Genomic DNA, 223,072 nt, shown 5'->3' on the forward strand with positions numbered 1-223,072 from the left:
AACCGGCGTCGGGTACGCTTCTCAAGGCGCGGGTCGGTGACAACTTCGTTGGAATCAGACATCTCTTCGCTCCGTAAGCGCCCTGAATGTTACAGATAAAACCGATCAGGTACTGTTGGGAGGGATGTTGACACACAGGGGGGCCGCGTCCGACAAGGTCACTGTCTGGCGGCGTTGATCCAGGGTGTTATCAGATCGGGATTGTCGTCGACCCAGTCGCGGGCGATGGATTTGGGGTCGCGGCCTTCGCGGGCGTAGGCGTTGATCCACTCGCTCTGGGTCGATGATGGGATCTGGAAACTTTTCAAAAATGCCGTGACTGAAGGTTGGTCTTCCGGTAGCCCCTCTCTCGCCAGCGTGTAGACGCGGGCGCGGCCTTCGCCGCCCCAGTGTTTCAGCGGGTCGGCCAGGTAGCGGATGTCGTGGGCGATGTTCATCCAGTGTGGGCGCCAGGCGCAGATGACGATGGCTTCGCCGCGGCGCTGTGATCGCGCAAGTTCGGCGAGCATGGCTTCGGTACTGCTGGCCAGCACGCGCCAGTCGCCGAGTTCGTAGAGATTGTCTTTGACGGCCGCTTCGGCTACGCGATTGGAGCCGCTGCCCGGCTCGATGCAGTGAATCGTTCGGTCGAAGCGGGATGCATGCTGATTCAGATCGCCGATGGACTCTATTCCTTCGGCGTAAAGGCTTGCCGGCACGGCCAGGCCGGTTTCGGGACCCGTGAGGTTTTCTCCGAGGATGACGATCTTGCCGCGCTCGACCAACGGCATGAACGCCTCGTCCTGTCCCGGCAGCCAGGCCGATACGTTGATATCGAGCCGGCCTTCGGCCATTTCCTGAAAGATCAGCGGCGCGGCCGCAGAAGTTGTTTCGACTTCGAATCCCGCCCGCCCGAGGATTTCCGCAACCACCGCGCTCTTCACGACCGCGCCCTGCCAGGGAGGAACGCCGATTCGGATCACGGGGTCAGTTGATGGCGAAGCCGCCGCCAGGGCCGCAAGAAAAATGAAAACAAACACCAGATATTTCATCGCCGGCTCCTGTTCGCCTCTCTTTGAGACTATTCTAGAGGGGATGACGATCAGCCTTCGTAGCTGAGCCGGAAATTGACCGCGCTCATGGAAGGCCATCAGCAAAGCGCATTATTCTTCTGTCAGGAGGCTTTAGTAATGTCCACTGCCAACGAGCTGCTTGATGCGGTGCTGCGCTATTTGCAGCCGGCCGGCGACTCTCTGCGGGAGCTTGCCCGGCGAGCGGATATTCCACCGGAGCAGCTAGCCACAGCGCCGCAGGAGCTGTCGCCGCTTCAGATTGCGCAGTTATGGCAGCTGGTCCAGGCGCGCCTGGGCGCGTCGGCGGCATTCACTCACAAGGTGCGCAGTCTCATTCACCAGCGGCTTGAGTCCGGCCGCGCTCGGGTGACCGTCATTGCCGCCGAGCTCAACATGAGCCGGCAAACGCTGTACAAAAGACTCAAGCTGGAAAACCAGACGTTTGCCGCCCTGCTCGACCAGGTGCGGCGCGAGTCGGCAATGGTCTATCTGGGAAACCCCGAGCATAGCCTGACGGATGTGGCCCAGCGGCTCGGCTTTTCCGAGCTCAGCGCCTTCAGCCGCGCGTTCAAGCGCTGGGTGGGGCAGTCGCCGGCGCACTATCGGGCTGGCCGTCCGAGCTTTTCCTGAAAACCAGCGTCGCGTTGGTGCCGCCAAACCCGAAGCTGTTGCTCATCACCAGCGGCAGGTCGACATCGTCCTGGCGCTCGCGCACAAGCGGATAGCCTTCGGCCTGTGGATCAAGGTTGTCGATATTGGCTGATGGCGTGATGAAACCGTTCTGCTGCATCAACAGGCTATAGATAGCTTCGTGCACACCTGCCGCGCCCAGTGAATGCCCGGTAAGCGGCTTGGTTGATCCCATTGGGGGCATATCGTCGCCAAAGACCCGGGCAATGGCTTCCAGCTCGACAATGTCGCCGGCCGGCGTACTGGTGCCGTGGGTGTTGATGTAGCCCACTGGCTCTTCGAGCCCGTGCAGCGCCATTTGCATGCAGCGCGTTGCGCCCTCGCCGCTGGGCTGCACCATGTCGGCACCGTCGGACGTGGCGCCGAAGCCGACCAGCTCGCCGAGTATCGGTGCGCCGCGACGACGGGCATGCTCGAGCTCTTCCAGCGCCAGGATTCCGGCACCGCCGGAAATGACAAATCCATCGCGGTCTGCGTCATAGGTGCGCGAGGCTTTTTCCGGCGTGTCGTTATAGCGCGTTGACAAGGCGCCCATGGCGTCGAACAACATGCTCAGGCTCCAGTGCAGGTCCTCGCCGCCACCGGCAAACATCACATCCTGGCGGCCAAGGGCGACCAGGTCTGCCGCGTGACCGATGGCATGAGCGCTGGTGGCACAAGCCGAGGTGATGCCGTAGTTGACGCCGCGAATACCGAACGCGGTGCTCAGCGAGGCATTGATCGCGCTGCTCATCGTGCGGGGGACCCGAAACGGCCCGACCCGGCGGATGCCGCGCTCGCGGTGGGTGTCGACCGCGTCCATCAGTTCCACGCTGGAATTGCCGCCGGCGCCGGCCACCAGGCCGGTGCGTTCGCTGCGCACCACGTCCTCACTCAGCCCGGATTGCGCAATGGCTTCACGCATGGCCAGCCAGGCATAGCCTGAGGCCGGACACATGAAACGCCTGTGTTTGCGCTCGATCAGCGCGTCCAGATCCAGATCGACCATGCCGCACACGTGGCTGCGCAGCCCGGCGTCGCGCGCCTGTTCGCTGAAGGCCAGCCCCGAGGTCGACAAACGCAGCGAACGTTCGACCGCCTCCAGGCCTACGCCCAGGCTGGAGACAATGCCCATGCCGGTAACCACGACTCTTCTCATGCCGCGCTGCTCCCGAAGTTGTCCATGGAGGTGAACAGGCACACCTTCAGGTTGCGCGCGGTGTAAATCTCGTTACCGTCAACCACCACACGCCCATCTGCGACGGCCATATCCAATCCGCGGCGGATAACACGTCGGATATCAAGGTGATAGCTCACCAGCCGGTTATCAGGCAATACCTGGCCGAAAAACTTGACCTCGCCTACGCCCAGGGCCCGCCCGCGGCCACTGCCGCCGTTCCAGGCCAGAAAAAAGCCCACCAGCTGCCACAAGGCATCCAGCCCCAGGCAGCCGGGCATGACCGGATCTTCCTTGAAGTGGCAGTCAAAAAACCACAGATCGGGATGAACATCGAGCTCGGCCACCACCTCGCCCCGGCCGTAGGCGCCGCCATGATCGTTGATGCTCGTAATGCGATCGAACATCAGCATCTGATCTACCGGCAGCCGCATGTCGCCGGCAAACAACTTGCCGTGACCACAGGCCTCCAGCGCGGCTTTGTCGTATTTTTCGGGGCGGTTCATGCGCAGCTCTCGGGCGTAAAGGGCCGCTACTATATCCATTCTCCCGAGCTGGCGCTTGACCCTGCGTCTACCCGGCCTGGCCCGGCGCGATCCGGTGTGGCCATGTCATCTCTGGCCGCCCTGCTCTTCGAGCAGCTCTTTCTGCCTTTCGGCCGCATCAAGCACCTGGCCTTCAACTTCTCTGGCACGATCAAGCGATTGCTCGTATCCCGTTTTGACCCGCTCTGCTGCGTTATTTTCGCTGCTATTCGGCGGGGTCGATGGGTCGCTGCAGGCGCAGCATATCGTCGTGATGAGTATGGCGGCGGCAAGTTTATGCATGGCTCGATCCTCTTGATTCTCTGTTTCGATCCTTATGGCATCGCGCGGCGGTTTTCACCCCGCGAGCGCTGACACAAGGACATGGCGGCATATACCTTGCCCTTATTATCAGGGGCTTACGCGCTCAACTTGCCCGGCAACCTTACCTTCGACGATCAGTTCAATGCGGCTGTCTATGCGGAGATTGCCGCCAACCGACGAGCCGGCCGAGATTTCGACGACGGGCAGTTTTCCATCATAGTCCTTGGGCAGGATCAGGACGATATTTCCGTCGACCGCGCTGTCTTGCAGTACGCGGATACTGCCGGCCTCCGGCCCGGTTGAATTACCAAGGAAACTAAAAAGCCCGTCATCGTTGCCGTCTCCGGTTGCGGTCAAGTCAATGGTCAGATCCGCGCCGGAGCGGCTCTCGTTATCCAGGGTAATGTCGCCGGCCAGCGTCTGGATGCCCTGCTCTGCCGTCGCGCCGTCGAGCAGGACATCGCCGCTGCGCGTGGTGATGCGACCGGTAACCCGGCTACCGGAGGAAAGGGAAATATCGCCGTTTCGCGTCTGGATGGTCCCGTCAATGACGGCATCGGAACCGGCGTTGATGCTGCCATTGCGCGAATCCAGAGAACCGGTCTGACTCGAGGGGCCGATACGAACATTGCCATTTCGCGTCTGGATCTCGCCGGCCGTTGTGTTGTCGCCGAGCATGATTTGTCCGTTGCGGGACTCGATGCGGCCATAGCTGCCGCCATTGCCCAGCTCGATGGCGCCGTTGCGCGTACTGACGTTGCCCGCCGTTACGCCGCGACCGGTTTCGACTTGACCATTGCGGCTGGCTATCGAGCCCGACACGCTGGCGCCCTCTGCGATGCGGATGGAACCGTTTCGGGTAGCGAGATCGCCATCGTGGCTGGCGTTGGCACTGATCGAGACCTGGTCTTCGGCCAGTGCGCCGGTCGCGCAGGTCAGGAGCAGGATCGCGGCTGCTTTGAAGATGATTCGGATTTGATATGACATGTCCACGCCTCTCGATTGTCTGGTGCCTCCTATTTCACCACGCCAGCGTGCTCAACGCACGTGCGACGGTCACGGTCGCCGGCTGGCATGAGCCACGCTGTCCGCCGCCCGGCGCAGGCGCTTCAATGGCGGGATGAGCCCGTACTTGATGAGATAAAAGACCTGCCCGCGGAGTGTCGGCGCGCAGGCGACGAACCAGTCGCGGGTCCGGCTCTGGTCTGTCCACCGCTGTTTGAACGCATCTTCATCGCCGAGCAGGTCGATTTCGACGATGCCTTCCCGCATGTAGTGCTGCAGCATCCGCCCCAGAAGAACCTGCCCCGGCGAATCATCGGCATACGCTTGAAGATAACCGGATTTCAGCGAATAGAGTCGCCGGTCGAACTCGAGTGAATAGTCGAAAGCAATGGGCTTTTCGTCCAGCGTGAGAAAGTGCAGGCGAAGCGCGTGCTGGCATGCCATGCGACAAGCCAGGTCGATGTAGAAGCCGCGCACGCTCTCGATCGACCGGATGGCCGTTCCAGCCCGGCCCTTCCAGCCGTCGCCTTCGATCCGAAAGCCCGTCCGGGCGGCCGCCCGGACTTCCGTCGAGTCGGTCACAACTATCAGTTCCAGCTGCCCGCGCCCGGCAAGACGGCGGTCCTTGCGGCGAATCTCCTTTCTGAAGTTCCGTGATCGCGACGCCAGGTAGTCCGGCCAGCTGGTTCCAGCGTCGATATAAGGGGACGCCCCGGCGCGCCAGAGTGCCGCGCGGCAGCCACTGCCACGAGCGGCTTCCAGCAGAGGCGCAAGCGTGCGCGATTCCGAGGCCACGTCGGCAATCTCGAACACGTCCCAGGGCCGAACAGCCCGTGCGATGTGCTGCCAGATGGCCTCGATCACGCCGCTGGCGTTGCGTGCGATCAGCAGGTCCGTCCGAGGTGAGTGTGCGTTTGTCAGGCTGGCCAGGCACCGGACCGGCAGGCCGTAGCGGCGTTCCCGGCTCAGCATCAGCGCGGCTGCCCCGACCAGACAGCTCCCTTGCCATGCCGTGATTATGCGGAGTTCTCGATCGCCTCCGAAGGCTTGCCACCAGGCTGCAATCCACTCGGGCTGCGCAAAGGGCGTGGCGCATCCGGCTGACGCCGCCAGCGCGCGCCACTCGGACTGGAGCGCCAACAGCTCGCAGATCCCTTCGAGCTCGCGAACGCGGATTCCTGATCCGGTGGTCCGGGCTGGCGTGCCGGCGCCTGGTGCCGTCCGGTCCGCGGCCCTTGGAGGACCGCCGGAACGCTGCTTGAAAAGCTCAATCGCAGCCATACGGGCGATAGCACTCGCAGGCCGCCGCTTCCAGGCCGGCCCGGTCGAGAATGCGAATCTCACCGCGGCGATACTGGATCAGGCCATGTAGCTGCAGGTGCGTGGCTGCGTTGGTCACCCCGCTGCGGCGGACGCCGAGCAACTGTGAGAGGGTCTTTTGTGTGAGCAGGATCGGAGAGTCATCATGCCGATCTTCGATCTCGAGCAAGCAGCGCGCCAGGCGTTCTTCCAGCAAGTGAAATCGGGCACACAGTGAGGAGCGAGCAATAGTCTGGAGTAGGCCTCTAACGTAAACTTGCAAATCGTTACGCCAGCCGTCCATCTCACCGACACGCTGACGAAACAAATCGACATCGATAGCCAGCACCTCCGATGCTTCAAGTGCAAACGCATGCAGCAGGAATTCGCTGGCGCCGAGCAAGGACTCCCAGCCGATCATGCTTTCAGTGCCCGCCAGAGCAACTTGCACAGCGGAGCCTTCGCCGCCGGATACCATAATGGAGGCATAGCCCGAAATCGGAAAATAAACTTGGCGGATATGCTCCCCACTGTGCACGATGACGGTCTCCGCCGTGAAACTTGACGGGTGGCTTGAAGCAATGATTCTGGCCAGTTCTTCAGTCGACAGCCCGCCCAGCAAGGCATTACTACGGATGACGCCAGCCGGGCCGTGGCCCGCTCCAACAGCAGAAATGTCGGCCGCGGCGGGGCTCATCACTCAGGCAGGAGACGCTGAGTCTCACATTTGACGGTTCGGTAACACTCACAGCAAACCTGCTCAAGCCCGGCATGATCAAGCATCTGGATCCGCCCGCGCCGATACTCGATCAGGCCGGCCTTTTGAAGCCGCCCTGCTGCCTCGGTGACACCTTCCCGCCGAACCCCCAGGCTATGCGCAATCTGCTCCTGGGTCAGCTCAAGACAGTTGTGCGGCAGATGATCGCAGGCATACAGCAACCAGCGAGCCAGCTGCTGGTGAATCGTGTGATACCGATTACAGGTAGCCGATTGGCTGATCTGTGTCATCAAAACCTGCGTATAACGAAGCAACAGCGCGCGAAAACTCTCGCTACGATTGGCCTCTTCACGCAACACGGACGCCTTCAGGCAAAATGCCTTACCGGCGATCTGCACCGCAGCATGGGCCGGCATGGAGTCTGTCCGGGTAAAAATCGACATTCCCAGAAGGCCGTCGTTTCCCACAACCGCGGTTTCGCAGCTGTGGCCGTCCTCAAGGAACATGACGATGGACACGATCGAGTCGATTGGAAAATAGGCAAAGCGCTGAATAGCGCAGGTGTCATAGATGATTTGCCCACGTTGCCATTCCACCAGTTTCAGATGGGGCCAGATGCGCAGGCGATCTGTTGGGGTCAAGTTCCTGAGAATGCGATTCACGGCCGGATCAGGCTCTCCGGCCAGGCGTGGCTGAGGCTGAGGCCGCGCGCGGTGTGCCTGAATTTCTGCAATGGATATTCTCATGCTTCCAATCCCCTTGGTGAGTGCGCTTGATTGTCAGCGGCGCTACTGGCATGAATCAGTCGGCACCGCACGATACTGGACCCGAATTCCCTGAGTGATCGCAACCTGAGAAATGACCACTGGCGAATGGGCACCGTCTCCAGCCAGGCGAGAGCCAACGGGCTTTGCTCGACCAGCCGTTCAAATTCGGAAATGAGAATCTGGTTGAGGCCGCCTTCGACCTCCGAGAATCGCTGCGCGCCATCGGAACGGAACTGCGCCCGCCAGCGGATCAGCGCGCGCTCTGAAAAGATCAGGTGCGCCCAGGGAAAAACCGAAAAGAGATGGCCCCCGAAAGGGTGAAGCCAGGTGGGGCCAAACGACACCATGACCTCGCCGTCGGGCTTGAGCCGATCACTCATTATCTTCAGAATTGCGCCTGGATTACCGAAATGCTCGAAGGCGTCGATACTGACAATGACGTCTGCGCGCTCTTCGGTGGTTTGAGCAAAGCGGCAGCGATCGGCTACGCCCAGCGTCCGGGCTCTGTTTCTGGCCCGCTCGAGCATCTTCGGCTGGATGTCCAGCCCGATGACGCGACAGTCGGGCACGCGCCGGGCGAGCGCAACCGCCTCCAGCCCATCGCCGCATCCAAAGTCGATGATGGTCTTGCCGCTCAGGTTGTTCAGGAACTGCGGCCCGAAATAGCGCTCCAGTTTGCCGTCTTCCAGCGCGCCATCTGAGCTTGCAGCGTCAATATCAGCGGATTTTCTTGGAGCAGGCGCAATGATCCTCAGAATGCTGAAACCCAGCGCTCCACCGATCATGCCTTTTCTAGTTCTCAGGACCCGCGCATCCAACTTCATTCTCCTTAAGCACGTGGCGTTAAAGAGTAGATTGAGTCTGAAAATATACAGCAATCTGTGCGGTGTGTCACACTATATTTAATTTTATTTGAACGTGCCCAGGCGCACAGATAGGGCAGAGATACTCGATAACCATAGCCTGACACTCATGCACCAAGTCATCAGGAGGGGTACATGGCGAAGGTCCTGGATACGCCCATGAAAGAGGCCGAACGATCGGGATGGACTCCGGCCGATCGGCAGATGGCGTTTTCACCAGTCCTGGCCACCCGCCGTCAGATGCGCCTGGGTTTGATCGGCCGACTGCTGCGCCAGCAAAGCCTGCGGGTTTTTCTACTCCTCGCAGTCGTAGAGGTGGGCATGCTCCTCATGGCTCCGCTGGTGGCGACCGAGATCCGGTTCCATGCCGATCCGGGCTCACGCGCATTTGCACTTCAGGAAATGCCGTTGACCAGCAGCGTATTTGCCGGCGTCGTCTGGCTGACCATGATCGCGCTGGGCCTGTATCAGCGCCACAGTAATGAACTCAGTGGTGTGGCCATCGGCATGCTGACCCGCCTGGTCCTGGCCATGGCGGCCGGATCCCTGGCGCTGATCGTGTTGTATTTCGCTGTGCCGGGGCTGGAGGTCGGCCGCGGCATCCTCGCCCTGTCGATCCTGATTGCCTTCTTGCTACTGTTGGCATCCCGCCTGGGCTTTGTACGCCTGTTCCGCGGCAACGGTTTTCGGCGCCGGGTTCTGTTACTTGGTTCCGGCAGCTGCGCCAGCGACTTTCTGGCGCGCTCGCGCGAACGCGGCATGTTCAGCCGAATCAATATCGTTGCCCACCTTCCGGCGCCCAGGGTTCGTCACGCGGACTTCGAAGAGCGTTCTCCGGATCACGGTCCCCCTTCCCTGCTTGACCTGGCATTCGAACGCCAGATCGACGACATCGTGGTCGCCAGCGACGACCTGCGCAATCGGGTGTCAATGGATGAGCTGATGAGCTGTCGACTGGCAGGCATCAGCGTCTTGCGCTTTGATACCTTCTGCGAACGCGAAACCGGGCGCGTCATGCTGGAAAGCCTGCTGCCGTCCTGGTTCGTTTTTACGGGGCACTTCGATCGATCCGTCATGCGGCGTTTCAGCCGGCGCGCTTTCGACCTGGTGGCGGCGCTGGGCGTCATCACTCTGGCCTGGCCGATCATGCTTTTGGTTGCCGCGGCGGTCTGGCTCGAATCCGGCGGTCGCGAAGGCGTTCTCTACCGCCAGCAGAGAGTAGGAGAAGGCGACAGCGAATTCACCCTGTACAAGTTTCGCAGTATGCGCAGCGATGCCGAAAGCGACGGCATTGCCCGCTGGGCAACCAGCGATGATGTTCGCATCACCCGGGTGGGCCGCATCATCCGCAAGCTGAGGCTCGACGAGCTGCCGCAGATCTGGAATGTTCTGCGTGGCGAGATGAGCATGATTGGACCGCGACCAGAGCGTCCACAAATCGTGAACCAGCTCAAGCGCGAGATTCCCTACTACGGACTGCGCCACAGCGTTACGCCCGGGCTGACCGGCTGGGCCCAGCTGCGCTATCCCTACGGTGCCTCGGTCGAAGACGCCGCTGAGAAACTCCGCTATGACCTCTACTACATCAAGGAACAGAGTCTTCTGTTCGACCTCCAGATCCTCCTGGAGACCGTTGAAGTGGTCCTGTTCAGGCGCGGCAGCCGATGAGGAGGGACGTTTGATGAAACGAATTCCAACCATACTGGTCACCGGCGGTGCTGGCTATATCGGCTCTCACGTTGTCGCGCTGTTGGCCGAGCAAGGCAGGCGCATCGTCGTTCTGGACGACCTGAGCACCGGGCATCGCAGGGCCGTCCTGGGCGGACGCCTGGTGATCGGAGATATTGGCAACGTCCGGCTCTTGCGAGCCCTGTTTCGTGAATATTATTTCGAGGCGGTATTTCACTTTGCCGCCAGAACGGTAGTTCCCGAGTCCGTGGCCCTGCCGCTGGAATACTACGACACCAACTCGGCGCGAGCGCGCACGCTGATGGCCACCTGCCTGGCTGCAGGCGTGAAGCACTTCATATTTTCATCAACTGCAGCCGTCTATGGCGAACCATCCGGCGGCGTCGCCAGCGAAGATATGCCAACTGCCCCAATGAGCCCTTATGGCCGCTCAAAATTGGTAACCGAGTGGATGCTCCAGGACGCCTGCCATGCCGGAAGCATGCGCTACATGATATTGCGCTACTTCAACGTTGCCGGCTGTGACAGCGCGGGGCGCATCGGCCAAGACACACCCGAAGCAACGCACCTGGTCAAGGCGGCCTGCCAGCACGCGGCCGGGAAACTGCCTTCTCTGAGCATTTTTGGCACTGACTATGGCACGCCGGACGGAACCTGCATTCGGGATTTCATCCACGTAGAAGATCTTGCCAAAGCACATTTGCTAGCCCTTTCGTATCTGCAACATGGCGGTGAATCGCTGATTGCCAACTGCGGCTATGGCCATGGTTACAGCGTGCGTGAGGTCATTGAGACGGTTCGGCGAGTCAGCGGTCGTAAACTCGAGATTCTGGAGGCTGCACGGCGGCCGGGAGACATGCCCGTGGTGATTGCGCAAAATGGTGTCATCAAGAGCCGGCTCGGATGGCAGCCGGAACAGGACGATATCGAGGCAATCGTTCGATCTGCCTGGAACTGGGAACGGCGCCCGGCCATGAAAGCATTGGCAAACCGGCCCGGGCTGACCAGCAGCGTGCAATAGGACACCAGAATAATGCTGACAACCCGCATTCCTTCGAAGCGAAAGCAACCGGTGTTGCCATGAGTTCGGTCAGGGGGCACGAGCATTCTGAAACCGTAGACGCCGCCGGGACCCGGCCAAAGCACCGCTGCGGCCGGCTGTCTTCACGCCTGGAGCAGGTTCGCCAGGCCTTGACTGCAACATCGCTGACTGCACCACTGCGCCGTTCCTGGGCCGGGCTTGGAACCTGCCTGATGTATCACCGAATCGTTGCCGATGAAGCAGCGCCCCGCAGCAAGTTCTCCCCCAATCGGGAGCTTATGGTTAAGGCCAGCGACTTTGATCGCCAGATGGCATTTGTCTCTCGCCACTACAACTGCCTTGCGCTGCCCGAAGCGGTGCGTCTGCTGCAGCAAGGCAAGCTCCCAAGGCGAACTGTCGTCGTTACGTTTGACGACGGCTATCTCGATAATCTGACCCTGGCCCTGCCCATCCTGCGTGCGCACGGTGTGCCGGCAACGGTGTATATTGCGACGGGAATCATTGATCACTCGGCGCATCTGTGGTGGTACGAGCTCGAAAGGATTATTCGTGATGCCGACTCCCTGCAGATAGAGTGGGAGGGCAAACACTGGCTCGAAAGAATCGAAGGTCATTCTGAAAAACACGACTGTTACCAGCGCTTCAACAGCCAACTCAAGCGCATGGCCCCCTCCGAACAGATAAAATTTCTGGCGATGATCAGCGATCATGCGATCCGACATCAGAACCTCGAAAGTCAGGTCTTGAGCCGCGATGACGTTCGCCAGCTGGCCGATGACCCCCTGATCACCATCGGTGCGCATACCCATGGCCATTTGGTGCTAAGCAGTCTGCCTAGGCCTCAGCTGCGGCATGAGCTCGACGCCTCCCGACGAACGCTGGAGTCGTGGATTGACCGACCCGTCAGGCACCTGGCTTACCCTTTCGGCGGCCCTCACCAGGCCGGCTTCCGGGAGTTTCGCATGGCCGCAAAAACAGGGTTCGAATCCGCGACCACAACACGCCTGGGACATCTGCAACGCTTCCACGCGCGGCACCGATTCGCTCTACCCAGAATTGCCGTAGGATTCGACGACAACTTGACGCGTTTTCGCTGGAAGCTCAGCGGACTCGAGTGCATGATCCGGCGTCCATTGGCCCGCGTGTTGATCTGACGTCACCCCTTGCTTTGGTGTCTCCAGTTTGTCGATGAAGTGTGCAGCGGCCAGGAGCCGAGGGGCGACAACAACCGGTTTGTCGTCGGATGAAAGGTCCGCTCCCGGCTCCTGACCGCTGCGCATTTCGGTACACAGGCGCAGCTGGTTTCAGCGGATTCTCACTGTACGCTGCCGAACACTGCGCCGGCTCTCACGCTTTAACCTTGATCGCGTGAAATCGGCCTCTCAAGTTATTAATTTTACTGCTGTTTTAGGTCTGGAAGTTTCAACTCAGCATTGAAATACTCTTGCATCGTCACCGGTACTTGTCCGGTGGAAAATCATTCTCGTTGCAAGAGGAAATCATGATTGATACCCATCGTAGACCTTCAGGGGGTCGCGGGTTGGTACTTGCCCTACTTATCGCAGTGGCGAGTCCCGCCGTGCTGGCGGAAACATACTTCGTTCGTACCGATGGGGGGAATGCAGAACAGTGCACAGGCTTGTCGGATGCTCCCTATCCCGGCACGGGCACCAAGCAGGCATGCGCCTGGAGCCATCCGTTCGTGGCCCTGCCGCCCGGTGGAACACCTCATATTGCCGGCGGTGACACGCTGTTGATAGGCAGCGGCAGCTACCGTATGGGCTATGGTGCTCCGGCCACGGAAAGCTGCGCACTAAGCTGGTCCTGGGACTGTTTCATGCCGCCAATTCCCAGCGGACCTGCACCTGATCAGCCCACGCGCATTTTGGGTCAGGGTCACGATCAGGGCTGCACCGCAGCGCCAGAATTGTGGGGCACTGAACGCGCGGGCACGATTCTCAATCTGGAAGGCAGCTCCAACGTCGAACTCGCCTGTCTCGAAGTTACCGACCGCGCGAGCTGCGTCGAGTTTCACTGCCACAATGGCCAGTGCGACGGCGAGGTGGCCGCCTGCAACCGCTCATCACCCCCCTGGGGCGACTGGGCCTCGACCGGCGTAAGCGCCAGTGACTCCAGCAGCGTGGTAATGCGTGACGTCAACATTCATGGCCTGGCTAACCGGGGGGTGCACGCAGGCCGACTGACTGACTGGACCATGGATCGGGTCCGCATCAATGCCAACGGCTGGGCCGGCTGGGATGGCGATATCGGCAGCGACAGCAGCAATGCGGGCACCCTGCTCTTTGTCGATTCTGAAATTGCCTGGAATGGCTGCGTCGAGGACTGGAAAAGCGGCGACAAGTTCGGCTGCTGGGCCCAGGGTGGCGGTGGCTATGGCGACGGGATCGGTCTGGGCGAATCGGGCGGCGATTGGATATTCGAAAACGTCGAAGTTCACCATAACACCTCCGACGGCATCGACCTGCTCTACCTGCGCGATGACGGGCAGGCGACCGTGCGGCGCTCGTTGATCGACAGCAATGCCGGCAACCAGGTCAAGGTTTCCAGGAGCGCTGTCATCGAAAACTCCGTGATCATCGGCAACTGTTCGTACTTTTCCGACCACCCGAACATGCACGCCGGCGACGTCTGTCGCGCCCTGGGCGATACCGTCTACGTCGGATTCAATAACGGATCTCGTACCGATCTGATCAACAACACTATTGTCGGTGAGGGTAACTGCATCATCAGCGGGGGCGGCGGCAGTGCTCAATCCGTACTTTCGGTAGCCAACAACCTGATCATCGGCAATCCCTATTGGCACTCGCAGAGCCAGGACAGCTGCCTCTACTATTCAGGTTCCAGCGAGCAGGTCGTCTGGAAAAACAATTCCATTCACGGAGTGCGTCATGGTGCCTGCCCGGGTGACAGCCAATGCAGCGGTCAACCCGGTATCAAAAACGATTCGCTCACCGATTTTGATCCGCAGCCGATAGAAGGCAGCCCGCTGATCGCGGCTGCCAACGCCTCAATGGCACCGGACAACGACTTCAGCAATCTGCCGCGCGGCGTTAACGGCGGACCGGATATCGGCGCCATCGAATATGGGGCTGAGCCTACGCCGGAACCGCCCCTAGCCGACTTCAGCGCAAACTGTGAAGGCCTTGATTGCAGTCTTGCCGCAGAGGTCCGTTCCGGTACCGATTACGAATATCAGTGGGCTTTCGGAGATGGTTCGATTGGCGCTGGTCCTTTGGTGAGCCATCGATTCCCGCAGCCGGGCAGCTATGAAATAACGCTGACCGTGAGCGACGCGCATGATCAGAGTGACTCCGTGACTCATACCGTAGCCGTTTCCGCTTCCAGCAGCGACGATATTTCGCTTGTAGCCAAGCCCGTCAAACGGCGCGACGGAACCCGCTTCACTCGACTGCGCTGGCAAGGAATCGCCTCACGTGCCACGGATATCTATCGCAACGGCAAGTTGATTGCAGCCACTTTCAGCTATCAACTCTACGCTGATCGACTGGATAACAACACATCCGGACAGATCGTGTATCGCGTCTGCCAACACGGCAGCCAAAGCTGTTCACAGACCGTGACTGTTCATTTCTAGTCGACCAGTAACAACAGAGCGACAGATCAAGCTACGGCCTGCCTCCACCGGGGGCAGGCTGGCCCCTGAGCCGCGCAGCAGCGCCAGGCGAGAAACCCGCAAACTGCATTGTACGGCCCCGGAAACTGTGCCACACATCACGCAAACATGGCCAGAGCGCGACTCGCTCCACTCACATCGAACACAAACTCAACGATGAAACCATGGTTTGTCAACACCCCCGATGAAATACTTTTAGCACCGCATGATCAGGCGCTTACCAGCGCTTTGTGAATACCCGCGCGGTGAGGATTACCCGCCCGTTCCCGAACGAGAAACTAACGATGACACCGAACCACAGATCTTTCAGGGGGATTTGCTGGACGTTCGTCCTGTTGATGATGCTGCTTTTTGCGTCAACAAGCTGGGCGAAAACTTACTACGTGCGCACCGATGGCGGATCAGCCAGTCAGTGCAACGGGCTTGGCAACAGCGCTTATCCCGGCAGCGGGAGCAATCGCAACTGCGCCTGGAAACATCCTTTCATAGCGCTACCGCCGGCAGGCGGATCGCGCATCGATGGCGGCGATACGCTGATTATCGGAAGCGGCAGTTATCGCATCGGTCTGGGCGCACCCGGCTCGAGCAGCTGCAGCGCTGGATGGCCCTGGAATTGTGTCATGCCAGCCATTCCCAGCGGTCCGTCCGCTTCGCAAAAAACCCGTATTCTGGGGGCCGGGCACAACAACGGCTGCTCCAATCCACCGGAATTGTGGGGAACCGAGCGCGCCAAACACATACTCAGCCTTGAAGGCAGCTCGAACGTCGAAGTCGCCTGCCTGGAAGTAACCGATCACGAGAGCTGCATCGAGTTTCACTGCCACAACGGCCGATGCAGTGGTGAAGTGGACGCCTGCAATAGAGAGTCCCCGCCGTTCGGCGACTGGGCCGGAACCGGCCTTACGGCGAGCGATTCAAGGAACGTCGTGCTGCGTGATCTGAATATTCACGGCATGGCCAACCGCGGAGTCATGGCTGGCGGGCTGCACAACTGGACCATGCAGCGCGTGAAAATCATCGCCAACGGCTGGGCCGGCTGGGACGGGGACATCGGCAGCGGCAGCTCCAACTCGGGCACGATCCGGTTCGTTGATTCTGAAATCTCATGGAATGGCTGCGCCGAACGCTGGCCCGGCGGACAGAAGTTTGGCTGCTGGGCGCAGGAAGGGGGCGGTTACGGCGATGGCCTGGGCACGGCAGAGACCGGTGGGCACTGGATCTTCGAACGCAGCCGGGTTCGTTTTAATACCTCGGACGGCATCGATCTGCTCTATCTTGCTGGCAACGGCCGAGTGACCGTCAAACAGACCCTGGTAGACAGCAATGCCGGCAACCAGATCAAGGTTGCCAACAGCTCCCTGATCGAGAACTCGGTCATCGTGGGCAACTGCGGCTTTTTCCGTGATGATGGCAACATGCTATCCGGCGATCACTGCCGCGCCCTGGGAGATGCCGTTTTTGTGGGCCTTGAACCTGGCGCAGGTACAGACTTGATCAATAACACTATCATCGGTCAGGGCAACTGTGTAATCAGCGGCGGCGGTGGCACCTCCAGCTCGCGCATCCGCTTCATCAACAACCTCGTGATCGCCACACCCTACTGGCACAATCCCGACCAGCAGAGCTGCCTGTACTATTCAGGCGCCTCGGAACAGCTGGTGTGGGATAACAACTTTATCCATAACGCGCGCCATGGTGCCTGCCCTGGCAACAGCCTGTGCCGCGGCTCGCCCGGTGTTCGCAATGCCTCAATCACGCAATTTGACGGTAACCCGCTGAAAGCCAGCCCTCTGATCAATGCTGCGAATTCGGACTTGGCGCCGGCCCACGATTACTTCGGCGTGACACGTGGCGTCAGCGGCGGCCCCGACATCGGGGCCATCGAGCGGGTTGGCCCGCCGGAACCATCAGATCGAATCTTTGGCGACCGTTTTCGCTAACGCTTGATGCCGAGAAGCTGCTTGACCCGCTGTTTGCCGGTCTTTATTCCGGCATCCAGACGGCAGGCGCGCCGGCCACCGCCGCGACGACGATAGAAGCGCCAGCGCGAGAGCCGGCGCTCACCATCGACCCAGTCTGACTTGTAGGCCTCCGGCCCACGCAGAAAGTCGTAGCGACGCAGGCCCAGGCGGATCGCATCGGCAAAGGTTTCACCGATCAACACCAGGCCGGCGCTGCGGCGCCGCCAGGCCGGATCCATACCCGACTGATAGTAGTAAAAGGTGTCGTTGGCAATCAGCGCGTAGACGCTGGCGATCGCCTGGCCGTCAACTCGAAGCGTGTAGAAACGCACCTGGCCGCGCTGTGCCAGGCGATCGGTCACCTCGGTATGAAAAGCGCGCGCAGGCTCATCGGGAATGCCGGCCGAACCGCCTGAGCGGGCCCAACGCAGATCGTGCAGGCGGAAGAACTCGCGGCGAGCGTCGACCAGCCCGGAACCGGTAGCGCAGTTATCAATGCAAAAACCGGGCTGACGCTCCAGCCAGCGCCGCCGACGCCGGTAGTTGCTCTCGCGCTGCGTTCGTGCCAGAAAGTCATCAAAGGTTTCAGCAGGCGCCAGCGCGGTGCCAGGGCAGACCCACTGCTGCAGCGACTCGCCGATGAAATCCGGACCAAGAGCGGCAGCAAGTTGTCTGGCAGTATCGGATTCGGTGTCCATATCGCGCCACTCGATCACATCCCAGGCATCCCCACGGGCCCTGAGCCAGCGACCAGCAGCCGCCGTGACCGCCGGGCGCCACTCGAGCGCAGCGATAACGTCGAGATAATCACTGCCAACCAGCTCGTCGGCCAAAAAGGCAAGACGGCGCACGGGCATCAGGCCAATGCGGGTCTTCTCCAGACTCAACGGCACGATGCCTCGTATCTCGCCGCCCCCATCCCTTGCCACCAGCAGCCACAGTGCCCTGCCCTGCGCCAGCCTGTGCCACCAGGCCGCCTGCCACTCCCAGGTGTTGAACGGATCGAGATCACCGGTGCTCATAAGCCGCTGCCAGTCGTCCTTGAGGCTGGCAAGCCCGGCCGTCGTCGTCAGGCGCTCAATGGCAAGCGGACTGCAGTTCGGTTCAACACAGGGCATGGGTCGCTCGCTGGTTGCCTGCGGCCTGCCCGGTGTCGATCAGCGCCTGGCGCAGCCGCACGGCCACTTCGCTTGGCTGCTCGGCAAGCAGGCTGAAGCGACCGGAATGATGGTTGGAAGCGCTGTGGAGCGCGCGCAGTCGAACGCCCCAAACCGACAGGCGCCGGGCAACCAGCGGCAGCACGCCGATCAGGTGCCCGTCGCCGGCGGGCACGATCATGATCTGCAGCGAAGACGAGCCGGCAAAGTGCCTCAGCCAGCCGGCAATGAACTCATGGCGGTAGAAAACCTGGTCGCCAACGCGTGCCGCCAGCTCGTTCCACTCATGGCGCAGGCCGATGAAGTCGCGCCATGAGCTGACAACCCGGACGGCGGCAGCGTCTGCCGCTGAAGTTCGGAGAGGGCGCCCGATCAGCGGCGTGTACACGGTCTTTTCCCCGACTGTGTGCCTGGCCGCACCAAGCGCCAGGGCTTGACTGTGCAAGACTGGTTTCCGGTCTCGCCAACAGGTCTGCTCATGCCCGTTTCCGCCGCCTGGCTGAAAGACTGGAAAGTCATCACCACCCACTCTGGCTCTGCCGTGCTGGCAGTGATCCTGTCGGCCGCAGCCGTTGCCCTTGTCCCTGACAGCGCCTGGTCGGCCACCTACTTCGTGCGCCCCGACGGCGGCAGCGCCAGGCAATGCAACGGCCGGTTCGATCGCGCCCGGGAGAACGACAGCAACTGTGCCTGGGCCCATCCTTTCTTCGCTCTGCCGCCGGGTGGCGAGCCGCGCCTGGCCGGCGGCGACACTCTGGTGATCGGCGCCGGAGATTACCGCATGGGCATCGGTGCGCCGGGCAGTGAACGCTGCAATCCGGCCTACAGTTGGGACTGCCATATGCCGCCGCTGCCTGCAGGCACGGCCGAGCAGCCCACGCGCGTGCTTGGTGCCGGGCACGATGCCGGCTGCCCCGAGGCACCCGAGTTGTGGGGCAGCGAACGCGCGGCAATGATCATCAATCTCGAAGATACCCGCCACGCTCGCCTGGCCTGCCTGGAAATCACTGACCGGTCCGGCTGTATCGAATTTCACTGCCACGGTGGCGGCTGTGAAGGCACGGTCGCTGCCTGCCAGCGTGACCAGCCACCTTTCGGCGACTGGGCTTCGACCGGCCTGTTCGCACAAGGCGCTCGGGATATCATCCTGAGCGACCTGCACGTCCACGGCCTGGCCAACCAGGGCGTACTCGCCGGCGGGCTTTCCGATTGGCGGCTTGAGCGCGTGCGCATCATTGCCAACGGCTGGGCCGGATGGGACGGCGACGTCGGAGAGCACAGCGCCAACAGCGGGCGGCTCGAATTCGAGGACGTGGAGATCGCCTACAACGGCTGTATCCAGACCTGGCCTCAGGGGAAGATCACCGGCTGCTGGGCCCAGGCAAATGGCGGCTACGGCGACGGGCTGGGTACGGCTCAAAGTGGCGGCGAATGGGTGTTCGAGCGCGCGCGAGTCCATTACAACACCTCTGACGGGCTCGACCTGCTCTATCTCGACGAGGACACGCAAGTGCGCATCAATGCCTCGTTGTTCGAGGGCAATGCCGGCAACCAGGTCAAGGTTTCCGGCAGTGCGTTCATCAGCAACTCCGTGATCATCGGCAGCTGCGCGCGGTTTGTGGGCCAGGGTAACTTTGCGCCGTCGGATCACTGCCGCGCCGCCGGCGATGCGGTCTTTCTCGGGCTGGGTGCTGATATCGATTCGGCGCTGATCAACAACACCATCACCGGCGAAGGCAACTGCCTGGTCAGCAGCGCCGGCTCTGCGGGAGGACGTATCCTGATGAGCAATAATCTGTTCGTCGGCCAGCCGGCCCACGGCCAGCCGCGGCAAAGCTGCCTGTTCTACAGTGACCAGGAAGATGTTGACGTAGAGTGGTCCTCCAACCTCGTCAGCCGCGCCTACCACAGCGCCTGCACGCCCGGACAACGCTGCCTTGCAGATCCCGGCATCACCAGCACGACTATCGGCGCATTCGACCCGACGCCGACAGCCGACAGCCCACTTATCGGGCGGGCTCATGCGAACACGCGCGTCGATGCCGATTTCCTTGGCCGCCCGCGATCGTCCGCCGGCCGGGGCGGATCCGTCGGCGCTCTTGAGCCCGCACCGGCCAATACTGCGACAGGCGGGTTTCGCGATCGCGTCGGTTCCGATCAACCGGCGGCCGACTGCGGCTCCTGCAGGCGTTGAAGTCGACGCCCCGCTCCGGCACTCGCTCTCCGCTTGCCGGGGTGAGCTTCTGTGTTCGTTATCGTACCGAGTCAACGGACTCTAACCGGCATGCTGACGGCCGCGGGGATTTCTCGTCCGTATCAGCGCGCGGCGGCAGAATACGCGCCTGGGCGCTGACAACCCGACAGCCGGCGGGAACGTCGGAGACCACCACGGTATTGGCACCGACCACAACATCGTCACCGACATGAACTCGACCGACCACCATCGCCCCGGCACCCAGATAAACCCGATCGCCGATTTCCGGATAGCCGTTGGAGCGGCCGGCGCCGCGCGATCCGATGGTCACACCCTGACCGATCGAACAGTTTTTGCCGAGGTTGCCGTGGACGATGATGCCGCCGAAATGGCCGATGTAGAAGCCGGAGCCAATGCGCGAATTGGTCGAAATGCTGATGCCGAGCAAAACCTGGACAAAAAAGTTGGCAAAGCGGTAGACCAGTTTCAGGGGCAACGCCAACAAGCGCGGCCGCATGCGTCGGGCCAGGCGGCCAAAGCGATAAACGGCAATAGCAATGAAGCCGAACTCGGTAGCCGCCGCCAGGCGCGCCCGCCAGGGGCGGTGCAAACCACTCATGGTGGCCAGATAGCGGTGGTAGTCGGCGCGCAACGCGGCACGTTTTGGGGCAGGTTCGCTCATATCAAAGCCAGAGGGCGCCAGAAGCCATTGAGTTCGGCCAGCTTGCCCGGCAATATGCGCTGCATCTGTGCGCCAGCCGACACAAGCCGGATGCCTCCGGCCGGAACGCGTGCTTCGGGGGCGTTATGGCGCTGACCGAAAACAAACGCTCCGGCCTGCTGGTGCACTACGTCCGCTACCTCGGCGGCAATGTCGTGACAATCGCGGCAGGGTTCGTGTCATTCCCATTCATGACCCGGCTGCTCGACAATCATCAGTTCGGTATTCTCGGTTACTACGAGGCCTGGCTTCTGCTTGTGGCCGGCGTGCTCAAGCTGGGCACTCAACACGCTATTCTTCGCTTTTACCCGCACACCGGCGGGGTCTCGGCGCTGCGCCGATTCACGAGCAACCACATGCTTGTGCCGCTGTCGATGTCGCTGGTTCTTTGGCTGGTCTGTGCGGCGGTCATCTTCCTGTTGATCGACCGTTTTCCCACTGACGAGCAACCGGTGCTACAGGTGTTGATCGTGATGCTGCCGCTGCTGATCTGGTGCAGCTACGTCGAGGCGATCATTTATGCGCTGGAGCGCTCCGATATTCGGGTCTGGGTCAAGGCCCTTTGGCGCTGGAGCGACGTTGCTCTGATCCTTGTCACGATCGCTTTCATCGAGCGCAGCGCCCTGGGCGTATTCAGCGCGCGCTTGTTGGTGATCGTCCTGGTTGCGGCCTGGCTGAGCTGGTGGTTCACGCGCTGGTACCGGGGCCACGCTCGGACTCCGCAGCGCGCGTCGGTCATGGCCGGTCTGGCCTTCGGACTGCCGATGATGCTTACCGAGCTGACCTCCGTGCTCTTTGCGTTTACCGATCGCATTCTGCTGCGCAGCCTGGTAGGCGGCTTTACCGAGGTCGGCATCTATACCATCGGCTTCGGGCTGGCCATGGCGGTAACTGCGGTCATGGGCCAGACGCTCAACGAGGCGTTCACACCGACGGCGATTCGTCTTTATGGCACCAAAGGCGCCGAGTCGATCGTGGCACTCAAGCGCGACATGCTCGAGGTATGGGTGCTTGCCGTGGCTCTGGCCACGGCGCTGCTGTTGTGCGTTGGTCAGGACTTCTTCATCATTCTCGCCGGACAGGACAAGGCAGCCTCCGCGCCCGTATTCGTGGCCATCGCCATGACCCTGGCGTGGTATTCACTGTTCTCCATTGCGCAGTATGGGCTGCTGCTGGAGCGACGCGCTCTACGCTTTTTTCTCATCACTCTGTCAGCGACCGTGCTCAACATCGCGCTCAATATCCCCTTGATCCTTCTGTGGGGCGTGGCCGGCGCCGTGGCCGCCACGATTCTCAGCCATGTTTTCCTGGCGGCGGTTCAGCTGTGGCAATGCCCGGCCGAGCTTCGCTATCTGCCGAACTGGCGGCGGCTGGGGGCTGCCGCGGCATTCGCGCCAGCAATGTATCTCCTGCTCGGTTCGGTAGATTATTTCGGCGCAGAGGATGCTCTGCCACGGCTGGCGGCAGGGTCAGTCGCGATCACCCTGCCGGCACTCGTATGGGCCAGCCTGGATAACAGTCTGCGTTCCGGCATCCGCCGGGTCGTGGCGGCCCGCAGCAGATCGTGAACGCGCTCTACTCGCCGCTTAACCTCGCGCTGGTTTGCGCCGCCGTGGCCGCCCTCGCTTTGCACTCGGCGCGCCGCTGGCTGCTGATCAGTGCGCTTGTCGGGCTTGTGCTCGGCCTGGGTTTGACCACGCCGCTGGGGGCAAACCTGTTGGTCCGGGCCATAGAGTCGCCACAGCCCACAGCGGCGTCTGAAATGCCAACCGCCTGCCCAGGGGCCGGTGCCGTGGTGTTTCTTTCCGGCGGCTTGCGGCGCCCGCCCCATGGCCCACAGGACTTCGGGGCTCTGACGGCAGAAACGCTGGATCGTATCGTCGCGCTGCAGGCGTCGAACCCACCCAGGCAGCTGCCGCTGATTGTTTCCGGAGGCGGGCCCTTCCGTATTCCCGAAGCTGAAATCATCGCAGCCTTGCTGATGCAGATGAATCCCGGCTCACCGCAACCGATCATGGAGAAGGTATCGACCACCACGCGCACCAGCGCGCTGGAAGTCGCCTACCTGCTGCGCCACAAATCACGCCGGATCATCCTGGCCACCAGCGCGCTGCACCTGCCGCGCGCGCGCTGGGCCTTTGAACAGGAGGGCTTCGAGGTCTGCCCCTGGGCGCTGAACAGCCGTTATGTGCCGGTCACCAGCCCAGCCGGTCTTTGGCCGCAGTCAACGTCGCTCGACAAATCGGAGCGCGCCCTTTATGAGCTATTTGGCGGGATCTATTACCGCCTCATCGCACGCGCTGGGCGAGCGTCGGGTGAATAACACCTCGTCATAAACCTCCTGCAGGCGCAGGCCTATCGTGTTCCAGTCGAACCGCTGAACAGCTACGCGGCGTGCCGATCGTCCGAGACGGCGGCGCAGATCGGGGTCATCAAGCAGTCGTTCCACTGCAGCGGCAAATGCTTGTGCCGTATCAGCCAGCAGCACGTTCTCACCTTCAGTCAGGCCGATGCCTTCCACGCCCTTGCTTGTGCTCACGATTGCCTTTCCCAGGGCCATCGCCTCGAGTACTTTGAGGCGGGTGCCGCTGCCGGCGCGCAACGGCACGATGAAAACCGCCGCTTCCCGGACCAGTTCCTTGAGGTCGTCGACGAAACCATGAAACCGAAGCCGGGGGTCTGCTCCAGCCACGAGCTGGCCGTCGTGCCGTCCCACAACATCGACCTGAAGCTCGCCGCGCTGGGTCAGACGCGGCAGAATGTCGCGGGCGAAATACTCCATGCCGTCACGATTGGGAAACCAGCTCATCTGGCCGACAAAAACAAGTGATTCCCGGCCTGGATTATTGCTCTGACGGATGGAAAATTCGCGCGTATCGACGCCGTTGGGTATGACGGCTATTTTTGCTTCCGGCGCCAGTCGCTCGACTTGTGAAGCATCCAGGCCCGAGCAAGCCAGAACCGCAGTGGCTCTCAGGCAGGCCCGCCGTTCAAACGCTTCCAGCCCCAGCAGCTGCAGCCTGTGCAATAGCCGGCTCGACCGGCGCTGTTCCAGTTTCAGCCGCGACCGCAGAAGCCTGGATTCGACATTGTGTTCGTTAAGAATGATCGGCGTCTTTGCAGGTGCTTTCCAAAGCAGGCCGGCGAGCGCGAGCATGTCCAGGTGAATCAGATCAGCGCCTGCCGCCCGGCGTTGAAAGGCACGCTCAAGCGCGGGCGGGCGATAGCGAAGATCAAGCAGCGGGCGACGCGTCAGCAGCCAGCGCATGCCCGTTGTCAGAAGGTGCCGCGGGCCCCGCAGTGCGGGCAGATCGACCAGCTCCCAGTCCGCCAGCAGTCCGGTTACCTCCGGCGGCAGCGAAACCGGATCGTCGGCGCGGCGAAGAGAAAGCAGCGTCACCTGATGCTGCGCCGCGGCGGCGCGCAGCAGGTGCCAGCTGCGCAGCTGATGCCCCTCCCGAGGCGGGAACGGCACGCGCGCGGTCACGAACAGCAGCCGCGCCATCAGTCTTTCCAGAACTGCCCGGCATGCCGCTGGCTGAACCATGCCGGCAACGCCACCAGGGCAGCCACATTGAGCAATAGGAAGCTGCCCGCCACCGTGGCGAGCGGAATGCGGCGAGCCAGGTCGGGAGCCGACATCGCGAAGACGCCTGCGGCATAGGCTATCAGCTGAACCCAGAACAAAAGCTGGACGAGCACGTGGCCATCGCGCACAACGCTCAGCAGAGAAACCAGGAATATTGCTGCCAGAGCCCAGGGTGCGATCAGGCGAAGAAACTTGTGCGAAAACCAAGCGAAGAACACCGGATTGAGCCAGGGGGAAAGCAGCCATGGTGCACAGGCGATCAGCTGCCAGTTACCGCTCAATGTGCGTAGCTTGCGCCGAAATTCGACCGCACTGCCGTTGGCCTCTGGCTCGATTGCCAGGGCATGCTCGACAAAAACCAGATCAAGGCCCTGGCGGGCGATCTGAAGTGGTGTCCAGACATCATCGAGCAGCAGCCCGGCGGGCAAGGGAATAAATTTGGACGTGCGAATCGCGTAGATCGCTCCGCTGGCTCCGTGTGACCAGCCCAGCAGTGCTTCCGCCTTGCGCAGCGCCGTTTCCAGACGCCAGTACAGCCCGGCCGCCTCGCCTTCGGCCAGCGCCAGGCGGCCGGCTGCCAGGCTCACCAGCGGATCGGAGAACGGGGCCGACAGTCGTTGAATCGCCAACGAATCGAATCGCTGCCGGGCATCGGCGAAGACGGTCAACGGAGTGTTGACGGACTGCATCGCCAGGTTGATGGCGGCCGCCTTGCCAGCAGGCATCGGCAAGGACAGCAGGCGAACCCGGTCGTGTCCGATCAATCGCACAGCCTCGCAGGTACCGTCGCTACTCCCGTCGTCGACGACCAGGATCGAAAGTTTTTCGGCGGGAAAATCGCTGGCCAGCAGGTTACGGATTCGGGGACCGATCCGGGACGCTTCATTTCGCGCGGCAATGACGACCGTCACCGCAGGCCCTGACCCCGGGGATCGAATCGAACTCGCGTCCGTTCTGGACCGGGCGAGCAGCAGGGCGAGCGCCGGATAGGCAACAAAAGTCCAGGTCACGAGCACAAGGAGGCAGATCAGCGCCAGCATCATTTTCAACGCACCCAAGCGTTTCGAAGCCAGTCGTACCCGCGGTCACCCAGCAGGCGCTTGGGCCAGCGGAGTGCCGCGTGCCGCGCCCGGATACGCCAGGCTGCTGGGCCGCGCCAGTCGAGCAGCTGCCGAAACTCCTCGAGCGTCACATCACGCGTGATGGCGATGCGCTCGATCAAGCCCCCGGGTCGCGTGGCGCTGTTGTTGCCTGGCTGCGATCCGAACACGGCACGATATCCGCATTGTCGAGCTGCCTCGAGCTCGCGCTGGCCTCCGCGGCCGCCAGGAAGGGAAAGCAAGGACACCTGGCGACCAATCGCCTGCTCCAGGAAATCCCGGCTTTGAGACAGCTCGCACTCCAGCGCAGCCGGCGACAGCGTATTCAAGAAGCGATGGCTGACACCATGGGAGCCGATGCCCATACCCGCACTGGAAAGTTTTCGGAGCCCGCAGGCGCTGATCATGCCCTTCTGGCCAACGTAGTCACTCGTCACGAAGAAAACGGCGCCGAGCCCCGCCGACTGCAGCAGCGGCAGCGCGGTCTCTACCCAACTCACGTCACCATCATCGAAGGTGATGAGCACCGTGTTGCGCTTGCCCGGATGAGATAGCGCAACCCCGGGCTCACCCGCCGCCGGCCGCCAGCCCACCACCCGGCTTTCACGAATCTGCTCCAGCTGCGCGCGAAAGTCGTCGGCCCGCACGCTATAGCGTGGGTCAAAGCGCCCGGGGCCATCGCGATCGGAATACAGCCCGTGATACATCAAAACGATGACGCGGCCGAGAGGCGCGATATAGTCAGGCGTTGCGCTCATAATCTCCCGCCTCGGCCATCTCGGCAAATCTCAGCTGCAAGCCGCGCAAAGCCAGCCCGACATAAAGCCAGTAGTGCGCGATCATCGGGTAATAAGTGAAGCGATCTCCGAAGACATTGCCGATCATCAGCGCAACGAATGCAGCCAGCAAGCCGACGGCGAACCCGTAGTAGAGCGTTCCCGGCACGGCAATTCGAAACGAGCGCCAGCACATGCGCAGAATCTTCAGCAACATGATCAGCAGGATCAGTGCGCCGACCACGCCTTTCTCTACGACCTCGCGCAGAAAAAAATTGTGCGTATCCATCTCCAGGGGATTGATCTCGGCGTGGTGGAAGGTGTGAAAGCCCGTTCCAAGTAGCGGCCGCTTGGCGATCTGTTCGCCGGCGAGATTCCAGAAGGCAAAACGATCGTCGGTACTTTCGTCGCGCTCGCCCTCTTCGAGCGAAATCGTGTCAAAGCGCTCAATGACGGCCTGGGGAAGAAATATGGGCAACAGTAAAGCGGTCAGTATTACCGGGATGATCAGCCTCATTCGGTAGCGCGGAAGCAGTACCAGCAGGAGTGCCGCGGGCAGAACAGCAACGTAGGCCGTTCGTGAATAACTCAGCACCACACCGATGGCAGCCAGAATGGCGCCGGCCAGGCAGAACAGACGCCAGCGGGCGGGTCGCTGCATGCCGACCACCACTCCCATTGCCACCAGGGATGCGGTGACAAAAAATGCGCCCATTTCATTCGCGCCCAGTTCCATGAATGTGCCGTTGATGCGCAGGAAGTCCGTGTAGTGCCAGGCATTGATCGAAGCGCTTTGGTCCCGAACTACATAAATCATGTAGGGAAGCGGAACCAGTGAGGCAAAAAACAGCCGCCGCCATCCAATCCAGTCAAGCACGCTCATTTGCGCCAGAAAAAGAAAGCTGACGGCGATGAATTGATCCTTGAGGTACTCCAGGTGCCCTTCCGGTTCAGCAACGAAAGACACGCCCTTGAACAGCGCGAATGTCCCGAACAGCATGTAGGCCATGACCCAGCCGTTGACGCCACTGCCGCGAACCAGGCCACCCCGGCAATGAAACGCCATCAGCAGCGAGGCGGCAAACATGACGTTGATGAAATTGATTCCCTTACCGGCGCTGGGAATATACTGCAGGTAAATGTTCTGAAGCGGGATCAGAGCGACATACAGGATCAGGATCCAGTTGTCTCGACCGACTCGCTGCTGCTGTAGCGGCGCGGCTACGGAACCCTGGGCAAAGGCGGTCATGCTGAAACCGCCTCGCGATAGATTCCGGCATAGCGCGAGGCCATGTGGTTTCCGGAGTAGTGGCAGTGAATGCGATCACTTGCCTCAAGGAGCGGGCCCGGCGTCCAGGGGAGCACCATAAGCGCCTCGACCAGCGACTGCAGATCATTGGGCGGAACCACTTTACAGCCGCTGATGCCGTCAAGAAGCTCGTGTATGGCGCCAACGTTGCTTGCGATCACGGGGCAGCCGCAGGCCAGCGCCTCAAGTATGGAAATCGGCATACCCTCGCGCAGCGACGGAAGAACGAAAGCATCGAGCGTGGGGTACCAGCCTTCGAGGTTGCCGATGCAGCCGGAGAATTCAACTTGCTCGCCGAGCTGCAGCTGCTCAATCAGCGCTTCCAGTTCCGCCTGCTGCGGCCCCTCGCCCACGATCTGAAGATGCAGTATCAGGTTGCGCTCGCGGCATTCTGCCACTGCCCGAATCAGCAGGCCGAGGTTCTTTTCCGGCGAAAGTCGTGCAGCCGTGCCAATGGAAAGATACTTGTTGCGGTGCGGGTTGCCGACGCCGGACTGCGGCCGATAACGGCTGGTATCGATGCCATTGTTCACGCGTCGAATCAGCGCTGAATCCAGGCCTTGCTCGATCAACTGGTTGACGATCAGGGGTGAGACGGCGCAGACGCGACTGAAATGGCGCAGCATCCTGGCCTCGAGCTTGTGATAAAGCCGCAGGCGCCCTCCCCCCTCCAGCCAGCCGTGCAACGTGGCCACCCGGGCCACCGGAAGGCCGGCCGAGGCCAGCCCGCCGTAAACGACTGATTTGTAGTCGTGGCAGTGCAAAACGACCAGCGCATTCACGCAGCATTCCCGCAACCGTCTCCTTAGCTCGATGATCGCATAGAGATCCAGCGCGCCACGGCACGACAGGGGCTGTGTGGGCAAACCCCGGCGACGAGCTTCCCGTATCAGGTCAACCTCGTCGGCGCCGGCCGGCTGGAAGACCAGCAGCCGTGTATCTGGCTGCAGTGCCAGCTGATGGCGGCAAAGTTCGAGCACAACCTGTTCAGCGCCATACAGGCCCGTGCTGGAGCGCAGATGAATGATCGGAATGCTCATGTTTTCAGCGCGCTGTCGACCGCGCGATAGTAGTCAGTGAATGAATCAATCATGCACGGCAAGGAAAAAGCCACCTCAGCGCGCAAGCGCGCTGCACGGCCCATCTCCCGACCTTGTTCTCGCTGCCCCAGCAGCCGCGACAAGGCATCGGCCAATTCCTCGGGGCAGCGGGGGGCCACGAGATGGCCGGAGACACCGTCCTGGATCAGCTCCGGATTACCGCCGACGCGCGTTGCAACGATCGGCAGCCCGCAAGCCATGGCTTCAAGAATGGCGTTCGAGAGCCCTTCGGTCCATGAAGCCAGCGCAAAAGCGTCAAACAGCGGAAGCAGTTGCTCCATTTGCTGTCCTTCGCCGAAAAACCGGACCCGCTCGGCGACACCCAATCGGTGAACATCGCGTTCAAGCTCTTCGTTCAGCGGGCCACCGCCAACCAGAACCAATTCGGCATCCGGAAAGCGGTCTGCGACTGCAGCAAACCCTTTAATCAGATCGACGTGTCGCTTGACCGGGACGAGGCGGGCGACACAACCAATCAGATAGGCGGTTGGTGACAGCCCGTGATCAAGCCTTCCCGCTTGCCGGGCCACTTTATCCAGGGGACGATAGCGCTCGCAATCGACGCCATTGGGCAAGCAGCGGGTTTTGCCGGGATCGACGCCTTCGCTTCGCTCAAGCTGATCCAGAATGGCCCGCGAAGGCGCGATGAAACGATCGAAGCGGTGGTTGATCAGTAAAAATAACAAACGAAGCGCCGCCCCTTTCTGAAACCCCGTGTCCCTGCGATTACTGATTTTGAGAAGCCGGTTCGGCCCCCGCGGCAGAAAGGCGTTGAGCAAGTCGGCCTTTTCGTGCTGCGACTGGATGATGTCGTATTGCCCTTGCCTGACTCGCCCCAACAGCTCCCACCAGACTTTCCAGGCTCGTGGGGAATAGATCGCGCCGACAGGCCGATGCTCAACCTTCAGGTGACCTTTTGCATAGAGACGAGACGAGCTGTCGGAATCCAGGCCGGGCACCCAATCAAGCTGGATGAGATCAATATGAAACGCCGATGAATCCAGGCGCTCGAGCAAGTGGGAGAGAAACCGTTCGCTGCCGCCACGCTGCGCCAGATCCGTGTCTGTAATCAGCAAGATCCTCATCGGTCCGCCAGAGGCATTGGCTGGCGATTGCGACGGCCGGGCTGTTAGTTGGCGGACGGCTGCTGGTTGGAAGAAGATACCCATGCTTACCTACCCGCCGGCATGAAACGTGAGATAGACGGCCAGAATGTTTTCCCGGCTGTCGTCACCTTCAGCAGAGCTCTCGCGCTGATCTCTGATGACTCCTGCGCGTGCCGACCACCTTGGCGAGAATTGTCGACCGATAAATACGGCAGCGCTATAGTCCGTATCACGACGACGACCAAGATCGAATCGGCGCCGCTCAAACTCGAACGTTGACTGGAAAAACAGCCGCGGCGTCAGCCGCCAGTTTCCGGACAGCCTGGCTCCGAATTCACGATAGCCAAGCTCCGGAGAGAACTCGAAATCGTAGTCGCGCCAGGACGGTATCAACGACCACTCTCCCCGCTGCGTCACCTGCTGCCAGCCCAACTCGATTTCGGTCAGCTCGAATAGTTCAGCGCCCACTGGAAGCCGCGTTGTCGTGGTCAGCGGCAAATCGATGCCATCGATAGCGGTTGCTAACTGCCGCACGCTATCGGACAGCTCGTGGCGGCCGCTGAGCCTCAGATTACTTCGGTCCCGGACTTGCCAGGCGAGCGTGAACCGCAGCAGCGGCGAGGAGCTGGACTCAAGAACGTCGGGGTCGAGCCAGGTGTAGCCTGTTGCTATATCGATTTCGGTGTGGGCCTGGACTGAGTGCAGACGAGCGACTGCATCGATACGTTCGTAGTCATTCTGATCATTGGGCGCATCTCGATAGGCAACGTTTGTGTATTCCACACCAACGGAACCGTTACGGTTGGGAGCGAGGCGGCGAAGCAGGCGGGCCGAGGTGCTGAAACGGTCGCTGTTGAACGCATCGATCTCTTCGGCATAGCTATTGATGAACCGGGCGTCGAACAGCGTTTCCCAGGCCTGGCCGGAACGAAGCCGCCAGGTGGGGCCGGTTGTCAGCACATTGGTTTGCTGGAGGTTGCCGGGTGTATCAACGGCGAACAGATTGATCGGTTCGACACTGGCAACATCCTGCAAGGCCCATGTGAGCGAATCGGGCACCAGATACCAATCGATGGTGGTTGCCAGGTTTGCCCGGAACTCGTCTTCGAAGTCGCCTCCGATCGAGTCGCGATATTCGACGAATCCTGCACCTCTGGCCTGCCAGTTGGGAGAGCTGCGGCCGATGTCCAGAACAAGCCGCGGAATCAGCGCGGTGTCGTCCGGTCCCGGAGGATCGGAACGCCTCCGGTTATCGCTGTACTCAGCTCCCAGCTCGAGATCGAGGCGATAAGGAGGTGCATCTTCAGCGCCAGGCGTCTGCTGGCACAACGCGCCGCTGGCAGCCAACGCCGCTATCAACCCGACAGCAATGCAGCTGGTATGGTGCCGCCGGACTGATGGCCTCGGGCAGCAGGTTCGAATGGCTGCCGCGGGCGTGCTCATGACAGATAACTGAAGGCGACACCGGCAAACCGCTCCGGCGGCAACCTGGCTGCGGCGCGGCGGATCACTTCGGGCCGATGACGGCCCTCGCCCACGGCCAGGATGACCAGGTCTGCATATTCAGCGAGGATGCGCGCATCCGGAGCACCAAGGACCGGAGGCGCATCGATGACAATGTAGCGATCATCGTATCGATAGCGGAGCTCTTTCACTAGCGCCCGCATTCGAACCGAGGCATAGAATTCCATTCCGCGCTGACCGCTTCGGCCGGCCGGAATTAAACGTAGCCGTTCCACACCGCTCGGGTAGATAATCGAGTTCACGTTGTGCATGTCGGTGCCGAACAAGTCGAGCAGGCCCGGAGAACGCTTGGGCAGGTGAAAGTCATCAGCCAGGGCCGGGTGTCGATGATCACACTCAATGAGCAGAGCCGTCCGCTCTTCATCCATAGCAATGGATACCGCCAGATTTCGCGCCAGGCTCCTGGCGCCGCTATCATCGCTGACTCCGGTCACCATGATCACGCGGTTGTGATCATGGCTTCTGGCCAGAACGTTGGTTCGCAGGTCGCGCACTCGGTCGACCTGTTCAGGGTCCTTCATGGACGCGTGAATAAGCCGCCGCTGTTCGAGCACGCGCGCCGGCAGAAGCTTTTCTTCCGACATCTGCGAGATTGTGTGCCGCGCAGGAATCGGCTCGCCGTTATCGATGGCCGAGATGTCAATCCGATTTTCCGTTTTCATGCGTTCACCATGATTCTCAGCCAGGCAGCAACGCCGTAGGCCGTCAGTGTGATTGTCACAAGCAGGACGGCAACCACCACCCGCGTCTTGAGCCGCTGGCGCTCCCGAGGCGTTAAATAGCGCGGTACGGTGCCGAGCAGCGGCAGCTGCGTTGTGCGCTCGATCGCTTCGGGGGAGCGCAGGCGGGGATCGACACGAACGAGCAGCAGCAGGAGCCCGAGCGGCATCGCAATGGCCGCCATCAGACCGCCAGCCGCCATGTGGAGAAATCTCGGTCCCGAGGGCCTGACTGCCTCCACTGCCGGCTCGTGAATGCTGAAGGTCAGCCCACGCCCCATCTCATCTAGCCGCATCGACAGCCGGGCGTTTTCCAGGCGATTAAGCAGATCCTCGTAGATGGTCTTGTTGACGTCATGATCGCGTATCAACTCGGCGTGCTGCAGGTCGGATTGCGCTACCCGCCGGCCGCGCTCGGTCTCGGCATCAAGCAGGCGCTGCGTGGCAGCAATCCTGGAGTCAAGCCCCGCCACAGCGGTGCGAACTTCAGACAGATTGGTATTGACCTCTTGCTGCACCATGCTTTGCTGGAAGCCCGATCCATCAATCTGTGTCTCGCTCCGATTTTCCGAGGACTCCAGCTCGGCCTTGAGATCATCGAGCCGGTAGCGGGCCTGTACGACATCGGGATGGCGCGGCTGTAGCTCGAGCAGGAGCGAGTCCAGCTCGTCCCGGGCAAGGGCGATACGCTGCCGCAGCATTCCCTGGTAAGTCTGCAGGCCGGCTTTGCTGTCCAGGCCTTTGAGCTGGTCCTCAAGCGAGGCCTCTCTCGACATCAGCTCACTACGCTCGATTTGCATTTGCTCTATACCGGATCGTATCTCGGCAATGCGCATGTCGACATCGCTCCCGGTACCTGGCCGGGCATCCAGGCTGGCGTCACGGAAGGCCTTGAGCCGCTTTTCGGAATCTACCAGCATCGCGTGATAAGCCCTTACCTGGCGACCGATGAACTCGTAAGCCTCCCGGCTTTCGCGCTGCTTGGCTTCTGTGCTTTCAGCCATGAACAGGGCAGCGAATCGCTCGACAACGATGCGGGCTCGCGCTGCATCGCTGTCTTGATATTCAATCCGGATAAGATTTTCCCGCGGGGCACCCACCGTCGTGTGCTGCTTTATCTCCTGAGAGATTCTTTCCTGCCGGGCTTGCGAAGGATGTTCCGCGAGCCATCCTCCAGCGAGCAGGATCTCGTCCATCACCTTGCGGCTGAAGATCACTTCCCGGGCGATTCCAGCACGATCGTAGATGCTCGTCGGGACCGCTCGTCCGTCCATGAGCTGTCGAATGATGTTGTCTTCGGCAACCAGAATGGTGGTTGATGAGCGGTACTGTTTTGGCCAGGCACTGGCCACCACCAACGCCGTCAGCGCGATAAATGAAAAAGCGAAGGCAAGAAACAGGAAACGTCGCCGGGTTTCTCGCAGGCTTGCGGGTATGTATTCAGCAAGCGGGAGAGTCTGTGGCGCGTTTGGCAGCTGATTCATAGGCAAAATCCTAGAAGTGACGCTGTGGAACCGTAATCACGTCGCCCGGCATGAGGACATGGTTGGCACTGAGGTCGCCTTGCTCGAGAATGCGGCCCAGCGGCAGTTTGTAACTCTTGATTGAACCGTCATCCATGTGCCGGTGGAGCGCACTGCGATTGGCGGCCGCAAATTCGTTGGGGCCACCGGCCGCCAGCACCGCGTCAAGAACCGTCATGCCCTGACGGTGAGGAAGCGAAACGGGAGTTCTGACGGCTCCGGTAACCCGGATCCGCGACAGGTACTCATGACTGCGAAGCTCAGTGACGATTACCGTGACATGCGGGTCGCGAATATAATCGGAGAGCAGAACCTTTGCGCGTTCGGCCACCTCGCTGGGCTCCAGCCCACCGGCACGTATGTCACCGATCAGCGGAACCGTAATCATCCCGTCCGAACGCACCGGCACGGTGACGCCCAGATCCTCCCGCCGCCATACGCTGACCTGAACAATATCGTCCACACCAATGCGATAGTCCTCGACCGCCATAGTGGAAGTAGACGCGGGCGGAACCGGGTCGGGACGAGGCCCGCTCGCGCAGGCCACGACCAAAAGCGTCGATGCCAGCAACGAAAACAGAAGGAGAACTCGCGTACTGAAATTCGTCATGACCAGTGTTCTCCGGCGGATGCGCATGTTGTGGCCAGCCCGCGAAAGGCTGCCTCGGACAGCCCGGAGGCTGCGATTGCGAATGTAGACGCGTTGGAGGAATCGATCTGTGCGAAAGCGAACATTTTGAGATGTCTATCACGTTTTTTAACGGCATACCGATGCCTGCGCTTGAGGTTTGTGCGAAAACGAACAGAGCGGCTCGCACCGGCTGTTCATGCTCGTGCTGAACAATCGGGAATCGGCGCCGGACTGGCGCAAATTGGTCTTCCGACCACGGCAAACCTACGGACGTCGCGATGAATACAATCCTCAGCCGCAGCATTCGCACCCTGCTTCAACGGGCAAAGTCCATGCTGCGCTCAACGCGCGCGGGCCGCAGCCTGCTCTACGATCTGAATAACCGCGACGAGTTCACGAGCCTGCTGAGTCACGAGCGGATGCTGGCCGATCGAATCCGGGTCGATCGATACCATGAGGCCATCAGTCGTCATGTTCAGCCCGGGCAAACACTGATTGACCTGGGCACGGGAACGGGCATTCTTGCGCTGTTTGCCGCCCAGCAGGGGGCCGAACGCATCTACGCTCTGGATCACTCCGAATTCATCGAGGTAGCGCAGCGAATTGCCCGGCACAACGGCGCTGACCGCATCGAATTTATCCGCTCTAACAGCCGGGAGTTCACGCCACCGGAACCGGTGGATCTGATCATCCACGAACAGATCGGAGATGAGCTGCTGACAGAGAACATGATCGACAACCTGCTGGATCTCAAGCGCCGCTGTCTGAAACCCGGGGGGCGGATCCTGCCGGCGCGTTTCGAGTTGTTTCTGGAGCCCGTTCAGCTCAAGTCGGAGCGCACCATTCCCTATCTCTGGGAACAAACGGTGCACGGCATCGACTTCAGCGTCTTGCGCGAGTGCCCCGAAGCGGATCGTTACCGGCCGCCCGACTATCACTGCTATTTGCTCGAGCCCTCAGCCGTAGATACCCTCCTTTGCAGGCCCGAGCCAATCCTGAGCTTTGATCTCAATCGCATGCAGTCGGCATCTGAGCTTAGGCATGTCGCCAGCGTTTCCCGTGTGACAGACAGGTCGGGAAGAATGGATGGCCTGGCGCTCTACTTCCGGGTAGTGTTTGATGACGAAATTGCATTCGACACTTCACCTCTCGGGCCAGTCACACACTGGCGTTCGAGGCTCTTCCGAACACCGGAGCAACAGCTCGGTAATGGCGACAGCATCAGTATCGACCTGAATGTGGTTGACCCCACGGATGTTCACAGCTGGCTCGTCGAAGTTAAATGCATCAACCCATCAGACGGCCTTTCACCCGCAGGACTGAAGCTAGTTGACGCGGCATCGGTGCGCTGAGAATCAGTCGTTCATCTCTACCTGCAGCAATTCGCCGAAGGTATACGGATTGTTTAGAAGCGTTGGGTCGGGTGAGTAACTCAAGCTCCACTGCTCAGGATTCATTACATCGCGCGCAATGCTCAGGCTCATCAGGTGCCGCGGTCGCTCAGAGCGATTGTCGCCACCGGCGTGCATCAGATCACTGCGGAACAGAATGACGGTTCCCTTTTTCGGAGACGTTCGCACCACTCGGAACGTAGAGTCAAGCAAGTGTCGATTCCTGAAAATCTTCCAGAGCCTGACCGGGTTGAGCATCCCGATGTTGAACTGGTAGGTCCGCCCACTCAGGAATCTAAGGAAGTTCGGCTGATGATCATCTTGCTTGCGTGAAAAGACCCGGTCCCGAAACTCGCCGGGTCGCAAGGGACGGCTTCGGTCGCGGCGCATCTGGCGCAGCATGCGAAAATTGCGCAGCATAATGCGGGCATTGCAGGCCGTGCGAAAGAGTTCCATCAGCTCGAAGGCGCGGCCGCCCATACGGATATTCGCACCGCCAAACTTGTGCGTGCCCGGAACGAACAGCGTACCGCCCTGCTCAGGGGCAATGTCGTCAACCGCCACCATCATGCTCAGCACACAGTCCGGGTCGCGATGGATGTACTGGTGAGAGGAGCCTTTATGGCTTGTCAGCGTCGTGATCTCGAGCAGCGGGCGTGAGCTGCCGCAGTATTCAGAAATAACCCGTTCCAGGCGCTTGCACAGTGATGCCGTGAAGTGAATCGACGCCGGCGTCGACGGCAGGGAGCAGAAATCTCGTCTGCTGTAGCGATTGTCCGTTTCGCTAGCGAACTGACTCATGTGCCGATCAGGATTGTCGACGGTTTGTTTTACAAGCTCGAAACCCACTTCGGCCTCATCCGCTGATAAAGCGGCCTGAATTATTGCAAACCCGTGTCTATCCAGGCACTCGCGCACGACTTTGGCGCAATCGGGCGTCAGCCGGCCACTGGAATCAAGTCGGGCGGTCACCTCGAACTCGGAAGTTCCCTGTGACATTGCAAGGCTTCCCGGCCACAATGCGGATCGGGAATGCTCACGGGCCGGGATCGCCGCTCGGGTTTCTACCATAAAACTCCACTCCTGATCAGATCATGCCGGTTTGGGCTCATGCGGTTGAGCAAGCAGGTGTCCCGCGTTTACCCAACATCCTAGGCTTCGAGAACAGCTCGGCTCAGTGCGCTATCGCACACGTTGCCCATCCCCCTGAACAAGACCAGGTTTGAATATCAATCCGGCCCTCATTGAGGCCCAACCTGGGCTAGACTGGGTATCCATGGACAAGCTGTTCTGGCACGCGCGCTGGCGTCAACGTGAAATCGGGTTTCATCAGCCCGAAGTGCACTGGGCACTGAAAAGTTTCTGGGACCAGTTATCGACCGAGCACGTCAGGCGCGTGCTGGTGCCCTTATGCGGCAAGAGCCTGGATTTGCGCTGGCTGGCGCAGCGAGGGCACGGCGTGGTCGGCGTGGAACTCAGCGGCCGCGCAATCGAAGCCTTCTATCATGAGTGGAGCAAGCCGGCGAAACGTGCCCGCGCGGGCCGTCTGCAGCACTGGCGCGCAGAGAATGTGGAAATCTTCGAAGGAGACTTTTTCGACTTCGAATCCAGCACGCCTTTCGATTGTTTCTATGATCGCGCCGCCCTTGTCGCCTTGCCGATCGATATGCGTACCCGCTACCTGGATCACCTGCGAAGCCAACTGTCGGCACAAGCGACCGGGCTGCTGGTCACATTCGAATACCAGCAGTCGCAAATGAGTGGCCCGCCATTCTCGGTTTCGTCAGGCGAGTTGAGCAGCCACGACAACCTCAGCTTCGAGCTGCTCGAGCGGCGCGACTGTTTGAGCGATCATCCCCGCTTCGCCGACCGTGGCCTCACCGCTTTACAGGAATGCGCCTGGCGCGTGAAGGTGCACTGACCTCGACATCCAGCGTGGCCCATTGTCGTCCGTATCACGTTCGACAGCCGATACAGCGGAGCTCGTCGACAATCCAGGCCCGTCCGTCGGAACTCGCGCTATTATCTACAAAGGCCTGCGTATACTTCGCATTCAAGCCCCTGTCAGTATTACTTTTTCGTCGTGTCATCGAGCTTGTTCATCCGAGTTTTCACTATCCTGATAGCGGCACTCTCCATTACCGCAGCAGTCCGGGGCGGGCAGGCATCAGCCGCTGAGGACTGCATTGCCGCCCGCCAGGCCCGTACGGGTACAGCGCTGAGCGTGTGTCAGAGTACGTTGGCCGCTGCACGAGCGAAGGATGATCACGCTTCCACGCTCGTCGCACTTTTTCAGCTCGCCATCCTCGCTCGCGAGGCGGGCCGCTATGACGAGGCAGAAGCGCGCCACGGCGAGATCCAGCAGATTCCGGGTTTTTCCGGCCAATTGATCAACCAGTACCGGCTTGCCCGCGACCAGGGCATCCTCGCCCATGCTCGGCGAGACAGCGCAAGCGCACTGACCTTCTTTCGCGGTGCCTTGGCGCTGGCGTCCCGGCACGGCGACCGTGCACTGGTTGCCCGCAGTCATAACGATCTTGGCAACGCCTATCGAAGTATCGGCGCGCTCCAGGAAGCGCTTGACGCCTATACGACAAGCTTGGAGATGAAACGGGCACTTGGAGAAACGCAGCTTGGCAGCACGCTCAACAACATCGCCGATCTTCTGACTGACCTGGGTGACCTCGAACGAGCCGAGCATTATTACCAGGAGGCGCTCGAGCACCACCGACGGGCGCAGGCTGACCATCATATTGCACACAGTATGGAAAGCCTGGCTCGACTGCTCGCCAAACAGGGGCGAGCGAAAGAAGCCATGGCGGCGGCAGACGAAGCATATACCGCTTTTCGTACCATGGGACACTCACCCGACGAGGTGCGTGCAGCCACCCAAATGGCAAGCATTGCCAGCCGGCTCGAAGAGCCCCAGATGGTGACACGCTGGCTTGAAGTAGCTCGAGCCACAGCCAGTCTTTCTGATATTGAACTACCACCGCGCTGGAGTGCCCTTCAAGCCAACCAACTGGCGACATCGGGGCAGCTCGACACCGCCCGGCGCCTGCTGGCCAGAGCCCTTGAGAACGGTTCCACCTGGCCAGACAACCAGCACCTGAAGATAATCAAACAGCTGGCCGACCTCAATGCCCAGGCAAATGACCACCAGGCGGCGCTTGACTGGTTGCGCCGTTACAATAGTGAAAGCCTCGCTCGAATCAAGCGTGAGCAGGATCGTGAGCTCAACCGCTACCGGGTACTGTTCGAGGTCACGGAGAAGCAACGAAAAATCGAACAACTGGCTGCTGATAATCGGCTGCAAGAGCTGGCACTTGAGAACCACCGCCACCGTACTGCCCTGATCGCGACCGCCGGAGTCAGCGGGACGGGATCGATACTGCTCGTGGCCATTGCGTGGCACCGGCGACGCAACCGCCGCGAAGCCGAACGGCGCAAGCAGCTGCAGCGCGCAATCGAAAGATATAAGGCCTCCGCCAGCGCGCTGCGTACTTCACACGAACAGCTCCAACAGCTCCTCGACATGGGAAGCGACGCGCTGCTCAGCCTGGATGCCCGGGATCGTATCGTGTTCGCCAACCAGGCCGCTCGCCAATTACTTGAGCTTGACTCTCTGGCAGGTGACGCACCCAGCCTCGACCAGGTATTCGGTCCGGGTACCTGGCAACAGCTTCAGAAATACAGGCGTGATGTAGCCGTCACGACCAGCCGCGGATCAGAGCTGCGCCTGGATCTCGAGCCGCTCAATCTCGAAGAAGAGCTGCAGGTCATCAATATTCGGGCGCCAGAGCAACAGTCACATGCCGCAGAAGAGCTGATTCCGCTGATCAACCGGCACTTTTCACGCATGCAGGCTTTCGGCAGCGTGCTGCAGGCCGTCCTGAAGCAGGGCGGCATCCCGAGGGAGCTCTACCGGCGCTGGAGCTCCATCGACGACGATCTGGAGCTGCTTTTTGGCCAGCTCCAGCCTGTGCAGCAGAACATACGAAGTCAGTTTCGGCGGAGTCTGGTCAACCTGATGGTCAACAGCCTGGATGTCTGGGAGCGCGCGACCGGCCAGACGCGGATCGAGTTGGCTGAAGACAGCGGCATCTGGCGGGTAACGATCGACGAAGGCCGATTGCGCACCCGGGCCATGGATCGCTACCTGAGCCTGACCCAGTTGCCCAAACAGCCGCGCTGGCGTGAGGTGCTACGCACAGCCTATTTCGTGCTGGGAGAGTGCGCCGGGGAGGACGACGGGCAGCTGGAGGCTGGCATTGAAAACGTCAAACGGGATGCAAGAAAGCTGGGGCTGGCCTGAAATGGCGCAGCCCCGCCCCATTCCAATCAGCGAACCGGCATGACCGGCTCGGCTGGCCTGGACTGCTCGCTTTTCGCAGGCTCACAGCGAACACACATGGTCTGCAGGCCCATCGTCGCGCGATAGCGTTCATGATGTCGCTGTTCGTCGTTGAAGGCATCCGGGCCTGTGGTGATATGGACGACTGTGCCATGGTCAGGATGCGTTGCACCTACAAAGCCCACCGCAAAACCGCCACAGTGATTGATGGCCCTTGCGTTCACGGCTCCCCAGTCGTCATCAAACTGGCCGCAGGTTCGCGTCCCGATGCCTCCGGACCTGCTCGCAGTGCAGCTGCTACGACCGCTTTCCCGCTGCACCATTCGGGCCAGTGTCTCACCATCCCAATTGACCTCATCAACGACGACCAAGCGTCCATTCTCGGTACACCAGTCCGGGTGTTCCAGCGGACTATGAGCCCAAGTCGAAGCAGCAAGACCCGCTGACAGCAGCGCGGCCATGGCCAGCAGATGGCGTTTCGTCACACGGTGCATCCAGATTCTCCAAAATTCATGACGGTCTCCAATCCTAGTCCAGACCGGAACGGGGGGCAGCAACAATCCCGGGACGTTTTGGGAACAAACCTGATATTCAATGATAGATCAGATACTTGAGTTGAAAAGTGTAAGCGTCCGAGACCACCCGACTGGCCGCAGCTTCCCGCTTTCATCACCAGTTTGTGCTGGCCGAAGCGACACTCGCGAGGCAATGTAAATCCCGACCGTCGATCTGGCGGCTCCCGGCTCTCGCCGGCGATCAAACTCAAACTAGTGGAAGCCAACATGAAAACTCACAAACATTTTATCTGCGTTCTGCTTACGATTCTCGCCAGTTCGCTGGCCACGGCCGCGCCAATGCCCGGAACAGGCGGCGGCTACTTCGGCTCGGCCTGGTTTACCAATAGCCAGGGCATCCTTGTCGGCCCCCACTCGACTTGGTGGGAATGCAACGAGGCTTTCCAGACTTCACTCGACATACGCGTCAACGACTGGGGCTGGACTGTCAAGTCCATCAGCCCCTGCAGCTACACGCCGCCTTTCAGCGCGGGCCATGTCGGCTATGAAACGGCATATGCCGTGGACAGCAGTGATCCCGGGACCAGCCTGGGACACGTCGAGGCAATCATCAACAAGATCGCCTTGCTGCGTGAGCAGTACCGGATCACGGAATACGAAAACGCGCTTCAGCGCATCAAATAGTCCTTTACCTCGTAATCGGGCCGGCCGAGCTCTCGGCCGGCCCGCCCTCACTGCCAGGTCTTTTTCAAACACCCGATTCCCGCGAGATTATGTTACAGTGCGGCTGCATTCTTGAGGCTGCAATCCCTTGCAGTCGACTTGCATGAATGCCCTCTCGCGGATTGATGGGGTCGAAATGATCCCGGCCAAGGCCTCTCCCCGATTTGTTTCTTTCCCGAAATGTTCGGGAATTTCTTACGCCTTGGCCTCAACAAGGATCAAGATAATGAAGTTCGAATCTCTCGGCCTCAGGGCCGAACTGCTGCGTGCTGTCAGCGAACAGGGCTATACCAGCCCGACGCCCGTTCAGGAAAAAGCCATTCCGCTGGTGCTCGAAGGCCGCGATGTCATGGCCAGCGCCCAGACCGGCACTGGCAAAACCGCTGCCTTCACGCTGCCATTGCTGCATCTGCTGAGTGCCGGTGGCGGCGACCAGCGCAAGCCGCGCGCGCTGATTCTCACGCCCACGCGCGAGCTGGCCGCCCAGGTGCACGAAAACCTCCGCTCCTACAGCCGCCACATCAAGCTACGATCTCTGGAAATTTTCGGGGGCGTCAATATCAACCCCCAGATCAACAAACTCAAGCGCGGTATCGACGTGCTCGTGGCCACGCCCGGCCGCCTGATCGATCATATGCAGCGCGGTACCGTTGATCTGGCGAGTGTCGAGCTCCTGGTGCTCGATGAGGCCGACCGCATGCTTGATATGGGCTTCCGTCCGGCGATCGAGCGTATTGTCAAGGCCGTGCCGGAAAAGCGTCAGACACTCCTTTTTTCCGCCACATTTTCCAGCGAAATCAGTAAGCTGGCGCATAACTATCTCAAACAACCTGCGCGCGTCGAGACCGCCCGGCCCAACTCCACCGTCGAGGCCATCGCCCAGCAGGCCTTCCGCGTGGACCAGAAGCACAAGCGCGAAGTGTTGTCCTTCCTCATCGGTTCCAACAACTGGCAACAGGTGCTGGTTTTCACCCGCACCAAGCACGGCGCCAATCGCCTGGTTCGCCAGCTTGAAACCGATGGCTTGCCGGCGGCTGCCATTCATGGCAACAAGAGCCAGGCTGCCCGCACCCGGGCGCTGAGGGATTTCAAGAAGAACGATATTCGTGTGCTGGTGGCCACCGACATTGCCGCACGTGGAATCGATATCGACGAGCTGCCACATGTGGTCAACTATGACATTCCCAACGTGCCCGAGGACTACGTCCACCGCATCGGCCGCACCGGTCGGGCCGGCCGCGACGGCCTGGCCGTTTCGCTGGTCGCCGGCTCGGAGCACGGCTTGTTCGAAGACATCCGCAAGCTGGTGAAGGTCGACATCCCCACCTTCGGGGTCGAAGGCTATGAGCCCACCGAGCCGCTGTCCAGAGAGGCCGGAAAAATGCCCCCGAGACGTGGCCGCAACAAAGGTGGTCGCGGCCGCGGAGGCGGTGGCAACCGCGGCGGTCGCAATGTCCCCGGTGGGCAAAAGTCAGCGCGCAGCCGAGGCCGAGGCCGCAATCGCGGCCAGCGCTCCCCCACTGCCTGACGCTGATGACATCCCGGCGGGCAACCCGCCGGCGTTCACCACCCGCTGCTTCCATCGCATACCCCGGCACCACGCTGTCGCGCCGCGTCGGCGTGGTGCCGCCAGGGCTTGAAGCCGGGTTCGGGGGCCCGACATTGATGCAGTAGCAGCTACCGCCTTGTCGCAAGAGGAGACTTCTTCGATCCATGGATAAATTTCGTCGCGAACGGGTTCTGAGCATCCATCACTGGAACGACGGCCTGTTCAGCTTCCGCACCACACGGGATAACGGACTGCGTTTCGACAGCGGTCAATTCATCATGCTCGGGATGCCCGTGGACGGCAAGCCCCTGATGCGTGCCTACTCGTTTGCCAGCGCTTCCTGGGAAGAGGAGCTGGAATTTTTCTCGATCAAGGTGCCTGACGGCCCCCTGACTTCGCGTTTGCAGCACCTCGAGATCGGCGACGAAATCCTGCTGTCAAGAAAGCCGACCGGCACGCTGCTGATCAGCGACCTCAAACCAGCCAGCCGCCTCTATCTGCTGGGCACCGGAACCGGCTTGGCGCCCTTTCTTTCGATCATCAAGGATCCGGAAACCTATGAGCGTTTCGACACTGTCGTCGTCGCTCACGGTGTCCGCCATGTTGAAGATCTTGCCTATCGCGAAGCCATTACCCGGGACTTGCCGAACCATCCGATTCTCGGCGAATTGATCGGCGACAAGCTGCGCTACTACCCCGCCGTCACCCGCGAGCCCTTCCGCAATCGTGGCCGGCTGACCTCCCTGCTTGATTCCGGCCAGATGATGCGCGATCTCGATTTGCCGCAGCTGGAACCGACCGAGGATCGCGTCATGCTCTGCGGCAGCATGGCCATGATCAAGGATTTTCGCGAGCTGCTGGATGCGCGTGGCTTCGAGGCCAGCCGATCGGTTGGCGATCCCGGAGACTACGTGTTCGAGCGCGCTTTCGTGGGCTGAGCGGGTTGCTTGCCGCAGGCGCCGGCGTCTCGTCCGCCCGGCGGCTCTGAGGCGCGCATACCCCCGCCCACTCCGTGAAACATCATGGAACCAGACTCATGTTTGACCCCTAACCTGTTGATTAAATAGCAGATGCGGCTCATTCAGGTTCTTTCGAGTTGAACCATATACCCCCAAGGGGTATCCTGCAGGCATGGAGAGTCACCCCGACCACCGCGACCACCTCCGTCGCCTGAACCGCGCTCGCGGGCAGATTGATGGGGTTGTGAAAATGGTCAATGAGAAGCGGTATTGCGTCGATATCCTGACGCAACTGCGCGCAGCGCGCTCTGCACTGCGGGCGGTGGAAGACGGCGTTCTGCGCAGTCATGTTCAGCACTGCATCCAGGACGAGCTGGCCCGCGGTCACATTGAAAGACCCAACGAGCGCATCGACGAGCTGATTGATGTGCTGACACGCTACGGGCGCTGGTAAAAAGCCAGAAACGCTGGAACTGCCCTGCCCCGTTATCAAGACTCAAAAATCTGCGAGGTTTGCCATGAGCGAACACGAGCACGCCCGCCCCAGCGGCGAAGAAGACCGGCAGCCCCACTGCTGCCATTCCAGCCACGAGCACGGCGACGGCCACCAGCCCTCGGGCGAGAAGGCCTACTACTGCCCGATGTGCCCCGGCGTGGAATCGGATGAGCCCGACAGCTGCCCCAAATGCGGCATGGCGCTGGAAAAGGCACAGTCCGGGCCGTCGACAAGAACCGAGTACACCTGCCCGATGCACCCCGAGGTGGTGCGCGACGAGCCCGGCGACTGCCCCGAGTGCGGCATGGCGCTGGAGCCGCGCACCGTCACCGTGGAGGAAGACAATCCCGAGCTCGACGACATGCGCCGGCGCTTCTGGATCAGCGTGCCGCTGACCGCCATCGTGATGTTTCTGGCCATGGGCAAGATGATTCCCGGCCTGGCCGACCTGATTCCGCACAAGCCGGGCATCTGGCTGGAGCTGGTTTTCACCACGCCGGTGGTGCTGTGGGCCGGCTGGCCGTTTCTCCAGCGCGGCTGGATGTCGCTGCGCACCATGAATCTCAACATGTTCACGCTCATCGCCCTGGGCGTGTCGGTGGCGTTCATCTACAGCCTGGTTGCCACCGTGGCCCCGGGGCTCTTCCCGTCGAGCATGGTCGACGAGCACGGCACGGTCGATGTCTACTACGAGGCGGCGGCGGCAATTGTCACCCTGGTGCTGCTCGGGCAGGTGCTGGAGCTGAAAGCGCGCTCGAAGACCAGCCAGGCCATTCGTGCCTTGCTGGGCATGGCGCCGAGTACCGCGCGCCGCATCGACGCCGACGGCAATGAGGAAGACGTGCCGCTCGAGGACGTCCAGATCGGCGATCGCCTGCGGGTGCGCCCGGGCGAGAAGATTCCGGTCGACGGTGAGGTGATCGACGGCCGCTCCAATGTCGACGAGTCGATGATCACCGGCGAGCCGGTCAAGGTCGAAAAATCGGCCGGTGAACGGGTGATTGGCGCGACGGTCAACGACACCGGCTCGCTGGTGATGGAGGCCACGCAGGTCGGCAACGACACCGTGCTCTCGCAGATCGTGCAGATGGTGGCCGAAGCGCAGCGCTCGCGCGCGCCGATCCAGAACCTGGCCGACGTCGTGGCGAAATACTTCGTGCCGGCGGTGGTGCTCTCGGCGGTCGCGGCCTTCATCGTCTGGCTGGCCGTCGGGCCCGAGCCGCGCCTGGCCCATGCCACCGTCAACGCCGTGGCGGTGCTGATCATTGCCTGCCCCTGCGCGCTGGGCCTGGCCACGCCGATGTCGATCATGGTCGCCACCGGCCGCGGCGCCGGCATGGGCGTGCTGTTCCGGGACGCTGAGGCGATCGAGGTGATGCGCAAGGTAGACACCCTGATCGTCGACAAGACCGGCACGCTGACCGAAGGCCGGCCGCAGCTGGCCTCCGTCGAAGCCGTCGATGGCATCGACGAGGACGAGCTGCTCGCCGCCGTCGCCGCGCTCGAGCGCGCCAGCGAACATCCGCTGGCCGAAGCGATTGTCGAAGGCGCGAAAGCGCGCGATATCCAACTGAGCGATGTTGCTGATTTCGAGTCGGTCACTGGTGAAGGCGTCCACGGCAAGGTGGGCGAGAAACAGGTGGCCATGGGCAATCGCAAGCTGATGGACAGCCTGGGTGTCGACGTCGAATCGCTGCTCGACGACGCCGAGTCGATGCGCAGGGAAGGACAGACCGCCATGTTCGCGGCCGTGGATGGCAAAGCCGCCGGCCTGATCAGCGTGGCCGACCCGATCAAGGACACCACGGCCGGCGCCATCGACGCGCTGCACGAAGAAGGCCTGGAGATCGTGATGGTCACCGGCGACAGTGAAACCACGGCGAAGGCGGTGGCGAGAGAACTGGGCATCGATCAGGTCTTTGCCGACGTCGCGCCCAAGGACAAGTCCGACAAGGTGGCCGAGCTGCAGGAAAACGGCCGCACCGTGGCCATGGCCGGCGACGGCATCAACGACGCCCCGGCCCTGGCACGCGCCGATGTGGGCATCGCCATGGGCACCGGCACCGACGTGGCCATGGAGTCGGCCGGCGTCACCCTGGTCAAGGGCGATCTCACCGGCATCGTGCGCGCCCGCCGTCTGTCGCGGGCAACCCTGGCCAATATCCGCCAGAATCTGATTTTCGCCTTCGGCTACAACAGCGTTGGCGTGCCCATCGCCGCCGGCGTACTGTATCCGGCCTTCGGGCTGCTGCTCAGCCCGATGATCGCGGCGGCAGCCATGAGCTTCAGCTCGGTGTCGGTCATCGGCAACGCGCTCAGGCTCAACCGAGTATCGATCTGAGCGTGGCTCCGGTCGCGGGTGCGTTGCCACCGGGCTGGTATTCTTGTCCGACCCCGATGGCAGGAGAGACAGGATGTCGACCACGACCGTGACGCTGCTGCTGATCACCGCGGCGCTGATCGTGCTGCGACTGCTGGCCTGGCAGCTGATCCGGCTGGCCGCACGCGGGCTCGAGTGGCTGGCCGCTGCGCTCGACAGGACCCGGCAGCACCACAGTGTGGCCGGCCTGACTGGCGCGCTCGCACGGCGGTTTCCCAGAACGGCTCGCGTCATCGCCGCGCGCATCACGCGAGCGCGGTTCACCGGCCTGCCGCTGACGCTGATGATCCTGGCGGCGCTGTATGTGCTGGTGCTGATCGGCGGGCTGGTCGAGGAGCTGCTCGAAGCCGAGGAGATGATCCGCTTCGATCAATGGGTGAATCAGAGCCTGGGCGCGCTACGCAGCGATGGGGTTCTGAGCGTCTTTTCGTGGTTGACCGGCCTGGGCGACTCGGTCACGGTCGTGGCCGTGGCGCTTGCCACCACGGGGCTGGTCTGGGCCTATCGACACGCGCATGTGATCGTGCCGCTGTGGACGGTGGTGATCGGCTCGCAGATCACCACCTACGCAGGCAAGTACGCACTCGCGCGCGAGCGCCCCGAGGCCGTTACCGAGATCATCGCCGCCACCCCCTCCTTCCCCAGCGGCCACTCGACCAGCGCCATGGCGGTCTACGGCTTCCTCGCCTATCTCATTGCCAGAGATCTTCCGGCCGCGCGCTTTCGCTTTGAAGTCGGCTTCTGGGCCGCCATGCTGATTGCTCTGATCGGGTTCAGCCGCATGCTTCTCGGCCTGCACTACGCCAGCGACGTCGCGGCCGGCTTTCTGGTCGGCATCCTCTGGCTGCTGATCGGCTTCGCGTTGATGGAGTATCGAACGCGCAACAGGCACGCGCCCTGCCGCGGCCAGGCACCACCATGACGAATGATCATGGTCCCCTGAAGCTACGGCAAAACAGAAAAATCCCGGCGCAATGGCCGGGATCTTTCATTGGCAAGCATCGCAAGCCCGGGATCAGCCACCACTGGTGGCGTCGTCGACTTCGTCCTTGACCTCTTCTGCGGCTTCGTCGATGTTTTCACCGGCTTCTTCGGCCGGGCCCTGCTGCTCACAGCCGGCCAGCACGCCGACCGACAGGGCCAGCAAAAGCGCACACAGGACGTTGAACAGCTTGTTGTCAATCAGCTTTCTCATGGTTCACTCCTTCATTTTATTGAGTTTTTCGGCAATTGCCTCGCGGCTTTCGCCATACTTCTCCTGAATCCGGGCAATCAGTTCGTCAAGATTGCCCTCTGCCTGACTGACCTCGTCATCGGTCAGCTCCCCCCACTCTTGCTTGACACTCGCGGTAAAGCGGTTCCACTTGGCTTTCGCCTGGTACTTTTCCATCGTGCGACCTCTCGTTATCAAGCCACCCTGGCTGATCGATTGACTTGCCAAACGCGCACGATACAGCGCTGACGGCGTCGACGTCCATAACAAAGGTTAAAGACAAAGCGCACAAGCTGACCTACGATCTCAGCTCCTTTTCACAAATAAGAAAGGAATACGACATGCTTACATGGGCTTTGATATTTCTCATCATCGCGATCATCGCCGGGGCTCTCGGCATGAGCGGCGTCGCAGGAACAGCCTCGAGTATTGCCTGGATCCTGTTCGTCGTCGGCCTGATCGTGGCATTGATTTTCTTCATCAGCGGCCGCAAACCGAGAGTCTGACGCGCTGCTGAAAGCGGGGGTCGGCAGCGTTGCCGCCCCCGTTCCGATCTGACCTACGCCAGATAGGCCGGATCGAAACCCGACAGCGCCACCAGCGCATCGAGATTGTCGATGATGACGCGGTTGTGGCAAGTACGCGCCAGCCCCTTGTCCTTGAGTTGCGCCAGCGTCCGGCTGACATGCACGGTGCTGATGCCCAGAGCATCGGCGATCACATTCTGGTTGAGCGGCAGCTCGAATTCATTACCCGACACTTTCAGGCGCGCCTTCATTTCCAGAAGAAAATGCGCCAGCGCCTCGACTGCGGGTCGACGACCGATATTGATGATGCGCTCGGTCAACAAGGCGTTTTCCTGAACCAGCTTGAGGAAAAAGATCCGCGCCAGCCTGGGAGACTGTTCGAAGATTTCGTCAAAATGCTCGACCGGAAAGGGACAGGCGAACACGTCGGTCAGCGCGCTCATTTCCGCCTGGGTATGAGAAAAGCCGATATCGCGCAGGCCCATGATGCCACCGGGGAGGAATATATCCAGAACCTGCCGTTGACCGTTGGCCAGCAGCCGCGTCGCGCAGGCCCACCCTGCCTGCAGAATGAAAAAGTGGTTGGCCTCCCGGCCAGCCTCGCTCAATACGCTGCCGGCCGGAAACGCCTGCGCATCATCTTCCAGCGCGCGCAGGAGGCGAATTTCACTGTCATTCAGATCAGCGTGGCGCCTGAATTGGGCCACGATGCAGCTTTTTTCCGCCAACGATCGGCACTCCGGATCGGTTAGCAGGCATCCTATGTCAGGCGCAGTCATTGCACAAGTGCCCCTGCCCTCTCGCCTCGCTGACCACCACCTGTTGCCGCGGTCCCGGAAAGTCACGGGACCGACCATGCCGACACCGTCTTTACAAGCCCGCGGGCTTTGGCGACACTGAATGCCAGCGTCCACCTGGCCTTGCCGGGCCACCGAGGAGGAAACGAAGCCATGTCAGAGAATCATCCCCAAGCGCAAACCCATCCCGTTCCCGAGGAGATCGCAAAAACCGCCCACGTCGACCAGAAGCGCTTCCAGGAACTCCGCCGCGAGGCCGGCGCGGATCCGGACCGTTTCTGGAATCGGATCGGACAGACGATCGACTGGATCAAGCCCTACTCGCGCATCAGGGACGTCAACTTCGACCTTGACGATCTGCATATCCGCTGGTTTGACGACGGCACGCTCAACGTGGCCGCCAACTGTCTCGACCGTCACCTGGAAACCCGCGGCGACCAGGTTGCGATTCTGTGGGAAGGCGACGAGCCGGGCAACGAAGAAAAGATCACCTATCGCCAGCTCCACGCGCGCGTGTGCCGCTTCGCCAACGTGCTCAAGCGTCAGGGCGTGGGCAAGGGCGATCGCGTCACCCTCTACATGCCGATGATTCCCGATGCCGCCGTGGCCATGCTGGCCTGTGCGCGCATCGGTGCCGTGCACTCGGTGGTCTTTGGCGGCTTTTCGCCCGACGCCGTGGCCAGTCGCATCGTCGACTGCGAGGCCAGCATCGTCATCACCGCCGACGCCGGGCGCCGTGGCGGGCGTACCACCGCGCTGAAGAAGAACGTCGACCGCGCACTCGAGAACAAGGACGCCGCCGAGCGCATCGACACGGTGCTGGTGGTGAGAAATACCGGCGAGGACATCGACTGGCACGAGGGCCGCGATCGCTGGCTGCACGACGAGCTCGAGCACGTCGACGCTGAATGCGAACCCGAGGAAATGGGGGCCGAGGATCCCCTGTTCATTCTCTACACCTCGGGCTCGACCGGCGCGCCCAAGGGCGTGCTTCATACCTCCGGCGGCTACCTGGCCTGGTGCGCCTGGACCCACGAGAGAGTCTTCGACTATCACGACGGCGATATCTACTGGTGCACCGCCGATATCGGCTGGGTGACCGGCCACAGCTACATCGTCTACGGCCCGCTGGCCAACGGCGCAACCACGCTGATGTTCGAGGGCGTGCCCAACTATCCCGACACCAGCCGTTTCTGGCAGGTGGTCGACAAGCATCAGGTCAACATCTTCTATACCGCCCCGACGGCCATTCGCGCGCTGATGCGCGGCGGCGAAGCACCGGTGAAGAAGGCAAGCCGCAAGAGCCTGCGCATTCTCGGCACCGTCGGCGAGCCGATCAACCCGGAAGCCTGGGAGTGGTATCACGAAGTAGTCGGCGAGGGCCGCTGCCCGATCGTCGACACCTGGTGGCAGACCGAAAACGGCGGCATCCTGATCAGCCCGCTGCCGGGCGCCACCGATCTCAAGCCCGGCTCGGCCACCCTGCCCCTGCCCGGCGTCGAGGCGGCCATCGTCGACAACGAGGGCAACGAGCTCGAAGGTGCAGCCGAGGGCATCCTGGTGCTCAACGACAGCTGGCCCGGCCAGATGCGCACCGTTTACGGCGACCACAAGCGCTTCGGCGAAACCTATTTCGCGACTTTCCCCGGCCGCTATTTCACCGGTGATGCGGCGCGCCGCGACGAAGACGGCTATTACTGGATCACCGGTCGCGTCGACGATGTCATCAACGTCTCGGGCCATCGCCTGGGCACGGCCGAAGTGGAGTCAGCGCTGGTGGCGCACGAAGCCGTCGCCGAGGCAGCCGTGGTCGGCTTTCCGCACGACATCAAGGGCCAGGGCGTGTACGCCTACGTCACCCTGATGGCCGGACGCAAGGGCAGCGACGAGCTGGCCGACGAGCTCGTCCAGTGGGTGCGCAACGAGATCGGGCCGATTGCGACGATCGATCACCTGCAGTGGGCGCCCCACCTGCCCAAGACGCGCTCGGGAAAGATCATGCGGCGGATACTGAGAAAGATCGCGGCCGACGAATACGATCAGCTCGGCGACACCTCGACCCTGGCCGACCCGGGTGTGGTCGACGACCTGATCGAGCAGCATCGCCGCGGCTGATCCGGGGCCTGAAGCTCAGCTGCCTGGAAAGCGGAGCCGAGCGGCAACAGCGCACGGCTCCGCTGTCTTGCTGCCAAATCCGGGAGCCACTGAAAACACGGAATACACGGATGACTGCTTGCCCGTCAGGGTCAGCTCCGCTGCTCGAGTCTCCCCACGTTCCGTTCCGTATTTTCCGTGTATTCCGTGGTTACAGGGTCTTGATTCTCATGAACCACCACCAGCCGTCGCCGCGACGGCCGCGCTACGGCTTCAGATACCGCGCGTGATGGCGCAGGTGGTCGTCGATGAAGCTGGCGATGAAGAAATAGGAGTGGTCATAGTCCGGCTGCCGGCGCAGATCGAGTTCGACCCCCGCCGCCTTGCAGGCCGCCTCCAGTGCCTCGGGCCGAAGCTGGCCGTCGTGCAGGAAATTGTCGGCCTCGCCCTGGTCGACCAGCAGTGAATGATCGCTGCCGCGCGTGCGAATCAGCTCGCTGGCGTCCCACTCTTTCCACGCTTCACGGTCGTCGCCCAGATAACCGCTGAAGGCCTTCTGGCCCCAGTCGCACTCCATCGGATTGGCGATCGGCGCAAAGGCCGAGACCGAGCGGTACTGATCGGGTTTGCGCAACGCACAGATCAGCGCGCCGTGGCCGCCCATGGAGTGCCCGGAAATCGCCTGGCGATCGCTGACCGGCAGGCTGCCCGAAACCAGCTGGTGCAGCTCTTCGGTCACGTAGTCGAACATGCGGTAATGACGATCCCAGGGCGCGCGAGTGGCATTGAGGTAAAAACCGGCCCCCGAGCCGAAATCGTAGCTGTCGTCCTCGCCCGGCAGATCAACTCCGCGCGGACTGGTATCCGGGGCGATGATCGCCACGCCCAGCTCGGCGGCCATGCGCTGGGCGCCGGCCTTTTCCATGAAGTTCTGATCGGTGCAGGTCAGCCCGGACAGCCACCACAGCGCAGGCACCGGCGTGGTTTCGGCCGCCGGTGGCAGATAGGCGCCAAAGATCATGTCGCAATCAAGCACCTCGGAGCGATGTTTGAAACGCTTGTGCCAGCCGCCGAAACTGCGGTTGGCGGCCAGTTCTTCCAGCTGATAATTCATGTCTTCACTCAACTCAGTAATGCAGAACGGTACGAATGCTCTTGCCGGCATCGAGCAACTCGAAGGCCTCGTTGATTCTGGCAAAAGGCATTTCGTGGGTGATGAACTCGTCGATCTTGATCTCGCCATCCATGTAGCGCTGGACATAGCCGGGCAACTCGCTGCGGCCCTTGACGCCGCCGAAAGCCGAGCCGCGCCACACCCGGCCGGTAACGAGCTGGAACGGCCGGGTCGAGATTTCCTCGCCGGCACCGGCCACGCCGATAATGACCGACTCGCCCCAGCCCTTGTGGCAGCACTCCAGCGCCTGGCGCATGACGTTGACGTTGCCGATGCACTCGAACGAGTAATCGACGCCGCCGTCGGTCAGGTCGACGATGACCTCCTGGATGGTGTCATCGTGGTCTTTGGGGTTGACGAAATCGGTGGCTCCGAACTGACCTGCCAGATCGAACTTGTCGGCGTTGATGTCGATGGCGATGATGCGCTCGGCGCCGGCCATGACCGCGCCCTGGATGACTGCCAGGCCGATCGCGCCAAGGCCGAAGACGGCCACCGTCGAACCGGGCTCGACTTTCGCAGTGTTGAGCACGGCACCAATGCCGGTGGTCACGCCACAGCCGAGCAGGCAGATCTTGTCCAGCGGCGCCTCCTTCGAGACCTTTGCCAGCGAGACTTCGGGCACGACCGTGAATTGACTGAACGTCGAAGTGCCCATGTAGTGATGCAGCTTGTCGCTGCCGAGTGAAAAGCGCGAGCTGCCGTCGGGCATCACGCCCTGCCCTTGCGTGGCGCGCACCGCCTGGCACAGATTGGTCTTGCCCGAGCGGCAGAACTTGCACTGGCCGCACTCGGCCGTGTAGAGCGGGATGACGTGGTCGCCCGGCGCCACGCTGGTGACCTCGGGGCCCACCTCGCGCACGATACCGCCGCCCTCGTGGCCAAGCACAGAAGGAAACAGCCCTTCCGGGTCGGCGCCCGAGAGCGTGTAGGCGTCGGTGTGACAGACGCTGGTGGCGACGATTTCGACGAGCACCTCGCCGGCCCTGGGGCCTTCGACCTCGATTTCGGTCAGCTCCAGCGGCTCGCCGGCTTTCCAGGCAACTGCAGCGGTGGACTTCATGGAGCGAGCTCCTTTTCCGGTAACGTCAGACCACAGGGTAGCAAAGCCGCGCGCACAGAAGGATTGGCGCCTCTGAAGATCAGCGCTCAGGCTCGGGCACCCAGCCTGATCCCAGGTTGTCCATCTGGTGCAGAATCCAGCGCTGGCGCGCCAGCAGAAAATCATCGGGCCGGTCGGCATCGAAACGTTTTGGCGCCGGCAAAACCGCCGCAAGCCGGGCGGCCTCGGCGCGGGAAAGCCCGGCAGCCGATTTACCGAAGTAGTGTCGCGCGGCGGCCTCGGCACCATAGACGCCAGTATCGAACTCGACGATATTGAGGTAGATCTCGAGCAGTCGGTGCTTGGGCACGAACAGCTCCAGCGGCACCGTGATGGCGGCCTCCAGCCCCTTTCGAACCCAGCCACCACCCGACCACAGATACAGATTGCGCGCCAGCTGCTGGCTGATGGTGCTCGCCCCGCGCAGGCGGCCACCGTCGAGGTGGTGATCGACGGCTTCCTTGATCTGCTTGAGATCGAAACCATGATGGTGAGGAAACTTCTGGTCTTCGGCCGCAATCACGGCGAGCTTGAGGTGATCGGAAATGTGCTCGGATGCCACCCACGTCTGGCGAACGGCGCGATCGTTGCGCCAGGCATCCAGGGTCATGTAGGCCGAGGTGGCCGGGTCGACCCAGCGCAGCGGCAGGGTCAGGCCGACAAGCACCATCACCCCCAGCAATGCCAGGCGCAGCAGCCACTTGCCGGTGGTGCGAACAACTCGCATCACGCCTCGATCGCCTGGCGCAGCTCGCGGCACAGCCTGCGGAAATCAGTCGCGCTCAACTGCGCCCTGAACAACCCGATCGAGCGCGGCAGCCCGGCGGCGTCGGGTCGCCAGCGAAAGCCGACATAGGCCGGCGAGACGAACGGCAGGCCGGCGAGCTCGCCCCGCACGACATGATCGTCGCTCGCCTGACGGACGCACACCCTGCGCCCGGCCACCTCCAGGGCGACGATTTTCGGCCGCAGCAGGCGCCGAACCGACAGGCCACCTCCAAGCAGTGCGAGCAGAGCGAGAAGGAATTGCAGCGGCGTGGGCAGAGCGTTGATGAATGCCGCCAGGCAGGCCAGCAGGCTCAGCCCGGCTACAGCCAGCGCCGCGCCGCGCGCCGGTTTCACCAGCCAGTCATTACGCCGAGGGCGAGAAGTGGCGGGCACGAATGGCCTCGACGATGGCTTGCAGCTCCGGCTCGGGTCGGGCGCGCCCCAGCAGCCAGTCCCAAAGTCGGTCGTCCTCGACCTCAAGCAGGCGTTCGAAAGCCTCGCGCCGGCGGGCATCGGCCTGGCTCCAGCACTCTTCCAGCCAGCTGCCGAGCATCACGTCAAGCTCCTGCATGCCGCGCCGGCAGCGCCAGCGCAGTCTCGAAGGCGGCTGATCACTGCTCATATCCGCTGGGCTCCTCGGTGGGTGGATGCAGTATGGCCCGGCGGCGCACCTCATCTGTTTCGATCATTCGAGTTTCGGTCGTTCGAATTTGTTTGCTACTTGCAATCTGGTGCTTGCTACTTGGCAGCTATCCGGTACGTAGTTGGCCGATACTCGCAATTTGGGTTTTCAGAGGCTTCGCCTGGCCAGCATCATCTTCTTGATCTCGGCAATCGCCTTGGCCGGATTCAGCCCCTTGGGGCAGGTGTTGGTGCAGTTCATGATGGTGTGGCAGCGATACAGACGGAACGGATCCTCGAGGTCGTCCAGGCGCTCGCCCGTGGCCTCGTCGCGCGAGTCGACCAGCCAGCGATAGGCCTGCAGCAGAACGGCGGGGCCAAGATAGCGCTCGCCGCTCCACCAGTAGCTGGGGCAGGCGGTCGAGCAGCAGGCGCACAGAATGCACTCGTAGAGCCCGTCGATATGCTTGCGGTCTTCCGGCGACTGCAGACGCTCCTTGTCCGGCGGTGCCGGGCTTTGCGTACGCAACCAGGGACGAATCGAGGCGTACTGCGCATAGAAGTGCGTCAGATCGGGCACCAGATCCTTGACCACCGGCATGTGCGGCAGCGGGTAGATCCGGACGTCTCCCTTGATCTCGTCAATGCCCTTCGTACACGCCAGCGTGTTGGTGCCGTCGATATTGAACGCGCACGAGCCGCAGATGCCCTCGCGGCACGAACGCCGGAAAGTCAGGGTCGGATCGATCTCGTTCTTGATCTTGATGACCGCGTCGAGCACCATCGGGCCGCAGTCTTCAAGATCGATGTCGAAGGAGTCGACGCGCGGATTGTCGCCGTCGTCCGGGCTCCAGCGGTAGACGTGAAAGGTCTTGACCTTGCTCGCGCCCTCGGGCGCCGGATGGTGCCGGCCCTTGCCGATGCGCGAATTCTTCGGAAGTCTGAATTCAGCCATGGTCGTCAGTAAGTCCGTTTCCGGGGAGGAATGACTTCGGCTTCATCGGTCAGCGTTTGCATGCGCACCGGCCGGTAGTCGATTCTCGTCTTGTGATTGTCATCCATCCAGATGAGGCTGTGCTTCATCCAGTTGTCGTCGTCGCGCTCGCTATAGTCCTCGCGCGCGTGGGCGCCGCGACTTTCGGTGCGATTTTCGGCCGCAGCCATCGTGGTCACGGCGTTGCCGAGCAGGTTGCGAAGCTCGAGCGTTTCGACCAGGTCGGAGTTCCACACCAGCGAGCGGTCCGAGACCTTGACGTTGCTGAAGCTGTCGGCCACCTCGGTGATTCGCTCGCGACCGACCGCCAGGGTATCGGCGCTGCGGAACACGGCTGCGTCTTCCTGCATGACGCGCTGCATCCGGTCGCGGATCGTGGCGGTGGGCAACTCGCCGTCGGCGTGGCGGATACGATCGAAATCGTCGACGATTCGGTCGACGGTGCCCTCGGGCAACGGCTTGTGGGTTTGCCCGGGCTCGATGGTTTCGCCACAGCGCAGGGCCACGGCCCGACCGAAGACGATCAGATCAAGCAGCGAGTTGGAACCCAGGCGGTTGGCGCCGTGGACCGACACGCAGCCGGCTTCGCCAACGGCGTACAGGCCCGGCACGACACGCTCGGGATCGCCGTCGGCCAGGGTCACGACCTCGCCGTGATGGTTGGTCGGAACGCCGCCCATGTTGTAGTGCGCCGTGGGCAGCACCGGGATGGGGTCCCTGGTCACGTCCACGCCGGCGAAGATGCGCGCCGACTCGGCAATGCCCGGCAGGCGCTCGTTGATGACCTCGGGCCCCAGGTGCTGCAGGTTGAGATGAATGTGGTCCTTGTCAGGCCCTACCCCGCGGCCTTCGCGAATCTCGATGGTCATCGAGCGCGAAACCACATCGCGCGATGCCAGGTCCTTGGCGTTGGGCGCATAGCGCTCCATGAAACGCTCGCCTTCGGAGTTGGTCAGGTAACCACCCTCGCCGCGCACGCCTTCGGTGATCAGGCAGCCGGCGCCGTAGATGCCGGTGGGGTGGAACTGGACGAACTCCATGTCCTGCAACGCCAGGCCTGCGCGCAGGGCCATGCCGCCACCGTCGCCGGTGCAGGTATGCGCCGAAGTGCAGGAAAAATAGGTTCGCCCGTAGCCACCGGTGGCCAGAATCACGCCGTGGGCGCGAAACTCGTGCAGGGTGCCGTTGGTGAGATCCCAGGCCAGCACGCCGCGGCAGGCGCCGTCGTCGTCCATCAGCAGATCGAGGGCGAAGTACTCGATGAAGAATTCGGCGTTGTGCTTGAGCGACTGCTGGTAGAGGGTGTGCAGGATGGCATGCCCGGTCCGGTCGGCCGCAGCGGCCGTGCGCTGGGCCGTGCCCTCGCCGAAGTGCGTGGTCATGCCGCCGAAGGGACGCTGGTAGATCTTGCCCTCTTCGGTACGCGAGAACGGCACGCCGAAGTGTTCCAGCTCCACCACCGCCTGCATGGCGTTCTTGCACATGTATTCGATGGCGTCCTGATCGCCGAGCCAGTCCGACCCCTTGACGGTGTCGTACATGTGCCAGCGCCAGTCGTCTTCGCCCATGTTGCCGAGCGCGGCACTCATGCCGCCCTGGGCGGCCACGGTGTGCGAACGGGTGGGAAACACCTTGGTGATGCAGGCGGTCTTCAGGCCGGTGGCGGCCAGGCCCATGGTGGCGCGCAGGCCGGCACCGCCCGCGCCGATGACCAGCACGTCATATTCGTGCCGGGTGATGTCGTAGCTACTCAAGTTCAGACTCCCAGGGCCAGTTTGAGAATGGCAATTGCGGCCAGCAGGCCGCCGAACAGCGCCGCCGCCCGGATCAGCACGATCAGCGCCAGCTCGACGGCGCGACTGTGGACGTAGTCCTCGATGACCACCTGCAGGCCGAGCTGGCCGTGGTGAAAGGCGACGACCACGAAAAGGATTGCGAGCACGGCATTGACCGGATGGGCAATGAAAGCCGCCGCAGCGGCATGGTCGGCGCCGACAAGCGTCGTCAGCGCCCACACCAGCCAGCCCGTGAGCGCCACCAGAAAGATGGCAGTCAGGCGCTGGATCCACCAGTGACCGACGCCGTCGCCGGCCGAACCGTGGTTATGAGCCTGTTGCAGCGGATGTCGAAGTTGTGTCACAGCAGACCTCCCCAGACGATGGCAGTCACGATGACAGTCAGGGCCAAGACCGTCCAGCCCGAGGCGTAGGCGCCCTTGAGCTCCAGCAGCCAGCCGGCATCCCACAGCAGGTGCCGGATGCCATTGAACAGGTGGTAGAACAGCGTGACCGTCCAGACGAACAGGAAAATCAGCCCCAGCGGGCTGGCCAGCCAGGCATTGACGGTGGCGTAGGCCTGCTCGCCGGCCGCCAACCCGACCAGCCAGGCCACCACCATGACCATGCCCAGGCTCAGCAGCAGACCGCTGAAGCGATGCAGGATGGAAGTGACCGAGGTCAGCTGCGGGCGATACACCTGCAGATGCGGAGATAAGGGGCGGTTGTCCGTCGCCATGGCTTTGATGCTCCCGGTATCAGTGGAATTCAGAAATCAATGCAGCGACCGTCCTTCTCCCAGTCACCGTAGCGGGTCGGATCGAGACCCTGCCGTCGACCGCCGTACTCCCGAGGCCGCTCGTCTGGCGAGCTTTCCGGCAGTGAATCCGGCATGCTGCTGCCGGATGGCTTTTCAGCGACCGGCTCGGCGGCATCCGGATCCGGGGTCGTGTCCGAAGATGTACAATTATAACCGTTCATGACGCTCCATTTTACCCGGCATGCCGAATAGATTCAGTCTTGCTCATCTGGCGTCCTTTTCGATCGAGGGCGCCGATGCCCATGATTTTGCCCAGGCCCAGTTCACCGTCGACGTGAATACGCTCTCCGGCGAACGCTGGGCGCCGCTGGCCTGCTGCGATCCCAAGGGCCGTGTGATCGCCTTCATGATAGCGCGCAGCGCTGAAGACCGCATCGAGCTCATCCTGCCCGCAAGCCAGGCCGAAGACGTCGGCAAGACGCTCGCGATGTTCACCATTGGCCGCAAGGTGACCATCTCCGAACCCGGACCTGTGGCCGGCTCTTTCCACCCCGATGCCGCCACTGCCGTGCTTGGCCCGGACCCCGGGCGCGGCCTGACTGCCGGAATCGAGGCGACGGCAGATGCCGCGGCGCAGCGGCGCTGGCAGCGTCTGGATCTGTGCCTCGCCCTGCCCTGGCTGGAGCCGGCTTCGGCCCGGCAGCACCTGCCGCAATGGCTGGGGCTGGAAGCGCTGGGCGGGCTGGTGCATGACAAGGGCTGCTACCCCGGCCAGGAGGTTATCGCCCGCCTGCATTTTCGCGGCAAGGTCAAGTACCGCACAACCGGGTTGATTCTCGACTCCGGCCTGGAGGTGCCGGCCCATGCCCGGCTTGCCGATGAGCAGGGGCGGCGTGTCGGTCACTGGCTCTATGGCTTCGGCGACAGCGATGCCGGCGCCGGACTCGCCGTGCTGGACAACAGGATTGCCGACGGCGGGCAGGTCTGGATCCGGGTCGGGGAAAACACGTGCCCGGCGAAAGTGACGGCGGCGGAAACGCTGTGCTAACATCCGGGGCAAAAGAAATCAACAAATCATGAATTTAGAGGGGCCAGCTCAATGAAAACATCAAGCCAATTGGCCAGCCTGATGATGGCTCTGATGCTGGCGGCAGGGTCTTGGGCGCAAGAAGACAGCCAGGATCAGGAGCCGCCCCCGGAGCAAACTGTTCAGCAGCAAGAGCCGGTTGAGCAAACCGATCCGGCCCGGGAGCCGGAGCTTCCCGAAGCGCCGGAAAACCAATCGCCTGAGCCGGCATCGTCTGCCGAACAAGCAGTGGAAGCGGTTTCCGAGCAGGCCGGAGACACGGCCCCTCCTCCCGCGGCAGCCGAGGCGGATGCTGTCGAGGTGCTGGAGGAAGCACCGCCCCCGCAGCAGGGAGAGGATGCGCAGCCGCCGCAAGATTCGGCAACGGCCGAGGCGGCAGCCCCAGAGCCGGCTGCGGACGCGAACGCCGGCAGCGCCGAAATCTTCGTCGTGCAGGCACATCCCGTCTTCCCGCCGGAAACCGCCGAGCAGATCTATCGGCCACTGGTCAACTACCTCAACGACAGCTTGCCGTATCGTTTTGAACTGACGCTTGCGCCCGACTTTCATCGTTACTGGCTGAGCACCCGACGGGGAGAAAGCCCCCATATCGTCCTGGAAGAGCCGCACCTCGTAGCCCACCGCATGCGCGAGTACGACTTCACTCCACTGGTTCGGGCCGAAGCGCCGATCACTTATTCACTGCTCAGCGCCACTGACAACGCGGAGGCCAGCGTGCAGGACTTCATCGGCCGACAGATTGCAACCATGCCGGCGCCCAGCCTTGGCTACCTGGTGCTCATCAACTGGTTCAAGAACCCCATGCAGCAGCCCATCATCCAGTCCGGCGCCAGTTCCTGGCAGGATGCAGCCGAGCTTGCCGTCTCCGGTGCGGCCGCAGCGGCGATCGCCCCCGGGCGGGTGGTCTCACGCTACGATGACATGACCAGCATTCTGACTTCACAGGAGTTTCCGGGGCTGACCGTTGCCGCCAGCCCGGAGGTCGCAGAAGACATCCAGCAGGAAATCAGCGATGCCCTGCTGTCTCTGCATGAAGACGAAGCGCGACCAACAGTGCTCGACGAGCTCGCGATCGAGCGCTTCGTCGCAGCTCAGGCCGAGCAATACGACGGCCTCGAGGAGTGGCTCAACCTGGTCTACTCGATTCTTTGAGTCCAGGCGGACGCGCGCAACGCTACCGGCGCGCGATCAGATAGCAGATCCAGCCGGCGTCGGCATCGCCGGTTTCGGCCGGCTCGTAGATGCCGTCGCCTTCGCCGGTGTCCTCGTCGGTTCCTTCCCAGTAGACCGCCACTGAAGAATAGCCGGCCTCTTCCAGCAGCTCCCTGATCTCCGGCAGCGTCCACAATCGCCAGTGGTATTCGAAGGCGCGGCGCATCTCCGAGCCATCCGGAAACTCGAAGTGAATCTGACAGGTCATGGCGTGCTGTATCGGATCGAAGCTGGCCTGGTCCCAGACGTAGGTCCAATCGTCATACTCGGTGCGCTCTTCGAGCTCACGATGGGCATCGTAGCCGCCGAAGGCATCCAGAAACAGCACGCCATCGTCGACCAGAAATTCTCGAACCCGCTCGAAGTACGCGCGCAGCGTCGCCCGGGTCGTGAACAGGTAATAACTGAAGTTCATGGCCAGAACGGCATCGACCGGCTGCGTTTGTGCCTGCATGACATCGCTTTCCACCAGCTCGATGCGGGCCCGCTGCTCCGGCGTGAGCGTTTGCAGATGATGCTGTCGCCCCCAGGCAAGAACTTCGGCATCCAGGTCTACGCCCACCGCCCATCGGTCAGGATGGCTTGCCACCCAGTAGCAGGCGGTGTTTGCGGTCCCGCAGAAGTCCTCGCGGATGAAACGCAGCGGGCGATCGGTCAGATCATGAAAGGTTTCAGAGACGAACTCCAGCTCCGACTCGGGATCCTGAACACTATTTTCATACAGGATATGACGATCAGCCTGATCGGCCAGCGTATGTGCCTTGTCCTTGCCAGACATGCTTGAAAACTCCGTTGGAATACCATTGCCCCGGCGGGGCAGATTCAGGATTGGCGACGAATCGCCGGCCAGGCAGCACGCAGATACAACACCATCGACCAGATGGTGAGCAGGGCAGCCAGAACCAGCAGCCAGCGCCCGATGTCGAGCACCGGAATGGCCCACAGCGACTCGCCATAAAGCAGAAAACCGATGGCCACCATCTGCAGGATGGTCTTGACCTTGCCGACCCAGACCACCTTGACCCGCCCCGCTTCGCCGAGGGCCGCCATCCATTCGCGTAGCGCCGAGATCGTGATCTCGCGTCCGATGATGATGGCCGCCGACAGCGTGATATCGATTTCGGGATGTCGCTGCACGATCAGCAGCAGCGCGACAGCCACCATCAGTTTGTCGGCCACGGGATCAAGAAAGGCGCCGAAACTGCTGGTCATGCCCCAGCGCCGGGCCACCCAGCCGTCAAGTCCATCGGTCACCGCAGCGAGAACGAACAAAGCCACCGCGACCTGGTTCGATGCCTCGAACGGCAGATAGAAAACCAGTACGAGCACCGGAATGAACGCAATACGAAACAGCGTCAATAGTGTCGGTATGGTCAACTGCAACGCTTTGCTCCAAAGGCCGGGAAAACGCCATTATCCCGCAACGGGCGGGCCAGGGTAAGCCTCATTGCTGCCCGCCGAAGTGTCGGGCGACGGCTTCAGCCAGTTTGCGGCTGATGCCGTCCACACGGGCGAGTTCGTCAACGCCGGCCTTGCGGATGCCCTGCAGCCCGCCAAAAGTCTTGAGCAATGCCTGACGACGCTTGGGGCCGATACCCGGCACCTGCTCCAGTGGTGAGGCCTGGGCCCGTTTCTGGCGGCGCTGGCGGTGGCCGGCAATGGCAAAGCGATGCGCTTCATCACGCACCTGCTGCACCAGATGGGACGCCGGGTGGTGCGGCCCGGGAACGGCTTCGCGCTCACCCATGATGAAGCGTTCATGCCCGGCCCGACGCGCCGCCCCCTTGGCAACACCCAGAAGCGGAATGGCATCCAGGCCGAGCTCCTCGAAAACCTCGCGCGCTCGCCCGAGCTGGCCCTTGCCGCCGTCGATGATCACCAGATCCGGCAGCACGTCTTTCTTTTCCAGCGCCCGCGAATAGCGTCGCCGCAGCACCTGTTCCATGGCTGCGTAGTCGTCACCGGGCTCTATACCGCTGATATTGAAACGTCGGTAATGCTTTTTTTCCGGGCCGCGCGGCCCGAAGAAGACGCAGGAGCCGACGGTTTCCGTACCCGAAATATGCGAAATATCAAAACATTCCAGGCGCTCGGGAGGATTGGGCATTTCCAGCATATCGGCCAGCGCCGCCAGCCCGCGCCCGATCTGGTCGCGTTCGGACAGTCGCCGCCTGAGTGCATCGGCGGCGTTGGCAACCGCCAGGCGAACCCATTCGGCGCGCTGTCCGCGTAAACGCCAGGCCAGGCTCACGCCAGCGCCCCGGCGCGAGCCCAGAGCCTCTTCCCATAGACCGGCATCGGCTGGCGCCTGCGACAGCAGAATTTCAGCCGGCGGCCTGCGTTCGGCAAAATACTGTCCCAGAAACGCGGCCAGAATATCCGCCGCGTCCATATCCGCATGCACATTGCCGGGAAAATGGCTGCGGCCGCCCACGTTTCGCCCGTGCCGAAACTCCACGACATGGATGCAGGCCTTGCCGGCTTCAACATGCATGCCGATGATATCCATCTCGCCCGTGCCGCCGGTCACGAACTGACTGCTGCGCACCTGCTGTACCGCCTGAATGCGATCGCGATAGGCTGCCGCCTTCTCGAACTCCAGGGCCGCGGATGCCTCTTCCATGCGCCCGGCCAGGTGCTCGATCACCTCTTCGTTGCGGCCCTCGAGAAACTGCACGGCCGCGGCGACATCGCGGGCATAGTCGCTCTTGCTGATATAGCCCACGCAGGGGGCGCTGCAGCGATTGATCTGGTACTGGAGACACGGGCGCGTACGGTTTTCGAACACCGTGTCCCGGCACTGCCGCAAGCCGAAGAGGCGATAGATCTGGTTGAGCGCCTCACGTACGGCCCCCGCGCTGGAGAACGGGCCGAAATAACGGTGCGGCGGCTTGCGCGGGCCGCGGTAGAAGCCGATACGCGGATAATCGTGGCCCACCTCCAGGCGGATCCAGGGATAGCTCTTGTCGTCACGAAGATTGATGTTGAAGCGCGGTCGATGGGCCTTGATCCATTCATTTTCCAGCAGCAGGGCCTCGGCTTCGGTGCGCGTCAGGCTGACTTCCATGCGCGCGATCTTGCGCACCATGAGGTTCAGCCGGGCGCCCAGGTCGCGCCGGCTGAAATAGCTGGCCACCCGGCGCCTCAGATTGCGCGCCTTGCCGACATACAGCACCTTGCCTTCGGCATCACGCATCAGGTAGACGCCCGGACCCGTGCTCAGGCTGCGGGCAAAAGCTGGCCCGTCAAAGCCCTCTTTCATCGGCGCCGGCCAAGTTCCTCGACCAGACGATCGGCCGCCACTTCCAGCATGTCGATCACCCGCTTGAACCCGTCTTCGCCGCCATAGTAGGGATCGGGCACCTCGTCGACGCCATAGTCCGGCGCCAGCGACATGACCAGATCCAGGCGACAGCGGTGGTCGGCCGGCGCCATTGACCGCATGGCCTGAAGGTTCGAGCGATCCATGACAAAGATGGCGTCAAAGCGACGAAAATCATCTTCGACCACCCGCCGCGCACACTGCTGGCTGATATCCAGCCCCCACTCCCGCGCGATTCGCTGCGATCGCGTATCCGGCGGATTGCCGGCGTGGTAGCCGCTGGTGCCCGCCGAGTCGGTGTCGATGACCAGCCCGGCCTGCTGCAGCTTCCAGTCAAAAACCGCCTGAGCGGTCGGGCTTCGGCAGATATTGCCCAGGCAAACAAAAAGCATGCTTTTCATGAACTTGCTTGACCTCCTTCAACCAATATCGAATATGGCGCTGCGCTCAGGGTGCCAGGCGCCGCGCAGCGGCCGCCAGATCTGCCGGCGTATCGATGCCGCCCGGCACCGGCGCGACCGCTTGCTCGCTGGCGATCATCCAGCCGGCGGACAGCGCGCGCAGCTGCTCGAGCGATTCCAGCGTCTCCAGATCCGATGCCGGCAGTGCGCGCCACTGGCTCAGCGCACCGGCGCGGTAGGCGTAGAGCCCGAGGTGCGCCCGTGCCATTTGCATCGGCCAACCGCCGTCACGCACATGAGGAATGGGGCTACGGGAAAAATACAGCGCCCGTCCACGCGCATCGCAAACCATTTTGACCACATCGGGCCGACGCCATTCCGCCTCGTTTTCCAGCGGCCGCCAGAGCGTGGCCATGCTTGCGCCCCTGCTGGACGCCAGCAGCTTGGCCACCTGCCGCAGGCAGGCTGCCGGCATCTCGGGCTCATCCCCCTGCAGATTGACCACGATGGCGTCTTCTTCCAGGCCGAGCATCGCGGCGGCTTCGGCCAGGCGATCGGTGCCCGAACGATGATCGCTGCGGGTCATCAGCACCTCGCCGCCGTCGGCGCGCACGCAGTCGGCGACCGCTTCACTGTCGGTGGCGACATGCACGCTGGCTGCTCCCGCCGCGCGGGCGCGGTCGCACACGCGCAGGATCAGGGCCCGGCCGGCCAGCTCGGCCAGCGGCTTTCGCGGCAGACGCGTCGCCCCCAACCGCGCTGGAATCAGGATATGAAAAGTGTTCATGGCGGACCGAATTCTCGCACATGCCCGACAGCAGCGGTAATCGTCACCTCCGGCAGCCGGGCCTCGATCGGCAGCACCCAGGTCTCGGGCAGGCCGGTCAAGCGCTCGAGCTTGACCGCATCCTTTTCGGTAACGATCAATGGGCCCGCCAGACCGGCGAGATCCTCGGCGTTGTAGTCATGATGGTCGGGGAAGGCGTGCCGGCGAATGCGATAACCCAAAGCTTCGAGCAGCTCAAAAAAGCTTTCCGGATTGCCAATTGCACACACTGCATCGAGCTCCCCTGCCGCGGGCCCTGCGCCGGTCGCCGTCAGCGTCCCCAGGCGATATGGTGCGCCGGGCTGCACCCCGAACGCTCGCCCCGGCAGCGCCATCGTCTTGCGGTCGCTGCCGGAGCACTTGACCAGCACCTCATCGACGCTGGCCAGCCGATCAACCTCCTGGCGCAACGGGCCGGCCGGCAGCAACTCCCCGTTGCCGAACCCACGCTGGCCGTCAATGACACAGATCTCCCAGCTTCTGGGAAGGCGCGGGTGCTGCAGGCCATCGTCGGCCAGCACCACGTTGGCGCCACCGGCTACCGCCGCCGCCAGCGCCGCCCGCCGGTCGCGGCAGACCCACACCGCACAACCGGCTCGTCGGGTGAGCAAAACCGGCTCATCACCCACCTTTGCGGGATCACTCGACGGCGTCACCGCCCGGGGGGTATCGCCGGACCGTGCGCCATAGCCGCGACTGATGATGGCCGGCGCGTAACCGGCCAGCGACAGCGCACGTGCCAGCGCCGCAACAACCGGCGTCTTGCCGCTGCCGCCGACGGTGATATTGCCCACGACAATCACCGGACAGGCAGGGTTTTCCTTCGGTCGCCGACGGCGCGAGGCAGACAACACACGATAAAGCGGCACCCATGCGCGCAGCCACCAGGGTGCAGGCTGCGCGGAGTACCACCTGCGATTGAGAGCGCGTTCCAGACGAGCCTTCACCGCGGGTTCATGCCCCGGCCAGCTGAAGCCGATGCAGGTAGCGGTAAAGGCCCTTGTCGCGCTCGAGGAGTTCAGCGTGCGAGCCCGACTCCACGACTCTGCCCTGATCGAGTACCACCACCTGATCGGCCATCTGGACCGTGGCCAGGCGATGGGCGATCACCAGCGTCGTGCGGTTTTCCATCAGCACCTCCAGGGCGTCCTGGACCGCCTGCTCCGATTCGGCATCCAGCGCCGAAGTGGCCTCATCAAGGATCAGGATCGGCGCATCCTTGAGCACGGCGCGGGCTATGGCAATGCGCTGGCGCTGGCCGCCTGACAGCAGCGACCCCCCTTCGCCAATGGGGGTGTCCAGCCCCTTGGGCAGCCGCTCGATGAACTCCATGGCGTGCGCCGCGCGCGCCGCCTCCTCGATCTGTTCAGGCGATGCGCCGGCCAGGCCGCCGTAGGCAATGTTGCGGGCGATGGTGTCGTTGAACAGCACCACGTCCTGGCTGACCAGTGCAATCTGCTGCCGCAGCGCCGCCAGCCTGAATTCGCGAATATCGACGCCATCCACCAGAATGCGCCCCGAGGCCGGCTGATAGAAGCGCGGCAGCAGCTTGGCAATGGTGCTCTTACCCGAACCCGAGCGCCCGACCAGGGCCGTGACCCCGCCAGCCGGTATCTGGAGGTCGAGATCAATCAGCGCGGAATTGCTGGCGTCGGGATAGGAAAACCCGACGCTTTCGAAGCGGATATCGCCGTGGACTTTTTCCGGCGCATGGTCGCCGTCATCGACCTCGCCGGGCGTGTCGACCACGTGGAAGATGCTCTCCGCCCCGGCCACGCCGCGTTCGATGACGACATGCATCTTGGTCAGACGCTTGAGCGGCGGAATCATCGCCGCCAGCGCCGCCAGCACCGACATGAAGATGCCGGCGGTCACGGTGTCGCCCATCAGCTCACTGGCGGCGACGACCAGCAGAACCACCAGCGCGACCCCGGCAGCCAACTGCACCAGGGAAGACGACAGCAGCTGCGTTCCGACCAGCCGCAGGTGCAGTCGGCGGTTGCTTTCGTTGATGTCGTGAAACTTGCCGCGCTCATGCTGCTGCCCACCGAAGACCTTGATCACCGGGTGGCCGTTGACCGCCTCCTCGGTCACATGGGTCACGTCTCCCATCGAATCCTGGATGTCGGTGGAGATGCGTCGAAAGTGGCGGCTGATGACGTAGGCAATCACGCCGATGATGGGAAGCAGTACCAGCAGCGACGTCGTCAATCGCCACGACTGGATCAGCATCACGCCGAACAGGGCAATCACCGTCATGACATCGCGGGAAATTCCGATCAGGGCCTTGGTGGCCGCGTTGGCCACTTGCTCGGTGTTGTAGGTCACCCGCGAAATCATCTGCCCCGACGATTCACGATCGAAGTACGCCGCCGGCAGCTCCAGATAACGATCGAACAGGGCGCTGCGCAGATCGGCAATCAGCTTGCGCCCGACCCACTGCATGCCGAACTCGCCGCCGAAGTTGCCGACCACGCGCAAGATCAGCGACAGGAATACCAGCGCCGGCAGAAGGTAGTTGAACTCGGGGTCGGGATTGGCGATGGTGTCGTCGATCAGCGGGCGCAGCAGATAAAAGAACAGCCCCTGCCCGGCCGCGTCGAGGGCGACAGCCACCAGCGCCATGGCAAAAATAGCGCGGTGCTTGAGCACCATGGCCAGCAAGCGACGATAGACCTGCCCACCAGTCATTGTGCCTCCTCTTCGATGGCGGCAATACTGACGCGCTCAATGCCTTCGGCCGCAGCCGAATCGAGCACGCGCACCACCAGACGATGCGGCGCCTCGGCGTCGGCACGCACCACCAGCACGGCCTCGGGATTCTCGGCGAAACGCCGGACAATCGCGGCTCGTACCGTGGTCCGGCGCTGGTCGACCAGCTCTTGCTCGCCGACGAACAATCGACCGTCATCGGTGATCATGAACTCAACGACTTCGGGTATTGATTCGGCTTCGGCGGTGCTCGCCTCGGGCAGATCCAGACGCAACAGAGCCTGGCGCTCGAAAGTGGTTGACACCATGAAGAAAATCAGCAGGAGAAACACCACGTCGATCAGCGACGTGAGGTTGACCTCCGGCTCTTCACGTTCTTCCTGCTGCAGCTTCATGATCTACTGTGCGCCGGCCCGCTTGCGCTCGATGGTATGCAGCAATTCCAGCGCCTGCTGCTCCATGTCGACGACGTAAGCGCGCACCAGGCCGCGAAAATAGCGGTAGAAGAAATAGCTGGGAATCGCGACCGTCAGACCCGCCGCCGTCGTGATCAAGGCCTGGGAAATACCGCCGGCCAGTTCATTAGGATCGCCAACGCCGTGGATCATGATGGCTGAAAAGACATCGATCATGCCAATCACCGTCCCCAGCAGCCCCAGCAGCGGGGTGATGCCGGCGATCGTGCCCAGGGTGTTGAGAAAGCGCTCGAGCTCGTGCACGACGTGGCGACCGGTATCCTCGACCGACTCCTTGATGATTTCGCGCTCACGCCGGCGGTTGATCAAGGCGGCCGCGAGCACACGGCCGAGCGCCGAACTGCGCCTGAGCTGCTCGATGTGCTGGCGATCCAGCTCGCGCTGGGCAGCCCACTGGCGCACGCGATCGAGCACGCCGACGGGCAGCACGCGTTTGCGCTGCAGGTTGACGAAACGTTCAATGATGATGGCGGCAGCGATGATGGAACAGGCCAGGATCGGCACCATCAGCCAGCCGCCTGCAATAACGATTTCGAGCATGTTTCGGAGTCGACTCCGAGCGTTGACCAATCCAGCGCGCATGATAACGGGTTTGTCCGTCAACGTCGCGCCTCGGCGGTCGGCGGCAGCTCAGGGGCAACCCGCCCGCGGCCTCCAGAAGCGCGGCGCAAGGGTCGCCATGGACCGCAGCTGCGGCCTGTGCCCCGGGCGCAGGCGCAGTCGCATGGCGCCGCAGCGACCGGTCTCGCTGAGCGCGATCCCTGATTTTCGGAGCCGCCGGCGGGTCGGCGCATGCACCCGCCCGAAGCGATCGAACCGCGCGACCGAAGCCACGGCATGGCGCGGCGCAACCGCTGCCAGAAATGCCGCACTGCTGCCGCTGTGGTGACCACCGGCCGGCAGCTGCAACAGATCGGCCGGCGGGCCAGCGAAGCGCTCCAGCAGTCGGGCCTCGACATCGGCGTCGATGCCGCCGGTCAACAACAGGCTGCCGCCGGCACCGTCGATATGCAACACGCAGGAGGAGTTGCGTCCCAGATCAGGCAAGGCCGCAGTCGGATGAAGGACGCGAAAGCGATAGCCATCGGCATGCCATTCGATGCCCGCCACACAGGGCTGTCCGGCGTCGACCCCTTGAGCATGAACCCGAGTGCCTGGCCCCACTGCAGAAGCCAGCCCGCCGGCGTGATCGCGGTGACCGTGAGACACGATGACCCGATCGACGGCCCTGCCGTGCGCGAGCAGATCCGGCAGAATGCCCGAGAGCACATCCCGGCCCTGGCCATCGCCCGGCCCGGTATCGTAGAGCACCGTCTCTCCAGGCGTTCGAATCAACACGGCCAGTCCGTTGCCCACATCCAGAAACCAGGCTTCCAGCTCGCCCGACTCGAGATCCGTTCCCGGCGCCCACAACAGCGGGAGCAGCAAGACAAAGCCAAGGCCACGCGCCGGCCAGCCGGGCGGCGCCACCAGCCAGACGGCACCCACGGCGGCCACCGCCACCACCCAGGGCGATGGGCTGGGAAAATTCAAGTAGCTGCCGCGCAGGCCGTGCACCCACTCCAGCAGCTGCAGCAGCCACTCGAGCCCGAGGGCGCTCAAACCACCGGCAGGTGTGGCCGGCAGGCCGACCAGCATGGTGCCCAGATCCAGCAGCAACGCCGGCAGCACCAGAAAGCCGACCAGCGGAATCGCCACCAGATTTGCCATCACGGCACCGGGAATCAGCTGACCGAACAGGCCGATATTGAGCGGCAGCAGGCCAACGAGCAGAATCAACTGTGCACGCAACAGCGCGGTGGCACCACTGCCCGGCGCGGAAGGCCGCCAGGCAAACGTCCAGATCAGTACGGCCACCGCAGCGAATGACAGCCAGAAACCGACCGCCAGCGGCGCCAGGGGGTCGAACACAAGAACCGCCAGCAAGGCCACCAGCAGCGCGTGGCCGGGCGCAATCGCACGCCGGGTCATCAGGGCCAGAGCCAGCACCGAAAGCATGATCAGAGCGCGCTGGGTCGGCAGCGTGAAGCCGGCGAGGCCGGCATAGAACACGGCCGCGGCCAGACCGGCAACAACTCCGATTCGCCGCCGATCGAGACGAGGCGACAACAGGCAGATCGGCGCGGCGAGCAATCCGGCCAGGCTGCCGACCAGTCCCGCCACCATGCCGACGTGCAGCCCTGATATGGCCAGCAGGTGGGCCGTGCCGGTCTGGCGCAGGCGCTGCGACAGCTCCGGCGAGATCGCGGATCGATCGGCCACGCCCAGCGCGCGCTTGAGCGCGGCGACATCGGCGCTGACAGTCTCGGACTGGATGATGTCGGCCAGGCGCTGGCGCTGCCGATCCAGGGCCTTCGTCGCCTTGGGTCCGGCAACGGGCTCCGGCCGGCCGCGCACGCTGCCGATAGCGCCAATACGACGAGTCAGCAGGTAGCGACGATAATCGAATCCGCCGGGGTTGACTCGCCCCTTCGGCGGCGTCAGGCGCAGATCCATGCGCCAGCGACTGCCCGGTTCGAGCCGCACCTGCGGGCGATACCAGCGCACCAGAATGCGCTCGGGCAGCGTCCCGGCCTTGCGCGCGGCCCGATCCACCGAGAGCACGAAACGCACGCTTTGTCCGCGCTGCTGCGGCAAATCGGCGACCGCGCCGGTAACGCTGACCACCTGACCCGCCCGATCCGCGGGAAACTGTCGATCGAGCTGCCACTGCGCCGCGCCAAGAAACCACAGCGCTCCCAGCAGGAAAGCGGCCGCAGCGCGCGTGCGGACAAATGCCATGCCGGCGCCAGCGCAAGCGGCCATAAGCGCAAGAACGGCAAAGCCGGGCAACACCGGCAGCCAGGGCGCCAGCATGCAACCTGCCGCAAAAGCCAGAAGCCAACGCCTGCCGCCCCGGCCTGCCATCGCTCAGTCCATGGGCACGAGCCGGCCCTCGGTCATTTCCAGTCGTCGATCCATGCGGCGGGCCAGCTGTGGATCATGGGTGACCAGCACGACGCTGGTGCGAAACTCACGATTGAGCTCGAGCATGAGCTCGTAGACGTGGTCGGCATTGCGTTCATCAAGGTTGCCGGTGGGCTCGTCTCCCAGCACGCAGGCGGGCCGGTTGATCAGCGCGCGCGCCACTGCCGCGCGCTGACGTTCACCGCCCGACAGCTCACCGGGCTTGTGCGCAAGGCGCTCACCCAGGCCCACGCGGCTCAGCAACGCCTCGGCTTCGGCCGCGGCCCTGGCGGCGCTGTGGCCGGCAATCAACAGCGGCATCGCCACGTTCTCCAGAGCGGTGAATTCCGGCAACAGGTGATGAAACTGATAGACAAAACCAAGATGACGGTTGCGGAGGGCAGCGCGGCGCGTTTCATCGGCCTGCGCCATGTCTTCTCCGGCGACCTCCACGCTGCCTGCCGTGGGCTTGTCCAACCCGCCAAGCAAGTGCAGCAGCGTACTCTTGCCGACTCCCGAAGCACCAAGAATGGCTACCTGCTCGCCGGGCCGAACCTCGAAATCGACGGCCTTGAGCACGTTCAATTCGGCGCGCCCCTGAACGAAACTGCGCGACAGGCCCCGCGCCCGGATGACAAATTCATTCATGACGCAGCGCCTCCACCGGTTCGGTCCGTGCGGCCCGCCAGGCCGGATAAATCGTTGACAGCAGCGACAGCACCAGAGCCAGGGTTCCGAACCTGGCGACGTCGCTCAAACGCAGCTCCGAGGGCAGATCGCTGATGTAGTACACATCAGCGGAAAGAAAGTCGGTGCTCAGAATCTGTTCCAGCCAGGCGACGATGGCTTCGACGTTCAGCGCCAGGGTGATGCCGGCAACGATGCCCAGCAACGTGCCGATGATGCCGATCAGCGAACCCTGCACAATGAAGATGGCCATGATCTTCTTCGGGCCCATTCCCATGGTCTTCAGAATGGCGATATCGGCCTGCTTGTCGGTGACCACCATCACCAGAGTTGAAATGATGTTGAAGGCCGCCACGGCGATGATCAGCGACAGGATGATGAACATCACCGTTTTCTCGGTTCTTACCGCGCGGAAGAAGTTGGCGTGCTGCTGCGTCCAGTCGCGCACGCGATGCCTGCCGCCAAGCTCGTCGTTGAGCTCCCAGGCGATGGCCCGGGCGCGCATCATGTCGTCGAATTTGAGGCGGATACCGCTGACCTGATCGTCGCTCAGCCGAAACAGCCGCTGGGCGTCACGATAGTGAATCACAGCCAGGCCGGTATCGTATTGTTGCACGCCGGCCTCGAAGATCCCGGCAACCTCGAAACGGCGAACCTGCGGGACAACCCCCGCCGGGGTCGAACGGATCTCGGGCGCGAAAATGGTCACCGAATCCCCCTCGCGCACGCCCAGCCTCGCTGCCAGACCGCCGCCCAGAAGCACGCGCCACTGCCCCGGCTCGAGTGCATCAAGATTGTTGTGGTGCAGCAGCTTGCCAATATCGGAAACCTGTGGTTCGAGCCGCGGGTCGATGCCGCGCACCTGGGCCCCGGCGGTTGCGCGGCCCTTGATCAGGGTTTCCTGCTCGACATAGGGAGCCGAGCCCACCACCGAGGGGTGGTCGCCTACTTGCTCAAGCAGGTTCTGCCAATCGGGCAAGCGGCGCTCGTAGCCCTCGATGGTGGCATGCGAGATCATGCCGAGGATGCGCTCGCGCAACTCCTGCTCGAAGCCATTCATCACGCTCAATACGGTGATGAGCACCATCACGCCCAGCGCAATGCCGCCCATGGACACCAGAGAGATGAAGGAGATGAAGTGGTTGCGGCGCTTGGCGCGCAAATAGCGCAGGCCAACAAAGGTGCTCAAGGGGTGATACATACGCTCGCGGGTTCCCTTGTCAGACGGGCGGTCAGCCCTGGCGCAGTCGATTCAGCACCGAACTCAGTTCATCCGGGAGAGGCACCGAAAAGACCTGCTGCGTTGGCCAGGGCAGCTTCAGACAATGCGCATGCAGGAACAGTCGCTTCAGCCCCGCCGGCGCCGGATTCTGATTGTACCGGTCATCGCCGGCCAGCGGGTGCCCGATGCTGGCGGCATGGGCGCGGATCTGATGCGTACGCCCGGTTTCGATGCTGGCCTCCACGTAACTATAGTCACCAACATGTTCGCGCAGGCGCAGGTGCGTGACCGCGGGCTGCCCGTCCGGCGCAGCAATGACGCGGTGCTGACCGCTGCCGTCACGAATCTTCTTCAGCGGTGAATCGATCGTCATGTGCTCTTGTTCGAGCCTGCCTTCGAGCAGCGCCAGATAGTATTTCTCGACCGTCCGGCCGGAAAACGCCTTCTGCAGCTCGCGCGCCGCCCGGTGGTGGCGCGCGACCACCAGCACCCCGCTGGTCGAGCGATCGATGCGATGCACCGGGCGGAAGCCCTCACCGATGTGTGCCAGCACATCCATCAGCCCCCAGCCCAGCCCCGTGCCCGCCTGAACCGCCAGCCCCGAGGGCTTGTCCAGTATCAACAGATCATCATCTTGCGAGACCACGCGGGCGCGGATGCGTGCCAGCAGCCCGTCGGGCAGGCGGCGCTGTTCAGGCGCCTGTCGCGCCACCGGCGGAATGCGCACTTCGTCCCCGGCCTCGAGCTTTTTCATCGGCTTGGCGCGGCCGCCGTTGACCCGAACCTGCCCGGTTCTCACCAGCCGATAGACCAGGCCCCGCGGAACCGGGCCCAGTTCGCCCATGAGGAAATTGTCCAGGCGTTGCCCGGCTCGATCCCGACCGGCGGTGACATACCGAACGCCGCCGGGCTTGTTGTCCTGTGCCATCGAAATTCCGGTCCTGCGATGCAGACGATTCAGGCCGGCTATCACCCGACTATCGCCTGATTCGAATCAATGATAAAATTCCCGCGCCAGGCGCAGAACGTGGCTGCATTATCGCCGCAAAAGCGGCCCGCAAGATCCAAAAGACACGCGCGCACCTGGCCATGAATGCTGACATATCCGGCGATGCCGATACAAGCTCGGCTTGCCCATGGTCGCGCTTGAGCGGCCGATACAGCATCAGGTATCAGAACCATTTGCTCGACTCCCGTAGCGTTCGTCAAGAGCCCCACGGGAGCGATTCGGTCACAACCCGATCGAATTGTACGCCGACCTCGCGGGCGCAAGCGCCGCGATTCGGCACCGCGGATTGAGACGTGCCGCCTGCCTGTTTCGAAAGAACGAAACCTGGCGGCCTTGATAAAAAGATCATGCGCTCCCGGAGCCGGCGAAGTATCGCCTCCGGGCTCGGTGTCAGATACTGCAGGCCAGCGCCTCGCGCGGCCGCATGCAAGCCAGACGCCGCCGCCAATGGGTCGGCGGCCTTGACCGCCAGCCCGGGCATCAAGCCCGGCGTTGATGAATGCTGGCTGGTTTGCCCGCCCCGGCTCCCTGAACGGAGCCCGGCCCGTGTCCGGCACCCGCCCCGAAGACCTCTGCCCGTTGTCACCGGGAGCGCCGGAGGAAAAACAAATGAAACGCATGCTGATCAACGCAACTCAGCCTGAAGAGTTGCGCGTGGCCATTGCCGATGGCCAGACCCTGCTTGACCTCGATATCGAGGTGCCCGCCCAGGAGCAGAAGAAATCCAACATCTACAAGGGCCGAATCACACGCGTCGAGCCCAGCCTGGACGCCTGTTTCGTGGAATTCGGTTCCGAGCGCCACGGATTCCTCTCGATGAAGGAAATCAGCCGTGATTACTTCGGTGATGCGGCCATCAAGGCACTGGAATCAGGTGAGCGCCTGGAGATCAAGGACGCCGTCCAGAGCGGTCAGGAGGTCATCGTTCAGGTCGACAAGGAGGAGCGCGGCACCAAGGGCGCAGCGCTGACCACCTTCATCTCGCTGGCCGGCCGCTACCTGGTATTGATGCCCAACAACCCGCGTGCCGGCGGAGTCTCGCGCCAGATCACCCGCGACGAGCGCAAGGAACTGCTTGACACCCTCAAGGAAATCGAGATTCCCAACGGCATGGGCTGCATTGTCCGCACCGCCGGCGTCGGGCGCGACCGTGAGGAGCTGCAGTGGGACCTGGACTATCTGCTGCAGCTGTGGCGCGCCATCAAGGACGCCGCTGACAGCCGCAAGGCACCCTTCCTGATCTATCAGGAAAGCAACCTGATCATCCGCGCCCTGCGCGACTACCTGCGCGAGGACATCGGCGAAATCCTGATCGATGACGGGAAGGTTTTCGAAGATGCACGCGAGTTCATGCAGCAGGTCATGCCGCACAACCTGCGAAAACTCAAGCTCTATCAGGATGATACCCCGCTGTTTTCGCGCTACCAGATCGAGAGCCAGATCGAGTCGGCTTTCGCCCGCGAAGTCCGCCTGCCCTCCGGCGGCGCGGTAGTCATCGACCACACCGAGGCGCTGCTTTCGATCGACATCAACTCCTCGCGAGCGACCAAGGGGGCTGATATCGAAGAAACCGCGCTGCAGACCAACCTGGAAGCGGCCGATGAAATCGCCCGGCAGCTGCGGCTGCGCGACCTCGGTGGGCTGGTGGTCATCGATTTCATCGACATGATGAGCAAGGATGCCCAGCGCCAGGTCGAGTCCCGTCTGCGCGAAGCCATGAAAATGGACAAGGCACGGGTCCAGTTCGGCCGCATTTCGCGTTTCGGCCTGCTCGAGATGTCTCGCCAGCGATTGCGCCCTTCCCTTGGGGAGTCAAGCTACATCACCTGCCCGCGCTGCGATGGCTACGGCGCAATTCGCTCGATCGAATCTCTGGCGCTGTCGATCCTGCGCCTGGCTGAAGAAGAGTCGATGAAGGAACACACTTCGCGGGTGATCGTTCAGGCACCCATCGAAGTGGCCAACTTCCTGCTCAACGAGAAACGCCAGGCCACCGAGGAAATCGAGCAGCGGACGAAGGTCAGCATCACCGTGGTGGCCAACCGCTGGATCGAAACCCCGCGCTTTGAAGTGCAGCGGTTGCGCACCAGCGAGTCGGTCGACGAGCCGAGCTATGCCCTGGCCAGCGGCGAGGAGATAGAGTCCCTGCCGGCACAGACCGAGGCCCAGCCCGCACCCGCCCCACAGCCAGCAGCCGTGAGCCGTATCCAGCGTACCGCGCCGGCACCCACGCCAGCGCAGAGTGATGGCGGCCTGGTCGCCTGGCTGAAGGCGATTCTGAACAGGCTGTTCGGCAGCAGCGATGATGACGAAAAGGATCATTCCCGCAATCGCAGGCGCACACACAAGCCCGCCGGCAAGCGCAGCGACCGCACCGCCGCCGGCCCCGGTCACCAGCAGGAGCGGCCCGGCCACAAGAAGAAAAAGAAGAAAACCGGCAAGAAGAAGAAAACCGGCGGTCGACAGAACGGCGACCAGAGCGGCAGCACGGGACCACAGCAAAGCCGACGCGGCCACAAACCCGACGAAGATGGCTCCGTAGACGACGGGGCGAAAAAGAAGAAAAAGCGTCGTCGACGCGGCGGCAAGAAACGCCGCAGCCGCAGCGGCGGCGCCAACCCGAGATCGGGCCGGCAGCCGGACCAGAAGCCGGACCAGAAGCCGGACCAGAAGCCGGACCAGAAGCCGGACCAGAAGCCGGATCAGAAGCCGGATCAGAAGCCGGATCAGAAGCCGGATCAGAAGCCGGATCAGAAGCCGGATCAGAAGCCGGAGCAGAAGCCGAACCAGAAGCCGGACCAGAAGCCCGAGCAGAAGCCCGAGCAGAAGCCGGACCAGAAGCCCGAGCAGAAGCCCGAGCAGAAGCCGGAGCAGAGGCCTGAGCAGAAGCCTGAGCAGAAGCCCGAGAAGAAGCCGGAGCAGAAGCCCGAGCAGAAGCCGGAGCAGAAGCCTGAGCAGAAGGCTGAGCAGAAGCCTGAGCAGAAGCCTGAGCAGAAGCCTGAGCAGAAGCCTGAGCAGAAGCCTGAGCAGAAGCCCGAGAAGAAGCCCGAGAAGAAGCCCGAGAAGAAGCCGGAGCAGAAGCCGGACAAAGAGCGCTCCGGGCGCGGCAGTCAGTCAGGCGGTGGCGGAAAGCCGCAGGAAAAAGCCGAGCGCAGTTCCGGCGCCATTCCCGAAGGCGGCGGCATCTACCGCCTCAGCGACAAGGAATAGATCGCAGCGCTGAAGTCATGTCCTGCCGGGCGGCCCGATGGCCGCCCGGCAGGCGCACTCAGATCTCCGAAACCACGCCATGGCGCAAGGCCATGCGCAAGAGCTCAACCTCGTTACTGACCCCGATCTTGTCGTAAATGCGGTACTTGTAGGTGGCCACGGTCTTGGGGCTGACATGCAGGGTCTTGCCGATGGCCTGCATGTTCATTCCCTGAGTGAGCATCAACGCAATCTCCAGCTCACGGCTGGTCAGCTCCTGAAAAGGCGATTGTGGTGTGCCCGGAAGCAGGGAAATGGCCAGTTGCTGCGAGATATCGGCGCCGATATAGCGCTCGCCCAGCCTCACCTGTCGCACCGCGCGCAACAATTCTGCGGCATCGCAGGCCTTGGTGAGGTACCCGGATGCGCCGGAATCGAGCAAGCGTGCCGGCAGCGGCGGCTCACTGTAGGCCGTCAGAACGATCACCCGGATCGCCGGCTGTGCCTTGAGAATTCGCTCGGTCGTCTCGAGTCCCGACAGACCGGGCAAACCGACATCCATCAAGACAAGATCGGGTTGCAACTCGCGGCAAAGGCGAATCGCCTCTTCGCCGCTGGCGGCCTCGCCGACGACCTTCAGGTCGCGCTCAGCCGCCAGAATGTTCTTCAGCCCGGTGCGGACCAGGTCATGGTCCTCGACAATCAGAATATCGGTCAATGAACTGTCCCCGATAAACAAATACAAGTCTCCCTGCAGGTCACATTAACGCAAACCGTCAGCCAAGTGAAGCACACTCCGTGGCGAACCGATGCGTCCTCTCACACCCGCCGGCCACGGCCGGCATAATGGCCGCCATGATTGCCGAATGCACCAGCATGAATCCGTCCAGGCGTTACCAGCAGCCCTTTGTTGTCGCCCTTACCGGCGGAGTGGCCAGCGGCAAGACGGCGATCTCCAGTCGTCTGGCAGCCAAAGGTGCACCCGTGGTCGATACCGATGTCATTGCGCGTCAGGTGGTTGCCCCCGGCAGCCCGGGCCTGGCCGCCATCGTCGAGGCTTTCGGGACCGAGGTACTGGACGAGCACGGACAGCTTGCACGTCGCCGCCTGCGCGACAAGGTATTCGAACGCCCCGAAGCACGCCAGAGACTCGAGCACATCCTGCACCCGCTGATCGCGGCAGAAGCACGGCGCCAGATCGCCACGCACGAGCAGGCCGACTATGTCGTGGTCGTGGTCCCGTTGCTGGCCGAGACCGGGCTGTTTGGCGATGCCGATTGTGTCGTGGTCGTGGATGTTCCCGAATCGACTCAGATCCGCCGGCTGCAGGAACGCGACGGCATCGAACGCCAGCAGGCCGAAGCGATGCTGGCGGCCCAGGCCACGCGCCAACAGCGGCTGGCAATGGCCGATGAGGTCATCGATAACACCGGCTCGCTCGATACCCTCAAGCAAGCCGTTGACGAGTTGCACGACCGCCTTGTCCGGCACAGCCAACACCGCCATCATTCAAACCGCTGAACCCGTTCGGCATCGCTGCTCAATCAATGAGGCCCGGGCGATTCAGAGCCGATTCAGCCGGGCTGGACTAGGATTGTGCCAACGCTGGCAACAGCCGCCTGCAACTGATGGAGAACGGACGATGAAAATCAAGGAGCTTCTGATCATGACCGCCGCGCTTGCAGCAAGCAGCGTGGCGCTGGCTGGCAGTAGCGGTTACGAGCTCGCCCGCGTCGTCGATGTCGAGCCGATTCGGGAGGTTCACCGCACGCCGATCAACCGTGAAATCTGCCGCGAAGAGATCGAGTACGTCAGGACGCGTCGCCATTCGCATACGCCGACGATCATGGGCGCCATCATTGGCGGCGTGATCGGCAATCAGTTCGGCAGCGGTGGCGGCAGGGACGCGGCAACGGCTGCCGGCGCCCTGCTCGGCGGCAGCATCGGGCACGACAGCTCGAAAGCCCGCGACGGCGGCCGCCGAGCAGTCACTCGCGAACGCTGCCGGGTGCAGCGCGACTGGCGCGAGCGAACGGTGGACGGTGGTTATCGTGTGACCTATGAATACGGCGGGCGCCTCCACAGAACGACGATGGACCGTTATCCCGGGGATACGATCCGGGTTCGCGTCTCGGTCGATCCGATCGACTGATCCTGTCGCGCGGGCCGACATTCGGCCCGCGCTGCTGTGGGCATTTCCAGCCCGTTGGGAGCGGAAACTTCTGTCGCCCCTGCCAGAGGGGCGGGACCGATCGATCACCTCCCTGCCCGACTCGGGTAAACTCTGGCCCATGAAGCTTTCGCGACTGCTCCTCCCTGCCCTCTTGACCGGTCTGTTCGCCATTCCACCCGCGACGGCACCGGCCCGCGGCGCTGACACGGCGCTCTTTCGCGTCGAAGCCATCGTGTTCACGCCGGTCAACGGCGAATCGGACGATTGGCCGGTCAGTGAACTGACCGACTTCGGTCAGGCCGTGGACCCGAAGCGCCGCGCGCTGGCCCTGGAAAACCCCGGCGACCGCAGAATGGCCGATGGCGAAGACGCCGAACTCGAAGCCACGCTCAAGCTCGTGGAAACCATGTCGCGACTCGAAGACAGCGGGCAGGCTGAATCGACGACCCGCCTGCTGCCTTTACCGACCCCATGGCTGGCTCTGGACGCACTCGATCAGCCCATGCAACAGGCCCTGTCGCGATTGCAGCGCTCCGGCGCCTATCGTGTTCACGCCACGCTGGCCTGGCATCAACCGATCGACCGGGCAACGCGCCAGGCCGTGCATGTTCATGATGACCGGGTCCTCGACGCCGCTTGGGTCAACCTGTCGCCGGTCGGGCGCCTGCTGCGCCATGGCCACCCTGTCAAGACCGCCGCGGATCTCGATGTCCGGCTACGCTATCGCCTGGACGGCAGCATCCGTTTACGCAAGCGCCAGTTCATGCACGCCGACATCGACCTGGTCTGGCGCGCCGACGACACGCCCGGCGCCTCTTTTCAGGCGCCCGCCGGCGCTCACGGCAGCTATCGAGTGCACCGGCTTGAACAAAGCCGAACCATCCGACCAGGGCGCTTCGAGTACTTCGATTCGGCGTGGCTGGGCCTGCTGCTTCGCGTCACGCCACATGTGCCCGAGCCGGCAGCCACGGAAACCAGCGACCGCGGCACTGACAGCCCCGCGCCATGAGAGAACGGTTCTTTGCCAGCCGGCGCCTGGCGTCGGTCTATCAGAAGCTGGTCAACGAAGAAGACGCCCGTGTGTGCAAGGATATCGACGAGGATGCCTGTCGCGTCGTACCGGGCAACTTTGTCCTCCAGGTCGTCACGCAGTTCCTGACCAAACTGGGTGACTCGATTGCCAACCCCAAAACGATTCTCGCCTGGCTGCTCGCCGCTTTGTCGGCGCCGGGCATCTTTACCGCGTTCCTGGTGCCCATTCGGGAGTCGGGCTCCATGATCCCGCAGCTGGTGATCGCCAGCTTTGTCAGACGACAGTCGGTCAGAAAGTGGACATTCGTGGCCGGCAGCGTCCTGCAGGCCGTGGCGGTCGTGTGCATGGCGCTGGTTGCCTTGAGCCTGAGCGGCACGGTCGCCGGTATCGGCCTGCTCTCCGCCCTGGTGCTGTTCAGTCTCTCGCGCGGGCTGTGCTCGGTGGCGTCCAAGGACGTGCTCGGCAAGACCGTGCCGAAAACACGCCGCGGCCGCGTCAGCGGCTGGTCGGAGTTTCTGGCCGGCTCGATTACCGTCGGCGTGGGGGTCGTGCTGCTGTTCGACGGCGGCGACGGCGGCCATCGCGGCGTCTACCTGATGTTGCTGGTGATCGCTGCCAGCCTCTGGCTGCTGGCTTCCATCAGCTACGCCATGATCCGCGAATTTCCGGGTGCCACGTCAGGGGGCGGCAACGCGTTGAGCGAGGCCCTCAAGCGCCTCGACCTGCTGCGCAGCCAGCCCGATTTCCGCCGATTCGTCATTGCCCGTTCGCTGCTGCTGTGCTCGTCCTTGAGCGCTCCGTTTTTCATCATGCTGGCGCATGAGCGCACCGAAGGCGCCTTGCTGGTGCTCGGGCTGTTCGTGATTGCCGATGGCGTTGCCAGCCTGGTATCGGCGCCATTCTGGGGCCGCTTTGCTGACGCCTCGAGCCGACGGGTGATGATTCTGGCCGGTGCCGGCGCCGCACTGGTGGGGATCGGGCTGGTCGGCATCGTGCACGGCCTGCCGATGTTCGCCGACAGCGCCTGGCTGTATCCACTGTTTTTCTTCTTGCTGGCGGTCACACACTCCGGCGTGCGGCTGGGGCGCAAGACCTACATTATCGATCTGGCCGGCGGCAACAAACGCACGGACTATGTTGCCGTCAGCAACACCGTCATCGGCGTCGTCCTGCTGCTGACCGGCAGCGTCGGCGCCCTGACCACGGTGATGCCAACCTCCGGCATCATTCTGATCCTCGCCGGCATGGGCCTTTCAGGCGCCTGGATGAGCAGCCGGCTGCCCGAGACCCAACACGGATAGAAACCCCGAATCCAGCCCGCCGTTTCGAACATTCGAATTTCAGTCATTGAAGCTTCTTTGGAATGTCGCAACGAACCCTCAGCCGGGCGGCCACTGCATCTGGCGACCGCCAAGCAGGTGCAGGTGGATGTGATAGACCGACTGACCACCCTTGTCGTTACAGTTGAAGACCAGCCGATAACCCTCGTCTGCCAGGCCCTCGTCAGCGGCAATCTTTCTGGCCGCCAGCGTCATCCGCCCGATCAGTTCTGCGTCCTCGGGCTGCAGGTCGTTGATGGTGACGATCTTGCGCTTGGGTACGATCAGCACATGCACCGGCGCCTGCGGATTGATATCGCGAAAGGCCAGAAGTTCATCGTCCTCGTGAACGATATCGGCGGGGATCTCCCGATCGATGATTTTCATGAACAGATCGTCTGACATGATCACGGCTCCTCAAGTCTGATTCAGGGTTGATCGGCGTGTTCGACAGCCGCTACGACCTTCCGCGCTGCCGCAGCCGGGCTGGGCAGGTGCCCGGGTGAGTCCGACGGCCAGGCAGCCACCCGCAGCGGGCTGTAGAACGGTCCGGGGTCGACTGCGATCACTCGCGGCCCACCCTGTGAGCGTTCGGCCTCGAGAACGCGGACCATTTGCTTGCGCCCGGCCTGGGCGACGCCGAAGGCGGCCCAGCCTCCCGGATTTTCCAGGCTGTGGTCGTCACCGACAAAAACGATGGCCGAGCCGGCCGACATCAGCGGCGCCAGCACGGCCGTCAACATGAACGGCGCCGTCAGCGAGGTCTGCATGATTTCCAGCCACTCGCCGGGCTGCTGCTGCAGCATCGGCTGCAGGGCCTGGAAGGTGGCCGCGTTGTGAACCAGCACATCGATACGCCCGAACTCGGCCTCGATCACCTCGGCCAGGCGCTGATAATCCTCCGGAGCCGCTCCGGCCAGGTCCATCGGCATCAACGCCGGGGCCCGCCCCAGCTTGTCGCCCAGATCGTCGTGCAGGCTGTCAAGCCCACCGGCCTGGCGATCCAGGGCAATACAGTCGGCGCCTGCGGCCATCACCTGGTGGACAACCGCACTGCCCAGTGCACCGGCAGCGCCGGTCACCAGCCAGACGGCTTTGGGAGAATCTTTCATGCGTCAGTGTTCCAGTCACGATTCGGTGCAGATGAGGCATTGTCGCAGATTCCCCGCCGGCTCGGGTACCGCAACAATGTTGCCATCGTCCCTGCCACCTGACAGCCTCCGCTTGACCTGCAACGGTACAATGCGTCCATGCCGTTCTATGAATATGTCAGCATCGATCCGGACGCCGGCTGCGATTATTGCAGCCAACCGGTGACCATTCTCCAGAAGATCAGCGACCCGCCGATGCAGAAGTGCCCCTATTGCGGGCAGACCGTGCGGCGGCTGATTTCCCCGCCCAGCCTCGCCGGGCAGAATTCGCGCGCGCCGTCGAGCAGCGAGGTCGAAAGGGCCGGTTTCACCCAGTACCGCAAAATCGGCAAGGGTGTTTACGAAAAATCGGCCGGCAAGGGGCCGGACATCATCAGCTCGGACTGACGCCGCCCACCCTCGCGGGCGCCATCACACCGCCCGACGCAGCCGCCTGGCCGATCGCCAGGCCACCCAGGCATTGCCCATCTGCCCGGGCCGAACCCGCCGCTCGAGAATACGGCGCGGCTGCCGCGCAAGGGCTCGCGCCAGCCGGCGATCCAGCGCGTGCGAGATCAGCAGATGTCGCTGCCGCCAGGCAACCTTGGCCGGCGCCTGCCCAAGCGGCCCGGCCATCCGCCGCGAGCCGTCATCCAGCCAGGCCCGAATCATGCCGTCCCAGCCGCGGCTGGCGGTGCCGTTGACCACATCCTGTCGGGCGATCTGATATTCGGCCTGCAGATCCAGCGGCACGAGCCAGCGACCGGCACGCGTATCGAGGCCTGTATCGCGCACCAGCCGGACCAGATAGGCAAAGCCGCCCGCTGCCGACCAGTCCAGGGCTGTCAGATCTCCGGGTGCAATCAACTCGGCTTCCAGTTCCGCAGCCGGCCCGCCCAGGGCAGCGCAGTGCTGCCAGGCGTCTTCCAGGCTTTCAAAGCGAGGCGTGATCAGGGTGTCGACCACGCTGTTGATCAGCGGCTCGAAGCGCTCGGGAGCGAGACGGTCGGCCGCACCGCTGGCCACCAGTGCCTCGATGGCCGGATGCGCAGCACGATTGTGCAAGGCGTCGCGCCACCAGGCCAGCTTCTTCTGTCCGATATCAACGTCGCTGACGGTGTCGGGAACTGCGGCAATCTCGGAAATCACCGCGCGCAAGGCGACAATGGCGTCCTGCCAGCGCTCGGGCGCAAAAGGCAGTGACGCCGACAAGGGACTGCCCGGCCCGAGCATGCGCTGGCGACACCAGTCCATGGGGGCTTTCATCAGCTCGGCTCCGGTGCGGGCAATAGCTCGAGCAGGCCTGTTGGCGTACTGATGACGGCATCGGCCTGCCAGTCTTGCGGCTGTTCACAGGCTGGCAAATACCCCCAGGCGGCGACGACGGTGTGCGTGCCCGCGGCCGCACCGGCAACAATGTCGCGGCGATCGTCGCCGACAAAAACCGTTCGCTCCGGCCGCACGCGCAGGGCCTGACAGGCCGCCAGAACCGACTCGGGATCCGGCTTGGGACGGGTCACCTGATCGCCGGCAACCAGACAACCGAAACAATCGGACCAGCCGGCGCGCTCGACCACCGGCCCGGCAAAGCGACTGATCTTGTTGGTAACAATGCCCAGCGGAATGCCCTGCAGGGACAGGGCATCGATGAGGGCTTCGACGCCGTCGAACGGCGCCGAACGCTGCCAGCAGTTTTCAGCATAGAAGTCGAGCATGGTTTCACGTACCGCATCACGGCGGCCCGTAGTCATTTCGGACCAGCCAGGCAAGCCGGCCGCCAACAGCCCTGCAGCGCCGCGGGAAACGTGTTCGCGCAGCTGCCGATGGCTGGCCGGCGGCAGATCAAAGCCGCTGCGGACGTGGTCCAGGGCCGCCAGCAGATCGGGCGCAGAGTCGATCAGCGTCCCGTCCAGATCAAACAGAACGGCTTCGGGCATTGTCAGCGTCATCGTCTCACTCCGGCCGGACGGCGAGGACAAAGTAATTGACCCGCGGCGCGCCACCGATGCGCACGGTGCGCGAGAACGGGTTGTAGGCCATCCCGGTGATATCGAGCACCTTCAACCCGCTGCGGCGGCAGGCGCCGGCCAGCTCCTGCGGGCGAATGCAGCGATCATGACGGTGTGTGCCTCGCGGCAGCAGGCCAAGCACATATTCGGCGCCGACGATGGCCGTCGCCCAGGCCAGCGGCGAACGATTGATGGTGCTGAACAGCAAATGCCCGCCGGGCCGACAGAGCTGGGCACAGGCGGCCACGGTTTGTGCCGGATCGGGCACGTGTTCGAGCAGCTCCAGGCAGCAGACGATGTCGAAATCACCGGCCCCGGTTGCTGCCAGCGACTCGGCGGTGAGCTGCCGATAGTCGATATCGAGATCGCTTTCGGCCATGTGCAGGCGGGCCACCTCCAGCGGCCGACTGGCGGCATCAATGCCCGTTACCCTGGCACCGCGTTGCGCCAGAGCTTCGCTGAGCACGCCACCACCACAGCCGACATCGAGCACGCGCTGACCCTCCAGAGGCAGGCGCTCGGCAAGGTACTCCACCCGCGGGCCGTTGATGTCGTGCAGCGTGCGCAGTTCACCTTCCGGGTCCCACCAGCGCGCGGCCAACGCGTCGAAGCGATCGGACTCGCGCGGGTCGACGTTGTTTCCGAGGGTTTCGCTATTCATGGTCACTGTTCTCCGACGTTATCCTGATGGGCTTGCCGCAGCCGCCCGCCCCACTGCCGGGCCTGCGCCAGCACCCGCTCGGCATCGAGCGTGGTCAGCGTGCCATTTTCCAGCAATCGACGGCCTGCCACCCAGACATCGCTGACCTGTCGGCGAGACACCGCGTAGACCAGCTGTGAAATGACGTGATGGACGGGTACTGTTTCCGTTGCCGACAGATCAACCGCGACGAGATCGGCGCACTTGCCCACCTCGATGGAACCGAAGCGGTCGTCCTGGCCCAGTGCGCGGGCGCCATGAATGGTGGCCATCGACAGCGCGCGTTCGGCCGGAATGGCCTCCGGATTGCCGCTGACTCCCTTGGCCAGGAGCGCGGTCAGACGCATCTCGGCAAACATGTCCAGGCGGTTGTTGCTGGCCGCGCCATCGGTTCCGATGGCCACGTTGACGCCGGCGGCATCCAGATCGGCCACCCGGCAGATGCCGCTGGCCAGCTTGAGATTCGACGCCGGGCAGTGCAGAACGTGCACGCCGTGTCGCGCCAGCCGGGCGATATCGGCGTCATCGAGCCGGGTCATGTGAACGGCCAGCAGGCGATCGGTCAACAAGCCCAGCGAGTCCATGCGATCAAGCGGCAGCAGGCCATGCTGGTCAAGGCTCTCGCGAGCTTCCTGCGCCGTTTCCAGCAGGTGCAGGTGTACCGGAATATCCATTTCCTCGGCCAGCGTGCGCACCCGGCGGAAAGCGGCATCGCTGACGGTATACGGTGCGTGCGGGGCGAAAGCCGGCGAAACCAGCGGCAGATCGAGCAACTGCTGGTGGACCTCCAGCCCGCGGTGGAAATACTCGTCTTCGGTCTGCGCCCAGGCCGTGGGCATGGAGATGATCGGAAGACCAACAACTGCACGCATGCCGGCGCGATCGGCAGCAGCGGCGATCACGTCCGGGAAGAAGTAGCTGTCGTTGAAGCAGGTAACGCCACCGCTGAGCATTTCGGCCATGGCCAGCTCGGTGCCGGCACGCACGAACTCCGGGGCTACCCAGCGTTGCTCGGCTGGCCAGATATGGTCCTCGAGCCAGCGTGCCAGCGGCAGATCATCGGCCAGCCCGCGCAGCAGGGACATCGCGCCGTGGGTATGCATGTTGACCAGGCCCGGGATCAGCACCTGGTCGGGCAGGCGCGTGACCGTTGCCTCGTCACCCTGCTGCAGCAGCACTTCGGCCGGTTCCAGCGCCGCAATGCGGCCGTTTTCCACGCGTACGCCGTAGTTGTCGAGCACCTGCCCCTCGGGGTGAACCGGAACGATCCAGCGCGGCAGCAGGATATCGACCCCCGCGCTCACCGGCTCAGTCCTTCACTCGAGACATGTACTCGCCGCTGCGCGTATCCACCTTGATGACTTCGCCTTCCTGAACGAACAGCGGCACCCGAACGGTCGCGCCCGTCTCCAGGGTGGCCGGCTTGCCGCCGCTGCCGGAGGTGTCGCCACGCAGGCCGGGATCGGTCTCGACGATGCGCAGCTCGACGAAATTGGGCGGCAGGACCTGGATCGGTGATCCGTCCCAGAGCGTGACCTGGCACAGATCCTCTTCCTTGAGCCACTGCGCGGAATCACCCACTGCCTTTTCGTCCGCAGCCAGCTGCTCGAAAGTTTCGGGGTCCATGAAATGCCAGAACTCGCCGTCGCTGTAGAGGTACTGCACGTTCTTTTCGAACACGTCGGCGGCCTCGACCGTCTCGCCGGACTTGAAGGTTCGCTCGATGACGCGACCGGTCAACAGATTGCGTATCTTCACACGGCTGAAGGCCTGACCCTTGCCGGGCTTGACGAACTCGTTTTCGACGATGTTGCAGGGATCGCCGTTGAGAATGATCTTCAGACCGGTCTTGAATTCGTTGGTACTGTAGGTTGCCATGAGCACTCCGGATTATAATGACGCCCCGAGCAGACGGTCGGGACGACGACTTTACAGAGACATCAGCAGAACTGATCGATGAATCTCCATAGTTTAGCGCGAACGGCAGGCTCACCCAAGCCGGGCAACTGGCGTGAACAGCTGCGTGACGCCACCCGCCAACCCGCCGACCTGCTGCGCAGGCTCGACCTCGATTCAGGCGCCGAACCGACCGACAGCCGCTTTCCGATGTTCGTGCCGGAAGCTTTTATTCAGCGTATGCAGATCGGTGATCGGCGCGATCCCTTGTTGCTGCAGGTGCTGCCCGAAGCCAGCGAATCACGCGTCGTGCCGGGCTTCAGCGATGATCCGGTCGGCGACCTGGCCAGCTCGGCCGGTGCCGGCGTGCTGCACAAATACCAGGGCCGGGCGCTGCTGATCACCACCGGCGCTTGTGCCATCCACTGTCGCTACTGCTTCCGTCAGGCTTTCCCCTACACCAGCGACAACGCCGGCGGCGCGAACTGGCAACAGGCTGTCGACCACATCCGGGCTGATGAAAGCATCGAAGAAGTCATTCTTTCCGGCGGCGACCCGCTGATGCTGCCCACCCGCCGACTGCGCGAGCTGACCCGACAGCTTGCTGAGCTGAAGCACATCCGGCGCCTGCGAATCCACACGCGCCTGCCGATCATTCTGCCCGATCGCGTGACCGAGGATCTGCTCGACTGGATGGATCACCTGCCCTGGCCGGTGGTGCTGGTGGTGCACGCCAACCACGCCAACGAATTCGACGTCACCGTGGCGCACGCCATGGCGCGGTTGCGCGGGCGCGGTGTCCACCTCCTCAACCAGGCGGTGCTGCTGGCCGGCATCAACGACTCGGCTGCTGCGCTGGCCGCGCTCATGCGGCGCGGCTTCGAGGCCGGCGTGCTGCCTTACTACCTGCATTTGCTCGATCCGGTCTCGGGCGCGCAGCGCTTCGAGGTCGATCAAGCGCGGGCGCTGCCCATGATCGATACCCTCAGGCGCGAGCTTTCGGGCTATCTTGTACCCAGGCTTGTACGCGAAGTGGCCGGCGAGCCGTATAAACTGCCGGTACTTTAAACACTTGCGCGGCGGCGCTAAGATCCCTTACATCATGACGCAACATGGGCACCCCCAGATGGCCAATCAGCCGAGCGAAATACGCATTCTGACCGTTACCGACGATCCGTCCGCGCCGCGGCAGCTCGAGCAGATGCTCGGCGATGATGCCAGCGTTCGCACCCTGTTCGCTGATACCGGCAATGCGGTCTCGCGGACGTTCGAGTCCGAGTCGGTGGACATGATCATGATCAATGCCGACTCGGCCGACCTGCCCCTGCTCGAAGCCAGCGTTCGCGCCGCCCGCGATCAGGATCGCTTTGTGCCCATCGTGGCCATGATTGACGAAGAAGACAGCGACGCCGCCCGCGCCGTAGCGGCTGCCGGTGTCGAGGGCTTTGTCAGTCAGGCCGGGCTGCGGCAGCTCAAGCGCATCATCGTCTCTCAGGTGGAATCACTGCGGGCGCGCAAGGATGCCCGGCAGGCGCTGAAGAGCCTCGCCGATATCGAAGATCGCTACACACTCCTGCTCGACAGCTCCAGCGAGGCCATCGCCTATATTCACGAGGGCCTGCATATCTACGCCAACCGCGCCTATATGGAGCTGTTCGGCTTTGCCACCTTCGAAGAGCTTGAAGGGTTGTCCATGCTCGATCTGTTCTCGCCCAGCGAGGAAGTGCCGGATCTCAAGCAGGTGCTCAAGGCCATCGCCCACGACGAGCTGCCGGGTGAACCCATGCAGGTCAATGCCCAGCGTCAGGACAATTCGACATTCACGGCGGCGGTCGACTTCTCGCCGGCCCGTTACGGTGGTGAATACTGCGCGCAGATGCTGGTGCGCGAAAAGCTCACGCAGGCCGACCCGCAGCTCGAAGAAGAACTGCACAAGCTCAAGACCTCCGATCTGCTCACCGGCATGCTCAACGTTCCGGCCTTTTCGGAGTTGCTCCAGCAGACGGTCGAGAGCCGCGCCGATATCGCCGGGCTGTCGGTGCTGGCGTTTGCCCTCGACAATCACGGCGAGCTGCTCGACAAGACCGGGGTTGGCGCCACCGATGACCTGGTACGCGAGACAGCCAGATTGTTTCGCGACGTGGTCGGCGAAGATTACGCCATTGCCCGATTGCGCGACCACACCTTCGCGCTGATTGCCGACAGCAGCGACCGCAACGAGGCGGAAAAGCTGGCCAGCGACATCGTCGACAACACCTCCGGCCGCATCATCGACGTCCGCGACAACAGCCTGACGGTCTCGGCCGGCGTTGGCCTCGCCATTGCCGGCAGCGAGCTGCCGCAGCCGATTGTCCTGATCGAGCAGGCCGAATCGGCCCTCACGGAAAGCCTTCGGGCTGGCGGCAACAGCTTCGTTCGCTACCGCCCGCGCGTATCTGCCGAAGGCGACGAAGACGACGCGGCCTGGGGCGAGCGCCTGCGCCATGCGCTCGACCACGATGAGTTCAGCCTGGTGACTTCACCGATCACCAGCATGGAAGACGACGAGTTCCTGATCAGCGAAGTGGAAACCCGGCTGCGGCCGGAAGACAGTGATGAGGTCATACTGCCCTCGGTCTACATGCACATCGCCTCGCGAATCGGACTGGCCGCGCGACTCGATGCCGACATGATGGACCGCTTGCAAAGCCTGGCCGGCGAACGCAACGACGTCAACGGCCAGTGGCTGGTGCCGGTCAGCCTCGACACCATCAGCGATGAGCAGGCTTCGCTGGCATTGCTCAAGCGGCTGAGCAGCTCCGGGCTGGAGCCCGGGCGCATGATCCTGGGGTTGCGCGAGGCCGAGGTTCGGGAAAAGCTGCGTCCGGTTCAGAGCTTCATCGAGCGTTTCAGGGACAGCGGCTGCCGATTCGCGCTTTGTGACGTCGGCCCGGAAGCGCCGGTTGAAAGCCTGCTGCGCCATCTTGGCGTCGACTTCGTCCGGCTGGCGCCGGAGATGATCCAGGATCTCGGCGACAACGAGGGTCTGCGCCAGAAGCTCTCCAGCCTGGTCAGCCACGCGCGCGAAAACAACAGCCGCGTGATCGCTCCCAAGGTTGAAAACACCGGTGACCTGGCCACGCTGTGGCAGTTCGGAATCATTCTGGTGCAAGGCGAGTTCGTGCGCGAAGAAGCATCGGTATAGCCTCCGGTTTCGATACGCGTATCGCTCCGCATCCCTCATGAGCGCCGAAAAGCCTTTCTCTACAGCTTATATCGGCCGCTTTGCCCCGTCACCGACGGGCGCCTTGCATTTCGGCTCGCTGGTGGCCGCCGTTGCCAGCTACCTGCGTGCTCGCAGCCTCGCCGGACGCTGGCTGCTGCGAATCGAAGATCTCGATCCGCCGCGCGAGGTGCCGGGTGCCGCGCGGGCACAGATCAAAACACTCGCTGCCTTCGGCCTGATTCCGGACGGGCCCGTGCGCTACCAGAGCGATTGTGATCCCGCACACCGTCAGGCGCTCGCACAGCTGCTGCAAAGCGGGGCCGCTTTCCGCTGCGGCTGCAGCCGACGCCACCTGCCGCCCAACGGCATCTATCCCGGCACTTGTCGCAATGGAATACCCCCGGGCCGCGCGCCGCGCAGCGTGCGTATGCGCACCGATAACGCCGGCGTTGAATGCTTCACTGATGCGGTCCAGGGCGAATACTGCGATCATCCCGGTCGCACCGGTGGCGATTTCGTCATTCTGCGTGGCGACGGCCTCATCGCCTATCAGCTGGCGGTGGTAGTCGATGACGCCGCATCGGCCATCACCGAAGTTGTGCGCGGCGCCGACCTGATCGATTCGACACCCAAGCAGCTGCTGATCTACCACCACCTGGGGTTGACACCACCGCGGTGGCTGCACCTGCCGATCGTCACCGACAGCCGCGGCCGCAAGCTAAGCAAGTCCGACGCTGACGATCCGGTCGTCGCCCACCCGCGCGCCGAGGCGCTGCGCCTGGCGCTGCGCGCCCTTGGCCACGAACCGCCAGTCGGTGCCCGCCTGCTGGACAGCCAGCTGGACTGGGCGCTGGCGAACTTCGATCCAGGGCGCATCCCGCGCGGGCCGATCGCGGTCGGGGTTCATCCCGGGTAAAGGGAACGTTATACTCCCCGGTCAACCATGCGGTCTGCCAGAATACGGAATGAACCCCAATTATCTTGATTTCGAACAGCCCATCGCCGAACTCGAGGCCAAGATTCGCGAGCTGAGGAACGTTGGCTCCGATGTCTCGATGGATCTCGACGATGAAATCCAGCGGCTGGAACAAAAGTGCGAAGAGCGCACCAAAGCGATCTTTTCAGAGTTGAGCGACTGGCAGATTTCGCAGCTGGCTCGCCATCCACAGCGCCCCCACACCCTCGACTACGTGCCAATGGTCTTCGACCGATTCGAAGAACTGCACGGCGATCGTCACTTTGCAGATGACCACGCCATTGTCGGCGGCCCGGCCATGCTCGACGGCATGAGCATGATGCTGATCGGCCACGAGAAAGGGCGTGGCACCCGGGAGAAAGTCCGCCGCAACTTCGGCATGCCGCGGCCCGAAGGGTATCGCAAGGCCCAACGCCTGATGGAGATGGCCGCCCGCTTCGGCATGCCCATCGTCACTTTCATCGATACACCGGGCGCTTATCCAGGGGTGGGCGCAGAAGAGCGCGGCCAGTCGGAAGCCATTGCCCGCAACCTGGCGGTGATGTCGCGCCTGCCGGTGCCGATCATCTGCTTTGTCATCGGCGAAGGCGGTTCCGGCGGTGCGTTGGCCATCGGCGTGGGAGATCGCATCAGCATGCTGCAGTACAGCATCTATTCGGTCATTTCACCTGAAGGCTGCGCCTCCATTCTGTGGAAAAGCGCCGACAAGGCGGCCACCGCCGCAGAAGCGATGAGCGTGACGGCAAGCAAGCTCAGAAAACTCGAGCTGATCGACAAGATCATCAAGGAGCCGGCCGGCGGCGCGCATCGTTCACCGCATGAAGTCGCCGTCCATATCCGCGAAACGATTGCCGCACAGCTCGCACACCTGTCCGGCCAGCCGGCCGACACCCTGCTCAACGACCGCTACCAGCGCCTGATGGCATACGGAGCCTTCGAGCAAAGCTAGGCCCGACGGTGATGAGCACCGCTGAGCTGAACCCCGCCACCCTGCCCGGCCGCGGACGAATCTTTCTGGCCTACAGCGGAGGGCCCGATTCAGTCTGCCTGCTGCACCAGCTTCTGGCCACTGTGCTTGAGCGAGAACTCGTGTGCGTGCACGTCGATCACGGGCTGGATGCAGAAAGCGGCGCACGCGCCGAACGCGCCGTCGCCATCGCTGAGGAGCTGGGCTCGACCTGTCAGGTCGTTCACGCCCAGGTCGACGACGGCCCCGGGCCGGAAGCGGCCGCGCGGCTGGCCCGCTACCGCGTCCTCGATGACCTGATGGCTGCCGATGAGACCTTGCTGACGGCGCATCATGCCGACGACCAGGCTGAAACCGTGCTGCTGCGACTCATTCGCGGCGCCGGGCCGGAAGGCCTGGCCGGCATGCGGACCGTACGCCGTTTCGGTCAAGGATGGCTGGCTCGACCGCTGCTTTCCTGGCAGCGCCAGGAGATCGAGACCTACCTCGCAGATCATGCGCTGGACTGTATTCGTGATCCGGCCAATCTCTCGCCACAGTTCGATCGCAACCACCTGCGTCACCACGTTCTGCCCATGCTGCGCAAGCGCTGGCCTGCCGTTGACCAATCGCTGCGCCGCAGCGCGCGCCTGTGTCGTGGGGCCGCGGCCACGCTTGCCCGGCAGATCGACCTTGATCTTGACCGGGCCGGCAACAGCTCTCACTGTCTGCAGCTGGATCAGCTGGCCGACAACAGCGAATATTACCTGGCGCAGATCATCCGGGCCTGGTGCATCCGGCTCGGCTCGCAGCCGCCACCCGGTCGTCGGCTGGATTCCTTCCTGCGCCAGATCAAGCAAGCGCGCACCGACCGCTGCCCGGAGCTGCGCTGGAATGAAGCCGTTCTGCGCCTCTGGCGTAACCGGCTGTGGTTTGCATCCGGCTGCCCCGAGTGCACGGACTGGTACCTGAGCTGGAACGGACAGACCGCGCTGCAGCTGCCCGAGGGGCTGGGTCAGCTCGAGCTTGCCGGAGCGATTGCCGAACCTCTGAATCTGCGGGTACGCAGCGGTCAGGACGGCGATTCACTGCGCCCCGCCGGCGACGCCCATCAGCGCGAGTGCAAGCGCCTGCTGGCCGCGGCCGGCGTCCCGCCATGGCAACGCCGATCGTGGCCGCGATTGCTGCACCGCGATGAACTGGTCGCGCTCGGAGACCGCTGGCAGACCGCCCGATTCCGGGAGCTGCTTGCGCAAAGGGGGCAGTCTCTGATCTGGACGCCAGGCAAGAACCGGCTGGGTTAAACTGATTGTCATGAGCAAAAAGAAAACCAGCAAGAGCGCCGCCAGCGATCACAAGCCGGACTTCGAGCACACCCTCGATGAGCTGGAAAACCTGGTCGAAGCGCTGGAGTCAGGGGAGCTGAGCCTGTCCGACTCGCTTGAGCGCTTCAAGCGCGGTGTCGAACTGTCCCGGCACTGCCACGACATGCTTGCCCAGGCGCGACAGTCGGTGGAGATCCTCACGCAGCCCGACGAGGAAACCTCGGCCCGCGCCTTCGCGCCCCCGGAGTCTTGACGGCCCGGCAGGCTGCCGGATCGAGCTCGGCCGGGTGATCAATAGCCTTCGAGCACGTCCACGCCTTCAGGCACGGAAAACTCGAACCGCCCGGAATCAAGCTCGGGGTTGCGCTCGAGGTCGAACAGGCGCAGGCGCGTCAGCTGGCCGAATTCGTCCTCCAGCTCCAGCTCCTGCGGCAGCCCGTCCCGGAAGTGCAGCCGCCCCTGGACGATATCGCTTTCAGACTCCAGCGGCGCGAACGCGATGACGTCCCCGGCCGCGTCCGTCACTTGATAAAAGCGGTCCAGGAGCTCGGGCCGGGTGAGCACCAGCAGCGGCGACTCGGCAGCAGGCGGCTGTTCTCTGACCGTGACCTGCTCGAGCGCGACGTCGTAGTACCACAGCTGCTCGCCGTCAGCGACGATTTCCTGCGGGAAAGGTGCGTCATAGCTCCAGCGGAAGCGATCGGGGCGGGAGAAGTACAGCTTGCCCGACGATTCCTCGGTCACCCGCCCGTCGGCATCAATGGTGATCTGCTCGAAGCGGCCCGAAAGCGTTTCCAGGTCATCGGCAAACGCATCGAGCTGCGCGCGACCATCCTGTGCCTGTGGCGCTGTTCCCGCCGCAGCCACGGCCATCAGCATTGCAACCAGCCATTCCATGATCATTGGGCATCACTTCCTTTGCCAAACGTTGTCGATGTCAGTCTGACGATTGGCGCCTGAACCGCAACTGACTGCGGCAGTAGCGAAGCCGGCAGATCGGCGGCGCCAGGCTCAATCGCGCGGCGGCGGCTTGGGCGCCAGCACCTCGCGCTGGCCATTGTGCTCCGGCGGGCTGACCACGCCCTGCGCTTCCATGTCCTCGATCATGCGGGCCGCGCGGTTGTAGCCGATTCGCAGGTGGCGCTGCACGCTCGAGATCGAGGCGCGCCGGCTTTCCAGCACATAGGCCACGCCCTTGTCGTAGAGCTCGTCTTCGGAGTCTCCGCTGCCGGCTTCAGGCAGGCCGGTGGCCCCGATCTGCTGGCCATCGGCCATGGTCTGGGTGTCGGACAACACTTCATCGAGATAGTCCGCCGGCCCCTGCTGCATCAGCGACTCGACCACGGCATGCACCTCGTGGTCGTCCACGAAAGCGCCGTGAATGCGCTCGGGCAGGCCGGAGCCAGGCGGCAGGTACAGCATGTCGCCGTGGCCCAACAGCTGCTCTGCCCCCTGCTGATCCAGAATGGTGCGCGAATCGACCCGTGAAGACACCTGAAAGGCCATGCGTGTGGGAATATTGGCCTTGATCAGGCCGGTGATCACGTCAACCGAGGGCCGCTGGGTAGCGAGAATCAGGTGGATGCCCGAAGCGCGTGCCTTCTGTGCCAGCCGCGCGATGAGCTGTTCGATCTTCTTGCCGACGATCATCATCATGTCGGCAAACTCATCGACCACCACGACGATGTAAGGCAGGGCTTCCAGAACGGGCTTGGCCTCCCCTTCGGCAAGCTCGGAAGGATCAACCAGCGGGTCGGGAAGGGGCTGGCCCTTTTCGGCCGCCTCCCGGACCTTGCGGTTATAGCCCGCCAGGTTACGTACCCCCACCGAGGCCATCAGTTTGTAGCGACGCTCCATCTCGGCGACGCACCAGCGCAGGGCGTTGGAGGCGTCCTTCATGTCGGTGACCACCGGCGTGAGCAGATGTTGAATCCCCTCATAAACCGACAGCTCCAGCATCTTGGGGTCGATCATGATCAGGCGCACCTGGTCGGGCGTGGCCTTGTAGAGCAGGCTCAGGATCATGGCGTTGATGGCCACCGACTTGCCCGAGCCGGTCGTACCGGCAACCAGCAGATGCGGCATGCGCGACAGATCGGCCACCATGGGCTTGCCCGAGATGCTCTTGCCCAGGCCCAGGGTCAGCGGTGAGCTCGAGCGGGCATAGGCTTCGGAATCCAGGATTTCGCGCAGGAAAACGATTTCCCGGTTCTGGTTCGGAATTTCCAGGCCAATGACGCTCTTGCCCGGAATCACATCGACCACGCGTACTGAAATCACGCTCAGGCCGCGCGCAAGATCCTTCGACAGGTTCGATACCTGGGCGCCCTTCACTCCCGGCGCCGGCTGCAGCTCGAAGCGGGTGATCACCGGCCCGGGATGGACCGCGACCACCTCGACCTCGACGCCGAAGTCGGCCAGTTTCAGCTCGACCTGTCGGCTCATCGCCTTGAGGGCCTCTTCGGAATAGCCGGCGCGCTTGGAGGGTGGCTCGTCGAGCAGCTCCAGCGGCGGCAGTTCACCCGGCGACAGATTCTTGAACAACGGCTGCTGCCGGGCCTTTTTCTCGCGGCGCTTGCTTGCCTTGGGCTCCACGCGCGGCTCGATGCGCACCTCCTTGCGCGCCTTGCGCTTGACCGAATCGCGCTTGCGCACCTCGTCACGCTGTGCCCGCGCGCGGCGCCCGGCGAACCAGTCCCGTCCCTGTGCCACCCGGCCGATGGACCAGGTGCAGGCGTGCAGGGCAAAACGCCCGGTGCGATCGACGACGTCAATCCACGACAGGCCGGTAAACAGGGTGATGCCGCCCAGAAACACGCTCAGGCTGATGAGCACGCCGCCGGTCAGGCCGAGGGTCGCCTGCATCGGTGCTGAAAGCACATCACCGATCACCCCGCCGCCGGGGCCGGCATCGACCGCGCCGGCCTGCAAGGACAACAGCATGCAGCCGGTGAGTACGGCCAGCAGCAGGCCGGCCGTGCGCACCGACCACTCGGCAAGACCGGCCGGCTCTCCGCGCTCGGACAGCACCCGAAAACCGGCAAATCCGATCAGCACCGGCGCCGCATAGGCCATATAGCCAAACAGCACCAGGAACAGATCAGCCAGCCAGGCACCAAACGCGCCCCCCAGATTTTCCACCCGGGAATCGGCAGCCGACCGCGACCAGCCGGGGTCGGACGGATCATGGCTGACCAGGCACAGCAGGAGATAGACGGCGGCCACGACGATGAGGAGAAACAGCGCCTCCGACAGGCGCCGCTTCATCGCCAGCGCGGACGCATCGACCTTGTCGCTCTTGTTGGCCCGCCGACTCACATCTCACCCTGCATCAGGTTTGCTTCGCAATGCGCTGATTGTGCTCACTTAAGTGCCGGATGGACAAGCTCGCCAGCGCGCACGTTCACTCCGCGTGACAGCGCTTCGACCCGCTCCCACTCCGGCCCGGCCATGTGCTGGACATAGGGCAGGATGGTGGCCGAAAGCGCCTGGCTGGCCGTGCGCGGCACCGCACCGGGCATGTTGGTGACAGAAAAATGCGTCACGCCATCGACCTGGTAGGTCGAATCGGCGTAGGTCGTCGGGCGACTGGTTTCGATACAGCCGCCCTGGTCGATCGAGATATCCACGACCACCGCGCCCTCGTCCATCGACGCAATCATTTCACGGGTAACCACATGCGGCGCACGCTGACCGGTGACCAGCACAGCGCCAATAACGAGATCGGCATCGGCGACGTAATCGGCCACGGTTTCGCCATAGGGATAGAGCGCAGTCACGTTGGAGCCAATGGCCATCATCTCCGCCAGGCGATCCTGACGCTTGTCGAAAACGGTCACGCGGGCGCCAGAAGCTGCTGCCAGGCGGGCGGAATTGCCGCCCGCAGCGCCGGCGCCAAGCACCACGACATGACCACGGTCGGCCGCCGGGATGCCGCCCAGAAGAACGCCGCTTCCGCCCTCGGGCTGATGCAGCAGATGGGTGCCCACCTGCACGCCGATCCGCCCGGCGATATTGCTCATCGGCGCCAGCAACGGCAGCGAGCCATCGGCCTCCTCGACGGTTTCGAAGGCCACCCCGGTCAGGCCGATTGCCAGCAGGCGCTCGGTCAGCGCGGGCTCGGCCGCCAGGTGCAGATAGCAAAACAGCAGGTGGTCGGAGCGCAGATGCTCGAGATCACCCTCGATCGGCTCCTTGACCTTGACGATCAGCGTGGCGCGATCGTAGAGCGCCTTGGCGTCGGGCAACACCTCGACACCGACCTGCTGGAAGTCCGCATCGGAAAACCCGCTTTTTTCGCCGGCACCTGCCTCGATGAACACTTCGTGCCCGGCCTGAACCAAATCACCGCAGGCCGCTGGCACCAGGGCCACCCGCCCTTCCAGGGTCTTGATCTCGCGGGGAATTCCGATGCGCATCTTTGTTACTCCTTGAAAACTGCCAGAATGAAACAGGCGATCAACAACCCGGGAGGCTGCCGGTCGACCCACCTTGGATTGAGCCTGGGGCGACCACAGATTAATGGCTTCACCATGCCCGGCCCCAAACGGAGAAATTATACATGTCCGACCCCCGACATTTCCGCCTGCTGATCCTCGGCTCCGGCCCTGGCGGCTATACCGCGGCGATCTATGCTGCCCGCGCCAACCTGGCGCCCGCCGTGATCACCGGCATCGAACAAGGTGGGCAGCTGACCACCACCACCGACGTGGAAAACTGGCCCGGCAGCTACCCCGGACTGCAGGGGCCGGAACTGATGCAGAACATGGGCGCGCATGCCGAGGCCTTCGACACGGAAATCGTGTTCGACCACATCCACACCGCCGACCTGTCGAAAAAACCCTATCGTCTCGAGGGCGACAGCGGTGTCTACACCTGCGATGCCCTGATCATCGCCACCGGCGCCTCGGCGCGCTATCTGGGTCTGCCCTCCGAAGAAGCCTACAAGGGCCGCGGCGTATCGGCCTGCGCGACCTGTGACGGCTTTTTCTATCGCGGCAAGCCGGTCGCCGTCATCGGCGGCGGCAACACCGCCGTCGAAGAAGCGCTGTATCTGGCCAATATCGCCAGCAAGGTCATCCTGGTTCACCGCCGCGACGAGCTGCGCGCCGAGAAGATCCTGCAGGAGCGGCTGTTCCAGCAGGAGGCCGAGGGCAAGATCGAGATCCGCTGGAACCACGTGCTCGACGAGGTGCTCGGCGACGACGACGGCGTGACCGGCATGCGTCTGAAGCACGTCGCGACCGAGGAAACGAGCGATATCGAGCTCGAGGGCGTGTTCATCGCCATCGGCCACGACCCCAACACCGGTATCTTCAAGGGCCAGCTCGACATGACCGACGGCTACATCCACATCCACAGCGGTCAGGACGGCATGGCCACGGCCACATCCATACCCGGAGTGTTTGCCGCCGGCGACGTCGCTGATCATGTCTACCGCCAGGCAGTCACGTCGGCCGGTTTCGGCTGCATGGCCGCGCTGGATGCCGAGCGCTATCTTGCCGAGCTGGAGGTCTGAGCCGCTGCAGGAGACTCCCTTCTCCGATTACCGACAGGCGAGCTGGAACGGGCTGTGCGAGGCGACCGGCCCGTTCGTCGACTGGCGCTTTCTGGTCAGCGCCGAAGAGGCCGGCTGCACCGGTGGCGTGACCGGCTGGCAGCCCTTCGCGCTGTCGGCGACGCTGGGCGACGACATCATGTGCGCGGCACCGGCCTGGCTCAAGGCTCATTCCCACGGCGAGTTCGTCTTCGACTTCGCCTGGGCGCAGGCATCTGAGCAGGCCGGCATGCCCTGGTACCCCAAGCTGCTGGTGGCCGCACCTTTCACCCCGGTGACCGGCCCGCGCCTGCTTGGCGCCGCAACCCGGCCGCAGACCGCGCTCGAGCTGGTGCACAACATCGAAGCCATCGTCGAAGAACAGCAGCTGTGGTCGGCCGGCGTCAACTTCTGCGACGCGCACGATGCGGCCGTGCTGCGCGAAGCCGGCTGGCTGGAGCGCTTCGACTGGCAGTATCACTGGCGCAACGACGGCTACCGGGACTTCGACGACTTCCTCTCTCGACTGCGCCGCAAGCCGCGCAAGAACATTCGCGCTGAACGCCGACGGGTTCATGCCGAGGGCTGGCGTTTCCGCTGGGCCAATGGCAACACCCTGTCGACGGCCGAACTCGACCTGGTCGACCGCTGTTACCAGACCACGTTTGCCGTGTACGGCAACCTGCCCTCGCTCAACCGCGCATTCTTCGACCGCGCGGCGAGCCGCTTCGGCGACCGGTTTCTGGTCTGCATTGCCGAGCGCGGCGGCGAGGATCTGGCCTGCGCGGTGTTCTGGCGCGACGAATCGCGGCTGTACGGTCGTTACTGGGGCAGCCTGGTGGAAACGCGTGACGTCCACTTCGAGACCTGCTACTACCAGGGCATTGATTACTGTATTGCCACCGGTCTGGAATGGTTCGAGCCTGGCGCCCAGGGTGAACACAAGATCCGGCGCGGCTTCCTGCCGCAAAGAACGCGCTCGTTCCATTACATTCGCCACCCGGAGCTGCGCGCGGGCGTGCGCCGCTGGCTGGCCGCAGAAGGCGAGCATCTGGCACGCCGCCGCGAACTGCTCGATGAACTCGACCCCTTCAAGGCCGACTGATGCAGTCGCCGATACCGCAGCTGGGCGCGTCACCCGACAGCCCTTTCCCCGATCCTGCCGCGGCGCGCGGAGAAGACGGCCTGCTCGCCTGGGGCGGCGACCTGCATCCCGAGCGGCTGCTCAATGCCTACGCCCACGGCATCTTCCCCTGGTACGAGGCGCCCGGACCCCTGCTGTGGTGGTCACCCGAACCGCGCGCGGTTCTGCTGCCCGAGGCGATGCATCTGTCCAGACGCTTCCGGCGAACGCTCCGGCAGGGGCGATTCAGCGTGCATGCCGACAGCGCCTTCGACCAGGTCACCGCCGCCTGCGCCGAAGCCAGAGGCGACGATCAGGGCGGCACCTGGATCACACCGGAAATGCAGCGCGCGTACGGTCGCCTTCACCGGCTCGGCTACGCCCACAGCATCGAGATCCGCAGCGAGGACGGCGAGCTGATCGGCGGGCTCTACGGCGTGGCGCTGGGGCGCATCTTCTTTGCCGAATCCAAATTCCACCGCCGGCGAGATGCCTCCAAGATTGCGCTCGCCGTGCTGATGCGCGCGCTGTCGCAGTGGAATTTCCTGCTGTGCGACTGCCAGCTCTGGAACCCGCACCTCGAACGCCTGGGCGTGACCATGCTTTCCGGAGAGCTGTTCCGGGCCGCCATTGCGCGCGGCGTTCCCGAACCCCCCGCGGTCGACGACTGGTCAACGGCCATCGGCCGGCTGGATTTCAGTCGCTGGTAGCGGAAAACAGCTGGTCGAGCGTCGGGTCGTCGGCCTGCTCGCCGCGCTTTTCACGCGCCAGCGCCAGGGTGGCCCGGCCGAGTCGGAAAAACAGCTGGGCCTGTTCGGCGTCCAGCCCGGCCGCCGCCGCAGCCAGCCGACGACAGGCGGCTGCATCCGCGCGCTCGATCGGACCGGTCAGCGCTTCTCGCGGCGAGCGCTCGCGCAGGCTCTCGAGCGTGCCCTGCTGCAAGTCGCACAGCACTTCGGCGGCCTGAGCTTCGGACAAGCCGGCCAGCTCGGCAAGGTTTCGGGCCAGACCCTGAATGGTGACCAGAAAGTTGCTGGCCGCCACGGTGGCGGCGTGCCAGGCCGCCTTGTCGCGCGCAGCGAAAGCCAGCCAACGGCCGCCGGCGGCCTCGAATACCGGTCGCAGACGATCCAGAGCCGTTGATTCGCCCTCGGCGACGCACCAGGTGCCGGCAAAGCGAGCCGCCGCCGACTCGGGGTCGGCGAAGGCCCGGACCGGGTGCACCGCGGCATGCGGCACACCGACGCCTACCAGGGCGGTGGCTTCTACCGATCCGGACAGATGAAAGATCAGTTCGGGCGCGGCCGAACCGGGCCATTCGAGCTGACCGCTGCGAGCGGCCAGCACACCGTCGGGCAGTCCGAGCATGACCCAGCCACCGGCAATGCGTTCGTCCAGCCGCAGCGCGGGCTCACCGCCATCGAGAAAACGTGCTGCCTCTCGAGCGCTCTCGAGGCTGCGATTGACCACCAGACCGGGCGTGACCTGCCCGGTGCCGATCAGCCGGCGGGCGACAGCCCGTGCGGCGCGGCCGCAGCCGAGCACATGCAGGGCCGGCACGCTGCTCATGACCGCCAATCGATCTCGTCAGACAGCTCGGGAACGCGTCCGGGGCTGCGCGACAGGTATTCGTCCAACCGTTCCAGCCCATCGCGATAGTCGCGGCCGATCAGGCCCGGCAGCATCAAGCCGACATAGCGCCCGACCAGATCAAGGGCGCCAAACTCGATTTGCATTCCCCAGCGAATGGTTTGCCCGCCCGGACCGGCCACCACCTCAAACCAGCTGTCGGCCTCGTTACCGGTCAGCTCGAGCTGCATGTCGATACGGCGCGGCGGATCGACCGCAACGATCCACAGCCGGCTGGGCCGAGCCTCGGGCGTTTCATTCCAGACCAGCGTCGCCCCGACCCCTTTGGCCGGCCCCTCGAGTCGCCATTCGATGTCGCGATCCGCGGCCAGCCAGGGCACCCACTGCGTGAAGTGGCGCAGGTCGGTCAGCGTCTCGAAAATGACCTCCGGGGAATGATGGACTACCCGCTCGCGCTCGATCTGCACCGTCGTTGGCAGTAGAAAACCGATGATCACCAGGACCACGATCAGCGCCAGAAGCATGCCGAACAGTCTTCTGATCATGTTCTGGGTCTCCTGCTGGTCAACGCGTTTTCATTCAAGACACTCAACCATGGCGCATCAGGGCCAGCGCCGATCATGCCCGCCATTGCTCTGATCATCCTCGAAGTCGCTCTCGGGCTCATCCTCCAACTCCCAATCGTAGCGTCTTATCGGCGGCAGGTCATGTCTGCGGAACATGAAGGCCATGACCACGCCCATGAGCATGCCGCTGGCATGCAATTCCCAGCTGGAACCCGCATCAAGCGGCAGCACGCCCCAGACCATTGACCCGTAAAGAAACCAGATCAGCAGAGAAACGCCCACCGAACGCAGATCACGCTTGAGAATGCCAGAAACGAACACGAAGGCCAGAATGCCGTAAACCAGGCCGCTGGCACCGATATGGAGATTGGCGCGGGCAAAGATCCAGGCAAAGGCCGCGCTACCCAGGTAGAGCACAGGCAGTACCCGAAGCGCGGAATTCGGGTAGAGAAACAACAGGGCGGTACCTCCGACCAACAACGGCAGCGTATTGGAGGCGATATGCCCCAGATGCGCATGCAGCAACGGCGTGGTCAACAGGCCGATCAAGCCGGCGGGGTCGCGCGGGCGCAGTCCGAAACGCCCCAGATCCAGGCCGGTGAGGAGATCGAAAAGGAATACCGCCCACATCAGTGCCACGAAACCGCCGGTCAGACGTACGGCAAGCCAGAGGTTGGCCTGTGCTCGCGGCGAACCGGTGTAGTCAGGATCCGGCTGGCGAAAGCGCATCAGGACGCGTCGCCCTGCGGCAGCGCGCTGGCCACTGCGGCCTGACAGCGGCGACGCAGGTCGCCAACGTTGCCAGTCCCAAGCCCCGCGGTTTCCAGCGGCGAATGCACTACGATGCGAACCCGGCCGGGACGAAGACGCAGGCTTTTTGCCGGCAGCACGGCGCGGGTATTGACCACGGTGACGGGCAGCACCGGCAGCTGCTGGTCCACGGCCACGCGGAATGCGCCGGCCTTGAACGGCAGAAGCTTGCCAGAACGGCTGCGCGTACCTTCAGCAAAGAACATCAGCCCGGTGCCCTGATCAAGCCGGCCCACCGCGCGCTTGATGGCCTTTCTGGCCTGCTCGGGGTTGGCGCGGTCGATGAACACGTGGCCGATGGCACGACAACCGGCCGCCATGAAGGGAATGCGACCGAGTTCGGCCTTGGCCACCCAACGCAGATCCAGGCCGATCCAGCCATATATGACCGGAATGTCGAACTGGCTCTGATGGTTGGCGACCACGACATAGCTTTGTTCAGGATCGATCCGATCGAACCCTTCGACCTCGACGCGTACCGGCACCAGCCAGGTCAGCAAACGTCCCCAGGTCACCGCAATCCACAGGTTGGCCAGACGCGGCGAAATCACAACGGCCACCGGCACGGCCAGAATCCCGCCGATCAAGGTCAGCAGCACGACCAGCGGCACGTAGACAAGCCACTGATAAAGCGAATACAAAAAAAGCCAGGCGGGTGGGCGACTCTTGGGCGGTGAGGTTGTCATGCGCGCTGCTTGTCTGCGTCGATGGATGAGATTGATTTTCGCAGATCCGTCACGGTCGCATGCCACTGAACGATAAAAAGGGGCGCCCTCGGGCGCCCCTGTTGCACTGTGTTGTTGTCTTCAGCTGCGCTGTCGCCTGGTGCAGGCGACCGGTCAGGCAGCCCTGGTCGATGCCTTGTCGCCGCTTTCGATCACGCGGGATTCGCCGCTGCCGATTTCGATTCTGCGCGGCTTCATCCGCTCGGGCAGCTCACGCTTGAGCTCGATGTGCAGCAGGCCGTTTTCCAGATCGGCACCGGCCACCTTGACGTGATCGGCCAACTGGAAGCGGCGTTCGAAGCTGCGATTGGCAATACCGCGGTACAGGAAGGCACGCTCGTCGCTGTCTTCCTTTTCGGGCTCGGCCTTGCTGCCGGAGATCGTCAGCGTGTTCTGCTCGGAAACAATATCGAGCTCGTCATCCGAGAAGCCCGCCACCGCCATGGTGATGCGATAGCGATCCTCGCCCAGAGATTCGATGTTGTAAGGCGGGTAACCGTTGCTGTCGACGCGCTGCGCGTTGGACAACATGTCAGCCATGCGATCAAAGCCAATGGCCGTGCGGTACAGGGGTGAAAGATCAAATGTCGTCATTACCGTATCCTCCTTGAGAAGCAATCGGTGTTGTCATTTATTGCCCGCCTGCATCAGGCCGGGCCGGATGAGACCCCTTGCGGCGATCTCATGGAAAGATATAGGTGCTAAGCGACGCGTTTTCAAGGGCCTTGTCAAACCGGGCGCAATGGCGATTGCGGCCGGGTTGGGGAAAGCCGCGAGCGCATCCTCCCGGGCGGGCACCGAAACATCAGTATTCGACGTCGACCACCTCGAGCACGCGCTCGCCGGTCGGCGTGCGCACGCTGACCTCCTCGTCCACGGCCCGGCCCAGAAGCGCTCGGGCAACGGGTGAGTCCACCGAGATCCAGCCCTGGCCGGCATCGGTCTCGTCGGCCCCGACAATGCGGTAACACACCTCGCTGCCGTCGGTTTCGGCCAGGGTGACCGTGGCGCCGAAAAACACCTTGCCGGGGTTGTCCGCCCGCGGCGGCACGGGGCGAACCTCATCGAGGCGCTTGCGCAGATAGCGCACGCGCCGATCGATCTCGCGAAGCTGCTTCTTGCGATAGATGTATTCGGCGTTTTCCGAGCGATCGCCCTCGGCAGCTGCGGCCGTCACCGCCCGCGTGACCGCAGGGCGCTTCTTCTCCCACAGGTACTTGAGCTCGTCCTGCAGCGCTCGATGACCCGCTGGCGTGATGTGCGGACTGCGAGCCAGGGCTACAACCCTCCACGCGTGAGCTTGACCGGATCGAGCAGCTTCTCGAGCTCTTCGCGCGACAGATCGGTCATCTCGGCAGCGACATCGAGAATCGGCCGGCCCTCGGCATAGGCTTTCTTGGCCGCGGCCGCACCCTTTTCATAGCCGATGACCGGGTTGAGCGCGGTCACCAGGATGGGGTTGCGCGCCAGCGCCTTTTCAAGGTTGTCTTCGCGCACCGTGAACGTGGCGACGGCGCGATCGGCGAACAGCCGTGCGGCGTTGCCGAGGATTTCCAGGCTGTCGAGCAGGCCTGCGGCAACCACCGGCAGCATGACGTTGAGCTGAAAATTGCCGGATTGCCCGGCAACGGTGATTGTGCTGTCATTGCCGATCACGCGGGCACACACCATGCCGATGGCTTCGGGAATCACCGGATTGACTTTGCCCGGCATGATCGAAGAGCCCGGCTGCAGGGCTTCGAGCTCGATTTCCCCGAGACCGGCCAGCGGTCCGGAGTTCATCCAGCGCAGATCATTGCTGATTTTCAAAAGCGCCACCGCCAGGCCCTTGAGCTGGCCCGAAAGCTCGACCGCCGCGTCCTGGCTGGCAATGCCCTCGAACTTGTTGTCGGCCGAGGCAAACTCGAAACCCGTGGACTTGGCCAGGCGGGCGGCAAAGCGGTGGCCGAACTCCGGATGAGCATTGATTCCGGTGCCCACGGCAGTGCCACCCTGAGGCAGATAGCGGCAGCGCGAGAGCGCGTCGCGAATGCGTCGCTCGGCTCCGTCGATCTGAACCGCCCAGGTGGCCAGCTCCTGGCCCAGCGTCACCGGCATGGCATCCATCAAGTGAGTGCGCCCGGTCTTGGCCACCTGCGAGAACTCGTCGGCGCGTTGGCGCAACACCTTTTGCAAGTGCTGCAGGGCCGGCAGCAGATGTTCGCTGGTCAGCAAACAGGCGCTGACCTGAATCGTGGTGGGGATCACATCGTTGGAGCTTTGCCCCATGTTGACGTGATCGTTGGGGTGAATTCCCAACTCGCCCTTCGGGTCGGCCAGGTGCGCGATCACCTCGTTGGCGTTCATGTTCGAGCTGGTACCCGAGCCGGTCTGATAGACGTCGATCGGGAAATGTTCGTCGACCTCGTTGGCCGCCACCCGCCCGGCGGCCCGCACGATGGCCCGACTGCGGTCGGCATCGAGCAGCTCCAGCGCTTCGTTGGCCTCGGCGCAGGCGGCCTTGACCAGGCCCAGCGCCCGGATGAAGGCCGCCGGCATGCGCTGACCGCTGATCGGGAAATTGTTCACGGCGCGCTGGGTCTGCGCCCCCCAGAGAGCATCGGCGGGCACCTGAAGCTCGCCCATGCTGTCTTTTTCGATACGAAAATCACTCATTGCGTGGTAGTCCAGTGTCAGACAGAGCCAAGCCCCTGATTATAACGCCGTGCCCGGCTTTTACTGCCGAGCCCGGCCGGCAGACGCGCGTGAGATAATCAAACCATGCTGGAAAAACTGTCTGCCTGCCTGCGCATCGTCGCCGCCAGCCTGCTGCTGGCCGCCAATTCCGTGGTGCACATCCTGCCCCTGCTGGTGGTCGCGCTGGTGAAACTGGGCGTGCGCACAGCAGCGGTTACGCGCGCCTGTGATCGGGCTCTGGCAGGCATCGCGGCGAGCTGGATCGACTTCAACTCCTGGCTGTTCGACCAGCTGACGGCCACACGCCTGCAGGTCGAAGGCCTGCCCACAGCCGACATCGACGGGCAAATGCTGGTGATATGCAACCATCAGAGCTGGGTCGATATTCCCGTCCTGCAGAAGCTGTTCAACCGCCGTCTGCCGCTGCTGCGCTTTTTCCTGAAAAGCCAGCTCATCTGGGTGCCCTTGCTGGGCCTGGCCTGGTGGGCGCTGGATTTCCCCTTCATGAAACGCTACAGCCGCGCCCGGATTGCGCGCCGACCGGAACTGGCCGGGCGCGACATTGCCGCCACGCGCCGCGCCTGCCGCAAATTCAGCCGCATCCCCGTAGCCATCGTCAATTTCGTCGAGGGCACGCGCTTCACGCCGGCCAAGCATCAGGATCAGCAATCGCCCCATCAATACCTGCTCAAGCCGCGTGCCGGCGGCGTAGCCTTCACCCTGGACGCCCTGGGCGCTGCGCTCGACACCCTCGTCGACGTCACCATTGCCTATCCCGACGGGCGCCCCAGCCTGGCCGATCTGTTCGCCAATCGCGTGCGCGTGATCCGCGTTCACGTCCGTCGCCTGCCGATTCCCGAGCAGCTGCGCGGCGGCGACTACCAGAACGATCCCGAATTCCGTCGCAGGATCCAGGACTGGATCAATCAACTCTGGCGGCAAAAGGACACCACGCTGAAAACGCTCCACACGGGGTGAATTCCCGACTTGCATGACCGCCACCGGGGCGGCAAGAATGAGTGCTGCTCCCCATGGTCAAAGGAACTGCCGTGAGAAACATCGCCCTGCTACCGCTTTTCGGTCTGCTGGTCGCCCTGGCTGGCAATGCTCAGGAGACGGCCACCGACTGGCATGAATACATCGACGCAAGCGCGGCCACGCTGCAGCCACAGGTGAGCGAATGGCGACGCCACTTCCACGCCAACCCCGAGCTGTCGAATCGCGAATTCGAGACTGCCGAGACACTCGCCGAGTTTCTGCGCTCGCTCGATATGCAGGTGACCACCGGCGTGGCACACACCGGCGTTGTGGGCGTGCTCGAAGGCGGCCGCCCCGGTCCGGTCGTGGGCCTGCGTGCCGACATGGACGCCCTGCCCGTGCCCGCGCGGGCAGGCCTGCCGTTTTCACCGGATGTCACCGGCGAATACCTGGGCGAAGAGGTTCCGGTTTCGCACGCCTGCGGTCATGACTCGCACATGGCCATGCTCATGGGCGTGGCCCGGATGCTGGCCGATCGGCGCGATCAGCTGCCGGGTACCGTCAAGTTCATCTTCCAGCCGGCCGAAGAAGGCACACCGCCGGGCGAGGAAGGCGGCGCAGAGATGATGGTGGCCGCAGGCGTGCTCACCGATCCCGACGTCGACGTCGTCTTCGGACAGCACATCTGGGCACCCGCGCCCGCCGGCCAGATCGGCTTTCGTGCCGCCGGCACCATGGCCGCCTCGGATCAGTTCAACATTACCGTGCACGGCAAGCAGACGCACGGATCGACGCCGTGGACCGGAGTCGATCCGATCACCACTGCCGCCCAGATCGTGCTTGGCCTCAACACGATCGTCAGCCGCCAGACCGAGCTGACCAAGGCCGCGGCCGTCATTTCGGTCGGTCGCGTGCGTGCCGGCGTGCGCAACAACATCATTCCCGAAGAAGCCGAGCTGATCGGCACCATCCGCACGCTCGACGCGGATATGCAGGACAAGATCCACGCCGACATCCGGCGCACGGCCGAGCACATCGCCAAAAGCCAGGGCGCAGAGGTCAGCGTCGACATCCAGCGCGGCTATCCGGTGACCTACAACGACCCGGAACTGACGGCAGCCATGGCGCCCAGCCTGGAGCGCGTGGCCGGCGATCAGGCAATCCGCATCGACGCGCTGACCGCGGCCGAGGATTTTTCGTTCTTCCAGCGCGAGGTGCCGGGCGTGTTCATCTTTCTGGGCGCTGCGCCGGAGGGCATGGCGCTGGAAGAGGTGGCTCCGCACCACACGCCGGACTTTCAGATCAATGAGTCGGCCATGCAGACCGGCGTGCGCGCGCTGGCCACGTTGACCCTGGACTACATGCTCGACCATGCGCCTGATTAGCACTTGTTAATATAAGCGTCCATTTCAGACGCAAGGCGAACACACCATGTCGCGCGTGACCGTTATCGGTTCGGGATTCGCCGCCCTGACCGCCGTTCGCCGGCTGCGCCAGGCCGATGCCCGGCTGGGCATCGACCTGATCGCGCCCCGGGCCGAGCTGGTCTACTACCCCGGCACGATCTGGATCCCGACCAGCAGGCGCCGGGCCGAAGACCTGATCGTGCCGCTCGATGGCTTCCTCGAGCGCATGCGTGTGCGCCATCACGCCAGCCGGGCCGGCGGCTTGTCCGACGATGGGCGCAGCGTACAGACAAGCACCGGCGAGGTGGCCAACGACGGCCTGATCATTGCCTGCGGCGGGCAGTTCCTGCGCACGCTGCCGGGCATCGAGCACAGCTTCCTGCCCTGTGGCGGGCCATGGGAAATGACGCGCCTGCGCGACCGCCTCCAGAGCCTGGGCTCGGGCTCGATTGCCTTCGGCTTTGCCGGCAACCCGGCGGAGCCTTCGGCCATGCGCGGCGGCCCGGTGTTCGAATTCCTGTTCGGCATCGACACCTGGCTGCGCCGGCAGGGCCGGCGCGAGCGCTTCGATCTGCACTTCTTCAGTCCGGCTGAAAAACCCGGTCAGCGGCTGGGCGGCAAGGCGGTCGACCGCCTGCTCGCGCAAATGCAAAAGCGCGACATCCGGATGCACCTTGGCCAGAAACCGAAGCGCTTGAGCGCTGACGGTGTCGAGACCGAGGCCGCGAGCTTTGCCGCCGACCTGATCCTGTTCATGCCCGGCATGACCGGTAACGACTGGTTCGACAACACCACGCTGCCACGTTCACCCGGTGGCATGATCGCAGCCGATGCGCACTGCCGGGTCGAGGGCTTCGAGCGCGTGTACGTGGCCGGCGACGCCGGTTCGTTTCCCGGACCGGGCTGGATGCCGAAGCAGGCGCACATGGCCGACCTGCAGGCTGCTGCCGCCGCCGACAACCTGCTGGCCGAGCTTGCCCACAAGCCGGCCGACAAGACCTTCAAGAGCGAACTGGTGTGCATTGTCGACCTGCACGACCGCGGCATCCTCGTCACGCGCAACGACAAAGCCAATCGCGTGCTGCCGCCGCTACGCGCCATGCACTGGCTCAAGCGCCTGCTGGAGTGGCGCTATCTGCGGCAATACCGCTGACCGGCCCGCCTCCGGCAGGGCAAAATCACCGGCTTGCTGGGGTATCATTACCGGCTGATCGAAACGATGGCAAAACCCGATGAACACTCACGCCCTGACTGCTCTATCGCCGCTTGACGGACGCTACGCCAACCGGCTCGGCGGGCTGCGCTGGCTGGCATCCGAAGCCGGCCTGATTCGCCATCGCGTTCGCGTGGAGGTGGCCTGGTTCAAGGCGCTGGCAGCCGAGCCTGCCTTCACTGCCCTGCCCGAGCTTTCACGTGCAGACCGCAACTTTCTCGATCGCCTGGTCGACGAGTTCAGCGAGGATGATGCGGCCGCGGTCAAGGCCATCGAGCGCACGACCAACCACGACGTGAAAGCGGTCGAATACTGGCTCAAGGAACGCCTCGCCGAGCGCAGTTCACTTCAGCCCCACACCGAATTCATCCATTTCGCCTGCACCTCCGAAGACATCAACAACCTCGCCTGGGCGCTGATCATCCGACACGCCGTGGTCGAAGAGCTCGACCCCCTGCTGGGACAGCTCGACGAGCGGCTGGCAACCATGGCCAAGGACACCGCCGGCATGGCGATGCTCTCGCGCACCCATGGACAGACCGCCTCGCCCACCACGCTGGGCAAGGAGCTGGCCAACGTGGTTTTTCGTCTGCGCCGCCAGCGCCGGGCGCTCGATCAGATCGAAATCACGGGCAAGATCAACGGCGCCGTGGGCAACTTCAACGCCCATATGGCTGCCTGCCCGGACGTCGACTGGCCCAGCCTGGCGCGCGACTTCGTCGAAGACCTCGGTCTGGTCTGGAACCCCTACACCACCCAGATCGAGCCGCACGACATGATTGCCGAAGTCGCACACGCGCTGATGCGCGTCAACACCGTGCTGCTGGACTTCGCGCGCGACGCCTGGGGCTATGTCTCGCTGGGGTATTTTCGCCAGCGTCTGGTCGAAGGCGAAGTCGGCTCCTCGACCATGCCGCACAAGGTCAACCCGATCGACTTCGAAAACGGCGAGGGCAATCTGGGCCTGGCCAACGCCCTGCTCGGCCATCTCGCCGACAAACTGCCGATTTCACGCTTTCAGCGCGACCTGACCGACTCCACGGTGCAGCGTTCGCTGGGTTCGGGCTTTGGCTACGCCTCGCTGGCCTGGCAGTCGATTCTCAAGGGCCTGGACCGGATCGCCCCCGACGAGGAAAGGCTGGCTGCCGACCTCGAGCGCGCCTGGGAGGTGCTGGCCGAGGCGGTGCAGACCGTCATGCGCCTGCACGGTGTGCCCGAGCCTTACGAGAAGCTCAAGGCGCTGACCCGCGGCCGCGGCATCGATCGCGAACGCATCCGCGAATTCATCACCGGCCTCGACATTCCCGAAAGCGATCGCGCCCGGCTGCTCGAGCTGAGCCCGTCGACCTACACCGGCAACGCGGCGGCCATGGCGCGCGCTATCGATCGCTACGTTTGACGCGCGATTGGCGAACGATATGCAGGCAAACGCGGCAATACGGGTCGATATCGGCATATTGAGCCCAACAGAGTGCCCGCCGCCGTTATAATCAACTGTCTTCCACTGGACACCCATCCGAGCCACACCTTTTTCATGACCGACTTCCTTCAGGAGCAGTACCGCAACTCTCATCTTTCCGGCGGTAACGCCGACTATGTCGAGGCGTTCTACGAAGCCTGGCTGGACGATCCCGAGTCCGTTCCGGAAAACTGGCAGAAACTGTTTTCCGAACTGGCGGACTCGGTCGACACCGACACTCGACACCGCCGGATCGAGGCACACTTCCAGAACCTGGCCGCCAATGGACACTACAGCGCCGGCACCGCTGCTGAGGACTTCAAGCAGGCCGGCGTTCTGCGGCTGATCAACGCCTACCGCGTGCGCGGCCATCAGCGCGCCCAGCTCGATCCGCTGGGCCTGAGCGAGCGCCCGCAGGTTCCCGATCTCGAGCTCGGTTTCCACAGCCTGTCGGAGTCCGATCTCGAAACCAACTTTCACACCGGCACCCTGGCGGGTCCTGACCACCGCTCGCTGAAGGAAATCGTCGAAATCTGTCGCGACACCTATTGCGGCAGCATCGGTGTCGAATACATGCACATTACCGACACCAACCAGCGGCGCTGGCTGCAGCAGCGCCTGGAAGGCACGCGCGGCCACTACACGCCCGAAGCCGGCGAGCGCCGACGGCTGCTCGACAAGCTGGCCGCCGCCGAAGGCCTGGAAAAATACCTGCACTCACGCTACGTGGGCCAGAAACGCTTCTCGCTGGAAGGCGGCGAGAGCATGATCCCGCTATTCGACACCCTGATCCGCCACACGGGCAGTCAGGGCGTGCGTGAAATGGTCATCGGCATGGCCCACCGCGGCCGGCTGAACGTGCTGGTCAACATTCTTGGCAAGAGCCCCGCCGACCTGTTCGCGGAGTTCGAGGGCAAGATGGAGTATGACGATCCCAGCCGCACCGGTGACGTCAAGTACCACATGGGCTTCAGCTCCGACGTGCCCACGCCGGGCGGGCCGATGCACCTGGCCCTGGCCTTCAACCCGTCGCACCTGGAAATCGTCAACCCGGTGGTTGCCGGCTCGGCCCGTGCCCGCCAGATGCGCCTGCACGACGATCGCCGCGACCAAGTGCTGCCGGTACTGGTGCACGGCGACGCCGCCATCGCCGGCCAGGGCGTCAACACCGAGCTGCTCAACATGTCGCAGGCACGCGGCTTTGCCGTCGGCGGCACCATCCACGTGGTGGTCAACAACCAGATCGGCTTCACCACGTCCAACCCGCTCGACACGCGCTCGACGCTGTACTGCACGGAAGTGGCCAAGATGGTTCAGGCGCCGATCCTGCACGTCAACGCCGACGACCCCGAAGCCGTGTTGTTTGCCACGCGTGTGCTGGCCGACTTCCGTCACGAATTCAAGAAGGACGTCGTGCTCGACCTGGTCTGCTACCGCCGCCTGGGCCACAACGAGGCCGACGAGCCGGCGGCAACCCAGCCGCGCATGTACACAACCATCCGCAAGCTCGACACCGTTCGCAAGCAGTACGCCGACCGCCTGATCAAGGAAGGTCTGGTCGACAAGAAGGCCATCGAGCAGGCCAACGCAGACTATCGCGACAAGCTTGACGCCGGCGAGCCGGTCGTCGACCTGCTCGACGAAGACGAAGCGATCGAGACCGTCGACTGGGAACCCTACCTCGACGGCGAGTGGCGCGAAGAGGTCGACACCGGCGTCGAGCCCGCCACCATCCGCAAGCTGTCGGACCAACTGACCACCCTGCCCGAAGGGTTCGAGCTGCACAAGCAGGTTCAGCGCATCATCGACTCACGCAAGAAAATGGCGACCGGCGAATCACCCATGGACTGGGGCTTTGCCGAAACCATGGCCTACGCCACGCTGATCAATGACGACTGCGGCCTGCGCCTGGTCGGTCAGGACTCCGGCCGCGGCACTTTCTTCCATCGCCATGCCGTGCTGCACAACCAGGTCGACGGCAGCTCGATTCTCCCGCTGCGTCAGTTCACCGATGATCCGCGGCGGGTGACGGTGATCGACTCGCTGCTGTCGGAAGAGGCGGTGCTGGGCTTTGAATACGGCTACGCCACCGCCGAACCGACCACGCTGACGATCTGGGAGGCCCAGTTCGGCGACTTCGCCAACGGCGCACAAGTGGTCATCGACCAGTTCATTGCCTCCGGTGAAGCCAAGTGGGGCCGCCTGTGCGGTCTGGTGATGTTTTTGCCGCACGGCTACGAAGGCCAGGGACCGGAGCATTCCTCAGCCCGGCTGGAGCGCTTCATGCAGCTGTGCTCGGGCGCGAACATGCAGGTCTGCGCCCCGACCCTGCCTTCGCAGATGTTCCACATGCTCAGGCGGCAGATGCTCAGGCACTTCCGCAAGCCGCTGGTGGTGATGACGCCGAAGTCGCTGTTGCGCCACAAGGCCTCGACCTCGTCGCTCGACGACCTCGAGAACGGCCGCTTCGAGCTGATCATCGATGATCCCGCCGGGCCCGATCCGAAGAAGGTCGAGCGCGTGGTCTTCTGCTCCGGCAAGGTCTACTTCGATCTCGCCGATCAGCTGACCAAGGACGAAGTCGACAACGTTGCCCTGGTCCGCGTCGAGCAGCTCTACCCCTTCCCGCGTGAGGAGTTCCAGGCGATCATCGCGCGCTACGAGAACGCCGGCGAAGTGGTCTGGTGCCAGGAAGAGCCCATGAACCAGGGCGCTTGGTTCCAGATTCGCCATCATATTCAGGCCTGTATCCGCGACGATCAGGAGCTTGGCTACGTTGGCCGCAAGGGCTCGTCGTCGCCGGCCGTCGGCTATTACCAAGTCCATATCGAACAACAAAAGCGCCTGGTCGGCGAGGCGCTGACCCCAGGCAAATTCACGGAGTAATCTACCCATGAGCGTTGAAGTCAAAGTTCCCAATCTGCCCGAATCCGTTTCGGACGCCACCATTGCCAAGTGGCACAAGAAGCCCGGCGATGCGATCGAGCGCGACGAAAATCTCGTCGATCTCGAAACCGACAAGGTCGTGCTCGAAGTGCCGGCCCCGGCCGACGGCGTGCTCGAGGAAATCAGCGCCGAAGAGGGCGACACCGTCACCGAGGGCGAGCTGCTGGGCAAGATGAAAGAAGGCGAGGCACCGAGCAAATCGGCGGATGAGGACTCCGAAGAGGCGGACTCGGAAGACAAGGGCCGGGACGAAGACAGCCAGGCTGACCAGCGTGACGACAGCGAAAAGCAGAAGCGATCCGGTCAGTCGAAGGATGCCGAAAAGGACCTGCCGCCTTCGGCGCGCCGGATGGTGGCTGAAAACGATCTCGATGCCAGCCAGATCGAAGGCACCGGCCGTGGCGGACGCGTCACCAAGGGTGACGTCATGGGTCACATGGCCGGCGGTGCCACCGGCCCGCGCCCGCAAGAACGGGTCAAGATGTCGCGCCTGCGCGCGCGCATCGCCGAGCGCATGAAGGAAGCGCAGAGCACCGCCGCGATCCTGACCTCGTTCAACGAGGTCGACCTCAAGGCGGTCATGGATCTGCGCAAGCGCTACCAGGAAGATTTCCAGAAAAAGCACGACATCAAGCTCGGCTTCATGTCGTTTTTCGTCAAGGCCGCCTGCGAGGCGCTGCAGAAGCACCCCGTGGTCAACGCCTCGGTCGACGGCGAAGAGATCATCTACCACGGCTATCAGGACGTCGGCATTGCCGTCTCCACCGACCGCGGACTGGTAGTACCGGTGCTCAGGGACGCCCACCGCATGGGATTGGCCGAAATCGAACAGGGCATCGCCGATTACGCCCAGAAAGCACGCAAGGGCACGATCCAGCTCGAGGATCTGCAGGGCGGCACCTTCACCATCACCAACGGCGGCGTGTTCGGCTCACTGCTGTCGACGCCACTGCTCAACATGCCGCAGTCGGCCATCCTGGGCATGCACACCATCAAGGAACGCCCGGTGGCCATCGACGGCGAAATCGTCATCCGCCCGATGATGTACATCGCCCTGTCCTACGACCACCGCATCGTCGACGGCAAGGACGCCGTCCAGTTCCTGGTGGCCATCAAGGAAGCCCTGGAAGACCCGGCCCGCATGCTGCTGGGGCTGTAGTTTGCAAGAACGTACTCCATAAACACGAAGCACACGAAGCACACGAAGCGCACGAAGGAGACACGAAGTCCGCGAAGTGGAATCTGACTCTTGCGTGCCCTTCGTGCCTTCTTCGCGCCCTTCCCGTTCGAGCTTTTCAGACGCTTGAAGCTCCCAACTGATGGCGCAGAACCTGATCGAGAGGAAACACAATGGCTGACAAGGAATTCGACGTAATCGTGATCGGCGGCGGGCCCGGAGGCTACGTGGCCGCCATTCGGGCCGCGCAGCTGGATCTGAAAGTCCTGCTGGTAGACGATCGCAAGAACGCAGACGACAAGCCGGCCCCCGGCGGCACCTGCCTGAACATCGGCTGCATTCCGTCCAAGGCGCTGCTGGACTCCTCCAAGCACTTCGCCAGCGTCCGTGACGACTACGCCGAGCATGGCATTCAGGTCGATGAAGTCAGCATCGATGTCGAACAGATGCTCAAGCGCAAGGATCAAGTGGTCAAGCAGCTCACCGGAGGCGTCACCCAGCTGCTCAAGGCCAACAAGGTCGAATTCGTCAACGGTCGCGGCAAGCTTCTGGCCGAACGCGAGGTGGAGCTCAGCCCGCACGACGGCGAGGCCTACACGGTCAAGGGCAAGAACGTCATTCTTGCCGCCGGCTCTGTCGCTTTCTCCATTCCCAACGTCGAGCTCGATGGCGAGACCATCGTTGACAACATCGGCGCGCTGGAATTTCCCGAAGTACCCGAACGCCTGGGCGTCATCGGCGCCGGCGTGATCGGCCTGGAAATGGGCAGCGTCTGGTCACGCCTGGGCAGCGAGGTGATGCTGTTCGAAGCGCTGGACGAATTCCTTCCGGCCATCGACAAGGACAGCTCGCGCGTCGCCGCCCGTGAGTTCAAGAAGCAGGGCCTCGATATTCGCCTGGGCGCCAAGGTGTCCGGCGCCGAGGTTGCCGACGGCAAGGTGACCGTCACCTACGAGGATTCCAAGGGCGAGCACAGCGAAACCTTCGACAAGCTGCTGGTGGCCGTGGGCCGCAAGGGTGCCGGCGAGGGTCTGCTGGCCGATGACTCCGGCGTGAAGATGACCGACCGCGGCCAGGTCGAAGTCGACGAGTACTGCCGCACGGCAGTCGACGGCGTGTGGGCCGTGGGCGACCTGGTGCGCGGCCCGATGCTGGCGCACAAGGCGTCCGAAGAAGGCATCGCGGTGGTCGAAACCATCGCCGGCAGCCAGGGAAACTTCAACCTGGATACGGTGCCCTGGGTGATCTACACCGACCCCGAAATCGCCTGGCTGGGCAAGACCGAAAAGCAGCTGAAGGAAGAAGGCGTCGAGTACCACGTGGGCAACTTTCCGTTTGCCGCCAGCGGGCGTGGGCTGGCCATGGGGCATGCCCCCGGAACCGTGAAGGTCATCGCCGATGCCGAGACCGACCGCCTGCTGGGCGTGCAGATCATTGGCCCCAGCGCCTCGGAGCTGATTGCCGAATGCGTGGTCACAATGGAGTTCGCCGGCGCCGCCGAGGACCTCGCCCGCATCATCCACGCTCACCCGACCCTGTCGGAGGCCGTCCACGAAGCCGCGCTGGCCGTGGACAAGCGCGCCATCCACAAGGTCAACTGAGCGCGGCCGGGTTGACAGTGCAGGCTGAAAGATCAGCGATACGACGTTGCCAGGATTGACGACATCATGACCGAAGCCATTTCCGACACCTTCCGCGCTTTCCGGATCAGCGACGACGAGGACGGCTATCGCGGCGAAATTGTCGAGCAGTCGATCGATGATCAGTCCGAGGGTGACGTCGTCATTCGCGTCGCCTGGTCCAGCGTCAACTACAAGGACGCCCTGGCCGGCACCGGCCAGGGCAAGATCCTGCGCCGCTTTCCGCTCAACGGCGGTATCGACGCCGCCGGGACCGTGGTGCAGTCCGAACACGCAGACTTTGCCGATGGCGACGAAGTTCTGATTACCGGCAGCGGCCTATCGGAAACCCGTGACGGCGGCTACAGCGAGTTCCTGCGGGTGCCGTCGGAGTGGCTGATTCCACTGCCCGATGGCCTGTCCCTGCATGAGGCCATGCTGCTCGGCACCGCCGGCTTTACCGCCGCGCTCGGGCTGTGGCGCATGGAGGCCAATGGTCAGCGGCCGGACATGGGCACCATCGCGATTACCGGCGCCAGCGGCGGCGTCGGCTCGCTGGCTTGCGACATCTACTCCAAAGCCGGCTACGAGGTCACGGCCATCTCCGGCAAGGAAGACGAGTTCGACTGGCTGCACGAGCTCGGTGCATCGCAGTGCATCTCCCGGCGCGAGCTCTACTGGCCGGAATCACCGCTGGCTTCATCCCGGTTTGCCGGCGCTCTGGACAACGTCGGCGGCGACATGCTCTCCGGGCTGACCCGCGTGATCGAACCCTGGGGCAACATCGCCTCCTGCGGCATGGCCGGCGGCATCGGCGTCAATACCACGGTGATGCCCTTCATCATTCGCGGCATCGGCCTGCTGGGGATCAACTCCGCCGGCTGCCCCTACAGTATTCGCAACGAAATCTGGCAGCGGCTGGCCAGCGACTGGAAGCCGCGACATCTGGACCGGATTGCCGCGCCCACGATCGATCTGAACGGCCTCGAAGACGCCTTCGGGCAGCTGCTCGCCGGTCAGGGGCGCGGGCGCATTACCGTACGCGTCAGGCTGGACTGAAGCTGACCTCACGCGACCCCGGGCGCTGGTTTCGGGTATGATGAAATCCATTCCAGTTTGCGTACTACAACAGTCATACAAGGGATTTCCATGGCCAAGATTCTGATCGTTGACGATTCCGAGACCCATCTCTACTCGCTGAAGAAGATCGTCGAAGGCGGGGGCCACGAAGTGATTACCGCCTCCAGCGGTGAAGAAGGCGTGGAGCAAGCCAAGTCGCACCTGCCCGACGCTATCCTGATGGACATCGTCATGCCCGGCCTCAACGGCTTTCAGGCCACCCGGCGCATCGGCAAGGAAGAGTCGACGGCGAACGTTCCGGTGATCTTCGTCACCACCAAGGATCAGGAAACCGACCGCATCTGGGGCATGCGCCAGGGCGCGGCCGCCTACATCACCAAGCCGGTCGACAAGAAAGAGCTGCTCAAGGCCATCAACAGCGCGCTGGAAGGCTGAACGATCGGCACCCTGACGGCAACGGCGGGCGACGGTTCTCTGCACGACGGTTCTCCGCACACCGAACTGCCGACGATGCCAAACGGCGCGTTTTGTCAGCCAGTGCGGATGTTTGCAAGCGCCGTTGCCGGTCTGATCGAACCGCCCGGCTTCCGACTCCGCGTCAGAGCTCAGCCATTCCCGCCCGAGTAGTGCACCGGGTTGACGCCCTGTGGCTCGATCCAGCCCAGCTGAAAGGCCACCCACAGCGTGAATACCAGCCCGATCGAGATCCCCACGCGCCAGCTCAGGCGCCGCACCGTGCGGTTCCCCTCGCCGGCATCCTTGACCAGAAAGTAGAAGCTTGACGCCAGGGTATAAAGAATGGTGAGAAAGGCAGCGATGATCAGTACTTTGCTGAGCAACAGAAGGCTCCGGCGAAAATGTCGCTGCCATTATAATGGTCTGACGCCATGAGCAGGCTCTCTTCCTTCATCATTCGCTGGCTGCCGCACCTTGCCGCGGTTGTGGTGATCCTCCTGTGTGCCAGGCTGGCCGTGTGGCAGTTCGATCGCGCGCAGGAGAAGCAGGCCATGCTGCAATCCTGGCAACAAGCCGAAGCGGTCACGCTGGATCAGACGACTGCAGAAGCAGCGGCATACGCCCGAGTGCAGGTGCGCGGGGTTTTTGATTCATCGCGCCACATCCTGCTGGACAACCAGATGCGCGGCGGCCAACCCGGCGTGCATGTCTTTACGCCCTTTCAACCCGAGGGCACGGCGCGCTCCTGGCTGGTCAACCGGGGCTGGTATCCGCTGCCCTCCCGCCAGGAAGCGCTGCCGAAAGTCGACACGCCCCGTGGCAGCCTGGCCATCAGCGGTCGACTGGCGAACCCGCCGCGCGTCGGCCTGGAGCTCGGAACGGCCCGCGCGCTTGACGCGGACCACTGGCCGAACCTGGTGACCTATCTCGACCTCGACCGCGTCGAGACAGCCCTGGGCACCCGGCTGGCTGACCGTGTGATTCTGCTCGAGCCCACCCACGCGGCGCACCTGACCGGCGATGAGTGGCGTCCGGTCAACTTCGGGCCCGACCGTCATCATGCTTATGCCTGGCAGTGGATCACCATGGCAGTCGCGGTATTGCTCATCTGGGTCACCCTGACGTGGCGCAGTCTTCGCCATCGCAAGCGAACCGGAAAGTCATGAAAAAAGTTACCGTTGCCCTTCTGCTGGCGCTGTTTTTCGCTCCCGTCGCAATCGCGATTCTGCTCAACAGCCAGTGGCTTGACTGGCGCCCAGGCAGCACGCGCAATCACGGCGAGCTGTTGCAGCCGGCCGTCCGGCTGCCGGAATTCGAGCTCCAGACCGCCGCCGGAAATCGCGTCAGCCGCGAGACGCTGGCCGGCCAGTGGCAGCTGCTGCATTATCGCCCTGCCGGCTGCAGCGAAGCCTGCCTGGAAGACCTCTACTGGCTGCGCCAGATCCGTCTCGGCCAGGATCGTCACCAGCCCGAAATCGACCTGATGCTGGTCACCCCCGGCGAGGTGAACAACGACACGCTGAGCGCCATCCATGACCTGGCCGAGGATTTTCGCGTAGTGGCCGGAGCGGCCGGAAGAACCCTCGGCACCGCCCTGCCCGACCCCGGTCTGAAGCCAATCAGCTACATTGTCGACCCCAAGGGGCATATAATACTGAGTTACCCGCAGGATGCAGATCTCAACGGCATGCGCCGGGATCTCTCGCGCCTGCTCACCTGGACTCAGACCGGGCCGGAGTGATTCCGGCAACACCGGCGCAGCGATTCACCCCCAACGAGCGCAAATGACGGCAGCCACGGCAACAATACGGCAGCGAACGCGTTTCTTTCTCGGCCTGTGCAAACTCAGGGTCGTGTCACTGATCGTGTTTACCGCGGTTGTCGGCATGGCGCTGTCGGTGCCGGGCATGATCCCGCTCGACGCGCTGATCTGGGGCACGCTGGGCATCGGCATGGCAGCAGCCTCGGCGGCCGCCATCAACCATCTGCTCGACGAGCGCGCCGATCGCATCATGGCGCGCACGCGCAACCGACCACTGCCCAGCAAACAGCTCAACCGCCGCCAGGCACTCATCTTTGCCCTGATTCTGGCCGCTGTTTCGATGCTGATTCTCGTCTTTCTGGTCAACCCGCTGACCGCGGTACTGACCTTCATCAGCCTGATCGGCTATGCCGTGATCTACACCGCCTGGCTCAAGCGCGCCACATCGCAGAACATCGTCATCGGCGGTGCCGCCGGCGCCGCACCACCGGTGCTGGGCTGGGCCGCGGTCACCGGCGAAATTCATGCCCATGCCCTGATTCTTTTCCTGATTGTTTTTGTCTGGACCCCGCCGCATTTCTGGGCTCTGGCCATCCACCGCCGCGAGGACTACGCCGCCGCCGACGTGCCCATGATGCCGGTCACGCACGGCGTCAGATTCACCCGCTGGCAGATTCTGTTCTACACCATCATCCTCGTGCTGATCACACTGCTGCCCTGGCTGACGGGCATGAGCGGGCTGGCCTATCTGGTCGGCACCATGATCCTCAACGTCGGCTTTCTCGGCTACGCCATCGCCATCATGCGCTCCAGCAACGAACAGCTGGCCATGCACATGTTCAATTATTCAGTGGTCTACCTCATGGCTCTGTTCGCGTTTCTCCTGATCGACCACTACGTGTTCACGACCTCTACGCAAGGACTGCTTCTGTAATGACCGACAATCGGAATACTTCTACGCCTCTCCACCATCTGGAATCGCATGACGATTTCATTTCGCGGCACATCGGCCCTTCCGCCGATGAGGTCCGCGAAATGCTCGATGTCGTCGGCTGCGATTCGCTGGAGGCGCTGGCCCTGGAGACCATGCCTGGCAGCATTCGCGCCGACCGGCCGCTGGACCTCCCCGCCGGCGAAAACGAAGAACGTGTTCTTGAAACCATCCGCCAGTTGGCTTCACGCAACAGCGTTGCCCACTCGATGATCGGGCTGGGTTATCACCCCACGCTGACGCCCCCGGTAATTTTGCGCAACGTGCTCGAGAACCCGGGGTGGTATACCGCGTACACGCCCTATCAGGCCGAAATCTCGCAAGGCCGCCTGGAAGGCATGCTCAACTTCCAGCAGATGGTCATGGATCTGACCGGCATGGAAATGGCCAACGCCTCGCTGCTCGATGAAGGCACGGCTGCGGCCGAAGCCATGGCCATGCTCAAGCGCGTCAACCGCAAGAACAAGAGCGACGTCTTTCTGGTGGATGCCAACTGCCTGCCCCAGACCATCGAGGTGGTCAGCAACCGTGGTCGTCATCTGGGTATCGACGTACAGGTGCACGAGAATCTGCACTCGGCCCTGCCCGACATCGACTGTTTCGGCGTTCTCGTTCAGTACCCGGGCAGTAACGGCGCCGTCGAGCCGCTCGACAATGTGGTCTCGCAGGCACACGAGCGCGACGTTCAGGTGGCGGTCGCCGCCGACCTGATGGCGCTGCTGCTGCTCGAGTCTCCCGGCCAGGCCGGTGCCGACGTGGTGGTCGGCAGCGCCCAGCGCTTTGGCGTGCCCATGGGATACGGCGGGCCGCACGCCGGCTTTTTCGCCACCCGCGAAGCCTACCGTCGCAATGTGCCCGGCCGCATCATCGGCGTATCAAAGGACCGCCACGGCAATCCGGCGCTGCGCATGGCCCTGCAAACACGCGAACAGCATATCCGGCGCGAAAAGGCAATGAGCAATATCTGCACCGCCCAGGCGCTGCTGGCAGTGATGGCCGGCTTTTACGCCGTCTGGCACGGCCCGGAAGGCCTGAAGAAGATCGCGCAGCGCATTCACCGCCAGACCGGCATTCTTGCCCGCGGCATCGTCGATGCCGGTTACACGCTCGAAAACGAACACTACTTCGACACCCTGACGGTGCGCGTCGACGAACCGCGGCGCCAGGAGCTGCTGCATCGCGCCCAGCAGGCAGGCATCAACCTGCGCGCCGATCGCGAGGGCGTCATCGGCATCAGCCTCAACGAACAGACCCGACGGCAGCACCTGTCGAGCCTTCTCGGCTTTTTCCGCGGCGAAGACGCCGCAGACATCACCGCGCTCGACGAAGCGCTCGACGCGGACTTCCAGGCCATTCCCGAAAGCCTGCGCCGGCGCACGCCCTATCTCGAGCACGAAGTGTTCAGCCGCTATCGCTCCGAAACCGAGATGCTGCGCTATCTCAAGCGCCTGGAAAACCGCGATTTGAGCCTGACCCACGCCATGATTCCGCTGGGCTCGTGCACCATGAAGCTCAACGCCACCGCCGAGATGATGCCGATTACCTGGCCGGAGTTCTCCGAGCTGCATCCCTTCTGCCCGCCAGAGCAGGCGCGCGGCTATCACCAGCTTATCGACGAGCTCGAAGGCATGCTCTGCGAGATCACCGGTTTCAAGGCATTTTCACTGCAGCCCAATGCCGGCTCGCAGGGTGAATACGCCGGCCTGCTGGCGATCAAGGGCTGGCACGAAGACCAGGGCAACCATGAGCGCGATATCTGCCTGATTCCGTCTTCGGCGCACGGCACCAACCCGGCCAGCGCGCAGATGACGGGGATGGAAATTGTCGTCGTCAAATGCGACCGACAGGGCAATATCGACCTCGACGACCTGGGTGCGAAGATCGACGAGCATCGCGAACGCCTCGCCGCCCTGATGATCACCTACCCGTCCACGCACGGCGTGTTCGAGGAGTCGGTGGTCGACATCTGCGAGCAGATACACGAAGCCGGCGGCCTGGTTTATCTCGACGGCGCCAACCTCAACGCCCTGGTGGGCTGGTCGCGCATTGCCGACTACGCCGACGTCTGCCACCTGAACCTTCACAAGACTTTCTGCATTCCGCACGGTGGCGGCGGACCGGGCATCGGACCGATCGGTGTTCGCGAGCACCTCATCCCCTTTCTGCCCGGCCACGGCAGCGGTCTGCTGGGACCTGAATTCGGCAGCAATCCGCCGGTGGCGGCCGCCCCCTGGGGCAGCGCCGGCATCCTGCCCATTCCCTGGGTCTACATTCGCCTGATGGGCGGTGACGGTCTGCGTCTGGCAACCGAGGCGGCCATTCTCAGCGCCAACTACATCGCCAAACGTCTGGAAGGACACTACGACATCCTCTATACGGGCCGGAACGGACGCATCGCGCACGAGTGCATCATCGACCTGCGCCCCTTCAAGGAGTCGGCCGACATCACCGAGGAAGACGTCGCCAAGCGCATGATGGACTACGGCTTTCACGCGCCGACCATGTCATGGCCCGTACCCGGCACCCTGATGATCGAGCCGACCGAAAGTGAGTCAAAGGCCGAGCTGGACCGCTTCATTCAGGCAATGATCAGCATCCGGCAGGAGATCGACCGCGTAGCCAGCGGCGAGTGGGACCGCGAGGCCAACCCGCTCAAGAATGCACCGCACACCGTCGAGGAACTGGGCGCCGACGAATGGGCGCACGGCTATAGCCGACAGGACGCCGGCTGGCCGGTCCGGGAGCTGCGCATGGGCAAATACTTCACGCCCGTGGGGCGCGTGGACAACGTCTACGGCGACCGCAATCTGGTCTGCTCCTGCCCGCCGATGGAAGACTGGATGTAGGCTGGTCGCCCGGAGCGATTCGAGGCCAGCTCGCGACGACGAATGCCTGGCTCGGGAGGGCTCACTGACGGTCTCGCCACGGCGCAGAACCGAAGTGAACATCCCCGAGCCGGGCAAACAGCGGCTCCGGGCATGGCCACCTGAAACCCGACTCAGAGCGTCTGCCCTGGCTCGGGAAGATTCACCGAATGCCCCGCCACCGCGCCGAACTGACGTGAGTATGTCCGAGCTGGGGAATGAAACAGCGGCTCCGGGCATGGCCGCCTGAAACCCGACTCAGAGCGTTTGCCCTGGCTCGGGAAGGTTCACTGAAGACCTCGCCACCGCGTCGAACTGAAGTGAGTGCCCCGAGCCGGGGGAGGAAACTGCGACTCCGGGATGGCATCCCGAAACCCGACTCAGAGCGTTTGCCCTGGCTCGGGAAGGTTCACTGAAGGCCTCGCCACCGCGTCGAACTGAAGTGAACCTTCCCGAGCCAGGGCAAGAGCGGTTCAGCCCAACGCCACCCCGCTGTTGCCGACTGAATCAGTCGTCTTCGTCCTGAGCCGCTTCGCCCGCTTCATCTTCCTCTTCGGACGCGGCGACCCGCGCCATGCCGATCAGCTGCTCTTCGTCGTCCAGCCGAATCAGGGTCACGCCCTGGGTGTTGCGGCTCATGCTCGAGATTTCCGCAGCTGAAATCCGCACCAGAGTGCCGGCATTGGAAGTCAGCATGACGTCATCATCGTCGGACACCGCCAGCGCGGCAACCAGCGACCCGTTGCGATCCTCGGTCTGAATGCCGATCACCCCCTGGCCGCCGCGCCTGTGCACCGGGAACTCTTCCAGCGGTGTGCGCTTGCCGTAGCCGTTGGCGGTGGCCAGCAGCACGTCGTCGCGCTCCTCATCGGCAACCAGCATCGAGACGACCTCCTCTTCCTGAGCATTCTGCAGACGAATGCCGATCACGCCGCGGGTCTGCCGGCCCATCGGGCGGGCGTCGGTTTCATCAAAGCGTACCGCCTTGCCGGAGGAGGAGAAAAGAAGGATGTCGCGGTCGCCGTCGGTCAGCGCCACATCCACCAGCTCATCGCCCTCTTCCAGCAGCACCGCCCAGATGCCGTTGGAGCGGATATTGGCGAAATCCGACAGCGGCGTCTTCTTGACGCGGCCGCTGCGAGTTGCAAAGAACACGAACCAGTCGTCAGGAAACTCGCGCGTGGGCAACACCGCATTGATACGCTCGCCGTCTTCGAGCGGCAGCAGATTGACCATCGGCCGGCCGCGGCTGTTGTGACCGGCCTGCGGCAGCTGATAAACCCTGGTCTTGTAGACCTTGCCCGCCGAGGTGAATACCAGCAGCGTGTCATGGGTGTTGGTTACCCAGAATCTCTCGACAAAATCCTCGTCCTTGGTCCGGGCCGCCGACCGGCCGCGCCCGCCGCGCCGCTGGGAGCGATAGCGATCCAGCGGCTGATACTTGGCGTAACCGGCATGCGAGAGCGTCACCACCACATCTTCGGGCGTGATCAGATCTTCCATGGTCAGATCCAGGTGGTCACGCAGAATTTCCGAGCGACGAACATCGTTAAACTGATCGCGAACCGCAATCAACTCATCCTCGATCACCTGCATGAGCGCATCCGGCTCGGAGAGAATCCGCATCAGTTCGCGGATGGTGTCCAGAATCTCCTCGTATTCCTCCGAAAGCTTGTCCTGTTCCAGTCCGGTGAGCTTTTGCAGACGCAAATCCAGAATCGCCTGCGCCTGCTGCGGCGAGAGCTGATAGCCACCCTCGCTCAACCCGTATTCAGGCAACAGGCCCTCCGGTCGCGACAGCTCGGCTCCTGCCCGGCCCAGCAGGGCCTCGACCAGACCAGCCTCCCAGCGCTGGCGCTGCAGTGCCTCGCGGGCGTCGGCCGGCGTATTGGAATTCTTGATCAGGGCGATGACTTCATCGAGGTTGGCGATGGCAATCGTCAGGCCCTCGAGAATGTGCGCGCGCTCGCGTGATTTTCTCAGCTCGTAGAGGCTGCGCCGGGTCACCACCTCACGCCGGTGCGCCAGGAAAGCCGACAGCATCTGCTGAATATCGAGCAGCTTTGGCTGGCCGTCGACCAGGGCCACCATGTTGATGCCGAACACCGTCTGCAGCTGGGTCAGCTGGAACAGATTATTGAGCACCACCTCGGCCACTTCACCACGCTTGAGCTCGATGACCATGCGCATGCCGTCCTTGTCGGACTCATCACGCAGCCCGGAGATCCCCTCCAGTCGCTTTTCCTTGACCAGCTCGGCGATCTTCTCCAGCAGCCGGGCCTTGTTGACCATATACGGCAGCTCGTTGACCACGATACGAACCCTGCCGGTATCGTCATCGGTCTCGATCTCGGTGTTTGCGCGCAAGTGGATGCGCCCGCGACCGGTGCGATAAGCCTCTTCAATGCCGGCCGCGCCGTTGATGATGGCCGCCGTGGGAAAATCCGGCCCCGGCAGGTGTTCCATGATCTCGTCGACGTCGATATCGGGGTTCCTGATCATCGCCAGCAGTGCACTGACCACCTCGCCTAGGTTGTGCGGCGGAATGTTGGTGGCCATGCCCACCGCAATGCCCGAGCTGCCGTTGATCAGCAGATTCGGTACTCGCGTCGGCAGGACGGTCGGCTCGTTTTCCGACTCGTCGTAGTTGGGAATGAAATTGACCGTTTCCTTGCCGATGTCGGCCAGCAGCTGGTGCGCAATTCGCGACATGCGCACTTCCGTGTAGCGCATCGCCGCCGGCGAGTCGCCGTCAATGGAGCCGAAGTTGCCCTGGCCATCGACCAGCATGTAGCGCATGGAAAAGGGCTGGGCCATCCGCACGATGGTGTCGTACACGGCGCTATCGCCGTGCGGGTGATATTTACCGATGACGTCACCGACCACGCGGGCCGATTTCTTGTAGGGCTTGTTGAAGTCGTTACCCAGCTCGTGCATCGCAAAGAGCACGCGCCGATGCACCGGCTTGAGGCCGTCGCGCACATCCGGTAGCGCCCGACCCACGATCACGCTCATGGCGTAATCAAGGTAGGACTGGCGCATTTCATCTTCCAGATTTACCTGGAGCACTTCACGTGCCATTTCCGCCATCTGCGGTTACCCCGTCAATGCTTTAGGTTTGTTTTTCAAATGACTGAAACTACTGACTTTCAGAGCCGCGACAATCGCCCGGCAAGCGGCGGGCAAACTGTGCGCAACAAGCATCAAATCTTACCACAGCGGGGCCTGTCAGCGCGCTGGTTCGAGCCGTAACCCGCTGAGTCCATGGAGCGCCTGATCGCCCCCGGCGCTTTCGGCCGCTGACATTTCCATCTTGAACTCGTATCATTGGGCGCTTGTGCAACCCACGGATTGAACCTTCGCCATGCGAACCCTGTTTGCCCTGCTGATTTTTCTTGCGCTGCCGCTGGCAGCGCAGGATGCCGAACAACCCGGCGACGACCCGACCCCGAATACAACGGAGAACCCCAGCGTGATTGTGCACACCAACCTCGGCGACATCACCGTCGAACTGTTTGAAGACAAAGCCCCCCTGTCAACGGCCAACTTTCTGCAGTATGCCCGGGACGGACACTACGATGGCACCATCTTCCATCGCGTGATCGACAACTTCATGGTTCAGGGCGGCGGCTTCGACGCTGATTTCAGGCAGAAGCCCACGCGCGCGTCAATCGAAAACGAAGCCGATAACGGGCTGCAGAACACCCGCGGCACGCTGGCGATGGCGCGCACCAATGATCCGCACTCGGCGACCAGTCAGTTCTTCATCAACGTGGCCGACAACCACTTCCTCGACCACCGCAACAAGAGCTCGGGACAGACCTGGGGTTATGCGGTGTTCGGCCGGGTCACGGACGGCATGGACGTCGTCGACCGGATTCGCGCCCTTGAAACCGGCAGCCATGGCATGCACCAGGACGTGCCGGTTGAAACGGTTGTTATTGAAAGTGTCGAAATCACCGAGTGACAGCGAAACCACCTGGCTGATCGCTGACCTGCACCTGCAGCAGGAACGCCCGGAAACAACGCGGCTGTTCCTGGACTTTCTCGACGGCCCGGCCCGCGCGGCCGGGCAGCTGTTCATCCTTGGCGATCTGTTCGAGGTCTGGATCGGCGATGATGCGCCCGGGAAACTCGGCCGCGAGGTGGCCGCCGGGCTGCTGAAACTGAGCCGGGCCGGCATTCCGATTTATTTCATCTGCGGCAATCGCGACTTCCTGGTCGGCGACCGCTTCTGTCGCCAGGCCGGCATGACGCGCCTGGAAGAGCCCCAGCTGCTCCGCCACCGCGGCAGGGATGTTCTGCTGCTCCACGGTGACACGCTGTGCACCGACGACGTGTCCTACCAGCGCTTTCGCCGCAAGTCCCGCACCCCGGAATGGCAGCAACGCATGCTCTCCAAACCGATCTGGTTGCGGCGGCTGATGGCGCGCCTGGCCCGCTGGGCCAGCCGTCGCCATACCGGCAGCACGGAGGCCGGCATCATGGACGTCAACCACGACGCCGTCGTCGCCGCCTTTCGCAAACACGGCGTGCGCCGCATGATCCACGGCCATACCCACCGCTGCGCCATCCACGATCTGACCCTCGATGACGGCGAACAGGGCGCGGGCGAGCGCCCGGGTGAATCCGCCGTCCCTCAGAGCGGCCATGACAGCGCCACACGCAGCAGCGAGCAGCGCCACTGTCAACGGATCGTGCTCGGAGACTGGCACGCCACCGGCACCGCAGTCTGCCTGGGCGCAGGGCTGCAGATGATGACCATCGCCAGAAATGAACGCGGCGTGGTCGAGCTGTATCCGCGTGAGGCCGCCACCGAGCTCGGCGGGGCTTAATCACAGCGGTGCCAACCGCGCCCCGGACCGGGCTTGCCGGGCCCGGCCGCCAACCACGCCTCCGCCCGCTGTTGGTGCCGCTTGCGCCGACGCGACCACGGCCCGCTCGCGAAGGCGAAAGAAAGAGATCAGCTGCTGCAGCTGCTCGGCCTGGGCACTCATCTGTTCAGAGGTTGCGGCCAGCTGTTCGGAAGAAGACGCCGATTGCCGGGTAACACCATTGAGCTGCGCCATCGCGCCGCCGATCTCGCCGGCGCCCGCGGCCTGCTGCGACGACGCCGCCGAGATTGCCTCGATCAGCTCCGCGGTTTTCTGTATCGAGGGCACCATGGCTTCAAGCTGCTCGCCAGCCCGCCGGGCCAGGTCGACGCTGCCGCGTGCGGTTTCGCCCACCTCCTGCGCCGCCTGGTGACTGCGCTCGGCAAGCTTGCGCACCTCGGCAGCAACCACCGCAAACCCCTTGCCCTGCTCTCCGGCGCGGGCGGCTTCTATGGCGGCATTGAGCGCCAGCAGATTGGTCTGGTGCGCAATCTCGTCAATGACAGAAATCCGGTCGGCGATGGCCTGCATTGCCGCCACCGTCTCGCCGACCGCCTTGCCGCCCTGCAGGGCCTGGTCGGCGGCCCGTGCGGAAATATCGCGCGTGACCCGGGCGCTTTCGTTGTTGTGCGCGATCGATGCCGACATCTGCTCGATCGAGGCGGTGGTCTGCTCCGCGCTTGCGGCCTGCTCGCTCGCACCTTCGTTCATGCTCTGCGCCGTGGCCGATACCTCTTCAGCAGCCGAAGCCAGACTTTCACTTGCCGAGCCGACCTCCGCAACCACCCCCGATAGCTTGTCGACCATCTGCCTGACGTGGGCCAGCAGGCTGGTACTGTCACCGCGGCGCACGTCCACCGTCACGCCGAGATCGCCGGAGGCAACACGTCGGGCCACCTCGACTGCATGGGCCGGCTCACCGCCAAGCTGGCGCATGATGCTGCGGCGCAGAATGACGCCGCTGACCAGCATCAGCAGCACAATCAGGCCAAAGAAGACGATCGATTCATTGCGAATCTTCGTCGCCTGCTCGATGCTGACGTCAAATCGGGCTCCGGCCTGCCGCTCGGCGTCTTCGGTCAACACATCGATGGCCTTCCGGGCCGCGTCAAAGGCCGGCACGAACCGACGCTGGTAGAGGCCGCGCGCCGCGGCAAGGTCACCGCTCCTGAAAGCAGCTGCGAGGCGTTGGGCCGAACTCATGAGCTGTTCGTACTGGCTCGCGAAGAGCGCAAACTGTGCGTGATCGGTGTCGCCGGTGGCTTCCCGGTAAATGCCGCGAAAGCGACCGAAGCGCTCACCCAGCTGAGTGATGTTCTCGTCGACAAAGTCGAGCTGCCGGCGCATGCCCGCCGCCGTCATCGACGATTCGTCCAGCAGTTCGGCAAGCGCCAGCCGGGCCTGGTAGGCATCGCGATCGGCCTGCAGCAGCGTGGTGATGCTCACCAGCCAGTCCGAGTAGACGGTTTCGGTACTGTCACGCACCTGCCCGAGATGCATGATGCTGAGGCCGGCGTTGGCGACATATATCACCACCACCAGGCCGAATGCCAGCGCAATGCGGGTCGATACCGCAAGTTGATCGAATCGGTGCACAGCTGCTCCTGCCGTATCCGTGGGGCCGGGGCGGTCCACGGATGAACCGCGCCGGAAGTGTGGCCGCAAGGTCTGTCGCGGCCCGGCTTCTTTAGCGGCTCCAATCAAGGCGGCTTGAGGCGGACGACTTCAGTACTTGCCCAGATGACGCGCCGCGGCCACGCCGCTGATCCACGCGCCTTCGACACGCTCGCCGGCGCACCAGTCACCGGCCACCACCAGGCTGGTAGCGTCGTCGCGCAGGATCGTGCCACCCGGCGCCTGGCGAGCGCGCGCATGGCGCCAGAGATGTGCGCTGCAAAGCCGCGGCTGACGACCAAGCGCCGGCACCAGCTGTGCCGCCGCCGAATGCAGCGCCGCAGCCACGCCCGAGGCCGTCTGTCCCTGATGGGCAAGCGACCAGTCCGGCGCAGCGTGGGCAATCCAGGCCTCCCCGCGACCACCATCGATGGCCGCCGGCCGCCGGGCCAGCCAGGTCAGCGGTCCGCGATTGACAAAGGCGGCGTCGAAATCACAGTCAACCGGTTGCTCGAAGCCCAGCATCAGGGCCCAGCACGGCAGCATGTCAACGCTACGCAGCGTTGCACTCAGGGGGTGCTCCGCTCCGAGCAGGTCGGCACACTGCGGCGCCGGGGCCGTCAATAACAGCGATCGGGCCCGCAGGGTCTCGCCCTGGCTCGAGCGCACTTCCCAGCCATCACGGTCAAAAGTCAGCGTCTGCGCACGCCACTGCCAGCGACAATCCAGCCCTCGGGCAAGCTGGTGAGGCACGGCATTCATGCCGCCAACGCCCACCCAGCGCCGGCGTGGCGTTTCGGACGCGCCGGCAGGCTGTTGTCCAAAAACCGTCAGCCGCGGCTGCCATGCCTCAAGCAGGCCCGAATGCGCCCAGGCCTGCACCTGGCGTTCGAAGGCTTCGCTGCGCACGGTCAGGTACTGGGCGCCGTGATCGAAGACAAAACCCTGCTCGCGACGGGTGGCGCAGCGCCCGCCGGCTCCCCGGGATTCCTCCACCACCACCACGGAACGCCCGCGGGCCGCCAGGCGCGCCGCTGCCACCAGGCCGCTCCAGCCGGCGCCGACGACGAGCACTTCGATCATTGCAAGGGCTCACCGTGGCGGGTTCGCTCCAGCTGGTCGATATCGAAACCCTGCCGGCTCGCCTGCTCCACCAGGTGCTCGAACACCGCTGCGGACAATTCTGGTTCCCGCGCGAGGATCCACAGATAGGCACGATTGTCGCTGCCTACCAGGGCATGGCGATAGTCTTCGTCGAGCGCGATGACGCGATACTCACCCCAGACGAAAGGAAGCCAGGCAAGCCAGCGCGGCGCAAACCGCACCTCGAGCGCCGCTTGGCGCCCGTCCGAGCGGTCAGGGCGTGCTCTGCCCTGGGCCTCGATCCACTGCCCGTCTTCGCTGCGGCAGCGATTGGTCACCGCCACCTCGCCACCCGACGTCAGCTGATAGTGCGCGCTGACATCGCGGACACAGCGGGACTGGAACCGATTGGGCAGGCGCGCAATTTCATACCACAGGCCCTGGTAGCGCTCGAGGTCGAGTGACTCGACCAGCTCGAGGCGCTCTTCGGCGCGGCCGGTGATGCTCATCAGGATCATTGTCAGGCAGATCGTACAGCGCATGCCTGAATTGTACCGCCTTGATGTCATTGGTCCATCGACCCGCGCTTTCCCTTGCGCCCACTTGCTGGTAGGCTTGCGGCAAACCCGATTCGCAAACTCAAAGGGGGTGATAGTGGAGTGACACTCTATGAAGCACCCAACAGGTCTGTCGTGCCGGTTTCATCCGCAACATGAAGTTCGCTGGTACTGCAGCGCCTGCCAACTGCCGCTGTGCAGCGACTGCAGACCCTACGCGGATCAACTGCCCCATGATGTTCACTGCCCGCTGTGCGAGCGGATCATGCAGGGGCGCCTTCAGCAAGACGAGCAGCCCTCCTTTGTTGTTGCGCTGAGCCAGGCGCTGGCGCTGCCGTCGCTGCTGCTGGCAATGGGTGCTGCCGCCGTCGCTGCGCTGAGCTCCGGCACACTTGTCGGGCTGCTGTTGAGCCTGCCTGCGGCAGCAGCGGTATTCCACGGCATGCTCGTCCTGGCCCGGCGGGCCGGTGAGGGTCGGCTCGAACGCCCGAGCCTGGCGGACGTTTTCCACCTCGAAGCGATTGAATCCGGAAGCCGGCTGCTGCCGGCGGGGCTGCCCTGCGCACTGCTGTTGTGCCTGGCAGTTCTCACGCCCTACCCGCCACTGGCCGTGTTCGCCTGGCTGGGCATGGCGGCGTTTCTGCCGGCCGCGGTGCTGGCTGCAGTGGTCAGCGACACGCCGGCCGCAGCGCTCAAGCCGGCGCGGCTGTGGCCCATGCTCGAACGCGTGGCCGCACCCTGTGCTTTGTTGGCGCTGGCCAGCGCCGGGGCAGCGCTCGTTCTGGTTGTGCTGGCCGGACTGCTCGACGGCAGTGGCGCCAGAGTGCTGGACGGCTTGGCGGCCTTTGCAGGCGCGCTGCTGGCCCTGGCGCTGGGCAGCCGGACGGGCATGCTCGCCCGCACGCACCGCCGGGTGCTCGATTATGCTGCTGGCGTTGCCCCCATCGACCGGCCGCGCCGACCCGAACCCGAGACCCATGAGCCGGCGCTGATGATCGCCGATGCGCGCATTCTGCTTCTGGAAAAGCGCACCCGGGATGCACGACAGGCGCTGGGAGCGGCGCTGACCCGCTATCCCGACGAACCCGAGCTCAACGACATGTTCGATCAGCTCGTGGCCAAAACTGCCGGGCCGGCCGAGTTTCTCAACCACCTCGAGCGCCGCATGCGGCGTCTGGTGCGCACCCGGCAGACAGCGGCGGCAACCGACCTGTGGCAGCGCAACCACCACCGCCTCAACCAGTGGATGCCGCGGGCCAGCGAAACACGCTATCGCCTGGCGCTGGAACTGGACGAACGCGGCGAGCACCAGACGGCCTTCCGGCTGCTGATCAGCCTGCCGCCCGACGATCAGAAGTTCCGCCACATCGTCGATGCCTGGATGCAGGCCGCAAGGATTCTGGAAGACAGCCTCGACCAGCCCGGCCGGGCGCAGGAGCTGCGGCGAATCGTCCAGCAGCGCTTCCCTGAAGGCGCTCGTCAGTGGCGCCAGCGCTGGCAGCAGCCCAACCGGGCCAAGGCCACCAGTACAGCGCCGGCGGCAACCGCCGCGCGCGCATGAGCCGGCCAGTGCCAGCTGACGGTCATTCCACTGCCGCGTTTGGCCCGCCAGGGCCGGCTCAGGCTTCCGGCCGCAGGTAGGGAAACAGCAGCACGTCACGGATCGAGGGCGAGTCGGTCAGCAGCATCACCAGGCGGTCGATGCCGATGCCCTCGCCGGCCGCCGGCGGCATGCCGTATTCCAGCGCCCGGATGTAGTCGTGATCAAAGTGCATCGCCTCGGCATCGCCGGCGTCACGCGCGGCAACCTGGGCGTGAAAGCGCTCGGCCTGGTCTTCGGGATCATTGAGTTCCGAAAACCCGTTGGCAATCTCGCGCCCGGCAATGACCAGCTCGAAGCGATCGGCAAAATCGGGGTCGGCGTCGTTGCGCCGCGACAGCGGCGACACCTCGATCGGGTACTGGGTCACGAAGGTCGGCTGAATCAGCGTGTGCTCGACACGGTGCTCGAACAGCTCCATCAGCAGGCGCCCCCAGCCCCAGCCGTCTTCGACGTGCAGGCCGTGTTTACGGCACACGGCGCGCAGTGCGCCGGCGTTCTTGACATCGGCCGCCGAAATCTCGTCATAGTGTTCGATCACGGCATCGGCGACCGTGATGCGCTCGAAGTCTCCGCTGAAGTCGATCTTTTGGCCCTGGTATTCAATCTGGCCGTCGACCGCACCCGGCAGCGCCGCCACAAGCTCGTTGAACAACTCCTGAGTCAGCCGGATCATGTCGTTGTAATCGGCGTGCGCCCAGTAGAACTCGAGCATGGTGAACTCGGGATTGTGCCGGGTTGAAACGCCTTCGTTACGGAAGTTGCGGTTGATTTCGTAGACCTTTTCCAGCCCGCCCACGAGCAGACGCTTGAGGTGCAGCTCCGGGGCGACGCGCAGGTACAGGTCGATATCGAGCGCGTTGTGGTGAGTGACGAACGGCCGCGCGGTGGCACCGCCGGGGATGTGATGCATCATCGGCGTTTCGACCTCGAGGAAACCGTGGTCGTCAAAAAAATGGCGAATGGCGCGAATGATCAGGGTTCGGCGCACGAAAGTCTCGCGCACCTCGGGATTGACGATGAGGTCGACATAACGCTGGCGGTAGCGCATTTCCTGATCGGTCAGGCCGTGCCACTTCTCCGGCAGCGGCCTGAGTGATTTGGTCAGCAGCCGGAGCTGATCGGCGTGAATGGAAAGCTCGCCGGTTTTCGTGCGCATCATGCGCCCGCTCACACCAACGATATCGCCAATATCCCACTGCTTGAACGCCTGATACACGCCTTCGGGCAGATCGTCACGGCGCAGGTACAGCTGAATGCGCGCACCCGAGGCATCCTGGATATGGGTAAAGCTGGCCTTGCCCATGATCCGACGCGAGACGATGCGCCCGGCCAGGCTGAAGCGCTCGTCGTTTTTTTCGAGCGCGGCCTGATCCCACTGCGCCTCATCGGCAAAGCGCTCAAGCAGCGAGGCCGCGTCGGCATTGGCGCGAAAATCATTGGGATATGCCTCGCCAGTTTCGCGCAACGCATGGAGCTTCTCGCGTCGCTCGGCAATCAGCCGGTTCTCGTCCATTTCCGGCGTGCTTTCTTGTTCCTTGTCAATCATCTGTACTCGCTCAAAAATAAATTGTCCACAGATGAACACAGATACACTCAGATTGGAAGGACATCCATTCCGTGGATCCCGCTACACCGAGTCAAGCTTTCAGGGGCTCGATTGCGACCAATCAACCGTGCTCTTCCTTTCTTCCCTTTCGCTATTGCATTTCTTTATCTGTGTTGATCTGCGGCACAGGATTTCATTCCAGCCCCGCCTGCAGTGACGCGGCAGCGAATTCATCGAGGTCGCCGTCGAGCACTTTCTGGGTGTCGGAGCGCTCGATGCTGGTGCGCAGGTCCTTGATGCGGGACTGATCCAGCACGTAGTTGCGGATCTGGCTGCCCCAGCCGATGTCGGACTTTTCTTCTTCCGTTGCCTGTGCCTGATCGCGCTGTTTCTGCAGCTCCATTTCGTAGATCTTGGCGCGCAGCTGCTTCATGGCCTGGTCGCGGTTCTTGTGCTGCGAACGATCGTTCTGACACTGGACGACAATCCCGCTGGGCTCGTGGGTAATGCGCACCGCCGACTCGGTCCGGTTGACGTGCTGGCCGCCGGCACCGGAGGCGCGGTAGACATCCACCCGCAGATCCGACGGATCGATATCGACTTCGATGGAGTCGTCGATCTCGGGCGAGACGAACACACTGGCAAACGAGGTATGGCGCCGATGACCCGAGTCGAAGGGCGATTTGCGTACCAGCCGGTGCACGCCGGTTTCGGTCCGGCACCAGCCAAAAGCATAGTCGCCTTCCACGCGCACGGTCGCGCTCTTGATGCCCGCCACATCGCCGCCGGAGACCTCGATCAGCTCGGTTTTCCAGCCGCGGTGCTCGGCCCACTTGAGATACATGCGCAGCAGTATTCCCGCCCAATCCTGCGCCTCGGTGCCCCCGGAGCCGGCCTGAATATCGATAAAGCAGGGTCGGTCATCCATTTCGCCGGAGAACATGCGGCGAAACTCCAGCTCGGCGACCTGCCTTTCCATGGTCTGCAGATCTTCGGCCACGCTCTCGAGCGTGTCCTGATCATTCTCTTCGAGCGCCAACTCCAGCAGCTCTGCGGCGTCGCTGATCCCTTCGATGACGCTGCGCTGCGCGCTCACCGAGCGGTCAAGATCCGAGAACTCCTTGTTCAGCTTCTGGGCATGGTCGGGATCATCCCATACGGAAGGCTGCTCGAGCTCGCGGGTAACCTCTTCCAGCTTTTCTCTCTGGCCATCGTAGTCAAAGATACCCCCTCAGCGCCTCGATACGGCACTCCAGGTCGTCCAGCAGGGTCTTGATTGCGGTCAGTTCCATCGACTCCGATACTCCAAATGCAAATCGAAGCGGCCATTCTAACGGCCCGGCGGCTTCAGGAGTGAGCCACGGCCACTTTGCGCATGATTTCGGCCGCCATCTGATCGAGCGCAAGCACGCGCGAGGCCGCGCCCATTTCAATGGCCGCGCGCGGCATGCCGAAGACGATACAACTTTCCTCGTCCTGAGCCACCGTGTGCGCACCGACCTTTGCCATCGCCAGCAGGCCGCGGGCGCCATCGTCGCCCATGCCGGTGAGAATGAAGCCGGCGGCATTGCGCCCGGCGTAGCGGGCCACCGAGTTGAACAGCACGTCCACCGACGGGCGATGACGGTTGACCGGCTCGCTGTCATTGAGTCGAACATGATAGTGCGCGCCGCGCCGGACGAGCTCCATGTGTCGTCCTCCCGGCGCAATCAGTGCGCGGCCGGCGACCACGCGGTCATCGTGTCGCGCCTCGCGAACCTCGATGCGGCAGATCGAATCGAGCCGCTGGGCGAACATCGCGGTGAACTTCTCGGGCATGTGCTGCACGATCACGATTCCCGGCGTGACGGCCGGCAATGCGGTCAGCACGCGCTCCAGCGCCTGGGTGCCACCGGTGGAGGTGCCGATCGCCACCACCTGTTGGGTGGTCTGGCTGAGCGCTGCCGGTCGGCCCGGGTCGGACAGCGCGGACGACGAGTCCGTCTTCTCCGGCAGGCCTCGCCCGAGGTTCTTCAGGCGCGCCTGGGCCGCGGCCTTGACTGCGGCGACGACATCGTTGGCGCCGCCGTCGAAGAACTCACTCAAACCACTGGCGGGCTTGGCAATGATGCTGACCGCACCGGCACTGAGCGCCTGCATCGTGGTTTCCGCCCCCTGTACCGTCAAGGTTGAGCAGATCACCACCGGCGTGGGCCTGGCCTTCATGAGCTTGCGCAGAAATGTCAGCCCGTCCATGCGTGGCATCTCGATATCGAGCACGATCACGTCCGGCCATTCCTTTTGCATCTTGCGCAACGCGAAAATCGGGTCGTGCGCCGTGGCAATCACTTCGATGCCGTCATCAGCCGATAGCACATCGCTCACGAGCCTGCGCACCAGCGCGGAGTCGTCCACCACCATGGCCTTGATGGGGCCGCCGGCAGCCGGCCGGTCACCGTTGTGGAGAGTCATTTTCGGTTGTCCCCCAAAGTGAGTGATGCGGCCCTGCGGCCGCCGTACTGTACCCAGACAAAACCGCTGGACAGATCGAAATGAACCTTGCGATAGCGCGAGCCGCCAACATCGGCCGCCTTGATGGCAAAACCACTGTGCTCAAGCAGCCGTCGCCCTTCGGCGGCATTGACCCGGGCGACGTTGATCGAGCCCAGCCGCTCCTGAATGCCATCGAACATGTTGCCGCCACCAAACAGCTTGGCTTCGAATTCCCCGGGGCGGCAGCCGTTGGCTTTCGCCTGGCTGAGAAAATAGCTCACCGCATCGGTCGCGTAATAGCCCGCGGGATGGCGGCGGGCGCGCTCGTATTGACTGCGTTCGGTCAGCAGGTAGTGGCACATGCCGCCGATCCGGCGACGCGGATGCCAGAGCGTGATGGCAATGCACGATCCCAGCAGCGTGCGAATGATGGCCGGCTCGCGCGTGAAGTGCAGCTCGCCGGGCTTGAGCGTGACCTGCTCGGCAGCATCCTCCTGCAGCGGCGGCCTCATGGCGGACCCGCGCGACGATAGACCGAGGGCATGACCGTCTCGAGCCCCGACACCAGGCCGCTGAGGCTTTCGGCGTGGCCGACCATCAGCCAGCCGCCCGGACGCAGCTGGCGCACGACGTTGCGCGCCACCTGCCGTTTGACCTCCGGATCGAAATAGATCAACACGTTGCGCAGCATGATCAGGTCGAACGTTCCCGGCGCAGACTGGTCATCGAGCAGATTGCCGACCGCAAACCGGGTCCGGCGGCGGATTTCGGAATCGATCAGGAAATTACCGGCCTGTGAGCCCACGCCCTTGAGGCAGCAGGCCTTGAGATAACGCCCGGGTATGCGCTCAGCGCGCGCCATCGGGTAAATGCCACGCCGCGCCGACTCGATGACGCGCGTGCTGATATCGGTACCGTGGATTTCCCACTCGCAGCTGCCGTGAACAGCCAGCAGCATGCCCAGGGTATAGGCCTCTTCGCCGCTGGAACACGCCGCACTCCACAAACGCACCCGCTGGCCGCGCCAGGAAGGAATGATCCGATCCCGGATGAGATCGAAATGCCGGGGTTCACGAAAGAAATAGGTTTCGTTGGTGGTCAGCAGGTCAATGGCCAGCTGGCGCTCGGCGCGCGCCGCCGGGTCGGCCGAAGGGCGGCTGAGCCAGTCGAAATACTCGCTGAAACTCCGGTGACCGAGCTCGCGCAGCCGCCGGCTCAGGCGTCCGACCACCAGCGCTTGCTTGCCCGGCGAAAGATGAATGCCGGCCGCCTCGCGCATCAGCTTGCGAAACAGATCGAACTCCGCTTCGCTGATGGGCGGCGCGCCGAACCCCGCGGGGACGGCCAGCCCTGTCGACCCTTGCGCTCTCACTGTCCCATCCGCATGTCTGTCGGTTGACAACCATTGATGTCCATCAGCGCCCGGGCACAGCATCACCGGCGCGCATTTCCTCACCGATCTCCCGTGCCCTGCTGACCTGACTGAGCTCATCCATCGACAGCACGCGATCTTCGGCCAGCAGAATCACGAACTCGTCATTGACCTTGCCCATGCCGCGCACGAAATCGGCGCCGATCCGCTTGCCGAATTCCGGCGCCGGCCGCACGCTCTGCGGCGAGATATCAACCACCTCGGAGACGCTGTCGACCAGCACACCAATGTCCTGGCACAAAGTGTCGGAGCGGATCTCGATCACGACAACGCAGCTCAGCCGCGTGACCCCGGTCGCCGGCAAACCGAATCGGCAGGCCAGGTTGACGACCGGAACGACTTCGCCGCGCAGCCCGATCACGCCCTCGATGAAATCAGGCATCATCGGAACGCGCGTTGGCCGTTTGTACTCCAGAATCTCGCGCACGTTGAGAATGCCGAAGGCATACATCTCATCGCCCAGGCGAAACGTCAGGTACTGATTCTGCTCCTGAGCCCCCTGACCGCCCTGTCCGGTTGCAACCAGTGCGGAACTTGCAGACATATCGCTCACCACAGGTCGGTTCAAAAGCGCACGAACTCGGCTTCGTCATCCGGGGCTGCCGCCATCGCGACGGCCGGGTCGAAAGCCTGCTGATCGCTCGCGCGCGCGGACTCCATCGCCGCAGGCCCGCCCCGGCTCGACGCCGCCGGCGGCAGGTCCTGGTGCTGGAGCTCTGCGGTTCGGGCCCCGTTGACGCTGAAATAGGCCATCAGCTGCTGGAGTTGCTGGGCCTGGCTGCTCATCTCCTCCGACGTCGAAGCCAGCTCCTCGGATGACGACGCCGATTGCTGCGTCGTGGCGTTGAGCTGTTCCATGGCATCGGTGATCTGCGATGCCCCGGCGGCCTGCTCGGAACTCGCCGCCGAGATTTCCTGCACCAGCTCGGCGGTTTTCTGAATCGAGGGCACCATGGCCTCGAGCAGCTGACCTGCCTGCTCGGCCAGACCCACCGAACCCTGCGCGACCTCGCCGATTTCCTGTGCCGCCACCTGACTGCGCTCGGCCAGCTTGCGCACCTCGGCGGCGACCACGGCAAAACCCTTGCCGTGTTCACCGGCGCGCGCCGCCTCGATGGCGGCGTTGAGCGCCAACAGGTTGGTCTGGTAGGCAATCTCGTCGATGATGGAGATCTTCTCGGCGATCTCCTTCATTGCCTCGACGGTTTTACCAACGGCCTCACCGCCTTCGGCTGCCTCGGCCGCGGCCTTGGAAGACATTTCATTGGTTATGCGGGCATTTTCGTTGTTCTGCTCGATCGAAGCCGACATCTGTTCGACCGACGAGGTGGTCTGTTCCACATTCGAGGCCTGTTCGCTCGAGCCCTGGCTCAGGCTCTGAGCGGTGGCGGAAACCTCCTCGGAGGCCGAAGCCAGAGACCCGGAAGCGCCGTTGACCTCGGTGACGATCTGCGACAGCTTGCCGGCCATTCGCTGCATCGCCCGGAGCAGCTGTCCGATCTCATCGTTGCTTTCGGTTTCAATGGAGTGAACCAGATCACCGTCGGCCAGGCGGTCAGCGGTATCGATCGCCGTCTGCAGCTGATGGGTAATTCGCCGAATCAGCCAGAAGGCCTGCAGCAACGCCAGGATGAAGGCGATGACAATCGCGGCGATGACCAGGTTGCGAATCCACCCGTAACGCGCCTGCACGTCCTCGACCACGCTCTCGGCCATGTCGATCTGCAGATCGACCATTGCCTCGAGCTCCTGCAGCGCCGGCTCGAACAGCGGCCTGAGCTGCATCAGGAACATCATCTCTGCGGTCGCCGCGTCATCATCGTCGAGCACCGCCAGAACGTCACCCAGGCCCTCGGCCAGGGCCTCCCGACTGGCAGCGAAGGCGTCTGCAGTTTGCGTCTCTTCCGCGGTCAGATCCCGCTCCATGAAGCGATCCCAGGCCGCGTCGATCCGCTCCATGTTCTGACGAATGGCGGCCACCTGATCGCGTACGAACCCGGCGTCCGGCGTGAGCAGTGCCTCGGAAATGCGCATGCGATTTTCAACCAGCCGCGTGCGCATCTGGCTGAGTTGCTGGGTCGGAACGGTGTTTTCCCTGTAAACCACTTCGAGCTGGCCGTCAATCCAGCTCATGCTGCCCAGACCGATGGCGGCCCCGAGCAACAGCATCGTCAAAAGCATGCCGACCAGCAGCATCAGCTTGAGTTTGATCGTCAGATTCCTGAACATGGAGCCCTTCCTTGATTCTCGATGGTGTCCTGCCCGAAAGCCCTGTGCGGCCAGACGGCAGTACAGGGCCCTGATCGGGCGCCGCCGGCGGCGGCCTTCCAGTCTTGATAGCGGCCGCCGGCGCCTGAGCTTTAACCGCCGGCGGCCACTGGCAAACCCACCTGCAAGGATCGCGCCAGGCCAGCACGGACAGCGCTGTAGAGGTGATGCACATCACGCTTTCCGGCAGACGCCATGATGGCCGCCGCAAGCCGGCAACAAGCGCCGCCGATATCGCTAAAGTTTCTCCGTGGCCTGCCGCTGTGCCTTGAAAGCGGGCACTGCATTCGCGCCAGGGCCAGCCTCGGGCGCGGACGCCCAGGCCACGCATGAGGTCAGAGCACGGCAAACGATACCGATTCGGGGGTAAGGATGAGCGCCAAAGCAAACAGGCAACCGGGCACACAGGTTCTGCTGGTATCACCCGACGCCAACGCCGGCGCACCCTTTGAAGACTGTATCGACCCCAGCGGGCGCAGGCTGGCGATAACCTCCTTCGACCACGCCATCGACGCGCTGCGCCACGTCGAATCGCAGGCCGATGAACTGCGCCGCAAGACCTGCGTTTGCGTGTTTGACCTGGCCACACCCGATCTGCCGGCACAGGTGTTTGCCGAAAACCTGCATGCGCTGCCGGCCGGCGCGGCCATTCCCCTGCTGCTGCTGCTCGACGAAGCCCGGCTCGACGAAGCCCGGCTGGATGCCGCAGCCGACGTGATCATCAAGCCGCTGCGGCCGCGCGAACTGTGCATGCGGCTGCGCACCGCTGCGCGTCTGCAGCGTCTGGGACGCTCCCGGAAAAAGCTCGAACGTCATCTCGAGCTGGCTCGGACCGAACATCGCATCACCAACGCCCGGCTCAAGTATCGGACCCATCACGACGAACTGACCGGCCTGTTCAACCGCCCCTATCTCGAGCAGCAGCTCAAGGCCATTCAACCCGACCAGGGCGGAGAGACCGCGCTGCTCTACATCGATATCGGCCGCTTCAAGATCGTCAATACCTACGAGGGCCATCAGGCCGGTGACCGACTGCTCAATCGCATTGCGCGCGTCATTCGCGAAGTTGCCAACAGCCAGGATGTGGTCGCGCGCTCCGGCTCCGACGAGTTTGCCGTTCTGCTTCGCGACTGCAGCCAGGCACAGGCGATCGACACCGGCGAAAAACTGCGCAAGCGGCTGACCGAGGCCCGCTTTCTGGATACCGCGCACTTCTACCCGCTCACGGCCAGTATCGGCATTGCCATGCTGTCGCCGGCGCACGATACCCTTCCCGACGAAGCCCTGACTCACGCCTACCAGGCCTGCTTCGTGGCCAAGAGCCAGCACGGCAACGCCGTGCATGTCTATAACGAGCAGGATCGTGCGCTGGTCAGCGAGCGGCGCGCACTGCACTGGGTACCGATGATTCGCGAAGCGCTCAGCGAAGAACGCTTCCGGCTGGTCTTCCAGCCGGTGCTCGACATCCGCACCGGGCGCATTGAACAATATGAAGTGCTGCTGCGCATGCTCGGCGAAGACGGCCGCCTGATGGCGCCGGCGGAGTTCATTACCGTGGCTGAGGAAACCGGCCTGATTCACGACATCGACCGCTGGGTGGTCTCGCAGGCGCTGCAGGTGCTGGCGGGCTCGAGCGAGCCGATTCGCCTCAACGTCAACCTCTCGGGCAAGGCATTCAACGACGCCAGCCTGGTTCCCTTCTTCAAGCGCAAGCTCGAACAGATCAAGGGCGACCCCTCGAGAATCACCTTTGAAATCACCGAGACCGCTGCCATCGGCAATCTGGAAGAGACGCGCAAGATGGTGCAGCAACTGCGCGACCTGGGCTGTCGCTTCGCGCTCGACGACTTCGGCGCCGGCTTCAACAGCTACGCTCACCTCAAGCAGTTTCCGGTCGACACCGTCAAGATCGACGGCAGCTTCATCGCCAACCTGACCAATGACCATATCGACCGCAAGCTGGTGCGCTCCATGGCTGACATCTCACGACGGCTGGGCAAGAACACGGTGGCCGAGTTCGTCGAAGATCTGGAAACGCTCAGGCTGCTCGAAGAGCTTGGCGTGGATTCTGCTCAGGGATTCTTCATCGGCCGCCCGGACCCGACCATGCCCTCGATCAGGCAGTGGGCAGCCAACGAGCCGGAGCACGACCCGGCAGCCGTGATTGCCATGCCAACGGCCGAAGAGTCGTCTTATTGAGCCGGCGCCAACCCCGGTTAATCTTACCCGGGGTCGGCAGGCGCGGCGTATTCATCCACCTGCCCGCCCTTGCGGCCACCGGTGGGGGCATCATCATCGGTTTGCGGTGGTTCCGGCGGCTGACGGTCATCGCGCTCATCCACTTCGGATTGACTGCCGGTTTCATTGTCGTGCCGGTCGTCATCCTGATGCTCCCCGCCCGGCGGCTGCTGTCGCCGCTTGACCGGGCGGGCGGGATGCAGCGGCTGCAGCCGTCGCAGTCGCTCAACCACGGCGCGCACCGGAGACACCGTCCTTCAGGCCCACCACACTGGCGGCATCGAGCAGCACCAGCATGCCGTCTTGATGAGACAGCACGCCGTTGACGTGGCGCGCGTCGGTGGCGGAGTCATTGGTATGCATCGACTCGATCCGGCGCGGGTCCACATCGATGACCTCGGATACCTCATCCACCAGCAAACCGATCGATTGTCCGTCGACATCCATCACCAGAATCCAGTCGCTGTCACGCATCTCGCGCAGCGGCAGCGCCAACCGCTGGCGAGTGTCCACAACCGTGATGATCGAACCGCGCACGTTGATGATGCCCAGCACATGCCGTGGCGCCCCCGGCACCGGCGTGATTTCAGTGGCGCAGATGATCTCGCGTATCTGCAGCACGTTGAGACCGTATTGCTGTTGTCCCAGCGAGAACTGCAGCCACTCGTCCCAGTGGGCACGATCCGTTCCCGCGCCCTCGGTCTGTGCCGCCCGCAATTGTTCGATATTGATGCTCATGATGTTTCCATCTCCTGTTGCTGCAGTCGCCGCGCCGTTCTCAAAGCGCCATGCGGCCGATCTCGTCGAGATCGAGCAGCGCACAGCCGCGGGCCGAATGCGTACCCGCCAGCCAGGGGCGCCGGCCGGACGTGCTGCGCCAGTGAACCTGATCCAGGGCAATGGGCTCGCGCACGCCCGGACCATGAGCCGCCAGTGCCCAGTTGCCGCTGTCGAGCACGATCAGATGCGTGACCCGATCGTCGGGAAAACCGCGGTCATGCTGATCAAGAATCAAAGCGGCGGTATCGACCACGATCAGCGGCCCAGAGGGCGTTTCGGCGATCCGGCGCCAGTCATGCCCCAGCGGTGGGGTCATGATCTCGGGCACCGCGATTTCACTTTCAAAACGCGCCTGCGGAATGGCCAGCGTCAGTCCGGCCACCTCGAAAAGATAAAAGGTGCGTCCGTCGTCCAGCCCCGCCAGATCATCGTCCGGCTCATCGAGCGCATCCAGCGCGTCGTGACCGCCGTTCTCCGCTGGCGCGGGCCGGGCCTTCTCCGGCCGGGCCGCACCCGGACCCGATGCCTGCGAACCCCGCGCTCCGGGCGTCGGCGAATCCGACCGTTCTGCGGCGGCCGGCGCGTCGGAATCGTCCTGCCCGCCACGCTCGCGCACCTGCCCGAACAACTGATCGAGATAGTCCTGCACCGCCTGCGAGGAGGCGACCAGATGACGCCTGGAACCGCGGTCGCTCATCCCGTCCTCCGCATTCCGACGCCGTCATCGGCGCGCGCATCCAGCCGCTCGATATAGCGCAACAGCCGCCGAAACGCCTGTGCACCGCGACTGTTCGCATCCATCTGCGGCAGTGGCACGCCGGCCTTGCTGGCCTCGCGAAACTGGGTATCGACCGGAATGGCTTCGCCCCACAGATGGCTTGCATATTCCTCGCGCAGCTGGCGCAGCACCTGAATGGACGCGCGCGTGCGCCGATCAAAAATGGTGGGAACGACAATGTGCGGCAGCGGCTCAGGGCGTGCCTTGTTGACCATTTTCAGCGTGCGCTGCATTCGATCGAGGCCATTGAGCGCGAGATATTCCGTTTGCGTCGGCACGATCACCAGACCCGCAGCCGCCAGGGCGTTGATCATCAGCACGCCCAGCGTCGGCGGACAATCGAGCAGCACGTAGTCAAAACGATCGCGCAGCCCCTTCAGTGCCGTGGCCAGTACCAGCCCCTGCCCCTGGCGGGTACCCAGCTGGCGGTCGAGCGTCGCCATGGCAGGAGCGGCCGGCAACAGGCTGAGCCCCTGCTGCGAAGTCTCGAGGATCAGGCGCTCAACGGCGGGGCTGTCGTCGCCGGAAAACAGATCATAGATGCTCCATTCCAGGGCCTCGGGGTCAAAACCGAAGTACCCGGTCAGCGAGGCATGCGGATCCAGATCGGCGACCAGTACCGAATGCCCGGCCTTGATCAGCCAGCCGGCCAGGCTGACCGTCGTTGTCGTCTTGCCCACGCCGCCTTTCTGGTTGGCGATTGCCCAGGTTTTCATAATGCACTCTCCGCGCCGGAACTTTCGGCGCCCTGGTCTTGCGATTGCGTCGGCTCGCCTGAATCACTGTCCTGGGCGAACTGCTCCGGGAGCTGATCGTCGGCGAGAACCACGATCACGACCCGGCGGTTTCGGTTGCGGCCCTCTTCGGTGGCGTTGTCGCCGGCCGGACGATGCTCACCCAGGCCGATGGCCGCCAGGCGGATCGGCTCGATGCCGGTACTCTGCAGCAGTCGAACCACGCTGGCTGCGCGCGCCGCTGACAACTCCCAGTTGGAGGGAAACCGACTGGTCTTGATCGGCACGTTGTCGGTATGTCCTTCCACACGAACCGGATTGGAAAAAGGCTCGAGAATACCGCCCAGGCGCCGTAGCGTCGGCCGGGCCGATTCGGAAATCTGTGCAACACCGGTCGGAAACAGGATGTCGGTCTTGACCTCCACTTCGAGCCAGAAAGGCGTCTGACGAACGCGCACCAGATCCATCTCGATCAGGTCGCTGAGCGCCTGGCGTATCTCGTCGGCCATCACGTTCAGGCGCGCCTCGAGCTCGCGCGCACGGGTATCCAGCTCAGAGGCCGTGGTTGGCGCATTGGGCTGTGTCTGCATCGACTCCATGGGCATCTGCAGGATGCCGGGGTCGGTGATACTGCGCGGCTCGACGTTCAGGCGCCCCTCGCCGGCAGTGGTGGCCTTGTTTTCACCCAGCTGAATCGGCTTCATGCTCTTGGGCGCCCCGCTGAAGGCGGCCACCAGCGACTCGGAAAGCACCCGATACTTGCCTTCGTTGACCGAGGAAATGGCATACATCACAACGAAAAAAGCCAGCAGCAGCGTCATCAGGTCGGCATAGGGAATCGCCCAGGCTTCGTGATTGAGGTGGTCTTCCTTCCTGTTCTTGCGCGCCATGCCTCCCCCCTTACTGGACAAAGCCCTTGAGCTTGGTCTCGATATTGCGCGGGTTCTCCCCTTCGGCAATAGAAATCACGCCTTCGACGATCATCTCACGCAGCTGCGTCTGGCGGCCGATCAGGCCCTTGAGCTTGCCGGCCACCGGCAGGAAGAACAGATTGGCCGAGCCGATGCCGTAAATGGTGGCCACAAACGCCACGGCAATGCCCGAACCCAGCTTGGAAGGATCGGCAAGGTTCTGCATGACTGCAATCAGCCCCATGACCGCGCCAATGATGCCGAGCGTGGGCGCATAGATGCCCATTGCCTCGAAGACCCTGGCGGCGCGGGTGTCGGCGTCTTCCCGGGTGCCGATATCGACATCCATGATGCTGCGGATCGTTTCCGGTTCGCTGCCGTCAACCACCAGCTGCAGCGCCTTGCTGACAAAAGGATCGGTCTCCAGCTCGACGCTGGGCTCGAGCCCGAGCAGCCCTTCCTTGCGAGCGGTCTGGCTCCACTCGAGAATCTTTTCCAGCATCGGTTCGGACTCGACCGACGGCGGGCGCAGCACCCAGACAACGATGCCGAGCGCGCGCTTCATCACGTCCATCGGTGTCTGCAGCAGGGTGGCGGCAACGGTGCCGACAATCACGATCACGAAAGCCGCGGCCGACCACAGCGCCGCCAGCCCGCTGCCCTTGAGGATCGAACCTCCAACAATTGCCACCAGCGCCAGAAACAGACCGATTGCACTGAGAATATCCATTCAGGCCTCCCCGGGGGCAAAGCGCTTCATCAAGCCGTTGATGTCGATGATCAGGGCAATATGGCCATCGCCGGTAATGGTGGCACCGGCAAAGCCCGGCAGCCCGTGCAGCAGCGCGCCAAGCGGCTTGATGACAACCTCTTCCTGGCCCAGCACCTCGTCGGTGACATAGCCGATCTTGTCGCTGCCGACCTGCAGCACCACCACGTAACCGCGCTCGCTCGCCGGGCCGTCGGCCAGCTCCATGAAATCACCAAGAAAAACCAGCGGCAGCGGCTTGCCGCGCACCATGATGACATCGCGCCCTTCGACCTGACGCACCGCCCCGGGATCGAGAAAGAACACCTCGACCACATGCGACAGGGGAAAAGCGAAGCGACGCTGGCGCAGCCGCACCATCAGCGCCGGCAGAATGGCCAGAGTCAGCGGCACCTGAACCTTGAAGGTGGAACCCTTTCCACGCTCGGACTCGATCTCGACGTTGCCGTTGAGTTCACTGATGCGGGTCTTGACCACGTCCATGCCGACGCCACGGCCGGAAATATTGGAGACTTCCTCGCGGCTGGACAGCCCCGGCAACATCATCAGATCGAGACACTCGCGACGGTTCAGCCTTGCGGCCGCCTCGGCGGTGATCAAGCCACGGCTGACGGCCTTGTCGCGCAGCCCCTCGGCGTCGATGCCCGCGCCATCGTCACTGATGCGAATGACAATGTGATCGCCCTCCTGTTCGGCACTGAGCTCGACCCGACCGGTGCGCGGCTTGCCGGCAGCCGCGCGAACCTCCGGCGTTTCGATGCCGTGATCCATGGCGTTGCGCACCAGATGGACCAGCGGATCGGCGAGCGCTTCCACCAGATTCTTGTCCAGATCGGTATCCTCGCCGTGCAGGGTCAGCTCGATTTCCTTGTCGAGCGACCGGGCCATATCCCGCGCCAGGCGCGGAAAGCGCGAAAACACCTTGCGAATCGGCTGCATGCGCGTTTGCATCACCCCCATCTGCAGATCGGAGGTCACCAGATCGAGGTTGGCCACCGTGCTCTGCAGTTCTTCATGCTTGAGCTGCTCGCCCAGATTGCTGAGCCGGTTGCGCACCAGCACCAGCTCACCGACCAGGTTCATGACGCGATCCAGCCGGGCGACATCCACCCGAACGGTCGACTCCACCGGCGCAGGCGCGGCCGACCGGGCAGGCGCAGCCTCGGCCGGCGGCGCCGATCGCTGCGCCGTTGGGGCCGCTGCCGGTGGGCTTGCCGAGTCTTCCGCAGCGCTCGCAGGCTCGGGCGATTCGGCGCCCTGCGCCTGCGGCATACTCGCCGCCGAGTCGGTGCCGCCAGACTCGCGGGCCACCTGATCGAGAATCGCCTCGAACTCCTCTTCGGTGATTTCATCAGACCCGTCAGCATCCTCGGGCGCGCTGCCGAGCTCCACCTCGCCGGTATCGGCTGCATCATCGCCGCCGGGGGCGGCTTCACCGTGCAGCTCGTCGAGCAGGGCTTCGAATTCCTCGTCGGTGATATCGTCGCTCGGCGACGCGTCCGCGCTCGACTGTGCCGATTCCGGCAAGCCCGCAGCCGTCTCGCCCTGCGCCGCCGGAGGCGGTTCGGCGGCCGCGCCTGCCTGGGCCAGCATGGCCTCGAACTCATCGTCGGTGATGTCGCCGCTGCGATCATCCTGCGCGCGGGGCGCTGTTGTTGCAGTGGCTGCTTTTTCGTGCACGAACCCGCGCAGCTGATCAAGCAGTGCGGGCGGCGCCGGGGCCGGTTCCTGACCGTCGCGCATGGCCGCCAGCATGGCCACCACCTCATCGAGCGAGTGCAGCACCGAATCCATGATCTCGGTGCGCATTTCCAGCTCCTGACGTCTGAGCGCATCGAACACTTCCTCGGCACAATGACACAGGGTCACCAGTGGTTCGATATCGAGAAAGCCGGCACCCCCCTTGACGGTATGAAAGGCGCGAAAAACGGTATCGAGCAGCGCCTTGTCGCGCGGCCGCCGCTCCAGTTCGACGAGCTGCTCACCCAACTGCTCGACCAGTTCCCCGGCCTCGTTGAGATAGTCGTCGCGAATACTGTCGTCGATCTGAAAGCTCATGATCTCACCTGCTAGAAGCCCAGGCTCGAGAGAACGTCATCCACTTCGTCCTGGCTGGTCACCCGGTCTTCTTCCTCGTGCTTTCTGCCGGACTGGTCTGCCGTCGCCCCCGTTTCGCCGGACTGCCTGCCCGACAGACGAATCATGTTGACGAGCGTGCTCTCGACTTCCTTGACCAGCTCGATGACCTTGCGAATGGCCTGCCCCGACAGGTCCTGAAAATCCTGGGCCATCAGCATCTGTGAAAGCCGCTTGCGAATCTCACCGGAGGTGTGGTCGGAGCTGTCGAGAAACTCCTCGGTCTCGCGTACCAGGCTGCGAAATTCGTCGGCGGCCATCTCGCGGGCGCGAAAGCGCTGCCAGTCGCCCACCAGGCGCGTGCTGTCCTCGGTCAGACGTTCGGCCAGCGGCATGGTCTCCTCGATCAGGTCCATGGTCTTGTGAGCCGACGCTTCGGTCATGTGAATCACTTCATCGAGCCGGCTTTGAGCGTCGGGTATTTCCTCGCTGGCCAGCGTCTCCACGCGCGCGTCGACTTGAAAGCTGTTGAGGGCTTCGTGCAACTGGCGCGTCAGCCGCCCGATATCCTGGAACAGGCTGGTCTCGCGCATGGCGGTCAGCTCGTCCAGGCTGGCGTAGAAAATGGCCTCGTCGTTACCGCGCGCGGCCGCGGCCAGCGCCTCGATGGTGGGCAGATAATCCGCCGGTCTGCGATCGTCGCTGCCGCTGTTCATGTCGACGCCCCCAGGCGCTCGAACACGCGCTGAATCTTGTCCTTGAGGGTTTCGGCGGCAAACGGCTTGACCACATAGCCGTTCACGCCGGCCTCGGCGGCCTCGATGATCTGGCTGCGGTTGGCTTCAGCCGTGACCATCAACACCGGCAGCGCTTTGAGCGCGTCGTCGGCGCGAATGGCCTTGAGCAGCTCCAGCCCGCTCACATCCGGCATGTTCCAGTCGGTAACCACAAAATCAATGCGCCTGGATTTGAGCACCTGCAGGGCCGTGCGCCCGTCATCGGCTTCGGTGACGTTGCCGAAACCGAGCTCGCGCAACTGATTCTTGACGATTCTCCGCATCGTGGAAAAATCGTCCACGACCAGAATTTGCATGTTCTTGTCCAACGTAGCGTCTCCGTTGCTGTGTCGTTTATCCGTCAGTCCGACAAGCGCGCCCTGAGCCTGGCCAGCGCCTGGCCATGCAGCTGACAGACGCGCGACTCGCTCACCTCCAGCACTGCGCCGATTTCCTTGAGGTTGAGCTCGTCGTCGTAATACATGTTCATGACCAGTTGTTCCCTTGCCGGCAGCGCTGCGATCGCCTCGGTCAGGGCCGCCTGCGCGGCGTCCTCCTGCAGCTCACGCTCGGGTGATTGCGTCTTGTCGGCCACCACCCCCGAATCACTGTCGACCGGCGAGAGGTCCTCGGTGCTCAGCATCCGGCAGAAAACCGCCTCACGGGCAATGTCGTGGTACTCGTCCAGGCTGACGCCCATCTGCGCGGCAATATCGACATCGCGCGGGCGCCGACCCAGGCGAATTTCCAGCTGCCGGATGGCCTCGACCATCTCGCGCACCCGGCGGTGTACCGAGCGCGGCGTCCAGTCGGTCTTGCGCAGCTCATCGAGCATGGCGCCGCGAATCCGGATGCCGGCATAGGTCTCGAAACGCGCGCCCCGGCTGCCGGTGTAACGGCCGGCGGCCTCGATCAGGCCGAGCATCCCGGCCTGAATGAGATCGGCCACCTCGACGCTGGCCGGCAGACGGCCGGCCAGGTGATAGGCAATCCGCCGGACCAGATCGGCATACTGCTCCACCAGGTCCTCGCTGGAGAGGCTGCGCACTGCTTCATACTCGGCCGTGGCGTTCATCGCGCGACCTCCGCCTGCCCGGGCTCGGCACCCACCACGCGCTCAAGAAAGAACTCGAGATGGCCGCCGGCACCCGATGGCACACCCCATGTATCGGCCTGTTCGGCCAGATTCTTGAATGCCTCGGTGGCGCGGCAGCCCGGAAAAGCCGTGACTACGGGCTGCTGTTGCTGCAGTGCCCGACGCAGGAAGTCATCGTGCGGGACGTGCCCGGCGTAGTGCAGCGTGATGTCGAGGTAACGATCGGCCACGCGCGCCAGCTTGCGGTAGAGCGCGCGTCCTTCAGCGGCGCTGCGGACCATGTTGGACAGCACCTGGGCGCGCTCGATGCCGTAATCGCGGGAGAGCACCTTGATCAACGCGTAGGCGTCGGTCAGGGAAGCCGGTTCGTCACAGACCACGATCAATGCCTGATGCGCGGCGCGGGCGAACAGCGTGACCGCCGAGCTGATGCCGGCGGCGGTATCGACAATCAGCAGGTCGGCGCTGCCGGTGACCTCGGAGAAGGCGCTGATCAGACCGCCGCAGGCCTCCGGCGGCAGCGTTGTCATGTCCTGCACCCCCGAGGCGGCGGGAATGATGCGGATGCCGGCTGGCCCGTCGACGATGATGTCTTCGAGATCGCATTCCCCCGCAAGCACATGCGAAAGGTTGCGCCGCGGACTCAGGCCCAGCAGGACATCGATATTGGCCAGCCCCAGATCGGCGTCCAGAAGCCACACCTTGCGGCCACGCCGCGCCTGGGCGGCAGCCAGGTTGACCGACACATTGGTCTTGCCCACTCCACCCTTGCCGGACGCCACGGCGATGACCTGAACCGGCTGACGCGAGCCTTTCGCGCTCACCCCTTCCAGCCCGGCCGCCTGATTTCTTCCCCCTTCAAGCATTGGCATACCTCGCTTCGGCAATGTGGCGCGCCAGGGCGTGATCTTCACGGCCGGCACGCGATTTTTTCATCAGGCTGACAGCCTGGCTGATCAGATGGCGGGCACTCGCCCGCCGCAGATTCTCGGGCACTTCCTGGCCGTCGGCCGACCAGGCCACCGGCAGCCTGTAGCGCGCCAGTACCGACAGCATGCCGCCCAGGCTGGCCGCCTCGTCGATCTTGGTGACGATGCCGCCGGCCAGCGGCATGCGCGAAAACGCGGCCACCGCTTCGTCAATCGATTCCATCTGCGCATTGGCGGCCAGCACCAGGTAGGAGGAAACCGGCCGGCCTTCCATTTGCAGCGACTCCAGCGCCCGCACCAGGCGGGTATCACGCTGACTGACCCCGGCGGTATCCACCATGATCAGATCGGCATGCGAGAGCCGCTCGACGCGCTGCCGCAGCTCGTCGGCGTTGCGGGCAACATAGACCGGCACGTTGAGCTGCCGGCCGTAAATGAACAGCTGTTCCTGGGCGCCGATGCGATAGTCATCGGCGCTGATCAGTGCCATCTTTTCGAGCCCGTTCTTGAGCGCGTAGCGGGCGGCCAGCTTGGCAATGGTGGTGGTCTTGCCCACCCCCGTGGGTCCGACCAGAGCCACTACCCCGCCGGCGGCCAGCGGGTCGGTTTCAAAGAATTTCATGCGCCGCGCCAGCAGGCCCAGGGCGCCGCGCCAGGTGGCCGCGCTGTCACCTTCCCTGACCGGCGCCTTGCTGGCCAGGTCCTGGGCCAGATCCGGCGCCAGGCCCATGCGGATCAGATCGCGCAGCACCGCGGCGCGCAGCGGGTTCCTACGCGACATGTCGTTCCAGGCAAGGCTGGAAATCTGAGTCTCGAGCATGCGCTTGAGCACGTTGATCTCACGCCGCATGCCCACCAGTGAAGATTCCGACACGGCGGCAGCCGGTACCGCGTCAGCAGCCGCATTCTGCTGCCGCGGCGCCGCGCCGGGAGCCGCGGCGCCGTCGCCGGCAGCGGCCCGCGATTGCGCCTGGCCAGACAGTTCGACGACATCCTGCGGCGCGTCCTCGACTGCCAGCTCGGAGCTGAGGCTGACCTGATCCGGCGCCGACGGGTCGGGCTCAGGCGCATCCTGACCCGGCGGCTCGTACTGCCAGGTGTCCCGCGTCTGGCGGCGCTTTTCGTTTCCGCGGCCGGCGCCGCGGCCCATGGCGTACTCGACCAGAGTCTCGTCGTAGTCCACCGCGGCAATCAGCTCCAGGCCTTCATCAAGATGCCGGGTCGAGAGAATGACCGCATCGGGTCCCTGCTCGTCGCGCACCAGCTTGAGTGCCTGTCGCATATCGTCGGCAACGTAGCGCTTGATCTTCATGGCGTCCTGTCTCTCCTGCTGCACTTGTTCAGACGGCCCCGGCCTGGCATCAACGCGAAACCTGACCGATCAGCCGCAGCTGCTTGTCTTCTGGAATCTCGCCGTGCGAGAGCACGTGCAGGCCCGGTACGGCCTGTCGGGCGAAACGTGACAGCATGTTGCGAATTCTTGGCGGTACCAGCAGGATGGCGGGTTCTCCCCTGGCCTCCTGCTGTCGGGTGCTCGACTGCAGCGCTTCCTGCAGCTTTTCCGCCAGTCCGGGCTCCACGACCCCGGAATCACCCTGCTGCACCACATCCTGCAAAAGCTGTTCCAGCTCCGGCGCCAGCGTCATGACCGACATCTGCTCGCCCAGCCCGTTGATCTCCTGAACGATCTGTCGCCCCAACGTCTGCCGCACCTCGGCCAACAGCTCATCAGGATCCTGCGTACGCGCGCCGTGCTCGACCAGGGTTTCGCAGATGGCACGCACGTTGCGCACCGGCACCTTCTCGGCCAGCAGGCGCTGCATCACGCGCACCACCACGGCCAGCGGCAGCGTCTTGGGCGTCAGATCCTCGACCAGCTTGGGCGCACTCCTGGCGAGCACGTCCAGCAGCTGCTGCACTTCCTGATGACCCAGCAATTCGTGTGCGCGCTGCTTGAGCACATGGCTCAGATGCGTGGCGATCACCGTGGCCGCATCGGCCACGGTGTAGCCCAGTGTCTGTGCGTGCTCGCGAACACTGGGCTCCACCCAGACCGCCGGCATGCCGAAGGCCGGATCCCGGGTTTCGGTACCCTGCAGCCGCGAGCTGACGCCGCCGGGGTCGATGGCCAGTTCGCGGTCGGGATGGACCTCGCCCTCGGCGGCCACCACGCCGAACAGCGTCAGCCGATAGCGGGTGGGCGCCAACTCCAGGTTGTCGCGAATATGTACCGGCGGCACCAGAAAGCCCATGGACTGCGACAGCTTCTTGCGCACCCCCTTGATGCGATTCATCAGCTCGCCGCCCTGGCGGGCGTCGACCAGCGGCACCAGGCGATACCCTACCTCCAGGCCAATCGGATCGACCTGGGCGACGTCTTCCCACTGCAGCTCACGCGGCTGCTCGGGCTGCGTCTCGGCCTCGCGCTGCGCCGATCGCTGGCTGGCCGCCGCGGTCTCAACGCGCTTGCGGTGCCGCAGCCAGGCGGCGCCGCCGGCAATGCCTGCCAGGCTCAGGAACGCCAGGTTGGGCATACCCGGCACCAGCCCCATGGCTGCTAGTACACCAGCGGTCAGGGCGAGAACGCGGGGCTGCCCGAACACCTGATCGAGCACCGCCTTGTTCATATCCTGCGAGCGCGACATCCGGGTGACGATGACCGCCACCGCGGTCGACAGCAAAAGCGACGGAATCTGCGCCACCAGACCGTCGCCGATGGTCAGCAGGGTGTAGACCTCGACTGCGTTGCGAAGCGACATGCCGTGCTGGGCGATGCCGATCAGCAGGCCGCCGATGATATTGATGAACAGGATCAGGATGCCGGCGATGGCGTCACCACGCACGAACTTGCTCGAGCCATCCATGGCGCCGTAGAAGTCGGTTTCCTGACGGATCTCCTCGCGCCGCTCGCGCGCCTCTTCCTGCGAAATGATGCCGGCATTGAGGTCGGCATCGATGGCCATCTGCTTGCCCGGCATGGCGTCGAGCGTGAAGCGGGCACTGACTTCCGAAACGCGCGTGGCACCCTTGGTGACCACCACGAAGTTGATCACCACCAGAATGGTGAAAACCACCAGCCCGACCGCATAGTTGCCGCCGATGACAAACTCGCCAAAAGCCTGAATGACCTGACCGGCCGCATCCGTTCCGGTATGACCTTCGAGCAGGACCACGCGGGTCGACGCAATGTTGAGCACCAGCCGCAGCAGCGTACCGAACAGCAGCACCGTCGGAAAAACGCCGAAGTCGAGCGGCCGCATGATGTAGAGCACGCCCAGGATGACGGCAATGGAAAGCGTGATATTGAATGTGAACAGCACATCCAGCATCAGCGCCGGCAGCGGCAGCACCACCATCGCCAGCAATACCAGCACCAGCAGGGGTGCGCCCAGACCGAGGGCGCCGGCACGCTGCAGGGCGGGCATGATGGCAGCCCGGTTCATCACGAATTTTCCCCGTTTTCTCTGTTCATGCCCTCAGTGATGCAAAATGCGGGCCAGCCCTCGCTACTGCGACAGCGTTTCATCCACCTCGGGATTGGGCGCCGGCAGCCTCTCGCCGCCGGGCTCGCGTTGCACCCGGTAGACCCAGCTGAGCACTTCGGCAACCGCTACGTAGAGCGCCGGAGGAATCGGCTGCCCGACGTCGGCATGACGGTAAAGCGCGCGCGCCAGCGGCGGGGCCTCGATGCGCGGCACGCCGGCTTCCTCGGCCTTGCGCCGAATCGCCAGCGCCAGATGATCGGCCCCGCTGGCGACCACCACCGGGGCCGCCATGCGCTCGGTTTCATAGCGCAGGGCCACGGCAAAGTGCGTCGGGTTGGTCACCACCACGTCTGCCTCGGGCACGGCTTCCATCATGCGCTGACTGGCCAGCTCCTGCTGCATGCTGCGGCGTTTGCCCTTGACCTCCGGATTGCCGTCGGTCTCCTTCATTTCGTCCTTGACTTCCTTGCGCGTCATGCGCAGCTGCTTGTGGTGACTGTGCAGCTGAAACGGCACGTCCACCAGCGCAATCACAATCAGGGTGGCGCTGAGGGTCATCAGGGCCAGGCCGATCAGCTGCACGCTCGCGGCCATGCCCGCCTGCACCCCCATTGAAGGCAGCGCCATCAGGTGGGCGATGGCGTGGCGGATGAAAAGACCGGCGGCCAGCGCCACCACGGCAAACTTGCCCATGGCCTTGGCCAGCTCCATCAGCCCCTTGGGGCCGAACACTCGCTTGAGGCCCTTGCCGGGATTGAGACGTTCGAACTTCGGCGCCAGGGCCTTGCCGCTGAACACCCAGCCGCCGAGCGTCGCCGGCGCCAGCAGCGCGGTGACCAGCAGCACGCCCAGCAGGGGCGCCACCGTGGCCAGCCCGGAGGCGATCTGCTCACCCAGGTATTCGGTCATGAAGGCTTCGTCGAACAGCCGCGCACGCTCAACGGTAAAGCCGGTTTCGAGCACGCCCATGACGCGCTCGGCGGCCCAGCCACCCGAAAGCAGAAGAAAGCCGGACCCCACCAGCATCACCAGCGTCATGGTCAGCTCGCGCGAGCGCGGCACCTGCCCTTTGTCGCGGGCGTCCTTGAGCCGTTTCGGCGTCGGTTGTTCAGTGCGTTCCTGCTGCTCGTCCTGCTCGGCCATATCCGCCTACCCCCAAAGATCGTAAACCGCAGCAAAGGCGTGATCGAGCAGCGCCGCCAGCGTATTGGCCAGGGCCGGCAGCGTGGCCATCAGAATCACGAAGCCGGTGAGCATCGTCATCGGAAAACCGACGGCGAACAGATTCAGGCTGGGGGCCGCGCGGCTGATCACGCCAATGCTGAGATTGACGATCAACACAGCGGTTGCCGCCGGCAGGGCCACCCGCAGCGCACCGACGAACATCTGGCCGCCGTAGCCGGCGATCTGCCAGGCGGCGTCGCGATCGAAGCCGAGCGGCGCCACCGGCAGCGCCGCAAAACTGTCGATGATCATCTCGACCAGCAGGATATGACCATTGAGGCTGAGAAAAATCAGCATGGCGGCAATCAGGTGGTACTGGCTGAGCACCGGCACCTGGGCACCGCTGTCGTTGTCGATGAACAGGGCAAACCCCAGCCCCATGCTCATGGCCGCCGTCTGGATACCGATCACCACGCCATCGAAAACCAGCTGAATGATGAACCCGGCCGCCAGGCCGATGAGCACCTGCTGCGCGCCCACCAGCAGGCCTTCCAGAGAAAACCCCGGCACGTTCCCGATCGGTGGCAGCAGCGGATAAACCGCCAGCGCAAGCGTCAGTGACAACAGCATGCGAACGCGCGCCGGCACCGAACCGGCGGCGAACATCGGCGCGATCATCAGCATGCCGGCAATCCGGAACATCGGCCAGAGCACCTCGCCGAGCCAGGCCAGCAGCTGCGATTCGGTGACCACCGGCATGGTCAGCCCAGGTCGATCAGCTCGGGGATGCTCATGATCAACGTGCGCGTGAAGTTGACGATCAGATCCAGCATCCAGGGTCCGGCCAGGGCCAGGGCCAGCGCCACCACCGCCAGCTTGGGAATGAAACTCAGCGTCATTTCGTTGATCTGCGTGGCGGCCTGAAACATGCCCACGGCCAGGCCCACGGCCAGGGCCGACAGCAGCAACGGCGCCAGCAGAAGCACCACGACCCAGAGCGCCTGCTGACCGATATCGACCACCATGTCCGGGCTCATGCTAGCCACCTCCCATATAGAAACTCGAGGCCAGCGTGCCCATGATCAGGCCCCAGCCGTCGACCAGCACGAACAGCATCAGCTTGAACGGCAGCGAGATCAGCATCGGCGAGAGCATCATCATGCCCATCGACATGAGCACGCTGGCGACCACCAGATCGATGATCACGAAAGGAATGAAAACCAGAAAGCCGATCATGAAAGCCGTTTTCAGTTCGCTGGTGAGGAAAGCCGGCACCAGAATCCGGAACGGCACGTCCTCGGCCGACTCGAAGCCTTCGTTGTTGCCGGCCAGGCCGGCGAACAGGGCCAGATCGGTTTCGCGCACCTGATGACGCATGAAGCGGTGAATCGGCTCACGGCCGCGCTCGAGCGCTTCTTCAAGCTCGATGTCCTCTTCCATGTAAGGCACAGCCGCCTCGGTATAGAGCTCGGTCCACACCGGCGCCATCACGAACAGGGTCAGAAACAGCGCCAGGCCGATCAACACCTGGTTGGGCGGCGTGGTCGCCATGCCCATGGCCTGGCGCAGGATGGCCAGCACCACGATGATGCGGGTAAACGAAGTGAACATCAGCATGATCGAAGGCAGCAGGGTGAGCAGGGTCATCAGCACCAACACCTGCAGCGTGATGCTCCAGGTCTGGCCCCCGCCTTCGGCTGCCGGCTCGACCGTGACGATATCGATGCCCGGCGCGGCCAGCGACAGCGCCGGCATCAGCAGCACGATACACGTCAGCCAGCGCATCACTCCCGCGCCTCGCGCCGGCTGCCGGCAAGGTGTTCGTCGAAGCCTGCTTCGGCCTGCCCCAGATCGGCCAGGTGACCAATGCGGCCGGGGCTGACGCCCAGCAGGATGCGACGTCCGTCGACTTCGACCAGCAGCAGCCGCTCTTTCACGCCCAGCGCCTGCTGGCCGACGATGTGAATGGGGCCATCACCCGAGCGCACGCCCAGGCGCCCGCCCGAGATCCGCCGCGCCGCCCAGGCCAGCGCGAACACCAGGCCCAGTATCAGAATCAGCCCCAGCGCCGTGCGCAAGAGCTGGCCGCTGCCGCCCACCGGCGCCAGCTCGCTGGCCAGCGCTGGAGCGCCGACCAGCGCCAGACCGAGGGCAGACGTCAGGCGAGTCGTGTTCATTTCAGGTTCTTGATTCGTTCGGACGGACTGATGACGTCGGTCAGACGAATGCCGAACTTTTCATTGACTACCACCACCTCACCGTGCGCCACGAGGGTGCCGTTGACGTAGACATCCAGCGGTTCACCGGCGGTGCGATCGAGCTCCACCACCGAGCCCTGATTGAGCTGCAGCAAATTGCGAATGCTGATCTGCGTGCGTCCGACTTCCATCGACAGCGCGACGGGCACGTCCAGAATCACGTCGAGATTGACATCCGATCCGGCCAGCGGGGCGTTATCGTCAAGCTGTTCGAACTGCGCTTTTTCAGTCTCCTCCGCTTCTGCTTCCGCCTGCGCCTGCTCGCCTGCGCGCTGGGCTTCTTCCATTTCACGGACCTGGCGCTCTTCTTCGGTCTCTTCGCGCTGGCTGTCGTGTCTGTTGCTTGCATCATTCATGGCTTCGACTCTCCGCGATTACGCTCCACTCGGTTCATGATCTTGACTGCATAGTTGTCTCTGGCCGATCCAAGGGCGCCGCGAAAGCACGGCACGCCTTCGACATACACCGGCACCTCGTCGGGCAGGTCTATCGGAATCACGTCCCCCGGCCGCATGCTCACCAGGTCGGAAAGCGTCACCCGCTTCTTGCACAGTTCCACTTTCATGCTGACCTCGGCATCGCGAATTTCCTCGCGCAGGGCGTTCATCCAGCGCTCGTCACGGACCATGCGGTCAGAGGCCATGCCCGAGTCCAGCACCTCGCGAATCGGCTCTACCGCGGAATACGGAATGGTGACGTGCAGCTCGCCGCTGGTTCCTTCCAGCTCGACGGTAAAGCGGGTGACAACCACAATCTCGGAGGGGCTGACGATATTGGCGAACTGCGGGTTGACCTCCATGTTGTGAAACTCGAACTCCACATCCATGGCGAGCTTCCAGGCTTCGGCCAGGTCTTCAAAAATGCGTTCGCGCATGCGCTGAATGACGCGCGTTTCCACCGGCGTGAACTCGCGCCCCTCGATCTTGGCGTGGAAGCGGCCGTCGCCGCCGAAGAACGTATCGACCACGGCAAAGATCAGCCGCGCATCCAGCACCAGCAGACTGGTGCCGCGCAGCGGCTTGATGTTCATCAGGTTGAGGCTGGTGGGCACCGGCAGCGTGCGCATGTACTCCTGAAACTTCATCATGTCGACGCTTTCGACCGAAATCTCGGCCGAGCGCCGCAGCATGTTGAACAGGCCGATGCGAAAGTGCCGCGCGAAGCGTTCATTGATCATTTCCAGCGTCGGCATGCGGCCGCGCACGATGCGATCGTGATTGGCAAAGTCAAAGGACTGGATCTCGCCTTCGGCCGCCGTTCCCTCTTCGGTGTCGACCGCGCCGGAGTCGACGCCGTGCAGCAGGGCATCGATTTCGTCCTGGTCAAGAATGTCGTTTCTGCTCATGAACGCACCCGCCTATTGCACGACAAAAGCCGTGAAATACAATTCCTCCACCGCGCTGGGCTCGCCCTCGGAGTCAAGGACCTCGCGCACTTCCTCAAGCGCGGCTTCGCGCAGCGCTTCCTTGCCCTCACGCGTGGCGATCTCCTGCCGCGACGCGCCCGACAACAACATCAGCAGGTTGTTGCGCAGCAGCGGCGTGTGTCGCTCCAGGCCGGCGATGACTTTCTTGTCCCGGCTCATCACCTGGATGCTGGCCTGAAGAAACCGGACGCTGCCGCCGTCGTCCAGATTGACGACGAAAGACGGCGTGATCTCGTGATAGATGGCCGGACCGGAAGGGGCTTCGGCTTCGGGCTGATCGTTGCCGCCGGCCGATGCATCGGCCTGCGATTGAACGATGAAATACACGCCCCCGGCGGCTGCGCCGGCGGACACGATACCCACCAGCAGCGCCACGATCAGCAATCGGGACAGGCCGCCCTTGGCTACCGCCGGTGTGTCGTCTTTTTCCGCCATCGTGCTTGCTCCATTGCCAGAACTGAAATCTCGTCCTGTAAGGAGCAAAAGCCGTGCCAGGGCCCGGGCCGGCCGGGCGTCGGCTTTCCGACGCAGGCAGAATCCCGGGCTCGTGACGGGCTGACAGACAGAGTGCCGAGCGCTCGGCCCGATCGGGCCGATGAATCAGGCGTAGAGATCGACCAGGCCGCGCAAGCCCATCGGCGGCGCAGCAGCTCGGTCATCGATTGCAGAGCCGTTGTCTGCGGCGTGCGCCGAACGGCTGCCGCGGGAAGAAGCTTCGTCATCGCCGGGCGCGTCGTCCCGGTGCCCGGAAAACTGCCCGCCGGAATGGTCGACATGCGCCTCGCTGAGCTCGACCCCCTGCCCGGCCAGCGACTCACGCAAGCGCGGCAGCAGCTGCTCGAGCGCCTCGCGGGTCTGCGCCTGCTGCGCGGTCAGGTGAACGCGGGCTTCCTTGCCGTCGACCTCGATGCGGATATCCACCTGGCCGAGCTCCGGCGGCTTGAGCTGCAGCCGAGCTTCGGAACTGCCCTGCCGCAGCATCAAGGCGACGTGATCAAAGGTCTGGCTGGCAGCAGCCGAGCCCTGCGGCCCCGGCGCCAGGGTGGCGCCGGTCAGCGCTGCCTGCAGCGGGTTCGAGCCGGGCTGGAGGCCGGCAAGCTCACCCCGGGCCGCCAGCCCGGAATCGGCAGCTTGAGTCGCGCGGGCTGTATCCGCCGCCCTGGCCTGCGTTTCCAGCAGCGTCCGCCCGGCCTCCCGCGTCAACGACGCGTCAGGACTCGAGGCCGTCAGCTCCTGAATCAGCTTCGAGCCCGCCTCGGGTGCGTTCTCGGCAGCCGTCGTGAGCGCCAGGCTTGAAGGCAGGGCTTCCCTGGCCGGCGCGGCCTGCCGGTCGGTCAACGCCGCCGTTGGGCCGCGGCGATGCTGCTGCGCGGTCAGACGTTCAAGCAGGGTGTTCGCATCACCCTCGGCGCGATGGGTTGTCTGCGACAGGCCGAGCCCGGGCTTCTGCCCGGCCGACTCCGCACTCATCAACCGTCGCGCCACTGCAGACATCGGCTCCAGGCTTTCACCCTCAGCACTGGCCGCGAGAAAAGCCTGCAGCAATGCGTTCTGGCTGCCCGAGCGGGCGTTACCGGACAGACTCGGGGGCTGGCCGCTCGCCTGCGCCGCCTCCGGCGCCGAAGCTCCCGTTTGCGCCGCAGCCAGAGCCGCTTCATTGTGTATCAAACCCGATGCCAGCTGGCCAGCATGCCGGCCGTTCAACAGCGCAAGCCACCGATCCGGATCAAGCCCCTGACCACCCTGGTCTTTCTCGCCGTCAAGTTCGCCGCCTGTGGCAGCGGTGGCTGCCGGCAACCCCGGCTGCGCGTCAGGCGCCAGAGCCGAAGCGGCATCGAGGTCAAACAGCGCTGCAATGCCGGCAAAACCGTCATCGCTCATATCGGGCCGCAGCATGGCTGCCGCTGATGGATCGAGCTGCGGCAGGGCCAGCAACACCGGCAGGGAAGCCTGCGTCATGTTCAGGAGCCCGAGGTCACGAAGCGCCGGGTCACCAGATCGTCGATGAAGCGCTGCTCGACGCGCTCGGCCAGGCGTTGCTCACGAACAGCCTGTTTATCGGCCACGCTCTCGACGGCCTTGACGCGGGCGCGCTGCTCTTTCCATACCGCCAGCTGGCGCTCGTAAGCTTGCTGTGCCAACGCAACGCGCTGCGTCTGCTCATCGACGGCCAGCTGCAGCCGATCGGTAAAGTGCGCGTAGTTGCGCACGTTGACCGCCAGCGCGCCGTTGCGATGCGACTCGCTGAAACCCTGCCGATAGCTGGCCAGATGCGCGCGCAACGTCTCCAGCCGGGACTCTTCATTGAGCAGGGACGAACGCAGATCGGCCATGCGCCTGGAGCTGGCGCTTTGCTCCTGCTCCATCTGATTGGCAACGCGATGCAAACGCTCTGAACGGGTCATTGATTCACGAACTCCTCATTCACTGCCAATATACAAGCAAGTTATGTGCCAGCATCGCGTTCCTCCGACGAACCCGTCATGATCCGTTCCAATGCCGTCAGGCTTTCACGCAGCGAGACCGCGCGGTTGCTGTCCTGACGGATAAAATCGAGCATTCCCGGACGCAACGCGACCGCTTCGTCGATGCGCGGATCACTCCCCTTGCGGTAGGCACCGACGGCAATCAGGTCCTCGTTTTGCCGGTAAGCGGCATGAACTTGCCGGTAGCGGCGCACCAGCTGCTGGTGGCCGGCGTCGGTGATCTCGTTCATTGCCCGCGAGATCGACGATTCCACGTCGATGGCAGGGAAAATGCCGGATTCGGCCAGCTGGCGATCGAGCACGATATGACCGTCCAGAATGGCCCGGGAGGCGTCGGCAATCGGATCATTGGTGTCATCGCCTTCGACCAGCACGGTGTAAAAGGCGGTCAGCGATCCGCCGCCGTGACCACTGTTGCCGGCGCGTTCGACCAGGGTTGGCAGGCTGGCGAATACCGAAGGCGGATAACCCTTGGTCGCCGGCGGCTCACCCACCGCCAAGGCGATTTCGCGCTTGGCCTGGGCAAATCGCGTCAGCGAATCCATCAGCAGCAGCACCTTGAGACCCTGGTCGCGAAAATGTTCGGCAATGGTGGTGGCCATCCAGGCGCCGCGCATGCGCATCAAGGGCGGCCGATCGGCCGGCGTGGCCACGACCACCGCGCGGCGCATGCCCTCCTCGCCCAACGTGGTTTCAACGAAATCGCGCACCTCGCGGCCGCGCTCACCGATCAGGCCAACGACAATGACATCGGCCTCGGTAAAGCGGGTCATCATGCCCATCAGGGTCGACTTGCCCACGCCCGAACCGGCAAACAGGCCCAGACGCTGGCCGCGACCGGCGGTAAACAGCGAGTTGATGGCACGCACGCCCACGTCCAGCGGCTCACGAATGGGCTGGCGATCGAGCGGATTGATCGGCTCCCCGGCCAGGGGCGCGCGCTGCCCGGTCATGATCGGACCGCGCCCGTCCAGCGGCACGCCGGCGCCGTCGACAACGCGGCCCAACAAGCCCTGGCCAACCGGCGCATCCAGGCGACCACCACCCGCCATCACGCGGGCATTGGGCGACAGGCCGCGAATCTCTTCGGTGGGCATGAGATAGACGCTGTCTTCGGCAAAGCCCACCACTTCCGCCTCGAGCTTTCTGTCGTTTTCACCCAGCACCCAGCAGCGCTCGCCCAGCGCGGCCTCGACGCCCACGGCCTCGAGGGTCAGGCCGACTACACGCTTGAGCTTGCCGCAGGCGTTGACCGACGGCCCGGCCACCGCCTGCTGGCGCTGGCGCAGCCGGCCGGCCCAATTGGCTGCCCGAGCGCTGTTCATGCCGGCTCACCATCCTCCGGCCCGGGATCGCTCGCGGGCGCGTCGCTCTCGCGGTGGCCACCCAGCACGCGAGCGGCCACGGTTGCCAGCCGCGTCTCCAGGGTCGCATCGACGCTGGCCGTCTGGCTGCTCACGCGGCAGTCGCCGCGCTCGAGCATCGGATCCTCGCGCAGCTCCCAGCTGGTTTCACCGGCCGGGTTGGCCAGGGTGTGGCGAACCAGCTCGGCATCCTGCGGGTGCAGATGCACGCGTACCTGACGGCTGTTGGCGGGCAGTTCGGCAAGCGCCTCACGCACCGCCGCAATCACGTGTTCGGGCTCGCTGCGCAGCTCCCGCCGTATGATCTGCCGGGCGACAGCCAGGGCCAGCTGCACCAGCTCGGATTCGACTTCCTCATCCACTGCCCCCAGCGGCTGCTGCATCGCCTCGATCAGTGATTCAAGCTGGCGTGCGCGCGCCTGCACCTCTTCCTCGCCAGCCTGGCGACCGGCGGCCAGACCTTCGGCCCAGGCTTCGTCCCAGGCCTGCTTCTGCAGCGCTTCTAGCGCGCGCGCGCTGTAGACCGAAGGCCGGCGCTGCTCTCCGGCCGGCCTGTCCCGGCCGCCGGCACGGGCTACATCCGGCGCCTGCCAACGCTCCAGCTTGTCAACCTTTTCGCGCGCCAGAATCTCAGACATACTCTTCGCCCTTGCCGCCCAGGTCGAGCTGGCCCTGATCGGCCAGGCGGCGGGCCGTTCCCAGGATTTCCTTCTGCGCGGCCTCGACATCGGACAACCTGACCGGCCCCTTGGCTTCGAGATCCTCCTCGAGCATCTCGCCGGCACGCTTTGACATGTTCTTGAAGATCTTCTCGCGCACCGTCGATTCGGCACCCTTGAGCGCCAGCACCAGGGTGTCGGACTGCACGTCGCGCAGCAGCGTCTGAATGCCGCGGTCGTCGATGTCTGCAAGGTTATCGAACACGAACATCTGTTCCTGGATGTTCTGGCCAAGGCTCTCGTCAACTTCATTGACACCGGCCAGCACCGACTCTTCTATATTGCCGTCGACCAGGTTGAGGATTTCAGCGGCGGCACGCACCCCGCCCACGCTCGATGACTTGAGGTTTTCATTGCCGGAGAACTGCTTTTCCATCACCTCGTCGAGCTCGTTGAAGGCCGACGGCGGAATGCCGTCGAGCGTGGCAATCCGCATGATCACGTCCGGACGCACCCGCTCGGGCAGCGTGTCGAGCACCTCGGCGGCGTGATCGGCCTCGAGGTAGGCCAGCACGATGGCAATGATCTGCGGGTGTTCCTGACGAATCATCTCGGCGACGCTGCGCGGATCCATCCACTTGAGCGCTTCGAGCCCCTTGCTCTTGCGCCCCAGCAGAATGCGATCGATCAGACCCGAGGCCTTGTCGCCCAGCGCCTGCTCCAGCACCCGCCGGACATAATCGTCGGAGCCCACGCCCAGAGAGGTCTTGTCTTCTACCGTGGCAATGAAGGCGTCGAGCACGTCCAGGGCCTGATCACGCGACACCGAATCGAGTGTTGCCATGGAGGTGCCGATGCGCTGCACGTCGCGCGCACCCATGTGCTTGAGCACCTCCGAGGCCTGCTCCTCGCCCAGCGACATCAGCAGAATCGCCGCGCGTTCGGTGCCGTTGAGCTCTCCCGGCTTCTGTCTACTCATCCTCGCCTACCCACTGCTTGACCACCTGGGCCACCCGCTTGGGGTCCTGCGAGACCACCGACTTGGCCGCGGCGATACGTTCCTCATACTGCTGGCTCGGGTCGCTGACCAGCGACTTCCTGTCGTCTTGCGCCGCGCTGGCGTCGTGGCTCAGGCTGGCTGGCGAATGCGTTACCAGCTGGCGCTTGGCCGGCAGCTGCACAAGCTGGCGCAACAGCGGACGGATCACCGCCATGATCAGCAGCAGCACCACCAGGGCACCGGCGCCAATCCGGGCCAGCCCCATCAGATCGATCCGGTCCATGAAGGAAGACGTGTCGGTGCTGGCGTCTTCACCCAGCTCGGCCGTCTGGAATGCCGCGTTCACCACGCTGACGGTGTCGCCACGGGCCGGGTCAAAACCGACCGCCTCACGCACCAGCGTGGTCATGCGCTCGAGCGCCTCTGCCGAGTGCGGCTGGCTCACCACTTCACCATCGTCATTGGTCACGCGTTGCTCGTCGACCACCACCGCAACCGACAGGCGGCGCAATTCGCCGGCCGGCGCCAGAATGTGGCGAATGGTGCGATCGACCTCGTAGTTGCGAACGTAATCGCGGCTGGTCACCGGCGGCTGGTTGCCGTCGACGCTGCCGTCCTGGTTGGTGGCGCCATTGTTTCCGGCCTGACCGGCGGCCGCCGGCGGCTGATTGCTGAGCGCCCCCGGCACACCGGTGGCAGTGACTGCGTCGGCATCACCGCGCTGCTCGCTGCCCTGCTCGCTGCGAATGACCTGGCCGGCCGGGTCGTAGCGTTCCTGGGTTTCTTCAGTGCTGGAGAGCTCCAGATCGGCGGCCACCTGGGCACGCACGCGACCGTAACCAACCACCGGCGTGAGCAGCTGCTCGATGCGCCGACTGAGGCGCTCCTCGATGCGCTGCACGCGATCAAGCGCGGCGTTGGCCGGGTCTTCTTCCTCGTTGAGCCTTGCCGACAGCAGCATGCCGTGCTGGTCGATTACCGCGACCTGTGAGCGCGCCATGTTGGGCACCGACGAGGCCACCAGGTTGACAATCGCCATCACCTGGCCCGACTCCAGCCGCCGACCGGGATGCATCTGCACCAGCACCGAGGCGCTGGCCGGGCGGCGGTCACGCACGAAGACGCTGTCGCGCGGCATCGCCAGATGAATCCGCGCGGCGCGTACCGCGCTGATGCTGGCCACCGTGCGCTGCAGCTCGACCTCGAGCGCGCGTTGATAGCGCGCACCTTCCATGAACTGGCTTTCCGTCAACCCGCCGGACTCATTGAACATCTCGAAGCCGGCGCCGGAGGCGGCCGGCAGATCCTGCGAGGCAAGCTGCAAACGCGCCTCGTGCAGGGCATCGGTCGGCACCATGATGGCGCCGCGGCCGGACTCATAACGGTGCTCGATGCCAGCGGCCTCCAGCGCCTGGACCACCTGGGCGGCATCGCGATCATCGAGATTGCCGTAGAGCAGGCCATAGCCGGTGTCCTGCGAGGACCACAACGCAATGCCCACGCCCACGGCCACGGCGGCCGCCAGGCCCACCAGCAGCATCAGCTGCCGCAGACCGGGTACCTGATCGATCACGTTCAGGCCCGAGACCGAGGCCGTTGAAGCCCCGCTGCCCTGATCCCTGCCAGCCACCAGATCCTGTGCCGCCATTGCTTGAATTTCCTTGCGTCCCGGCCCTTATCAAATGGGCATGTTCTGAATTTGCTTGTAGGCGTCGACGAGCTTGTTGCGCACCTCGCTCATGGCCTCGAACGACACCCGCGCTTTCTGCATCGCGATCATCACTTCAGTGAGATCCGCGTCCGATTCGCCGCGCTCGAACGCCGCCGACATTCCGGCCGCCGTCTGCTGGCTTTCGTTGACCCGTTCAAGCGAGCGGCTCATGATTTCGGCAAAGTTGACCTCGTTGCCGCCCTGCGCTGCCGGCTGCCCCTGCTCCAGGCCGGAGGCGCTCTTGAGCGCGCGCATCTGCGACAGAACCTGCTGAATCGACATATCGCTCATTGATCCATCTCCTTCTTGCCGGCCGCTCAGACCGATGCCCTGTCTGCTGCAAATTCCGGGCCACCGTCACCGGGAATGCGCAGCCCAGCCTCGCGCAGCCGGGCCAGCTTGTAGCGCAGAGTGCGCGGGCTGATGCCCAGGCGCTCGGCGGTGCGGCCGCGATGCCCGGCTTCGTGGCGCAGGGTGTCGAGAATGACCTCGGCCTCGCGATCGGCTACCGAGCGCTGCAGGTCGCCGCCACTGTCCTCGGCAGGCCCTGCCGCGGCCGCGGTGACATGCTCGAAAAACAGGTCGCCGGCGCGAATCTCCTCGCGCCCCCCGGCCAGCACCAGAGCGCGCTGAATCACGTTATCGAGCTCGCGCACGTTGCCTGGCCAGGCGTGCGCCTCGAGCGCAGCCAGGGCCTCCCCGGTCAGGGCCGGCACCACGCCCCGGCCACGATGATGGCGCGCCAGGGCGCGCTCGGCCAGCGGCTGGATATCGCCCGGCCGCTTGGCCAGCGCCGGCAGGCTGAGCGGAAACACGTTGAGCCGATAGAACAGATCCTCCCGAAAGCGCCCGGCCCGCACCTCGCTGGCCAGATCCCGATTGGTGGCGGCGATCACGCGCACGTCGAGTTTGATGCTGCCGCTGCCGCCCAGGCGCTCGACTTCGTGCTCCTGCAGCACCCGCAACAGCTTGGCCTGCAGGCCGATATCCAGCTCCGAAATCTCGTCGAGCATCAGCGTGCCGCCATTGGCGGACTCGAACCGGCCCACGCGCGCCCGCTCGGCGCCGGTAAACGCCCCCTTTTCGTGGCCGAACAGCTCGGCCTCGATCATGGTTTCGGGAATGGCCGCGCAGTTGACGGCCACGAACGGGCCCTCGCCGCGACCGGAATGGTGATGGATGTAGCGGGCGTAGGCTTCCTTGCCGCTGCCGCTGGGGCCGGAAAGCAACACGCTGACCTCGGCAGCGGCCACCCGCCGCGCCATATCGGCCAGGCTGCGCGAGAGTGGATCGTGGGCAACCAGCTCTGCAGAGTCTTCAGGCCGACCACGGAAACGCTGAACGCGCTCGATCAGCTGATCGGCCTCGATCGGCTTGATCAGATAATCCACCGCGCCGGCGCGCACCGCCGACACCGCCTGCGGCACGCTGCCGAAGGCGGTCATCAGCATCACCGGCAGGTCCGAATGCTGTCGGCGCAGCCGGCGCAATAATTCCAGACCGTCCCAGCCCGGCATCTGGATGTCGGAAATCACCAGGCTGATGGCTGTGTGCCCGAGCACCTCCAGCGCCGCGCGGCCGTCGGCGGCAGTCAGCACGTCGAAATGTTCGAGCTCGAGGGTTTCCTGCAGTGCCTCTCTCAGGGGCTGGTCGTCTTCGACCAGAAGAATGCGGAAATCACTCATGACTGCTCTCCAGCAACGGCCGCCGCCGGATAGTCACGACTGCCGCGCGCCACGCGCGGCAGCTCGAGGGTGAAACAGCTGCCCTGCCCCGGCGTGGATGCAAGATGGACCTCACCCTGGTGCGACTGCACCACCGAGCGAACCACCGCCAGCCCCAGGCCGGTGCCGCCGCCGCGGCGGGTAAAGAAAGGTTCGAAGATGCGCAGCTGGTCTTCCGGCTCGATGCCGGGGCCGTTATCGCGCACCCGCAACAGCACCAGGCCATCGATTCCACGCTCGACCTCCAGCGTCACCTGCGTGTACCGGTCGCCGGCCTGCCATGCGTTCTCGATCAGATTGCAGAGCACGCCGACCAGCGCCTGACGGTCGCCCTGCAGGCACGCCCCGGCGCTGCGGTCGACCACCTCCAGCCGCGCGCCGCCGGCCATGGCGGCCGCCAGCGCGGCCCGCAGCTCCTGCAGCAGTTCGGCAACCGCCAGCTGCTCGGTCGGGCCACAGCCGCCGCGCACGAAACCCAGCATGTCGCGCGTCATGTGCTCGAGGTCGCGCAGGCGGTCGATCAGCCGCTGCCCGAATCTGCGGCGGCGCTCGGCGCTCAGTTCCCGATCGCTCAGATGAGCGGCATACAACAGGGCCGAAGACAGCGGCGTTCGCACCTGATGGGCCAGGCGCGCGGCCATTTCGCCCATCGCCGCCAGCCGGCGGTTGCGCGCCAGGCGCGCCTGCAGCCGACGCTGCTCGGTCACGTCGGTCAACAGCACGATGGTTTCCAGGCCGCCCTCGGCAACCTGTCTGGAAACGGTCAGCTCGCGGCCATCGGCAAGTCGCAGCTCGTTTTCGTCTGTCTGTGCCTGGGCCGCAGCCCGCGCCAGCACTGCCGGCAGGCTCTCGCCTTCGATGTTGGCGCCCAGCCACTGCTGCGCCCGAGCGTTGCTTTCACCAATCCGACCGGCCTCGTCGAGCACCATCACGCCACCGGGCAGCGAGTCGACCAGCGCGCCCAGGCGATCAGCCAGGCGCTCTTTCTCGGCGCGCTGACGTTCCTTTTCGCGCCGCGACTTCGCCAGCTCCCCGGCCAGAACGGCGGTGCGCTTCTCGAGATCGCGGTAGGCGTCGGTCAGCTCTTCGGAAAGACGGTTGAATGCGCCGAACGCTTCTTCGAGCCGGTGCGCTGATTCCGTCATTGGGCCTCCATGTTGTGCGGCATACCCATTCAGCAAGCAAAACTCGTTCCAGGACGGCCGGACGGGCCGTCAGAAGTCCGCCGACTCGAGGCCGTATTTCTTCATTTTCTCGACCAGCGTGGTGCGCCGCAGGCTCAGCACCTCGGCGGCGTGGGCCACCGTGCCGGCCGTAGCGGCCAGCGCCTGGCTGATCAGGGCAGACTCGATGTTGGCCAGGTACTGTCTCAGGTCGAGGCCGTCTTCAGGCAGCTGCGGCAGCACCCGCTCCTCGAACGGCACCTGCAGTCCGGTTTCCGGGGCCGGCGAGGCCAGCTCCTCGCAGTCAACGCGATAGCGTGCCGGCAGGTCGCGGGCCTGAACCTTGCGCCCGGAGCTGAGGATGGCCATGCGCTCGACCAGGTTGACCAGTTCGCGCACGTTGCCCGGCCAGGGGTGCTGGGCCAGCGACGCCAGCGCGCCGTCGGTAAAAGCCACCTCACCGGTGCCGCGAGCCTCGTTGAGCACGGCAAAGTGCTCGACCAGCGCGGGCAGATCCTCGACGCGTTCGCGCAGCGGCGGGATATGAATCGGAAAGACATTGAGCCGGTAGAACAGATCCTCGCGGAACTCGCCTTCGGCAATACGCTGTTCGACGTCGCGGTGCGTTGCCGCCACCACGCGCACGTTGCAGCGCAGCGTTTCGGTGCCGCCGACACGCTCGAAACTGCGCTCCTGCAGCACCCGCAACAGCTTGACCTGCATGGCCACCGGCATGTCGCCGATCTCGTCGAGAAACAGGGTGCCCCCTTCGGCCAGCTCGAAGCGCCCGCGGCGGCGCGAAATTGCGCCGGTGAAGGCGCCCTTTTCGTGCCCGAACAACTCGCTTTCGAGCAGCTCAGATGGAATGGCACCGCAGTTGACCGGCACAAAAGGCCTGTCGGCGCGGTCGGAGCGGTCGTGAATTGCGCGGGCGACCAGCTCCTTGCCGGTGCCGGACTCGCCGAGCACCATCACGTTGTTGTCGAAGCGCGCAACCTGGCGGATGAGCTGGCGAACCTGATGCATGGCAACCGACTCCCCGACCAGGCCTTCGCTGTCATCAGGGCCGCTGGCGTCGACGGCGGTGGTGCTCAGATCGCTGACGGCTGCATCAGCCGGAAACTCGATGGAAAGATCCATGGTGAATTGACCCCTTTTTGAAACTGTTGCTGCACAACGGACTGCAGTCGAAAAACCCTGGCGCCGCTAGACCCGCGCCCGCGCCTGCCGGGCGACCAGATTGCGGGCCAGCGCCTGGCGCTCGGCCAGCGGTGGAATATCAAGCGCCTCGCGATATTTGGCCACCGTGCGCCGGGCAATGCGTACCCCGCGAGCGGCCAGCAGCTTGCCGATCTGGCCGTCGCTGAGCGGCTTCAAGGGCTCTTCCTGCTCGATCAGGCGGCGCACCAGGGCGCGCACTGCCGTGCCCGAACAACTGCTGCCATTGCGCGTGGCCAGGCGGCTGGAGAAGAAGTATTTCAGCTCGAAATTGCCGCGCGGCGTCTGGATGTACTTGCGCGTGGTCACGCGCGAGACCGTGGACTCGTGCATTGACACTGCCGCGGCGATCTCGCGCAATACCATCGGTTTCATGGCCAGTTCACCGCGCTCGAGGAACCCGTGCTGGTGCTGCATGATGGCGGCGGCCACCTTGAGCAGGGTCTCGTTGCGCATCTGCACGCTTTTGACCAGCCAGCGCGCTTCTTGCAGCTGGCCGCTCATGCCCGCATGCGCGCCCGCCTGTCGCGACTCCGCCATCAGACCCTCGTAGAGCCGGTTGAGGCGCAGCCGCGGCAGCACCTGCTGGTTGAGCTCGACTACCCAGCGCCCGCGACGGCGCCGGATCAGCACATCGGGCACGATGGTGGTTGCCGCCACACCGCTGAGACGCCGCCCGGGATAGGGCTGCAGGCCGCGTACCAGCTCAAGGGCGCGTGCCACCGTTTCCGGCGCAAAATCCAGACGCTCGGCCAGACGGTTGCTGTCGGCTTCGGCAAGCTCGGCCAGATCAAGGCCGATCAGGGCCCGGGCGCAGGCACTCACGGTCTGACAGGCCGCGCGGCCTTCAAGCTGCAGCGCCAGGCACTCAGCCAGATCCAGCGCACCGCAGCCGACCGGATCGAGCTGCAGAATCTGCTGGCGCACGGCTTCGAGCTCATCTGCGTCGACCGCCGCCTGCGCCAGAGTTTCAAGCAGGGCCTCGGGCGTTGCTGCAAGGTAGCCGTCGTCATCGAGCGCATCGATGATGACCGCGGCGATGAAGCGGTCGCGCTGCGACAGCGAAGACAAGTCCAGCTGCCAGGCCAGGTGATCTTTCAGGTCGGCTTCGGGGGCGGCGTAATCCGGCTCGGGCAGCGGCCCGGAAGCCGTTGACGCAGTACTGACCGGCCAGTCGTCGGGCAGCTGGCCGGATTCTTGCAGAGTGTGGTCGTCGGCTGCTTGCCCGTCCTCGTCTTCAAGTTCTTCGGCCTCGAGAAAGACGTTGTTTTCCAGCGCGTTGCGCAACTCGAGCTCGAGTTCATGCGAGGACAGCTGAAGCAGTCCGATGGCTTGCTGAAGCTGGGGCGTGACGGTCAGTTGTGCACTGACCCGCGCCTGCAGTGCGGGTTGCATCATGGGACCCCCCTTTAAGGTCGTCAATTTTGCGTCGCTAAAGACGTTGATGACAGTTTTACGTCACCGCGCCGGAAAGGCGATCAGGCAAACCCTGAAATCGGCATCGGGGATACCCTGATCTTTTTGCGGGGGGATTGAAGACGATCTCAGTTTCGGTCGGCTACCAGGCCGTAGCGCACGGCAAAGCGCACGATGGCGGCCACATCACGGACCTCGAGCCGGCGCATCAGGTTGGCCCGATGGCTTTCGACGGTCTTGACCGAGACGTTGAGCCGCGCGGCGATTTCGCGCGTGGAATAGCCCTCGGCGATCTGCTGCACAACCTGGCGCTGGCGACGAGTCAGCCGGTCCAGCGGGCTGTCGCCCTGGTCGATTCGGCTGAGGTAATCGTCGATGACCTGCCGGGAAATGGCCGGGCTGAGGTAGGTCTCGTTGCGCTCGACCGCACGCACCGCCAGCTGCAGCTCCAGCGGCGCCGAGTCCTTGAGGAGATAACCGCTGGCGCCCTGCCGCAGGGCCTGCAAGACGTATTCCTCATGGGCGTGCATCGACAGCATGATGACCTGCGTTTCCGGCACCCGCTGGCGCAGCTCGGCAAGCGCCTCGAGACCATTGAGCTCTGGCATGGCGATGTCCATCAGCGCCAGGTCGGGCCGGTGCTCGCGAGCCAGATCGATTGCCTCCCAGCCGTCGGCGGCTTCGGCCACCACCTCGATACCGTCGAAGCTTTCGAGCAGCGCGCGCATGCCCGAACGTACCAGATGATGGTCATCGGCCAGCAAGACCCGGAGCTTCAATGTTGCACTTCCTGATCATGTTGTTGGTCGCCCACGCTGGACAAGCGCTCTTCGGCCGCCGCATCGGCCACTGGAATACAGCCGGAAACGCGCGTGCCCAGCCCGATTTCCGAATCAATCCGGAACTCGCCGCCGAGCAGGGTCACGCGCTCGTGCATGCTCAAAAGGCCAACGCTGCGACCGCCGCTCGATTGCGCCCGTGCCAGCCCGGGATCGAACCCGCAGCCGTCGTCGTCGATGCTGAACTCGAGCTGGTCACCGCAGCGCCGCAGGCGGACGGAAACCGCCGTTGCCCGGGCGTGGCGCATGACGTTGGTCAGCGCCTCCTGAACAATCCGGAAACAGGCGGACTCGACTCGATGAGAAGGCCGCTCTTTCAGGCCTTCGACCGTGAAGTGAACGTGCATGTCGTGATCGCGCCGGTGCTGGTCGATCAGCCAGCGGAGCGCGGCTTCCAGGCCCAGATCATCGAGCAGCGACGGTCGCAGTTCACGCGAGAGGCGACGCACCTGATCAATCAGATCATCCACGCGCGCAGAAATATGATCGATCTGCTGCTGCGATGGTTCAGGCGCCAGGCGCAGCGTCTGCAGCCCCAGCTTGATGGCGGTCATGGTCTGTCCGAGCTCGTCGTGCAGCTCACGCGCGACGTGGCGCCGCTCTTCTTCCTGGGCGTCGAGCAGGCGACGTGAAAGCCCTTCAAGACGCTTCTGATAGGCCGCCCGCTCGGCATCGAAGCGCCGGCGCTCGCTGATGTCTTCGGCCATGACGAGCGCGTAGATCACCTGCCCCTGCGCATCCTGGATGCACTCGGTGCTCAATCGCGTCCAGCAGTGCCGTCCGCCGGTGCCGACAAAACGAAACTCCTGCCATTCGTCTTCGGCGCGGTTGTCCAGGGTTCGCTGAATCATGGCGCGCAGCGCCTCCCGGCCGTTTCCGTACACCATGTGCTCGACAGCGCGGCCGACCAGCGCGGATTCGCCCAGGCCGCTGAGCAGGCGAAACTGTCGATTGGTGTAGGCAATGCGCTGATCGGGGCGGACCAGCGCCATGGCGATGGGGTTGTAGCGAAAGACCTTGAGAAAGCGAAGCTCCCCGGCCTGGATGCCGTCGACAGCGCCAGGCTGTTCCGACAACGGCTCGGCGACACCCCCGGCAGCGGACGAAGCCCGGCGAAAGCGGCCGGAGTGGCGTTTGGTCGGCAGCGTCATTGCAACGGCAATCACCAGCGCAGTGAGCACGGCGGCAGACAGTGCCGGCGCTGTCGGCTGCGGCGCAAACCACAGCCACAACGCCAGGCACAGACACGCCAGCACCAGCCCGCCCGGCAGCAGATAACCCGGGCGCGACGAGGCGCCGCTGCTGTGCTCAGGTTCAGAAGTCATGATGAAGGGACACTATACCTGCAAGCGGCAGGCTCTTGCCAGCAGCAAAAGCCGGCTGCCCGGAAAACTACTCGCGGCGGCTGGCGGCAACCTGGCGGCGGTGATGACGAAAGACATGGCGCGACAGCGCGTCGCGCAGCGGTTCGGAAAGGCGGTCGGGCTCGAAGCGCACCCAGCGTTCGCCGTCGCGCTCGAGCTCTTCCACCACCTGGCCGTTCATGACCAGCGGCGTCGGCACACCTGAGTGCAGCTGAAGGCTGACCGTTCCCGATTGTCCGGCTGCGGCTTCGCCATCGGCGGCGCGAAACTCCAGGGTTTTGAGGGCAATGCGTACCGGGCGGGAGGGCCCCAGGCTCTCTTCCTCGCGCAGCAGCCGGGCCACCATTTCCATCAGCACATGCAACTTGACGTCGAGGCGGCGCAGTTCCTGCTGTATTTCCGGACAGTCTTCGAAAGCGTGCTCGGAGGGCTTTTCCTCGATCGCCGCAACCGACTCCAGCACCAGCAGATTGGCCCGATTGCGGCCACAGTCGGCAGCGGGTTCGCTGCCGCTGGCGGGTGCCCACTTGAGGGGCAGATTGTCTTCATAGCTGACCATGTGCCGCTCCCGGTTGATCAATGCGCCTGGGCGCCCGGATCCGGGCCGATCCAGGCCGATCGAAGCCGGGCTTGCCACGCCCTGCAGGCGGCAGCGGCTCTAGCCCGGCTGTGCTTCCAGATAGGCTCGCGCTGAACGGGTCGACTTGCGGGCGCTGCCGAGTTCATGCTCGAGGCGCTCACGCAGAGTTGCCAGATCACGCATCAGCTGGCGGTCGCTTTCGAGCGTGGTGTAGAGTTCGGTCACCAGCGCCTCATCCTCGGCCGCTTCGCGAATATTAGCAAACAGCGCCATCAGCTGCCGGTGACGCTGCGCGGCCAGCTCGCTGGCGCCGGCCAGGTTGGCCTGCTGCACCTCTTCGCGGATGGCCAGGTTCAGCTCGCGAATCCGGTCCAGCCGAGTGGACGGCATCGCGGTCATGATGCGCTCGCTGCCGAGCGCTGCCCGGAGGCGCCGCGCACTTCCGGGCCCACGGCCTTCCAGGCCTCGCGCACCGGCTGGATCAGTTCCTGCACTTCGCGAATGATCGCGCTGTTGTTGTGCAGGTTGGCTTCGGTCAGGCGCCGCGTGATGTAATCGTAGAGCGCCTCGAGGCGCTGCGAGAACTCGCCGCCGATATCGTGATCGAGGCTGTCCTGCAGCGCGGCGATAATGGAGACCGCGCGCGAAATGCACTCGCCCTTGGCCGCCGTCTCACCGCGCTCGATATGGCCGATGGCGCGGGACAAGCGCTCCATGGCGCCGTCGAAGAGCATGCTGACGAGCTGGTGCGGATCGGCGTATTCAGCGTTGAGCGCGTTGTTCTGGCGATAGGCTTCGAGCATGGGTTCCACCTGTTTGGCAATCGTGATCGGGTTTCAGGCCCTGTAGCGGCGCGTCGGCATTCGACTTGAGAGCCGCCATCACTTCTTCTGCGCCAGCGGCATATTGGCCAGCTGCTGCTGGAGAAAACCCGATGTCTGATTGAGTTGAGCCACCAGTGAATCCATTGCCGAGAACTGCTTGATATAGCGAGCCTCGACCTGCGCCATGCGATCATCGAGCCGCAGCCGTTCATCGGCAATCTGATCGAGCCGGTCGCTGAGGCCATCCTGGCGCGACGCAAGCAGGTTGCCGCTGCCCAGCACGCTGCCGAGATAGCTGTCCAGGCTGGTGCCAATACCCTTGTCACCGCCCAGCAGCGAGGCGAGCGCGTCCGGCCGCGCCTCGAGCACGCCATCAAGCTTTTCCGAGTCGACTTCGAGCTGGCCGTCGGCCGCCGTGGTGATGCCGAACACTGCCAGTGAGTCGCGCTGGCCCGCAACCTGTCCCACCTGGCCGGAGATGATGCTGCGGATCTGTGACATCACGCCACGCACGCCGGCGTCGCCCTGCAGTGGGCCGGCACGATCGCTTTCGGGGTCATAGGCGGTCAATTTGTTGGTGACATCGATCAGGGTGTTGTACTTGTCGATGAACTCATCGAGCCGCTCCCGCGCCGAGCTGAGGTTCTCGCTGATGGTCAGCACATGTGTATTGCTCACATCGGCTTTCTTCAGATCCAGAGTCACGTGATCGATCACGCCGGTGACGCTGTTGCTGGCGCTGTAGTGATCAAAGCCTTCCACGCGCACGTGCGCGTCAGTCGCCGTCTCGATGACGGCAAGATTGCTCGTGCCCGAACCGTTCGGGTCGTGCACCAGGCTGTCGAGTCCGCCGTCGCCGCCGGAAGCGGTGATGGTGACGTCGTTCTCCGCCCCCGTATCCTGGCCGGTCAGCACCAGCCGGCTGCCGCCGGATTCATTGATGATGGTGGCCGAGATGCCGGTATTGTCTGCCGCTGTGTTGATGGCGTCGCGAATGCCCGCCAGCGTGTTGTTGCCCGAATCGATGTTCAGGCTGAAAGCGGCATCGCCGAGGGCGAGCGTCAGCTGGCCCGTGCCCACGGCTGTCTGCGAGTCGGCAAAGGGACCGGAAGCAAGCTTGGTCGCGGTGGCCAGCGAGCGCACCTCGACGCTGTAGCTGCCGGCAACCGCCTTGCTCTCGGCCGCGGCGCCAAAGGTTTCCGTACTGCTGCTTTTGGCGCTGCGCCCCGAGCTCATCGCGCCGCCTTCGGTCAGGCCCTCCACCGCAGACTGCAGCCCCGACAGCGCGCCCTTGAAGTTGCCCAGGGCGGACAGCTCCATCTTGTAGCGCGCCTCATGACGGTTGAGACGGCTGGCAACCGGCTGCCGCTCGGCGCTGACGATCTGCTGAACCAGCGAATCGAGGTCCAGGCCCGAACCCACGCCCATTGACTGAATCATGTTCTGTCTCCTTCGGCTCCCATGCCGGGTGCAAAATACGCGTTATTCATCGCGGTCTTCTTCAGTTGCGGTGGCTGCGTTGATTACGTGCAAAAACCATACCCGCTACGCCTCCACGCTGAGCAACCTGGCCTGCTGCTGCAGGCTGGCCTGCTCGGCCAGAGCGCGCGCCTCTTCAGGCGGAATGCTTCTGAGCACCTCGCCGCTTTCGGCATGGCGCACCAGAATGACCACCTGACCCGATTCGTCGCTGATCTGAAACTCGAGCTGCCTGCCATTCTCGCGCATGTAATCCTGCAGGCGCTCGGCCAGGCTTTCCATGCGCGCCTGCAGCGCTTCGGTATCGATCGAACCGGATCGAAGCGCTTGCGCGCCTGCGCCCCGGGCACCTGCCACCGCCTGGCCAGGCGGCGCGGTCTGCCGCTCGTCCGCTGCCGCGCGAATCATTGGATGGTTCACTGACAAGCTGGTATCCATCACTTGCCTCCCGGCTGTTGCCTCACCTTTCTGTCATGCATAAAGGGGCCGGACGTTGCCGCCCGGCCCCCCTTGACCCATGGTCATGTTGGTCATGACCGCTGCGATTACTGGAGCAGTGCCAGCACGTTCTGTGACGTGGTATTGGCCTGCGACAGCACCGAGGTGCCGGCCTGCTGCAGAATCTGCGCCTTGGTCAGGTTGGCCGTCTCCGATGCAAAATCGGCGTCCTGGATGCGCGAACGCGCGGCCGACAGGTTCTCGTTCACGATCGAGAGGTTGTCGATGGTCGACTCGAAACGCGTCTGTACCGCACCCAGCTCGGCACGCAGACCGCTGACCTGCTGCAAGGCGAAGTCCAGGGTCTGCAGGGCATCGGAAGCATCCTCCCGGGTCAGCACGTTGACATCACCCAGGACATCGTTATTTGCGGTGAAGCTACCGAGTCCGACCTCGCCCTGATCGCCGCCACCCAGACTGATTGCACCACCCACTTCGGTCGAGAGCGTGATGCCGGCAAGGAAGCTCTCGCTGCCGCCTGCACCGCCGGCCTCGGTTCCGAACACGGCGTTGGTGGCGTCTTCAGTCACGTCAATCGAAGAGCCGGAGCTGGTCAGCGTGATGGTGCCGCCGCTTTCCTCGGCCGTCACGCCAGTCTGGGCGGAAACGTCATTGATCAGGGCCGCGGCATCACTGGCGGAGGTGCCGGATGTGATATCAATCGAGACGTTGTTGATGCTGAGAGTACGATCGTTGGTGCCATCGGTGGCGTAGGTCAGATCCTGCGACACTTCATTGGCGACCTGGGCAAAGACGCCGCTGTCGGACGATACCTGGTTGATCCTGTCGACAATATCGCTGGTCGAACTCGCTGATGTGATGCCACTGAGGTCGACATCGGCACCGTTGACGTTGAGACCTGCAGCTGTGCCGGATACGGCAGACGCGACGATTGCGTCACCGGTCCCGACATTGGCACCCAGCTGCGAGGTACGCGCATCCACGCCGTCAACCGAAATGGTCTGGCCCTGGTTGGCGCCCACCTGGAAGACCAGATTGGACAGCGTGCCGTCGAGAATGGCCTGACCGTTGAATTCGGTCGAATCTGCCACGCGGCCGACTTCGGCAATCAGCTGCTGCACTTCGTTGTTCAGTGCCTGACGGTCCTGGGCCGAGTTGCTGTCGTTGGCCGACTGCACCGCCAGCTCGCGAATGCGCTGCAGGCTATCGCCGATGGTCGACAAGGCGCCTTCGGCAGTCTGCGCGAAGGAGATGCCGTCATTGGCGTTGCGCATGGCCTGGTTAAGGCCGCGAATCTGCGTGGTGAAGCGCTCGGAGATGGCCAGACCGGCCGCGTCGTCCTTGGCGCTGTTGATGCGCAGGCCGGAAGACAGACGCTCGAGCGAGGTCGCCAGCTGGCTCTGCGAATTATTGAGATTGCGCTGAGCGTTCAGCGACAGAATGTTGGTGTTGATGACCTGGCCCATGAGTTTCCTCCTTATGTAGCCACTGTTTCCGCTTGGTCCCGCCTAACGACGCCCCCTTGCATTGCCGGCGGGAGCCATTAGTCGCGTTCAATGTCTTTAGCGGACCAGGAAGGAGAAACTTTAGGGTTGCCGCGTTTTATCCCGATGGTCACAAAAACTGGGGCAATGGAACCGCGTCATTGGACCGCAGGCGCCGTGTGCGGAGCGCCGCTCCACAGCGCCTCCGGGATTCAGACCGATATACCGTAATCCTGCAGCGCCTCGATGAGCGGCTGGAGCTGCTCCTCGTAGCGCCGCCAGCGCTCGACCGATCCGGTGTGGATTGGCTGGCGCACCTGCCACTGACTGGCCGTGCGAATGCTGCGCTCGACCTTGTGCGGGCAGAGCATGGCCTCGTTCCAGTCCAGCCCGATGAATTCGGCAATGCGTCGGGACTGGCCTTCCGGGTCGGTCACCAGCGCTTCATAGTCGACATCGAGAATGCGATCGCCCAGCACGTCTCGCCAGTGGGCCATCAGACGACGATAGACGTGGTAGTGGTGCGCCGCATCCTCCAGGTCGTTGGAGAAAGCCTGTCCGCGGGCAAAATTCTGCTGGAAGCAGGACAGCAGATTATCGACCGGATGGCGGCGCACGTGGAGGATCGCCGCGCGCGGAAACATCAGCGCAATGGCGCCGATATGGCGGTAGTTGGCCGGCATCTTGTCGGTCACGAATTCGTCATCACGATAGTCGCACGGCAGGTCGGTCAGATAGGCCGAAGCCGCCCGCGTGAGCCGCTCGCTGGTCAGTCGCCCTGGATCCAGGACCGCACTACCAGCGGTCTCGCGCATCAGATTGGCGCGCACGCTGCGCTCCAGACACCTGAGCTCCCCCGCGCCGTGAACCGCGGGGTGACCGGCGATGATCTGCTCGGTCAGCGTGGTGCCCGAACGCGGCATGCCGAGCACGAATATCGGCACCCGACTTTGGCATTTCGAGCTCTTGTACGCCGCCAGGCGTTCGGCCGAGAAGACGTCGCGCAGTCGTTCGAGCTCGCGCTCATGTCCGCGGCGTGAATACGGGCGGGTGTGACGACGGAATTCATTGGCCTTGCGGAAGCAGGCGAACGCCTGCTCGTGCTCGCCGATGTCGTCGCTGAGCTTGCCCCAGGCGAACAGGAAGTCCACCTTCTCGCGGTACGGCAGGCTGTCGAATCGGGAGAAGGCTTCGCTGAACCGCTGCACCTCTTGATCTTCGGGCTTGATCCGGCGGGCGCTGGCCATGCCGCACAGCGCGCTGACGCAGTGCGGATCCCTCTCCAGCGCTGCGGCAAAGCAGTCGACGGCGTGGTCGTGTCGGCCCAGACGCTGGTGGATCTTGCCGAGGTTAGCGGTGAATACCACATTGTCCGGCGCCAGCCGCCGGGCCTCTTCGTAGGCGTCCAGCGCCTCGTGGTTGCGCTCCAGTTCTTCCAGTGCATTGCCCAGATTGTTATGTGACATGGCGTGCGTCGGGCGCAGCGCAACAGCGCGCTCGAGCACCGGCAGGGCATCGTCGAACCGCTCGCGGGTATTGAGGAGCGCGCCCAGGTTGCCGACCGCTTCCGGATAGTCCGGGTCGTACTTGAGCGCCATACGAAACAGTTTCTCTGCCTGCTCGATCTGCGCCATGGCCAGCATCACGCTGCCCAGGTTCGACAGGGCCTGGGGAAAGTCCGGCCGAATCTGAAGCGCGCGCGAAAGCCGCTCGACGGCCAGCTTGAACTGGCCGCGCTGAAACGCGACCACGCCATGGAGCTGCCACGCCGTGGCGTCGTCCGGGTGCGCAGCCAGCCAGTCGCGATAGCCGGATTCGGCCCGGTCCAGGTCACCGGCCTCCTGCAGATCACGCAGTTGCTCGATCTTGCTCGTCGCGCCGGCGCTGGCCGGCGGTTCACGCAACGCCATGGGCGCTCTCCTTGAAGATGTCCTGATTGCACCTTGGACCTGCAAAGTCCATGCCGGAACCCGCCCTTGGCGGCAGCCAGCAGCGCTTGCCGAGGCCGCCCCGACCGGAAACCACCGCGCCGGCAGGCGCGGCTGCTGCCGATCAGCGAATATAGTTGAACAGCGACAGCCCCTGGATCTGAACATAGCTTTGCTGCGCGGCCTGCAGGGCCACCAGGGTCTGCTGCATCTTCGAGATCGCTTCGGCGTAGTCCAGATCGCGAATGTCGGAGCCCAGCTCCTGGAGCGTGAGCTTCATGTCCTCGTGGTTTTCTTCGACGTGATCGAGGGTCTTGAGGCGGCCACCAAGGTCGGCGCGCACGGTCAGCAGATGCTCTTCGGCCTTGTCCAGCCGCACCAGGGTGTCTTCGAGCACCTGGCGGCGATCTGCCCGGCCGGCCTGGCCGACGGCCGGCTGCTCGAGCGTGCTGGCCAGGCGATCGACGGTTTCGAACATGCTGATGTTGCGCGCCGGCTCGATCCTGAACTGATCACCCGCTGCGGGTTCGCCGGTAATGCTGACCGCCACGCCGGCAAACCCGATTGCCTCACCCGGCTCGTAGCTGCCGGTGGTCACGGTGGCGCCTCCCGAGTCGGTCACTTCCCAGGCGTTGGCGGCGGTGAAGGTCAGGGTGTAGTCATCGCCGGTCCAGGCGCCCGGATCCATGCGCCCATCGAGCTCGATGATGCCGGTGCCGGCATTGCCGCCGTCGGGGCGGGCCTGCACCCGGCCGTTGCCGTCGCGAATGCGCATGAACACGGCATCACCGGTGTCACCGTCGGCTACGGTGGTGCCCGGGCCGATGGTCAATTCACGGCGGGTATGGTCGCCGAAATAGGCAACACTGCCGCCGGACAACGCGAACGGCTTGCCGCCGCTGCGAGCGCCGGCAAAAATGTACTGCCCGTCACCGTCCTGGCTGTTGGCCAGCGCCAGCAGCTCGTCGATGCGCTGGCGCAACTCGGTGGCGATCATCCCGCGCGAGCTGTCATCGACGCTGTCGGAGCCGGCCTTCACGGCCAGCTCGCGCACGCGCTGGAGCGCGTTGCCAACCGCCGAGAGCGTATTTTCCTCGACCGACAGGCGCTGCCGGGCGCGGCCGATGTTGTCGACGAAGACCGTCTGCTGATCGATCGCCCGCTGCACTTCCTGCAGGCGTGCGGCACCCACCGGATCGTCGGACGGGTTGTTGATGCGCTTTCCGGTGGCCAGCTGGTACTGCACCTGCGACAGCTTCGATTGCTGGCCCAGCATGCCGTTGAGCCCGGACTGATAAAGCCACGATGTGGAAATTCGCATATCGAGCTACCTCAGGGCACCCAGCAGTGACTGGAACATGCTGTCGGCCGTTTGTATGACGCGCGCCGAGGCCTCGTAGGCCTGGCGATACCTGAGCATGTTGGCGGCTTCCTCTTCCAGATTGACGCCGCGCACCGACTCCAGCGCCTGCTGCGAGCTGGTCAGCAGCGAGTCCTGTGAATCAAGAGACGCCTGGGCCGCGGCCGTGGCCGCGCCGACTTCGGTGATCATGCTGTCGGTGTGCTCGAGAATGCTGCGCGCACCGCCGGCAAGCACGCCGGCCTGGCGCAGATCGCCCAGGGCCAGCGCGTTGCGATTGTCGCCCTCGCCGCCGCTGTTGGCCGCGACGGTGAATTCGTCTCCGGCAGCCGGGCTGCCGCTGATCTGCACCCGCCAGCCGTTGACGTCGATGTCATCGCCGTCGCTGTAGGCAAAGCTGCCGCTGCCGTTGATCTGATAGGTATTCGCGTCGATGAAAGTGATGGTGACGTCATCGAGCAGGTTGGGATCATTGATATCGAGCACTTCTCCGCCAGAGATTTCGCCACTGCCGACGTTGTCGATGCCACTGCCGGTGGTGATCGGTGCGGCCGCGGCGATGGCTTCCGGGTCATTGATCAGGCGCTCGAAGCCGGCCGCGGCGTTGCGCGTGGGCTGAATGGCAAACCGATCTCCGGCCGCGGTCGCACCGCTGACCTCGATCGACAGCCCGTCGGCAACGAAGGGATCGGCCGCGGTGCCCGAGCCGCTCAGCGCCACATCCTGGCCGGTGGCGGTGTTGCGCAGCGACCAGCTGCTGCCGTCGTACTCCATCAGATAATCGTCGCCGCTCAGGCCCGCGGCGTCGTCGATGCGCACATCGACTGTTGCCGCTCCAGCGTTATTGCTGGCCGGAAGCACGTTGGGACCGCCGACATCAAAGAAGCGCCCGCCCAGCTGGCCGTTGAGATCCATGCCCTGCTGGTGAACACTGTTGAACGATTCAGCCAGGGCCACCGCCGCGCGCCCGAGGTCGTTGCGTATCGGCTCGAGCGTCTGGCTGCGAAAATCCAGCAGTCCGCCCAGGGTGCCGCCGGAGAGCTGCCGGCCGATATCGGCACCGCCCTGCATCACGGTCTGATCGGTCGGGCCGAAGGCGCCGTTGCCCACGTCGAGCTCGTTGACGTCGATGTTTAGCACCAGCGACTGCCCGGTGCCGATGTAGACGTTGACCGCGCCGCTGTCGAGCTGATCGACGCTGACATCGATCTGCTCCGACAGCTGCGCGAGCAGCCGGTCGCGCTGGTCGAGCAGATCCGCCGGCAGGCTGCCGCTGGCGGCACCGGGCGCCGAGGTGATGCGCTGGTTGAGATCGGCAATGCCCTGCCCCAGCGAGTTGATGCGGTCCACCGAGGCCTCGACGCGCTGGCTGACCTCGCGGCCCATCTCGGCCAGGCGACCGTCCATGCTGGTGATGCGCTGGGTCAGCGCGCCGGCCTCGCCGAGCATGGCCTGACGAACCGGAATCGAGGACGGATCATTGGCCAGGGCCTGGACCGATGAAAAGAATTCCTGCATGCCGGCCGAGAGTCCGCGGGTATCGCTGCCGAGCAGGTCGCCGGTACGCGCGGCCAGACCGTGAAAGGTCTCCAGCCGCGCCTTGCCGGCCAGCCCGCTGCGCACCTCGTTGCCCAGAAACTGATCGTAGACGCGCTCGATGCTGTTGACGCGCACGCCTGCACCCAGATGGTTGCCGCCCCAGAACTGCGGCGGCATGGTGCCCAGGTTTACCCGCTGGCGGCTGTAGCCGTCGGTGGCGGCGTTGGCGATGTTGTGCGAGGTGGTCGACAGCGCCCGCTGGAACGCCAGCAGGCCCGACAACGAGGTATTGAATGCATTGACCATGATTGCTAACCCTTCACCGGATTCATGCCGGCCTGACCGTCTTCAGCGGCAACAGTTGCAGAAGCTTGAATGGGCGTGGCCGGCTCCAGCCGCCCGGCGATACGCTCGATCTTGCCGGCGTAATCCGGGTCGGTGGCGTAGCCGGCCTGCTTGAGCGCGCCGGCAAAGGCGCGAACGTCCTGCCCCGAACCGAGCGCCCCGGCATAGCGTTCCCGCTGACTCAGAAAGCGCTCGTAATCAGCCATCGCTTCAGCCGGCGAATCGTAGGCCCGGAATCGCGCCACCTCGCGCACGGCCACGCCATCGCGCACTTCCATGGTGGGCACGGTCACGCTGCGCCCCTGCCAGTCGTCCCCGGCCTTGATGCCGAACAGATTCCACGCCGGCCGGCCCTGCCCGTCGTGCATCACATGCTGGCCCCAGCCGGTTTCCAGCGCCGACTGGGCGACAATGGCGCGCGCCGGCACATCGAGCCGCCGGGCCACCTGCTCGGCCAGGGGTTCGAGCGTGGCGATGAAATCCTCGCGCCCGGCAAAGGCCGGTGCGCGCGTCACCGCAGCCGGCTCGCTGGCGGCTTCCATTTGCGCCGGCGCCTGCCGATTGTCAGCACGATTGTCGGCAACCAGCGCTGGCGGCAGCACGACGCTGCGCGGCGGCAGATTCAGCGCCGCCGGTTCGCTATCCGGGCGCGTTGCTGCGGCACCCTCTTGACCACCAAGCTGGCGCATCAGCATGTCCGACAGCCCGAGACCGTCGCCGCGGGCAATATCAAGCGCCACCTGCTTGTCGAACATCTGGTAATAGGTCTGCATCTGGCTGCTGTCGAACAGCCCGCCCTCGATACCGGACTCGCGCATGCTCTTGAACATCATCTGGATGAACAGGGCCTCGAACTGCTCCGCGGCGGCCCGCAGCGAACCCTCCCGACCGCCGGCTGCGTCATGACGCAGCTGGGTCAGCGACTGGATATCGCCGTAGAACCCGCTGCTTGCCGCCGGGGCGCTCATGGCTCAGATCACCACCAGCTCGGCGCGCAGCGAGCCGGCCTGCTTGAGCGCTTCCATGATGGCGACCAGATCACCCGGGGCGGCACCGACCTGATTGACCGCCTGCACAATCTCGTTGAGCGTGACTCCCGACTCGAACAGGAACATGCGCCCGCCTTCCTGCTCCACCTCGATATCACTCTGCGGTACCACGGCGGTCTGCCCGCGCGAGAAACCCTCGGGCTGACTGACTTCCGCGCGCTCGGAGATGGTCACCGACAGCGAGCCGTGGGCCACCGCCGCGGGCAGTACCCGCACGTGATTGCCGATCACCACCGTGCCGGTGCGCGAATTGACAATTACCCGCGCCGGCGCGTCGCCGGGCTCGACTTCCATGTTTTCGAGTACAGACACGTAGCTGATGCGCTGCGAAGAGTCGCGCGGGGCGCGCACCTGAACCGTGACCGCATCGAGCGCACGCGCCGTGTCCTCACCGAGCTTGTCGTTGATGGTCTCGACGACGCGGTGGGCGGTGGTGAAATCGGGCGTGTGCAGGTTGAGCATGACGTGCTCGGCGCGGCCGAAGCCGCTGGCCACGGTGCGCTCCACGGTGGCACCGCCGGGAATGCGCCCGCTCGAAGGCACGTTGACGGTGATGCTGGAGCCGTCCTGCCCGGACACGCCAAAACCGCTGACCACGAGATTGCCCTGGGCAATGGCGTAGACCTCGCCGTCGGCACCGCGCAGCGGTGACATCAGCAGGCTGCCGCCGCGCAGGCTTTCGGCGTTGCCCATCGAGTTGACGGTCACGTCGATTTCACTGCCGGGCTTGGCAAAGGGCGGCAGCTGGGCATGGATGGTGACCGCAGCCACATTCTTGAGTTGCGGGTTGATGTTGCCGGGCACGGTCACGCCGAATTCCTGCAGCATGTTGCTGATCGACTGCACCGCATAAGGCGCCTGACTGGTCTGATCCCCGGTGCCGTCCAGGCCGACCACCAGGCCGTAGCCGACCAGCTGGTTGGAGCGCACGCCGGCCACCGAAGCCAGATCCTTGAGGCGCTCGGCACTTGCCGCCGGGCAGATCAGAAGCGCCAGGATGAACAGAAAAACGAGTCGAGCAGAGCGTTTCATGAAATTCTCCCGATCAGAACAGGGTGAAGGGCAGCATGAAGAACCGCGCCAGGATGCCCGGCCGGTTGGCATCGGCCAGAGCGCCGGTGCCCGAGTACTCGATCTGGGCGTCGGCCAGCTTCCACGACGGCACGCTGTTGTCGGGGGCGATATCGGCCGGGCGCACCACGCCGGCCACACGAATGTATTCACGCCCCTGGTTGATGGTCACCCACTTCTGGCCGCGTACGTACAGATTGCCGTTGGGCAGGCGCTGATGCACGGTCACGGTGATGTTGCCGTCAAGGCGATTGCTCTGGTTGCTGCTGCCCGCGCCTTCGAACTCCTGCGTCGAGCCGATCTGGCCCTGGAACAGCGGCACACCATCGTTGGTGATCTCCTTGCCGAAGACCGTGGGGTTGCTGATGTCGGCGGTGGTGTCTTTCTGTGTGCTGGTGCTGGAGCTGGTGGTGGCGTTGGTGCGCTCGACCAGCTGCACGGTAATGGTGTCACCCACCCGGCGCGCCTTGACGTCCTCGAACAGGGCAATGTTGTTGCCGGTCTGATAGATGGCGCCGTTGGCCTGCACCGGATCGGGCGCGGGCGATGCGGGCGGCAACGTCGCCGACCAGTCGTCAATGGGTTCGGGGCTGGCGCAGGCGGCCAGCAGGCCAAGACCCGCCAGCATGACCAAGCCGCGGCCCCGGCGACTACAGGTTGTTGTTGACATAGCGCAGCATCTCGTCAGAGGTCGAAATCGCCTTGGAATTCATCTCGTAGGCACGCTGGGTCTCGATCATGTTGACCAGCTCTTCGACCACGTTGACGTTGGAGCCCTCGAGCATGCCCTGGGCCAGCTGACCGAGCCCATTGAGGCCGGGATTGCCGGGCAGTGCCGGCCCGCTGGCACCGGTTTCGACAAACAGGTTTTCGCCGCGCGGCTCGAGGCCGGAGGGGTTGATGAAGTCGGCCGTCTGCAGCAGCCCGATCTGCACCGGGGCGGCCTGCCCGGGCAGCTTGACGCTGATGGTGCCGTCACCGCCGATGGTCACGCTCTGGGCGTCGGCGGGCACATTGATGCCGGGCTGCACCTGATAGCCGCTGGCGGTCACCAGCTGGCCCTCGGAGTTGACCTGAAAGGAACCGTCGCGGGTATAGGCCAGGTTGCCGTCGGGCATCTGGACCTGGAAAAAGCCGCGACCCTTGATGGCCAGGTCGAAAGCATTGCCCGTTTGCTGCAGGTTGCCCTGGGTAAACATCTTTTCGGTGGCCACCACGCGCGAACCGGTGCCCAGGTACAGGCCCGAGGGCATTTCAGTATCCTGCGACTGCTGTCCGCCCGCCTGGCGGACGTTCTGATAGACGAGGTCTTCGAACACTGCGCGTCCGCGCTTGAACCCGCTGGTATTGACGTTGGCCAGATTGTTGGACACGACCGACATGCGCGTCTGCTGCGCATCCAGGCCGGTCTTCGAGATCCATAGTGCCTTCATGGTGCTACCTCAAGAATTGTCTGTTCGGCGTCAGCGCCGTCATTGCCTGACCCAGTTCCGTGCAAAAGCGATGCCAGGAGACTGAAATGAAAGGCGGCGACCATGGTCGCCGCGCCGAGTCCCGCAATCAGCTCATGCGCAGCAGCTCGGCCGCCTTGCCGTCGTTTTCCTCGGCGGTTCGCATCATGCGGATCTGCATTTCGAACTGGCGCGAGAGCTCGATCATGTCGACCATGGACTCGGCCATGTTGACGTTGCTGCCTTCCAGGTGGCCGGTGGTCAGGCGCACACCGGCATCGTCCGGCGGCACGCCGCCTTCGGCGTTGCGAAACAGCCCGTCCTCGCCGCGCTCCAGCGCCACATCGGCAGCGTCGACCAGGCGAATACGACCGACCACCGCCTGCACCTCGGGCCCCTGCCCCAGCGGCACGACCGAGACCGTGCCGTCGCCACCGATGGTCAACTTGGCGTGCGGCGGCACCGCAATCGGGCCGCCGTCACCCATCACCGGATGGCCATCGCCGGTGGTCATCAGGCCGTTGGCGTCAAGCTGCAGATCACCGCGGCGGGTGAGCGCATCGCCGCCGTCGGGCGATTGCACCACCAGCCAGCCGCTGCCCTGAATGGCGACATCCAGATCGCGGCCGGTGGTCATCAGGTTGCCGGGAGCGAAGTCCGCTCCGGCGATCCCGGCCATGCTGTTGATGCGAGTGGGCAGCCCCGCCCCTTCGACCGGACTGCTCAGCGCGGCCTGTTCTATCGCCTTGTAACCAGGCGTGGCGATATTGGCGATGTTGTTGGCGTTGGCCGCCTGGGCGTCCATCACCTTGCCGGTGCCGGTCATGCTCACGTACAGGAGCCGATCCATGCCCTGCCTCCTTTCAGTTTCCGCTGGCGCTCGGTCAGCGGATGTTGATGATGGTCTGGGTGATCTGATCCGCGGTCGAGATCATCTGCGAGTTGGCCTGAAAGTTTCGCTGCGCCGTGATCATGTTCACCAGCTCTTCGGTCAGATCCACGTTGGCATCTTCCAGCGCTCCGGCTTCGATCATGCCCAACGATGAGGTGCCGGCCTCACCGCGAACCGCGTCACCGGAGCTGAAGGTTTCCGCCCAGGCGGTATCGCCCAGCTTTTCCAGCCCGTGAGGATTGGAGAAATTGGCCAGCGCCAGCTTGCCCAGTGCGTCGGACTGGCCGTTGGTGAAGCGCGCCAGCACCACGCCCTCGTCGCTGACATCGATGCCCATCAACCGTCCGCTGGCATAGCCGTCCTGCGACATGTTGTTGACCGCAAAGCGCTCGCCGTACTGGGTGGTGTCGGTGATATCGGTGGTCAGTGCGATATCGTCGGCGTCGGGGTTGACCGTGACCGGCGGAAAGGTCAGCTCGCCACCGGCCGGGGTGATCAGCGTGCCCGTTGAGTCGAATGCCACCGTCTGGGGGCTACCGGCGCTGACGCCACCGATTTCCAGATGCACTTCCCACTCGTTGGGGTTGGCGGTCTTGGAAAAGTAGTAGTTCGCGGTGTGCGAGGTGCCGAGCGAGTCGTAGACCGTCAGCGAGCGCGAATGATTGTAGCTGTCGGGATCATCCGGATCGAAAGGCGTGACCGTCGGCTGGGTAGCGTCGGCCGGCAGGTTGAGGCCCAGGGTCACGCTGCTGCTCGCATTCGGAGCGCTTTCGGTGGTGTTGAGCTGCAGATCAGCCAGCTGGCCGGTATTGAAGCCGCCGTCGGCCTGGGGCGGATAGGCCTGCAATCTCGACCCGGAGTCGTTGACCACGAAACCCTCGCGATCGACCGTGAATGCGCCTGCCCGGGAATAGCTCAGCGCACCGTCATTGCTGAGGGTGAAAAAACCGTCGCCGCTGATGGCCATATCCAGATTGTTGCCGGTGAAGCTGAGATTGCCCTGGGAAAATTCCTGCTGAACCGAGGACATGCGCACGCCCAGCCCGGTGGCGGTGGAAGAAAGCGACTGCAAACCGCTGGCGAACAACTCCATGAAGTTGCCGCGCGAGCGCTTGAAGCCGGCGGTATTGACGTTGGCCACGTTGTTGGCGGTGACGTTGAGATCGGAAGAGGCGGCTTTCAGGCCGGACAGTGAAATCTGGAATGACATGGTCTCGACTCCTTGGTGGATGACTATGTAATGGCAAAGGTTGCAGTTCGCGTGTTTCAGGAAATCTCTCGCGCATCGGCCAGCGACAAAGTGCCAAGCCCCTTGAGGGTCATGCGCATGCCGTCTGTGCCGCCAAACAGCGAGACGCTCTCGATCTCGCCCCAAAGATAGGTAGCGACAGACTCCTTGCTGCCGCCGGACTGATATTCGGCGGACACCTCATAGCGCCCCGCCGGCCCGGGCTCATCGTCGGCTGCCGCTGCTTGGCCCCACTCGAAGCGTGCCAGGCCGGTGCCGTCGTTCTCCACGGCGATGCGGGCCACCTCCTGGCCGGCGTCATCGCGAATGGTCACGACGCCGTAATCAACATCCTCGGGAAGCTCGATCACGCCGGAGATGCCTTCACCAGCAGACACCTCGATTGAATCTGCCGCCACCAGGGCCGAGCGTTCGACCAGCGACGCCGCCTGCAAGGCCTGATTGGCAGAGAGCGCGCCGGTGACCGACGACATGGTGTTATTGAGATTCTCGATGCCGCTGACGGTGGAGAACTGTGCCATCTGGCCGAGAAAATCGCCGTTTTCCATCGGCTTCATCGGATCCTGATTCTGCAGCTGGGTAATCATCAGCCGGAGAAAATCCTCCTGGCCCATCTGCTTTTTGCCTGGTGCGTTCGCGGAGCCCTGCCCCTGCAGCCCGCCGATCACGTCCATTGCACTCATGCCCGCTGTCTCCTTACTTGCCCAGCTGCAGCGTGCGCAACAGCAGCTGCTTGGATGTATTGAGCACCTCGACGTTGTTCTGGAACGAACGCGAGGCGGAAATCATGTTGGTCATCTCTTCGGCCACGTTGACGTTGCTTCTGAAGATGTAGCCTTGTTCATTGGCCTGCGGGTGTCCGGGGTCGTATTCGGGCATAGGCGCACGCCCGGACTCGACAATGTCGAGAATGCGCACGCCCTGGCTGGCGCCGGCATTGCCGGTTGCGCCCTGCTCGAGCAGGGTCTGGAACACCGGCTGGCGCGAGCGATAGGCCTGCTCCGCGCTGCCGGCCACCGTGTCGGAGTTGGCCAGATTGGATGCCGTGGTGTTGAGCCGCACCGATTGCGCGCTCATGCCGGAACCGGCAATATCGAAAACCTTGAACAGATTCATCGGCCACTACCTCCCTTGATGGCGTTGACCAGCGAGTTGATGCGGCCGCCGAGAAACTCCAGGCTGGCCTGATAGCGAATTGCGTTTTGCGAAAACGCGGCCTGCTCGCGCTGCGTGTCGACGGTGTTGCCGTCCTGGCTGGGCTGCATCGGCACCCGATAGAGCAGCTGGTTGCCCGCCGCCGTGCTGCCGCCGCCGGTGCCGATATGACCGGGCTGCGTGGTTTTCAGCGTGCGGCCACCACCGGCCTGCTTGAGCGCGGACTGAAAATCCAGATCGCGCGCCTTGTAACCCGGCGTATCGGCATTGGCCAGGTTGGCTGCCAGCACTTCGGTGCGCCGTCCGGTGATCTTCAGGGACCGGGCGTGCACGCCAAAATAGTTATCAAGATCGAATCGCATGTGCCGCTACACTCGTATCGAGTTAATTTGCCCTTCGATGATGCAAAGCTCGTGCCAGGGCCCGGTCACGCCCTTACACTGCCTTTGCGGCCGATTGACAGGTCAACGCCAGACGCCAAGGCGGCATTACTGCGGCAAGGCGTTGCCGGGTGGCGGCAAGACCTCGCCCCTGGCACGCGTTTTGCTCGGGTATGGAGCGAACTCATGTCGAACGCGATCGCCCGATGCCATGATGAAACCTGCAAGCCTGATGATCATCACGCTGATCACGCTGTCGACAGCAACGGCGGCGGTCGATAACGACATTCAGTCGGTCGAGAGCATCCGCGCGGCCGCCGAGGCATTCGTCGTGGCGCCGCATGATGATGCGAACGTATCCGCCCGGGCCGGTCGGCTGGACCCACGCCTGCGCCTGCCCAGCTGCGACCGGCCACTGAGTACTTTTGCCGCCACCGCGGCAGCTGCGGGCGGCAACCAGAGCGTCGGCGTTCGCTGTGAAGGTTCGCGAAACTGGACCATCTACGTGCCAGTGAAGGTTTCGCGCCGGGCCCGGGTCGTGGTGCTGGCACGAACTGTGCAGCGTGACACCCTGCTGACGCCGGAGCATCTGGACATGGTCACGCGTGACGTGGCGGGCCTCAGCAGCGGATTTTTTACACAGGCAGAAGAGCTGGTCGGCCATCGGGTCAAACGCTCGGCGGCGGCCGGCACGGTGCTCACGCCGGTGCTGGTGCATCGCCCGCCGCTGATCGAACGCGGCGATCGCGTTACCCTGGCCTCGGGCAGCAGCGCGGTAGCCGTCAGCGCCCCGGCCGAAGCTCTGGGCGCTGGCCGCCGCGGAGAGCGGCTGCGGGTGCGCAACCTGTCGTCGGGAAAGGTGATTGAAGCAGTGGTGGTAAGCCGGGGTCGCGTCGAGGCTCTGGGGCAATGAAACCGGCCCTAAAGTTTGCCCGGAATGAGCCGCTGAAATGTATAGCGTGTCACAGGAGAGTCAAAAATGGCTGACAAGATCAATGGCGTAACCGGCTCCATTCCCCAGAGCCCGTCGCGCCAGAAACCAGCCGAAGAGAGTCAGCGTGCGGCCTCGCAGCAGAGCCGACAGACGCAAAGCCAGGGTGATTCGGTCGAGCTGACCGATTCGGCCCGCCGACTCAGCGGCCTGGCCGAACAGGTCGCCGCCGGCGAGGCAGTCGATACCGGCCGCGTTGATGCTGTACGTCAGGCAATCGAGGACGGCAGCTATCAGGTCGATGCCGAAAGGCTCGCCGGCAAGATGCTGGCCTTCAATCGCCTGTTCGAGGACTGACTCCATGCTCATGGGACCGGGCCAGTGCGCAAAAAAACTGAGTCGGCTTTTTGACGATCAGCGTCAGGCCGCCGAGCAGCTGCTGGCGCTGCTGGAATCCGAGCGCGAGTCCCTGCGCCGCGGCGATGCAGAACCGCTCGAGCAATTCGCCGCCGACAAGTCCGATCTGATTGGGCGCCTGCAAGCCCTTGAATCCGAACAACGTCAGCTGCTCGGCGAACTGGCCTTCTCCGAAGACGCGGCCGATGCGCTTGACCGCGCGCTGGAGTGGTGCGACACCGACGGCAGGCTCAGGCAGCTGCACGCACTGACGATGCAGCGCGTTATCGAGTGCAAGCGCGACAACCAGCGCAATGGAGTGATGGTTCGCCAACGGCTCGGCTATCTGCGGCGCACGCTCGAAATCCTGCGCAGCACGCACACCGAGACGCCGACTTACGGCCCGGACGGACAAACCGAATCAAGCGGACAGTCGCGCCTGCTGGCCGAAGGCTGATCGGGTAACCAGGGGATGGCCCACACCGTCATCCGCTCCAGCCAGCGGCGATACGCGCTGCTGGCGCGCCTGCGTGATCAACGCAGCCTCATCCTGCTGCATGCCCGACCGGGAAACGCACCACCCTCGCTGTCGATGCTGCTGGCCATCGACCGCAGCGCCCAGGCCCTGATTCTCGATGCGCCCGTGGATCACGAGCAGCTCGAGCTCGAATCCGACAGCACGCTTCGTATCACCGCCAACCTGCAGGGCATCGATCTGCGCTTTCGCTGCCGGTTCCTTGGCTGGGTCAGGCATCAAGACGAATCGGCGCTGCAGGTCAGCCTGCCCGACGAACTCAAGTACCTTGAGCGCCGCAGCGCCTATCGCGTGCGCATCTCGGGCGCGTCGGCTGGGCTTGAACTCCGCGACGAAACCGAACGCTCGGTCGAGGGGCAGCTGATCGATCTGTCCCCGGGCGGGTTCGGCGCCGTGGTCGAAGACGCAGCGTTCATACGCGAAGGCGAGGTGCTAGACTGCAAGCTTGAGTTCAACGAATGGCGCTTGACGGTCGAGGCCGACATTCGCCGCAAGAGCGCCCCCTCGGCCCGTGGTTACTGCCATGTCGGAGCGCACTTCGTTGGGCTGGGTCGACGCGAGAAGCGGAGCCTGGAGCGCATCGTCGCCCAGCTCGAGCGCCAGGCAATCCGCTCCGACCCGACCCGCTAGAAACCATCAGACTGCAAGGGACTTCGCGAAAAGATGAGCACTCGGGAAACGCCGCAGACCACGCCCGGAAAAGACAGCGAACAGAACACCTCACTCGACATCTTCGTCGCCCGTCAGCCGATTTTCGACCGCAACCTGCACGTCTACGGCTACGAGTTGCTGTTTCGCGACGCCATGGTCGATGTCGCCAACATCGCTGCCGACGAGCAGGCCGCCGACGAGGCGACCTCAAAGGTTCTCCTCAACACCATCATGGAGCTGGATCTCGAGCGCCTGGTGGACGGCCGGATGGCGTTTTTCAACCTGACGCGCCAGTTTCTGATGGCCGGTGCCAACCTGCCCTTCAGCACCACCAACGTCGGCATCGAAGTACTCGAATCGGTTCCCATCGACGACGATACCGTCGACGCGGTCGAGCAGCTGTCGATGCTGGGCTTCACCATTGCACTCGACGACTTCGAGTGGCGCCCGGGCATCGAGCGACTGCTGCCTTTGGCCAGCATGGTCAAGATCGATCTGCTCAGCCGTAGCGAGCAGGAGATTGTCGACATGGTCGACGAGCTGCGGCCCTGGAACGTGCGGCTGCTGGCCGAAAAAGTCGAAACCCGGGAACAGTACGAGTTCTGTCAACAGCTGGGCTTCGATTACTTTCAGGGCTTCTTTCTTTGTCGTCCGAAAACGGTGGCGGCCCGCCGCCTGCCGGAAAACCGGCTCAACACGCTGCGACTGATTGCCAAGCTGCAGGCGCCCGACGTCACGCCCGACGAGGTGGAGGGCATCATCAAGAACGATGTCGCCCTCAACTATCGCCTGCTCAGAAGCGTCAATTCCGCTTACTACGGACTGGCCGTCAGAATTCGCTCCGTTGCGCACGCCATCGTCTACCTGGGCATGCCCACGGTGCGCAACTGGGCCAACCTGTTGTTGCTCGCCGGGCTTGAGGATCAGCCCAATGAGCTGGTGCGCCTGGCGCTGATTCGCGCGCGCATGTGCGAGCTGCTCACCGAGGACAAACCACGGGATACGCGTGATGCAGCGTTCACCACCGGTCTGTTTTCCATGCTCGATGCGCTGCTCGACATGCCGATGGACGAAATCATCGGCATGCTGCCGCTCGAAGACGACCTTTCACTGGCCCTGAGCGAGCGCGAAGGACCCTATGGCCGGCTGCTGTCGACGGTGATTGCCTGCGAACGCGGCGACTGGAAGAACATTCACCACGAGCTGTTCAGCAACGAACAGCTGACGCGTGGCTATATCGCGGCGGTCGAATGGGCCCACAACCAGTTTCGGGCGCTGCGCTCCGACTCGGCAACCGCGTAGCCCGACGCGATGGCGGCAAACCCGCCACGAAGACTGCCTGCCGCCCCCTTTCTGCCAGAACTGCCCGGTGGTCGATCGACCACCGGGCGAGTTGTCGCCTTACCAGGTCTTGACGTCGGTAATCGCGACCGAGAAGTCCACCATCTTGCGGTTGTACTTCATCAGCGGGCCGAAATCGAACGGCCTGGCCTCGCCGGGCGCCAGGTTGGCGGTCATGGCCGGCCAGCCGTCGACGGTATCGACCACGCTGCCGTAGTCGGTCCGGGCCTCGATTTCAACCTGGGCCGCCGCCGGCTGGGAGCAGTTGTTGACCAGCTTGCCGGCCAGCTCCAGTTTGGGGCAGCGTGGGCCGCGGCAGTCATTGACCGCGACGTTGAAATCAATGACGGTGAAATCGCTCAGCGAGCACTCGGCATATACAGCCGTTGAAAGCACGAGGAACAGCGCAGCTATTACGTACCTGGTCACACCCTTTCTCCTTACCTTGTGAAACATCCATTGATTGCGGCAGGTCTGGTCGTCAAGGCAGACGCACTCGGCCGACACCACCTTGTGCCATTCAGCGGCAGGTTGAAGAGAAACTTTAGGAATTTGACGCACCTGGCCAGCTCTGCTCAACTGAACTCAAGGCGCGAACAAGCGCACAGGCAGGTTGAATTCCTGCGCGGCTCGTCCCAAGGTTCATACTCAACAGCATGGCTTTCCAAACCGAGGAGCGGAGCATGAGCGAATACTGGATTGTGGTTGCCAACGCCGGTCGGGCGCGGATCTTTTCGCGCGCGAAGAAATTCAGCCCGCCGATGGAAATCGAATCACTGGTTCATCCGGAGTCGCGGCTGCGCCGGCAGGATCTTGCCGCCGACCGTCCGGGCCGGGTACAGGAATCACAAACTCCCGGTGAAAGTCCGGCGGGAGAACGAACCGACCCCAAGACCCTGGAGGCTGCGGTATTTGCGCGCGAACTGGCGCAACGGCTCGATCACGCGCGTCAGCAAGGCCGGTTCGAGCACCTGGTCGTGCTGGCCGACCCGAGCTTTCTGGGCGAGATCCGCCAGCAGCTCGACCACGGCACCGCCAGCCGGGTGGCCGCGACCGACACGGTCGATCTGACGCAGGCCGAAAGCGAACAGATTGCGCAGGCGGCAGACTCAGCCCTGGCCTGAGGCGATCAGATGGCGAACGCGCAGCTGCGGCGTCACCCGCCCCTGCCAGCGGTTGATGTCCAGGCTGTAGACCACGCCCAGCGGGTCCGGCAGCTCGTTGTGACAGAGTCTGCCGGCGCCAAAGGCAATGGCATCGAGCACCGGCCCGCCCTCGACAGGCTGTAGCCGCAGCTTGAGGTGGCTGCCGCCGACCACGCGCCGCTCGCGCACCCTGAAGTGCCCGTCGAACAGGGGCTCGGGCCAGGCCTGCCCCCAGGGGCCGGCATCGGCGAGCGCGGTCGCCGTTTCCAGAGACAATTCATCGCCCTGCAGACTGCCGTCGGTATAAACCACATCCGGCTCGAATTCATGGTCGGCCAGCTGCTCATCGAACGCCGCACGGAAGGCCTCGAAACGGTCGACGCTCAGCGACAGGCCGGCGGCGCGGGCATGGCCACCGAAACGGTCGATCAGACCGGGGTTGGCAGCATCAATGGTCACCAGCAAGTCGCGCATGTGTACGCCCGCCGGGCTGCGGCCCGAGCCCTTGAGTTCGCTGCTGCCGGCCTCGGCTGGGGCAAACGCGATCACCGGGCGCTGCAGACGCTCGACCAGCCGCCCGGCCACCAGGCCAACCACGCCCTGGTGCCAATCGGGGTCGTGAACGCACAGGCCGTGCAGCTCGCGATTCACGGACTCGGCCAGCTCGCGTGCCTGCGCTTCAGCGGCTTCCTGCATGTCGGCCTGCAGCGAGCGGCGTTCACGATTGAGTGCATCGAGCTGTTCGGCCAGCGCCACCGCCTCGGACTCATGCTCGGCCAGCAGGCAGCGCACGCCGATGCTCATGTCTTCAAGTCGCCCGGCAGCGTTGAGGCGCGGGCCGACGGCAAAACCGAAGTCCGCCGCGCTGGCGTGGCGCAGATTGCGGCCGGCCACCTCCATCAAGGCGCGCACGCCCGGCAGGCAGCGCCCGGCGCGGATGCGCACAAGGCCCTGCTGTACCAGGCGGCGATTGTTTTCATCCAGCGGCACCAGATCCGCCACGGTGCCCAGCGCAACCAGATCGAGCCAGCGATCCAGCCGCGGTTCGTGGCCGGGCTTGAAGTGTCCGTGCTGGCGCAGCCAGGAACGCAGGGCCATGAGCAGGTAGAACATGACGCCGACGCCGGCCAGCGCGCCGGAGCCGAAGGTTTCGCCGGGCAGATTGGGGTTGACGATGGCATCGGCCGCGGGCAAGGACTCGCCCGGCAGATGGTGATCGGTCACGATCACCTGCATGCCGACCGCTCTGGCCCGCGCGATGCCGGCATGAGAACTGACGCCCTGATCAACGGTGACCAGGACATCGGGCCGCAACGCTTCGAGCTCGCCGACCAGCTCCACGCCCAGACCATAGCCGTGAAGAAAACGGTCCGGCACGCGCCAGCGCACATCGCGCGCACCCAGCGCCCTGAGCCCGTGGACAGCGAGCGCGGTTCCGGTTGCGCCGTCGGCATCGAAATCACCCACCACGACCACGCGCCGGTCGGCCTCGATCGCCGCGGCCAGTATGCGGCAGGCGGCATCCAGCCCGCCCAGCGTGGGCGGCAGGAGTTGCGCCAGCGAATAGTCGGGCAGCGCACGCGCGCCGCGGGCGGCCAGAACCCGGCCGGCAACCGGGTGAATGCCTGCGACGGCCGTTTCCAGACCCGCCCGCCGGCGTATCTGAACCTGGCGAATCATCGCCACAGCCGCCAGGCGTCAACGGGCGTGAAGCGGCGCCGGCTGGTCATGCCGGCCAGTTCGAGCGCGCCAATCCGGCCCAGCCGCAGACGACGCCAGGCGCGGCGCAACAGGCGCTGCAAGCGCCCCAGGTTGTCGTCGGCGGTCTCCTCGTGACGCGCGACGAACTCCAGCAGGCAGCCGCCGCAAGGCGCCGATTCGTCCGCGGGCAGATCGTGGGGCAGCTCCAGCCAGTCGGCCAGCGCCACCAGCACCGGGTCACGCGCGACGATGCGCTCGATTCGCGGGGCCACGTGGTCGCGATCCGGAAGCTGTCCGCCACCCCAGAACCACAGGCTACCGGGCACCCGCTCGCCCGGTCCGGCCGACTGCCGGTACTGCTGCAGGGCCACCTGCGTTTCATTGAGCAGCCGCCGCCACCGACGGGCGTCGTTGCCGGCAGGCAGGCAGCGCTCGAGGCTGAGCCCGGCCAGAGCCCAGGGCGGCACGAAGCAAGCGTCAGGGGGCTGTTCGAGCCGCAGATAACCGCGGCCCGAAGGTGTCAGGTCCAGCGGCAGGCCCTCGTGTCTCAACAGCGCGACCAGCTCAGCGCGCCAATCACCCGGCTCGAAAGCGCTCTCGGCGTCAAGCCAGACGGCGGCCAGGTCCGGAGTCAGGCCGACGGGATCGGCCCGCAGCCAGCAGCCTCCGGCATCCCCGGGCCGATCGAGACGACGCGTCAGCGCCGCGACACCCACCGCCTGACCAAGCGCAAGCTCGGTCTGCGGAGACTCCTGATCCAGAGCCTGCGCCGGTACTCGTTTGATGAGTGAATCGATCAGCGGCGGAACTCGTGCCGCCTCGCGCAGCAGGGCATCCAGCTGCGGAACGAACAGGATCAGGCGTCGGTCAGCTTGCGTAGCGAACCTCGACAATTTCATAGGTCCGTTTGCCATTGGGGGCCTCGAATTCGATCACCTCGCCTTCTTCACGGCCGATCAGCGCCCGCGCCAGCGGTGCCGAAATGGCCAGGCGACCGGCACGAGAGTCGGCCTCGAGATCACCGACGATCTGCCAGGTGGTTTCTTCCGCGCCGGGCTGGTCTTCTACCAGCACCACGGTGGCACCGAACACCACTTTGCCGCCGACGTTGAGCGCGGCCACGTCGATGACGCGCGCGTTGCCCAGGGCGTTTTCGAGGTCGCGAATACGCGCCTCGATGAAGCCCTGATGCTCACGCGCGGCGTGGTATTCCGCGTTTTCCTTGAGATCGCCATGGGCCCGCGCTTCGGCAATGGCTTCGATGACCGCCGGGCGCTCCTCTTTCTTGAGCCGATCCAGCTCGGCGCGCAGGCGTTCGGCGCCTGCCTTGGTCAGCGGCGTCTGACTCATGTTATCTCCTCAGGAGTCTGTTTGATGCAGCTCGGACAAGCTGCGCACCCCACGCTCGTGCCAGTGATCCATGGCGCGCAGCGTGGCGCCGGCACCGGCAACGGTGGTCGAATAATTCACCTTGCGCTGCAGGGCCTCGCGCCGAATCGAGAACGAGTCGGCAATGGCCTGGCGCCCTTCGGTGGTGTTGACGATGTAGTCGATTTCGTCGTTCTTGATCAGGTCGACGATATGCGGTCGGCCCTGAATCACCTTGTTGACATAGTCACAGTCGATGCCGTTTTCAACCAGGTGCTTCCATGTACCCTGGGTTGCGATCAGCGAAAAGCCGCGCTCGATCAGCTCGCGGGCCACCGGCAGCAAACGCTCCTTGTCGGCGTCGCGCACGCTCAGGAACACACGCCCGTTCATCTTGATGTCGATTCCCACGCCCTGCTGGGCACGCGCCACCGCTGAGCCAAAGGAGCGGCCCACGCCCATCGCCTCGCCGGTCGAGCGCATTTCCGGGCTGAGAATGGGATCAACGCCCTGGAACTTGATGAAGGGAAACACGGGCTCCTTGATCGAGTAGAACGGGCTTGAAAGATCTTCTGTAATTCCCTGATCAGCAAGACTTTGCCCGGCCATGCAGCGGGCAGCCACCTGAGCCAGCGCCACGCCCGTGGCCTTGGAAACGAAGGGCACGGTACGCGAGGCGCGCGGATTGACTTCGAGCACGAAAATCTCGTCGCCGCGCACCGCGAACTGGACATTCATCAGCCCCACGACCTGCAGGCCGAGCGCCATTTGTCGGGTCTGGCGACGAATCTCTTCGGTCATCTCCTCCGACAGCGAGAACGGCGGCAGGCTGCAGGACGAATCCCCCGAGTGCACGCCGGCCTGTTCGATATGCTCCATGACCCCGCCGATGATGACGTTTTCGCCGTCACAGACCGCATCGACGTCGATTTCGATGGCGTGGTCGAGAAAGTGATCGAGCAGCACCGGCGAATCATTGGATACCTTGACCGCCTCGTTCATGTAGCGCTTGAGTTCGTCCTCGCCGTGAACGATGTCCATGGCGCGACCGCCGAGCACGTAGGAGGGGCGCACCACCAGCGGGTAGCCGACCTCGCGCGCCAGCACCAGGGCCTCGTCGGGGTCGCGGGCGGTGCGGTTGGGCGGCTGCTTGAGCCCCAGACGGTTGAGCAGGCTCTGAAAGCGCTGGCGATCTTCGGCCAGATCGATACAGTCCGGCGTGGTGCCGATGATCGGCGCTCCCGCCGCCTCGAGCTCGCGCGCCAGCTTCAACGGCGTCTGGCCGCCGAACTGGACGATGATGCCGTCGGGCTTTTCCAGGTCGACGATCGAGAGCACGTCCTCGAGCGTGAGCGGCTCGAAATAAAGCCGGTCGGAGGTGTCGTAGTCGGTCGAGACGGTCTCCGGGTTGCAGTTGACCATGATGGTCTGATGACCCATCGCGCGCATGGCCAGGGCGGCATGCACGCAGCAGTAGTCGAACTCGATGCCCTGCCCGATGCGATTGGGCCCGCCGCCGAGCACCATGATCTTGCGACCGCCGGTCGGCTCGGCCTCGTTGTGCTCGCCCCAGGTCGAGTACATGTAGGCCGTGGTGGTGGCAAATTCGGCCGCGCAGGTATCGACGCGACGGTAGGCCGGCATCACGTCCAGACGCTTGCGAAGCTCGCGCAATGAGCGCTCGCTGACGCCGGTCAGCGCTGCGATGCGGGCATCGGAAAAGCCGTAGCGCTTGATATCGAGCAAGCGCTCGGCATCGAGCGCGGCCACGCCCCCGTCGAGCAGCTGCTGCTCGATCTGGACAAGCTCGCCAATCTGATCGAGAAACCACGGATCGATGCGGGTCAGCCGATGAATCTCGTCGAAATCGAAACCACGGCGGAAAGCTTCGGCCACATACAGCAGGCGCTGCGGCCCGGCCTCGCGCAGCTCGCGCCGGATCAGGGTTTCCTCATCGACTTCGCGGTTATCGAATTCAACCGGCTCGAGACCGTTCAGGTCGGTCTCCAGGCTGCGCAGTGCCTTTTGCAGTGATTCCTGAAACGTGCGCCCGATGGCCATCGCCTCGCCCACCGATTTCATCTGCGTGGTCAAACGATCATCGGCGGCCGGAAACTTCTCGAAGGCAAAGCGCGGCACCTTGGTCACGATGTAGTCGATGCTCGGCTCGAAGGCGGCCGGCGTTGCGCCGCCGGTGATCTCGTTGTCGAGCTCGTCGAGCGTGAGGCCCACGGCAAGCTTGGCTGCCACCTTGGCGATTGGAAAACCGGTAGCCTTCGACGCCAGCGCTGATGAGCGCGACACGCGCGGGTTCATCTCGATGACGTGGATACGCCCGGTTTCCGGATGAACGGCAAACTGCACGTTCGAGCCGCCGGTATCGACGCCGATCTTGCGCAAAACGGCCAGGGCCGCGTCGCGCAACTCCTGATATTCCTTGTCGGTCAGCGTCATCGCCGGCGCCACGGTGATGGAATCGCCGGTGTGCACACCCATCGGGTCGATGTTCTCGATCGAGCAGATGATGATGCAGTTATCGGCCTTGTCGCGCACCACCTCGAGCTCGAATTCCTTCCAGCCAAGCACCGACTCCTCCAGCAGCACCTCGTTGGTCGGCGACAGGTCCAGGCCGTGCTCGACAATGCGTTTGAACTCCTCGCGGTTGTAGGCAATGCCGCCGCCGGAACCGCCGAGCGTGAACGAGGGCCGGATGATGGTCGGAAAACCGATGCGCTTTTGAATTTCGTCGGCCTGTTCCATGCTGTGTGCTACCCAGGCCTCGGGTACGCCCAGGCCAATCGAGCGCATCGCTTCCTTGAACGCGTCGCGGTCTTCGGCCATGTCGATCGCTTCTTTCGACGCCCCGATCATCTCCACACCGAACTCATCGAGCACGCCTTCGCGCGCCAGATCGAGCGCGCAGTTGAGCGCCGTCTGACCACCCATCGTCGGCAGCAGGGCATCCGGCCGCTCCTTTTCGATGATGTCGCGCACCACGTCCCAGCGAATCGGCTCGATATAGACCGCGTCGGCAATATCCGGGTCGGTCATGATGGTTGCGGGGTTGGAGTTGACCAGAGTGACCCGGTAACCCAGCTCGCGCAGCGCCTTGACCGCCTGCACGCCCGAGTAGTCGAACTCGCAGGCCTGCCCGATCACGATCGGCCCGGCGCCGATGATGAGAATGGATTGAATGTCAGTTCGCTTGGGCATGAAACGTTCTCTGGGCAGTGGCGCGGAAAAACGATGTTGAAACACGGGGAGCACGAAGACTCCACGAAGGGCAGGAAGCAGGCTCGGCTGCTGAATGCTTCAGGGGTTTCGTGCTCTTCTTCGAGCCCATCGGGATATCAATCCGTAGCGTCATGGATCTTCGCGGCGGCATCAGCGCGCGGCCTCGATCATGTCGACAAAGCGTTTGAACAGCGGCCGCAGGTCGTGTGGCCCGGGGCCGCCCTCGGGGTGGCCCTGAAAGCTCATGGCTGGCTTGTCGGTAATGCGAATGCCCTGCAGGCTGCCGTCAAACAGCGAGCGATAGGTAGCGACGGCGTGTGCCGGCAGGCTGTCCTCATCGACGGCAAAGCCGTGGTTCTGACTGGTGATCAGCACCCGCCCGCTGTCAAGATCCTTGACCGGGTGGTTGGCACCGTGGTGGCCAAGCTTCATCTTGACGGTTTTCGCGCCCACGGCCAGCCCCAACAGCTGGTGACCCATGCAGATACCGAACAGAGGCACGCTCTTTTCCAGCAGGCCACGAATGGTCTCGATGGCATAGTCACAGGGCTCGGGATCGCCGGGGCCGTTGGAAAGCACCACGCCATCGGGCTGCATGGCCAGCACCTCGGCCAGCGGCGTGCGGGCCGGCACCACCGTGACCCGGCAGCCGACATCGACCAGCATACGCAAAATGTTGTGTTTGACGCCGTAGTCGTAACAAACGACGTGAAGCCGCGCCTCGCCGCGACGGAACTCACCGGCTTCGAGATCCCAGCTGCCCTCGTTCCAGACCCGGCTGGCGGCAACCGTGACCTTGCTGGCCAGGTCCTGACCGCTCATCGGTAAACACCCACGCGCACGCTCGATGGCTTCATCGCTGTCGACCGTCTCGCCCACCGACAGGCAGGCGTTCTGGGCGCCCCGGGTACGCAGCAGACGGGTCAGGCTGCGGGTGTCGACGCCGGCAATGCCCGAGGCACCGTGTTCGGCCAGCCAGTCGCCCAGGGACTGCGTCGCGCGCCAGCTGCTGTAGCGCCGCGGGTAGTGGCGAACGATCAGGCCAGCGGCATGAATGCGGTCGGACTCGACATCCTGCGGATTGACTCCGGTATTGCCGACATGAGGCATCGTCAGCGTGATCAGCTGACCGGCATGGCTCGGATCCGTGAGAATCTCCTGATAGCCGCTCATCGCGGTGTTGAACACCACTTCACCGAGGCGCACGCCCGGCGCGCCGATACCTTGCCCGGAAAACGTCGTGCCGTCCTCCAGCGCCAGAATTGCCTGCATTAATGAACCCTCCGGGTACACAAAGCGGGCCGAGCCGCGCACGGCATGGCCCGCTTGTACGAGCATCGGGCGACGGGCCCGACTTCCGGCCCGGTATTCTAAACCAATCGCGGGTTTCGTTCTATTGTTTTCGGCTCATCAGGCGTCGGATGCCGCCGCGCTGTGCGGCAGCGAACTCGCCGCCGACGCCGCTACCGGCTTCATGGTATCGGCACCGTGGCCCTGATCGATGAGATAGTCGAGCCACTTGATCAGCGCCCGGTTGAGACGCCAGCTGCGCGCAACCAGGCTGTTGATTGCCAGCTCGGGGCCGGCAAAGCGCTGTATGCCCTGCTGCGGGCTGAACGCGGTGGCTTCGGCCATGGCGGCATCGTGGTAGATACGCACATGCGCATTGGGGTTGAGCGAGCGCTCGGCGCCGATGATGTAGGACAGGCGCACAAACGTGGTATAGGGGTGACGATCGATGATCTCCAGATAGAGCTCGGGTCCATCCCCCAGCTGGGACACCAGATGGTCCGTCTCGGCGAGCGCATCGGGCAGCAGCACATTCAGCGCCCGATAAATGGCACTGTGCAGCTCTGGGAGCCGTCGCGCCAGGATTCGGCTCGACGGCTGAACTTGAAGGGAGGTGGTCAGCATAGCGGGCAAGGGTATCATACTGGCACCCTTCTGCCAGCCCCCAGGGCCGGAAGCCTGCCGCAGACCCTTGATCGATCAGCGTATTTCCCTGTTGAGGCCGAGCTCGAGAAGAATGCGGCTGGCCAGCTCCTCCACCGATGTCTGCGTGGACGAAAGCATCGGCACGCCCTCGGCGCGCAGCAGTGCCTCTGCGGCTTCCACTTCGTAACGGCACTGCCTGAGTGACGCGTAGCGGCTGCCCGGGCGCCGGGCCTCGCGGATCTGCGACAGTCGCTCGGGATCGATACTCAGACCGTAGAGCTTGCGCCTTTGCTTGTGCTTGCGCAGAAATTCGGGCAGGCGCGGCTGTTCGAGATCTTCTTCTGTCAGGGGGTAGTTGGCCGCCTTGACCCCGAAATGCAGGGCCATGTAGAGACAGGTCGGTGTCTTGCCCGAGCGCGACACGCCCACGAGGATGACTTCGGCGGCATCGAGCCGCGTAGAAATACCGTCGTCGTGATTGAGCGCGTAGTTGGTCGCCTCCATGCGGTCTTCATAGCCCTGGCTGTCGCCCATGCCGTGCGCCTGACCCACTCGCGGTGACCGCGGCACCCCCAGGGCCTGCTCGATTTGCGGCACGAAGGTGCCGAACAGGTCGAACAGCTGGCAGTTCGCTTCTTCCAGGATCGCGCGGATATCGGAATCGACAATGGTGGAAAACACCAGCGGCTGCTCCCCCCCATTTGCCTCGGTGGCCCGATCGATCAACGAAACGGTGTCGCGCGCCTTGCTCGGCGTGTCGACGAAGGGCAGGCGCACTTGCCTGAAATCGACGTTGGCAAACTGCGTGGTCAGCGTATGCCCGAAGGTTTCTGCGGTGATCGCGGTGCCGTCGGAAACAAAAAAGATGGTTCGATGCATGGTCTCGTGCCGGTTACAATGGCGGCCTGACTCAAACCGCTGTTGTGGAAACTAACGTGTCCGAGTATATCCTTTGGCTCGACGAGCTTGGTATGGGCGACTTGGAAAAGGTCGGTGGCAAGAACGCCTCGCTGGGTGAAATGATCACCCACCTCAAGGATCTCGGGGTCAATGTGCCCGGGGGCTTTGCGACCACCGCCGAGGCTTTTGTCGATTTTCTCGAACGCTCGGGCCTGGCGAAGCGCATCGGCACCGCGCTCGACGAGCTCGACGCCGATGATACCCGCGCCCTGGCGAAAACCGGCAGCACGATCCGGCAATGGATCATGGACACGCCGCTGCCCGACGAGCTCGAGCAGGCCATTCGCGACGCTTATACGAAGATGCAGGAGCGCTACGGCCGCGAGCTGGCGGTTGCGGTGCGCTCCTCGGCCACCGCCGAAGACCTGCCGGAAGCCTCCTTTGCCGGCCAGCAGGAGAGCTTCCTCAACGTGTGCGGCATTGACGCGGTGCTGGAAAAGGTACACGCGGTATTCGCCAGCCTGTACAACGACCGCGCGATTGCCTATCGCGTGCACCAGGGCTTTGCCCATGCCGATGTCGCCCTGTCCGCCGGCATCCAGCTGATGGTGCGCGCCGGGTCGGGCGCAGCCGGCGTGCTGTTCACGCTCGATACCGAATCCGGCTATCGCGACGCGGTGTTCGTCACCTCCAGCTACGGCCTGGGCGAGTCGGTGGTTCAGGGCGCCGTCAACCCCGACGAGTTCTACCTGTTCAAGCCCAACCTGCGCGCCGGCAAACCGGCGGTGCTGCGTCGCACCCTGGGCACCAAGGCAAGCCGCATGGTCTACGACAACCGCGAAGGCGGCGGCGTACGAACCGAGGACACGCCGGAGGCCGAACGCCAGCGCTTTTCCATCAGCGACGCCGAAGCGACCGCGCTGGCCAACATGGCGCTGACCATCGAAGACCATTACGATCGCCCGATGGACGTCGAGTGGGGCAAGGACGGAGAAACCGGTGAGCTGTTCATTCTCCAGGCCCGGCCAGAGACGGTCAAAAGCCGCAGCGAGCAAACCATGGAGCGTTTCCGGCTCGAATCCACCGGCAGCGTCATGGCCGAGGGCCGCGCCATCGGCCAGCGCATCGGCCAGGGCAAGGCGCGGGTGATCCGCTCACTCGACCAGATTCACGAAGTGGAAGCCGGCGACGTTCTCATTACCGACATGACCGACCCCGACTGGGAGCCGGTGATGAAGCGGGCAGCCGCCATCGTCACCAATCGCGGGGGGCGTACCTGCCACGCGGCAATCATCGCCCGCGAACTCGGCATTCCGGCGGTGGTCGGCTGCGGCGACGCCACTGACCGTATCGCCCACGAAGCCGACGTGACCGTTGTCTGCAGCGAGGGCGACACCGGGCGGATCTATCAGGGCCTGCTGGAGTTCAGCATCAGCGAGGATTCGCTCGACGACATGCCCGAAGCGCCGCTGAAGGTCATGATGAACGTGGCCAACCCCGACCGCGCCTTCGATTTTGCCATGATTCCCAACCACGGCATCGGCCTGGCCCGGCTCGAGTTCATCATCAACCGCATGATCGGCATCCATCCGCTGGCCCTGCTCGACTACGAAGGTCAGAGCCGGGAGGTCAGAGACGAAATCGACCGGCGCAGCGCCGGCTACGACGACCCGGTCAGCTTCTACGTCGACAAGCTGGCCGAAGGCATCGCCACCATTGCCGCGCCGTTTGCCCCCAACTCCGTGATCGTGCGCATGTCGGACTTCAAGTCCAACGAATACGCCAACCTGATCGGCGGCGAGCGCTACGAGCCCGACGAGGAAAACCCGATGATCGGCTGGCGCGGCGCGTCGCGCTATGTCGACGAAAACTTCCAGCCCGCCTTCGAGCTCGAATGCCGCGCGCTGAAAAAGGTCCGCGAGGAGATGGGGCTCGACCACATCTGGGCCATGGTGCCCTTCGTGCGTACCGTCGACGAGGGGCGCGACGTGGTTGCGGTAATGGAAAAGTTCGGCCTCAAGCGCGGCGAAAACGGCTTGAAGATCATCATGATGTGCGAGCTTCCTTCAAACGCTGTAAGTGCCGATGCCTTCCTGGAGCACTTCGACGGATTCTCGATCGGATCGAACGACATGACCCAGCTCACCCTCGGGCTCGACCGCGACTCCGGCCTGATCGCCCACCGCTTCGACGAGCGCGACCCGGCAGTCAAGGCCATGTTGTCGATGGCCATCGAACGCTGCCGTGCCGCCGGCAAATATATCGGTATCTGCGGTCAGGGCCCGTCGGACTATCCGGATCTGGCGCAGTGGTTGATGGATCAGGGCATCGAGAGCATGTCGCTCAACCCGGACACGGTGGTCGATACCTGGCGCAAGCTGGCCGAGAGCAAGGGGTAGGTTGGTTGGCTGGTTCGGCATCGGCGCGGTGTGTCAGGCGGCAAAGCCGCCCGACACGGCCCCGAAACGGCCGAACCAGCCTGCGAGCTAGCCCGGCAGCCCGCTCAGCTTCCCCATGAAACGCCGGTAATGGCGAAGCTCGTCGATGGAGTCCCTGATATCCTCGAGCGCCTGGTGGCTGGACTCCTTGGTGAAACCGTCAGCCACACCGGGTGCCCAGCGGCGAGCCAGTTCCTTGAGCGTGGAGACATCGAGATTGCGGTAGTGGAAATACGCTTCGAGCTTCGGCATCAAGCGAGCCATGAAGCGGCGATCCTGGCAGATGGAGTTGCCGCACATCGGCGAGCTGCCGGCCGGCACGTGTCGCTCCAGAAAGGCGATGGTCTGCCTTTCGGCCTCGGCCAGGTCGATCCGGGATTCGAGGCAGCGTCGCACCAGACCCGATTCGGTATGGGTGCGGGTATTCCACTCATCCATGCCGTCGAGCACCTCGCGGGAGGTGGCGATCGCCAGCTCCGGGCCTACGGCCACCTCGGCGAGGTCGGCATCGGTCACCAGAGTGGCAATTTCTATGATGCTGTCGGTGGTCGGGTCAAGCCCGGTCATTTCCAGATCAATCCAGATCAGATGATTCTCGTTCATGCCTCAGTGCAGGGTCGCAAAATCAGCCCCGCACTATACCAGCCCACCATCCGGCAATGACCGCCGCTCCCGTTCGCCTGCTGCAGGCCCACGGCAATCACGGCGTCGCCGAAGTCGACGGCGCAGCGCGCCGCATCCATTTTCCGCGCCGCATCGAACGCCCCTTGCCCGGCGACCGGATCCACATCGACTCGGCCGGCACGCTGACCGGCATTCTCCCGCGCGGCACGCTGTTCGGCCGCGGCGATGATCGCGGTCGATTCAGGCCGATCGCGGCCAACCTGGATCGCGCTGCCATCGTGATTGCCGCCGAGCCCGCGCCCAGCCGTGACCTGCTCCACCGCTATCTCAGCGCCTGTCTGATTTGCGCCGTGGAGCCGCTGATCGTGGTCAACAAGACCGACCTGCCCCGGCCCCGACAACAACCCTTCACCGACCTGGAAGCGCTCGCGGAGCTGGGATTCGAAATTGTCGAGACATGCTGCGGCCCCAAGCCCGATGTGGCCACGCTGGCCACCCGGGTAGACGCCGGCGTTACCCTGTTTGCCGGCCAGTCCGGCGTTGGCAAGTCGTCCCTGCTCAATGCGCTGATTCCCGACCTGCAGACGCAGACCGGAGCCCTTTCACGAGTAACGGGCAAGGGCACGCACACCACCACCACTGCCACCGCCCATCGTCACGGCCAGACCGCCTGGCTGGTCGACACGCCCGGCGTCTGGGAATACGGCCTGTGGCAGATGGACGCCAACACGCTCCAGCGCGGCTTTCCCGAGTTCAACGACTACGCGGTCAGCTGCCGGTTCCGTGACTGCCTGCACCACAGTGAACCCGGCTGCGGCGTTACCCGGGCCGTTGCATCCGGCAATCTACCCGCTTTCCGTCACCAGGCCTGGCTGCGCCTGCTGGCAGAACAGGCGCGTTTTCGCTGATGTTGAGCGGCCCGGGGGCAGCGCGCTGGACCGCTGACCGGCTGCGATAACCGCTGCCCCGGCGCAGGTCTACCAGGGCAGCTCCTCGCCGTTGGCGTGGCGGAAGCTGCCGGTCGTTTCAATGCTCAGCTCGTCAATCCGCTCGACCAGGCCGGCCGCAGCCTCCTCCGGGCTGACCTCTCCCTTGCCGCCTGTCATGCCGGTACGCACAAAGCCCGGGTGCAGCAGACCTACGGCGATGTCGCGGTCCTTCAGCTCGTGGGCCAGCGACATGCCGGCCATGTTCACCGCCGCCTTCGACATGCGATAGGCATACGCCCCACCGGAGCTGTTGTCGCCAATCGAGCCGACCCGGGAGGTGATGATGACCACCTTGCCGCCGTTGATCAGGTGGTTGCGCAAGGCATTGGTGACCCGTAGCGGCGCGAGCGAATTGATCTCGTACTGGGCGCGCCAGTCGTCGAGCTCGTCTTCGATGGTTGCCAGATCTGAGGGGATCAGCACACCGGCATTATTGACCAGCAGATCGATGCGCCGACCGCGCAGCTCGTCGGCCAGGTTCTCCAGGCTGGCGCGATCGGTGACATCGACACCTTCCTCGACCTGCACGTTCAAGGCCTTGAGTTCCGGCGAGGCCTTGCGGCACACGGCAATGATGCGGTAGCTGCGCTTACCCAGCTGGCGCACCAGCTCCAGCCCGATACCCCGGTTGGCCCCGGTAATGACGGCAGTTTTCATGATGTCTCGAATCCTCTTTGGGTCTGTCGCTTATGCTACTATTTTTATTGGATGCTTTGATTCACGTCGGCTGTTTTCCAGCCCGGGGTCGAAGCGAGCCGAGGGCACACCAGAGGAATTGCCATGATGCACCAAACACTGGCCAAGCTGGTTTGGGGGACGGCTTTGAGCTTGATACTGACCAACATCGCCCTGGCGGGCGACATCCTGCTGATCGAGAAAGTCGAAGAGAGCATGCTTCGTGACCTGCCCCGCAACGGCATCACCCAGGCGCAGGTCGAATCGCGCTACGGTGTGCCCAATGACAAGCAGGGGCCGGTGGGCGAGCCACCGATCACGCGCTGGCTCTACGACGACTTCAACGTCTACTTCGAGCATCAGCTGGTGATCGAGAGCGTGCTCCACCATGAAGCAGTGATGCGCGAGGTCGAAGGGCAACAGGAGCCCTGAAGCAGCCACTTCATGTCGCACACCGATTACCGCCTGCCGGCCGAGTGGGAACGCCAGAGCGCCACCCTGCTCGCCTGGCCGGCCGCCCACTCCGACTGGCACGATCAGCTCGATGCCATTCGCGATGAATATCACCAGCTGATCGACGCCATTCTGGCGTTCCAGCCGGTCGTGCTGCTGGTGCCCGAAGACGAGGCGCCGCCGACGCAGTGGCCGGAACGTGAAGATCTGAACCGCGTTCCCATGCGCTACAACGACACTTGGTGTCGGGATTATGGCCCCGTCACCCTGGTCTTTTCCGGCTATCGCCTGGCGCTGGATTTTCATTTTGACGGCTGGGGCGGAAAACACCCCGCCGCCCTCGACAACCGCGTCAACACCCGGCTTGCACGCCTTGATCTGTTCGAGAACCTCGAGTTCCGGCAGCACCTGCTGACGCTCGAGGGCGGCGCCATCGACAGCGACGGTCGCGGCCGTCTGCTGGTCAACTGGCACTGTCTGCGCGCGCGCCATCCGCAGCTGAGCGCGCGCGAGCTCGATTTCGAGCTGCATCAGCTGCTCAACGTCGACAAGGTCCTGGGCATCGACTTCGAACCCATGCCCGGCGACGACACCGATGGCCATATCGATACCCTGGCGCGCTTTGTCGATCACGACACCATCGTCTTTCAGACGCAGGCGAGTGACGCGGCCACCCGCCAGCTGCGCCAGCAACTCGAGCGCCTGCGCACCCGCGAGGAGCAGCCCTACCGCCTGATCGCCCTGCCCCGACCCGACGACCTTGCCGGAGAACACCCCCGCAGCTATGCCAACTTCCTGTTCGTCAACGGCGGCTGCCTGGTGCCCGCCTTCGGCAGCCGGCACGACGACCGCGCCCGGTCGATCCTGACCCGGCTGCTGCCCGAGCGGCAGGTTGTTTCTGTGCCGGCCGCCGCCATGATCACCCAGGCAGGCGGGCCGCACTGCGCCGGCATGCAGATTCCGGCAACGCTGGGATGAGCGCGCGCTGTCTCGATATTGCCCTGGTGCAACATGCCATGGGCCCCGATAGCGAAGAAAACCGCCGGGCCGGTGCCGAGGGCATTGCCCAGGCGGCCGGCCTGGGCGCCGAGCTGGTACTGCTTCCCGAGCTCCACGCCAGCGAGTACTTCTGCAAGTACCAGGACCCCGGGCTGTTTGACCTGGCCGAGCCGCTGGACGGCCCCACGGCGCGCATGCTGGCCCGGGCCGCGGCTGAAAATGACACCGTGGTCGTCGGCTCGATCTTCGAACATCGTGCGCCCGGGCTGGCCCACAACACCGCGCTGGTCTTTGAACGCGACGGCAGCCTCGCCGGGCTCTACCGGAAAATGCATATTCCCGACGATCCCGGTTACAACGAGAAGTTCTATTTCACCCCTGGCGATGAAGGTTTCGAGCCCATTGACACCTCGGTTGGTCGGCTGGGGCTGCTGATCTGCTGGGATCAGTGGTACCCCGAGGCGGCCCGGCTGATGGCCCTGGCCGGCGCCGAAGTCTTGCTCTACCCCACTGCCATCGGGTTTGATCCGCTCGACGACGAAGACGAGCAGCAGCGCCAGCTCGATGCCTGGCGCACCGTCCAGCGCGGGCACGCCGTTGCCAACGGCATTCCCGTGATGGCCGCCAATCGCGTCGGCTTCGAACCCGACCGCTCCGGCGGCACGCTCGAAGCCGAGTTCTGGGGCCATAGCCTGGTCGCCGGTCCGCAGGGCGAAATCCTGGCCGAAGCGGGCAGCGAAGCCGAAGTGCTGTTTGCCCGCATCGATCGGGCTCGAAGTGAACAGGTCCGCCGCATCTGGCCCTTTTTGAGAGACCGGCGCATCGACGCCTACGGCGACCTGCTCAAGCGCTGGCGCGGCTGATCACAGCCGCTCGCCAATGCCCACCCTTCGCCCATGAGCGCGCAATTCGTCATTCTCACCTGGCATTCCATCCGGGTACTCGATCAAAGCTATCAGGGCAACGACCTGATCGCCTTCAGCGAAGACCTCGCCCTGATCGAGCGTCTGGGCTGGACCATCCGGCCGCTGGCAGAAGCCCTGGCGGGCCTGCAGTCGGGCCGCTTGCCCGAAAAATGCGTTGTCCTGACCCTCGACGACGGCTCGATCATGGATTTTCATGATTTCGACCACCCCAGCTGCGGCCGCCAGGTCAGCATCTTCAATCGCCTGCGCCGCTTTGCCCGGGACCCGACCACCTCCCGGCGCCATCGGGTACACGCCAGCAGCTTTGTCATTGCCTCCCCCCAGGCGCGGGCCGAACTCGACGAGAAGGTGACCATGAACCTTGACGTGTGGCCTGACGACTGGTGGCAGCAAGCCAACCGCAGCGGCCTGATGTCAATCGAAAACCACAGCTGGGACCACAATCATGATTCCCTGGAAAAGACGGCACAGCGCGACAACCGCCGCGGCGATTTTCGCCTGATCGACACGGCCGGAGAGTGTCGTGCCGAGATCGACCGGGCCAGCGACTACATCGAACAGCGGGCGGGCAGACGACCACGGTTTCTGGCCTACCCTTACGGCAACTTCAGTGAATATCTCGCCGGCCAGTATCTGCCCGAGCACGGCCAGCGCCTGGGGCTTGAAGCCGCCCTGAGCTGCCGCCCCGAGCCGGTCACCGCCAACAGCGATCGCTGGCGCCTGCCGCGGTATGTATGCGCCAGTGACTGGCACAGCCCCGAGGAACTGCGCCGCCTGCTCGAGGATGCAGCTCGCGATTGACAGCTCGCCACAAGGACCGCTCAGAACGGTCCGAGCGCATGGACCTGATCTATCAGCGCCGCTTTGCGAGCCTCACTTGCCGGGCGGTGGAAATGCGCCAGAAGGTACTGGTAACGGGTGTACTCGAAGCCGGCCTGCAGATCCACTTCTTCGGCGCGCTTGTCACCGCAGTAGCCAAAAAAGGCTTCATAGTCGTCGGCCATCTGCGTGAAGGCGTGGCGCAGCAGTAAATACAGCACGCCGCCGGCGGCACGAATCGCGGCGGCGTGATCCGTATCAACGTCGGCAAAGCCGCGGCCATCGGTGCAGCCGCCGCCAACCAGCGCCACGCTCTCGTGCCGACCGATCTGCAGGTAGCCCAGAGGCACGAAGTGGAACGGGCCAGCGCGGTAGAGACCGATCAGGTGCCGGCCGAGGTCCGGCAGCTCGTGCCCGAGCTTGCGCCGAAAGATCTCCCCGGCCATGAAGTCACCCGCGCTGACTTCGACCGCGCGAAAATAATCCTTGATCTGCATGCCTGTATTCCTGCTGCGTGTGTCTGCCATTGGGTATCGCGGCCGGGCGAACGCCGGGGCCATGCGTCCCTGCCCTGACCGGATCGACACGGAATGACAGCCTGCCGACACTCCGGGTCCGGGGCGTTCCCGGCCACAAAGATACCGGCTTGCAGACTCGAACTCCAGCGCTTTGCGCCAACGATCATGGCCGCTCGTTGACCCCATTCGAGCCGCATGCTAGAAAGATGTTGACGACGCATTCAAAACAAGGGATCAACCGGTCATGAGCGACCTGGATACACGCTTCGAAAAGGCGGCCGCGGAAGTTCATGAGCTCGACACGCGTCCGGACAACCGCACCTTGCTGAAGCTTTACGCGCTTTACAAACAGGGGCTGAAAGGCGACGTTGCCGGTGAAAAGCCTGCCTTTCATGACTTCATCGGGGTCGCCAAGTACGAGGCCTGGGAAAAGCTCCAGGGCATGGATCCGGGCGAAGCCAGACAAAGGTATGTCAAGCTGGTCGAATCCTTGCTCAGGTGAAGCCCGGCTGCGGGCACTTCAATGGCCACCAACACCCGCAAGCGCATCCTCGAAACCGCCTTGCTGCTGTTCAATCGGGATGGCGAGCCACACACCCCCACCGGCCGCATCGCCGATAAGCTGGGAATCAGCCCGGGCAACCTGCATTATCATTTCCGCACCAAGCGCGACCTGGTCGAAGCCCTTTTCAGCGCGTTCGAGCAACGCATGCTCGATCTTCTGGCCGCGCCACAGCCGGGCAGCACCCATATCGAGGACGTCTGGCTGCACCTCCACCTGATATTCGAGGCCAGCGGCGAGTATCGTTTTATCTATCGCGACCTGACCGACCTGTGCGAGCGTTTCAGCGAGCTGCACCGGCGTTTTCAGGGGATCATCAACCTGTCGATGCAGACCATGCGTCACCTGTGCGAAGGGCTGGCAGACCAGGGTCAGCTCGAGGCCGCTCCTGACGAACTCGAGGCTCTGGTGCGCAACATTGTGCTGGTGTCGACCTTCTGGCTGAACTTCGACCTGGTGGCCGAACGAGACGCCGACCCCCGCCCCGACCGCGCGGCATGGCAGGTCATGAGCCTGATCCGCCCGCACCTGCCGGGAACGGCGCGCACGGAGCTCAGCCAGCTGGCGCAGGCCTATTACCCCGGCCCCGAAAAGTGAAAGCGGTCAGACTTCGCTGTCACCCTTGCTCCCGGCCGGCCTGGCGGCCGCTTTCCCGGCACGACTTTCCTGGCCGGTTCCGCCGGTCTTCTGCTGATCGGAAAGCGCGCGCACCTCATTGCTGAGCTCGGCCACGCGTTCACTCAGCTGCCGCACCTCATCGGATGTCGGCACGCCCAGCCGCGACAAGGCACGGGCGACGCGCTGTTCAAACACCCGCTCGAGCCGGTTCCAGCCGCTCTGGGCCGACTCGCGCACCTTGTCGACGCGACTGTCGACTTGTTCGCGCACGCCGTCAACGGTATCGTCCACCGCCTTGCGGCCCTTGTCTTCGAGCTTGCTGCCCTCCTTGACCAGGCGCTCGAACCACTCATTGCCCTCCCCGAGCACCTTCTCGGAAGTTTCGCCAACGGTTCTGCGGCCCTGTGCGTACAGCCTGCCGCCTTCTTTGCGCGCCAGCGAGAACGCCCCCAGCCCTGCCAGCCAGATTTCGCCGGCATAGTCCTGCGCCCGGGATGCGGCGGGCTTGTGGGTTGCCTTCTTGCTTGCGGCCTTCTTGCTTGCGGCCTTCTTGCTCGCGGTCTTCTTGCTCGCGGCGGTCTTGCGGGTGGTCGCTTTCTTGCTGACCTTTTTCGTGGCTGCCTTCCTGCTCATTTCGGCTCGAGTCCCTGTGCGTTTACTCAAGGGTGAATACACCCCATACGATAAAGCCGATTTCTAGAGCGTGCACACTATTTGGTCGCGTGATCGAGCCGGCGCTTCAATGCACCTGACGCTGCCCGGCCACGCCCTGATCCGGAGCGTTTCCGGCGAGGTCATAAGGCAGCTTGACCTGGTCGAGGCCGAACTGCTTGAACACCGGCTGGAGCTGATGATGAATCAACGGATAGAGCTGACGGGTCAGGCTGCTGTGATTGTCCTTGAAGGTCTCGAAACCCACCGGATCGCCCTGGAACTGGCTATAGACCGCCTGCAGCACCAACTCGACGGTAAACAGGGGCTGTTCCGGGTTGTCCTCGCGCGCGCCGCGGCAGACCATGCGCGCGGTGACCTGATACTGCGGCAGCTCACCTTCATAGTGCATTTCCAGTGGCGTGAGCTTGAGCTCCACCTTGGCACTGAAAGCTTGATCGCGAGGCACGATCTCGCTCAGATCGGCATTGAGCCGGGTCACCTGGGTGTGAGCCAGCGCGAAACGTTCTAGCAGGTTGATCATCAATATCCCCGACGGGCGTCTGAATACAGACAGATGGCCGCCACCAAAGACAGTTTCAAGCCGACATGAAAGCGCCCGCTCGACGGCGGGCGCTTTGAGCATGGCTGCAGCCCAGCGCCTCAGGGCGTGAACGTGATGGTGTGATCGGCCGTGGCCTGCCCACCGCTTTCGCCAAAGCTCAGCGGCAAGTAGTCGTTGACCAGCCACAGCCTGAGCTGGTTGGTATAGAAGGGGCTGACGAACACGCCACTGCGCCCACCCGGCAGCACCTCGGCAACGTTGGGTGTACCCGGCGTCATCTCGGCGACCGTGCGGCGGGCCGCGCCGGCGCTGAACATGAAGTCATCGAGCTTGCTGGCACGGGCACTGTGCGACGAGGCATCCACCGTCTGGTAGCCACCGGCGCGCGCCACGCCCGGCAGACCGGGCCCGAGATCACTCAGCCCACCGCCGTTGGGTACATTGAACGGGTCGCTGCCGAGCGGGTGACTGAAGACGATGCGATGCAGCTTGCCCCAGCGGTAGTCGCTCTGATCGGTCGAGTTGCCGAAGGCCGGCGCGAACTCGTCGCTGGCCAGCAGCTCCAGAGTCTGCGCCAGGCTGGCCAGCAGCACGGTATCGCGCGCGCTGGCCATGTCGGGTGCTTCTTCGACGTTGAAGAACGGAATGCCCGACGCGCCAACGCCGTTGTTTTGCTCGAAGCTGGCCAACTGGTGGTGGAAGGCCCGCAGCGCGTCGCTCGAGCCGGGCAGCGCATCACCAAGCTGCAGCCCCTCGAGGGTCGCGTCGATGGTGTTGCCGATGACCTGACCGCGCCAGACCGAGTAAAGGGTGGCCGCCACGCTGTTGTCAACCTGCGCCTGCGAGGGTGCGCCAGCGCCGGCCGGGCTGCCTGGATCGTAGCCTGCAGCCAGCCCGGTGGGCGTCGAGAAGTCCCAGTCGGCCAGGCGGCCGACGGCTTCCTGGATGCCGGGATCGAGCGCAAACTGCCCCAGGCCGGGCCAGGCGTCCTCAGCGGCCGCGTTCTCGAAAGCCTGCAGGATATGGGGCACGATCAGCTCGGCGTCGAACAGCCGGTTGTCGGCCTGAAGCGCCTTCATGTCGGCGACACTGATCGGGCCGGCGGCAATCATGTCCTGCAGCTCGCGTTCGATGCGCGCCATGCGCAGCTCCGAGTAGGACGGATTGAGATAGTAGATGCCGTTGCCGCCCGGGCGCAGCTGGTTGAGCGGATTGTTATCCAGCGTCGTGCCCACCGGGTCGTTGTTGGCGTTGGCAATGTAGCCCCGCGCCGGGTTGATGACGTGCGGCATCTCGGATTTGGGCAGCGAGGCGAAAGGTGCCGCACGGGTGGCGTCTTCGTTGGCCGGCAGCCAATCGTGACCGAGCGCGCCAGAACCATCTCGAATCAGAAACGGCGGCACGCCGCCGCCGACGGTGTTGTTTTGCAGGTCTTGCCGCAGCGGCACCGCGCCGGTGGTGAAGTAGGCGATGTTGCCTTCAACGTCGGCGTAGGCGATGTTCTGCGAGCCGAAGGTCCAGTTATCGATGACCGCGCGAAACTCCTCCATGTTGTCGGCCCGCTCGAAGCCGCGAACGGCCGCCAGCTCGTAGGTCGGACCCCAACCCGCATACTGGATGGAGATGGCGGTCGTGGCGCTGGGCTGGTCGACAATCGGCCCGTTGTTGCGGCGTGGCACCAGAAAGGTGACGCCACCGGAGTCGTAGCCAACGTTGGCCGGGCTGACGTTGTCCATCTCGCCGTCGCCGAGGCTGTTGACGAAATAGCTCTGGAAGGCATAGAGCACCGGCTCTGGTCCGGAGTCGTGAACGGTATGCGTGGGCAGGCCGTAGCTGTTGGTCAGGAGCTCTTCCTGAAAGTAATCGGTGACATCGATGTTGTGGTTGGTCAGGCCCCAGCAGATGTTGAGGTTGCAGCCCAGCAGGGTCAGCGGTGTGCCCGGCGGCGTGACGCCGCTGACCACGCGCTGCTCATCGCGAATGACGATGTTTTCATTGATCATCAGCGCCGGCATGTCGAGCGCAAGATGGGGGTCGTTGGCCATGATCGGATAACCGCTGTCGGTGTGCTCGCCGGAGACCACCCACCAGTTGGAGCCGGCACGATCTTCCGCCCGGCCGATGGTTGGCCCCAGCAGGGGAATGCTGCGCACCCGCTCCATGTATCGACCCAGGCTGTCGACCACAGCACCGTCGATGCCGGGCAGGTTCTGCCAACCGGCAGCGTCGGACTCGCCGTGAACCGCTTGCAGACGCGATCCCGAAGACGACTCCGGCGCCGGAATGATGCCCGCGGTTTCGAGAAAATCGGGAATACTGATGCGGTCGTCCATCGGTGCGCTGCGGGCAATGTCTTGGGAGTACAACGCCCGACCGTCGAAGCCGACGGCTTCACCCACGGCCTGATACTTGGCCAGGCGAATGCTGCGATCGGCAGCGCCGGAGTCGAAAGACAGCTGGAACGCAAGCAGCTTGCCGATGATCAGCGAATCGACCGGCGACCAGCGCTCGACCCGGCTGAGCTCCAGCGCGCCGTACTCCGGCGGCAGCTCCTCGGCAGCGGCAAGAAAGGCGTTGACGCCGTCGCTGTAGGCCTTGACCCAGGCTTTCTCGTCGGCGCTCATGTGGCGCCAGGTTGCCAGGGCACCGCGGCGCAACCCGAGGGTGCGCAACTCGATATCGCTGCTCAGCGCGCCTTCGCCAAGCAACTCGGCGAGCGTGCCCGACGCCACGCGGCGAAGATAGTCCATGTGAAACAGGCGGTCTTTGGCGTGCAGGAAGCCGCGCACGTAATTGACGTCGTGCTCGGTGTTACCAACGATCGTGGGAATGCCGTTGGCATCGGTGTGCACCGTGACCGGTGCCGACAGGGCCGGCATCGGCGCTGTTTGTGCGTACAGACTGCCAGCCAGCAGCAGGCCGGCGAAAAGCAGGATCGATTTCTTCATTGTCGTGTGCCCCTAATTGATGTTGTCTGCCCCGTGATTATGGCACAGGCGGCAAAACGCCCGCCGCGAGCGCATCTGCGCGACATTCCCCGCCCCTCGCGAGCCGCCGGTGGCGTCTGGAAAGCGTCAGCGGCCCGTTTCCTCCCCGCCGCTGCAAACGCTTATAATGGCCACCGCTTCGGAGTCGGTCGACCGATCGACCGTCCGAATCCCGGACTATCACAATGATGAGGAGTCGACATGGCGCATACTGCCGCCGCCTTCAAGGTGGACTATTTCCAGTTCCTCAAGCCCGACGGCAAACTGGTCGAAGACCAGCAGGTGCCAGCGCTGGCCAGGGACTTTGACCGACTGACAGAATTGTACAAACTGATGGTGCTCACGCGCACCTTCGACAAGAAGGCCGTGGCGCTGCAGCGTACCGGCAAGCTCGGCACCTATGCTTCCAGCCTCGGCCATGAGGCCGCGCACGTCGCCATTGGCGCCGCCATGAAGGAAGAGGACTGCTTTGCGCCGATGTACCGCGAGTATGGCGCCCAGTTCTACCGCGGCGTGAAGATGTCGGAGGTACTGCTCTACTGGGGCGGTGACGAACGCGGCAACAACTTCAGCGGACCGAAGCACGACTTTGCCTGGTGCGTGCCGATTGCCACCCAGTGCCTGCATGCCGCCGGTGCAGCCATGGCCTTCCGGCTCAAGAAGGAAGAGCGCGTGGCCGTCACCGTCGTCGGCGACGGTGGCTCTTCCAAGGGCGACTTCCTCGAGGCCATCAATGCCGGCAGCGCCTGGAAGCTGCCGCTGGTACTGGTTATCGTCAACAATCAGTGGGCAATTTCAGTGCCACGCGAGAAACAGAACACCGCCGCGACGCTGGCCCAGAAAGGCATCGCCGGTGGCCTGCCCAGCATCCAGGTGGACGGCAATGATC

At 63.8% G+C, this 223,072-nt stretch carries 215 protein-coding genes (1 of these 215 cut by a window edge); 70 read left to right on the plus strand and 145 right to left on the minus strand.

Going from position 1 to position 223,072, the window contains the following annotated elements:
- Positions 1-158: 158 nt before the first annotated feature.
- Complete coding sequence (locus ACEWQZ_RS11275; RefSeq protein ID WP_476483191.1) at positions 159-1,031, minus strand: glycine betaine ABC transporter substrate-binding protein; 873 nt, start codon at positions 1,029-1,031, stop codon at positions 159-161.
- 138 nt (positions 1,032-1,169) lie between these two features.
- Here ACEWQZ_RS11275 and ACEWQZ_RS11280 point away from each other — a divergent pair, with 138 nt between their 5' ends.
- Positions 1,170-1,682, plus strand: a complete 513-nt coding sequence (locus ACEWQZ_RS11280) for a helix-turn-helix transcriptional regulator (RefSeq protein ID WP_476483192.1) — start codon at positions 1,170-1,172, stop codon at positions 1,680-1,682.
- On the opposite strand, the gene fabB is transcribed toward ACEWQZ_RS11280, so the two are convergent.
- Positions 1,621-2,880 (minus strand): beta-ketoacyl-ACP synthase I, encoded by a 1,260-nt coding sequence (gene fabB / locus ACEWQZ_RS11285; protein ID WP_476483193.1) that lies wholly within the window; start codon positions 2,878-2,880, stop codon positions 1,621-1,623. The two genes, ACEWQZ_RS11280 and fabB, sit on opposite strands and share 62 nt — an antisense overlap.
- Positions 2,877-3,404: a bifunctional 3-hydroxydecanoyl-ACP dehydratase/trans-2-decenoyl-ACP isomerase gene (fabA, locus tag ACEWQZ_RS11290; protein WP_476483492.1), complete on the minus strand. Its 528-nt coding sequence runs from the start codon at positions 3,402-3,404 to the stop codon at positions 2,877-2,879. The genes fabB and fabA overlap by 4 nt, the downstream gene beginning before the upstream one ends.
- A 102-nt stretch (positions 3,405-3,506) precedes the next feature.
- Between fabA and ACEWQZ_RS11295 the strand changes: the two genes are divergently transcribed.
- Complete coding sequence (locus ACEWQZ_RS11295; protein WP_476483194.1) at positions 3,507-3,797, plus strand: hypothetical protein; 291 nt, start codon at positions 3,507-3,509, stop codon at positions 3,795-3,797.
- 36 nt (positions 3,798-3,833) lie between these two features.
- Here ACEWQZ_RS11295 and ACEWQZ_RS11300 read toward each other — a convergent pair whose 3' ends face one another.
- The 5 genes from ACEWQZ_RS11300 to ACEWQZ_RS11320 all read right to left on the minus strand — a co-directional run bounded on the left by ACEWQZ_RS11300 (position 3,834) and on the right by ACEWQZ_RS11320 (position 8,413).
- The gene (locus ACEWQZ_RS11300) at positions 3,834-4,733 is read right to left on the minus strand and encodes a DUF4097 family beta strand repeat-containing protein (protein WP_476483195.1); all 900 of its coding nucleotides are present in this window, start codon (positions 4,731-4,733) and stop codon (positions 3,834-3,836) included.
- 69 nt (positions 4,734-4,802) lie between these two features.
- Complete coding sequence (locus ACEWQZ_RS11305) at positions 4,803-5,891, minus strand: GNAT family N-acetyltransferase (protein WP_476483196.1); 1,089 nt, start codon at positions 5,889-5,891, stop codon at positions 4,803-4,805.
- A gap of 127 nt (positions 5,892-6,018) precedes the next feature.
- Positions 6,019-6,747 carry a Crp/Fnr family transcriptional regulator gene (locus ACEWQZ_RS11310; protein ID WP_476483197.1) on the minus strand — a complete coding sequence of 243 codons (729 nt, stop codon included), beginning with the start codon at positions 6,745-6,747 and terminating at the stop codon, positions 6,019-6,021.
- Positions 6,747-7,514 (minus strand): Crp/Fnr family transcriptional regulator, encoded by a 768-nt coding sequence (locus ACEWQZ_RS11315; protein ID WP_476483198.1) that lies wholly within the window; start codon positions 7,512-7,514, stop codon positions 6,747-6,749. Before ACEWQZ_RS11315 ends, ACEWQZ_RS11310 begins: the two co-directional genes overlap by 1 nt.
- The gene (locus tag ACEWQZ_RS11320) at positions 7,511-8,413 is read right to left on the minus strand and encodes an SAM-dependent methyltransferase (RefSeq protein WP_476483199.1); all 903 of its coding nucleotides are present in this window, start codon (positions 8,411-8,413) and stop codon (positions 7,511-7,513) included. Before ACEWQZ_RS11320 ends, ACEWQZ_RS11315 begins: the two co-directional genes overlap by 4 nt.
- A 120-nt stretch (positions 8,414-8,533) precedes the next feature.
- Between ACEWQZ_RS11320 and ACEWQZ_RS11325 the strand changes: the two genes are divergently transcribed.
- From ACEWQZ_RS11325 to ACEWQZ_RS11345, 5 genes are all read left to right on the plus strand, one after another.
- On the plus strand, positions 8,534-10,066 hold the full coding sequence (locus ACEWQZ_RS11325; RefSeq protein ID WP_476483200.1) for a TIGR03013 family XrtA/PEP-CTERM system glycosyltransferase: 1,533 nt from the start codon (positions 8,534-8,536) through the stop codon (positions 10,064-10,066).
- A 13-nt stretch (positions 10,067-10,079) separates the two neighbouring features.
- Positions 10,080-11,108: a UDP-glucose 4-epimerase GalE gene (gene galE / locus ACEWQZ_RS11330; protein ID WP_476483493.1), complete on the plus strand. Its 1,029-nt coding sequence runs from the start codon at positions 10,080-10,082 to the stop codon at positions 11,106-11,108.
- A complete protein-coding gene (locus ACEWQZ_RS11335) occupies positions 10,991-12,283 on the plus strand; it encodes a polysaccharide deacetylase family protein (protein ID WP_476483201.1) in 1,293 nt (430 codons plus the stop codon). Before galE ends, ACEWQZ_RS11335 begins: the two co-directional genes overlap by 118 nt.
- A 347-nt stretch (positions 12,284-12,630) precedes the next feature.
- Complete coding sequence (locus ACEWQZ_RS11340) at positions 12,631-14,745, plus strand: PKD domain-containing protein (protein ID WP_476483202.1); 2,115 nt, start codon at positions 12,631-12,633, stop codon at positions 14,743-14,745.
- Positions 14,746-15,014: 269 nt separating this feature from the next.
- On the plus strand, positions 15,015-16,724 hold the full coding sequence (locus tag ACEWQZ_RS11345; protein ID WP_476483203.1) for a choice-of-anchor Q domain-containing protein: 1,710 nt from the start codon (positions 15,015-15,017) through the stop codon (positions 16,722-16,724).
- On the opposite strand, the gene ACEWQZ_RS11350 is transcribed toward ACEWQZ_RS11345, so the two are convergent.
- Positions 16,721-17,863, minus strand: coding sequence for a GNAT family N-acetyltransferase (locus ACEWQZ_RS11350; RefSeq protein ID WP_476483204.1), 1,143 nt, complete (start codon positions 17,861-17,863; stop codon positions 16,721-16,723). The two genes, ACEWQZ_RS11345 and ACEWQZ_RS11350, sit on opposite strands and share 4 nt — an antisense overlap.
- Entirely contained in the window at positions 17,850-18,290 is a 441-nt protein-coding gene (locus ACEWQZ_RS11355; RefSeq protein WP_476483205.1) for a hypothetical protein, read from the minus strand. The genes ACEWQZ_RS11350 and ACEWQZ_RS11355 overlap by 14 nt, the downstream gene beginning before the upstream one ends.
- Before the next feature lie 90 nt (positions 18,291-18,380).
- On the opposite strand from ACEWQZ_RS11355, the gene ACEWQZ_RS11360 reads away from it, so the two are divergent.
- Entirely contained in the window at positions 18,381-20,096 is a 1,716-nt protein-coding gene (locus ACEWQZ_RS11360; RefSeq protein WP_476483206.1) for a right-handed parallel beta-helix repeat-containing protein, read from the plus strand.
- A gap of 58 nt (positions 20,097-20,154) precedes the next feature.
- Here ACEWQZ_RS11360 and ACEWQZ_RS11365 read toward each other — a convergent pair whose 3' ends face one another.
- A complete protein-coding gene (locus ACEWQZ_RS11365; protein WP_476483207.1) occupies positions 20,155-20,778 on the minus strand; it encodes a DapH/DapD/GlmU-related protein in 624 nt (207 codons plus the stop codon).
- Between the two features lie 125 nt (positions 20,779-20,903).
- Between ACEWQZ_RS11365 and ACEWQZ_RS11370 the strand changes: the two genes are divergently transcribed.
- Together ACEWQZ_RS11370 and ACEWQZ_RS11375 are read left to right on the plus strand one after the other, a co-directional pair.
- Positions 20,904-22,385, plus strand: a complete 1,482-nt coding sequence (locus ACEWQZ_RS11370; protein ID WP_476483208.1) for a lipopolysaccharide biosynthesis protein — start codon at positions 20,904-20,906, stop codon at positions 22,383-22,385.
- Positions 22,382-23,140 carry a YdcF family protein gene (locus tag ACEWQZ_RS11375; protein ID WP_476483209.1) on the plus strand — a complete coding sequence of 253 codons (759 nt, stop codon included), beginning with the start codon at positions 22,382-22,384 and terminating at the stop codon, positions 23,138-23,140. The genes ACEWQZ_RS11370 and ACEWQZ_RS11375 overlap by 4 nt, the downstream gene beginning before the upstream one ends.
- Here the strand turns inward: ACEWQZ_RS11375 and ACEWQZ_RS11380 are convergent.
- The 10 genes from ACEWQZ_RS11380 to ACEWQZ_RS11425 all read right to left on the minus strand — a co-directional run bounded on the left by ACEWQZ_RS11380 (position 23,081) and on the right by ACEWQZ_RS11425 (position 34,173).
- Positions 23,081-24,322: a glycosyltransferase family 4 protein gene (locus ACEWQZ_RS11380; protein ID WP_476483210.1), complete on the minus strand. Its 1,242-nt coding sequence runs from the start codon at positions 24,320-24,322 to the stop codon at positions 23,081-23,083. The genes ACEWQZ_RS11375 and ACEWQZ_RS11380 overlap by 60 nt on opposite strands.
- The gene (locus ACEWQZ_RS11385) at positions 24,322-25,449 is read right to left on the minus strand and encodes a glycosyltransferase (RefSeq protein WP_476483211.1); all 1,128 of its coding nucleotides are present in this window, start codon (positions 25,447-25,449) and stop codon (positions 24,322-24,324) included. Before ACEWQZ_RS11385 ends, ACEWQZ_RS11380 begins: the two co-directional genes overlap by 1 nt.
- A gap of 2 nt (positions 25,450-25,451) precedes the next feature.
- Positions 25,452-26,264, minus strand: coding sequence for a polysaccharide deacetylase family protein (locus tag ACEWQZ_RS11390; protein WP_476483212.1), 813 nt, complete (start codon positions 26,262-26,264; stop codon positions 25,452-25,454).
- Positions 26,248-27,291, minus strand: coding sequence for an O-antigen ligase family protein (locus tag ACEWQZ_RS11395; protein WP_476483213.1), 1,044 nt, complete (start codon positions 27,289-27,291; stop codon positions 26,248-26,250). Before ACEWQZ_RS11395 ends, ACEWQZ_RS11390 begins: the two co-directional genes overlap by 17 nt.
- Before the next feature lie 236 nt (positions 27,292-27,527).
- Positions 27,528-28,631, minus strand: coding sequence for a glycosyltransferase (locus ACEWQZ_RS11400; RefSeq protein ID WP_476483214.1), 1,104 nt, complete (start codon positions 28,629-28,631; stop codon positions 27,528-27,530).
- Complete coding sequence (locus ACEWQZ_RS11405) at positions 28,628-29,860, minus strand: glycosyltransferase (RefSeq protein ID WP_476483215.1); 1,233 nt, start codon at positions 29,858-29,860, stop codon at positions 28,628-28,630. Before ACEWQZ_RS11405 ends, ACEWQZ_RS11400 begins: the two co-directional genes overlap by 4 nt.
- 6 nt (positions 29,861-29,866) lie before the next feature.
- Positions 29,867-31,240 (minus strand): porin family protein, encoded by a 1,374-nt coding sequence (locus ACEWQZ_RS11410; protein WP_476483216.1) that lies wholly within the window; start codon positions 31,238-31,240, stop codon positions 29,867-29,869.
- A complete protein-coding gene (locus ACEWQZ_RS11415) occupies positions 31,237-31,875 on the minus strand; it encodes a P-loop NTPase family protein (protein WP_476483217.1) in 639 nt (212 codons plus the stop codon). The genes ACEWQZ_RS11410 and ACEWQZ_RS11415 overlap by 4 nt, the downstream gene beginning before the upstream one ends.
- A 104-nt stretch (positions 31,876-31,979) precedes the next feature.
- Entirely contained in the window at positions 31,980-33,524 is a 1,545-nt protein-coding gene (locus tag ACEWQZ_RS11420; RefSeq protein ID WP_476483218.1) for an XrtA system polysaccharide chain length determinant, read from the minus strand.
- A gap of 10 nt (positions 33,525-33,534) precedes the next feature.
- Entirely contained in the window at positions 33,535-34,173 is a 639-nt protein-coding gene (locus ACEWQZ_RS11425; RefSeq protein ID WP_476483219.1) for an XrtA/PEP-CTERM system exopolysaccharide export protein, read from the minus strand.
- 440 nt (positions 34,174-34,613) lie between these two features.
- Between ACEWQZ_RS11425 and ACEWQZ_RS11430 the strand changes: the two genes are divergently transcribed.
- The gene (locus ACEWQZ_RS11430) at positions 34,614-35,546 is read left to right on the plus strand and encodes a methyltransferase domain-containing protein (protein ID WP_476483494.1); all 933 of its coding nucleotides are present in this window, start codon (positions 34,614-34,616) and stop codon (positions 35,544-35,546) included.
- A gap of 3 nt (positions 35,547-35,549) precedes the next feature.
- Here ACEWQZ_RS11430 and ACEWQZ_RS11435 read toward each other — a convergent pair whose 3' ends face one another.
- Positions 35,550-36,584: a phytanoyl-CoA dioxygenase family protein gene (locus ACEWQZ_RS11435; RefSeq protein WP_476483220.1), complete on the minus strand. Its 1,035-nt coding sequence runs from the start codon at positions 36,582-36,584 to the stop codon at positions 35,550-35,552.
- 277 nt (positions 36,585-36,861) lie between these two features.
- Between ACEWQZ_RS11435 and ACEWQZ_RS11440 the strand changes: the two genes are divergently transcribed.
- Together ACEWQZ_RS11440 and ACEWQZ_RS11445 are read left to right on the plus strand one after the other, a co-directional pair.
- Positions 36,862-37,506: a thiopurine S-methyltransferase gene (locus ACEWQZ_RS11440; protein WP_476483221.1), complete on the plus strand. Its 645-nt coding sequence runs from the start codon at positions 36,862-36,864 to the stop codon at positions 37,504-37,506.
- Positions 37,507-37,824: 318 nt separating this feature from the next.
- A complete protein-coding gene (locus ACEWQZ_RS11445; RefSeq protein ID WP_476483222.1) occupies positions 37,825-39,900 on the plus strand; it encodes a tetratricopeptide repeat protein in 2,076 nt (691 codons plus the stop codon).
- A gap of 26 nt (positions 39,901-39,926) precedes the next feature.
- On the opposite strand, the gene ACEWQZ_RS11450 is transcribed toward ACEWQZ_RS11445, so the two are convergent.
- Positions 39,927-40,433 (minus strand): hypothetical protein, encoded by a 507-nt coding sequence (locus ACEWQZ_RS11450; RefSeq protein WP_476483223.1) that lies wholly within the window; start codon positions 40,431-40,433, stop codon positions 39,927-39,929.
- Positions 40,434-40,721: 288 nt separating this feature from the next.
- Between ACEWQZ_RS11450 and ACEWQZ_RS11455 the strand changes: the two genes are divergently transcribed.
- The 6 genes from ACEWQZ_RS11455 (at position 40,722) to ACEWQZ_RS11480 (ending at position 47,483) form a co-directional block, all read left to right on the plus strand.
- Entirely contained in the window at positions 40,722-41,138 is a 417-nt protein-coding gene (locus ACEWQZ_RS11455; RefSeq protein WP_476483224.1) for a hypothetical protein, read from the plus strand.
- 265 nt (positions 41,139-41,403) lie between these two features.
- On the plus strand, positions 41,404-42,705 hold the full coding sequence (locus ACEWQZ_RS11460) for a DEAD/DEAH box helicase (RefSeq protein ID WP_476483225.1): 1,302 nt from the start codon (positions 41,404-41,406) through the stop codon (positions 42,703-42,705).
- A 185-nt stretch (positions 42,706-42,890) separates the two neighbouring features.
- Positions 42,891-43,664, plus strand: coding sequence for a ferredoxin--NADP reductase (locus ACEWQZ_RS11465; RefSeq protein WP_476483226.1), 774 nt, complete (start codon positions 42,891-42,893; stop codon positions 43,662-43,664).
- 193 nt (positions 43,665-43,857) lie between these two features.
- Positions 43,858-44,139, plus strand: a complete 282-nt coding sequence (locus ACEWQZ_RS11470; protein WP_476483227.1) for a metal-sensitive transcriptional regulator — start codon at positions 43,858-43,860, stop codon at positions 44,137-44,139.
- Positions 44,140-44,203: 64 nt separating this feature from the next.
- On the plus strand, positions 44,204-46,522 hold the full coding sequence (locus tag ACEWQZ_RS11475) for a copper-transporting P-type ATPase (RefSeq protein ID WP_476483228.1): 2,319 nt from the start codon (positions 44,204-44,206) through the stop codon (positions 46,520-46,522).
- A 73-nt stretch (positions 46,523-46,595) separates the two neighbouring features.
- Positions 46,596-47,483, plus strand: a complete 888-nt coding sequence (locus ACEWQZ_RS11480; protein ID WP_476483229.1) for a phosphatase PAP2 family protein — start codon at positions 46,596-46,598, stop codon at positions 47,481-47,483.
- A gap of 93 nt (positions 47,484-47,576) precedes the next feature.
- Here ACEWQZ_RS11480 and ACEWQZ_RS11485 read toward each other — a convergent pair whose 3' ends face one another.
- Both ACEWQZ_RS11485 and ACEWQZ_RS11490 read right to left on the minus strand, forming a co-directional pair.
- On the minus strand, positions 47,577-47,756 hold the full coding sequence (locus ACEWQZ_RS11485; RefSeq protein ID WP_476483230.1) for a hypothetical protein: 180 nt from the start codon (positions 47,754-47,756) through the stop codon (positions 47,577-47,579).
- Positions 47,757-47,759: 3 nt separating this feature from the next.
- Entirely contained in the window at positions 47,760-47,951 is a 192-nt protein-coding gene (locus ACEWQZ_RS11490) for a CsbD family protein (protein WP_476483231.1), read from the minus strand.
- Positions 47,952-48,115: 164 nt separating this feature from the next.
- On the opposite strand from ACEWQZ_RS11490, the gene ACEWQZ_RS11495 reads away from it, so the two are divergent.
- Entirely contained in the window at positions 48,116-48,280 is a 165-nt protein-coding gene (locus ACEWQZ_RS11495; RefSeq protein WP_476483495.1) for a DUF1328 family protein, read from the plus strand.
- A gap of 53 nt (positions 48,281-48,333) precedes the next feature.
- On the opposite strand, the gene ACEWQZ_RS11500 is transcribed toward ACEWQZ_RS11495, so the two are convergent.
- The gene (locus ACEWQZ_RS11500; protein ID WP_476483232.1) at positions 48,334-49,008 is read right to left on the minus strand and encodes a Crp/Fnr family transcriptional regulator; all 675 of its coding nucleotides are present in this window, start codon (positions 49,006-49,008) and stop codon (positions 48,334-48,336) included.
- Positions 49,009-49,251: 243 nt separating this feature from the next.
- On the opposite strand from ACEWQZ_RS11500, the gene acs reads away from it, so the two are divergent.
- Positions 49,252-51,213 (plus strand): acetate--CoA ligase, encoded by a 1,962-nt coding sequence (gene acs / locus ACEWQZ_RS11505; protein ID WP_476483233.1) that lies wholly within the window; start codon positions 49,252-49,254, stop codon positions 51,211-51,213.
- Positions 51,214-51,457: 244 nt separating this feature from the next.
- Here acs and fghA read toward each other — a convergent pair whose 3' ends face one another.
- The 10 genes from fghA to ACEWQZ_RS11555 form a co-directional block, all read right to left on the minus strand.
- A complete protein-coding gene (gene fghA, locus ACEWQZ_RS11510; RefSeq protein ID WP_476483234.1) occupies positions 51,458-52,306 on the minus strand; it encodes an S-formylglutathione hydrolase in 849 nt (282 codons plus the stop codon).
- Positions 52,307-52,319: 13 nt separating this feature from the next.
- Positions 52,320-53,429 carry an S-(hydroxymethyl)glutathione dehydrogenase/class III alcohol dehydrogenase gene (locus ACEWQZ_RS11515; protein WP_476483235.1) on the minus strand — a complete coding sequence of 370 codons (1,110 nt, stop codon included), beginning with the start codon at positions 53,427-53,429 and terminating at the stop codon, positions 52,320-52,322.
- Positions 53,430-53,508: 79 nt separating this feature from the next.
- On the minus strand, positions 53,509-54,195 hold the full coding sequence (gene mtgA / locus ACEWQZ_RS11520) for a monofunctional biosynthetic peptidoglycan transglycosylase (RefSeq protein WP_476483496.1): 687 nt from the start codon (positions 54,193-54,195) through the stop codon (positions 53,509-53,511).
- A complete protein-coding gene (locus ACEWQZ_RS11525) occupies positions 54,195-54,590 on the minus strand; it encodes a hypothetical protein (RefSeq protein WP_476483236.1) in 396 nt (131 codons plus the stop codon). The genes mtgA and ACEWQZ_RS11525 overlap by 1 nt, the downstream gene beginning before the upstream one ends.
- A 10-nt stretch (positions 54,591-54,600) precedes the next feature.
- Complete coding sequence (locus ACEWQZ_RS11530; RefSeq protein WP_476483237.1) at positions 54,601-54,858, minus strand: FAD assembly factor SdhE; 258 nt, start codon at positions 54,856-54,858, stop codon at positions 54,601-54,603.
- A 168-nt stretch (positions 54,859-55,026) separates the two neighbouring features.
- The gene (locus tag ACEWQZ_RS11535) at positions 55,027-55,812 is read right to left on the minus strand and encodes a succinate dehydrogenase iron-sulfur subunit (RefSeq protein WP_476483238.1); all 786 of its coding nucleotides are present in this window, start codon (positions 55,810-55,812) and stop codon (positions 55,027-55,029) included.
- 5 nt (positions 55,813-55,817) lie between these two features.
- The gene (gene sdhA, locus ACEWQZ_RS11540) at positions 55,818-57,605 is read right to left on the minus strand and encodes a succinate dehydrogenase flavoprotein subunit (protein ID WP_476483239.1); all 1,788 of its coding nucleotides are present in this window, start codon (positions 57,603-57,605) and stop codon (positions 55,818-55,820) included.
- A 2-nt stretch (positions 57,606-57,607) separates the two neighbouring features.
- Complete coding sequence (sdhD, locus tag ACEWQZ_RS11545; protein ID WP_476483240.1) at positions 57,608-57,991, minus strand: succinate dehydrogenase, hydrophobic membrane anchor protein; 384 nt, start codon at positions 57,989-57,991, stop codon at positions 57,608-57,610.
- Complete coding sequence (gene sdhC / locus ACEWQZ_RS11550; RefSeq protein ID WP_476483241.1) at positions 57,988-58,365, minus strand: succinate dehydrogenase, cytochrome b556 subunit; 378 nt, start codon at positions 58,363-58,365, stop codon at positions 57,988-57,990. Before sdhC ends, sdhD begins: the two co-directional genes overlap by 4 nt.
- 29 nt (positions 58,366-58,394) lie before the next feature.
- Complete coding sequence (locus tag ACEWQZ_RS11555) at positions 58,395-58,607, minus strand: DUF1674 domain-containing protein (protein WP_476483242.1); 213 nt, start codon at positions 58,605-58,607, stop codon at positions 58,395-58,397.
- 20 nt (positions 58,608-58,627) lie between these two features.
- Here ACEWQZ_RS11555 and ygfZ point away from each other — a divergent pair, with 20 nt between their 5' ends.
- Together ygfZ and ACEWQZ_RS11565 are read left to right on the plus strand one after the other, a co-directional pair.
- Entirely contained in the window at positions 58,628-59,434 is an 807-nt protein-coding gene (gene ygfZ / locus ACEWQZ_RS11560; protein ID WP_476483243.1) for a CAF17-like 4Fe-4S cluster assembly/insertion protein YgfZ, read from the plus strand.
- 51 nt (positions 59,435-59,485) lie between these two features.
- Positions 59,486-60,625, plus strand: coding sequence for a phosphate/phosphite/phosphonate ABC transporter substrate-binding protein (locus ACEWQZ_RS11565; RefSeq protein WP_476483244.1), 1,140 nt, complete (start codon positions 59,486-59,488; stop codon positions 60,623-60,625).
- A gap of 22 nt (positions 60,626-60,647) precedes the next feature.
- Here the strand turns inward: ACEWQZ_RS11565 and ACEWQZ_RS11570 are convergent, their stop codons facing one another.
- The 13 genes from ACEWQZ_RS11570 to ACEWQZ_RS11630 all read right to left on the minus strand — a co-directional run bounded on the left by ACEWQZ_RS11570 (position 60,648) and on the right by ACEWQZ_RS11630 (position 74,205).
- Positions 60,648-61,463, minus strand: a complete 816-nt coding sequence (locus ACEWQZ_RS11570; RefSeq protein ID WP_476483245.1) for a class I SAM-dependent methyltransferase — start codon at positions 61,461-61,463, stop codon at positions 60,648-60,650.
- A gap of 44 nt (positions 61,464-61,507) precedes the next feature.
- Entirely contained in the window at positions 61,508-62,068 is a 561-nt protein-coding gene (gene pgsA, locus ACEWQZ_RS11575) for a CDP-diacylglycerol--glycerol-3-phosphate 3-phosphatidyltransferase (RefSeq protein ID WP_476483246.1), read from the minus strand.
- A 61-nt stretch (positions 62,069-62,129) separates the two neighbouring features.
- Positions 62,130-63,947 carry an excinuclease ABC subunit UvrC gene (uvrC, locus tag ACEWQZ_RS11580; protein WP_476483247.1) on the minus strand — a complete coding sequence of 606 codons (1,818 nt, stop codon included), beginning with the start codon at positions 63,945-63,947 and terminating at the stop codon, positions 62,130-62,132.
- Entirely contained in the window at positions 63,944-64,408 is a 465-nt protein-coding gene (locus tag ACEWQZ_RS11585) for a low molecular weight protein-tyrosine-phosphatase (RefSeq protein WP_476483248.1), read from the minus strand. Before ACEWQZ_RS11585 ends, uvrC begins: the two co-directional genes overlap by 4 nt.
- A gap of 46 nt (positions 64,409-64,454) precedes the next feature.
- Positions 64,455-65,195, minus strand: coding sequence for a 3-deoxy-manno-octulosonate cytidylyltransferase (kdsB, locus tag ACEWQZ_RS11590; protein ID WP_476483249.1), 741 nt, complete (start codon positions 65,193-65,195; stop codon positions 64,455-64,457).
- The gene (gene lpxK, locus ACEWQZ_RS11595) at positions 65,192-66,181 is read right to left on the minus strand and encodes a tetraacyldisaccharide 4'-kinase (RefSeq protein ID WP_476483250.1); all 990 of its coding nucleotides are present in this window, start codon (positions 66,179-66,181) and stop codon (positions 65,192-65,194) included. Before lpxK ends, kdsB begins: the two co-directional genes overlap by 4 nt.
- 7 nt (positions 66,182-66,188) lie before the next feature.
- Positions 66,189-67,925, minus strand: coding sequence for a lipid A export permease/ATP-binding protein MsbA (gene msbA, locus ACEWQZ_RS11600; RefSeq protein WP_476483251.1), 1,737 nt, complete (start codon positions 67,923-67,925; stop codon positions 66,189-66,191).
- Positions 67,922-68,341: an ExbD/TolR family protein gene (locus ACEWQZ_RS11605; protein WP_476483252.1), complete on the minus strand. Its 420-nt coding sequence runs from the start codon at positions 68,339-68,341 to the stop codon at positions 67,922-67,924. The genes msbA and ACEWQZ_RS11605 overlap by 4 nt, the downstream gene beginning before the upstream one ends.
- Before the next feature lie 3 nt (positions 68,342-68,344).
- Entirely contained in the window at positions 68,345-68,962 is a 618-nt protein-coding gene (locus ACEWQZ_RS11610; protein WP_476483253.1) for a MotA/TolQ/ExbB proton channel family protein, read from the minus strand.
- Between the two features lie 90 nt (positions 68,963-69,052).
- A complete protein-coding gene (locus ACEWQZ_RS11615; protein ID WP_476483254.1) occupies positions 69,053-71,278 on the minus strand; it encodes a DNA internalization-related competence protein ComEC/Rec2 in 2,226 nt (741 codons plus the stop codon).
- Positions 71,279-71,332: 54 nt separating this feature from the next.
- On the minus strand, positions 71,333-72,016 hold the full coding sequence (gene lolD / locus ACEWQZ_RS11620; protein ID WP_476483255.1) for a lipoprotein-releasing ABC transporter ATP-binding protein LolD: 684 nt from the start codon (positions 72,014-72,016) through the stop codon (positions 71,333-71,335).
- Positions 72,009-73,256, minus strand: coding sequence for a lipoprotein-releasing ABC transporter permease subunit (locus tag ACEWQZ_RS11625; RefSeq protein WP_476483256.1), 1,248 nt, complete (start codon positions 73,254-73,256; stop codon positions 72,009-72,011). Before ACEWQZ_RS11625 ends, lolD begins: the two co-directional genes overlap by 8 nt.
- 31 nt (positions 73,257-73,287) lie before the next feature.
- Positions 73,288-74,205: an RluA family pseudouridine synthase gene (locus ACEWQZ_RS11630; protein WP_476483257.1), complete on the minus strand. Its 918-nt coding sequence runs from the start codon at positions 74,203-74,205 to the stop codon at positions 73,288-73,290.
- Positions 74,206-74,895: 690 nt separating this feature from the next.
- On the opposite strand from ACEWQZ_RS11630, the gene ACEWQZ_RS11635 reads away from it, so the two are divergent.
- Positions 74,896-77,496 (plus strand): Rne/Rng family ribonuclease, encoded by a 2,601-nt coding sequence (locus tag ACEWQZ_RS11635; protein WP_476483258.1) that lies wholly within the window; start codon positions 74,896-74,898, stop codon positions 77,494-77,496.
- Between the two features lie 58 nt (positions 77,497-77,554).
- Here ACEWQZ_RS11635 and ACEWQZ_RS11640 read toward each other — a convergent pair whose 3' ends face one another.
- Positions 77,555-78,193 (minus strand): response regulator, encoded by a 639-nt coding sequence (locus ACEWQZ_RS11640; RefSeq protein WP_476483259.1) that lies wholly within the window; start codon positions 78,191-78,193, stop codon positions 77,555-77,557.
- Between the two features lie 158 nt (positions 78,194-78,351).
- On the opposite strand from ACEWQZ_RS11640, the gene coaE reads away from it, so the two are divergent.
- The 4 genes from coaE to ACEWQZ_RS11660 all read left to right on the plus strand — a co-directional run bounded on the left by coaE (position 78,352) and on the right by ACEWQZ_RS11660 (position 81,982).
- On the plus strand, positions 78,352-78,996 hold the full coding sequence (gene coaE, locus ACEWQZ_RS11645; protein WP_476483260.1) for a dephospho-CoA kinase: 645 nt from the start codon (positions 78,352-78,354) through the stop codon (positions 78,994-78,996).
- Positions 78,997-79,117: 121 nt separating this feature from the next.
- Positions 79,118-79,627, plus strand: a complete 510-nt coding sequence (locus tag ACEWQZ_RS11650) for a glycine zipper 2TM domain-containing protein (RefSeq protein WP_476483261.1) — start codon at positions 79,118-79,120, stop codon at positions 79,625-79,627.
- A gap of 139 nt (positions 79,628-79,766) precedes the next feature.
- Positions 79,767-80,657: a CsiV family protein gene (locus ACEWQZ_RS11655; RefSeq protein WP_476483262.1), complete on the plus strand. Its 891-nt coding sequence runs from the start codon at positions 79,767-79,769 to the stop codon at positions 80,655-80,657.
- Positions 80,654-81,982, plus strand: a complete 1,329-nt coding sequence (locus ACEWQZ_RS11660; RefSeq protein WP_476483263.1) for an MFS transporter — start codon at positions 80,654-80,656, stop codon at positions 81,980-81,982. Before ACEWQZ_RS11655 ends, ACEWQZ_RS11660 begins: the two co-directional genes overlap by 4 nt.
- A gap of 78 nt (positions 81,983-82,060) precedes the next feature.
- Here the strand turns inward: ACEWQZ_RS11660 and ACEWQZ_RS11665 are convergent, their stop codons facing one another.
- Both ACEWQZ_RS11665 and ACEWQZ_RS11670 read right to left on the minus strand, forming a co-directional pair.
- Complete coding sequence (locus ACEWQZ_RS11665; protein ID WP_476483264.1) at positions 82,061-82,405, minus strand: histidine triad nucleotide-binding protein; 345 nt, start codon at positions 82,403-82,405, stop codon at positions 82,061-82,063.
- A 23-nt stretch (positions 82,406-82,428) separates the two neighbouring features.
- Positions 82,429-83,112 (minus strand): SDR family NAD(P)-dependent oxidoreductase, encoded by a 684-nt coding sequence (locus ACEWQZ_RS11670; protein ID WP_476483265.1) that lies wholly within the window; start codon positions 83,110-83,112, stop codon positions 82,429-82,431.
- Between the two features lie 138 nt (positions 83,113-83,250).
- Between ACEWQZ_RS11670 and ACEWQZ_RS11675 the strand changes: the two genes are divergently transcribed.
- A complete protein-coding gene (locus ACEWQZ_RS11675) occupies positions 83,251-83,538 on the plus strand; it encodes an FmdB family zinc ribbon protein (RefSeq protein WP_476483266.1) in 288 nt (95 codons plus the stop codon).
- A gap of 24 nt (positions 83,539-83,562) precedes the next feature.
- Here ACEWQZ_RS11675 and ACEWQZ_RS11680 read toward each other — a convergent pair whose 3' ends face one another.
- The 5 genes from ACEWQZ_RS11680 to efp are packed head-to-tail and all read right to left on the minus strand — an operon-like array spanning position 83,563 to position 87,717.
- Positions 83,563-84,396, minus strand: coding sequence for a phytoene/squalene synthase family protein (locus tag ACEWQZ_RS11680; RefSeq protein ID WP_476483267.1), 834 nt, complete (start codon positions 84,394-84,396; stop codon positions 83,563-83,565).
- Positions 84,396-85,079 (minus strand): HAD family hydrolase, encoded by a 684-nt coding sequence (locus tag ACEWQZ_RS11685; protein ID WP_476483268.1) that lies wholly within the window; start codon positions 85,077-85,079, stop codon positions 84,396-84,398. Before ACEWQZ_RS11685 ends, ACEWQZ_RS11680 begins: the two co-directional genes overlap by 1 nt.
- Before the next feature lie 4 nt (positions 85,080-85,083).
- On the minus strand, positions 85,084-85,800 hold the full coding sequence (ubiG, locus tag ACEWQZ_RS11690) for a bifunctional 2-polyprenyl-6-hydroxyphenol methylase/3-demethylubiquinol 3-O-methyltransferase UbiG (RefSeq protein WP_476483269.1): 717 nt from the start codon (positions 85,798-85,800) through the stop codon (positions 85,084-85,086).
- A 2-nt stretch (positions 85,801-85,802) separates the two neighbouring features.
- Complete coding sequence (locus ACEWQZ_RS11695; protein WP_476483270.1) at positions 85,803-87,143, minus strand: TRZ/ATZ family hydrolase; 1,341 nt, start codon at positions 87,141-87,143, stop codon at positions 85,803-85,805.
- 4 nt (positions 87,144-87,147) lie between these two features.
- On the minus strand, positions 87,148-87,717 hold the full coding sequence (gene efp, locus ACEWQZ_RS11700) for an elongation factor P (protein WP_476483271.1): 570 nt from the start codon (positions 87,715-87,717) through the stop codon (positions 87,148-87,150).
- 78 nt (positions 87,718-87,795) lie between these two features.
- Between efp and epmB the strand changes: the two genes are divergently transcribed.
- From epmB to ACEWQZ_RS11730, 6 genes are read left to right on the plus strand one after another with little or no spacing between them, the layout of a single operon-like run.
- Complete coding sequence (epmB, locus tag ACEWQZ_RS11705) at positions 87,796-88,803, plus strand: EF-P beta-lysylation protein EpmB (protein WP_476483272.1); 1,008 nt, start codon at positions 87,796-87,798, stop codon at positions 88,801-88,803.
- A gap of 58 nt (positions 88,804-88,861) precedes the next feature.
- Positions 88,862-90,919 (plus strand): EAL domain-containing response regulator, encoded by a 2,058-nt coding sequence (locus ACEWQZ_RS11710; RefSeq protein WP_476483273.1) that lies wholly within the window; start codon positions 88,862-88,864, stop codon positions 90,917-90,919.
- A gap of 37 nt (positions 90,920-90,956) precedes the next feature.
- Positions 90,957-91,856 carry a tRNA glutamyl-Q(34) synthetase GluQRS gene (gene gluQRS / locus ACEWQZ_RS11715; RefSeq protein ID WP_476483274.1) on the plus strand — a complete coding sequence of 300 codons (900 nt, stop codon included), beginning with the start codon at positions 90,957-90,959 and terminating at the stop codon, positions 91,854-91,856.
- A 49-nt stretch (positions 91,857-91,905) separates the two neighbouring features.
- The gene (locus tag ACEWQZ_RS11720) at positions 91,906-92,865 is read left to right on the plus strand and encodes an acetyl-CoA carboxylase carboxyltransferase subunit alpha (protein ID WP_476483275.1); all 960 of its coding nucleotides are present in this window, start codon (positions 91,906-91,908) and stop codon (positions 92,863-92,865) included.
- Positions 92,866-92,876: 11 nt separating this feature from the next.
- A complete protein-coding gene (gene tilS, locus ACEWQZ_RS11725; protein WP_476483276.1) occupies positions 92,877-94,166 on the plus strand; it encodes a tRNA lysidine(34) synthetase TilS in 1,290 nt (429 codons plus the stop codon).
- A 10-nt stretch (positions 94,167-94,176) separates the two neighbouring features.
- Positions 94,177-94,440, plus strand: a complete 264-nt coding sequence (locus ACEWQZ_RS11730; protein ID WP_476483277.1) for an exodeoxyribonuclease VII small subunit — start codon at positions 94,177-94,179, stop codon at positions 94,438-94,440.
- Between the two features lie 38 nt (positions 94,441-94,478).
- Here the strand turns inward: ACEWQZ_RS11730 and lolA are convergent, their stop codons facing one another.
- The 3 genes from lolA to ald form a co-directional block, all read right to left on the minus strand.
- Entirely contained in the window at positions 94,479-95,090 is a 612-nt protein-coding gene (gene lolA, locus ACEWQZ_RS11735) for an outer membrane lipoprotein periplasmic chaperone LolA (RefSeq protein ID WP_476483278.1), read from the minus strand.
- Between the two features lie 108 nt (positions 95,091-95,198).
- Complete coding sequence (locus tag ACEWQZ_RS11740; RefSeq protein ID WP_476483279.1) at positions 95,199-97,505, minus strand: DNA translocase FtsK; 2,307 nt, start codon at positions 97,503-97,505, stop codon at positions 95,199-95,201.
- A gap of 44 nt (positions 97,506-97,549) precedes the next feature.
- Positions 97,550-98,605: an alanine dehydrogenase gene (gene ald / locus ACEWQZ_RS11745; RefSeq protein WP_476483280.1), complete on the minus strand. Its 1,056-nt coding sequence runs from the start codon at positions 98,603-98,605 to the stop codon at positions 97,550-97,552.
- Positions 98,606-98,748: 143 nt separating this feature from the next.
- Here ald and trxB point away from each other — a divergent pair, with 143 nt between their 5' ends.
- The 3 genes from trxB to aat are packed head-to-tail and all read left to right on the plus strand — an operon-like array spanning position 98,749 to position 101,556.
- Positions 98,749-99,705: a thioredoxin-disulfide reductase gene (gene trxB / locus ACEWQZ_RS11750; protein WP_476483281.1), complete on the plus strand. Its 957-nt coding sequence runs from the start codon at positions 98,749-98,751 to the stop codon at positions 99,703-99,705.
- Positions 99,686-100,828 carry a GNAT family N-acetyltransferase gene (locus ACEWQZ_RS11755; protein WP_476483282.1) on the plus strand — a complete coding sequence of 381 codons (1,143 nt, stop codon included), beginning with the start codon at positions 99,686-99,688 and terminating at the stop codon, positions 100,826-100,828. Before trxB ends, ACEWQZ_RS11755 begins: the two co-directional genes overlap by 20 nt.
- The gene (aat, locus tag ACEWQZ_RS11760; protein ID WP_476483283.1) at positions 100,828-101,556 is read left to right on the plus strand and encodes a leucyl/phenylalanyl-tRNA--protein transferase; all 729 of its coding nucleotides are present in this window, start codon (positions 100,828-100,830) and stop codon (positions 101,554-101,556) included. Before ACEWQZ_RS11755 ends, aat begins: the two co-directional genes overlap by 1 nt.
- Here aat and ACEWQZ_RS11765 read toward each other — a convergent pair.
- The 7 genes from ACEWQZ_RS11765 to ACEWQZ_RS11795 all read right to left on the minus strand — a co-directional run bounded on the left by ACEWQZ_RS11765 (position 101,543) and on the right by ACEWQZ_RS11795 (position 107,192).
- Complete coding sequence (locus ACEWQZ_RS11765; protein WP_476483284.1) at positions 101,543-102,415, minus strand: DUF2520 domain-containing protein; 873 nt, start codon at positions 102,413-102,415, stop codon at positions 101,543-101,545. The two genes, aat and ACEWQZ_RS11765, sit on opposite strands and share 14 nt — an antisense overlap.
- Positions 102,412-102,981: an SRPBCC family protein gene (locus tag ACEWQZ_RS11770; protein WP_476483285.1), complete on the minus strand. Its 570-nt coding sequence runs from the start codon at positions 102,979-102,981 to the stop codon at positions 102,412-102,414. Before ACEWQZ_RS11770 ends, ACEWQZ_RS11765 begins: the two co-directional genes overlap by 4 nt.
- A 57-nt stretch (positions 102,982-103,038) precedes the next feature.
- A complete protein-coding gene (locus ACEWQZ_RS11775; RefSeq protein ID WP_476483286.1) occupies positions 103,039-103,731 on the minus strand; it encodes a rhomboid family intramembrane serine protease in 693 nt (230 codons plus the stop codon).
- Positions 103,731-104,498 (minus strand): lysophospholipid acyltransferase family protein, encoded by a 768-nt coding sequence (locus ACEWQZ_RS11780; RefSeq protein WP_476483287.1) that lies wholly within the window; start codon positions 104,496-104,498, stop codon positions 103,731-103,733. The genes ACEWQZ_RS11775 and ACEWQZ_RS11780 overlap by 1 nt, the downstream gene beginning before the upstream one ends.
- A 153-nt stretch (positions 104,499-104,651) precedes the next feature.
- On the minus strand, positions 104,652-105,131 hold the full coding sequence (locus ACEWQZ_RS11785) for an Hsp20 family protein (RefSeq protein WP_476483288.1): 480 nt from the start codon (positions 105,129-105,131) through the stop codon (positions 104,652-104,654).
- Between the two features lie 211 nt (positions 105,132-105,342).
- Positions 105,343-105,813 carry a transcription elongation factor GreB gene (gene greB, locus ACEWQZ_RS11790; RefSeq protein WP_476483497.1) on the minus strand — a complete coding sequence of 157 codons (471 nt, stop codon included), beginning with the start codon at positions 105,811-105,813 and terminating at the stop codon, positions 105,343-105,345.
- 2 nt (positions 105,814-105,815) lie between these two features.
- The gene (locus ACEWQZ_RS11795) at positions 105,816-107,192 is read right to left on the minus strand and encodes a class II fumarate hydratase (protein ID WP_476483289.1); all 1,377 of its coding nucleotides are present in this window, start codon (positions 107,190-107,192) and stop codon (positions 105,816-105,818) included.
- A gap of 105 nt (positions 107,193-107,297) precedes the next feature.
- Here ACEWQZ_RS11795 and ACEWQZ_RS11800 point away from each other — a divergent pair, with 105 nt between their 5' ends.
- The 9 genes from ACEWQZ_RS11800 (at position 107,298) to ACEWQZ_RS11840 (ending at position 119,526) form a co-directional block, all read left to right on the plus strand.
- Positions 107,298-108,191, plus strand: a complete 894-nt coding sequence (locus ACEWQZ_RS11800) for an acyltransferase (protein WP_476483290.1) — start codon at positions 107,298-107,300, stop codon at positions 108,189-108,191.
- Between the two features lie 71 nt (positions 108,192-108,262).
- Positions 108,263-109,576 carry an amidohydrolase gene (locus tag ACEWQZ_RS11805; RefSeq protein ID WP_476483291.1) on the plus strand — a complete coding sequence of 438 codons (1,314 nt, stop codon included), beginning with the start codon at positions 108,263-108,265 and terminating at the stop codon, positions 109,574-109,576.
- A gap of 46 nt (positions 109,577-109,622) precedes the next feature.
- Positions 109,623-110,750: an NAD(P)/FAD-dependent oxidoreductase gene (locus ACEWQZ_RS11810; protein ID WP_476483292.1), complete on the plus strand. Its 1,128-nt coding sequence runs from the start codon at positions 109,623-109,625 to the stop codon at positions 110,748-110,750.
- A gap of 79 nt (positions 110,751-110,829) precedes the next feature.
- Complete coding sequence (gene purB, locus ACEWQZ_RS11815; RefSeq protein ID WP_476483293.1) at positions 110,830-112,209, plus strand: adenylosuccinate lyase; 1,380 nt, start codon at positions 110,830-110,832, stop codon at positions 112,207-112,209.
- 135 nt (positions 112,210-112,344) lie between these two features.
- Positions 112,345-115,155: a 2-oxoglutarate dehydrogenase E1 component gene (locus ACEWQZ_RS11820; protein WP_476483294.1), complete on the plus strand. Its 2,811-nt coding sequence runs from the start codon at positions 112,345-112,347 to the stop codon at positions 115,153-115,155.
- A 7-nt stretch (positions 115,156-115,162) separates the two neighbouring features.
- Complete coding sequence (gene sucB, locus ACEWQZ_RS11825) at positions 115,163-116,374, plus strand: dihydrolipoyllysine-residue succinyltransferase (RefSeq protein ID WP_476483295.1); 1,212 nt, start codon at positions 115,163-115,165, stop codon at positions 116,372-116,374.
- 191 nt (positions 116,375-116,565) lie between these two features.
- Positions 116,566-117,993 carry a dihydrolipoyl dehydrogenase gene (gene lpdA / locus ACEWQZ_RS11830; protein ID WP_476483296.1) on the plus strand — a complete coding sequence of 476 codons (1,428 nt, stop codon included), beginning with the start codon at positions 116,566-116,568 and terminating at the stop codon, positions 117,991-117,993.
- Between the two features lie 66 nt (positions 117,994-118,059).
- Positions 118,060-119,070 (plus strand): oxidoreductase, encoded by a 1,011-nt coding sequence (locus ACEWQZ_RS11835; RefSeq protein ID WP_476483297.1) that lies wholly within the window; start codon positions 118,060-118,062, stop codon positions 119,068-119,070.
- 90 nt (positions 119,071-119,160) lie between these two features.
- Entirely contained in the window at positions 119,161-119,526 is a 366-nt protein-coding gene (locus ACEWQZ_RS11840) for a response regulator (protein ID WP_476483298.1), read from the plus strand.
- A 170-nt stretch (positions 119,527-119,696) separates the two neighbouring features.
- Here ACEWQZ_RS11840 and ACEWQZ_RS11845 read toward each other — a convergent pair whose 3' ends face one another.
- Positions 119,697-119,930 carry a DUF2909 domain-containing protein gene (locus tag ACEWQZ_RS11845; protein WP_476483299.1) on the minus strand — a complete coding sequence of 78 codons (234 nt, stop codon included), beginning with the start codon at positions 119,928-119,930 and terminating at the stop codon, positions 119,697-119,699.
- 48 nt (positions 119,931-119,978) lie between these two features.
- Here ACEWQZ_RS11845 and ACEWQZ_RS11850 point away from each other — a divergent pair, with 48 nt between their 5' ends.
- From ACEWQZ_RS11850 to gcvP, 4 genes are read left to right on the plus strand one after another with little or no spacing between them, the layout of a single operon-like run.
- Entirely contained in the window at positions 119,979-120,713 is a 735-nt protein-coding gene (locus ACEWQZ_RS11850; RefSeq protein ID WP_476483300.1) for an SURF1 family protein, read from the plus strand.
- A complete protein-coding gene (locus ACEWQZ_RS11855) occupies positions 120,710-121,288 on the plus strand; it encodes a hypothetical protein (protein ID WP_476483301.1) in 579 nt (192 codons plus the stop codon). Before ACEWQZ_RS11850 ends, ACEWQZ_RS11855 begins: the two co-directional genes overlap by 4 nt.
- 43 nt (positions 121,289-121,331) lie before the next feature.
- Positions 121,332-122,243 (plus strand): heme o synthase, encoded by a 912-nt coding sequence (cyoE, locus tag ACEWQZ_RS11860; protein ID WP_476483302.1) that lies wholly within the window; start codon positions 121,332-121,334, stop codon positions 122,241-122,243.
- Complete coding sequence (gene gcvP, locus ACEWQZ_RS11865) at positions 122,243-125,146, plus strand: aminomethyl-transferring glycine dehydrogenase (RefSeq protein WP_476483303.1); 2,904 nt, start codon at positions 122,243-122,245, stop codon at positions 125,144-125,146. The genes cyoE and gcvP overlap by 1 nt, the downstream gene beginning before the upstream one ends.
- Before the next feature lie 525 nt (positions 125,147-125,671).
- Here the strand turns inward: gcvP and gyrA are convergent.
- On the minus strand, positions 125,672-128,254 hold the full coding sequence (gyrA, locus tag ACEWQZ_RS11870) for a DNA gyrase subunit A (protein WP_476483304.1): 2,583 nt from the start codon (positions 128,252-128,254) through the stop codon (positions 125,672-125,674).
- 274 nt (positions 128,255-128,528) lie between these two features.
- Between gyrA and ACEWQZ_RS11875 the strand changes: the two genes are divergently transcribed.
- Both ACEWQZ_RS11875 and ACEWQZ_RS11880 read left to right on the plus strand, forming a co-directional pair.
- Positions 128,529-129,131 (plus strand): peptidylprolyl isomerase, encoded by a 603-nt coding sequence (locus tag ACEWQZ_RS11875; protein WP_476483305.1) that lies wholly within the window; start codon positions 128,529-128,531, stop codon positions 129,129-129,131.
- Complete coding sequence (locus ACEWQZ_RS11880) at positions 129,112-129,999, plus strand: UDP-2,3-diacylglucosamine diphosphatase (RefSeq protein WP_476483306.1); 888 nt, start codon at positions 129,112-129,114, stop codon at positions 129,997-129,999. The genes ACEWQZ_RS11875 and ACEWQZ_RS11880 overlap by 20 nt, the downstream gene beginning before the upstream one ends.
- On the opposite strand, the gene ACEWQZ_RS11885 is transcribed toward ACEWQZ_RS11880, so the two are convergent.
- From ACEWQZ_RS11885 to ACEWQZ_RS11895, 3 genes are all read right to left on the minus strand, one after another.
- Positions 130,000-131,634, minus strand: a complete 1,635-nt coding sequence (locus ACEWQZ_RS11885; RefSeq protein WP_476483307.1) for a methyl-accepting chemotaxis protein — start codon at positions 131,632-131,634, stop codon at positions 130,000-130,002.
- A 129-nt stretch (positions 131,635-131,763) separates the two neighbouring features.
- Entirely contained in the window at positions 131,764-132,735 is a 972-nt protein-coding gene (locus ACEWQZ_RS11890) for an NAD(P)/FAD-dependent oxidoreductase (protein WP_476483308.1), read from the minus strand.
- Complete coding sequence (locus ACEWQZ_RS11895) at positions 132,732-133,253, minus strand: lipocalin family protein (protein WP_476483309.1); 522 nt, start codon at positions 133,251-133,253, stop codon at positions 132,732-132,734. The genes ACEWQZ_RS11890 and ACEWQZ_RS11895 overlap by 4 nt, the downstream gene beginning before the upstream one ends.
- A gap of 151 nt (positions 133,254-133,404) precedes the next feature.
- Here ACEWQZ_RS11895 and ACEWQZ_RS11900 point away from each other — a divergent pair, with 151 nt between their 5' ends.
- Positions 133,405-134,853: a B-box zinc finger protein gene (locus ACEWQZ_RS11900; RefSeq protein ID WP_476483310.1), complete on the plus strand. Its 1,449-nt coding sequence runs from the start codon at positions 133,405-133,407 to the stop codon at positions 134,851-134,853.
- 58 nt (positions 134,854-134,911) lie between these two features.
- Here the strand turns inward: ACEWQZ_RS11900 and lysS are convergent, their stop codons facing one another.
- The 7 genes from lysS to ACEWQZ_RS11935 all read right to left on the minus strand — a co-directional run bounded on the left by lysS (position 134,912) and on the right by ACEWQZ_RS11935 (position 142,574).
- On the minus strand, positions 134,912-136,441 hold the full coding sequence (gene lysS, locus ACEWQZ_RS11905; protein ID WP_476483311.1) for a lysine--tRNA ligase: 1,530 nt from the start codon (positions 136,439-136,441) through the stop codon (positions 134,912-134,914).
- Between the two features lie 193 nt (positions 136,442-136,634).
- Positions 136,635-137,733 (minus strand): peptide chain release factor 2 gene (gene prfB, locus ACEWQZ_RS11910; RefSeq protein ID WP_476483312.1). Its coding sequence is split into 2 segments (ribosomal slippage): positions 136,635-137,660 and positions 137,662-137,733, totalling 1,098 coding nucleotides; the frame shifts between segments, so codons are not numbered across the junction.
- A gap of 55 nt (positions 137,734-137,788) precedes the next feature.
- Positions 137,789-138,892 (minus strand): protein-glutamate methylesterase/protein-glutamine glutaminase, encoded by a 1,104-nt coding sequence (locus ACEWQZ_RS11915; protein ID WP_476483313.1) that lies wholly within the window; start codon positions 138,890-138,892, stop codon positions 137,789-137,791.
- Positions 138,889-139,425 (minus strand): chemotaxis protein CheD, encoded by a 537-nt coding sequence (locus tag ACEWQZ_RS11920; RefSeq protein ID WP_476483314.1) that lies wholly within the window; start codon positions 139,423-139,425, stop codon positions 138,889-138,891. Before ACEWQZ_RS11920 ends, ACEWQZ_RS11915 begins: the two co-directional genes overlap by 4 nt.
- A complete protein-coding gene (locus tag ACEWQZ_RS11925; protein WP_476483315.1) occupies positions 139,422-140,285 on the minus strand; it encodes a CheR family methyltransferase in 864 nt (287 codons plus the stop codon). Before ACEWQZ_RS11925 ends, ACEWQZ_RS11920 begins: the two co-directional genes overlap by 4 nt.
- A gap of 43 nt (positions 140,286-140,328) precedes the next feature.
- Positions 140,329-140,889: a chemotaxis protein CheW gene (locus ACEWQZ_RS11930; RefSeq protein ID WP_476483316.1), complete on the minus strand. Its 561-nt coding sequence runs from the start codon at positions 140,887-140,889 to the stop codon at positions 140,329-140,331.
- 20 nt (positions 140,890-140,909) lie between these two features.
- The gene (locus ACEWQZ_RS11935) at positions 140,910-142,574 is read right to left on the minus strand and encodes a methyl-accepting chemotaxis protein (RefSeq protein WP_476483317.1); all 1,665 of its coding nucleotides are present in this window, start codon (positions 142,572-142,574) and stop codon (positions 140,910-140,912) included.
- 411 nt (positions 142,575-142,985) lie between these two features.
- On the opposite strand from ACEWQZ_RS11935, the gene ACEWQZ_RS11940 reads away from it, so the two are divergent.
- Positions 142,986-144,812 (plus strand): putative bifunctional diguanylate cyclase/phosphodiesterase, encoded by a 1,827-nt coding sequence (locus tag ACEWQZ_RS11940; protein WP_476483318.1) that lies wholly within the window; start codon positions 142,986-142,988, stop codon positions 144,810-144,812.
- Positions 144,813-144,835: 23 nt separating this feature from the next.
- Here the strand turns inward: ACEWQZ_RS11940 and ACEWQZ_RS11945 are convergent, their stop codons facing one another.
- From ACEWQZ_RS11945 to flgB, 52 genes are all read right to left on the minus strand, one after another.
- Positions 144,836-145,084, minus strand: coding sequence for a hypothetical protein (locus ACEWQZ_RS11945; protein WP_476483319.1), 249 nt, complete (start codon positions 145,082-145,084; stop codon positions 144,836-144,838).
- Entirely contained in the window at positions 145,077-145,589 is a 513-nt protein-coding gene (locus ACEWQZ_RS11950; protein ID WP_476483320.1) for a chemotaxis protein CheW, read from the minus strand. The genes ACEWQZ_RS11945 and ACEWQZ_RS11950 overlap by 8 nt, the downstream gene beginning before the upstream one ends.
- Before the next feature lie 40 nt (positions 145,590-145,629).
- Positions 145,630-146,328 (minus strand): hypothetical protein, encoded by a 699-nt coding sequence (locus tag ACEWQZ_RS11955; protein WP_476483321.1) that lies wholly within the window; start codon positions 146,326-146,328, stop codon positions 145,630-145,632.
- Complete coding sequence (locus tag ACEWQZ_RS11960) at positions 146,325-147,125, minus strand: ParA family protein (protein ID WP_476483322.1); 801 nt, start codon at positions 147,123-147,125, stop codon at positions 146,325-146,327. The genes ACEWQZ_RS11955 and ACEWQZ_RS11960 overlap by 4 nt, the downstream gene beginning before the upstream one ends.
- A complete protein-coding gene (gene motD, locus ACEWQZ_RS11965; RefSeq protein WP_476483323.1) occupies positions 147,122-148,033 on the minus strand; it encodes a flagellar motor protein MotD in 912 nt (303 codons plus the stop codon). The genes ACEWQZ_RS11960 and motD overlap by 4 nt, the downstream gene beginning before the upstream one ends.
- A 10-nt stretch (positions 148,034-148,043) precedes the next feature.
- Positions 148,044-148,784, minus strand: coding sequence for a flagellar motor protein (locus ACEWQZ_RS11970; protein ID WP_476483324.1), 741 nt, complete (start codon positions 148,782-148,784; stop codon positions 148,044-148,046).
- Complete coding sequence (locus tag ACEWQZ_RS11975; RefSeq protein WP_476483325.1) at positions 148,785-150,881, minus strand: chemotaxis protein CheA; 2,097 nt, start codon at positions 150,879-150,881, stop codon at positions 148,785-148,787.
- Between the two features lie 11 nt (positions 150,882-150,892).
- Positions 150,893-151,615, minus strand: a complete 723-nt coding sequence (locus tag ACEWQZ_RS11980) for a protein phosphatase CheZ (protein WP_476483326.1) — start codon at positions 151,613-151,615, stop codon at positions 150,893-150,895.
- Complete coding sequence (locus tag ACEWQZ_RS11985) at positions 151,612-152,004, minus strand: chemotaxis response regulator CheY (RefSeq protein ID WP_476483327.1); 393 nt, start codon at positions 152,002-152,004, stop codon at positions 151,612-151,614. Before ACEWQZ_RS11985 ends, ACEWQZ_RS11980 begins: the two co-directional genes overlap by 4 nt.
- A gap of 32 nt (positions 152,005-152,036) precedes the next feature.
- Positions 152,037-152,750, minus strand: a complete 714-nt coding sequence (locus ACEWQZ_RS11990; protein ID WP_476483328.1) for an RNA polymerase sigma factor FliA — start codon at positions 152,748-152,750, stop codon at positions 152,037-152,039.
- Positions 152,747-153,637: a MinD/ParA family protein gene (locus ACEWQZ_RS11995; protein ID WP_476483329.1), complete on the minus strand. Its 891-nt coding sequence runs from the start codon at positions 153,635-153,637 to the stop codon at positions 152,747-152,749. The genes ACEWQZ_RS11990 and ACEWQZ_RS11995 overlap by 4 nt, the downstream gene beginning before the upstream one ends.
- Entirely contained in the window at positions 153,630-155,012 is a 1,383-nt protein-coding gene (gene flhF, locus ACEWQZ_RS12000) for a flagellar biosynthesis protein FlhF (protein WP_476483330.1), read from the minus strand. The genes ACEWQZ_RS11995 and flhF overlap by 8 nt, the downstream gene beginning before the upstream one ends.
- A gap of 49 nt (positions 155,013-155,061) precedes the next feature.
- Complete coding sequence (gene flhA / locus ACEWQZ_RS12005; RefSeq protein ID WP_476483331.1) at positions 155,062-157,143, minus strand: flagellar biosynthesis protein FlhA; 2,082 nt, start codon at positions 157,141-157,143, stop codon at positions 155,062-155,064.
- A 63-nt stretch (positions 157,144-157,206) separates the two neighbouring features.
- A complete protein-coding gene (gene flhB / locus ACEWQZ_RS12010; RefSeq protein WP_476483332.1) occupies positions 157,207-158,328 on the minus strand; it encodes a flagellar biosynthesis protein FlhB in 1,122 nt (373 codons plus the stop codon).
- Between the two features lie 6 nt (positions 158,329-158,334).
- On the minus strand, positions 158,335-159,108 hold the full coding sequence (gene fliR / locus ACEWQZ_RS12015; protein WP_476483333.1) for a flagellar biosynthetic protein FliR: 774 nt from the start codon (positions 159,106-159,108) through the stop codon (positions 158,335-158,337).
- Positions 159,109-159,110: 2 nt separating this feature from the next.
- Positions 159,111-159,386 carry a flagellar biosynthesis protein FliQ gene (gene fliQ, locus ACEWQZ_RS12020; protein ID WP_476483334.1) on the minus strand — a complete coding sequence of 92 codons (276 nt, stop codon included), beginning with the start codon at positions 159,384-159,386 and terminating at the stop codon, positions 159,111-159,113.
- 1 nt (position 159,387) lies between these two features.
- Positions 159,388-160,134, minus strand: a complete 747-nt coding sequence (gene fliP, locus ACEWQZ_RS12025) for a flagellar type III secretion system pore protein FliP (protein WP_476483335.1) — start codon at positions 160,132-160,134, stop codon at positions 159,388-159,390.
- Complete coding sequence (gene fliO / locus ACEWQZ_RS12030; protein ID WP_476483336.1) at positions 160,134-160,526, minus strand: flagellar biosynthetic protein FliO; 393 nt, start codon at positions 160,524-160,526, stop codon at positions 160,134-160,136. Before fliO ends, fliP begins: the two co-directional genes overlap by 1 nt.
- A complete protein-coding gene (gene fliN, locus ACEWQZ_RS12035; protein ID WP_476483337.1) occupies positions 160,523-160,963 on the minus strand; it encodes a flagellar motor switch protein FliN in 441 nt (146 codons plus the stop codon). The genes fliO and fliN overlap by 4 nt, the downstream gene beginning before the upstream one ends.
- Entirely contained in the window at positions 160,960-161,952 is a 993-nt protein-coding gene (fliM, locus tag ACEWQZ_RS12040; protein WP_476483338.1) for a flagellar motor switch protein FliM, read from the minus strand. The genes fliN and fliM overlap by 4 nt, the downstream gene beginning before the upstream one ends.
- Positions 161,953-161,964: 12 nt before the next feature.
- Positions 161,965-162,468 (minus strand): flagellar basal body-associated FliL family protein, encoded by a 504-nt coding sequence (locus ACEWQZ_RS12045; protein ID WP_476483339.1) that lies wholly within the window; start codon positions 162,466-162,468, stop codon positions 161,965-161,967.
- Between the two features lie 165 nt (positions 162,469-162,633).
- Positions 162,634-163,992 (minus strand): flagellar hook-length control protein FliK, encoded by a 1,359-nt coding sequence (locus ACEWQZ_RS12050; protein ID WP_476483340.1) that lies wholly within the window; start codon positions 163,990-163,992, stop codon positions 162,634-162,636.
- Between the two features lie 2 nt (positions 163,993-163,994).
- Positions 163,995-164,438, minus strand: a complete 444-nt coding sequence (gene fliJ / locus ACEWQZ_RS12055; protein WP_476483341.1) for a flagellar export protein FliJ — start codon at positions 164,436-164,438, stop codon at positions 163,995-163,997.
- 41 nt (positions 164,439-164,479) lie between these two features.
- Positions 164,480-165,844, minus strand: a complete 1,365-nt coding sequence (gene fliI, locus ACEWQZ_RS12060; protein ID WP_476483342.1) for a flagellar protein export ATPase FliI — start codon at positions 165,842-165,844, stop codon at positions 164,480-164,482.
- Positions 165,841-166,521: a flagellar assembly protein FliH gene (locus ACEWQZ_RS12065; RefSeq protein WP_476483343.1), complete on the minus strand. Its 681-nt coding sequence runs from the start codon at positions 166,519-166,521 to the stop codon at positions 165,841-165,843. The genes fliI and ACEWQZ_RS12065 overlap by 4 nt, the downstream gene beginning before the upstream one ends.
- On the minus strand, positions 166,514-167,521 hold the full coding sequence (gene fliG, locus ACEWQZ_RS12070) for a flagellar motor switch protein FliG (protein WP_476483344.1): 1,008 nt from the start codon (positions 167,519-167,521) through the stop codon (positions 166,514-166,516). The genes ACEWQZ_RS12065 and fliG overlap by 8 nt, the downstream gene beginning before the upstream one ends.
- Positions 167,514-169,190 carry a flagellar basal-body MS-ring/collar protein FliF gene (fliF, locus tag ACEWQZ_RS12075; protein ID WP_476483345.1) on the minus strand — a complete coding sequence of 559 codons (1,677 nt, stop codon included), beginning with the start codon at positions 169,188-169,190 and terminating at the stop codon, positions 167,514-167,516. The genes fliG and fliF overlap by 8 nt, the downstream gene beginning before the upstream one ends.
- Before the next feature lie 30 nt (positions 169,191-169,220).
- Entirely contained in the window at positions 169,221-169,544 is a 324-nt protein-coding gene (fliE, locus tag ACEWQZ_RS12080) for a flagellar hook-basal body complex protein FliE (RefSeq protein ID WP_476483346.1), read from the minus strand.
- 26 nt (positions 169,545-169,570) lie between these two features.
- Complete coding sequence (locus tag ACEWQZ_RS12085; protein WP_476483347.1) at positions 169,571-170,938, minus strand: sigma-54-dependent transcriptional regulator; 1,368 nt, start codon at positions 170,936-170,938, stop codon at positions 169,571-169,573.
- Positions 170,935-172,122 (minus strand): sensor histidine kinase, encoded by a 1,188-nt coding sequence (locus ACEWQZ_RS12090; protein ID WP_476483348.1) that lies wholly within the window; start codon positions 172,120-172,122, stop codon positions 170,935-170,937. Before ACEWQZ_RS12090 ends, ACEWQZ_RS12085 begins: the two co-directional genes overlap by 4 nt.
- Positions 172,123-172,191: 69 nt before the next feature.
- Complete coding sequence (locus tag ACEWQZ_RS12095) at positions 172,192-173,280, minus strand: sigma-54 interaction domain-containing protein (RefSeq protein WP_476483349.1); 1,089 nt, start codon at positions 173,278-173,280, stop codon at positions 172,192-172,194.
- A gap of 66 nt (positions 173,281-173,346) precedes the next feature.
- Positions 173,347-174,756 carry an RNA polymerase factor sigma-54 gene (locus ACEWQZ_RS12100; protein WP_476483350.1) on the minus strand — a complete coding sequence of 470 codons (1,410 nt, stop codon included), beginning with the start codon at positions 174,754-174,756 and terminating at the stop codon, positions 173,347-173,349.
- 146 nt (positions 174,757-174,902) lie between these two features.
- Positions 174,903-175,553, minus strand: a complete 651-nt coding sequence (locus tag ACEWQZ_RS12105; RefSeq protein WP_476483351.1) for a response regulator — start codon at positions 175,551-175,553, stop codon at positions 174,903-174,905.
- A complete protein-coding gene (locus ACEWQZ_RS12110; RefSeq protein WP_476483352.1) occupies positions 175,550-176,938 on the minus strand; it encodes a PAS domain-containing sensor histidine kinase in 1,389 nt (462 codons plus the stop codon). The genes ACEWQZ_RS12105 and ACEWQZ_RS12110 overlap by 4 nt, the downstream gene beginning before the upstream one ends.
- Before the next feature lie 67 nt (positions 176,939-177,005).
- The gene (locus ACEWQZ_RS12115; protein WP_476483353.1) at positions 177,006-177,536 is read right to left on the minus strand and encodes a PilZ domain-containing protein; all 531 of its coding nucleotides are present in this window, start codon (positions 177,534-177,536) and stop codon (positions 177,006-177,008) included.
- Positions 177,537-177,635: 99 nt separating this feature from the next.
- Complete coding sequence (locus tag ACEWQZ_RS12120) at positions 177,636-177,956, minus strand: hypothetical protein (RefSeq protein ID WP_476483354.1); 321 nt, start codon at positions 177,954-177,956, stop codon at positions 177,636-177,638.
- Positions 177,953-178,360 carry a flagellar export chaperone FliS gene (gene fliS / locus ACEWQZ_RS12125; protein ID WP_476483355.1) on the minus strand — a complete coding sequence of 136 codons (408 nt, stop codon included), beginning with the start codon at positions 178,358-178,360 and terminating at the stop codon, positions 177,953-177,955. The genes ACEWQZ_RS12120 and fliS overlap by 4 nt, the downstream gene beginning before the upstream one ends.
- A 78-nt stretch (positions 178,361-178,438) precedes the next feature.
- Positions 178,439-179,821, minus strand: coding sequence for a flagellar filament capping protein FliD (gene fliD, locus ACEWQZ_RS12130; protein WP_476483356.1), 1,383 nt, complete (start codon positions 179,819-179,821; stop codon positions 178,439-178,441).
- Between the two features lie 105 nt (positions 179,822-179,926).
- On the minus strand, positions 179,927-180,298 hold the full coding sequence (locus ACEWQZ_RS12135; RefSeq protein ID WP_476483357.1) for a flagellar protein FlaG: 372 nt from the start codon (positions 180,296-180,298) through the stop codon (positions 179,927-179,929).
- Between the two features lie 107 nt (positions 180,299-180,405).
- Positions 180,406-181,785 (minus strand): flagellin N-terminal helical domain-containing protein, encoded by a 1,380-nt coding sequence (locus ACEWQZ_RS12140; RefSeq protein WP_476483358.1) that lies wholly within the window; start codon positions 181,783-181,785, stop codon positions 180,406-180,408.
- A 230-nt stretch (positions 181,786-182,015) separates the two neighbouring features.
- Positions 182,016-183,713, minus strand: a complete 1,698-nt coding sequence (locus ACEWQZ_RS12145; protein ID WP_476483359.1) for a sulfotransferase — start codon at positions 183,711-183,713, stop codon at positions 182,016-182,018.
- 142 nt (positions 183,714-183,855) lie between these two features.
- Positions 183,856-185,052: a flagellar hook-associated protein FlgL gene (gene flgL, locus ACEWQZ_RS12150; RefSeq protein WP_476483360.1), complete on the minus strand. Its 1,197-nt coding sequence runs from the start codon at positions 185,050-185,052 to the stop codon at positions 183,856-183,858.
- 6 nt (positions 185,053-185,058) lie between these two features.
- Entirely contained in the window at positions 185,059-186,936 is a 1,878-nt protein-coding gene (gene flgK, locus ACEWQZ_RS12155) for a flagellar hook-associated protein FlgK (RefSeq protein ID WP_476483361.1), read from the minus strand.
- A 5-nt stretch (positions 186,937-186,941) separates the two neighbouring features.
- Positions 186,942-187,943 carry a flagellar assembly peptidoglycan hydrolase FlgJ gene (gene flgJ / locus ACEWQZ_RS12160; RefSeq protein WP_476483362.1) on the minus strand — a complete coding sequence of 334 codons (1,002 nt, stop codon included), beginning with the start codon at positions 187,941-187,943 and terminating at the stop codon, positions 186,942-186,944.
- 3 nt (positions 187,944-187,946) lie between these two features.
- A complete protein-coding gene (locus tag ACEWQZ_RS12165) occupies positions 187,947-189,128 on the minus strand; it encodes a flagellar basal body P-ring protein FlgI (protein ID WP_476483363.1) in 1,182 nt (393 codons plus the stop codon).
- Positions 189,070-189,723 carry a flagellar basal body L-ring protein FlgH gene (gene flgH, locus ACEWQZ_RS12170; RefSeq protein ID WP_476483364.1) on the minus strand — a complete coding sequence of 218 codons (654 nt, stop codon included), beginning with the start codon at positions 189,721-189,723 and terminating at the stop codon, positions 189,070-189,072. The genes ACEWQZ_RS12165 and flgH overlap by 59 nt, the downstream gene beginning before the upstream one ends.
- A gap of 22 nt (positions 189,724-189,745) precedes the next feature.
- Positions 189,746-190,528, minus strand: a complete 783-nt coding sequence (gene flgG / locus ACEWQZ_RS12175) for a flagellar basal-body rod protein FlgG (protein WP_476483365.1) — start codon at positions 190,526-190,528, stop codon at positions 189,746-189,748.
- 127 nt (positions 190,529-190,655) lie between these two features.
- Positions 190,656-191,396: a flagellar basal body rod protein FlgF gene (locus tag ACEWQZ_RS12180; RefSeq protein WP_476483366.1), complete on the minus strand. Its 741-nt coding sequence runs from the start codon at positions 191,394-191,396 to the stop codon at positions 190,656-190,658.
- Between the two features lie 34 nt (positions 191,397-191,430).
- Positions 191,431-192,648 carry a flagellar hook protein FlgE gene (gene flgE / locus ACEWQZ_RS12185; protein ID WP_476483367.1) on the minus strand — a complete coding sequence of 406 codons (1,218 nt, stop codon included), beginning with the start codon at positions 192,646-192,648 and terminating at the stop codon, positions 191,431-191,433.
- Between the two features lie 56 nt (positions 192,649-192,704).
- Positions 192,705-193,370 carry a flagellar hook assembly protein FlgD gene (locus tag ACEWQZ_RS12190; protein ID WP_476483368.1) on the minus strand — a complete coding sequence of 222 codons (666 nt, stop codon included), beginning with the start codon at positions 193,368-193,370 and terminating at the stop codon, positions 192,705-192,707.
- A gap of 13 nt (positions 193,371-193,383) precedes the next feature.
- Entirely contained in the window at positions 193,384-193,803 is a 420-nt protein-coding gene (gene flgC / locus ACEWQZ_RS12195; protein WP_476483369.1) for a flagellar basal body rod protein FlgC, read from the minus strand.
- Positions 193,800-194,204, minus strand: a complete 405-nt coding sequence (gene flgB / locus ACEWQZ_RS12200) for a flagellar basal body rod protein FlgB (RefSeq protein ID WP_476483370.1) — start codon at positions 194,202-194,204, stop codon at positions 193,800-193,802. Before flgB ends, flgC begins: the two co-directional genes overlap by 4 nt.
- A 229-nt stretch (positions 194,205-194,433) precedes the next feature.
- On the opposite strand from flgB, the gene flgA reads away from it, so the two are divergent.
- The 5 genes from flgA (at position 194,434) to ACEWQZ_RS12225 (ending at position 198,037) form a co-directional block, all read left to right on the plus strand.
- The gene (gene flgA, locus ACEWQZ_RS12205) at positions 194,434-195,135 is read left to right on the plus strand and encodes a flagellar basal body P-ring formation chaperone FlgA (RefSeq protein WP_476483371.1); all 702 of its coding nucleotides are present in this window, start codon (positions 194,434-194,436) and stop codon (positions 195,133-195,135) included.
- A 66-nt stretch (positions 195,136-195,201) separates the two neighbouring features.
- Complete coding sequence (gene flgM / locus ACEWQZ_RS12210) at positions 195,202-195,510, plus strand: flagellar biosynthesis anti-sigma factor FlgM (protein ID WP_476483372.1); 309 nt, start codon at positions 195,202-195,204, stop codon at positions 195,508-195,510.
- Between the two features lie 4 nt (positions 195,511-195,514).
- A complete protein-coding gene (locus tag ACEWQZ_RS12215; RefSeq protein ID WP_476483373.1) occupies positions 195,515-196,006 on the plus strand; it encodes a flagella synthesis protein FlgN in 492 nt (163 codons plus the stop codon).
- Between the two features lie 15 nt (positions 196,007-196,021).
- Positions 196,022-196,714, plus strand: a complete 693-nt coding sequence (locus ACEWQZ_RS12220; RefSeq protein ID WP_476483374.1) for a flagellar brake protein — start codon at positions 196,022-196,024, stop codon at positions 196,712-196,714.
- A gap of 33 nt (positions 196,715-196,747) precedes the next feature.
- A complete protein-coding gene (locus tag ACEWQZ_RS12225; protein ID WP_476483375.1) occupies positions 196,748-198,037 on the plus strand; it encodes an EAL and HDOD domain-containing protein in 1,290 nt (429 codons plus the stop codon).
- Between the two features lie 99 nt (positions 198,038-198,136).
- Here the strand turns inward: ACEWQZ_RS12225 and ACEWQZ_RS12230 are convergent, their stop codons facing one another.
- Positions 198,137-198,505: a hypothetical protein gene (locus ACEWQZ_RS12230; protein ID WP_476483376.1), complete on the minus strand. Its 369-nt coding sequence runs from the start codon at positions 198,503-198,505 to the stop codon at positions 198,137-198,139.
- 254 nt (positions 198,506-198,759) lie between these two features.
- Here ACEWQZ_RS12230 and ACEWQZ_RS12235 point away from each other — a divergent pair, with 254 nt between their 5' ends.
- Positions 198,760-199,200 carry a host attachment protein gene (locus tag ACEWQZ_RS12235; RefSeq protein ID WP_476483377.1) on the plus strand — a complete coding sequence of 147 codons (441 nt, stop codon included), beginning with the start codon at positions 198,760-198,762 and terminating at the stop codon, positions 199,198-199,200.
- Here the strand turns inward: ACEWQZ_RS12235 and recJ are convergent.
- From recJ to ppsR, 7 genes are all read right to left on the minus strand, one after another.
- Positions 199,186-200,901 carry a single-stranded-DNA-specific exonuclease RecJ gene (gene recJ, locus ACEWQZ_RS12240; RefSeq protein WP_476483378.1) on the minus strand — a complete coding sequence of 572 codons (1,716 nt, stop codon included), beginning with the start codon at positions 200,899-200,901 and terminating at the stop codon, positions 199,186-199,188. The genes ACEWQZ_RS12235 and recJ overlap by 15 nt on opposite strands.
- Positions 200,898-201,821 carry a hypothetical protein gene (locus ACEWQZ_RS12245; protein WP_476483379.1) on the minus strand — a complete coding sequence of 308 codons (924 nt, stop codon included), beginning with the start codon at positions 201,819-201,821 and terminating at the stop codon, positions 200,898-200,900. The genes recJ and ACEWQZ_RS12245 overlap by 4 nt, the downstream gene beginning before the upstream one ends.
- Complete coding sequence (gene greA / locus ACEWQZ_RS12250; RefSeq protein WP_476483380.1) at positions 201,790-202,272, minus strand: transcription elongation factor GreA; 483 nt, start codon at positions 202,270-202,272, stop codon at positions 201,790-201,792. The genes ACEWQZ_RS12245 and greA overlap by 32 nt, the downstream gene beginning before the upstream one ends.
- A gap of 9 nt (positions 202,273-202,281) precedes the next feature.
- Entirely contained in the window at positions 202,282-205,503 is a 3,222-nt protein-coding gene (gene carB, locus ACEWQZ_RS12255; RefSeq protein ID WP_476483381.1) for a carbamoyl-phosphate synthase large subunit, read from the minus strand.
- 171 nt (positions 205,504-205,674) lie between these two features.
- On the minus strand, positions 205,675-206,796 hold the full coding sequence (gene carA, locus ACEWQZ_RS12260) for a glutamine-hydrolyzing carbamoyl-phosphate synthase small subunit (RefSeq protein ID WP_476483382.1): 1,122 nt from the start codon (positions 206,794-206,796) through the stop codon (positions 205,675-205,677).
- 138 nt (positions 206,797-206,934) lie between these two features.
- The gene (locus tag ACEWQZ_RS12265; protein WP_476483383.1) at positions 206,935-207,438 is read right to left on the minus strand and encodes a DUF1249 domain-containing protein; all 504 of its coding nucleotides are present in this window, start codon (positions 207,436-207,438) and stop codon (positions 206,935-206,937) included.
- Between the two features lie 75 nt (positions 207,439-207,513).
- Complete coding sequence (gene ppsR, locus ACEWQZ_RS12270; protein WP_476483384.1) at positions 207,514-208,338, minus strand: posphoenolpyruvate synthetase regulatory kinase/phosphorylase PpsR; 825 nt, start codon at positions 208,336-208,338, stop codon at positions 207,514-207,516.
- A gap of 56 nt (positions 208,339-208,394) precedes the next feature.
- On the opposite strand from ppsR, the gene ppsA reads away from it, so the two are divergent.
- A complete protein-coding gene (gene ppsA / locus ACEWQZ_RS12275; protein ID WP_476483385.1) occupies positions 208,395-210,758 on the plus strand; it encodes a phosphoenolpyruvate synthase in 2,364 nt (787 codons plus the stop codon).
- 87 nt (positions 210,759-210,845) lie between these two features.
- On the opposite strand, the gene orn is transcribed toward ppsA, so the two are convergent.
- On the minus strand, positions 210,846-211,400 hold the full coding sequence (gene orn, locus ACEWQZ_RS12280; RefSeq protein WP_476483386.1) for an oligoribonuclease: 555 nt from the start codon (positions 211,398-211,400) through the stop codon (positions 210,846-210,848).
- A 56-nt stretch (positions 211,401-211,456) separates the two neighbouring features.
- Between orn and rsgA the strand changes: the two genes are divergently transcribed.
- Positions 211,457-212,329: a ribosome small subunit-dependent GTPase A gene (gene rsgA, locus ACEWQZ_RS12285; protein WP_476483387.1), complete on the plus strand. Its 873-nt coding sequence runs from the start codon at positions 211,457-211,459 to the stop codon at positions 212,327-212,329.
- Between the two features lie 69 nt (positions 212,330-212,398).
- Here rsgA and ACEWQZ_RS12290 read toward each other — a convergent pair whose 3' ends face one another.
- Entirely contained in the window at positions 212,399-213,067 is a 669-nt protein-coding gene (locus ACEWQZ_RS12290) for an SDR family oxidoreductase (protein ID WP_476483388.1), read from the minus strand.
- Positions 213,068-213,190: 123 nt separating this feature from the next.
- Here ACEWQZ_RS12290 and ACEWQZ_RS12295 point away from each other — a divergent pair, with 123 nt between their 5' ends.
- From ACEWQZ_RS12295 to ACEWQZ_RS12310, 4 genes are read left to right on the plus strand one after another with little or no spacing between them, the layout of a single operon-like run.
- On the plus strand, positions 213,191-213,517 hold the full coding sequence (locus tag ACEWQZ_RS12295; protein WP_476483389.1) for a hypothetical protein: 327 nt from the start codon (positions 213,191-213,193) through the stop codon (positions 213,515-213,517).
- A 12-nt stretch (positions 213,518-213,529) separates the two neighbouring features.
- Positions 213,530-214,516: an agmatine deiminase family protein gene (locus ACEWQZ_RS12300; protein WP_476483390.1), complete on the plus strand. Its 987-nt coding sequence runs from the start codon at positions 213,530-213,532 to the stop codon at positions 214,514-214,516.
- Positions 214,513-215,400: a carbon-nitrogen hydrolase gene (locus ACEWQZ_RS12305; RefSeq protein ID WP_476483391.1), complete on the plus strand. Its 888-nt coding sequence runs from the start codon at positions 214,513-214,515 to the stop codon at positions 215,398-215,400. The genes ACEWQZ_RS12300 and ACEWQZ_RS12305 overlap by 4 nt, the downstream gene beginning before the upstream one ends.
- Positions 215,401-215,433: 33 nt before the next feature.
- Positions 215,434-216,264 carry a polysaccharide deacetylase family protein gene (locus tag ACEWQZ_RS12310; RefSeq protein WP_476483392.1) on the plus strand — a complete coding sequence of 277 codons (831 nt, stop codon included), beginning with the start codon at positions 215,434-215,436 and terminating at the stop codon, positions 216,262-216,264.
- Between the two features lie 20 nt (positions 216,265-216,284).
- On the opposite strand, the gene ACEWQZ_RS12315 is transcribed toward ACEWQZ_RS12310, so the two are convergent.
- On the minus strand, positions 216,285-216,779 hold the full coding sequence (locus ACEWQZ_RS12315; protein WP_476483393.1) for a hypothetical protein: 495 nt from the start codon (positions 216,777-216,779) through the stop codon (positions 216,285-216,287).
- A gap of 265 nt (positions 216,780-217,044) precedes the next feature.
- Between ACEWQZ_RS12315 and ACEWQZ_RS12320 the strand changes: the two genes are divergently transcribed.
- A complete protein-coding gene (locus ACEWQZ_RS12320; RefSeq protein WP_476483394.1) occupies positions 217,045-217,302 on the plus strand; it encodes an acyl-CoA-binding protein in 258 nt (85 codons plus the stop codon).
- A 21-nt stretch (positions 217,303-217,323) separates the two neighbouring features.
- Complete coding sequence (locus ACEWQZ_RS12325) at positions 217,324-217,959, plus strand: TetR/AcrR family transcriptional regulator (RefSeq protein ID WP_476483395.1); 636 nt, start codon at positions 217,324-217,326, stop codon at positions 217,957-217,959.
- Positions 217,960-217,965: 6 nt separating this feature from the next.
- Here ACEWQZ_RS12325 and ACEWQZ_RS12330 read toward each other — a convergent pair whose 3' ends face one another.
- The 3 genes from ACEWQZ_RS12330 to ACEWQZ_RS12340 form a co-directional block, all read right to left on the minus strand.
- The gene (locus ACEWQZ_RS12330) at positions 217,966-218,613 is read right to left on the minus strand and encodes a phasin family protein (protein ID WP_476483396.1); all 648 of its coding nucleotides are present in this window, start codon (positions 218,611-218,613) and stop codon (positions 217,966-217,968) included.
- 106 nt (positions 218,614-218,719) lie between these two features.
- A complete protein-coding gene (locus ACEWQZ_RS12335) occupies positions 218,720-219,175 on the minus strand; it encodes a hypothetical protein (RefSeq protein WP_476483397.1) in 456 nt (151 codons plus the stop codon).
- Positions 219,176-219,294: 119 nt separating this feature from the next.
- Entirely contained in the window at positions 219,295-222,144 is a 2,850-nt protein-coding gene (locus tag ACEWQZ_RS12340; protein WP_476483398.1) for a penicillin acylase family protein, read from the minus strand.
- 240 nt (positions 222,145-222,384) lie between these two features.
- Here ACEWQZ_RS12340 and pdhA point away from each other — a divergent pair, with 240 nt between their 5' ends.
- Positions 222,385-223,072: the 5' portion of a pyruvate dehydrogenase (acetyl-transferring) E1 component subunit alpha gene (pdhA, locus tag ACEWQZ_RS12345; protein ID WP_476483399.1), read on the plus strand. 413 nt of this gene lie beyond the right edge of the window; only the first 688 of its 1,101 coding nucleotides appear in the window; it begins with the start codon at positions 222,385-222,387; the stop codon falls past the right edge of the window.

This window comes from Wenzhouxiangella sp. YN1 (assembly GCF_056324145.1).

What these genes read in the sequence shown, in the direction of transcription:
- ACEWQZ_RS12115 (WP_476483353.1), bottom strand. Translation starts at nt 177,536, where the DNA reads ATGGTCAGCTATGAAGACAATCTGCCCCTCAAGTGGGCACCCGCCAGC.
- uvrC (WP_476483247.1), bottom strand. Translation starts at nt 63,947, where the DNA reads ATGAAAGAGGGCTTTGACGGGCCAGCTTTTGCCCGCAGCCTGAGCACG.
- ACEWQZ_RS12220 (WP_476483374.1), top strand. Translation starts at nt 196,022, where the DNA reads ATGGCCCACACCGTCATCCGCTCCAGCCAGCGGCGATACGCGCTGCTG.
- ACEWQZ_RS12180 (WP_476483366.1), bottom strand. Translation starts at nt 191,396, where the DNA reads ATGGATCGGCTCCTGTACGTGAGCATGACCGGCACCGGCAAGGTGATG.
- ACEWQZ_RS11425 (WP_476483219.1), bottom strand. Translation starts at nt 34,173, where the DNA reads ATGACGAATTTCAGTACGCGAGTTCTCCTTCTGTTTTCGTTGCTGGCA.
- ACEWQZ_RS11915 (WP_476483313.1), bottom strand. Translation starts at nt 138,892, where the DNA reads ATGACTCTCCACAACGGTGACCGGCCGGCTGCCGGCGGCCCCATCAAG.
- ACEWQZ_RS11850 (WP_476483300.1), top strand. Translation starts at nt 119,979, where the DNA reads ATGAGCAGGCTCTCTTCCTTCATCATTCGCTGGCTGCCGCACCTTGCC.
- ACEWQZ_RS12190 (WP_476483368.1), bottom strand. Translation starts at nt 193,370, where the DNA reads ATGAGTGCAATGGACGTGATCGGCGGGCTGCAGGGGCAGGGCTCCGCG.
- fliI (WP_476483342.1), bottom strand. Translation starts at nt 165,844, where the DNA reads ATGAACAGCGCTCGGGCAGCCAATTGGGCCGGCCGGCTGCGCCAGCGC.
- ACEWQZ_RS11310 (WP_476483197.1), bottom strand. Translation starts at nt 6,747, where the DNA reads ATGAGCCCCGCCGCGGCCGACATTTCTGCTGTTGGAGCGGGCCACGGC.
- ACEWQZ_RS12165 (WP_476483363.1), bottom strand. Translation starts at nt 189,128, where the DNA reads ATGCCAACCGGCCGGGCATCCTGGCGCGGTTCTTCATGCTGCCCTTCA.
- fliD (WP_476483356.1), bottom strand. Translation starts at nt 179,821, where the DNA reads ATGATTCAGTCAATGGGCGTGGGTTCGGGCCTGGACCTCGATTCGCTG.
- ACEWQZ_RS11730 (WP_476483277.1), top strand. Translation starts at nt 94,177, where the DNA reads ATGAGCAAAAAGAAAACCAGCAAGAGCGCCGCCAGCGATCACAAGCCG.
- ACEWQZ_RS11935 (WP_476483317.1), bottom strand. Translation starts at nt 142,574, where the DNA reads ATGTTCAGGAATCTGACGATCAAACTCAAGCTGATGCTGCTGGTCGGC.
- ACEWQZ_RS12305 (WP_476483391.1), top strand. Translation starts at nt 214,513, where the DNA reads ATGAGCGCGCGCTGTCTCGATATTGCCCTGGTGCAACATGCCATGGGC.
- ACEWQZ_RS11950 (WP_476483320.1), bottom strand. Translation starts at nt 145,589, where the DNA reads ATGAGCATCAATATCGAACAATTGCGGGCGGCACAGACCGAGGGCGCG.
- ACEWQZ_RS11920 (WP_476483314.1), bottom strand. Translation starts at nt 139,425, where the DNA reads ATGAGGCCGCCGCTGCAGGAGGATGCTGCCGAGCAGGTCACGCTCAAG.
- ACEWQZ_RS12320 (WP_476483394.1), top strand. Translation starts at nt 217,045, where the DNA reads ATGAGCGACCTGGATACACGCTTCGAAAAGGCGGCCGCGGAAGTTCAT.
- ACEWQZ_RS11315 (WP_476483198.1), bottom strand. Translation starts at nt 7,514, where the DNA reads ATGAGAATATCCATTGCAGAAATTCAGGCACACCGCGCGCGGCCTCAG.
- ACEWQZ_RS11370 (WP_476483208.1), top strand. Translation starts at nt 20,904, where the DNA reads ATGGCGCTGACCGAAAACAAACGCTCCGGCCTGCTGGTGCACTACGTC.
- ACEWQZ_RS12335 (WP_476483397.1), bottom strand. Translation starts at nt 219,175, where the DNA reads ATGATCAACCTGCTAGAACGTTTCGCGCTGGCTCACACCCAGGTGACC.
- ACEWQZ_RS11465 (WP_476483226.1), top strand. Translation starts at nt 42,891, where the DNA reads ATGGATAAATTTCGTCGCGAACGGGTTCTGAGCATCCATCACTGGAAC.
- fabB (WP_476483193.1), bottom strand. Translation starts at nt 2,880, where the DNA reads ATGAGAAGAGTCGTGGTTACCGGCATGGGCATTGTCTCCAGCCTGGGC.
- recJ (WP_476483378.1), bottom strand. Translation starts at nt 200,901, where the DNA reads ATGATTCGCCAGGTTCAGATACGCCGGCGGGCGGGTCTGGAAACGGCC.
- fabA (WP_476483492.1), bottom strand. Translation starts at nt 3,404, where the DNA reads ATGAACCGCCCCGAAAAATACGACAAAGCCGCGCTGGAGGCCTGTGGT.
- cyoE (WP_476483302.1), top strand. Translation starts at nt 121,332, where the DNA reads ATGACGGCAGCCACGGCAACAATACGGCAGCGAACGCGTTTCTTTCTC.
- ACEWQZ_RS12145 (WP_476483359.1), bottom strand. Translation starts at nt 183,713, where the DNA reads ATGGCGTTGCGTGAACCGCCGGCCAGCGCCGGCGCGACGAGCAAGATC.
- ACEWQZ_RS11275 (WP_476483191.1), bottom strand. Translation starts at nt 1,031, where the DNA reads ATGAAATATCTGGTGTTTGTTTTCATTTTTCTTGCGGCCCTGGCGGCG.
- ACEWQZ_RS11665 (WP_476483264.1), bottom strand. Translation starts at nt 82,405, where the DNA reads ATGTCAGACGATCTGTTCATGAAAATCATCGATCGGGAGATCCCCGCC.
- ACEWQZ_RS11390 (WP_476483212.1), bottom strand. Translation starts at nt 26,264, where the DNA reads ATGAGCGCAACGCCTGACTATATCGCGCCTCTCGGCCGCGTCATCGTT.
- ACEWQZ_RS12315 (WP_476483393.1), bottom strand. Translation starts at nt 216,779, where the DNA reads ATGCAGATCAAGGATTATTTTCGCGCGGTCGAAGTCAGCGCGGGTGAC.
- ACEWQZ_RS11295 (WP_476483194.1), top strand. Translation starts at nt 3,507, where the DNA reads ATGTCATCTCTGGCCGCCCTGCTCTTCGAGCAGCTCTTTCTGCCTTTC.
- ACEWQZ_RS11475 (WP_476483228.1), top strand. Translation starts at nt 44,204, where the DNA reads ATGAGCGAACACGAGCACGCCCGCCCCAGCGGCGAAGAAGACCGGCAG.
- ACEWQZ_RS11940 (WP_476483318.1), top strand. Translation starts at nt 142,986, where the DNA reads ATGAGCGCCAAAGCAAACAGGCAACCGGGCACACAGGTTCTGCTGGTA.
- ACEWQZ_RS11855 (WP_476483301.1), top strand. Translation starts at nt 120,710, where the DNA reads ATGAAAAAAGTTACCGTTGCCCTTCTGCTGGCGCTGTTTTTCGCTCCC.
- flhB (WP_476483332.1), bottom strand. Translation starts at nt 158,328, where the DNA reads ATGGCCGAGCAGGACGAGCAGCAGGAACGCACTGAACAACCGACGCCG.
- ACEWQZ_RS12110 (WP_476483352.1), bottom strand. Translation starts at nt 176,938, where the DNA reads ATGACTTCTGAACCTGAGCACAGCAGCGGCGCCTCGTCGCGCCCGGGT.
- ACEWQZ_RS11775 (WP_476483286.1), bottom strand. Translation starts at nt 103,731, where the DNA reads ATGCGCTTTCGCCAGCCGGATCCTGACTACACCGGTTCGCCGCGAGCA.
- fliQ (WP_476483334.1), bottom strand. Translation starts at nt 159,386, where the DNA reads ATGAGCCCGGACATGGTGGTCGATATCGGTCAGCAGGCGCTCTGGGTC.
- ACEWQZ_RS12295 (WP_476483389.1), top strand. Translation starts at nt 213,191, where the DNA reads ATGATGCACCAAACACTGGCCAAGCTGGTTTGGGGGACGGCTTTGAGC.
- ACEWQZ_RS12140 (WP_476483358.1), bottom strand. Translation starts at nt 181,785, where the DNA reads ATGGGCCAGGTCATCAACACCAACATTCTGTCGCTGAACGCTCAGCGC.
- ACEWQZ_RS11765 (WP_476483284.1), bottom strand. Translation starts at nt 102,415, where the DNA reads ATGAGCAGCGTGCCGGCCCTGCATGTGCTCGGCTGCGGCCGCGCCGCA.
- flhF (WP_476483330.1), bottom strand. Translation starts at nt 155,012, where the DNA reads ATGAAGATCAAGCGCTACGTTGCCGACGATATGCGACAGGCACTCAAG.
- ACEWQZ_RS11660 (WP_476483263.1), top strand. Translation starts at nt 80,654, where the DNA reads ATGAGAGAACGGTTCTTTGCCAGCCGGCGCCTGGCGTCGGTCTATCAG.
- tilS (WP_476483276.1), top strand. Translation starts at nt 92,877, where the DNA reads ATGAGCACCGCTGAGCTGAACCCCGCCACCCTGCCCGGCCGCGGACGA.
- ACEWQZ_RS12065 (WP_476483343.1), bottom strand. Translation starts at nt 166,521, where the DNA reads ATGTCTGAGATTCTGGCGCGCGAAAAGGTTGACAAGCTGGAGCGTTGG.
- ACEWQZ_RS11785 (WP_476483288.1), bottom strand. Translation starts at nt 105,131, where the DNA reads ATGACGACATTTGATCTTTCACCCCTGTACCGCACGGCCATTGGCTTT.
- ACEWQZ_RS11770 (WP_476483285.1), bottom strand. Translation starts at nt 102,981, where the DNA reads ATGATCAGAAGACTGTTCGGCATGCTTCTGGCGCTGATCGTGGTCCTG.
- ACEWQZ_RS11840 (WP_476483298.1), top strand. Translation starts at nt 119,161, where the DNA reads ATGGCCAAGATTCTGATCGTTGACGATTCCGAGACCCATCTCTACTCG.
- ACEWQZ_RS11615 (WP_476483254.1), bottom strand. Translation starts at nt 71,278, where the DNA reads ATGCTGGCGCCCTGGCTGCCGGTGTTGCCCGGCTTTGCCGTTCTTGCG.
- msbA (WP_476483251.1), bottom strand. Translation starts at nt 67,925, where the DNA reads ATGACTGGTGGGCAGGTCTATCGTCGCTTGCTGGCCATGGTGCTCAAG.
- flgC (WP_476483369.1), bottom strand. Translation starts at nt 193,803, where the DNA reads ATGAATCTGTTCAAGGTTTTCGATATTGCCGGTTCCGGCATGAGCGCG.
- flgK (WP_476483361.1), bottom strand. Translation starts at nt 186,936, where the DNA reads ATGGTCAATGCATTCAATACCTCGTTGTCGGGCCTGCTGGCGTTCCAG.
- flgH (WP_476483364.1), bottom strand. Translation starts at nt 189,723, where the DNA reads ATGCTGGCGGGTCTTGGCCTGCTGGCCGCCTGCGCCAGCCCCGAACCC.
- ACEWQZ_RS11335 (WP_476483201.1), top strand. Translation starts at nt 10,991, where the DNA reads ATGGCAGCCGGAACAGGACGATATCGAGGCAATCGTTCGATCTGCCTG.
- flgA (WP_476483371.1), top strand. Translation starts at nt 194,434, where the DNA reads ATGATGAAACCTGCAAGCCTGATGATCATCACGCTGATCACGCTGTCG.
- ACEWQZ_RS11410 (WP_476483216.1), bottom strand. Translation starts at nt 31,240, where the DNA reads ATGAGCACGCCCGCGGCAGCCATTCGAACCTGCTGCCCGAGGCCATCA.
- gcvP (WP_476483303.1), top strand. Translation starts at nt 122,243, where the DNA reads ATGACCGACAATCGGAATACTTCTACGCCTCTCCACCATCTGGAATCG.
- flgG (WP_476483365.1), bottom strand. Translation starts at nt 190,528, where the DNA reads ATGAAGGCACTATGGATCTCGAAGACCGGCCTGGATGCGCAGCAGACG.
- epmB (WP_476483272.1), top strand. Translation starts at nt 87,796, where the DNA reads ATGAATCTCCATAGTTTAGCGCGAACGGCAGGCTCACCCAAGCCGGGC.
- ACEWQZ_RS11820 (WP_476483294.1), top strand. Translation starts at nt 112,345, where the DNA reads ATGACCGACTTCCTTCAGGAGCAGTACCGCAACTCTCATCTTTCCGGC.
- ACEWQZ_RS11480 (WP_476483229.1), top strand. Translation starts at nt 46,596, where the DNA reads ATGTCGACCACGACCGTGACGCTGCTGCTGATCACCGCGGCGCTGATC.
- ACEWQZ_RS11930 (WP_476483316.1), bottom strand. Translation starts at nt 140,889, where the DNA reads ATGTCTGCAAGTTCCGCACTGGTTGCAACCGGACAGGGCGGTCAGGGG.
- fliF (WP_476483345.1), bottom strand. Translation starts at nt 169,190, where the DNA reads ATGGCGGCACAGGATCTGGTGGCTGGCAGGGATCAGGGCAGCGGGGCT.
- ACEWQZ_RS11810 (WP_476483292.1), top strand. Translation starts at nt 109,623, where the DNA reads ATGTCGCGCGTGACCGTTATCGGTTCGGGATTCGCCGCCCTGACCGCC.
- fliR (WP_476483333.1), bottom strand. Translation starts at nt 159,108, where the DNA reads ATGCCGGTGGTCACCGAATCGCAGCTGCTGGCCTGGCTCGGCGAGGTG.
- lolA (WP_476483278.1), bottom strand. Translation starts at nt 95,090, where the DNA reads ATGATCATGGAATGGCTGGTTGCAATGCTGATGGCCGTGGCTGCGGCG.
- carB (WP_476483381.1), bottom strand. Translation starts at nt 205,503, where the DNA reads ATGCCCAAGCGAACTGACATTCAATCCATTCTCATCATCGGCGCCGGG.
- ACEWQZ_RS11300 (WP_476483195.1), bottom strand. Translation starts at nt 4,733, where the DNA reads ATGTCATATCAAATCCGAATCATCTTCAAAGCAGCCGCGATCCTGCTC.
- ACEWQZ_RS11680 (WP_476483267.1), bottom strand. Translation starts at nt 84,396, where the DNA reads ATGAAAGCCCCCATGGACTGGTGTCGCCAGCGCATGCTCGGGCCGGGC.
- ACEWQZ_RS11380 (WP_476483210.1), bottom strand. Translation starts at nt 24,322, where the DNA reads ATGGCGCGGCTGCTGTTCGTGACCGCGCGCGTGCCGTTCCCGCCTCGG.
- ubiG (WP_476483269.1), bottom strand. Translation starts at nt 85,800, where the DNA reads ATGAATAGCGAAACCCTCGGAAACAACGTCGACCCGCGCGAGTCCGAT.
- ACEWQZ_RS12300 (WP_476483390.1), top strand. Translation starts at nt 213,530, where the DNA reads ATGTCGCACACCGATTACCGCCTGCCGGCCGAGTGGGAACGCCAGAGC.
- ACEWQZ_RS11400 (WP_476483214.1), bottom strand. Translation starts at nt 28,631, where the DNA reads ATGAGCATTCCGATCATTCATCTGCGCTCCAGCACGGGCCTGTATGGC.
- ACEWQZ_RS11515 (WP_476483235.1), bottom strand. Translation starts at nt 53,429, where the DNA reads ATGAAGTCCACCGCTGCAGTTGCCTGGAAAGCCGGCGAGCCGCTGGAG.
- ACEWQZ_RS11995 (WP_476483329.1), bottom strand. Translation starts at nt 153,637, where the DNA reads ATGCTTGAAGGGGGAAGAAATCAGGCGGCCGGGCTGGAAGGGGTGAGC.
- ACEWQZ_RS12235 (WP_476483377.1), top strand. Translation starts at nt 198,760, where the DNA reads ATGAGCGAATACTGGATTGTGGTTGCCAACGCCGGTCGGGCGCGGATC.
- trxB (WP_476483281.1), top strand. Translation starts at nt 98,749, where the DNA reads ATGTCCGACCCCCGACATTTCCGCCTGCTGATCCTCGGCTCCGGCCCT.
- ACEWQZ_RS11340 (WP_476483202.1), top strand. Translation starts at nt 12,631, where the DNA reads ATGATTGATACCCATCGTAGACCTTCAGGGGGTCGCGGGTTGGTACTT.
- ygfZ (WP_476483243.1), top strand. Translation starts at nt 58,628, where the DNA reads ATGCCGAATAGATTCAGTCTTGCTCATCTGGCGTCCTTTTCGATCGAG.
- orn (WP_476483386.1), bottom strand. Translation starts at nt 211,400, where the DNA reads ATGAACGAGAATCATCTGATCTGGATTGATCTGGAAATGACCGGGCTT.
- fliO (WP_476483336.1), bottom strand. Translation starts at nt 160,526, where the DNA reads ATGAACACGACTCGCCTGACGTCTGCCCTCGGTCTGGCGCTGGTCGGC.
- ACEWQZ_RS11360 (WP_476483206.1), top strand. Translation starts at nt 18,381, where the DNA reads ATGCCCGTTTCCGCCGCCTGGCTGAAAGACTGGAAAGTCATCACCACC.
- ACEWQZ_RS11670 (WP_476483265.1), bottom strand. Translation starts at nt 83,112, where the DNA reads ATGAAAGATTCTCCCAAAGCCGTCTGGCTGGTGACCGGCGCTGCCGGT.
- motD (WP_476483323.1), bottom strand. Translation starts at nt 148,033, where the DNA reads ATGGCGCGCAAGAACAGGAAGGAAGACCACCTCAATCACGAAGCCTGG.
- fliJ (WP_476483341.1), bottom strand. Translation starts at nt 164,438, where the DNA reads ATGACCCGTTCAGAGCGTTTGCATCGCGTTGCCAATCAGATGGAGCAG.
- ACEWQZ_RS11350 (WP_476483204.1), bottom strand. Translation starts at nt 17,863, where the DNA reads ATGCCCTGTGTTGAACCGAACTGCAGTCCGCTTGCCATTGAGCGCCTG.
- ACEWQZ_RS11835 (WP_476483297.1), top strand. Translation starts at nt 118,060, where the DNA reads ATGACCGAAGCCATTTCCGACACCTTCCGCGCTTTCCGGATCAGCGAC.
- ACEWQZ_RS11800 (WP_476483290.1), top strand. Translation starts at nt 107,298, where the DNA reads ATGCTGGAAAAACTGTCTGCCTGCCTGCGCATCGTCGCCGCCAGCCTG.
- ACEWQZ_RS11450 (WP_476483223.1), bottom strand. Translation starts at nt 40,433, where the DNA reads ATGCACCGTGTGACGAAACGCCATCTGCTGGCCATGGCCGCGCTGCTG.
- ACEWQZ_RS11720 (WP_476483275.1), top strand. Translation starts at nt 91,906, where the DNA reads ATGAACCCCAATTATCTTGATTTCGAACAGCCCATCGCCGAACTCGAG.
- fliG (WP_476483344.1), bottom strand. Translation starts at nt 167,521, where the DNA reads ATGAGTAGACAGAAGCCGGGAGAGCTCAACGGCACCGAACGCGCGGCG.
- ACEWQZ_RS12090 (WP_476483348.1), bottom strand. Translation starts at nt 172,122, where the DNA reads ATGACGGAATCAGCGCACCGGCTCGAAGAAGCGTTCGGCGCATTCAAC.
- gyrA (WP_476483304.1), bottom strand. Translation starts at nt 128,254, where the DNA reads ATGGCGGAAATGGCACGTGAAGTGCTCCAGGTAAATCTGGAAGATGAA.
- ACEWQZ_RS11780 (WP_476483287.1), bottom strand. Translation starts at nt 104,498, where the DNA reads ATGACAACCTCACCGCCCAAGAGTCGCCCACCCGCCTGGCTTTTTTTG.
- ACEWQZ_RS11555 (WP_476483242.1), bottom strand. Translation starts at nt 58,607, where the DNA reads ATGAACGGTTATAATTGTACATCTTCGGACACGACCCCGGATCCGGAT.
- ACEWQZ_RS12050 (WP_476483340.1), bottom strand. Translation starts at nt 163,992, where the DNA reads ATGACGCAGGCTTCCCTGCCGGTGTTGCTGGCCCTGCCGCAGCTCGAT.
- aat (WP_476483283.1), top strand. Translation starts at nt 100,828, where the DNA reads ATGCAGTCGCCGATACCGCAGCTGGGCGCGTCACCCGACAGCCCTTTC.
- ACEWQZ_RS12340 (WP_476483398.1), bottom strand. Translation starts at nt 222,144, where the DNA reads ATGAAGAAATCGATCCTGCTTTTCGCCGGCCTGCTGCTGGCTGGCAGT.
- ACEWQZ_RS11605 (WP_476483252.1), bottom strand. Translation starts at nt 68,341, where the DNA reads ATGAAGCTGCAGCAGGAAGAACGTGAAGAGCCGGAGGTCAACCTCACG.
- ACEWQZ_RS11490 (WP_476483231.1), bottom strand. Translation starts at nt 47,951, where the DNA reads ATGGAAAAGTACCAGGCGAAAGCCAAGTGGAACCGCTTTACCGCGAGT.
- sucB (WP_476483295.1), top strand. Translation starts at nt 115,163, where the DNA reads ATGAGCGTTGAAGTCAAAGTTCCCAATCTGCCCGAATCCGTTTCGGAC.
- ACEWQZ_RS11325 (WP_476483200.1), top strand. Translation starts at nt 8,534, where the DNA reads ATGGCGAAGGTCCTGGATACGCCCATGAAAGAGGCCGAACGATCGGGA.
- ACEWQZ_RS11495 (WP_476483495.1), top strand. Translation starts at nt 48,116, where the DNA reads ATGCTTACATGGGCTTTGATATTTCTCATCATCGCGATCATCGCCGGG.
- lolD (WP_476483255.1), bottom strand. Translation starts at nt 72,016, where the DNA reads ATGAATGAATTTGTCATCCGGGCGCGGGGCCTGTCGCGCAGTTTCGTT.
- fliP (WP_476483335.1), bottom strand. Translation starts at nt 160,134, where the DNA reads ATGCGCTGGCTGACGTGTATCGTGCTGCTGATGCCGGCGCTGTCGCTG.
- ACEWQZ_RS12120 (WP_476483354.1), bottom strand. Translation starts at nt 177,956, where the DNA reads ATGACCGCGATGCCGTCCACTCGGCTGGACCGGATTCGCGAGCTGAAC.
- ACEWQZ_RS11565 (WP_476483244.1), top strand. Translation starts at nt 59,486, where the DNA reads ATGAAAACATCAAGCCAATTGGCCAGCCTGATGATGGCTCTGATGCTG.
- ACEWQZ_RS11635 (WP_476483258.1), top strand. Translation starts at nt 74,896, where the DNA reads ATGAAACGCATGCTGATCAACGCAACTCAGCCTGAAGAGTTGCGCGTG.
- sdhC (WP_476483241.1), bottom strand. Translation starts at nt 58,365, where the DNA reads ATGGCGACGGACAACCGCCCCTTATCTCCGCATCTGCAGGTGTATCGC.
- ACEWQZ_RS11530 (WP_476483237.1), bottom strand. Translation starts at nt 54,858, where the DNA reads ATGAGCAGTGATCAGCCGCCTTCGAGACTGCGCTGGCGCTGCCGGCGC.
- ACEWQZ_RS12290 (WP_476483388.1), bottom strand. Translation starts at nt 213,067, where the DNA reads ATGAAAACTGCCGTCATTACCGGGGCCAACCGGGGTATCGGGCTGGAG.
- ACEWQZ_RS12135 (WP_476483357.1), bottom strand. Translation starts at nt 180,298, where the DNA reads ATGGATACCAGCTTGTCAGTGAACCATCCAATGATTCGCGCGGCAGCG.
- ACEWQZ_RS11420 (WP_476483218.1), bottom strand. Translation starts at nt 33,524, where the DNA reads ATGAATCAGCTGCCAAACGCGCCACAGACTCTCCCGCTTGCTGAATAC.
- lpdA (WP_476483296.1), top strand. Translation starts at nt 116,566, where the DNA reads ATGGCTGACAAGGAATTCGACGTAATCGTGATCGGCGGCGGGCCCGGA.
- ACEWQZ_RS11960 (WP_476483322.1), bottom strand. Translation starts at nt 147,125, where the DNA reads ATGAAAACCTGGGCAATCGCCAACCAGAAAGGCGGCGTGGGCAAGACG.
- ACEWQZ_RS11435 (WP_476483220.1), bottom strand. Translation starts at nt 36,584, where the DNA reads ATGTCACAGGGAACTTCCGAGTTCGAGGTGACCGCCCGACTTGATTCC.
- ACEWQZ_RS11405 (WP_476483215.1), bottom strand. Translation starts at nt 29,860, where the DNA reads ATGGGTATCTTCTTCCAACCAGCAGCCGTCCGCCAACTAACAGCCCGG.
- flgE (WP_476483367.1), bottom strand. Translation starts at nt 192,648, where the DNA reads ATGTCATTCCAGATTTCACTGTCCGGCCTGAAAGCCGCCTCTTCCGAT.
- ACEWQZ_RS11795 (WP_476483289.1), bottom strand. Translation starts at nt 107,192, where the DNA reads ATGAGTGATTTTCGTATCGAAAAAGACAGCATGGGCGAGCTTCAGGTG.
- ACEWQZ_RS11875 (WP_476483305.1), top strand. Translation starts at nt 128,529, where the DNA reads ATGCGAACCCTGTTTGCCCTGCTGATTTTTCTTGCGCTGCCGCTGGCA.
- ACEWQZ_RS11980 (WP_476483326.1), bottom strand. Translation starts at nt 151,615, where the DNA reads ATGAACAGCGGCAGCGACGATCGCAGACCGGCGGATTATCTGCCCACC.
- ACEWQZ_RS11455 (WP_476483224.1), top strand. Translation starts at nt 40,722, where the DNA reads ATGAAAACTCACAAACATTTTATCTGCGTTCTGCTTACGATTCTCGCC.
- ACEWQZ_RS11675 (WP_476483266.1), top strand. Translation starts at nt 83,251, where the DNA reads ATGCCGTTCTATGAATATGTCAGCATCGATCCGGACGCCGGCTGCGAT.
- ACEWQZ_RS11625 (WP_476483256.1), bottom strand. Translation starts at nt 73,256, where the DNA reads ATGTATCACCCCTTGAGCACCTTTGTTGGCCTGCGCTATTTGCGCGCC.
- flhA (WP_476483331.1), bottom strand. Translation starts at nt 157,143, where the DNA reads ATGAACCGGGCTGCCATCATGCCCGCCCTGCAGCGTGCCGGCGCCCTC.
- ACEWQZ_RS11430 (WP_476483494.1), top strand. Translation starts at nt 34,614, where the DNA reads ATGCTGGCCGATCGAATCCGGGTCGATCGATACCATGAGGCCATCAGT.
- ACEWQZ_RS12045 (WP_476483339.1), bottom strand. Translation starts at nt 162,468, where the DNA reads ATGGCGGAAAAAGACGACACACCGGCGGTAGCCAAGGGCGGCCTGTCC.
- ACEWQZ_RS11975 (WP_476483325.1), bottom strand. Translation starts at nt 150,881, where the DNA reads ATGAGCTTTCAGATCGACGACAGTATTCGCGACGACTATCTCAACGAG.
- fliM (WP_476483338.1), bottom strand. Translation starts at nt 161,952, where the DNA reads ATGAGCAGAAACGACATTCTTGACCAGGACGAAATCGATGCCCTGCTG.
- flgL (WP_476483360.1), bottom strand. Translation starts at nt 185,052, where the DNA reads ATGCGAATTTCCACATCGTGGCTTTATCAGTCCGGGCTCAACGGCATG.
- fliN (WP_476483337.1), bottom strand. Translation starts at nt 160,963, where the DNA reads ATGAATGATGCAAGCAACAGACACGACAGCCAGCGCGAAGAGACCGAA.
- fghA (WP_476483234.1), bottom strand. Translation starts at nt 52,306, where the DNA reads ATGAATTATCAGCTGGAAGAACTGGCCGCCAACCGCAGTTTCGGCGGC.
- ACEWQZ_RS11970 (WP_476483324.1), bottom strand. Translation starts at nt 148,784, where the DNA reads ATGGATATTCTCAGTGCAATCGGTCTGTTTCTGGCGCTGGTGGCAATT.
- ACEWQZ_RS11395 (WP_476483213.1), bottom strand. Translation starts at nt 27,291, where the DNA reads ATGGCCTACATGCTGTTCGGGACATTCGCGCTGTTCAAGGGCGTGTCT.
- coaE (WP_476483260.1), top strand. Translation starts at nt 78,352, where the DNA reads ATGAATCCGTCCAGGCGTTACCAGCAGCCCTTTGTTGTCGCCCTTACC.
- ACEWQZ_RS11610 (WP_476483253.1), bottom strand. Translation starts at nt 68,962, where the DNA reads ATGCTCGAAATCGTTATTGCAGGCGGCTGGCTGATGGTGCCGATCCTG.
- ACEWQZ_RS11280 (WP_476483192.1), top strand. Translation starts at nt 1,170, where the DNA reads ATGTCCACTGCCAACGAGCTGCTTGATGCGGTGCTGCGCTATTTGCAG.
- fliS (WP_476483355.1), bottom strand. Translation starts at nt 178,360, where the DNA reads ATGCTCGAAGCCTATCGCCAGAACAACGCGCTCAACGCTGAATACGCC.
- ACEWQZ_RS11535 (WP_476483238.1), bottom strand. Translation starts at nt 55,812, where the DNA reads ATGGCTGAATTCAGACTTCCGAAGAATTCGCGCATCGGCAAGGGCCGG.
- ACEWQZ_RS12265 (WP_476483383.1), bottom strand. Translation starts at nt 207,438, where the DNA reads ATGCTGACCACCTCCCTTCAAGTTCAGCCGTCGAGCCGAATCCTGGCG.
- ACEWQZ_RS11895 (WP_476483309.1), bottom strand. Translation starts at nt 133,253, where the DNA reads ATGATCCTGATGAGCATCACCGGCCGCGCCGAAGAGCGCCTCGAGCTG.
- galE (WP_476483493.1), top strand. Translation starts at nt 10,080, where the DNA reads ATGAAACGAATTCCAACCATACTGGTCACCGGCGGTGCTGGCTATATC.
- acs (WP_476483233.1), top strand. Translation starts at nt 49,252, where the DNA reads ATGTCAGAGAATCATCCCCAAGCGCAAACCCATCCCGTTCCCGAGGAG.
- rsgA (WP_476483387.1), top strand. Translation starts at nt 211,457, where the DNA reads ATGACCGCCGCTCCCGTTCGCCTGCTGCAGGCCCACGGCAATCACGGC.
- fliE (WP_476483346.1), bottom strand. Translation starts at nt 169,544, where the DNA reads ATGAGCGATATGTCGATTCAGCAGGTTCTGTCGCAGATGCGCGCGCTC.
- ACEWQZ_RS11630 (WP_476483257.1), bottom strand. Translation starts at nt 74,205, where the DNA reads ATGGCACAGGACAACAAGCCCGGCGGCGTTCGGTATGTCACCGCCGGT.
- ACEWQZ_RS11650 (WP_476483261.1), top strand. Translation starts at nt 79,118, where the DNA reads ATGAAAATCAAGGAGCTTCTGATCATGACCGCCGCGCTTGCAGCAAGC.
- ACEWQZ_RS11485 (WP_476483230.1), bottom strand. Translation starts at nt 47,756, where the DNA reads ATGAGAAAGCTGATTGACAACAAGCTGTTCAACGTCCTGTGTGCGCTT.
- flgM (WP_476483372.1), top strand. Translation starts at nt 195,202, where the DNA reads ATGGCTGACAAGATCAATGGCGTAACCGGCTCCATTCCCCAGAGCCCG.
- ACEWQZ_RS11685 (WP_476483268.1), bottom strand. Translation starts at nt 85,079, where the DNA reads ATGACGCTGACAATGCCCGAAGCCGTTCTGTTTGATCTGGACGGGACG.
- flgB (WP_476483370.1), bottom strand. Translation starts at nt 194,204, where the DNA reads ATGCGATTCGATCTTGATAACTATTTTGGCGTGCACGCCCGGTCCCTG.
- ACEWQZ_RS11655 (WP_476483262.1), top strand. Translation starts at nt 79,767, where the DNA reads ATGAAGCTTTCGCGACTGCTCCTCCCTGCCCTCTTGACCGGTCTGTTC.
- ACEWQZ_RS11385 (WP_476483211.1), bottom strand. Translation starts at nt 25,449, where the DNA reads ATGATGCTGGCGCTGATCTGCCTCCTTGTGCTCGTGACCTGGACTTTT.
- ACEWQZ_RS12215 (WP_476483373.1), top strand. Translation starts at nt 195,515, where the DNA reads ATGCTCATGGGACCGGGCCAGTGCGCAAAAAAACTGAGTCGGCTTTTT.
- ACEWQZ_RS11470 (WP_476483227.1), top strand. Translation starts at nt 43,858, where the DNA reads ATGGAGAGTCACCCCGACCACCGCGACCACCTCCGTCGCCTGAACCGC.
- flgJ (WP_476483362.1), bottom strand. Translation starts at nt 187,943, where the DNA reads ATGAGCGCCCCGGCGGCAAGCAGCGGGTTCTACGGCGATATCCAGTCG.
- ACEWQZ_RS12095 (WP_476483349.1), bottom strand. Translation starts at nt 173,280, where the DNA reads ATGGATCTTTCCATCGAGTTTCCGGCTGATGCAGCCGTCAGCGATCTG.
- ACEWQZ_RS11440 (WP_476483221.1), top strand. Translation starts at nt 36,862, where the DNA reads ATGGACAAGCTGTTCTGGCACGCGCGCTGGCGTCAACGTGAAATCGGG.
- ACEWQZ_RS11990 (WP_476483328.1), bottom strand. Translation starts at nt 152,750, where the DNA reads ATGAACGCCACGGCCGAGTATGAAGCAGTGCGCAGCCTCTCCAGCGAG.
- ACEWQZ_RS11365 (WP_476483207.1), bottom strand. Translation starts at nt 20,778, where the DNA reads ATGAGCGAACCTGCCCCAAAACGTGCCGCGTTGCGCGCCGACTACCAC.
- ACEWQZ_RS12310 (WP_476483392.1), top strand. Translation starts at nt 215,434, where the DNA reads ATGAGCGCGCAATTCGTCATTCTCACCTGGCATTCCATCCGGGTACTC.
- ACEWQZ_RS11570 (WP_476483245.1), bottom strand. Translation starts at nt 61,463, where the DNA reads ATGTCTGGCAAGGACAAGGCACATACGCTGGCCGATCAGGCTGATCGT.
- mtgA (WP_476483496.1), bottom strand. Translation starts at nt 54,195, where the DNA reads ATGCGAGTTGTTCGCACCACCGGCAAGTGGCTGCTGCGCCTGGCATTG.
- ACEWQZ_RS12245 (WP_476483379.1), bottom strand. Translation starts at nt 201,821, where the DNA reads ATGAAATTGTCGAGGTTCGCTACGCAAGCTGACCGACGCCTGATCCTG.
- ACEWQZ_RS12325 (WP_476483395.1), top strand. Translation starts at nt 217,324, where the DNA reads ATGGCCACCAACACCCGCAAGCGCATCCTCGAAACCGCCTTGCTGCTG.
- greA (WP_476483380.1), bottom strand. Translation starts at nt 202,272, where the DNA reads ATGAGTCAGACGCCGCTGACCAAGGCAGGCGCCGAACGCCTGCGCGCC.
- ppsR (WP_476483384.1), bottom strand. Translation starts at nt 208,338, where the DNA reads ATGCATCGAACCATCTTTTTTGTTTCCGACGGCACCGCGATCACCGCA.
- kdsB (WP_476483249.1), bottom strand. Translation starts at nt 65,195, where the DNA reads ATGAACACTTTTCATATCCTGATTCCAGCGCGGTTGGGGGCGACGCGT.
- ACEWQZ_RS11890 (WP_476483308.1), bottom strand. Translation starts at nt 132,735, where the DNA reads ATGATCGAAGTGCTCGTCGTCGGCGCCGGCTGGAGCGGCCTGGTGGCA.
- ACEWQZ_RS12100 (WP_476483350.1), bottom strand. Translation starts at nt 174,756, where the DNA reads ATGATGCAACCCGCACTGCAGGCGCGGGTCAGTGCACAACTGACCGTC.
- ACEWQZ_RS11585 (WP_476483248.1), bottom strand. Translation starts at nt 64,408, where the DNA reads ATGAAAAGCATGCTTTTTGTTTGCCTGGGCAATATCTGCCGAAGCCCG.
- purB (WP_476483293.1), top strand. Translation starts at nt 110,830, where the DNA reads ATGAACACTCACGCCCTGACTGCTCTATCGCCGCTTGACGGACGCTAC.
- ald (WP_476483280.1), bottom strand. Translation starts at nt 98,605, where the DNA reads ATGCGCATCGGAATTCCCCGCGAGATCAAGACCCTGGAAGGGCGGGTG.
- ACEWQZ_RS12085 (WP_476483347.1), bottom strand. Translation starts at nt 170,938, where the DNA reads ATGAGTGATTTCCGCATTCTTCTGGTCGAAGACGACCAGCCCCTGAGA.
- carA (WP_476483382.1), bottom strand. Translation starts at nt 206,796, where the DNA reads ATGCAGGCAATTCTGGCGCTGGAGGACGGCACGACGTTTTCCGGGCAA.
- gluQRS (WP_476483274.1), top strand. Translation starts at nt 90,957, where the DNA reads ATGAGCGCCGAAAAGCCTTTCTCTACAGCTTATATCGGCCGCTTTGCC.
- efp (WP_476483271.1), bottom strand. Translation starts at nt 87,717, where the DNA reads ATGGCAACCTACAGTACCAACGAATTCAAGACCGGTCTGAAGATCATT.
- ACEWQZ_RS12330 (WP_476483396.1), bottom strand. Translation starts at nt 218,613, where the DNA reads ATGAGCAGGAAGGCAGCCACGAAAAAGGTCAGCAAGAAAGCGACCACC.
- ACEWQZ_RS11955 (WP_476483321.1), bottom strand. Translation starts at nt 146,328, where the DNA reads ATGAGCGACCGCGGTTCCAGGCGTCATCTGGTCGCCTCCTCGCAGGCG.
- lysS (WP_476483311.1), bottom strand. Translation starts at nt 136,441, where the DNA reads ATGATTGACAAGGAACAAGAAAGCACGCCGGAAATGGACGAGAACCGG.
- ACEWQZ_RS11460 (WP_476483225.1), top strand. Translation starts at nt 41,404, where the DNA reads ATGAAGTTCGAATCTCTCGGCCTCAGGGCCGAACTGCTGCGTGCTGTC.
- ACEWQZ_RS12225 (WP_476483375.1), top strand. Translation starts at nt 196,748, where the DNA reads ATGAGCACTCGGGAAACGCCGCAGACCACGCCCGGAAAAGACAGCGAA.
- ACEWQZ_RS11710 (WP_476483273.1), top strand. Translation starts at nt 88,862, where the DNA reads ATGGCCAATCAGCCGAGCGAAATACGCATTCTGACCGTTACCGACGAT.
- ACEWQZ_RS11900 (WP_476483310.1), top strand. Translation starts at nt 133,405, where the DNA reads ATGAAGCACCCAACAGGTCTGTCGTGCCGGTTTCATCCGCAACATGAA.